173 protein-coding genes, 2 tRNA genes and 2 pseudogenes (1 of these 177 running past the window's edge) are annotated in these 179,162 nt (G+C 70.7%); 86 read left to right on the top strand and 91 right to left on the bottom strand.

What is annotated here, in order from left to right:
* From KF837_13325 to KF837_13315, 3 genes are all read left to right on the top strand, one after another.
* The coding region (locus KF837_13325; GenBank protein MBX3228294.1) for a hypothetical protein at window positions 1-443 on the top strand (443 nt) is incomplete at its 5' end.
* 16 nt (window positions 444-459) lie between these two features.
* On the top strand, window positions 460-1,632 hold the full coding sequence (locus tag KF837_13320; GenBank protein ID MBX3228293.1) for a cardiolipin synthase B: 1,173 nt from the start codon (window positions 460-462) through the stop codon (window positions 1,630-1,632).
* A complete protein-coding gene (locus KF837_13315; protein ID MBX3228292.1) occupies window positions 1,629-2,402 on the top strand; it encodes a 1-acyl-sn-glycerol-3-phosphate acyltransferase in 774 nt (257 codons plus the stop codon). Before KF837_13320 ends, KF837_13315 begins: the two co-directional genes overlap by 4 nt.
* Window positions 2,403-2,404: 2 nt before the next feature.
* On the opposite strand, the gene thiS is transcribed toward KF837_13315, so the two are convergent.
* The gene (thiS, locus tag KF837_13310; protein MBX3228291.1) at window positions 2,405-2,605 is read right to left on the bottom strand and encodes a sulfur carrier protein ThiS; all 201 of its coding nucleotides are present in this window, start codon (window positions 2,603-2,605) and stop codon (window positions 2,405-2,407) included.
* A gap of 21 nt (window positions 2,606-2,626) precedes the next feature.
* On the opposite strand from thiS, the gene KF837_13305 reads away from it, so the two are divergent.
* Window positions 2,627-3,844: an alanyl-tRNA editing protein gene (locus KF837_13305; protein MBX3228290.1), complete on the top strand. Its 1,218-nt coding sequence runs from the start codon at window positions 2,627-2,629 to the stop codon at window positions 3,842-3,844.
* A 25-nt stretch (window positions 3,845-3,869) separates the two neighbouring features.
* On the opposite strand, the pseudogene KF837_13300 reads toward KF837_13305, so the two are convergent.
* Window positions 3,870-5,234 (bottom strand): annotated as a pseudogene (locus KF837_13300) (sigma-54-dependent Fis family transcriptional regulator).
* A 239-nt stretch (window positions 5,235-5,473) separates the two neighbouring features.
* Between KF837_13300 and KF837_13295 the strand changes: the two are divergent.
* The gene (locus KF837_13295) at window positions 5,474-6,196 is read left to right on the top strand and encodes a hypothetical protein (protein ID MBX3228289.1); all 723 of its coding nucleotides are present in this window, start codon (window positions 5,474-5,476) and stop codon (window positions 6,194-6,196) included.
* A gap of 13 nt (window positions 6,197-6,209) precedes the next feature.
* Here KF837_13295 and KF837_13290 read toward each other — a convergent pair whose 3' ends face one another.
* Genes KF837_13290 through KF837_13280 form a run of 3 tightly spaced genes read right to left on the bottom strand, consistent with a single transcriptional unit; the run spans window position 6,210 to window position 7,567 of the window.
* Entirely contained in the window at window positions 6,210-6,758 is a 549-nt protein-coding gene (locus tag KF837_13290) for an isochorismatase family protein (GenBank protein MBX3228288.1), read from the bottom strand.
* Between the two features lie 9 nt (window positions 6,759-6,767).
* Window positions 6,768-7,241, bottom strand: coding sequence for a hypothetical protein (locus KF837_13285; protein MBX3228287.1), 474 nt, complete (start codon window positions 7,239-7,241; stop codon window positions 6,768-6,770).
* Window positions 7,242-7,243: 2 nt separating this feature from the next.
* Window positions 7,244-7,567, bottom strand: a complete 324-nt coding sequence (locus KF837_13280) for a (2Fe-2S) ferredoxin domain-containing protein (protein ID MBX3228286.1) — start codon at window positions 7,565-7,567, stop codon at window positions 7,244-7,246.
* An 81-nt stretch (window positions 7,568-7,648) separates the two neighbouring features.
* Between KF837_13280 and KF837_13275 the strand changes: the two genes are divergently transcribed.
* Complete coding sequence (locus KF837_13275) at window positions 7,649-8,704, top strand: hypothetical protein (protein ID MBX3228285.1); 1,056 nt, start codon at window positions 7,649-7,651, stop codon at window positions 8,702-8,704.
* 6 nt (window positions 8,705-8,710) lie between these two features.
* A complete protein-coding gene (gene bioA / locus KF837_13270) occupies window positions 8,711-10,015 on the top strand; it encodes an adenosylmethionine--8-amino-7-oxononanoate transaminase (GenBank protein ID MBX3228284.1) in 1,305 nt (434 codons plus the stop codon).
* On the opposite strand, the gene KF837_13265 is transcribed toward bioA, so the two are convergent.
* Window positions 10,005-10,343 carry a cupredoxin domain-containing protein gene (locus KF837_13265; GenBank protein MBX3228283.1) on the bottom strand — a complete coding sequence of 113 codons (339 nt, stop codon included), beginning with the start codon at window positions 10,341-10,343 and terminating at the stop codon, window positions 10,005-10,007. The genes bioA and KF837_13265 overlap by 11 nt on opposite strands.
* Window positions 10,344-10,367: 24 nt before the next feature.
* Between KF837_13265 and KF837_13260 the strand changes: the two genes are divergently transcribed.
* Complete coding sequence (locus KF837_13260) at window positions 10,368-11,033, top strand: dienelactone hydrolase family protein (protein ID MBX3228282.1); 666 nt, start codon at window positions 10,368-10,370, stop codon at window positions 11,031-11,033.
* Window positions 11,034-11,147: 114 nt separating this feature from the next.
* Here KF837_13260 and KF837_13255 read toward each other — a convergent pair whose 3' ends face one another.
* The 5 genes from KF837_13255 to KF837_13235 form a co-directional block, all read right to left on the bottom strand.
* Window positions 11,148-11,333 carry a hypothetical protein gene (locus KF837_13255; protein ID MBX3228281.1) on the bottom strand — a complete coding sequence of 62 codons (186 nt, stop codon included), beginning with the start codon at window positions 11,331-11,333 and terminating at the stop codon, window positions 11,148-11,150.
* A 120-nt stretch (window positions 11,334-11,453) separates the two neighbouring features.
* Window positions 11,454-12,416 (bottom strand): hypothetical protein, encoded by a 963-nt coding sequence (locus tag KF837_13250; GenBank protein ID MBX3228280.1) that lies wholly within the window; start codon window positions 12,414-12,416, stop codon window positions 11,454-11,456.
* 51 nt (window positions 12,417-12,467) lie between these two features.
* The gene (locus KF837_13245) at window positions 12,468-12,809 is read right to left on the bottom strand and encodes a hypothetical protein (protein ID MBX3228279.1); all 342 of its coding nucleotides are present in this window, start codon (window positions 12,807-12,809) and stop codon (window positions 12,468-12,470) included.
* Complete coding sequence (locus tag KF837_13240; GenBank protein ID MBX3228278.1) at window positions 12,806-13,690, bottom strand: slipin family protein; 885 nt, start codon at window positions 13,688-13,690, stop codon at window positions 12,806-12,808. Before KF837_13240 ends, KF837_13245 begins: the two co-directional genes overlap by 4 nt.
* A gap of 22 nt (window positions 13,691-13,712) precedes the next feature.
* Window positions 13,713-14,636 (bottom strand): trypsin-like serine protease, encoded by a 924-nt coding sequence (locus KF837_13235; GenBank protein MBX3228277.1) that lies wholly within the window; start codon window positions 14,634-14,636, stop codon window positions 13,713-13,715.
* A 201-nt stretch (window positions 14,637-14,837) separates the two neighbouring features.
* Between KF837_13235 and KF837_13230 the strand changes: the two genes are divergently transcribed.
* The 7 genes from KF837_13230 to KF837_13200 all read left to right on the top strand — a co-directional run bounded on the left by KF837_13230 (window position 14,838) and on the right by KF837_13200 (window position 19,152).
* Window positions 14,838-15,410, top strand: coding sequence for a hypothetical protein (locus KF837_13230; GenBank protein MBX3228276.1), 573 nt, complete (start codon window positions 14,838-14,840; stop codon window positions 15,408-15,410).
* On the top strand, window positions 15,407-16,438 hold the full coding sequence (locus tag KF837_13225; GenBank protein ID MBX3228275.1) for a trypsin-like peptidase domain-containing protein: 1,032 nt from the start codon (window positions 15,407-15,409) through the stop codon (window positions 16,436-16,438). Before KF837_13230 ends, KF837_13225 begins: the two co-directional genes overlap by 4 nt.
* A 106-nt stretch (window positions 16,439-16,544) precedes the next feature.
* The gene (locus tag KF837_13220) at window positions 16,545-17,234 is read left to right on the top strand and encodes a hypothetical protein (protein MBX3228274.1); all 690 of its coding nucleotides are present in this window, start codon (window positions 16,545-16,547) and stop codon (window positions 17,232-17,234) included.
* A gap of 140 nt (window positions 17,235-17,374) precedes the next feature.
* Window positions 17,375-17,851: a hypothetical protein gene (locus KF837_13215; GenBank protein ID MBX3228273.1), complete on the top strand. Its 477-nt coding sequence runs from the start codon at window positions 17,375-17,377 to the stop codon at window positions 17,849-17,851.
* Window positions 17,848-18,609 carry a nucleotidyl transferase AbiEii/AbiGii toxin family protein gene (locus tag KF837_13210; GenBank protein MBX3228272.1) on the top strand — a complete coding sequence of 254 codons (762 nt, stop codon included), beginning with the start codon at window positions 17,848-17,850 and terminating at the stop codon, window positions 18,607-18,609. Before KF837_13215 ends, KF837_13210 begins: the two co-directional genes overlap by 4 nt.
* Window positions 18,610-18,669: 60 nt before the next feature.
* Window positions 18,670-18,891, top strand: coding sequence for an antitoxin family protein (locus KF837_13205; protein MBX3228271.1), 222 nt, complete (start codon window positions 18,670-18,672; stop codon window positions 18,889-18,891).
* 57 nt (window positions 18,892-18,948) lie between these two features.
* Window positions 18,949-19,152, top strand: coding sequence for a hypothetical protein (locus KF837_13200; GenBank protein MBX3228270.1), 204 nt, complete (start codon window positions 18,949-18,951; stop codon window positions 19,150-19,152).
* A gap of 151 nt (window positions 19,153-19,303) precedes the next feature.
* On the opposite strand, the gene KF837_13195 is transcribed toward KF837_13200, so the two are convergent.
* Together KF837_13195 and KF837_13190 are read right to left on the bottom strand one after the other, a co-directional pair.
* Window positions 19,304-19,771, bottom strand: a complete 468-nt coding sequence (locus tag KF837_13195; protein ID MBX3228269.1) for a serine hydrolase — start codon at window positions 19,769-19,771, stop codon at window positions 19,304-19,306.
* A 44-nt stretch (window positions 19,772-19,815) separates the two neighbouring features.
* Window positions 19,816-19,889, bottom strand: a tRNA-Pro gene (locus KF837_13190).
* Between the two features lie 191 nt (window positions 19,890-20,080).
* On the opposite strand from KF837_13190, the gene KF837_13185 reads away from it, so the two are divergent.
* Together KF837_13185 and KF837_13180 are read left to right on the top strand one after the other, a co-directional pair.
* Window positions 20,081-20,677: a response regulator gene (locus tag KF837_13185; GenBank protein MBX3228268.1), complete on the top strand. Its 597-nt coding sequence runs from the start codon at window positions 20,081-20,083 to the stop codon at window positions 20,675-20,677.
* Between the two features lie 6 nt (window positions 20,678-20,683).
* Window positions 20,684-23,986 (top strand): VCBS repeat-containing protein, encoded by a 3,303-nt coding sequence (locus tag KF837_13180; GenBank protein MBX3228267.1) that lies wholly within the window; start codon window positions 20,684-20,686, stop codon window positions 23,984-23,986.
* On the opposite strand, the gene KF837_13175 is transcribed toward KF837_13180, so the two are convergent.
* Together KF837_13175 and KF837_13170 are read right to left on the bottom strand one after the other, a co-directional pair.
* A complete protein-coding gene (locus tag KF837_13175) occupies window positions 23,973-24,683 on the bottom strand; it encodes a glutathione peroxidase (GenBank protein MBX3228266.1) in 711 nt (236 codons plus the stop codon). The two genes, KF837_13180 and KF837_13175, sit on opposite strands and share 14 nt — an antisense overlap.
* A gap of 26 nt (window positions 24,684-24,709) precedes the next feature.
* Window positions 24,710-26,131, bottom strand: a complete 1,422-nt coding sequence (locus tag KF837_13170) for a dihydrolipoyl dehydrogenase (protein ID MBX3228265.1) — start codon at window positions 26,129-26,131, stop codon at window positions 24,710-24,712.
* A 76-nt stretch (window positions 26,132-26,207) separates the two neighbouring features.
* On the opposite strand from KF837_13170, the gene KF837_13165 reads away from it, so the two are divergent.
* The gene (locus tag KF837_13165) at window positions 26,208-27,119 is read left to right on the top strand and encodes a LysR family transcriptional regulator (protein MBX3228264.1); all 912 of its coding nucleotides are present in this window, start codon (window positions 26,208-26,210) and stop codon (window positions 27,117-27,119) included.
* Between the two features lie 5 nt (window positions 27,120-27,124).
* Here KF837_13165 and KF837_13160 read toward each other — a convergent pair whose 3' ends face one another.
* Window positions 27,125-29,560 (bottom strand): VCBS repeat-containing protein, encoded by a 2,436-nt coding sequence (locus KF837_13160; GenBank protein ID MBX3228263.1) that lies wholly within the window; start codon window positions 29,558-29,560, stop codon window positions 27,125-27,127.
* 93 nt (window positions 29,561-29,653) lie between these two features.
* Here KF837_13160 and KF837_13155 point away from each other — a divergent pair.
* Window positions 29,654-29,727: transfer RNA gene (locus tag KF837_13155), tRNA-Met, on the top strand.
* A 117-nt stretch (window positions 29,728-29,844) separates the two neighbouring features.
* Here KF837_13155 and KF837_13150 read toward each other — a convergent pair.
* The 4 genes and pseudogenes from KF837_13150 to KF837_13135 all read right to left on the bottom strand — a co-directional run bounded on the left by KF837_13150 (window position 29,845) and on the right by KF837_13135 (window position 32,083).
* Window positions 29,845-31,035: pseudogene (locus KF837_13150) on the bottom strand (site-specific integrase).
* Between the two features lie 2 nt (window positions 31,036-31,037).
* The gene (locus tag KF837_13145; protein ID MBX3228262.1) at window positions 31,038-31,328 is read right to left on the bottom strand and encodes a hypothetical protein; all 291 of its coding nucleotides are present in this window, start codon (window positions 31,326-31,328) and stop codon (window positions 31,038-31,040) included.
* Window positions 31,325-31,813 (bottom strand): hypothetical protein, encoded by a 489-nt coding sequence (locus KF837_13140; protein ID MBX3228261.1) that lies wholly within the window; start codon window positions 31,811-31,813, stop codon window positions 31,325-31,327. Before KF837_13140 ends, KF837_13145 begins: the two co-directional genes overlap by 4 nt.
* A gap of 75 nt (window positions 31,814-31,888) precedes the next feature.
* Window positions 31,889-32,083, bottom strand: coding sequence for a hypothetical protein (locus tag KF837_13135; GenBank protein ID MBX3228260.1), 195 nt, complete (start codon window positions 32,081-32,083; stop codon window positions 31,889-31,891).
* Window positions 32,084-32,254: 171 nt separating this feature from the next.
* On the opposite strand from KF837_13135, the gene KF837_13130 reads away from it, so the two are divergent.
* Window positions 32,255-32,500: a hypothetical protein gene (locus tag KF837_13130; GenBank protein MBX3228259.1), complete on the top strand. Its 246-nt coding sequence runs from the start codon at window positions 32,255-32,257 to the stop codon at window positions 32,498-32,500.
* A 51-nt stretch (window positions 32,501-32,551) separates the two neighbouring features.
* On the opposite strand, the gene KF837_13125 is transcribed toward KF837_13130, so the two are convergent.
* The 13 genes from KF837_13125 to KF837_13065 all read right to left on the bottom strand — a co-directional run bounded on the left by KF837_13125 (window position 32,552) and on the right by KF837_13065 (window position 40,954).
* Window positions 32,552-32,884, bottom strand: a complete 333-nt coding sequence (locus tag KF837_13125; protein ID MBX3228258.1) for a hypothetical protein — start codon at window positions 32,882-32,884, stop codon at window positions 32,552-32,554.
* A complete protein-coding gene (locus KF837_13120; protein ID MBX3228257.1) occupies window positions 32,884-33,099 on the bottom strand; it encodes a hypothetical protein in 216 nt (71 codons plus the stop codon). The genes KF837_13125 and KF837_13120 overlap by 1 nt, the downstream gene beginning before the upstream one ends.
* Window positions 33,096-34,190: a hypothetical protein gene (locus KF837_13115; GenBank protein ID MBX3228256.1), complete on the bottom strand. Its 1,095-nt coding sequence runs from the start codon at window positions 34,188-34,190 to the stop codon at window positions 33,096-33,098. Before KF837_13115 ends, KF837_13120 begins: the two co-directional genes overlap by 4 nt.
* Window positions 34,187-34,819, bottom strand: coding sequence for a hypothetical protein (locus tag KF837_13110; protein MBX3228255.1), 633 nt, complete (start codon window positions 34,817-34,819; stop codon window positions 34,187-34,189). The genes KF837_13115 and KF837_13110 overlap by 4 nt, the downstream gene beginning before the upstream one ends.
* A 52-nt stretch (window positions 34,820-34,871) precedes the next feature.
* Window positions 34,872-35,075 (bottom strand): hypothetical protein, encoded by a 204-nt coding sequence (locus tag KF837_13105; GenBank protein MBX3228254.1) that lies wholly within the window; start codon window positions 35,073-35,075, stop codon window positions 34,872-34,874.
* A complete protein-coding gene (locus KF837_13100; protein MBX3228253.1) occupies window positions 35,072-36,115 on the bottom strand; it encodes a hypothetical protein in 1,044 nt (347 codons plus the stop codon). Before KF837_13100 ends, KF837_13105 begins: the two co-directional genes overlap by 4 nt.
* Before the next feature lie 94 nt (window positions 36,116-36,209).
* Window positions 36,210-36,803 carry a hypothetical protein gene (locus KF837_13095; GenBank protein ID MBX3228252.1) on the bottom strand — a complete coding sequence of 198 codons (594 nt, stop codon included), beginning with the start codon at window positions 36,801-36,803 and terminating at the stop codon, window positions 36,210-36,212.
* Window positions 36,804-37,246: 443 nt separating this feature from the next.
* A complete protein-coding gene (locus tag KF837_13090) occupies window positions 37,247-38,590 on the bottom strand; it encodes a hypothetical protein (protein MBX3228251.1) in 1,344 nt (447 codons plus the stop codon).
* The gene (locus tag KF837_13085; GenBank protein ID MBX3228250.1) at window positions 38,590-38,847 is read right to left on the bottom strand and encodes a hypothetical protein; all 258 of its coding nucleotides are present in this window, start codon (window positions 38,845-38,847) and stop codon (window positions 38,590-38,592) included. Before KF837_13085 ends, KF837_13090 begins: the two co-directional genes overlap by 1 nt.
* Window positions 38,844-39,191: a hypothetical protein gene (locus KF837_13080; GenBank protein ID MBX3228249.1), complete on the bottom strand. Its 348-nt coding sequence runs from the start codon at window positions 39,189-39,191 to the stop codon at window positions 38,844-38,846. Before KF837_13080 ends, KF837_13085 begins: the two co-directional genes overlap by 4 nt.
* Window positions 39,188-39,373 carry a hypothetical protein gene (locus KF837_13075; protein ID MBX3228248.1) on the bottom strand — a complete coding sequence of 62 codons (186 nt, stop codon included), beginning with the start codon at window positions 39,371-39,373 and terminating at the stop codon, window positions 39,188-39,190. Before KF837_13075 ends, KF837_13080 begins: the two co-directional genes overlap by 4 nt.
* Window positions 39,374-39,492: 119 nt before the next feature.
* Window positions 39,493-40,293 (bottom strand): hypothetical protein, encoded by an 801-nt coding sequence (locus tag KF837_13070; GenBank protein ID MBX3228247.1) that lies wholly within the window; start codon window positions 40,291-40,293, stop codon window positions 39,493-39,495.
* A gap of 328 nt (window positions 40,294-40,621) precedes the next feature.
* Window positions 40,622-40,954, bottom strand: a complete 333-nt coding sequence (locus KF837_13065) for a hypothetical protein (GenBank protein MBX3228246.1) — start codon at window positions 40,952-40,954, stop codon at window positions 40,622-40,624.
* Between the two features lie 171 nt (window positions 40,955-41,125).
* Here KF837_13065 and KF837_13060 point away from each other — a divergent pair, with 171 nt between their 5' ends.
* On the top strand, window positions 41,126-42,520 hold the full coding sequence (locus KF837_13060; GenBank protein ID MBX3228245.1) for a PAS domain S-box protein: 1,395 nt from the start codon (window positions 41,126-41,128) through the stop codon (window positions 42,518-42,520).
* On the opposite strand, the gene KF837_13055 is transcribed toward KF837_13060, so the two are convergent.
* A complete protein-coding gene (locus tag KF837_13055) occupies window positions 42,445-42,969 on the bottom strand; it encodes a hypothetical protein (protein ID MBX3228244.1) in 525 nt (174 codons plus the stop codon). The two genes, KF837_13060 and KF837_13055, sit on opposite strands and share 76 nt — an antisense overlap.
* Window position 42,970: 1 nt before the next feature.
* Window positions 42,971-43,714 carry a hypothetical protein gene (locus tag KF837_13050; GenBank protein ID MBX3228243.1) on the bottom strand — a complete coding sequence of 248 codons (744 nt, stop codon included), beginning with the start codon at window positions 43,712-43,714 and terminating at the stop codon, window positions 42,971-42,973.
* A 108-nt stretch (window positions 43,715-43,822) separates the two neighbouring features.
* Here KF837_13050 and KF837_13045 point away from each other — a divergent pair, with 108 nt between their 5' ends.
* Entirely contained in the window at window positions 43,823-44,554 is a 732-nt protein-coding gene (locus tag KF837_13045) for a hypothetical protein (GenBank protein ID MBX3228242.1), read from the top strand.
* Window positions 44,555-44,680: 126 nt separating this feature from the next.
* Complete coding sequence (locus tag KF837_13040) at window positions 44,681-45,799, top strand: trypsin-like serine protease (protein MBX3228241.1); 1,119 nt, start codon at window positions 44,681-44,683, stop codon at window positions 45,797-45,799.
* An 8-nt stretch (window positions 45,800-45,807) separates the two neighbouring features.
* Here KF837_13040 and KF837_13035 read toward each other — a convergent pair whose 3' ends face one another.
* Window positions 45,808-46,683: a hypothetical protein gene (locus tag KF837_13035; protein MBX3228240.1), complete on the bottom strand. Its 876-nt coding sequence runs from the start codon at window positions 46,681-46,683 to the stop codon at window positions 45,808-45,810.
* 221 nt (window positions 46,684-46,904) lie between these two features.
* Between KF837_13035 and KF837_13030 the strand changes: the two genes are divergently transcribed.
* From KF837_13030 to KF837_13020, 3 genes are read left to right on the top strand one after another with little or no spacing between them, the layout of a single operon-like run.
* Window positions 46,905-47,393, top strand: a complete 489-nt coding sequence (locus KF837_13030) for a hypothetical protein (GenBank protein MBX3228239.1) — start codon at window positions 46,905-46,907, stop codon at window positions 47,391-47,393.
* Complete coding sequence (locus tag KF837_13025) at window positions 47,390-47,755, top strand: hypothetical protein (GenBank protein ID MBX3228238.1); 366 nt, start codon at window positions 47,390-47,392, stop codon at window positions 47,753-47,755. Before KF837_13030 ends, KF837_13025 begins: the two co-directional genes overlap by 4 nt.
* Window positions 47,752-48,684, top strand: a complete 933-nt coding sequence (locus KF837_13020) for a hypothetical protein (GenBank protein MBX3228237.1) — start codon at window positions 47,752-47,754, stop codon at window positions 48,682-48,684. The genes KF837_13025 and KF837_13020 overlap by 4 nt, the downstream gene beginning before the upstream one ends.
* An 11-nt stretch (window positions 48,685-48,695) precedes the next feature.
* Here the strand turns inward: KF837_13020 and KF837_13015 are convergent, their stop codons facing one another.
* The 3 genes from KF837_13015 to KF837_13005 all read right to left on the bottom strand — a co-directional run bounded on the left by KF837_13015 (window position 48,696) and on the right by KF837_13005 (window position 51,931).
* Complete coding sequence (locus KF837_13015) at window positions 48,696-49,850, bottom strand: MFS transporter (protein MBX3228236.1); 1,155 nt, start codon at window positions 49,848-49,850, stop codon at window positions 48,696-48,698.
* Complete coding sequence (locus KF837_13010; GenBank protein ID MBX3228235.1) at window positions 49,847-50,836, bottom strand: SIS domain-containing protein; 990 nt, start codon at window positions 50,834-50,836, stop codon at window positions 49,847-49,849. The genes KF837_13015 and KF837_13010 overlap by 4 nt, the downstream gene beginning before the upstream one ends.
* Window positions 50,837-51,043: 207 nt before the next feature.
* Window positions 51,044-51,931: an ROK family protein gene (locus KF837_13005; GenBank protein ID MBX3228234.1), complete on the bottom strand. Its 888-nt coding sequence runs from the start codon at window positions 51,929-51,931 to the stop codon at window positions 51,044-51,046.
* Between the two features lie 52 nt (window positions 51,932-51,983).
* Between KF837_13005 and KF837_13000 the strand changes: the two genes are divergently transcribed.
* The 4 genes from KF837_13000 to KF837_12985 all read left to right on the top strand — a co-directional run bounded on the left by KF837_13000 (window position 51,984) and on the right by KF837_12985 (window position 60,330).
* Window positions 51,984-54,398: a protein kinase gene (locus KF837_13000; GenBank protein ID MBX3228233.1), complete on the top strand. Its 2,415-nt coding sequence runs from the start codon at window positions 51,984-51,986 to the stop codon at window positions 54,396-54,398.
* Between the two features lie 600 nt (window positions 54,399-54,998).
* Window positions 54,999-56,390, top strand: a complete 1,392-nt coding sequence (locus tag KF837_12995) for a sigma 54-dependent Fis family transcriptional regulator (GenBank protein MBX3228232.1) — start codon at window positions 54,999-55,001, stop codon at window positions 56,388-56,390.
* An 81-nt stretch (window positions 56,391-56,471) separates the two neighbouring features.
* A complete protein-coding gene (locus KF837_12990) occupies window positions 56,472-58,454 on the top strand; it encodes a serine/threonine protein kinase (protein MBX3228231.1) in 1,983 nt (660 codons plus the stop codon).
* 103 nt (window positions 58,455-58,557) lie between these two features.
* On the top strand, window positions 58,558-60,330 hold the full coding sequence (locus KF837_12985; GenBank protein MBX3228230.1) for a hypothetical protein: 1,773 nt from the start codon (window positions 58,558-58,560) through the stop codon (window positions 60,328-60,330).
* A gap of 40 nt (window positions 60,331-60,370) precedes the next feature.
* On the opposite strand, the gene KF837_12980 is transcribed toward KF837_12985, so the two are convergent.
* Window positions 60,371-61,702 (bottom strand): hypothetical protein, encoded by a 1,332-nt coding sequence (locus KF837_12980; GenBank protein ID MBX3228229.1) that lies wholly within the window; start codon window positions 61,700-61,702, stop codon window positions 60,371-60,373.
* Between the two features lie 323 nt (window positions 61,703-62,025).
* On the opposite strand from KF837_12980, the gene KF837_12975 reads away from it, so the two are divergent.
* From KF837_12975 to KF837_12955, 5 genes are read left to right on the top strand one after another with little or no spacing between them, the layout of a single operon-like run.
* Window positions 62,026-62,811, top strand: coding sequence for an outer membrane lipoprotein-sorting protein (locus tag KF837_12975; GenBank protein ID MBX3228228.1), 786 nt, complete (start codon window positions 62,026-62,028; stop codon window positions 62,809-62,811).
* Window positions 62,812-62,838: 27 nt separating this feature from the next.
* A complete protein-coding gene (locus KF837_12970) occupies window positions 62,839-63,612 on the top strand; it encodes an ABC transporter ATP-binding protein (GenBank protein ID MBX3228227.1) in 774 nt (257 codons plus the stop codon).
* Window positions 63,612-66,107 (top strand): ABC transporter permease, encoded by a 2,496-nt coding sequence (locus KF837_12965; protein ID MBX3228226.1) that lies wholly within the window; start codon window positions 63,612-63,614, stop codon window positions 66,105-66,107. The genes KF837_12970 and KF837_12965 overlap by 1 nt, the downstream gene beginning before the upstream one ends.
* Window positions 66,052-67,674, top strand: a complete 1,623-nt coding sequence (locus KF837_12960) for a hypothetical protein (protein ID MBX3228225.1) — start codon at window positions 66,052-66,054, stop codon at window positions 67,672-67,674. Before KF837_12965 ends, KF837_12960 begins: the two co-directional genes overlap by 56 nt.
* On the top strand, window positions 67,671-68,756 hold the full coding sequence (locus tag KF837_12955) for a hypothetical protein (GenBank protein ID MBX3228224.1): 1,086 nt from the start codon (window positions 67,671-67,673) through the stop codon (window positions 68,754-68,756). Before KF837_12960 ends, KF837_12955 begins: the two co-directional genes overlap by 4 nt.
* A 33-nt stretch (window positions 68,757-68,789) precedes the next feature.
* Here the strand turns inward: KF837_12955 and KF837_12950 are convergent, their stop codons facing one another.
* Both KF837_12950 and KF837_12945 read right to left on the bottom strand, forming a co-directional pair.
* Window positions 68,790-70,106 (bottom strand): energy transducer TonB, encoded by a 1,317-nt coding sequence (locus KF837_12950; protein ID MBX3228223.1) that lies wholly within the window; start codon window positions 70,104-70,106, stop codon window positions 68,790-68,792.
* A 22-nt stretch (window positions 70,107-70,128) separates the two neighbouring features.
* The gene (locus KF837_12945; protein MBX3228222.1) at window positions 70,129-70,917 is read right to left on the bottom strand and encodes a TatD family hydrolase; all 789 of its coding nucleotides are present in this window, start codon (window positions 70,915-70,917) and stop codon (window positions 70,129-70,131) included.
* A gap of 20 nt (window positions 70,918-70,937) precedes the next feature.
* Here KF837_12945 and KF837_12940 point away from each other — a divergent pair, with 20 nt between their 5' ends.
* The gene (locus tag KF837_12940; GenBank protein ID MBX3228221.1) at window positions 70,938-71,480 is read left to right on the top strand and encodes a hypothetical protein; all 543 of its coding nucleotides are present in this window, start codon (window positions 70,938-70,940) and stop codon (window positions 71,478-71,480) included.
* Window positions 71,481-71,517: 37 nt separating this feature from the next.
* Window positions 71,518-73,689, top strand: coding sequence for a hypothetical protein (locus KF837_12935; GenBank protein MBX3228220.1), 2,172 nt, complete (start codon window positions 71,518-71,520; stop codon window positions 73,687-73,689).
* On the opposite strand, the gene KF837_12930 is transcribed toward KF837_12935, so the two are convergent.
* From KF837_12930 to KF837_12920, 3 genes are all read right to left on the bottom strand, one after another.
* Entirely contained in the window at window positions 73,677-75,008 is a 1,332-nt protein-coding gene (locus KF837_12930) for an MATE family efflux transporter (protein MBX3228219.1), read from the bottom strand. The two genes, KF837_12935 and KF837_12930, sit on opposite strands and share 13 nt — an antisense overlap.
* 18 nt (window positions 75,009-75,026) lie before the next feature.
* Window positions 75,027-77,240, bottom strand: coding sequence for a serine protein kinase PrkA (locus KF837_12925; protein MBX3228218.1), 2,214 nt, complete (start codon window positions 77,238-77,240; stop codon window positions 75,027-75,029).
* A gap of 101 nt (window positions 77,241-77,341) precedes the next feature.
* Complete coding sequence (locus KF837_12920) at window positions 77,342-77,731, bottom strand: hypothetical protein (GenBank protein ID MBX3228217.1); 390 nt, start codon at window positions 77,729-77,731, stop codon at window positions 77,342-77,344.
* A 111-nt stretch (window positions 77,732-77,842) separates the two neighbouring features.
* On the opposite strand from KF837_12920, the gene KF837_12915 reads away from it, so the two are divergent.
* Together KF837_12915 and KF837_12910 are read left to right on the top strand one after the other, a co-directional pair.
* Window positions 77,843-81,409, top strand: coding sequence for a hypothetical protein (locus tag KF837_12915; protein MBX3228216.1), 3,567 nt, complete (start codon window positions 77,843-77,845; stop codon window positions 81,407-81,409).
* The gene (locus KF837_12910) at window positions 81,406-82,371 is read left to right on the top strand and encodes a hypothetical protein (protein ID MBX3228215.1); all 966 of its coding nucleotides are present in this window, start codon (window positions 81,406-81,408) and stop codon (window positions 82,369-82,371) included. Before KF837_12915 ends, KF837_12910 begins: the two co-directional genes overlap by 4 nt.
* 179 nt (window positions 82,372-82,550) lie before the next feature.
* On the opposite strand, the gene KF837_12905 is transcribed toward KF837_12910, so the two are convergent.
* The gene (locus KF837_12905) at window positions 82,551-82,844 is read right to left on the bottom strand and encodes a hypothetical protein (GenBank protein MBX3228214.1); all 294 of its coding nucleotides are present in this window, start codon (window positions 82,842-82,844) and stop codon (window positions 82,551-82,553) included.
* A gap of 224 nt (window positions 82,845-83,068) precedes the next feature.
* The gene (locus tag KF837_12900) at window positions 83,069-83,749 is read right to left on the bottom strand and encodes a DNRLRE domain-containing protein (GenBank protein ID MBX3228213.1); all 681 of its coding nucleotides are present in this window, start codon (window positions 83,747-83,749) and stop codon (window positions 83,069-83,071) included.
* A 16-nt stretch (window positions 83,750-83,765) separates the two neighbouring features.
* Between KF837_12900 and KF837_12895 the strand changes: the two genes are divergently transcribed.
* From KF837_12895 to KF837_12885, 3 genes are read left to right on the top strand one after another with little or no spacing between them, the layout of a single operon-like run.
* Window positions 83,766-84,788: an ABC transporter ATP-binding protein gene (locus KF837_12895; protein ID MBX3228212.1), complete on the top strand. Its 1,023-nt coding sequence runs from the start codon at window positions 83,766-83,768 to the stop codon at window positions 84,786-84,788.
* A complete protein-coding gene (locus KF837_12890) occupies window positions 84,745-85,863 on the top strand; it encodes an ABC transporter ATP-binding protein (GenBank protein ID MBX3228211.1) in 1,119 nt (372 codons plus the stop codon). The genes KF837_12895 and KF837_12890 overlap by 44 nt, the downstream gene beginning before the upstream one ends.
* 5 nt (window positions 85,864-85,868) lie before the next feature.
* A complete protein-coding gene (locus KF837_12885; GenBank protein ID MBX3228210.1) occupies window positions 85,869-87,161 on the top strand; it encodes a serine/threonine protein kinase in 1,293 nt (430 codons plus the stop codon).
* A gap of 151 nt (window positions 87,162-87,312) precedes the next feature.
* Here KF837_12885 and KF837_12880 read toward each other — a convergent pair whose 3' ends face one another.
* Window positions 87,313-88,071: a hypothetical protein gene (locus KF837_12880; GenBank protein ID MBX3228209.1), complete on the bottom strand. Its 759-nt coding sequence runs from the start codon at window positions 88,069-88,071 to the stop codon at window positions 87,313-87,315.
* A gap of 128 nt (window positions 88,072-88,199) precedes the next feature.
* Window positions 88,200-88,484, bottom strand: a complete 285-nt coding sequence (locus tag KF837_12875; GenBank protein ID MBX3228208.1) for a hypothetical protein — start codon at window positions 88,482-88,484, stop codon at window positions 88,200-88,202.
* 120 nt (window positions 88,485-88,604) lie between these two features.
* Here KF837_12875 and KF837_12870 point away from each other — a divergent pair, with 120 nt between their 5' ends.
* Window positions 88,605-88,973, top strand: coding sequence for a helix-turn-helix domain-containing protein (locus tag KF837_12870; GenBank protein ID MBX3228207.1), 369 nt, complete (start codon window positions 88,605-88,607; stop codon window positions 88,971-88,973).
* 7 nt (window positions 88,974-88,980) lie between these two features.
* Here the strand turns inward: KF837_12870 and KF837_12865 are convergent, their stop codons facing one another.
* The 4 genes from KF837_12865 to KF837_12850 are packed head-to-tail and all read right to left on the bottom strand — an operon-like array spanning window position 88,981 to window position 92,711.
* Window positions 88,981-90,213 (bottom strand): hypothetical protein, encoded by a 1,233-nt coding sequence (locus KF837_12865; GenBank protein ID MBX3228206.1) that lies wholly within the window; start codon window positions 90,211-90,213, stop codon window positions 88,981-88,983.
* Between the two features lie 35 nt (window positions 90,214-90,248).
* Window positions 90,249-90,773: a thioredoxin family protein gene (locus KF837_12860; GenBank protein MBX3228205.1), complete on the bottom strand. Its 525-nt coding sequence runs from the start codon at window positions 90,771-90,773 to the stop codon at window positions 90,249-90,251.
* Window positions 90,770-92,005: a c-type cytochrome gene (locus tag KF837_12855; protein MBX3228204.1), complete on the bottom strand. Its 1,236-nt coding sequence runs from the start codon at window positions 92,003-92,005 to the stop codon at window positions 90,770-90,772. The genes KF837_12860 and KF837_12855 overlap by 4 nt, the downstream gene beginning before the upstream one ends.
* Window positions 92,006-92,024: 19 nt before the next feature.
* On the bottom strand, window positions 92,025-92,711 hold the full coding sequence (locus tag KF837_12850) for a hypothetical protein (GenBank protein ID MBX3228203.1): 687 nt from the start codon (window positions 92,709-92,711) through the stop codon (window positions 92,025-92,027).
* Between the two features lie 241 nt (window positions 92,712-92,952).
* Here KF837_12850 and pdhA point away from each other — a divergent pair, with 241 nt between their 5' ends.
* From pdhA to KF837_12825, 5 genes are read left to right on the top strand one after another with little or no spacing between them, the layout of a single operon-like run.
* Window positions 92,953-93,951, top strand: a complete 999-nt coding sequence (gene pdhA, locus KF837_12845; GenBank protein MBX3228202.1) for a pyruvate dehydrogenase (acetyl-transferring) E1 component subunit alpha — start codon at window positions 92,953-92,955, stop codon at window positions 93,949-93,951.
* Between the two features lie 3 nt (window positions 93,952-93,954).
* Window positions 93,955-94,944, top strand: coding sequence for a pyruvate dehydrogenase complex E1 component subunit beta (locus tag KF837_12840; protein MBX3228201.1), 990 nt, complete (start codon window positions 93,955-93,957; stop codon window positions 94,942-94,944).
* A 12-nt stretch (window positions 94,945-94,956) separates the two neighbouring features.
* Complete coding sequence (locus KF837_12835; protein MBX3228200.1) at window positions 94,957-96,345, top strand: pyruvate dehydrogenase complex dihydrolipoamide acetyltransferase; 1,389 nt, start codon at window positions 94,957-94,959, stop codon at window positions 96,343-96,345.
* Between the two features lie 6 nt (window positions 96,346-96,351).
* A complete protein-coding gene (locus KF837_12830) occupies window positions 96,352-97,323 on the top strand; it encodes an SUMF1/EgtB/PvdO family nonheme iron enzyme (protein ID MBX3228199.1) in 972 nt (323 codons plus the stop codon).
* A 15-nt stretch (window positions 97,324-97,338) separates the two neighbouring features.
* On the top strand, window positions 97,339-98,256 hold the full coding sequence (locus tag KF837_12825) for a metallophosphoesterase (protein MBX3228198.1): 918 nt from the start codon (window positions 97,339-97,341) through the stop codon (window positions 98,254-98,256).
* A 68-nt stretch (window positions 98,257-98,324) separates the two neighbouring features.
* On the opposite strand, the gene KF837_12820 is transcribed toward KF837_12825, so the two are convergent.
* On the bottom strand, window positions 98,325-98,546 hold the full coding sequence (locus KF837_12820) for a cold shock domain-containing protein (GenBank protein ID MBX3228197.1): 222 nt from the start codon (window positions 98,544-98,546) through the stop codon (window positions 98,325-98,327).
* A 190-nt stretch (window positions 98,547-98,736) separates the two neighbouring features.
* Complete coding sequence (locus KF837_12815; protein MBX3228196.1) at window positions 98,737-99,879, bottom strand: tetratricopeptide repeat protein; 1,143 nt, start codon at window positions 99,877-99,879, stop codon at window positions 98,737-98,739.
* A gap of 144 nt (window positions 99,880-100,023) precedes the next feature.
* Here KF837_12815 and KF837_12810 point away from each other — a divergent pair, with 144 nt between their 5' ends.
* Together KF837_12810 and KF837_12805 are read left to right on the top strand one after the other, a co-directional pair.
* Window positions 100,024-100,527 (top strand): hypothetical protein, encoded by a 504-nt coding sequence (locus KF837_12810; GenBank protein ID MBX3228195.1) that lies wholly within the window; start codon window positions 100,024-100,026, stop codon window positions 100,525-100,527.
* A gap of 156 nt (window positions 100,528-100,683) precedes the next feature.
* Window positions 100,684-101,463 carry a hypothetical protein gene (locus KF837_12805; GenBank protein ID MBX3228194.1) on the top strand — a complete coding sequence of 260 codons (780 nt, stop codon included), beginning with the start codon at window positions 100,684-100,686 and terminating at the stop codon, window positions 101,461-101,463.
* A 50-nt stretch (window positions 101,464-101,513) separates the two neighbouring features.
* Here the strand turns inward: KF837_12805 and KF837_12800 are convergent, their stop codons facing one another.
* Genes KF837_12800 through KF837_12785 form a run of 4 tightly spaced genes read right to left on the bottom strand, consistent with a single transcriptional unit; the run spans window position 101,514 to window position 105,682 of the window.
* Complete coding sequence (locus KF837_12800) at window positions 101,514-101,924, bottom strand: hypothetical protein (GenBank protein MBX3228193.1); 411 nt, start codon at window positions 101,922-101,924, stop codon at window positions 101,514-101,516.
* A gap of 20 nt (window positions 101,925-101,944) precedes the next feature.
* Entirely contained in the window at window positions 101,945-103,507 is a 1,563-nt protein-coding gene (locus KF837_12795; GenBank protein MBX3228192.1) for a SpoVR family protein, read from the bottom strand.
* A gap of 22 nt (window positions 103,508-103,529) precedes the next feature.
* Window positions 103,530-104,546 carry a hypothetical protein gene (locus KF837_12790; protein MBX3228191.1) on the bottom strand — a complete coding sequence of 339 codons (1,017 nt, stop codon included), beginning with the start codon at window positions 104,544-104,546 and terminating at the stop codon, window positions 103,530-103,532.
* Window positions 104,547-104,566: 20 nt separating this feature from the next.
* The gene (locus KF837_12785) at window positions 104,567-105,682 is read right to left on the bottom strand and encodes a DUF444 family protein (GenBank protein ID MBX3228190.1); all 1,116 of its coding nucleotides are present in this window, start codon (window positions 105,680-105,682) and stop codon (window positions 104,567-104,569) included.
* Between the two features lie 72 nt (window positions 105,683-105,754).
* Here KF837_12785 and KF837_12780 point away from each other — a divergent pair, with 72 nt between their 5' ends.
* The 3 genes from KF837_12780 to KF837_12770 all read left to right on the top strand — a co-directional run bounded on the left by KF837_12780 (window position 105,755) and on the right by KF837_12770 (window position 110,261).
* Window positions 105,755-107,212, top strand: a complete 1,458-nt coding sequence (locus tag KF837_12780) for an MFS transporter (protein ID MBX3228189.1) — start codon at window positions 105,755-105,757, stop codon at window positions 107,210-107,212.
* A gap of 129 nt (window positions 107,213-107,341) precedes the next feature.
* Window positions 107,342-109,225, top strand: coding sequence for a hypothetical protein (locus KF837_12775; GenBank protein MBX3228188.1), 1,884 nt, complete (start codon window positions 107,342-107,344; stop codon window positions 109,223-109,225).
* 175 nt (window positions 109,226-109,400) lie between these two features.
* Window positions 109,401-110,261 carry a hypothetical protein gene (locus tag KF837_12770; protein MBX3228187.1) on the top strand — a complete coding sequence of 287 codons (861 nt, stop codon included), beginning with the start codon at window positions 109,401-109,403 and terminating at the stop codon, window positions 110,259-110,261.
* Between the two features lie 9 nt (window positions 110,262-110,270).
* Here the strand turns inward: KF837_12770 and KF837_12765 are convergent, their stop codons facing one another.
* The 3 genes from KF837_12765 to lipA all read right to left on the bottom strand — a co-directional run bounded on the left by KF837_12765 (window position 110,271) and on the right by lipA (window position 114,222).
* Window positions 110,271-112,034: a peptidase S8 gene (locus KF837_12765; GenBank protein MBX3228186.1), complete on the bottom strand. Its 1,764-nt coding sequence runs from the start codon at window positions 112,032-112,034 to the stop codon at window positions 110,271-110,273.
* A 134-nt stretch (window positions 112,035-112,168) separates the two neighbouring features.
* Entirely contained in the window at window positions 112,169-113,008 is an 840-nt protein-coding gene (locus KF837_12760; protein MBX3228185.1) for a cupin domain-containing protein, read from the bottom strand.
* Entirely contained in the window at window positions 113,005-114,222 is a 1,218-nt protein-coding gene (lipA, locus tag KF837_12755) for a lipoyl synthase (protein MBX3228184.1), read from the bottom strand. Before lipA ends, KF837_12760 begins: the two co-directional genes overlap by 4 nt.
* A 21-nt stretch (window positions 114,223-114,243) precedes the next feature.
* Between lipA and KF837_12750 the strand changes: the two genes are divergently transcribed.
* Complete coding sequence (locus tag KF837_12750; GenBank protein ID MBX3228183.1) at window positions 114,244-115,167, top strand: dienelactone hydrolase family protein; 924 nt, start codon at window positions 114,244-114,246, stop codon at window positions 115,165-115,167.
* A gap of 3 nt (window positions 115,168-115,170) precedes the next feature.
* Here KF837_12750 and mtnA read toward each other — a convergent pair whose 3' ends face one another.
* From mtnA to KF837_12735, 3 genes are all read right to left on the bottom strand, one after another.
* On the bottom strand, window positions 115,171-116,199 hold the full coding sequence (gene mtnA, locus KF837_12745; protein MBX3228182.1) for an S-methyl-5-thioribose-1-phosphate isomerase: 1,029 nt from the start codon (window positions 116,197-116,199) through the stop codon (window positions 115,171-115,173).
* A 107-nt stretch (window positions 116,200-116,306) separates the two neighbouring features.
* Entirely contained in the window at window positions 116,307-116,543 is a 237-nt protein-coding gene (locus KF837_12740) for a hypothetical protein (GenBank protein MBX3228181.1), read from the bottom strand.
* Window positions 116,544-116,602: 59 nt separating this feature from the next.
* Window positions 116,603-117,415, bottom strand: coding sequence for a tetratricopeptide repeat protein (locus KF837_12735; GenBank protein ID MBX3228180.1), 813 nt, complete (start codon window positions 117,413-117,415; stop codon window positions 116,603-116,605).
* Window positions 117,416-117,439: 24 nt separating this feature from the next.
* Here KF837_12735 and KF837_12730 point away from each other — a divergent pair, with 24 nt between their 5' ends.
* From KF837_12730 to KF837_12720, 3 genes are read left to right on the top strand one after another with little or no spacing between them, the layout of a single operon-like run.
* Window positions 117,440-118,309 carry a 3-hydroxybutyryl-CoA dehydrogenase gene (locus KF837_12730; protein MBX3228179.1) on the top strand — a complete coding sequence of 290 codons (870 nt, stop codon included), beginning with the start codon at window positions 117,440-117,442 and terminating at the stop codon, window positions 118,307-118,309.
* Window positions 118,306-119,085: an enoyl-CoA hydratase/isomerase family protein gene (locus KF837_12725; protein ID MBX3228178.1), complete on the top strand. Its 780-nt coding sequence runs from the start codon at window positions 118,306-118,308 to the stop codon at window positions 119,083-119,085. Before KF837_12730 ends, KF837_12725 begins: the two co-directional genes overlap by 4 nt.
* The gene (locus KF837_12720) at window positions 119,082-121,100 is read left to right on the top strand and encodes a DUF2961 domain-containing protein (protein ID MBX3228177.1); all 2,019 of its coding nucleotides are present in this window, start codon (window positions 119,082-119,084) and stop codon (window positions 121,098-121,100) included. The genes KF837_12725 and KF837_12720 overlap by 4 nt, the downstream gene beginning before the upstream one ends.
* On the opposite strand, the gene KF837_12715 is transcribed toward KF837_12720, so the two are convergent.
* Window positions 121,085-121,519 carry a hypothetical protein gene (locus tag KF837_12715; protein MBX3228176.1) on the bottom strand — a complete coding sequence of 145 codons (435 nt, stop codon included), beginning with the start codon at window positions 121,517-121,519 and terminating at the stop codon, window positions 121,085-121,087. The two genes, KF837_12720 and KF837_12715, sit on opposite strands and share 16 nt — an antisense overlap.
* Window positions 121,520-121,565: 46 nt before the next feature.
* Between KF837_12715 and KF837_12710 the strand changes: the two genes are divergently transcribed.
* Window positions 121,566-121,853, top strand: coding sequence for a hypothetical protein (locus KF837_12710; GenBank protein MBX3228175.1), 288 nt, complete (start codon window positions 121,566-121,568; stop codon window positions 121,851-121,853).
* The gene (locus tag KF837_12705) at window positions 121,850-122,887 is read left to right on the top strand and encodes a DNA polymerase III subunit (protein ID MBX3228174.1); all 1,038 of its coding nucleotides are present in this window, start codon (window positions 121,850-121,852) and stop codon (window positions 122,885-122,887) included. The genes KF837_12710 and KF837_12705 overlap by 4 nt, the downstream gene beginning before the upstream one ends.
* A 130-nt stretch (window positions 122,888-123,017) precedes the next feature.
* On the opposite strand, the gene KF837_12700 is transcribed toward KF837_12705, so the two are convergent.
* The 3 genes from KF837_12700 to KF837_12690 are packed head-to-tail and all read right to left on the bottom strand — an operon-like array spanning window position 123,018 to window position 125,626.
* Window positions 123,018-123,776: a hypothetical protein gene (locus KF837_12700; protein MBX3228173.1), complete on the bottom strand. Its 759-nt coding sequence runs from the start codon at window positions 123,774-123,776 to the stop codon at window positions 123,018-123,020.
* Window positions 123,773-124,432, bottom strand: coding sequence for a thiamine phosphate synthase (locus KF837_12695; GenBank protein ID MBX3228172.1), 660 nt, complete (start codon window positions 124,430-124,432; stop codon window positions 123,773-123,775). Before KF837_12695 ends, KF837_12700 begins: the two co-directional genes overlap by 4 nt.
* 12 nt (window positions 124,433-124,444) lie before the next feature.
* Window positions 124,445-125,626 carry a hypothetical protein gene (locus KF837_12690; protein MBX3228171.1) on the bottom strand — a complete coding sequence of 394 codons (1,182 nt, stop codon included), beginning with the start codon at window positions 125,624-125,626 and terminating at the stop codon, window positions 124,445-124,447.
* A gap of 162 nt (window positions 125,627-125,788) precedes the next feature.
* Here KF837_12690 and KF837_12685 point away from each other — a divergent pair, with 162 nt between their 5' ends.
* The 5 genes from KF837_12685 to KF837_12665 all read left to right on the top strand — a co-directional run bounded on the left by KF837_12685 (window position 125,789) and on the right by KF837_12665 (window position 129,906).
* Complete coding sequence (locus KF837_12685; protein MBX3228170.1) at window positions 125,789-126,538, top strand: metallophosphoesterase; 750 nt, start codon at window positions 125,789-125,791, stop codon at window positions 126,536-126,538.
* A gap of 944 nt (window positions 126,539-127,482) precedes the next feature.
* Entirely contained in the window at window positions 127,483-127,953 is a 471-nt protein-coding gene (locus tag KF837_12680; GenBank protein MBX3228169.1) for a helix-turn-helix transcriptional regulator, read from the top strand.
* Between the two features lie 30 nt (window positions 127,954-127,983).
* Window positions 127,984-128,331: a hypothetical protein gene (locus KF837_12675; GenBank protein ID MBX3228168.1), complete on the top strand. Its 348-nt coding sequence runs from the start codon at window positions 127,984-127,986 to the stop codon at window positions 128,329-128,331.
* Window positions 128,332-128,567: 236 nt separating this feature from the next.
* Complete coding sequence (locus KF837_12670; protein ID MBX3228167.1) at window positions 128,568-129,464, top strand: hypothetical protein; 897 nt, start codon at window positions 128,568-128,570, stop codon at window positions 129,462-129,464.
* Window positions 129,465-129,477: 13 nt separating this feature from the next.
* Complete coding sequence (locus KF837_12665) at window positions 129,478-129,906, top strand: hypothetical protein (GenBank protein ID MBX3228166.1); 429 nt, start codon at window positions 129,478-129,480, stop codon at window positions 129,904-129,906.
* Window positions 129,907-129,992: 86 nt separating this feature from the next.
* Here the strand turns inward: KF837_12665 and KF837_12660 are convergent, their stop codons facing one another.
* From KF837_12660 to KF837_12645, 4 genes are all read right to left on the bottom strand, one after another.
* Complete coding sequence (locus KF837_12660; protein MBX3228165.1) at window positions 129,993-130,322, bottom strand: winged helix-turn-helix transcriptional regulator; 330 nt, start codon at window positions 130,320-130,322, stop codon at window positions 129,993-129,995.
* Window positions 130,323-130,361: 39 nt separating this feature from the next.
* The gene (locus tag KF837_12655) at window positions 130,362-130,769 is read right to left on the bottom strand and encodes a DoxX family protein (GenBank protein MBX3228164.1); all 408 of its coding nucleotides are present in this window, start codon (window positions 130,767-130,769) and stop codon (window positions 130,362-130,364) included.
* Between the two features lie 68 nt (window positions 130,770-130,837).
* Window positions 130,838-131,506, bottom strand: coding sequence for a glycerophosphodiester phosphodiesterase (locus KF837_12650; protein ID MBX3228163.1), 669 nt, complete (start codon window positions 131,504-131,506; stop codon window positions 130,838-130,840).
* Window positions 131,507-132,478, bottom strand: coding sequence for a hypothetical protein (locus KF837_12645; GenBank protein MBX3228162.1), 972 nt, complete (start codon window positions 132,476-132,478; stop codon window positions 131,507-131,509).
* A 29-nt stretch (window positions 132,479-132,507) separates the two neighbouring features.
* Here KF837_12645 and KF837_12640 point away from each other — a divergent pair, with 29 nt between their 5' ends.
* Window positions 132,508-132,843 carry a VOC family protein gene (locus KF837_12640; protein MBX3228161.1) on the top strand — a complete coding sequence of 112 codons (336 nt, stop codon included), beginning with the start codon at window positions 132,508-132,510 and terminating at the stop codon, window positions 132,841-132,843.
* Window positions 132,844-132,968: 125 nt separating this feature from the next.
* On the opposite strand, the gene KF837_12635 is transcribed toward KF837_12640, so the two are convergent.
* Together KF837_12635 and hutU are read right to left on the bottom strand one after the other, a co-directional pair.
* Complete coding sequence (locus KF837_12635) at window positions 132,969-135,035, bottom strand: hypothetical protein (protein ID MBX3228160.1); 2,067 nt, start codon at window positions 135,033-135,035, stop codon at window positions 132,969-132,971.
* A 105-nt stretch (window positions 135,036-135,140) separates the two neighbouring features.
* Window positions 135,141-136,826 carry a urocanate hydratase gene (hutU, locus tag KF837_12630; GenBank protein MBX3228159.1) on the bottom strand — a complete coding sequence of 562 codons (1,686 nt, stop codon included), beginning with the start codon at window positions 136,824-136,826 and terminating at the stop codon, window positions 135,141-135,143.
* Between the two features lie 1,288 nt (window positions 136,827-138,114).
* On the opposite strand from hutU, the gene KF837_12625 reads away from it, so the two are divergent.
* Entirely contained in the window at window positions 138,115-139,539 is a 1,425-nt protein-coding gene (locus KF837_12625) for a thrombospondin type 3 repeat-containing protein (protein MBX3228158.1), read from the top strand.
* A 10-nt stretch (window positions 139,540-139,549) separates the two neighbouring features.
* On the opposite strand, the gene hflX is transcribed toward KF837_12625, so the two are convergent.
* From hflX to efp, 3 genes are read right to left on the bottom strand one after another with little or no spacing between them, the layout of a single operon-like run.
* Window positions 139,550-141,385 (bottom strand): GTPase HflX, encoded by a 1,836-nt coding sequence (gene hflX / locus KF837_12620; protein MBX3228157.1) that lies wholly within the window; start codon window positions 141,383-141,385, stop codon window positions 139,550-139,552.
* Window position 141,386: 1 nt separating this feature from the next.
* Window positions 141,387-142,736: a peptidylglycine alpha-amidating monooxygenase gene (locus KF837_12615; protein MBX3228156.1), complete on the bottom strand. Its 1,350-nt coding sequence runs from the start codon at window positions 142,734-142,736 to the stop codon at window positions 141,387-141,389.
* Window positions 142,737-142,753: 17 nt separating this feature from the next.
* Entirely contained in the window at window positions 142,754-143,317 is a 564-nt protein-coding gene (gene efp, locus KF837_12610; GenBank protein MBX3228155.1) for an elongation factor P, read from the bottom strand.
* Between the two features lie 112 nt (window positions 143,318-143,429).
* On the opposite strand from efp, the gene KF837_12605 reads away from it, so the two are divergent.
* Window positions 143,430-144,290, top strand: coding sequence for a tetratricopeptide repeat protein (locus KF837_12605; protein MBX3228154.1), 861 nt, complete (start codon window positions 143,430-143,432; stop codon window positions 144,288-144,290).
* Between the two features lie 48 nt (window positions 144,291-144,338).
* Here the strand turns inward: KF837_12605 and KF837_12600 are convergent, their stop codons facing one another.
* Window positions 144,339-144,770 (bottom strand): hypothetical protein, encoded by a 432-nt coding sequence (locus tag KF837_12600; GenBank protein ID MBX3228153.1) that lies wholly within the window; start codon window positions 144,768-144,770, stop codon window positions 144,339-144,341.
* Between the two features lie 80 nt (window positions 144,771-144,850).
* Between KF837_12600 and KF837_12595 the strand changes: the two genes are divergently transcribed.
* Complete coding sequence (locus KF837_12595) at window positions 144,851-145,591, top strand: DnaJ domain-containing protein (GenBank protein MBX3228152.1); 741 nt, start codon at window positions 144,851-144,853, stop codon at window positions 145,589-145,591.
* Entirely contained in the window at window positions 145,588-146,178 is a 591-nt protein-coding gene (locus tag KF837_12590) for a hypothetical protein (protein MBX3228151.1), read from the top strand. The genes KF837_12595 and KF837_12590 overlap by 4 nt, the downstream gene beginning before the upstream one ends.
* Here the strand turns inward: KF837_12590 and KF837_12585 are convergent.
* Entirely contained in the window at window positions 146,169-147,950 is a 1,782-nt protein-coding gene (locus tag KF837_12585; protein MBX3228150.1) for a hypothetical protein, read from the bottom strand. The genes KF837_12590 and KF837_12585 overlap by 10 nt on opposite strands.
* 32 nt (window positions 147,951-147,982) lie before the next feature.
* On the opposite strand from KF837_12585, the gene KF837_12580 reads away from it, so the two are divergent.
* From KF837_12580 to KF837_12560, 5 genes are all read left to right on the top strand, one after another.
* Entirely contained in the window at window positions 147,983-148,966 is a 984-nt protein-coding gene (locus KF837_12580; protein MBX3228149.1) for a hypothetical protein, read from the top strand.
* 191 nt (window positions 148,967-149,157) lie between these two features.
* Window positions 149,158-149,481: a hypothetical protein gene (locus KF837_12575; GenBank protein MBX3228148.1), complete on the top strand. Its 324-nt coding sequence runs from the start codon at window positions 149,158-149,160 to the stop codon at window positions 149,479-149,481.
* Window positions 149,478-150,764 carry a radical SAM protein gene (locus tag KF837_12570; protein ID MBX3228147.1) on the top strand — a complete coding sequence of 429 codons (1,287 nt, stop codon included), beginning with the start codon at window positions 149,478-149,480 and terminating at the stop codon, window positions 150,762-150,764. The genes KF837_12575 and KF837_12570 overlap by 4 nt, the downstream gene beginning before the upstream one ends.
* Entirely contained in the window at window positions 150,761-151,282 is a 522-nt protein-coding gene (locus tag KF837_12565; GenBank protein MBX3228146.1) for a hypothetical protein, read from the top strand. The genes KF837_12570 and KF837_12565 overlap by 4 nt, the downstream gene beginning before the upstream one ends.
* A gap of 258 nt (window positions 151,283-151,540) precedes the next feature.
* Window positions 151,541-152,281 (top strand): Uma2 family endonuclease, encoded by a 741-nt coding sequence (locus KF837_12560; protein MBX3228145.1) that lies wholly within the window; start codon window positions 151,541-151,543, stop codon window positions 152,279-152,281.
* Between the two features lie 193 nt (window positions 152,282-152,474).
* Here the strand turns inward: KF837_12560 and KF837_12555 are convergent, their stop codons facing one another.
* Window positions 152,475-153,536 (bottom strand): UDP-N-acetylmuramate dehydrogenase, encoded by a 1,062-nt coding sequence (locus KF837_12555; GenBank protein MBX3228144.1) that lies wholly within the window; start codon window positions 153,534-153,536, stop codon window positions 152,475-152,477.
* A gap of 55 nt (window positions 153,537-153,591) precedes the next feature.
* Here KF837_12555 and KF837_12550 point away from each other — a divergent pair, with 55 nt between their 5' ends.
* Window positions 153,592-156,135 (top strand): ATP-dependent helicase HrpB, encoded by a 2,544-nt coding sequence (locus KF837_12550; protein MBX3228143.1) that lies wholly within the window; start codon window positions 153,592-153,594, stop codon window positions 156,133-156,135.
* A gap of 34 nt (window positions 156,136-156,169) precedes the next feature.
* Here the strand turns inward: KF837_12550 and KF837_12545 are convergent, their stop codons facing one another.
* Genes KF837_12545 through KF837_12535 form a run of 3 tightly spaced genes read right to left on the bottom strand, consistent with a single transcriptional unit; the run spans window position 156,170 to window position 159,132 of the window.
* Window positions 156,170-156,523, bottom strand: coding sequence for a hypothetical protein (locus KF837_12545; GenBank protein MBX3228142.1), 354 nt, complete (start codon window positions 156,521-156,523; stop codon window positions 156,170-156,172).
* Window positions 156,524-156,564: 41 nt separating this feature from the next.
* The gene (locus KF837_12540) at window positions 156,565-157,227 is read right to left on the bottom strand and encodes a hypothetical protein (protein MBX3228141.1); all 663 of its coding nucleotides are present in this window, start codon (window positions 157,225-157,227) and stop codon (window positions 156,565-156,567) included.
* A gap of 57 nt (window positions 157,228-157,284) precedes the next feature.
* The gene (locus KF837_12535) at window positions 157,285-159,132 is read right to left on the bottom strand and encodes a protein kinase (GenBank protein MBX3228140.1); all 1,848 of its coding nucleotides are present in this window, start codon (window positions 159,130-159,132) and stop codon (window positions 157,285-157,287) included.
* A gap of 175 nt (window positions 159,133-159,307) precedes the next feature.
* Between KF837_12535 and KF837_12530 the strand changes: the two genes are divergently transcribed.
* From KF837_12530 to asnB, 3 genes are read left to right on the top strand one after another with little or no spacing between them, the layout of a single operon-like run.
* Complete coding sequence (locus KF837_12530) at window positions 159,308-161,266, top strand: polysaccharide biosynthesis protein (protein ID MBX3228139.1); 1,959 nt, start codon at window positions 159,308-159,310, stop codon at window positions 161,264-161,266.
* A 12-nt stretch (window positions 161,267-161,278) separates the two neighbouring features.
* Complete coding sequence (locus KF837_12525) at window positions 161,279-161,902, top strand: acetyltransferase (protein MBX3228138.1); 624 nt, start codon at window positions 161,279-161,281, stop codon at window positions 161,900-161,902.
* Window positions 161,903-161,947: 45 nt separating this feature from the next.
* On the top strand, window positions 161,948-163,888 hold the full coding sequence (gene asnB, locus KF837_12520; GenBank protein MBX3228137.1) for an asparagine synthase (glutamine-hydrolyzing): 1,941 nt from the start codon (window positions 161,948-161,950) through the stop codon (window positions 163,886-163,888).
* Here the strand turns inward: asnB and KF837_12515 are convergent.
* The 3 genes from KF837_12515 to KF837_12505 are packed head-to-tail and all read right to left on the bottom strand — an operon-like array spanning window position 163,865 to window position 166,903.
* The gene (locus KF837_12515) at window positions 163,865-164,731 is read right to left on the bottom strand and encodes an FkbM family methyltransferase (GenBank protein ID MBX3228136.1); all 867 of its coding nucleotides are present in this window, start codon (window positions 164,729-164,731) and stop codon (window positions 163,865-163,867) included. The two genes, asnB and KF837_12515, sit on opposite strands and share 24 nt — an antisense overlap.
* Entirely contained in the window at window positions 164,667-165,713 is a 1,047-nt protein-coding gene (locus tag KF837_12510) for a hypothetical protein (GenBank protein ID MBX3228135.1), read from the bottom strand. Before KF837_12510 ends, KF837_12515 begins: the two co-directional genes overlap by 65 nt.
* Window positions 165,714-165,733: 20 nt before the next feature.
* Window positions 165,734-166,903 (bottom strand): glycosyltransferase, encoded by a 1,170-nt coding sequence (locus tag KF837_12505; protein MBX3228134.1) that lies wholly within the window; start codon window positions 166,901-166,903, stop codon window positions 165,734-165,736.
* An 82-nt stretch (window positions 166,904-166,985) separates the two neighbouring features.
* Between KF837_12505 and KF837_12500 the strand changes: the two genes are divergently transcribed.
* The 7 genes from KF837_12500 (at window position 166,986) to KF837_12470 (ending at window position 175,076) form a co-directional block, all read left to right on the top strand.
* Entirely contained in the window at window positions 166,986-168,530 is a 1,545-nt protein-coding gene (locus KF837_12500; GenBank protein ID MBX3228133.1) for an MBL fold metallo-hydrolase, read from the top strand.
* A 2-nt stretch (window positions 168,531-168,532) separates the two neighbouring features.
* Window positions 168,533-169,663 (top strand): aminotransferase class I/II-fold pyridoxal phosphate-dependent enzyme, encoded by a 1,131-nt coding sequence (locus tag KF837_12495; GenBank protein MBX3228132.1) that lies wholly within the window; start codon window positions 168,533-168,535, stop codon window positions 169,661-169,663.
* Complete coding sequence (locus KF837_12490) at window positions 169,660-170,247, top strand: sugar transferase (protein MBX3228131.1); 588 nt, start codon at window positions 169,660-169,662, stop codon at window positions 170,245-170,247. Before KF837_12495 ends, KF837_12490 begins: the two co-directional genes overlap by 4 nt.
* Entirely contained in the window at window positions 170,247-171,479 is a 1,233-nt protein-coding gene (locus KF837_12485; protein ID MBX3228130.1) for a glycosyltransferase, read from the top strand. The genes KF837_12490 and KF837_12485 overlap by 1 nt, the downstream gene beginning before the upstream one ends.
* An 85-nt stretch (window positions 171,480-171,564) precedes the next feature.
* Complete coding sequence (locus KF837_12480; GenBank protein ID MBX3228129.1) at window positions 171,565-172,575, top strand: GDP-mannose 4,6-dehydratase; 1,011 nt, start codon at window positions 171,565-171,567, stop codon at window positions 172,573-172,575.
* Complete coding sequence (locus KF837_12475) at window positions 172,554-173,714, top strand: glycosyltransferase (protein MBX3228128.1); 1,161 nt, start codon at window positions 172,554-172,556, stop codon at window positions 173,712-173,714. Before KF837_12480 ends, KF837_12475 begins: the two co-directional genes overlap by 22 nt.
* A 15-nt stretch (window positions 173,715-173,729) precedes the next feature.
* A complete protein-coding gene (locus KF837_12470; GenBank protein ID MBX3228127.1) occupies window positions 173,730-175,076 on the top strand; it encodes a hypothetical protein in 1,347 nt (448 codons plus the stop codon).
* A 7-nt stretch (window positions 175,077-175,083) separates the two neighbouring features.
* Here KF837_12470 and KF837_12465 read toward each other — a convergent pair whose 3' ends face one another.
* Both KF837_12465 and KF837_12460 read right to left on the bottom strand, forming a co-directional pair.
* Complete coding sequence (locus tag KF837_12465; GenBank protein ID MBX3228126.1) at window positions 175,084-176,064, bottom strand: methyltransferase domain-containing protein; 981 nt, start codon at window positions 176,062-176,064, stop codon at window positions 175,084-175,086.
* 18 nt (window positions 176,065-176,082) lie between these two features.
* Window positions 176,083-177,342, bottom strand: coding sequence for a lipopolysaccharide biosynthesis protein (locus KF837_12460; GenBank protein MBX3228125.1), 1,260 nt, complete (start codon window positions 177,340-177,342; stop codon window positions 176,083-176,085).
* Between the two features lie 106 nt (window positions 177,343-177,448).
* Between KF837_12460 and KF837_12455 the strand changes: the two genes are divergently transcribed.
* Window positions 177,449-178,138 carry an acylneuraminate cytidylyltransferase family protein gene (locus tag KF837_12455; GenBank protein ID MBX3228124.1) on the top strand — a complete coding sequence of 230 codons (690 nt, stop codon included), beginning with the start codon at window positions 177,449-177,451 and terminating at the stop codon, window positions 178,136-178,138.
* Here KF837_12455 and KF837_12450 read toward each other — a convergent pair.
* Complete coding sequence (locus KF837_12450) at window positions 178,125-178,766, bottom strand: acetyltransferase (protein ID MBX3228123.1); 642 nt, start codon at window positions 178,764-178,766, stop codon at window positions 178,125-178,127. The two genes, KF837_12455 and KF837_12450, sit on opposite strands and share 14 nt — an antisense overlap.
* Window positions 178,763-179,162, bottom strand: partial view of a UDP-N-acetylglucosamine 2-epimerase (hydrolyzing) gene (gene neuC / locus KF837_12445; protein MBX3228122.1) — the end only. 734 nt of this gene lie beyond the right edge of the window; only the last 400 of its 1,134 coding nucleotides appear in the window; the start codon falls outside the window, past its right edge — the gene reads right to left on this strand; it ends in the stop codon at window positions 178,763-178,765. Before neuC ends, KF837_12450 begins: the two co-directional genes overlap by 4 nt.

The raw sequence follows: 179,162 nt of genomic DNA, 5'->3' as shown, positions 1-179,162 counted from the left end.
TCGAGGGAGACGGCGTGCTCGCCCGCGCGCTCGGGCTCAGCGCGACCGCGCCGCTCGCGGCGTCCGGCTCGGCGCGCGTCCTCGGCTGGCCGCGCGCGCCGGCGCTCGTCGTCCGCGTGGTCGCGCCGCAGGCCGCGCTCGACAACGCGGTGATGCAGGTCCGCGCGCTGATCGATCAGCTGCACCGCGCCGGGCTCGCGCAGCCGGAGTACGAGCGCGCCGTCGTCGCGCGGCAGCGCGCGGTCGTCGCGCAGGCGCTCGATCCGCGCGCGCGCGTCGTCGCGACGTGGCGCGGCGAGCCGACGGGCGACGGCGGCAAGCCGCGCGTGACGAGCGAGGACGTGCGCGCGTTCGCGGCGAAGCACCTCGTCGAGGACGCGATGGTGGTCGTCACCGCGCGGCCGCCGCGCCCGCCGCCGACGGCGGAGGCCTCGAAGCCGTGAGCCGGCGGGCGCAGCCGTGAGCTGGTGGGCGCGGTCGCTCGCCGACGTCCCCTGGTTCGACGTCGCCGGCGACAAGGTGCGGTTGCTCCGCGACGGGCGCGAGGCGTTCCCGGCGATGCTCGACGCGATCGCGTCGGCGACGCGCGAGATCGTCCTCGAGATGTACTGGGTCGGCACCGACGCGGTCGGGACGAAGTTCCGCGAGGCGCTCGTCGAGCGCGCGCGCGCGGGCGTCACCGTGCGCGTGATCTACGACGCGATCGGCTCGCTCTCGCTCACGCCGTCGTTCTGGGATCCGCTCGTCCGCGCCGGCGGCGAGTTCCGCGACTACCACCCGATCTCGCCGCTCCGCCCGACCTTCGATCTCGCGAACATCGAGCAGCGCAACCACCGCAAGATCCTCGTCGTCGACGGCCTGCGCGGCTTCACCGGCGGCCTCAACCTCGCGCGCCCATGGCTCCCGATCGAGGACGGCGGCGAGGCGTGGCGCGACGACATGGTCGAGGTCGTCGGCCACGCGGCGGAGGAGCTGCGCACGCTCTTCTATAAGACGTGGCGGCGCGCGGTCTTCCGCCGGCTCCCGAAGGGCGGCGGCAGCGTCTTCGCGTTCCCGCCGAACCTGATCCCGCTGAACAAGCGACCGAGCGGCCGCGTCTACGTCCTCGCGAGCTTGCGGCGGAGCCGGCGGAACCTGCGCCGCGAGTACCTCGCGCGCCTCAACCGCGCGCAGGAGTCGATCGAGATCGCGAACTCGTACTTCATCCCCGACCGCCACGTCCGGAACGCGCTCTACCGCGCCGTCCTCCGCGGCGCCCGCGTGCGCGTGCTCGTGCCGGCGAAGAGCGACGTCACGATCGTGCAGTACGCGCTCGAGGCGATGTACGAGACGCTCCTCCGGAACGGCGTCGAGATCTACGCCCACCACGGCCCGATGATGCACGCGAAGACCGCGATCATCGACGACGCGTTCGTCACGATCGGGAGCTACAACCTCGACGAGCGCTCGCAGGTGAAGAACCTCGAGTGCAACATCGCGGTCGAGGACGCCGCCTTCGCGAAGCACGTCCGCGCGTGGTTCGATCGCGACCTCGCGCACGCGACCAACCTCGACCTCCACGAGTGGCGCGCGCGCCCCCTCGCCCGCCGCGGGGTCGAGTACATTGCGTACGCGCTGAGGAAGCTCTGGTGATCCGGGACCGCGTTCGACAAGGCCTGCGCGCGGGCGGCTTCGCCGGCGCGACCGCGACGATGACCGCGATGTGCGCCGCCCACGTCGCGGCGAGCCCGCCGGAGCGGCGCGAGGAGGTCATCGCGGGCTGGGTCCAGCGCTGGTCGAGCACGCTCCTCCGCCTCTTCGCGATCCGCACCGTCGTGCACGGCGCGGCGCCGCCGCCGACGAAGAAGGGCGAGCGCGGCCGCCTCATCGTCGCGAACCATCGCTCCGCGATCGACATCGGCGTCATGCTCTCGACCTTCGGCGGCCGCATGGTGAGCCGCGCCGATCTCTCGCAGTGGCCGGTCGTCGGCGCGGCCGCGAAGCTCGGCGGGACGATCTTCGTCGACCGCGCGGACGCGCGGAGCGGCATGGTCGTGATGCGCGCGATGCAGAAGCACCTCGAGGCCGGCGACACGGTGACCATCTTCCCCGAAGGCACCACCTTCGAGGGCGACGAGGTGCGGCCCTTCCACGGCGGCGCGTTCATCGCCGCCGCCCGCGCGCGCGCGGAGGTCCTCCCGGTCGGCCTCGCCTACCCGTCCGCGTCCGGCGCCGCCTTCGTCGGCGAGTCGTTCATGAGCCACCTCGGCCGGATGGCGATGGCATCGAGCCCCACGTGCGTCGGCGTCGCGGTGGGCGCGCCGATCCTCGCGGAGGGCAAGAAGGCCGCCGAGCTCACCAAGCTCGCGGAGGCGGCCGTGCAAGCGGCGGTGCACGAAGCCCGCGCGGCGTGCGGGCCCTGAGCCTAGCCGCCGCCGACGAAGTGGACGATTTCGACGGTGTCGCCGTCCTTCAGCGCGCGCGCGGCGTGCTCGGCGCGGGGGACGACCTCGCGGTTCTGCTCGACCGCGACGGGCCCGCCGCCGAGGCCGAGGTGCTCGACGAGGGCGCGCACGGTGAGCCCGTCGGGGACGTCGCGCTCGCTTCCGTTGATCGTGAGCTTCATCGCGCACGATACTACCGCCGAATGACCGAGAAGCTGTACTGGGCCGATCCGCATCGGACGACGTTCACGTCCACCGTCCGCGCCTTCACCTCGCGCGACGGCCGTCCCTCGGTCATGCTCGAACGGAGCCTCTTCTACCCGGAGGGCGGCGGCCAGCTCGGCGACGTGGGGACGCTGCGCGCAGGCGGCCGCACCCACGCCGTCGTGGACACGCAGATCGACGACGCCGGCGTCATCCACCACCTCCTCGCGGAGCCGCCCGCCGAGCCGCTCGCGGGAGAGGTCGAGGGCACGATCGACGCCACGCGACGCCGCGATCACATGGCCCAACACACCGCGCAGCACGCGCTCTCTCGCGCGCTCGCGGACCTCGCGAAGGCCGACACGGTGTCGGCGCGCCTCGGCGCGACGAGCTGCACGATCGACGTCGCGCGCCCCGGCATCCCCGACGCGGAGCTCCATCGCGCGGAGGACCTCGTCAACGAGCTCATCGCGAGCGACGTCGCGGTGCGCGCGCTCTACCCCACCGCCGAGGAGCTCCCTCTGCTGAAGCTCCGCAAGCAGCCGAAGGTGACGGAGGGAACGATCCGCGTCATCGACATCGAGGGCTTCGACCTCACCCCGTGCGGCGGCACGCACTGCACGCGGACGGGCCAGATCGGGCAGGCGCGCATCGTGGCGCTCGAGAAGTACAAGGGGATGCTGCGCATCACGTTCCACGCCGGCCTCCGCGCGCTCACCGACGCGCGCGCGAAGCACGCGGCGCTCGCGGCCCTCGCCGCCGACCTCACCTGCGGCGTCGCCGACGTCCCCGCCGCGGTCACGCGCCTCCGCGCCGATCTCAAGAACGCGCGCGCGAGCCTCGACGCCGCGCGCGGCGAGATCGCGACGCTGCTCGCGACGAGCGTCCTCGCGTCGTTGCCGGAAGGCCCGGGCCCGCACGTGCTCCCGCTCGAGCGCCCCGGCGACGACGTCAACGCGCTACGCAAGCTCGCCAACGAGCTGACGACGGACCCCCGCGTCCTCACGCTGCTGGCCGCCCCCGACGCCGCGACGGGCGAGCTCTCCATCGTCGTGCAACGCGGCAGCGGCGTCGCCTTCGACGCGGGCGCCTTCATCAAGGCGCAGTGCGCCGAGCGCGGCACCCGCGGCGGCGGCCGCCCCGAACGCGGCGAGGCCCGCTTCCCCACCGGCACAACCCTCGACGCCCTCACGACCGCCGCACGCGCGCTCCTCTGATCTGAGCCGCACGCACGAGCCCGCGTCACCCCGGCGGGAGGCCGCTCGGCGGGGACTCGCCGCCGCCCTCGTCGAGCTTGCGGTAGATCGTGCGCGTCGAGATGCCGAGGAGCTGGGCGGCGAGGGACTTGTCGCCCTTCGTGTGCTTGAGCGTCTCGCGGATCGCGCGGAGCTCGATCTCCGCGAGCGGCGTGCCGACCGGGAAGTCGAGCGCGCGCGGCGCCGAGTCCTGCGCCTTCGCGATCGCCTCCGGCAGGTCCTGCTCGCTCAACGTGTCGCCGCGCGAGAGGACGACCGCGCGCTCGATCACGTTCTCGAGCTCACGCACGTTGCCCGGCCACGCGTAGTCCATCATCCGCTCGAGCGCGGGCCGCGCGACGGAGAGGCGCGCCTTGCCGTTCTTCTTCGCGTAGAGCCCGACGAAGTGATCGACGAGGAGCGGGACGTCCTCGCGCCGCGCGCGGAGCGGCGGCGCGGTGACGGCGATGACGTTGAGCCGGTAGTAGAGGTCCTCGCGGAAGCGGCCCGCCTTCACCTCCTCGAGGAGATCGCGGTTCGTCGCGGCGACGATGCGGACGTCGGCCTTCACCGTGTTGCCGCCGAGCGGCTCGTATTCGCCCTCCTGCAGCACGCGGAGGAGCTTCACCTGGACCTGCGGCGAGAGCTCGCCGATCTCGTCGAGGAACAGGGTGCCGCCCGTCGCCTTCGCGAAGCGGCCGTCCTTCTTCGTCACCGCGCCGGTGAAGGCGCCGCGCTCGTGCCCGAAGAGCTCGCTCTCGAGGATCGTCTCCGGGATCGCGGCGCAGTTCACGGCGACGAACGGCTTCTTCGCGCGCGCGCTCCGCTCGTGGATGTAGCGCGCGAGGAGCTCCTTGCCGGTGCCGCTCTCGCCGAGCACGAGCACGGTCGCGATGCTGGGCGCCGCCTGCGTCGCGACCTCGATCACGCGCCGCCACGCGACGGAGCTGCCGATGATCTCGCGCTTCGTCAGCATCTTGATCTCGTCCTTGAGCGAGCGGTTCTCCTCGAGGAGACGCCCCCGCTCCGCCGCCTTGCGCACGCTCTTCACGATCGTCATCCGCTTCAGCGGCTTCTCGACGAAGTCGTACGCGCCCTCGCGCATCGCGCTCACCGCGACCTCGACCGAGCCGTAGGCCGTCATCAGCACGACCTCGACCTCGGGCTGCACCTGCTTGATCGCGCGGAGCAGCTCGAGCCCCGTCGTCCCCGGCATCATCAGGTCGGTGAGGACGACGTGGACGCGATGCGAGCGCACCTGCTCGAGCGCGTGCTTCGCGTCGTAAGCGACGAGCACGCGCATGCTCTCGCGCTGGAAGATCTTCTCCAGCGACTCGACGTTCGACCGCTCGTCGTCGACCACCAGCACCGTCGTCCCCTCGTCCGCCGGCGCTCTCGACTCATTGGCATCAACCTGTGACGATTCGTCAATCACCCAACCATCTTGTCATGAGCAAGACATTTCGTCCAGTGGGAACCAAGTTGACCACGGATCATCCTGTAAATTTGCGCTAACTGCGCGAAATTTAGCCGTCCAACCTGTGGCCCGACTCGTGAAAGGTAGGCAAATCACCTACTCACCCTCCACCGAGGAAGACGCTCCGCGCGACGGTGAAGCCGACGCTCGCGAACCAGGACATCGTCTTCAACGTGCAGGGCCAGGGCCGCGTCATCCGGATCGAGAACGGCTGGGCGTGGCTCCAGGGTCAGATCCAGCTCCGCAACGGCGGCGAGCCGACGACGCGCGGCACGCTCTACGAGCAGGACGACAAGCTCGGCATCTTCGACGGCTTCCGCGTCGAGGCGCTCCTCAAGAAGGAGGGCAACACCTGGAAGACGGTCGAGCACGGCATCGGCTCCACCGACGTGTGGTGGTGGGAGATCGAGAGCCGCTACACCGCGGCGCCGCGCAAGCTGTTCCCCTGGCTCGACCAGCTCGAGAACGGCGACGAGATCGTCGCGTCGGAGCGGCAGCAGATCATGAACGCGCTCCGCGCGACGGTGAAGCGCGAGATCCCGAACCAAGACATCGTCTTCAACGTCCGCCGCGAGAACGGCGTCCTCCGCGTGAAGGGCGACTACGCGTGGCTCCAGGGCTACATCGAGCTCCGCGGCGGCGGCGCGCCGACGACGCGCGGCACCGCCTACGAGGAGGCGGACAAGGAAGGCCTCTTCGACGGCTTCCGCATCGAGGCCCTCCTGAAGAAGGACACGAACGGCAACTGGACGGTCGCGAATCACGGCGTCGGCTCCACCGACGTCTGGTGGTGGGGCATCTGGGAGAGCCACCCGGACGCCGACCGCGCCCTCTGGGGCGACTACGCGCAGGAGTAACGCGCGCTCACGCTCAACGGATCAACTTCGAGATCGCCTTGAACGCGTCGGTGCCTGCGACGCGCAGGAGGTCGAACGCGACCGTCTCGGTGCCGGTCACCACCGCGCCGGCGCGATCGCACAGCGAGAGGCCGAGCACGCGGTTCTCCTCGCGCCGCGAGCAGACCGCGTCGCCGACGACGTGCGTGACGTAGCCGCGCCGCACGAGCTCGCGCGCGGTCTGGAAGACGCAGACGTGCGACTCCATCCCCGCGACGACGACCGCGCGCGGCGCGCGATCCGACAGCGCGCGCGCGATCGCGAGGTCGGAGGCGGCGTCGAAGGTCATCTTCTCGAGCGCCGGCGACGGCAGCCGCTCGCGGAGCGGCGCGACGGTGGGGCCGAGGCCCTTCGTGTACTGCTCGCTCGCGAGCACGCTCATGCCGAGCACCTTCGCGGTCTCGAGGAGGATGGTCGTGTTCTTCACGACGCGCTCGAGCGCGTCGGGCGGCATCGCGGCGGCGAGCTTCTCCTGCACGTCCACGACGAGGAGCAACGTGGTCTGCGGATCGAGACGTTCCATACCCACAGGCTAGCGCGCGCGGCGGAGGAAGAGCTTCGGACGAAACGACCTCAGCAGCGCGGGGAGCTCCATCTTCGGCTCGAAGTCGACGACCGCGCGTCCGATCTCGCGCTCGGACGCGTCGTAGAGGCTCGCCGTCATCGTCGTGAGCGAGCCGATCGCGTTGTAGACGAAGAAGTCGCGCTGGCCGCGGAGGTGGTACGTGTCGCCGTCGTCGCCCTCGAACGTGAGCGCGTACGGGACGCGGTTCTCGTCGAGGAGGTGCCAGCGGATCTCCCCCGTCACGGCGCGCCCCGCGCCGCCGTTCTCCGCGAGCCCGCCGGCGTGGATGGTGCCCTCCACCCGGATGGCGCGCCGGCGCGCGAACCGGCGGAGCCCGTCGACGACGAGGCGCAGCTGGATGCGGACGACGCGATCGACGAGCGGATCCTCGAAGCTGTGCCAGCTGCCCGTCATCGACTCCGCGAGCTCGAAGCCGAACATGCTCAGCCCTTCGGCGGCGGGCGGACCACGAGCCGCTCGAGGACGAGGCCCTTGTCCGCCGCCTCCGCGATGTCGTCGACGTCCGCCGCGGTCACGTTGCCGTACGCGACGTGCTCCGGCTCCTGCAGCACAGTCGCGCCGATCTCGCAGAGGTCGAGGCAGCCGCTCGAGCACGCCCGCACGCGCGCGGACGCGCCGCGCTGCAGGAGCGCGGCCTTGAGCCGCTTCGCGAGCTCCTCGCTCCCCTTCTGCGCGCACGAGCCCTTCGGGTTGTCGTCGGCGCGCCGGTTCGTGCAGACGAACAGGTATCGATCGCGGTGCGGCATCGGCGAACGAACCTTCGAACGCTCCGCCGGACGCGTCAAGCCGCTTGCTTGACGGCGTCGAGAGGTGCCAAAGTCGCGCCCATGAAACGCCGGTCCAAGTCCATCCTCGCTGCTGTCGTGATGCCCGTTCTGCTCGGGGCCGGCGTGATCATCGCGTGCGGCGGCCCCGACAACCTCCCGCCGCCGCCGCCCCCGCCGCCCGTCCCCGCGACGGACGGCGCGACGACCGTGTCGACCGTCGCGCAGCCGCCCTCCACCGCGCCCGCGCCGCCGAAGGCCCCGCCGCCTCCGGTCACCCTCACCCTCGGCGCCGCGAGCCCCGACCCGACCGGCGCCCTCCCCACCGTCGCGATCACCGCGCCGGCAAAGGAAGCGGTCGTCCCGAACGACAAGGCGGCCGGCTACTCGGTGAAGCTCGACGTCAAGAACTGGCCGACCGCGACCGGCTCGAGCCACGTCCACCTCATCCTCGACAACAAGCCCTACAAAGCGATCTTCGACCCGAAGGTGCCGGTGAAGCTCTCGGAGCTCACCAACGGCGAGGAGATCAAGGAGGGCCGCCACGTCCTCGTCGCGTTCCCGAGCCGCGCGAACCACGAGTCGGTGAAGACGAAGGGCGCGCTCGCGGTCGTGCCGTTCTGGGTCGGCAAGAAGGGCGACGCGAAGGACGACTTCACGAAGAAGCCGATGCTCGTCTACAGCCGCCCGAAGGGCGAGTACAAGGGCGAGCTCGCGAACCACGTCCTCATCGACTTCTACCTCTCCGGCGTCACGCTCGCGGAGGGCAAGGAGCACGTGAACGTCAAGGTCACGGGCCCCGGCATCGACAAGCCGCTCGAGGCGAAGGCCACGAAGTGGGGGCCGCCCTTCTACCTCGACAACCTCCAGAACGGCTCCTACGAGATCAAGACCGAGCTCGTCGACGGCTCCGACAAGCCGATCGAAGGCCCGTGGAACTCGACGACGCGCTCGATCAAGATCGACCACGACGCGCCGGCGGACCCGATCGCCGCGCACGGCGGCCACGATCCCGACGCCGGCGCGCCGCCGAAGGGCGCGACCTCGGCGCCGATGCCGCCGCCGACGATGACGAACCAGCAGCTCCCGCCGATGGGCGGCAGCGGCGGCGCGAAGTAAGGGCCGATGAGCGCCGGGCGCGACGAGGTCGTCCGCCTCGATCGCGCGCACGTCTGGCATCCGTACACCGCGATCGACGTCTGGGAGCGCACGAGCCCCCTCGTCGTCGCGCGCGCGGAGGGCAGCGCGCTCTACGACGCCGGCGGCAAGCGCTACCTCGACGGCAACGCGTCGTGGTGGGTCGCCGCGCTCGGCCACGCGCACCCGCGCCTCCTCCGCGTCCTCCGCGAGCAAGCGGCGACGCTCGACCACTGCGCGTTCGCCGGCATCACGCACGAGCCCTCCGCGCGCCTCGCCGCCGAGCTCGCCGCGGTCGCGCCGGGCGCCGGTCTGAATCGTGTATTTTACACAGACAACGGCTCCGGCTCGATCGAGGTCGCGATCAAGATCGCGCTCCAGCGCTGGAAGCTCGGCGGCGCGGCGGCGGCGAAGAAGACGCGCTTCGTCGCCCTCGACGGCGCGTACCACGGCGACACGCTCGGCCCGACGAGCCTCGGCGGCGTCGAGGTCTTCCGCCGCCCGTACCAGGACGTGCTCTTCGACGTCGTGCACGCGCCCTTCCCCGCCCCCGACGCCTACGCGCGCGCGTTCGCGGCGATGAGCGAGCTCATCGAACGCGACCACGACACGATCGCGGGCGTGGTGGTGGAGCCCGTCGTCCAAGGCGCCGCCGGCATGCGCGTCTACGATCCGCGCTACCTCACCGAGCTCCGCGCCCTCACGCAGGAGCACGACGTGCTCCTCATCGTCGACGAGGTCTTCACCGGCTACGGCCGCACCGGCGCGATGTGGGCCTGCGAGCACGCCGGCGTCACGCCGGACATCCTCTGCATCGGCAAGGTCTTCGCGAGCGTCGTCCCGATGGCGGCGACGCTCGTGACCGACGCTGTGTACGACGCCTTCCGCGGCGGCGGCCGCGAGCGCGCGCTCTATTATGGCCACACCTTCTGCGGCAACCCGATCGGCGCCGCGCTCGCGCGCGAGGTGCTCGCGATCTACCGCGACGAGGACGTCGTCGCGCGCACGCGCCCGAAGGCGGCGAAGATCGCGGCCGCCTTCGAGCGCATCGCCGCGCTCCCCGGCGTGGAGCGGGTCCGCACGCAAGGCATGATCGGCGCCGCCGATCTCGCCGGAAGCGGAAGCGGCGGCTACCTCGGCGAAGCCGGCTGGCGCGTCTACGAGCGCGCGCTCGAGCGCGGCGCGTACCTCCGCCCGCTCGGCGACACGGTCTACGTCTGTCCGCCCCTCGTCATCGACGACGCCGACCTCGACGATCTCCTCCGCGTCCTCGCGGAGAGCATCACTGGATGACGACGGAGCTCTTGTACATCTCCATCCCGCACATGAACGTGAGCGTGCGGGCCTCGGTCGTCGGGATCTCGATCTCGACCGGCTTGTCCTTCGGGAGCTCCTTCTTGATGTTCAGCTCCGGGAAGATGACCGACTTCGCGCACGTCTCGTCGGTCGTCCGCGTGAAGACGAGCACGGCCTGAGCGCCCTTGTTCAGGCGCACGCTCGACGGATCGAAGCCGTCGGACTTCGCCTTCACGTCGATCGACACCTTGTTCGGATCGCCGGGCGCCTTCTTCTCACACGCCACGAGCCCCCCCAACGCGAGCAGAAGCAACCACCGTTTCATGGCTCTCTTTGTATCATGCCGCCCATGGCCAACCGGATCTCCTTCAAGAACGGCACCGGCGTCCTCGCGGAGCCGGCGGGCGAAGGCAAGGCGCCGGCGCTCGTCGTCCTCCAGGAGTGGTGGGGGCTCGACGATCACATCGAGAGCCTCGTCGATCGCTTCGCGAAGGAGGGCTTCCTCGTCGTCGCGCCCGACCTCTACCACGGCAAGACGACGAAGGACGGCGCGGAGGCGGCGAAGCTGATGGGCGCCCTCGACACGCTGAAGGCGGTCGACGAGATCGCCGGCGCGGTCGCGTTCCTGAAGGACCACCCGCGCTCGAACGGCAAGGTCGGCGTGACGGGCTTCTGCCTCGGCGGCGCGCTCACGCTCGCGTCGGCGTGCCACGTCCCCGCCATCGCCGCGGCGGTGCCGTTCTACGGGATCCCGCCCGCGGAGAAGGTCGACTACGCGAAGGTCACCGCGCCGATCTCGATGCACGTCGCGAAGAAGGACGAGTGGGTCACCGTCGGCCGCGCGGAGGAGGTGAAGCAGAAGGTGGAGGCCCTCGCCAAGACGCCGTTCGAGCTCCACGTCTACGACGCCGACCACGCCTTCATGAACGACACGCGCCCCGCGGTCTACGCCGCCGCCGAAGCGAAGATCGCGTGGGACCGCGCGGTCGCGTTCCTCCAGCGACACCTCGCGTAGCGAGCCCGCCGACGACGCGCGACGTGCGTCGTTCTTTTATGGGCCCGCACGGCGTCCTCTCGTGCTGCGACGTCGTTACCATGGGGCGGCGGCGCGTCTTCTCCACCGGGAGCGTCACCACTCTCGCGCGAGCCATAGCCCCATGGGTCCCACCGCCATCGTCGTCTTCGGCGCGCTCCGCGGCGCGGAGAAGACGAGGAGCGCGCCGCCGGCGAGCGCGGCGCCGCCGGCGACGAAGCCGATCGTGGAGAGCAGCGCCTGCGCGCGGCGCCGCTCGTCCTGCCCCTCTCCGCCGCGCACGAGAGCGACCTGACCGAGCTGCGCATCGGCCAGATGAGCACGAGCCAAACCTCCGCCGGCGGCGCGCTGCTCTTCGACGACGTCGGCATCGGCGCCGAGTGAACCGCCCGGGTCGAGAGCTCAGGTCGAGAGCTCGAGCTTCGCGAGCGTCTCCCGTACCGAGGCGCCTTCCCAGACGATCGCGTGGAGCGCCGCGAGGAGCGGGAGGTCCTTCACGTCGCGCTCCGCCGCCCACTTCCAGGCCGACGCGATCGCGGGATACCCCTCCGTGAGCTCGCCGCTCGCGAGCATCTCCGCCGCCACCTCCTTCGCGGGCTTGCCCTTGCCGACGCGCTCGCCGAAGGCGCGGTTGCGCCCCGCCGCGGCGGTGACGTGGAGGTCGCCGACGCCCGGCGCCGCGAACGCGGTCTCCGGCCTTCCGCCGCCGGCCGCGACGAGCCGCGCCATCTCGATGACGCCTTGCTGAAAGCACGCCGCGCGCGCGTTGTGGCAGTCGGGTCCGACCATGCCGTCCCACAGCCCGAGCCCGGTCGCGTACGCGTTCTTCATCGCGGAGCAGATCTCCGCCCCGGCGATGTCGTCGCTCACCGTGACGCGGAGGTGATCGCCCCCGATCGCGTCGCGCGCCGCGCGCGCGTCGGCGACGTCAGCGGCGGCGAAGAACATGAGCGTGAGGACCGAGCGCGCGATCTCGACCGCCTTCGCCGGCCCCGCCGCGTGGACGTAGCGGAGCTTCCGCCCCACCACCTCGGACGCGATCAGGTCGACGCGCTCCATCCGCCCGCTCTCCTTGCTCGGGAGGAAACCCTTCGTGACGCTGAGGATCGGGACGTCAGGGAGGTGCGGCGCCGCCTTCGTGAGGACGGGGACGAGGCCGTCGGAGCTCACGCCGTGGACGACGAGCTCCGCGCCTTGGAGCGCCTCGGCGAGCTTGTCGGAGCGGAGCGGCTTCACGCGCGCGTCGAGCTTCTTCTTGAGGCGCGGGTGCGGCTCGCCCTCCTCGAGCGGCGCGATCATCGCGTCGTCGAGCCACGTGCCCCACAGCCGAACGTCGTGGCCGCGCATCGCGAGGACCTCGGCCATCGCGCTACCCATGTATCCTGCACCCAACACCGTCACCCGCATGGCGCGGGACTATAGTCGACCACGGTAGGGCGTCGATCGCCGCGCGACCATCTCGCGCGAGAGGACCTTGAGCTCGGCGAGGGCCTGACCCGCGACGCTCGCGACCGCGGCGGCGAAGGCGGCCGTCAGCGCGTCCACCACCGAGGGCGCCGCGTTCACGCGCGCGCACGTGTCGGGATCGAGCCACAGCACGACGAGGTGGCCGTGGACCATCCCCATCGTCCCGTTCCAGCCGAGCACGTCGCGCTCCACCTCGACGACGCCGTTCTCGAGCGCCTCCCGCGCGAGCGGAGGCGCGAAGGCGGGGAGCCGTCCCAGCGCGAGGAAGCGGACGCCCTCCTCTTCCTTCATCGCTCGCGTCGCATCATGCGCGGCGCCGCGTGCGCCTCTTCTTCCTCCGCCTCCGCCTCCGCCTGCGCTCGCAGCGCGGCGGCGGTCTTCGGATCGGCGACGCGGACCGCCTCGCCCATCGCCGCCGCCATCGCCGCCGCGTTCGTCTCGGCGGAGCCGGTCGGCTTGGCGAGGTCGAAGATGACCTTGCTCGTCCCGCCGGAGAGGTTCTGGAGCGCCTCGAGCCGGCGCAGCTCCATCGCGCCGGGCGACGAATGGAGGATGCGCGCCGCCTCGGCGAAGTTCTTCGCGCTCTCGAGGTCGGCCTGGCTCTTGATGACGACGTATTGCCGATCGCGCTCGGCGATCGCCTTCTTCGCGATCGTCTCCTGCATCTGCGGCGGGAGCTGGATGTCCTGGAGCGCGATGAGCTCGACGTGGAGACCCCACTGCGCGACGAACTGCTCGACCGCGAGGCGCACCTTGGCCGCGACCTCCTCGCGGTGCTGGAGCAGCTCGTCGAGCGTGGTCTCTCCGACGACGTCGCGGAGGACGACCTTCGCGCGGTCGCGCACCGCGTGGTCGTAGTCCTGCACGTTGAGGGTCGCCTTCTCGGCGTCGACGACCTTGAAGTAGATGACGGCGTCGATCCACGCGGTGACGTTGTCGGCGGTGATGACGGCCTGCTGCGGCAGGTCCCGGTTCCGGACGCGCATGTCGACGCGCATCAGCTGCTGGACCCCGGGGATGACGAACGTGAGCCCGGGCTCGGTGCGCCCCGTCAGCTTTCCGAGCGTGAACTTCAGCGCCGTCTCCCACTGGTTCACCTGGCGGATGCTGCGCATGACGACGGTGAGCGCGATGGCGCCGAGACCGAACAGCGGGATGATCGAAGGGTCCATCCCGCCATCGTAGGGCCGTCGGTCAGCGCGGGCTCTCGCAATCGGGATCGGCGACGCACGCTTCGGCGCAGACGCCGTCGGCGCCGCAGTGATCCGCCAGGCAGTCGGGGTCACGGACCCCGCACTCCGGACCGCACACGCCGTCGGGGCGGCACGGATCGGCCGCCTCGATGCGATCGAGCTCTGCCTGAAGGAACGCGGCGATCTGCGGCGCGTCCGCGCGCGCGTGCACGCCGTCGGACTCGCAGCGCGGCCCGCCGAACGACGTCACCGCCGCGATCGAGAGCACGCCGCCCTCGACGAAGAAAGCGGGACCGCCCGAGTCGCCGCGGCACGCGCTCTTGCCGGGCACCGCGTAGTAGATCATCGACGCGTCGATCGTGCCGGGCGTGCCGCCGACCGCCGCGGGGCCGACCTTCGCGATCGGGAACGACGCCTCGCGCCTCGTGCCGAAGCCGAGGCCGCTGCCGTCGATCGCGCCGTAGCCGACGAAGACGAGCTCCGGGCCGACGAAGCGCGCGGAGTTCTCGAGGGTGCCGCGAAAGAGCGGCGCCGGCTGCACCGGCGCGTCCGCCGCGAGCTCGAGGACGGCGAGGTCGTTCGTCGCGCCGCCGATCGCGCCCGACGCGAGGCGCACCTCGGCGTAACGCGGATGGCGCGTCACCTTCACGACCGCGATCTCCGGCGCGCGGTCGTCGAGCGTCGGTCCGAGGTACACCTTGCGGATGCCGCGCGACACGCAGTGACCGGCCGTGAGCACGGCGCGCCGCGCGACGACGGTGCCGGAGCAATACGCCCCGTTGCGCCCGCCGACGCCGACGACGAACGGATACCGTAGGGTCGCGGCGCCGCCGACGATCTCCGCCGCGGCGCGATCGGGCTCCTCCGGCGGCGCGATGCAGCCGGCGACGACGACGATGATGAAGCCCGCGAGCACCGTCCGCATTCGCGCGCACTCTCCCCTCTCCACGCGATCGCGCAAGCGCACGAGAGCGTCTCGCGCGCGACTGGCGCGAATCGCGCAACGATGCGCAACGGACCGCGCGGGCGCTGCGCAACGAGGGGCACGCGCGATCCGTGCGGAATGCACGCATTGAGACGGCGCGATGACGTGGGCGCGCCGCGGCCCGGTGCTACCTCGAGCGCCATGGGTCGGACCTCGCGCGCCGCGGCGATCGCGGCGCTCCTCTGCAGCGCGTGCGCGGCTCCCGCCGGCGAAGAAGGTAAAGATGGCGAAGATGACGCGACCGTCGAGAGCGCCGCGACGGTGCAGGCGATCGCGCTCGTCGGCGAGACGGCCTCCGGTCTCCGCCCCCGCATCGAGCAGTGGGGGCAGGTCGCCGATCCGAGCGTGACGCTGAAACGACCTGCCGTGCTGAGCCTGAGCCATCGCGACGGGACGCTCCTCGCGTTCCGCGTCCCGGGCGATCCGTCGAGCCACGTCCGCGGCCCGTTCGACTTCTACGCGCACGGGCCTCACCTGGGGATCACGGTCATCACGCGGCGCGCGCTCGAGGAGCACTACGGCAGCGCGTCGGCCGGCGTGCGCGCGTTCGTGGAGGCGTTCGGAGAGGCGGCCTACGGCGATCGCGCGCGCGTCGCGGCGCCGGCGCTGATCAACGGCTGGAACGGGCTCGTCCTCGTGTCCGAGCTCGCGGAGGACGGGACGCCCGCGCAGACGACGGCGGAGTCGATCCACTTCCGCAAGGTGAAACGATGAGGCGCCTCGCGCTCCTCCTCCCGCTCATCCTCGCGTGCTCCGCACCGGCCGACGACGACGACGCCGCCGCCGCCGCGAGCGAGTCCGGCGTCGTCGTCGGAGACCGCGACTTCGTGCGCGTCATGCAAGGCGGCGCCACCGTGCCCGAGCGGTACCGCCCGCTCCTCGACGCGTTCGGGAAGCTCTCCAGCTACTGCACCGTCACGCACGTCGGGAACGGGATCGCGATCGCGGCGGGGCACTGCTTCAACGCGCCGCGGACGCGCGCGAACGACCTTCCGTGCGCGGGCTACACCGTGGACTGGGGCTATCGACGCGACGAGCCCGCGTACCTGCGGTCGGCGTGCCGGATCGTGCTCGCCGCAGAATACAGCGTAAGTCGCGACTATGCCGTCTTCGTCGTCGATCCCGTTCCTCCGGTGAAGGTGGCGGTCGACCTCGCCGGCCGCGCCGCGGACGGCCGGCGCATCACGATGTTCGGGCATCCGCTGAACCGCGGGCTCGAGTGGTCGCGGACGTGCACGGTCGAGCCGTCTTCGAACCTGCTCGCGATCGGCTCGGACGGGACGTGGGGCGCGGGCATGTTCACGCACCAGTGCGACAGCGAGCGCGGGAGCAGCGGCAGCGCGCTCCTCGACGACGAGACGCTCGCGATCGTCGGCATCCACAACGGCGGGGTGCAGCCCTGGAACTACGCGACGCACGTCGTCGACACGCCGCTCGCCGAGCTCCTCGATCCGAGCTTCAACGTCCCGCCCGTCGTCACGTTCACGCCGCCGACGCCGGTGGGCACCGCGCGCGGCGCGATCACGTTCGCGGTCGACGCCTCCGATCCGGACGGCCACATCGCGAAGGTCACCTTCACGCTGCCCGGCGGGGCGAGCGCCGTCGTCGAGGAGCCGCCTTGGGAGGTCCGCTTCGACTCGACCACCGCCGCTGACGGCGCCTACACCGTCGTCGCGACGGCGACGGACGCCCGCGGCGCCGAGTCCCGCGCGCAGCGGAGCCTCCGTATCCAGAACCTCTAGCATGTTCGAGCGGGGCTCCGCCCCCCGAGAGGGCTCTCGTTCGCCGGCAGTAAGCGTCTCTAGTGCTTGCCACGCCGCCCGGGCGTGCGCACATCTCTGGCTTCCCGTGGTCGCTCCCGTCTACCCATCCATCCCGCACCTGCCCGGCTCGCGCTGCGCGGAGGACCGCACGGTCCCGCCCGGCGTCGCGCGGAGGTGCGTGGATCCGGGCGGGGCCGTCGCCGGCGCGGAGGTCATCGTCCAGGAGAAGCTGGACGGCTCGTGCGTCGCGGTCGCGCGGCGCGACGGCGAGCTCGTCGCGCTCGGGCGCGAGGGACGTCCGTGCGCGGAGTCGGGGAACGAGGCGCGTCGCTGGTTCGCGGCGTGGGTCGCCTCCGAGCGCGCGCGCTTCGAGCCGCTTGTCCGCGAGGGCGAGGTCCTCGCCGGCGAGTGGCTCGCGCTCGTCCACGGCACGCGCTACGCGCTCGATCACGAGCCGTTCGTGCCGTTCGACCTCTTCGTCGATCGCAAGCGCGTCCCCGTCGACGTGCTCACCGCGCGCCTCGCCGGCGCCGGCCTCGAGATGCCGCGCGTCGTGCATCGCGGCGCGCCGATCGCGATCGCGGACGCGGTCGCCAAGCTCGGTCGCGGCCTCCACGGCGCGATCGATCCGCCGGAGGGCCTCGTCTACCGCGTCGAGCTTCGCTTCGACGTCCTCCACGTCGCGAAGTGGGTCCGTCCCTCGAAGGTCGACGGCTCACTCCTCCCCGAGAACTCGGGCGCACCCGCGCTCTACCACTGGAGACCGCCACCATGAAACCGCCACTACCTCTGTTCGAGATCCACGTCACCGTCTCTGCCCAATCCAACCTCTCGCTCTTCCGGAAAACGTGCGCCGACCTGAACGTGAAATGCATCGCGATCGAGCTGCCTTCCGGCGATGCTCGGCTTCAGCCCATGACCGGCTCCTTCGTCCGCGCCGCCCTCGCCGACGTGCAGTCGCGCGCGACCACGCTCGCGACGTCGCTGTCGGAGCGTGGCTTCGAGGTCGTGCGCACGAAGATCGAGCAACACGGCCGACTCGACGACGTCGCGGTGACGCCGTCGCCCACGTCGTACTTCGAGTACCACGCGAAGCTCGTGCTGCCGTCGCCGAACGATCCCGTCATCGACGTCGTCCACGCGCACGGCGGCTCGCTCTCGGCCAACGTCGCCAACACGCCCCCGCTCGCGCGCGGCGCCGGCGCGAAGGGTACCGAGCGCTTCCTGACGCTGCGTCCGTTCGGCCTCGCGCGCGCCGAGGCGGACGCGCGCTTCGCGGCGTTGCTCGCGGCGATCGCGGCGTGTGGTGTCGCGACGCGCGGCCGCGTGCGCGAGTACACCGTGCTCGACACCAACCCCGCGCTCGACCGCGGATGGATCGACGCATCGTGACCGCCACCGTCACAGTCACCGTCACGCCGCCGCTCGCCGCCGCGTGGCTGCGGCGTGTCGCGCGCTCGCCGCACGCCGATCGGCTCGTCCTCCGCGGGTCGCTCCTCACCGCGCAGTGGGTGCCGGAGCGCCCCGCGGCGGACGTCGATCACGTGCTCGTGCCGGAGGGCACGCCCGCCGACGCGCGCGCGATCGTCGACGAGGTGCTGGCCGAGCCCGACGACGAGGCGCTGCCGCCGCCGGTGCACGAGGTCATCTGGGCGGAGACGCCGTGGCCGGGCCATCGCACGAAGCTCGGCGATCTCCAGATCGACGTCGGCAGCGGCGACCCTCTCGCGATGCCGGCGACGCGCATCCGTGTCGCGGGCGCCGACGTCGTCGCCGTGCGTCCGGAGCAGATGTTCGGCTGGAAGGTGCACGGCCTCGTCGAGCTGGGCCACGGCAAGTGGAAGCCGAAGGACCTCTACGACCTGCTCCTGCTCGACCGCCACTGCCCCCTCGACGACGACACGCTCACCCGCGCGATCGCGCTCGCCTTCACGAGCCGCAACTACGACCTCGCGCTCCTCGATCGCCTCCTCTACACGAACGAGTGGGGCCGCTCCCGCGGCAGCCGCCGCAAGTGGCTCACCTTCCAGGATCGCTGGCGCGGCCCGATCTCGCCGCCGGACTTCGAGACCGTCGTCACGCACGTCCGCACGCGCCTCCGCCCGCTCGCGGAACGAGCAAAGGCGCTTTGCTCGACGCGTTCGCGCTGAAGCGGACGGCCGCCTTGGATCAGCTCGTCGGTGGGCGCCCACCGCGGTATCCTGAAAATCATGCGGACGCTCGATGCACGGTTCGAGGACGGGGTGCTCAAGCCCGAGGGGCCCACCGGCCTTCAGGCTGGCGAGCGGGTGCGCCTGCTGGTGCTGCGACGATCGAACCCGGCGCGCTGGGACCTCACCCGACTCGCGACCGCCGCCGACGAGGACCGGGCGTTGGCCGAGGCCGGGGTCGCCGAATGGGCAGACGCTTTGGCGGCCGAGGACCGTCGGTGAGACGCGGCGAGATTTGGTGGGCCGACCTGGGCAGTCATCGTGCCGCTCACGACCAACATGAGCCGCGCTCAGCTCGCCGGAACCGCTGTCATCGAGGCCACGCCCGACGGGCTGCCACATGACTCGATCGCCCTCGCGTTCCAGATGCGCGCGGTCCCGAGGCGAATGCTCGAGTCGCGTCTCCGCAACCTGACGGACTCCGAGATGGCGGAGCTCGAGCTCGCGACGGACGAAGCACTCGGAAGAGAGACTCGATCGTGATGCCGGCCGAGAGGGGCACATCGCACCCGCCGGCTCAGCGCTCCGACGCCGTCGCGGCGGCGTGCGGGCGGGAGCGCTGGGACGCACACTCCGCGGACGCTCTACCGATGGAGACGCCACGCGTCACGAGCGCGCGCCGACGGAGGAGCGTTCAGTCGACGCACGCTCCGCGGAGGCCGCTGCCGATCGGGGCGCCGCGCGACACGAGCTTCGTCGGGGCGCGGTTGCCGTTCGTGACGACGGCGATCACGCAGCCGGTGGTGGGGTCGGCCCACGCGAGCGTGCTGAAGTTGCCCGCGTGGCCGTAGCAGGCGGCGGTGCGCCACCGGTCGTAGGGGTGCGGCCAGAGCCAGCCGAGCGCGAAGCCGCGGCCCAGCACCATCGGGAAGCGCACCGTCTTGTCGGTGCCGCGCGTCTGCGGCGTCACGTACCTCGCGAGCGTCTCCGCTCGCACGAGCGCGCGGCCGTCCGTCGCCGGCGCGCCCGCGAGGAGCCACTCGTAGAAGCGCGCGAGCGATCGCGCCGTGCCCACCGTCCCCGCGCCCGGGAGCACCGCGGTCAGCTGCTCGATCGAGCTCTGCGCCTCCTCGAAGCCGACCATCTCCTCGCCCTCGAGCATCGGCGGCCCCTCGTAGAGGTCAGGTCCTACGACCGTTAGAGTTGTCGGGGCGAGAGGATTTGAACCTCCGACTCCCTGGTCCCGAACCAGGTGCGCTACCAGGCTGCGCTACGCCCCGAACATCCCTCGACATGTGCGTGAGCACGTGTCGAAGAGAGGCCCGGGTAGATACGGCGGCACGGCTACCCCGTCAACGCGATTCGTCAATCGCACCTCTTCTCCTCCGATCGCCGTTTCGCTGTCAGCGGATCTCTGTCAAGCTACACTGTAACGACGATGACAGCCCAGCCCTCTACTCCTGAGCTCCAGATGCCCGCCGTCAAGATCCTCATCTGCGACGACGATCGAGCGATCTGCGAGTACATGCAGACGCTGCTCGAGCGTGACGGGTACGCCGTCAAGACGATGAGCGATCCGACGACGATCGAGGACGAGGTCAAGAACGGCGGCTATCACCTCATCATCCTCGACCTCATGATGCCGAAGATGGACGGCATCGAGGCGCTCAAGAAGATCCGCAAGATCGACAGCGACGTCGCCGTCGTCATCTTCACCGGCTACCCGAACCTCGAGACCGCGGTAGCGTCGATGAAGCTCGACGCCGTCGACTACATCAAAAAACCGTTCAACGTGGACGAGTTCCGCGAGGTCCTCGACCGCGTCATGCGGAAGAAGGGCCTCGCCCGCACGCCGGAGGAGAAGCTCCACAAGGTCATCGGCGACACGATCCGGAACCTCCGCAAGGAGAAGGACCTCACGCTGAAGCAGATGTCCCGCCGCACGAACCTCAGCGTGTCGCTCCTCTCCCAGATCGAGCGCGCCGAGTCGAGCGCGTCGATCTCGTCGCTCTACAAGATCGCGACCGCGCTCGAGTCACGCATCCAGGACCTGTTCGGCGAATACTGACGCCACGTGCGTTTCCCCGCCGCGCTGTCGCTCGCGTGCCTCGCCGGCATCGCGACCGTCGCCCTCCGCGCCGACGCCGCGCTCCCGAGCGACTACACCGCCGACTGGAGCTACGCCCCCACGTCCGGCATGGACGTCGAAGGCGCGTGGAACACGACGCTCGGTCGCCCCGAGATCGCGATCGCGATCGCGAGCTCCGGCGTGCAATGGGACGAACAAGACCTCGTCGACCAGGCCGCGCTGAACGCCGGCGAGCTGACCGGCGACGCGCGCCCGCAGCGCGGAGACGGATCGGCGTGCGGCGGCGGCGGCCGCCTCGCGGGCTACGACTGCAACGGCGACGGCGTCTTCACCGTCGCCGACTACGCCGAAGATCCGCGCATGAAGTCGCTCGTCCCCGACGAGTGCTACTCGCGCCACGACCCCACCCGCCCGAGCAGCATCCGCCTCGCCGGCGACCTGAACCGGAACTGCATCCTCGATCCCGGCGACATCATCCTCCGCTTCTCCGACGGCGTGGACGACGACGCGAACGGGTACACCGACGACATCTGCGGCTGGGACTTCTTCGCGAACGACAACGATCCCTACGACGACGCGCGCAACGGACAGGGCACGACCCACGCGCGCGTCGCCGCGGCGCGCGCGAACAACGGCGGCGGACAACCCGGCGTCTGCCCCGGCTGCCGCTACGTCCCGCTCCGCGTCACCGACGCGGAGACCGCGGCCGGCAACGACCTCGCGCAGGCGATCGTCTACGCGAGCGACAACGGCGCGCGCGTCGTCTCCGCCGGCGTGAACGCGGTCGATCACTCCGCGTTCGCGCGCGCCGCGCTCGACTACGCCTACGGCAAGAACGTCCTCGTCGTCACCGGCATCGGCGACACGAACTCGCGCCGCCACGACGTGCCCGCCGCCGCGAACCACGTCCTCGCGGTCGGAGGCGTCCGCTTCGACGGCGACGATCCCGCGTCCACGACCGCGTTCACGAACGCCGACGGCTGCTCGAGCTTCGGCGGTCACCTCGGCCTCGTCGCGAGCACCACCGGCTGCGCGCGCGACGCCGCCGCCCGCGTCGCCGGCGTCGCGGGCCTCCTCTACTCCGCCGCCGCCGGCGCGAGCCTCACCCTCACCGCCGACGAGGCGCGACAGATCCTGCTGAACGAGGCCGACGAGCTCGGCCCCGCCGGCTTCGACGAGCGCACCGGCCGCGGCCGCGCCAACGCCGCGCGCGCGGTCGACGCGGTCGCGTCGCGACGCATCCCGCCCGAGGTCGACGTCACGTCGCCCGCGTTCTTCGCGCCCGTCTACGCGAACCTGAGCCTCGGCCCGATCTCGATCCAGGGGCGCGCCGCGGCTCCGCGCGCGCGCTCGTACGATCTCTTCGTCCAGTGGGCGCCGGGGACCGAGCCCGCCGACTCCACCTTCCGCGACATCGTCGTGCCGCTGCGCGGGATCCCGCCGACGACCGTGAGCGGCGGGGCGACGCCGCTCGCGCAGCTCGATCCCGCGCAGATCGAGACCGGCGCCGACCGCGAGCGCGCGATCACGATCCGCGTGCGCGCGATCGCGCACTACGACGGGCAAGACGTGACCGGCGAGGCGCGCCGCGTCGTCTCGGTGACGAACCAGAAGAACGGGCTCGACGAGGACCTCTTGCCCGGGTTCCCGATCGCCCTCGGCGCGTCGATCGAAGGCAGCCCCAAGCTCGCCGACATCGACGGCGACGGCGTCCGCGACATCGTCGTCGCCGACAGCGCGGGCAAGCTCCACGTCTTCGCGCTGAAGGACGGCAAGCCGGTCGAGACCGCCGGCTTCCCGTACCTGACGCGCCCGATGGATGGCCTCAACAAGGACCTCACGAGCGAGGTCACGGTCCCGAGCTACGCCGCGGCCCCCGCCTACGTCGCCGGCGCGCAGGGCGGCGTCGACCCCGCGCTCGCGCGCGAGGCGATCGTGCAGGCGCCCGCGATCGCGGACCTCGACGGCGACGGCAAGCAGGAGATCGTCTTCGTGACGTGGAGCGGCACCGTCTACGTCGTCAACGCGCGCGGTCAGGACGCGCCCGGCTGGCCGCGGCGGCTCCCGCTCGTCCCGTCGTGCTCGCTCGCGCCGCAGGTCGGGCCGCCGATCCGCTGCGCCGACACGCAGCGTCGCTGGTCGCGCGGGACGAACAGCGCGCCGGTCCTCGCCGATCTCGACGGCGACGGTCGCCCGGAGATCGTCGTCGGCACCTTCGACGGACGCGTCTACGCCTTCGACGCCGGCGGCGGCGTCCGCGCCGGCTTCCCGGTCGAGCTGGGCGCGCGCCGCGTCGCCGCGTCGCCGGCCGCGGTCGACCTCACCGGCGACGGGCTCCCCGAGATCCTCGTCGCGAGCGGCGACGGCGCCGCGTTCGCCCTCGACGCGACCGGGCGCACGCTGCCGTCGTGGCCGATCGCGATCCCGAGCCCGCGCCTCACCTCCCCGGTGGCGACCGACTTCGAGAACGACGGCGAGCCCGACGTCATCCTCGGCGGCAACGGCATCGCCCCGCTCTACTTCCCCGCGCGCGGCGGCCCCGGCGGGGGGTTCGCCGCCTTCTTCGGGAGCCCCGCGGTCGGAGACCTCGATCAGGACGGTTATCTCGATATAGTTGTTTCAGGCGGATTGCCCACTTTGGGCGACGTCTTCACCGGCTCGAGCCCCACCCCGCGCGCGGCCGGCGACCACGGCGCGACCGTGTTCAGCGGCGCGACCGGCGCGGCGATCGGTAAGATCGCGACCGAGGACTTCGCGTCGAACGGCGATCACGCGATCGCGGACGTGAGCGGCGACGAGATCCCGGAGGTCATCACCGGCACGAGCGGCGGCTTCCTCCACGCCGCCGACGCGTGCGGCCGCGAGGCGGCGGGGTTCCCGAAGCTCACGAGCGGATGGATCGCGGGGACGCCCGCGGTCGGCGACATCGACGGCGATCGCGAGAAGCGGCTCGAGATCGTCGCCGGCACGCGCGAGGGCTGGCTCTTCGCCTGGACGACGCGCGGCACCGCGAACGGCAAGGTGCTGTGGGAGTCGTTCCGCCACGACAACGCGAACACCGGCAACACGAAGACGAAGCTCGCGCAGGGCACGCCCGAGCGCGCGGCGACGCCGCTCGTCTGCGAGGCGCCCGAGCCGGAGCCCGCCGCGAGCTTCGACGTCGGCGGCGGCTGCGCCTGCCGCGCGACGGGCCCCGCGCGCGGCTCGGGCTCGATCGCGGCACTCGCGCTCTCGCTCCTGCTCGGCCTCGTGCGTCGCCGCCGGCGCTCTCGATTCACTGAGCCTTGAAGTACGCCTCGAGCTCGTCGGCGCCGCCGATGTGCTTGCCGTCGACGAAGATCTGCGGGGTCGACGAGCGGCCGCTCACCGCGCGGAGGTTCCGCGGCGTCGCGCGGACCTCGTCGTAGGCCCAGCCCTTCTCCTCGAGCAGCTTCTTCGCGCGCGCGCAGTGGCTGCAGCCGGCGCGGCCGAACAGGAGCACGTCGTTCGGGACCTTCGCCTCGGGATCGAGGTGCTTCAGCATCGTCTCGGCGTCCGAGTTGGTGAATGGATCGCCCTCGACGTCCGGCTCGACGAACATCTTCTTGACGACCCCGTCCTCGACGAGCATCGAATAGCGCCACGAACGATCGCCGAAGCCGAGGTCGCTCTTGTTCGTGAGCATGCCCATCCCCTTCGTGAACTCGCCGTTGCCGTCGGGGAGGAAGGTGACGTTCGCGGCGTTCTGCGCGCGGCCCCACTCCTCCATGACGAACGCGTCGTTCACCGAGAGGCACACGATCGAGTCGACGCCGCGCGCCTTGAACGCGGGGTAGAGCTCGTTGTAGCGCGGGACGTGCGCGGAGGAGCACGTCGGCGTGAACGCGCCCGGCAGCGCGAAGACGACGACCTTCTTGCCGGCGAAGACGTCCTTCGTCGACACGTTCTTCCAGCTCGCGCCCTCGCGCGTGCGGAACGTCACCTCCGGGACACGCTTGCCTTCCATCTGATTCGTGAAACGCGGTTCCTTGCTCATGATTCCTTCTCTTCTTTCTTGGGTAGCTTGCTGGCGAGGTCGCGGAGCGCCGTGCGAAGGCCCTCCTCGACGACAGGGTGGTAAAACGGCATCGCGAGCATGTCGTCGACGGTGAGCCGCGCTTGATGGGCCCACGCGAGGAGGTGGGCCATGTGCTCGACGCGCGGGCCCGCGAGCTCGGCGCCGAGGAACCGCCGCGTCTCGGGGTTCGCGTAGAGGCGCGCCGCGCCGTGGTTCTCGCGCATCACGCGGCTGCGCCCCTGGTCGCCGAAGTCGATCGCGCCCGCGACGAACGCGCCTTGCGCCTCCGCGGCGGGATAGCCGCCGCCGACGACGGCGATGTTCGGATCGCTGAAGACGATGCCGAGCGGCGTCCGGCGATGGCCCGGCAGCGGCGCGAGCCCCGCCGCGAGGCGCGCCGCGTTCGTGCCGGCGATCGCGCCTTCGTCCGCCGCCTCGTGGAGGAGCGGCATGTCGTCGTTCACGTCGCCGGCGCGGAACACGTTCGAGCTCCCCCACCGGAGCGTGCGCCGATCGACCTTCACGTCGACCGCCACGCCCGCGTGCTCGAGGCCGAGGCCGACGACGTTGGGCCGCCGCCCCGCGGCCACGAGCGCGACCGAGAACGTGTCCGTGCGCTCGTTGCCGTCCTTGTCCACGAACGTGACCGCGACGCCGGTGCCCTCGCCGAGCGGCGCGATGGATCGGACCTCCGCGTCGAAGTCCGCGTCGAGCTCGGCGTGGAGCGCCTTCGCCGCCGCCTCCTTCACGACCGGATCCTTGAGCGGCCCGATCGTGCCGCTGCGGCCGAGGACCTTCACCTTCACCCCGAGCCGCGTGAGCGCCTGGCCGAGCTCGAGCCCGATGACGCCCGCGCCGAACACGACCGCCGACGGCGGGAGATCGGTCCAGTCGAAGACGTGATCGTTGACGACGATCCGGTCCTTCACCGCGTCGAACACGGGCGGCAGCCACGGCGAAGACCCCGTCGCGACCACGATCGCCTTCGCGTTCACGCGCACGACGCCGTGCGCGCCGGTGAGCTCGAGCGTGTGCGGGCCGACGAGGCGCGCCTGACCGAGGAGGCGATCCTCGGCCGGGAAGCTCTCGATCGACTCGAGGACGAACCCGACGAAGCGATCGCGCTCGCCGCGGACGCGCGCCATGACCTCCTTGCCGTCGACCGCGACCGTGGTGCGGACCCCGAACGGCGCGGCGTGACGTGCGCGGTGCGCCGCGTCGGCCGCGGCGATGAGGAGCTTGCTCGGCATGCAGCCGACTCGCGCGCAGGTGGTGCCGTACGCTCCGGCTTCGATGAGGAGGGCGGTGCGGCCTTCCCGCCGCACGGCGCGGTACGCTGCCATGCCGGCGGTGCCGGCCCCGAGGATCGCTACGTCGACGGTCTTCGTGTCGTTCATCGCTCCTCCAACCTACGTCCCGACGACTGATTCGCCAAAGACGAAGAATCAATGCTCGTGATAGAACCTGACTATCATGAGGACCGCCGCGGCGCACGACGTCTCGATCCGCCAGCTGCAATACGTGGTCGCCGTCGCCGACACGCTCGGCTTCCACAAGGCCGCGGAGCGCTGCGGCGTGTCGCAGCCGACGCTGAGCTCGCAGATCCAGAAGCTCGAGGACGTCCTCGGCGTCCAGGTCTTCGAGCGCAACCGGCAGCGCGTGCTCGTCACGAAGGCGGGCGAGGCGGTCGTGGCCCAGGCGCGCCGCGTGCTCCTCGACCTCGAGGACCTCCTCGCAGCCGCGACCGCGACGCAGGACCCGTTCGCGGGCACGCTCCGGCTCGCGGTCATCCCCACCATCGCGCCGTACCTCTTGCCGTGGGTCACGCCCGCGATCGCGGAGCGCTGGCCGAAGCTGCGCCTCGCGCTGGTGGAGGAGAAGACGGAGGACCTCCTCGCGTCGCTGCGGAGCGGGACGATCGACGCGGGCCTCCTCGCGCTCGTCGACGGGATGGACGACGTGGCGTACGCGCGCGTGCGCGAGGATCCGTTCGTCGCGGCCGTCCCGCAGGCGCATCCGCTCGCGAAGAAGAAGAGCATCGCGCTCGCGGACCTCGACGACGAGCCGGTGCTCCTCCTCGACGACGGTCACTGCCTCCGCACGCAAGCGCTGGCGCTCTGCCAGCGCGCGGGCGCGACGGAGACCGACCTCCGCGCGACGAGCCTCGCGACGCTGGTCCAGATGGTCTCCGCCGGCGTCGGCGTGACGCTGCTCCCGAGCATCGCGGTCGACGTCGAGAACCGCCGCGGGCAGCTCGCGATCCGTCCCCTCGCCGGGCGCGCGCAGGGCCGCACGATCGTGCTCGCGTGGCGCCGCGAGAGCGCGATCGCCGCGCCGCTCACGGAGCTCGCGAAGGTGATGGCGGCCGCGGCGAAGGCCGCGTAGGGCCGCTACTTCGGGACGCCGGAGCAGGCGCGCGCGGTGGTCTGGGCGGTGTTGTCGTCGGTCCGGCACTCGGTCCAGCTCGGGTGGGGCGGCGCGCCGTCGTCGACGATCGCGCGGACGGTCGCGCCGGGCGCGACGCCGGCGCCGGCGACCGCCTGATCGAGCGGCTGGGCCTCGGCCGGGTAGAGCGGACGTGTCGTCGTCAGGGACCCGAGCTTCGTCGTGCCGGCGTAGACGCCGATGACGACGCCGGCCGGGACCGCCGCCTCGCCGACGTTTCGCACGACGACGGTGACGGTCGTGTCGCCCTCGCAGACCGGCGAGATCGTGGCGACGAGGTTCGGGGCAGCGAACTCGCTGCCGGGCTGCTTGTTCTGGCGGAAGTTGTTGAGGCCGTTCTGGGTCCAGTTCTTCGGCTCGTCGGCGGCGATGGTGCCGTCCTCGTTCACGTTCGTGACGTGGTACGCGTGCTCGTTCCAGACCCGCCGCGTGCGGACCCACGCGCCAGTCGAGGGCCCGAAGACGCGGACGCCGGCCTGACGGGTGAGGCTCGGCGCGCCGCCGTCGGTCGTCTCGTCGCAGGTCTTGTTGTACGCGTTCGACACGACGACGATGTCGGCCTGTCCGTCGTTGTCGACGTCGGCGACGATCGGGAACTCGATCAGCGTCGCGGTCGTGTTGCAGATCGACGCGAGCTCGTTGCCGGTCGCGCCCTCGTAGATGCGGAGGCGCAGCTCGTCGGAGTAGACGACCTCCGCCTTCCCGTCGCCGTCGAAGTCGAACAGGGTGCTGCCGGTCGAGGCCGACGAGCAGTCGGTCGTGACCTTCGACCAGAGGATCGTCTGCGCGCCGGTGAAGGTCTCGTCGCGCAGCTTCCTTCCGTCGAAGACGACGTACCCGATGCCGCCCGCGAGCGCGACGTCCGGCACCCCGTCGCGATCGAAGTCGCCGATCGTCGGCGGCCCGCCGCCGTGGGTCGCGCCCCACGTCCCGTCCGGACACTGGTTGCTCGCGTCGAACAGGGCGTTCATGTCGACGGGCTGGCGGACGATCGTGAACCTCCCGAACGGCCCGCCGTCGGTGACGTTCGGGTCGTAGCGCCACATGTGGACGGTATGGGTCTCGTTGTCGACGGCGACGACCTCGGGCTTGCCGTCGCCGTCGAAGTCGGCGACCGCGGACCACGGTCCCTTCCAATCGCCGGTGTCGGGGTTGCGCGGGGTGGTCGTCATCCCAGTGTCGACGATCAGGACGCCGGTCGCGCTGTAGGCGCGCGCGTACGTCACGACGTCGAGCCTGCCGTCGGAGTCGATGTCGCTCACGACGAACGGCCCGTCGAGCGGCACCTCGAAGCCGTGCTTCAGTGTGCCGTCGGCGCCGTCGAGGATGCCGCCCTCGACGATGACCTCGGGCTTGCCGTCGCCGTCGAGGTCCGCGATCGCCGGCATGAAGCAGATCGTCTCCGTCGTGGTCGACCACAGCAGCGATCCGTCCGTGCCGCGGAACGCGTGGACCTTCCCGTCGACGCCGCACGCGACGACCTCGTTGCCGGGCAGCCCGTCGAAGTTGCCGGCCGCGATCTGCTTCGTCGGGTACACGACCGTGCCGTTGGTCGCGTTCGGCACGGTCCACTTCTCGACGAAGCTCCCGTTCCGGAGCGAGATCGCGTGGAGCCGCCCGTCGACGCGATACGCCCCGTTCGAGAACGTCGAAAAGACAATTTCCGGAATATCGCGCTCAGTCACTTTTCCGTCGCAATCGTCATCATCGAGCTGAATGACGATCGGCGCCATCATGACGTCGGTCGAGAACGGGCTCACCGTCTCGCCGCCCCAAGCCGCCTTGAGGGCGGGCGCGAACGTCGGCGTCGCGGGCCGCACCTCACATTTCTGGAGGCACGTGATGGTCCCGTCCGCCGTCGCCCCCGCGTCCCCGACGCACTCGGGCGGCCGCGGCAGACACTTCCCGCTCCGGTCCGACGCCCCGACGCACGAGGCGTCGTTGACGCCGGCGTCGCTCGACGTACCGAGCGACAGCTCGCAGTACTCGTTCGCGGCGCAGTCGCTCGAGTCGAAGCACGTCGCGCCGGGCGTGACGCACGTCTGGAACGAGCACACGGTCCCATCGGCGCAGCACGTCGCGCCGCAAGCGAGGGCGGCCGCGCAGCACAGCCCGCCGGCGCACACGCCTTCTCCGGCATCGCCGCAAGCGCGCCCGGCGACGTCGCACTCGCCGCCGGAGCTCCCGCTCGACCCGCCGTCGCCGGAGGAGCCGGGCGTGAACCCGCTGGTGGAGCTGGCGCCGGTCGAGCCGTCCCCCGCGTCGTCGCCGCCCCCGTCGTCGAAGTTGCTGCCCACGCTGCTGCCGCAACCGCTCTCGAGCGCCGCCGCCACGAGCAAGCAGGAGAGCGTCACCACCACGACCCGACCGCGCACGTTCATCGGCCAAGCCTACCAGGCCACATCGGAAAGGCGGCCTTGCCAACCGATGCGCGCCGGTCTAGATCGCTCACCCCTCGCACATATTTCCCGACCGCCGGAGTAGCTCAGTTGGTTAGAGCGGGCGTTTCATACGCGCTAGGTCGGGGGTTCGACTCCCTCCTCCGGCACTGTTTTTCCCGGGTTTTCTGAGGATCTTTCGGCCAGAAAACCAAAACGGTTGCAGAACCCTCGGGCCCCTCGGGGAGCGGCGCGAACGGCTCGCCAAGGTCGCCGGCAAGATCCTCCGCCAGCTTCACGTAGCCCATCGTCGTCTGGATGTGATCGTGGCCCGCGCGCCGCATGATCTTGGTCACGTCGACGCCCGAGAGCGCGAGCCACGTGAGGCCACTGTCTCGGCACGAACGGAAGTTGCTTTGCACGTGCGTGCGCGTCGACGCGTGCAGCTCCGAGCGTGTGACGCCAGCCGCCGTCAGGTGCTTCCGCCATTGCTCCGCAAGGTGGTCTTCGCCGAACGCAGAGAGGCGCGGCACGACGAGCTCCGAGGGCGCGCGTCCGTCGACCATCCGGCGGAGAAGGGGCGCGAGCGTCGCTGGGATCGGCACACGCCGAACACCGTTGCGCGTCTTCGGCGGCTTCACTTCGCCGTCCTCGTAGTCCCAGGCTTTCGTGATGCTCACGAACGCGAAGTCAGGATCGACATCCCCGCACGTCAGCACGCGGAGCTCCCCGGGACGGAGGTAGAGGTACAGCGCGATCGCGTAGACCTCGCGCCACTCGAGCGGCACGTCGGCGCACGAGAGCAGCGCCGCGGCCTCGCGCGGGTAGAGAAACGTCTTCCGGCGACCCTGGCGCGAGTCGCGATCCCCCGGCGGCTCGACACCGACGCACGGGTTGGACCTACCGTGAAGCACGCGGAGGTCGCGCCGCTTGCTGTTCGTCGCCGCCTTGAACGACGACGTGAGGCACGACCAGATGTTCATGGTCGTCTTCCCCGCGACCTCGCGTCCCTTCTTGCCGCCGCTCTTCCCGGCGCGCTGCCAGGCGAGGATCGCGCGGTCGAGGTCATCGCGGATGTCTTCCACGTCGTCGCGTGTGACGAGCACCATCGGCTTCGTCCCGATGCGCGGCGCGATCCACTTGTTCCAGCGAGTCCTCTTCTTCGACGTGTCCGTCTGCCCGCTCTCCTTCGAGTGCTTCATGTAGCGCGCAAACCACTCGTTCGCGGTCTCCTCTGTCGCGACGTCGACGTGCGCGCCGGCGCGCATGCGCTCGGAGACTGCTCGCGCGGTCTCGCGGGAGACCTTGCACGGCTCGCAGGTGCAGCCCCGCGGCGGATCGGTCGGTGCGACGGCGCACGCCGCGAGCCCCGTCAGGGGGATCGGGCGCGAGCGCTTGCCGTCGCTCAGCGTGACGCGGCACTCCCACGTCTTCGCCGTCGCGTTCCACCGAACCGATCCACTCGCGGGGCGTCCCATCGCTACAGCGTCCCCCTCTCGATCAGCGCGCGGAGCTCCGCGCGCACCTCCGCGATGCGCCCCGCGAGTGCCGCCCTCCGCTCGCCCAGCTCGGCAAGCGTCGAGCGCGTGTCGTTGAGGGGGAAGAGCGTCACGCCGAGAGAGATGCTCTCGAGCGAGTCGATCGCCGCCTCAAGCGTCGCGCGCGGGCTCTCACGCCTCGGCGTCTCCTGCCCCGCCGCTCGCGACGCAAGCACCTCTCGGAGGGCCGTGACGACGTACTGCCGCGGGCTCTCTTCGCGCTCGCGCCTCACCTTGCGTGCTCCTTCGCGGCGTCGTGGGCGGCGCGCTTCTCCTTCCCCTCTTCCTCCGCCAAGCGCTGGATCCAGAAGCCGCATGGGATGTAGCTGCCACGATGCTCGCGCGCCTCGTCGAGGATCTTCTTCGTGATGCGCGCCGCTTGTTCCGCGGTCAGATCGTGCCAGGGGAACTCGTTCAGCGCGTCGACCACGTTCGTCGGCATGCAAGCCAGCTCGCCCGCCGCCCCCAGGAGGTTCGACCGCAGCTTGCTAGCGACCTTCCTGATGCGCTCTCCGTCGCGCTCGTCAGTCGTTCCGGTGTCGTCATCGACGATCCCGATTGCGATCCCAACGAGGCGATCCATGTGGTCGAGCGCGATGTGGATCATGTCGCGTGCATTGCCTACGCCGTCGCCCAACTCCGTGGGAGGCTTCTCCGTGATCTCTGGCTTGAAAACGTCGTCGTCGTGCTTCGTCGTGCCGTTCGTGGCATTCTTCATGTGTCTTCTTCCTGGTGAGGGTTGTGGACGAAGCGGCGCGTCGGGCTCCTACCCCCGGCGCGCCGCGATTCACTTTCAGCGCTTCTTCGGTCCGGTCTTCAGCTTCGCCTTCGGGGGCGGAGCATCTCCGAACCGACGCGCGTAATCGGAGGCGACGACGCGGCGGAGGTACCGCCCGATCGACTCGTCTCCAGCGTCAGCGAGCGCGTGCGCCATGTAGAGCTCGTCCTCGCTAACCTTGATCGTTAGGGTCTTCGTTCGCTCGACCATGCTGCACCTTGAAGCGCTGAAAGACCCTCGTCCAGCGGCGTTTTTGACGCATGTCGTCGGGACGCGCGTCATGTTTAAGGAATCGTTAAAGAATCGCCGCGGAAGAATTTTGCGAGCCGTCGCGAGCGCCCGTACGCTGTTCGGACGATGGCGGACCCGACGACCAAAGACGTGCTGAAGGTGCTCGCCGAAATGCAGCGCACCCTGGCTGACCTGGCGACGAAGGTCGACGCGGTCGCGACGGACGTGAAAGCGCACCGAGCGGAGACCAAGAAGGGCTTCGAGGCTCTCGACAAGGAGCTAGCCGTCCACTCGGAGCGCACGCATCGAAAGATCGAGGAGCGGCTCGACAAGCTCGAAGCCATCCCGAAGACGAAGCCCGCTCGTGCGTCGGTGCGCACGCCTCGACGCCGATAGCTCGTGCGCACGCCGGCCACGATGCGCGAGTCGTAGCCGGCGCGCTCCCCGTCACCCCGCGGCCCGCAGCGCCGCCGTGACGTCGAGCACGACGAAGCCCGCGCCGGCGACATCGACGTCATCCACTTCGAGCCAGCACAAAATCGACCCGCGCGGCACCTTCCGCTTGAGGCACTCGCGAGCTTGCGCGGGCATCCCGTTCGCGACGAACCAGCCGGCCAGATCGGCCCGGCTCGTCACCCGCTTGGACTCGCGCCGGAGAACCGCGCATGCATGCGGCCACCGGCTCCGATCCCGGAACGCCGGAGAGGCGACCAGGATCGGAGCCACGATCGAGAGCAATTGAGCCGCGATGGCGCGGTCAGCGAGCGCCGGCCCGATCATCAGCGATAGTACGTCGAGCGCCGCTGATGATCCCTGATCGCTTGCGGGACCTCGCCTCGATCCCCATGTCCACCGCCGAGGACGACGATCGTCCCTGACGACGTCACGCCAGGCCCGGGGCTGTAGTTGTTCTCGGCGGTGAGGATCGGTGCGGGCTCCGTGTCCGGGATCGGCTCGTCGGGCTCCGGCACGCTCGGCTCGTCGGGCTCGCTCATGACGCCGCATCCTCCTTCATCATCAGGTTCGTGAACGCCTCCTCCTCGGAGCTCGCCTCGTTCTCCTCCTCGACGTGCGCCCTCACCTTCTTCTCGGGGACGTCGACACGCACGCGCTCCTCATCGTCGGCGATCCGGGGCTTCTTCGACAGCTGCTCTCGCGCCCACGCGCTACCGATGCGATTGACGACCGAGTTGCTCATGCGCACGAGCACGCTCTCGTATGCTTCTTCTTGAGACTTCCGACTCTCCGACCGAGTCGGTGCGCCGATCTCCCTCTTGTGCTCGTCGCTCGACTGCGCGCGCTCAACGGCTTCGACCCGGAGAGCAGAGGACGCGTAGCGTTGGTGCGCTGATCGGACGGTCGCACTTGGTGTACTCGCCCCAGTCATCGCCCCCGCGACCGCCTCCTCAAGCCGCCGAAGGCATGAATCGATATGGACCGCGTTCTCGTTTGCGGCGCATGCGGCAGCGGCGGCCGTGATCAAGGCACCTTCGCCGCGTCGACAGCGCGAGTCCTCCGCACAGATGAAGCTGTCATAGAAGCGACGGCACCCGATGATGTTCTCGTTGCCGATCGCTGCCACGAAGGCGAACACGAGGTGGATCGAATCGAGGTCGCGCCCGGTCTCATACTTGAGACGCGTCGCGAGGTCGCTCCACACCATCGCGATCTCCCTCGCCGTTGCGCGCGGCGCCTCGCCGAAGGCCTTTATGAGGGGGTAGAGTCGCTCTCTCAACTCCGCGGCAATGGCTTCGTCAATCTCCGCGTCGCGAACGTTGAGCACGTCCTCGAGCTCCGCGACCGCGCCGCGATGATCCTCCGCCGCCGCCGTGGTCCTCTCGCGGAGCGCCTTGAGCTCCTCGTCTCGCGCGGCGTCGAGCTCCGCCTTCCGCTTCTCGCGGAACTCGCGCCGATCGCCCGCGCTCATAGATCGGATCGCATCGAGGAGCTTGGCGCGGCGTTCCGCCGAACGCGGCGACGAGAGGGCGCGCGCGATGGCGTCCTTCTCCGCGGCGAGGCTGTTGTCGAGGTTCAGCGGACCGCCGCCGCCGCCGAAGCCGAGCCATGAGGTGACGTTATTGATCACGCCGCACCTCCCGCCGCGCGGCGCGCCTCGCTGGGGAGGACGCGACGGAACTCCACGCTCCCGTCCTCGCGAACGATCGGACCGCCGCGTTCGCGCTCGCGAATCCCCATGCCAGAGAGCACCTTCGCGTGCTCGTCGGGCGGGAGGCGAAGGCCAAGCTTCGCCAGAGCGGAGCCGGCCTCGCGGCGAGCATCACTGTTCGCGGTCGGATCGTCAGCGACGCGTTCGAGGTACGCGCGCGAGGCGCGCTCACTCTTGAAGGGCGTGCGAGTCATCATCATCGTCCTGTCCTTTCGTGCGGGCACCGCGACCGGCGCGGTGATCGTCTTCTTCGTGGTCGTGGTGGTCGTCGTCTTCGTCGGCTCACGTTGAGCAGCTTCACGGCGGAGCACGCTCTTGCTCTTCGCTGGCGACGCGACGACGGGCTTCGCGGGCGTCGTCGTCCGCGAGATCGGATTCGGCGTCGTGGTCGCGTTCGTGTTGCGCGCGGCTTGCGCGGTGAGCGAGCCAAGGCGTGTCGCGGCCAGCGCTCGGAGCTCGGCCATCCCCTGCGAGGACATCGCCATCACCCCGTTCTGGAACGGCGCGATCATCGCGTCGATCGTCGCCTCGTGTTCGTCGTTCTTCATCGTCGTCCCTCTCCTCTTCGATGATGCGTGCGCTATGCACACGTCAGCTTCCTCACGCCGCAAGGCGCAGTTCCGAACCTCCGCCATCGCCCGATCCGCAGAAGTCGACGATGACGATAATCCGCGTGTGCTCGCGCGTAGCGGGGATATCGATCGTCAACGGCGCGGCGTGCTCCCCACCGCGCGGCTTCTCTGCGACGTAGTTGAGTGCCGGAGCGCGCGGATCGATCGCCGTCGGGTCTCTCATCGTCATCACGTGTCGACCTCCGGCTTGACGTAGAAGATCCGCCCGAGACCGTCGGCGCCGTTCCCGCCAGCGCCGGGGTTGCCGCCCGCGGGCCCCGCGCTACCGTTCCCGCCGCCGCCTCCGCCTCCACCGCCCGCGCCGTAGGACGGGGCGTTCTCACCGTTCGTCGCGTGGCCGCCCGTACCGCTTGCGTTGCCGTTTCCACCGTTTCCGCCGTTTCCGCCGGGGCCCATCGAGGAGGAGCCGCCTCCGCCGCCCGCGCCTCCGCCGAGGTAGGGCGTCGCCGTCGTCCCGATCGTTCCGCCCAGAGAGTGACCAAGCTCGGTCTGACCATGGGAGAGCTGACCGTCGCACGCGCGGTTCGGTCCGTCGATCGGACCGACGTTCGACGATGCGCTGAAACCTCCGTTGCCCGGAGCGAGATACGGATAGAGCTTCGAGTCCGATATCGAGCCCGACATCAGGTAGGCGCGCCTCTGAGCGAGCGCGGGTCCGCCGCCCGGCGCGAACGCGTAGCTCATCTCGTCTTGCCCCGTCTTCACTCCACCGCGCCCGCCAGCGCCGCCGTACGCCGTGAACGACTCGCCCGGCCCGTCGAACGTGAAGCTGGAACGTTCGCCGGCCGCACCGTGAGCCGCAGACGTCGTGCCACCAGCGCCGCCGGCGCCAATCGTGACGTAGATCGTCATCCCAGGCTCGACGGGACGCATGTGCCAAACGCCTTGAGCCCCGCCACCACCACCACCACCGGTCGTGCCCATGAAGCTGGAGCCGACGTCATCCCCGAGGATGCCGGCGCCGCCGCCTCCGCCTCCGCCGATCGCGTAGAGCCACACCCACCGAACGCCGGCCGGAACGGTCCACGTGCCGGACTCCGCGAACTCGACCATCTCGAGAGTGCGCGCGGCGCCGCCGTGCTTGCGAAGCCACTCCGCGTTCTCCAGCGCGGCCGCGAGTCCGGGGTTGAATGCGGCGGCGGTTGGCGCGGACGAGTTGTTCGCGAGATCGACGGAGGTAGCGTAGGTGTCGCCGGTTGCTGAGTGGTTCATCGAATGGGTCTCCTCTCGGGCAGGTGATCGTCGTCAAGCGAGGGACGCGGGCCAGAGAGGCAATCTCCTCCTCGCGTGTGTGGACGGGCGCTCGTCATGCGCCCTCTCCCGCGCCCGGATCCTCGAGATCGTAGAGCGCGTGTTCGAGGTCGCGCGCCGCGGCGGGATGCCGGTCGGCAACGTCGAAGAGGACGCGCATGAAGGCGCCCCACGCCTCAGTCCTCGCGAGTTGAGGGAACGTCATCTCACCCTCGCATTGGATCATCGCGAGTTTCTCCGCCGCCGATGCCTTGCCGTTGAGGAGGGCCACGACGATGCCCTCAGGGGCGCCAACCATCTTGGCCTTGCCGATCCGCTCATCGAAGTCCGCAAGCACGCTGAGGAGGGCGTCACGGCCGCGCACGGGGCCGGGAGGCGCCTCCCCCGCCCCCGCGAAGGGGACGCACACCTCGCCGAGCAACTCTCGCGTGTCGAGACGGTGGCTCGCCGCCGCCTCGTTCCAGGACTCGAGGCGGACCCCCCAAGTCGCCAGCCGCTCGCGGAGGTCGTATCCAGGAAGCTTCCGGCCCGCCGAGATGTGGCCGATCATGCTGGCCGAGGTCTCGACGCGTCGAGCGAGCTCCGCGCCGCCCCACTGGCTCGCGAGCGCTGCGACGATGCGCGCCCCCTCGGTGTAGACGTTTCTCACTTCGCTCCTCCTCCAGTGATCATGGTCACGGTGAGATCAGTCATGGTCCGGTCCTTCCAATTTCCGGAGGCTGTACAGATCGACAACGAGCACCCCGTGGTCTGAAGACCCCCAACACTGTTCCGACGGGGGCCATGCAACCCCGCGATTGCAGCTCGCCTCAGCGTGCCGAGCGGTACGCCCATCCGGTCCGTACGCGTACGCAGGTGAGGGAGGACGGGACGCAGCGCCGAGGTGCCCTGCCTGCCCCCCGTGCCCCCCTCTGACCTGCCTCTCCCTGGAGACGTTAGGGGCCCTATTGCTAGTGACTCTCTTCTCTCTATTAGAGAAGGTGAGGCAGGTAAGGCAGGTGGGGTTCAGGCCAGGAATAAAGACGCTCCGTGATGCCTCACCATGCACGCTCGAAGGGAGGCAGGTGGGGCGGCTGGGGCGGCTGACGACCATCATGCTTCCTCCTTGGGGAAGTAGCGGTAGCTGCGCTTGCCGCTGATCATCGTTCGGCGTCGCTCCCATCCGAGGCGAGCAAGGATGCCGCCGACCGTCATCGCTTGCGATGTCGTCCGGTGAGCGGTGTCGACCCCGCATGCGCCGAGGAGGTCTTCCGTAGTCACTCCCTCCGCCTTGCGCCGCGGGTTCTTGAGGTGGTCGGCGATCGGCACCTCCCACGGATGACGGACGAAGCGCTCCTCGGTCTCTGCGGCGGCAGCTGGCGCAACGATCGCCGCGTCCGGACGACCGTCGAGCCACCATGCCTCGCCCGCGTCGTAGCGATGCGTCGCCTCGGCCCAGAGCTGATCGCGGTCGCGCTCGACAGCCGAAAGGTCGATCTCTCCGATGCGAAGCGGAGGGAAGCGCCGGCCTCCCGTCGGATCGTGAAGGTACTGCCCGGCGTTCGTCGTGCCGACGAATTGAGTCTGTCGCGGCATCTCGACCTCATGGCGCCCGTAGCTCGGCCGGTAACGATCGACGCGCGAGGAGATGAACGCTTTGGTGGTCTCGAGGTCGCTCCTCGAGAGCGAAGCGAGCTCGCTGAGCTCGTAGATCCACTTTCCGGGGAGCTGCTGAAACGCGTCCTTCTCGCCGATCGGGATCTTCGTGTCCGAGAACCACGGATGCGCGAGACGTTCGAGGAACGTGCTCTTCTTCTTCCCTTGCGGCCCTTCGATGATCGGGCAAAGGTCGTTCTTGCAGCCGGGCGAGAGCACGCGCGCAACGGCGCCGATCATGAAGCACTCGCCGATCGCCCGCGCGACGGGGGTGTCTTCGCAGCCGAGGTAACGATGTGCGAGGAGCGCCAGGCGCTCCGTGCCGTCCCACCGAAGGCCTCGGAGGTACGAGCGAACGGGGTGAACCTTGTTCGCGTCCGACGCGACGAGGATCGCCGCGTCAACGACCTTCGTGGAGACGGTGATCGGCGGACATCCGGCGACCCGCGTGCGAGCAAGCAAGTGTGTGAGGCGCACGGTATCCGCGTCGGTCCACGGGCCGGCGCGGGCGTCGTCGGGTGCGTCGAGCTCGTGCCACGGAGGCGTACGCGTCGCAACGATGCGGCCGCTAAACGTGTCGTTTGCGATCACGCCGCGCCACGGCTCGTAGTGTTGAAGGATCGTGGCGACGTTCGCGGAGGTCGGCCGGATCACGTAGCGGTCCTCGCCGGTGCGCTTGTCCTTCTTCGTGTCGACGATCAGCTTTTCGAGTAGCGCGACGTTGGATGCATTCTGCACGCACGAGGTCGGATCGGTGTCGTCACCGAAGAAGTCGTCCTCCGGCATCGCGTCGAGGGTCATCAGTGCAGCGTCTCCGAGACGATGACGGGCGCCGGTCCGCGCAGTTTCGGAACGTGCATGCACATGATGCTCGCGTCGAGGCGAGCACGTTCGATGCCTTCGGCGCCGGCGTAGAGGTGCGCTTGGGCGAGCACGAGCTTTTCGATCCGCGTCAGGCGGCGCCGCGCACCGACGAATTCGCTAAGCTCGCGCCAGAGTCGATCGAGCGCTTCTTGGTCTCGCTGGTCTCGCTGGCGTTCGCTCTCGCGTCGATTCATGCGCTCCTCGTCGCGCGGAAGCCGGCGCTCGCGATCAGCGCATCGATCGGGATCACGGTCGCGGCCGGCGCGGGCTCGACGCGTGCCGTCCCCTGCGACGCAAGCCACGCGTCGTACTGCTCGCGCGTGACGAGCCAGGCGACGCCGCGTCCCCGCTTCCCTCCTACGCGCGTGCCGCCGATCTCCGCGGCGTGGTCTCGGAGCCAGCGCCGCGAGCGCCCCGGCGGGAGAGCTCCGCCGGGGCCCGTGCTGAAGATCGTCGTAGGTCCGCCCGTCGCGCGGAGCTCGTCGGCGGCCGCGAGGAGCGCTCGTCCGGCGGCCGCGAGGTGATCGGCGGCGCTCATCCGAAGACGACCATCGCGCTTCGAGCGTGAGCGATCGTGCCAGCGTGCATGCCGGGCGCCCCAGCCATGACGGCCATGATCTTGTGGCGCGAGAGCCCGGTACGCCGCGAAACCTCGGCAATGCCGAACCTCGCGACCGCATCCGCCACGCTCTTCTGGAGATCAGGATCGAGCATCGACATTCCTCCCGTTCGCGTCGGCGCGATGCGCACGACCACAGGGGGAATAGTGCTCCTATCCGAGTAGAAATTACAATTCTAACTAATTGATATTATTGATTAAGTTTGGTGAGCCGCGATGCCTAAGAATCCTCGGTATCGTCCGATGCCCGACTTCGTGCGCGTCGGTTCTTTTCGCGCTTCTTGTCGGGGTCACCGAACCGCTCGACCACCCTTGCCGGTGCGTCCGAAGCCAGCGTTTCACCATCACGAGGCGCGCCTTCCAGACCGCTCCGCCAACTCCAATTCGCGGCGAGCTTGCGCGCGCCGTTCGCTCGGGCGTAGAGCCGAACGAGGACCCGCGCGACGTTCTCGTCGAGGCGCAGTCTGGGATCGATGGCGCCGAGCTGACGGCGAAGCTCTTTGGCGATCTCCTCGCGCCGCCGATCGGCCGTCACGCGCCCCAGCGCCCGTTGCACGTTTTGGACGATGAGCACACGTCGCGCGACGTTGGGATCAATCTCGGGGTCGATCTCTTTCGCCATGCGAGCAAGGCTCTCGCTGGTTACGTGCTCTTCACCGGAGAGCCGAGAGAGGGCAGCCGCCGCGACGTCTGCGGCGTTCGACAGATCGCGGTTGTCTACGTCGCCGTCAGCAAGGATCCCGTCCTTGTCCTCGCGCTGCATGATCAACAGCACGCGCGTGAGCCACGCGGCGTCGGGCACGAAGCGCGAGTAGCTGTTCATCAGCGCGACCGAGAACGCGCGCCACGCATCGACGATCTCTTGGCCTTCGTCGTCAGAGAGCTCCACCGGGTCACGTTCGAGGAACCGGGCGATCCTGTCCGCCACCTCCGCTCGCACGCGCGCTCGGTCTGGATCCATTCGGTCCGACTCCTCGCCGGGCGCCACGGTCCACTCGCCGCTTTCGTCGCTGGTCGCCATGAGCCCCTCTACCGCTTTGCCCGCACGGCGGCGATCGGGATGACGGGCGCCCGCTTCGGCGCGGCGCTGAGCACGTCGAGGAGCGCACGCGCGCGCTCGTGATCGCCGGCCTCCACGGCCGCGTGGATGGCGGCGCGGAGCGCGGCGTCAGGGTCGGTCGGTAGCGCTTCCGGCGTCGAGTTGGCGACCAGAACGGGCGAGTGAGCCGGCGACTCGGCGATCGCAACGGGGCCTTGTTTTACGTTGTTTCGTGCATCGGAGGTCGACGCGTCGGGCGCACTTTCGGGTGCCTTCGACTCCCTCCTCCGGCACTCAGTTCATTGGACGATCACGAGCCGTCGGGGGGCGGGCTCTTGGGGCGCTCTCGGGGGGCGAGGGTCCAGGGGAACTCGGAGATGACGATGTCGACGGCTTCGATGAGCTGGATGCTGAGGGGGAGGCGGTCCCAGCCGCCGTCCTTCAGCGGCACCTCGATCTGCCAGCGGTGATCGCCGATGCGGCGGAAGCGGGTGTGCGGGACGGCGTCTTCGTTGGGGCCCGACTCGAAGACGAGGAGGTCGTCGCGGCGCTGGACGCGAACGTGCTCGAGCCCGACGTAGTCCTCCAGGTGCTCGCGGACCTCCTCGACGTGATGCTCTTCGGCGACGAAGGGCTGCGCCATGTGCGCGATCGTACTCAGCCCGCGGCTCGACGAGAAGGTTCACTGCCGATCGAAGAAAAACGACGCCTGCTGGAGCTCGAGACCGGCGACGATCTGTTCGGCGCGCTCGCTCGAATGACCCACGCGGTAGCGCCTGCCGCAAAGGGTGAAGGGTCGAGCTATCGTTGCGCCGTGGCGGCGCGCGAGGGGGTCGATCCGTGGGACGTGCTCGAGGCGCTGCCGCAGCCGGTCGTCGTCCTCGGCCGCGACGGCGAGGTTCGGTACCGCAACGCCGCGGCGATCGCGGCGGGGATCGTGGCGCCGGGCGAGCCCGCCGGCGGAGAAGCGTTCGCGGTCGAGGCGCGCGCTTGCGGCGACGGGACCGTCTTCGTGTATCGCGACGTCACCGCGGCGCGGAAGACCGAGGCCGACCTCGCCTCGCTATCGGAGCGCTTTCGGACGCTCGTCGACGGATCGCCCGACATCGTGTTCATCACCGACGCGTCGTCGCGCATGACGTACGCGAACGCGGCGCTCGAGGAGCAGACCGGGTACACCGTCGGCGACTTTCAGATGCCGCAGGCCGAGAACCGGCTCATTCATCCGGAGGACCAGGCGCGCGTCGCCGCCTTCCTCGCCGAGTTCGTCGCGAGCGGGAGGAAGTACTCCGGGCCGCTGCGGAACCGGTTCGTCGCGCGCGACGGGCGCGTGCTCTGGTACTCGTCCGTCGTCTCACGCAGCGAGTACGCCGGCGAGCCGGTGCTGCAGTTCGTCGTCCACAACATCACCGCCGAGGAGGCCGCGCGCGAGGAGCTGGCGCGCGTGCAGGAGCAGCTCGTCAAGCAGGAGCGCCTCGCCGCGCTGGGCGAGCTCGCGGCGAGCGTCGCGCACGAGATCCGCAACCCGGTCTCGATCATCTACAACGCCCTCACCTCCCTGCGAAGGGCGCCACCCGCCGCCGACGCGAACATGCTGCTCGGCATCGTCGAGGACGAAGCGGCGCGCCTGCAGCGGACCGTGCGCGACCTCCTCGACTTCACGCGGCCGCTCGCGCCGTCGTTCGAGCCGCGCGACCTCGTCGGCATCGCGAAGGAGGCCGTCGCGGCGGTGGACTCGGAGCGGCCCGCGGGCTGCGCCGTCCGCGTGAGCTACGACGCCGGCGACGCGCCGTTCCTCGCGGACGTCGACCGCGACATGATCCATCGCGCCGTCGTGAACCTCGTCGCGAACGCGTTTCAGGCGATGCCGAACGGCGGCGAGCTCGCGATCGAGCTGACCCGCCGCGCGACCGAGAGCACGACCGCGATCGAGCTCGCGGTCGTGGACTCCGGCGCCGGGATCGCGAGCGACAACGCGGCCCGCATCTTCGAGCCGTTCTTCACGACGCGCGCGACCGGGACCGGGCTCGGCCTCGCGCTCGTGAAGCGCATCGTCGCGAGCCACGGCGGCACCGTCATCGCCGGATCGGGCCCGACCGGCGGCGCACGTTTCGTCGTGAGCCTGCCGGCTCGTCAGGTGCCGCCGTCGTCGGCTCCCGCGTCGTCGGCGCCCGCCTCCGGCGTCGGACGCGGCGCGTCGGGCGGGTAGACGTCGCTCGGGACCGCGCTCTGCTCGACGACCGTAACCGGCATCGTGACGCTCCCCGTCGCGCCCTCGACCGTGAACACCACCGTGCCGGCGCCCGGCTTCACGGTGTGGATGATGACGCGGCTCGACTGCGTCGTCCGCGCGGCGGTGACGACGTCGCCCGTCGTCGTCATCGTGAACGGCTTCTCCAGGAGCGCCTCGGAGTCGGCCTTCTTGTCCGGCGGGTCGGCGATGCGGCGGCTCAGCGTGAGCACGTAGCTGAGGCCGTCGCCGAGGACGACGCCCTTCGTCGGATCGGCCTCGAGGCGCTCGACGTCGTTCCGGACGTAGGTGAGGCCCGCGGTGCCGTCGTTCGTGGTGTCGTCGATCGCGATCCGCGCGAGGCTCGGCGGCGGCGGGTCGCTGCAGGCGGCGAGGACGACGGCGGAGACGAAAAAGAGCTTCTTCATGTCAGCCTCCCACCGTGAGCGGGATCTCGGTCGAGAACGTCCCGAGCTCCACCTTGATCGTCGCGGTCCCCTGCTTCGTGCCGGTCACCACCGTGACGATGTTGTCCTCCGGCTCGGTCGTGATGTTCGCGATCTCCGCGTCGCTCGTCGTCCACTTGCACGGCACCGAGCCGGCGAGGACCTGGTCGCCGTCCGCGAGCGCGGCGCGGAAGCGGAACGTGAACTGCACCGTCGCCTTCACCGAGCCGACGCCGACCTTCACGTCGGTGAACTGGCCCTGCGGATCGCCGGAGAAGAGCTTGATCCCGGTCGGGTCCTTGACCTCGACGTCGAGCATGTCGACGATGTCCGCCCCTCGGCTCAGCCCGATCGTCGTCTTGCCGGGGCGCACCAGCGTCACGCCGTCCGCCTCCACCGTCGCGAAGGTCGGGTGGAGCGCGGTGAGCGCCGGCGCGTCGCCTTCGCCCGCGCTCGCGTTGAGCTCGATCTCGAGGCCGAAGCGCGAGCCGGTCGCGAGGGTGGGCAGGCTGGAGCTCGAGCCGCCCGCGCCGGTGCCGAGCTCCTTGTCGAAGTCACACTGCGCGTCCGACGGAAGGAGGCACTTGTAGCGGAAGCGCGCGGCTCCGAGCACACCCCCTTGCTCCGGCGGGGGCGGCACCTTCGACGCCTCGTCACCCTTCTTGTCGTCGTCACACGCGACGATACCTGCAGCGAGGATCAAACATCCCAGCGTCTTTCTCGTCATTTCAAGCTCCCTCGAAAGCTAGCGGTACACCATTGGACTGGCGTTGCGCCAAGAACCTTCAATCGCTCACGCTGCGGCCCGCCTCCGCGCGCGTGGTATCGTCGCGCCGTGTCCGTCCTCGAAACATACGAGCTCGTGATGCACGCCGCGGTGCTCGAGGAGCGCCTCGCCGGCGCGAGCGCCGCCGTCGCCCCGAACCCGGGGATGGATGACGAGAAGACGTGGCTCGAGACCGCGCGCCGCCGCATCGCCGAGGCGCGCGACGGCGCCGACGACGTCCTCTTCCGCGTCCTCCGCCTGCCGGAGCTCGCCTCCGCGCGCGGCGACCTCGGCAAGCGAATGCAGGGCGCGGCGGTCTCCGCGATCGAGAAGCTCGAGGCGTCGATCGCCGCCGTGAACGCGCGCTCGCCGCTGCTCGAGGCCCTGTTCCGCAACCTCGATCGCGAGCGCGAACGCGCGCGCCGGCTGAAGCGCGAGGACTTCGACGCGCTCGTGCAGGAGATCGAGAAGCGCCTCGCGACGAGCTACGTGCAGCGCATGCTCGGCGACGAGGCCTATCGACCCGTCAACCGCGCCATCGCCGCGATGCGCGACGCGTACGAGGAGTGGCGGCAGGTCTTCAGCCCCGACCCGCTCCCGGACGAGGACGCCGCGCGCCTCCGCGACGAGCTCGACGAGGTGGCGCAGCGCCTCGATCGGCCGATGAAGCAGGCGCTCCTCCTCGCGGAAGCCGCTCTTATCGGTGAAGGAACGCTTCTCCTCAAATCCGGTATTCTCGACAAACCGAAGCGTCGCCCCAAGGCGATGTTCCGCGAGGACGACGCGACCGACGGGGAGTAAACCCCCACGCAGGGGTGAGGGCTGCGCGACTCGCGCAAATGCCGCTGAGACGGGCCGGGGATGCCGGCCGCGCGCGCCCGCCCGATAAATCCTCCCGCCGTGATGCGGTTTCATTTGCTTCTCGGCTTGGCTCTTCTCACCGGGTGCGCGGCGGACACCTCCGAGGAGGAGGTGGAGACCTCGGTCGAGACGAACGACGCCGTCATCGGCGGCGCCGTCACGCGCGAGGCGCCGGAGGTCGGGATGGCGAGCTTCAGCTGGGGCAGCTACTGCACCGCGACGCTCGTCTCGCCGCGCGTCGCGATCACCGCCGCGCACTGCGTCCGCTACGCGACGCGCGACGCTTCGGGATCGTTCGGGAGCCTCCGCATCGACAAGGAGCCGACCGGGACCGCGCGCTACCCGATCGATCGCTACCGCTCCTTCGCGCGGAGCGGCCTCGGCGCCGTCGACGTCGCGCTCCTCCGCCTCAAGACGCCGGTGCCGGCGGACGTCGCGCGGCCGGCGCCGCTCGCGACCGCGAAGCCGGCGAACGGGACCGCGCTCACGATCTACGGCTACGGCTGCAACGACGACTGGGAGCACCAGACCGGCGGCGGCACGAAGCGCGAGATCGGCTACCGCTTCGGCACGACGATCCGGAACACGCTCTGCCCCGGCGACTCGGGCGGGCCCGTCCGCGTCGACGCGTCCGGCGCGGTGCTCCTCATCAACAGCGGATGGGTCTCCGACTGGACCGGCAAGCGCGACGTCTTCGGCGACGTGCCCGCCTTCCTCGCGCAGATCCGGGCGCAGGAGCGCGCGTGGGAGGCGGCGGAGCCGGCCGACGGGCTCCTCGCCGAGTACTGGGACACGAAGGAGCTCACCGGCGAGCCGAAGGTCACGCGCGTCGATCCGGCGATCGACTTCGACTGGGGGAGCGGCTCGCCCGACTCCATCATCGAGCGCGACTCGTTCGCCGCGCGCTGGAGCGGCAAGCTCACCGCGCCGACGAGCGAGACGTACACGCTCGAGGTCCGCGGCGACGACGGCTTCCGCCTCTACGTCGACGGCGCGATCGTGATCGACGAGTGGCGCGATCACTCGCCGACCACGCGCAGCGCGAGGGTCGCGTTCACCGCCGGCCAGCCGCGCGCGATCAAGCTCGAATACTACGAGAGCACCGGCGGCGCGACGGCGCGCCTCTCGTGGTCGAGCCCGAGCCAGGCGAAGCAGGTCGTGCCGCGGTCGCGCTTCACGCGCTGATCCGGCGATCAGAGCGCGCCGAACGGCATCGCGTAGCGGACGACGCGTCCTTCGACGCGGCCCTGGATCGACTGGCACTTCTTGCCGGCGCAGCGCGCCCGCTGTGCCGCCTCTTCGTGCAGCGCGATCTCCGGCGTCGCGAACGTGTGCGCGATCTCGGCGTAGAGGCCGGAGCCCGTCGTGCGGAACCGCATCGCCCAGTGATCCGACTGCATGTCGATGCCGGCCGACTTCGCGCCGTCGACCTCGGCGCGGCCGGAGCGCGGGAAACAATATTCGAGGTACGTGTCGGGCGGGCTCGGCGAGGGCGGCGGGCTCTCCGCGGTGCCGTTGAGGATGGGGCCGAAGCGCGGGCCCATCCAGCCGTCGACGATCATCCACGTCGCGTCGGGGAACACGTAGAGGTAGCGCTGCTCCTCCGGGGGAACGGCCGGGTTGGGGCGGTATTCGAGGACGCCGCTCGCGAGGCGGATCGGCGGCGTGAGCGCGGGAGGCGCGCCGACGTCTCCGAGCGTGAGCGGATCCTTGCCGTTCACGTTGCGCGCGACGACGACCTTCTGCGTCGGGCGGCCCGGGTACTCGTAGATGACCTGCGAGGTCCAGCTCACGTTCTTGAGCCAGTAGCTCGCGCCGTCGACGTCGCGGAGCTCGCCGCGGGAGATCCGCGACGCGAGCTGGGGGTCCCGCATCCCGCGATCGAGGTGGATGCTGTCGCTCTTCAGCGGGAGCTCGCCCAGGATCGCGACGAGCCACGGAGCGTCGCCGGCGCACGGGTCGGGCTGCGGCGGCACCGCGGGCGGCGGCGACGTCGACGACGTCGTCGACGATGCGCACGCGAGGAACGCGAGAGGCAGGGCCACGATCACGATCGCCTTCTTCTTCATCGGCCGTCATCGTAGCCCGCGTCACCGGCGACGCGCCCGTTCCGGCGGCGCGGGGTCGGGCGCGTCGTCGCTGACGCGTCAGCCCGCGAAACTCCAGCCTATTTTCGGCCCCGCGACCAGGCACGGCGCGTGGACCTGGAAGCGTCCACGAGGGCGACGGACGCTCTCCGGCTCAGGAGCATGAATCGATGAAGGTTGCGGGCTTTATCCTTGCGGGCGCGATGATGGCGGCGCTCTCCGGTTGCACGATCAACGCGTCCGACCGGGGCAGCGACGACGACGAGCGCGATCGGCCGGCGACGCGCGTGCCCTCCTCCTCTTCCAATTCCAATTCTTCGTCTTCGGGCGGCGGCGGACGCGTCGTCGTGACGCCCGGCGCGGACACGAGCGCGAGCACGAGCTGCCAGAGCCTCTCCGGGACGTCGTGCGAGTGCAGCAGCGGCGAGTGCAGCAACAGCTGTCCGTCCGGAAACTGCACGTTCGTCGCGAAGGACGACACGACCGCCGTCAACGGCTGCTCGGGCGGCGGCTGCACGTTCCGCTGCGAAGAGGGCTCGGAGTGCACGAACTCGTGCTCCGGCGGCGGCTGCACGATCGAGTGCGCGGCCGGTTCACGTTGCGACAACTCGTGCAACGGTGGAGGATGCAAGTTCCAATGCGCGGCCGGAGCGACGTGCAACAACTCGTGCAACGGCGGCAACTGCGAGTGAGCCGCGCGCTCGCGACGCTCGGGATCATGATCGCCGGGACGTCGGTGTGGCCGGCGTGCACGCTCGACTTCGACATCCCGGGCGAGGTCGAGCGCTCGTGCAAGACCGGACAAGACTGCTCCTGCGCGGACGAGGGGACCTGCACGTTCTCGTGCGGGAGCGGAGCCTGCGCGCCGGTGTGCCGGGCCGGGAGCAGCTGCTCGATCAGCTGCGGGAGCGGTACGTGCGCGACGCGGTGCGAGGCGAACGCGACGTGCGACATCGATTGCGGGAGCGGCGTTTGCCAGGTCCAATGCGACGGCACGTGCAAGGTGAGTTGCGGCAGCGGGCTCTGCAGCTGTTCCGGACCGGGGTGCCCATGAGGGCGGCCGGCCTCGCGCTCGCGCTCCTCTTCGTCTTCGTCGCGGGCGTCGCGCGCGCCGACGGCGACGAGAAGGCGCGCGCGAAGGAGGCGTACACGCGCGGGCTCGCCGCGCACGACGCGCACGACTACCCCGCCGCCGCGCGCGCGTTCGCCGAGGCGGACACGATCCTCCCGAGCGCCGTCGCGCTCACCGCGGCCCTCGACGCCGCGGTGGACGCGGACGATCCCGCCCTCGGCGCGGAGCTCCTCGAGCGGAGCAGTCGGCCCGGCGGAACCCCTGCCCTCGCCGCGAGCGTGGCGGCGGCGAAGAAGAAGCTCGGAGGGCGCGCGGGCAAGGTCCGCCTCACCTGCCCGAGCGGCTCGCTCTGCCGCGTCGTCGTCGGAGGACGCGAGACCACGAGCGAGACGTGGGTCGCGACCGGCAAGCACGTCGCCGCGGTGACGGTCGACAGCACGACGCGCGAGCAGGCGATCGAGGTGCGCGCCGGCGAGACGGTGACGATCGCGCCTTCGCCGCCGCCGACGACGGCGCCGGCGCCTCCGGTCGTCGCCGTCACGCCCGCGCCGCAGGAGCCCGCGCCGCAAGAGCCCGCCCCGCCGAACATGCGGAGGGTCCCGCCGGTCGTCGTGTACGTCGGCGCCGGGTTGACGCTGCTCCTCGCGGGCGGCGCGGTCGGGACCGGCTTGGTCGCGAAGGCGCAGCACGACGACTTCACCGCGAAGGGCTGCGACCGCGGACCGGGCCCCGACTGCAAGGACATCCAGGAGCGCGGCGAGCCGCTCGTGGTCGTCACGAACGCGCTCATCGGCACCTCGATCCTCGCCGGCGCGTTGACCATCCTCACCGCCGCGGTGTTCACCGACTGGCATCCGACCGCCGCCGCGCTGCCGGGCGGCGGCTGGGCGGGTCTCGCGCGATCGTTCTGACGATCCGGAGGTCAGCGCTCCTTCACGACCGGCTTCGCCCAGAAGCCGATCGCGAGGATCCAGCCGAGGTTCAGGAAGAGGAGCGTCATGCCCGCGCGGAGGCCGAGGCGATCGCCGACGCGGCCGATGACGAGCGGCACCACCGCGCCGCCGACGATGGCGGTGCAGAGGATCCCGGAGAGCGTGCCTTGATGCGAGCGCACCGAGTTGAGCGCGAGCGCGAAGATGATCGGCCACATGACCGACGCGACGAGCCCGACCGCGGGGAGCGCGAGGATCGCGATCGGGGTCGGTCCGAAGAGCCCGATCGCGAAGAGCACGATCGCGAGGACGGCGTGCACGACGAGGACCTTCCGTGAGTCGAAGACCTTGAGGACGACGAGCCCGCTGACACAGCCGAGCGTCATCAGCCCCCAGAACCACGAGACCGCGTTCGCGCCGCCGGTGCGCGGATCGACGCCGTGGTACGTCGCGAGGAACTGCGAGAGCCAGCTCGAGATCCCTTGCTCGATCCCGACGTAGAGGAAGATGCTCGCGAACCAGCGCGCGGCGCCGCCGCGGAGGAGCGCGCGGTGCGCGTCGAGGGAGCCGGCGCGCTCGTCGTCCTTGCGCTCCACGCGCGGGAGCTTCGCGACGGAGAGCACGACGACGAGCACCGCCGCGAGGGCGGCGAAGAGCCAGTAGAGGCTCGTCCACGGGAGGCTCCGGAGGGTGAGGGCGGTGTAGATGCGGGGGCTCACGAAGGACGCCGCGCCGAACGCGAGCTGCCCGAGCGTCGAGAAGAACGCGAAGCGCGCCTCGCCGCCCGCGACGCGGAGCAACGGCTGCGCCGCGACCTGCACCGCCGCCATCGCGACGCCGGTGACGAAGAGCGACGCGATCGCGACGGGGTAACGCGGGACGAGCGCGAACGCGAGCGACGACACGAGCGCGAGCGCGAAGGCGCCGACCATCACCTGCTTCTCCGAGGTGCGCTCGGTGAGGAGCCCCGCCGGGATCGACGCGACGCCGTACGCCGCGAAGAACGCGAACGGGAGGAGCCCCGCGGCGGTGAGCGAGAGCGCGAACGTCCCGATGATGTCGGGCAAGAGCGCGCCGAGGGTGTTCGTGAAGATCGAGACGACGAAGAACACCACCAGCACGAGCGCGACGGTGGCCCGGCTCATTCCGTCGCGGTCACCTTCGTCGCGTGGACGAAACGCCCGGCCTCGATCCCCGCGTGCGCGGCGAGCGCGAGGGAGAGCATCTGCGCGGGGAGGATCTCGAGGAGGGGCCGCGCGGCGGGGTCGACGATCGGGAGCCGGAAGCACGCGTGGGTCGCGGCCGCTCCGACGAGGAACGCGCGCGCGCCGGCGCGCACGAGATCGGCGACGAGCGCGGCGTTCAGCGGCGCGACGGCGGCGTCCCCTTCGTAGACGAGCGCGAGCACGTGCGCGGCCGCCATCTCGAGCGGCCCGTGCCGGAGCGCGGCGCTCGTCATGCCCTCCGCGTGGAGACGCGTCGACTCCTTGAGGATGAGGCCCGCCGTGTACGCCGCCGCGACCGAGGCGCCGCGACCGGCGACGAAGACGTCGCGAATACCCGCGGTCAGCGCGATCAGCTCCGCGACGTGCTCCTCCCAGCGATCGAGGTACGTCTTCATCGCCGCAGGCGCGGCGGCGAGCGCGGTGGCGAACGGCGAGCCGGAGAGGAGGTCGCCGAGGAGCACGAGCGCGGCGAGCCCTGCGACGTAGGTCTTGCACGACACGGTCGCTTCTTCGCCGGCGTGCGTGAGGAGCGTCGCCGTCGCGGCCGTCGCGAGCGGCGAGCCCGCCGTGTTCGTGACGCCGACGAGCGCGCCGGGGCGGAGCGTGCCGTCGACGAGCCGCACGATCTCCGCGCTCCGCCCCGACTGCGAGACCGCGACGACGAGGGTGCCTTCGTCGATGAGCCTCGCGTGCGCGTGGATCAGCTCGGACGCGTCGATGACGATCGCGCCGTGCGACACAAGGCGGATCGCGAGCGGATGCAACGCCGCGAGCGACGAGCCCATGCCGGTGAGGACGACACGCCGAAACGCGCCCGCGCGAAACCGCTCCGCGACGCCGCGAAGCGCATCATCGACCGCGAGCGCAGCAAGCGTCGCCTCGACCGCCGCAGGCTGCCGCAGCAAATCGCCAAGATAGGGCCCACGCACGACGTCAGGCACGAACCCCTCCCCAACACGCCCAGGCCTCCGGGCGCGCCGCCAACGCGCGGCCCGGCCGCAGAGCCTCCGGGCGCGCGGGTGAGGGCGCGCTACGCGGCCACGGAGCCTCCGGGCGCGCGGGCGGGGACGCGCAACGGGACCGCAAAGCCGGGCGCATGGGCGGGGTCGGGCTCATGACGGGCGACCTCGTGCGAGCGTGAATGCGTGAGCGGCGCCGTGGAGGACGGCGTCGGCGCCGAGCTCGGCGGCGACGATGCGGGTGGTGGCGGCGGGGACGAGGGTGGCGGAGCGCGCGATGGTCTCGCGCATGCGATCGCGAAAGAGCGGCTCGCTCTTCATCACGCCGCCGCCGAGCGCGATGACGTCGGGGGCATACATCGCGATGACGTTCGCGAGGCCGACGCCGAGGTAGAAGGCCTCGCGCTCGATCGCCTCGCGCGCCCACGTTTCGTTCGCGTGCCGGCACACGGTCTCGGCGGTGAGGCCGGCGCGGACGGCCTCGGGCGCGCGCGCTCGCGCATGGGCGGCGAAGGCGGGGCCGCTCGCGAGCGCCTCCCAGCATCCGCGCGCTCCGCACGCGCACGCCGGCCCCGAGGCCTCGATCATGTGGTGGCCGATCTCGGGATGCGTCCCGCCGGCGCCGCGGTAGAGCTCGCCGTCGAGCACGATGCCGCCGCCGATGCCGGTGCTGATCGTGACGTAGACGAAGCGCGCGACGCCGCGGCCGGCGCCGATCGCGGCTTCGCCCAGCGCGGCGGCGTCGGCGTCGTTCTCGATCACCATCGGCACGCCGTCGAAGGTACGCCGGAGGTCTCTGCCCTCCCAGCCGGGGAGCACGTCGACCTTGCCGTAGACGCCAGTGTCTCGATCGATCGGCCCGGTGCTGCCGACGCCGATGCCGCTCAACGTCGCATCCCCGAACATCGCGCGGGTGCGGACCATCGCGCGCTCGAAGCCCTCGGCCGGCCGGGTCGGCTCCTCGCGTCGCTGCACGAGACGGCCCTCGTCGACGAGCGCGGCGGCGATCTTCGTGCCGCCGATGTCGAGGACGCCGAGCACGCAGCGATGATTTCACGCCCCAACGGGAAAGCCCAGCTACGATCCGGCGCGGATGGCCGCTCGGTACGAGGCGCTGCTCAAGCTCGCGTCCGGAGGCATGGCGTCGGTCTGGATCGGCACCGCGCGCGGTGCGCTGGGTTTCCGGCAGCTCGTCGCGATCAAGAAGCCGCATCCCCATCTCCTCGAGAGCCCTGGTTTCCGCGACGAGCTCATCGCGGAGGCGCGGCTCGCGTCGATGATCCGGCACGCGAACGTCGTCGACGTACGCGACGTCGAGGTTGACGGCGACTCGCTCAGCCTCGTGATGGACTTCATCGAAGGCGGGTCTCTCGGTGAGCTCCTCGTCGCCGCGAGCCGCCGGACGGCGGGCGATCCGCGGATCCCCGCGCGCGTCGCGGTCCGCATCCTGCGCGACGCGTGCGCCGGGCTCCACGCCGCGCACGAGCTCGTGGATGAGCGCTCGCGTCCGGTCGGTCTCGTGCATCGAGACATCTCCCCGCAGAACATTCTCGTCGGCGAGGACGGCATCGCGCGCGTCACCGACTTCGGCGTCGCGAAGTTCGCGAAGAAGAACGCGATGCAATCGACGAGCGACGGCAGCCTCAAGGGCAAGCTCGCGTACATGGCGCCGGAGTACCTGCGCGGCGAGCCGATCGATCGACGCTTCGACATCTTCGCCGTCGGCGTCGTGCTCTGGGAGGCGCTGACGGGAAAGCGCTGCTTCCGCGCCGACAACGAGGCGGAGACGATGCGACGCATCCTCGACGTCGCGACGCCGCGCGTCTCGACGCTCGACCCACGCCTCGCCCCGCTCGACGACGTGCTCGCGTGCGCGCTCGAGAAGTCCGCCGCCGCGCGCTTCCAGAACGCGGCCGCGATGGGCGCGGCGCTCGAGACGGCGGCGAGCGAAGCGGGCCTGCTGGGGACCCACACCGAGGTCGCGACGACGCTGAAGGAGCTCATCGGCCCAAAGATCGAGGAGCGCCGCGCACAGGTCCGCACGAAGCTCGCCCACGAGCCCTCGCTCGCAAGCCTCGGCGCTGGCGCCGCCGTGATGTCCCCCCTCGCCCCCGCGCCGCTACCACCAGCCGTCGCAGCCCCCTCCGCAGATCTCGCCGCGTCCGCAGAGCCCGTCGCATCCGTAACGATGACCGCCGGCATCCCCCGCACCGCGATGCCACCGACCGCAGGCGCGCCACCGACCGCAGGCGCGCCACCGACCGCAGGCGCGCCACCGACCGCAGGCGCGCCACCGACCGCAGGCGCGCCACCGACCGCGGGAGTGCCTGCGACGGTCACGGCTTCGCTCCTCGCGACCGTGGCGGCGGCGACCGTTCCTGACGCCGCGCCTGTCGGCATGCCGTCGGTCGGCATGCCAACGGGGCCGAACCAAAGCGGTGCGCCGCCCGCGTTCGGCGCGACGCAGCGCTCCGCCGACGCCGCACCGACGCTCGCCGCGCCGACGCTCCTTGCCACGCCAACGGTCGCAGCCGCGCCAACGCTCGTAGCCACGCCAACGCTTGCAGCCGCGCCAACGCTCGTTGCTGCGCCGACGCTTGTCAGGGCCGCGCGCGAAGCCGCGCCGACGCTCGTTGCTGCGCCGACGCTTGCAGCCGCGCCGACGCTTGCCGCAGCTATGGCGGCGACGCACCGCTCGGCCGACCCAGGCGGCGCCGGCATGCAGACACCACCTGCGTCCGGTCCTCGACCCCACGGCGCCGTCGGCATGCCGACACCGCCTGGGTCCGATCCCCTGCTCCATGCCACAGTCGGCATGCCGACACCGCCCGGATCCGACCCTCTGCTCCATGGCGCCGTTGGCATGCCGACATCGCCTGCGTCTGGTCCGCTGCTCCATGGCGGCGGTGTGCCGGTACCGCCGGGCGAGACGCGCGGCGCCGGAGAGGGGTTCTCGCACGCTGCCGTCGGCATGCCGACGCCGCCGGGCGAAGCTTGGGCGGCCGGAGATGGGGTATCGCGCCATGCCGTCGGCATGCCGACGCTGGGGGCCGACGACGTCGTACCCGCGCCGCCGACGCGATCCTTCGTGCCGCTCGTGATTGGCGGGGCGGTCGTTGTCGCGATCGCGCTCGTCGTCGGCGTGCTCGCGAGTCGGTCCGATTCCGATCGCGCCGCCGCGCCCGGGAGCAGCGCGGGCGCGCCGAGCGGCGGCGCCGCCCCGATCGAAGCTGCATCCGCGAGCGCCACGCCACCCTCGACCGAGAGCACCGGATCGACGACGGCGGAGCCTCCGTCCGCACCGGCGAGCGCGCTCGCGAAGCCCACGCCCGCGCCACGTCCGAGCCCGCGCCCAACTCCCGCACGTCCAACCGCACCCGCGCAACCCGCGCCCGCGCTACCCGCACCCGCACAACCCGCACCCGCACAACCTTCACCTGCGCCGGCGCAACCCGCACCCGCGACGAGCGCGAAGCCGAAGCGGCCGCCTGCGAATCCGTACGAGTGACGTTGTCGGCTGAAGCCGTGGAGACGCAGACATTCGTACGAGTGACGTTGTCGGTTGAGCCGAGGAGGCGGACATCCGTTCGGACCCGAGCTGCAGCGCGACATCGTTCGAGGACTTTTCGGCGGAGCCGAGGGAGTGGACATTCGTTCGAGGACCTCGGCCGAGCCGAGGCACCGGGCGCACGGGGCATCTGTACGAGGACCCTTCGACCGAGCCGAGGCACGGAGGGCACGCGGGCATCCGTACGAGGAACTTTGTCGGGCGGAGCCGAGGGGAGCGGACATCCGTTCGAGGATCTTTTCGGCGGAGCCGAGGCGCGGAGGGCGCGGGCTGTGCGAGGGACTTGTCGGGCGGAGCCGAGGGGGCGCGGGCTTGGTGAGGTCGTCCTCGTTGTGACCCCGTGGCGTTGTAGGTCAGAAGGCCCACCCGCGCCCCACGGAAAGAGGCCGTAGGTGGAGATGACGTCAGTGCAGGCCTAAGAAAAGAAGCTCCACGCACCGCGGCCGGCGGGCTTGCTCCGCGCGAAGGCCCCGCGCTCCGCGCTCCGCGCCCGCTACACAGCCGGCGCCTCCGCGGCGTGGGGCGTGTACGATCGTGGGGATGAGCGAGTTTGTGCTCGATGAGACGGCGAAGGTGCCTGGGGCGCGGGGGGTTGCGGTCCTGGCGGTCGAGCTCGTCGTGATCGAGGGGCCTTCGCGGGGGGTGCGGTGTCGGGTCGAGAACGGGACCGCGAAGGTCGGGAGCGCCGAGGGATCGTCGCTGCGGCTCGCCGATCGGGCCGTGTCGCGGGTGCACCTCGAGGTCGTCGCGTCGGCGACCAGCGTGACGCTGCGGGACCTCGGGAGCACCAACGGTACCTTCATCGGAGAGACGCGCGTGCGTGACGTCGACGTCGCGCCGGGGACGGTCGTGCGCTGCGGGGCGTCCGCGTTTCGCGTCGACGCCGCGAGCGAGCCGACGTTCCTCGCGATCTCCGCGCGGACGTCGTTCGGGGAGCTCGTCGGCGCCAGCTTGCCGATGCGGCAGGTCTACACCGTCCTCGAGCGCGTCGCCGCGAGCGACACGACGCTCCTCGTGCAAGGCGAGACCGGGACCGGCAAGGACGTCGTCGCACGATCCGTCCACGCGCAGTCGCCGCGCGCGCGCGGGCCCTTCGTGCCCGTCGACTGCGGCGCGATCCCCGAGACCCTGTTCGAGAGCGAGCTCTTCGGGCACGTGCGCGGCGCGTTCACCGGCGCGGTCCAGAACCGGGCCGGCGCCTTCGAGGAGGCCAGCGGCGGGACGCTGTTCCTCGACGAGATCGGCGAGATGCCGCTCGCGATGCAGGCGAAGCTCCTTCGCGCGATCGAGACGCGACGCGTGCGCCGCGTCGGCGCGACGAAAGAGACCGACGTCGACGTGCGGATCGTGTGCGCCACGAACCGGCGCCTCGCGACGATGGTGAACGAAGGCACCTTCCGCGAGGACCTCTACTACCGCCTCGCCGTCGTGGAGGTCGCGCTCCCCGCCCTCCGCGACCGGAAAGACGACATCCCCGCCCTCGCCCAGCGGCTGTTCGCGAAGATCACCGGCAGCGAGCGGCCGATCCCCGCCCTCCTCCTCGACTCCCTCACCGCACGCGCGTTCCCCGGCAACGTGCGCGAGCTCCGAAACGCGATCGAACGCGCGATCACGCTCGGCGAAGCCGAACCCGAGGCGGGATCGGGAGCGGGATCCGGATCGGGATCGGGTGCCTCCGCGGCGCGGGAGCCCAGCGCGCTGCCGCAAGGGATCGAAGCGATCGTCCCGCTCCACCTCCCGCTCAAAGACGCTCGCGACGCGTGGACCAGCGAGTTCGAGGAGGTCTACATCCGCGCGATGATGCGGAAGACCAACGGGAACCTCACCCGCGCCGCGGAGCTCGCTGGGGTGAGCCGCCGCTTCCTCCAGCGGACCATCGCCCGGCTCGGCCTGCGCTCGTCGGAGCCCGAACAAGAAAACGAGCTCGAATAACAAGAAAACGAGCCTGAATAAGAAAACGAGTAGGCGAGCACCGGTTAGCAGGCGCCCGGCGAAGGGTTATGCTCCCGGAACGTGACCGCGATCATGCGTCCAGCCAAGACTTGCCCGCGCTGCCGCGGGCGGTACGAGTCGGACGCGCTGTTCTGTCCCAAGGACGGAGCCCCGCTCGACGATCCCCACCCCGCGACGGAGGAGACGCCGCCGACCGATCGCTACCTCGGCACCGTGATCGCGGGCGACATCGCGATCCAGTCGATCGCGGGAATGGGGGCGATGGGTCGGGTGTACCGGGCCCACCAGCGCGGGATCGATCGCGACGTCGCGGTGAAGATCCTCCATCGCGAGCTCTCCTCCAACACGCAGCTCGTCTCCCGCTTCAACCGCGAGGCGAAGATCGCGAGCAAGCTCCAACACCCGCACGTGGTGGAGGTGTACCTCGCCGGTCAGCTCGACGACGGATCGCTCTACACCGTGATGGAGTTCCTCGACGGCGTCTCCCTCGCGAGCGCCCTCCGCGAGGCCGGGAGCGTGTTCACGATCGAGCGCGCCCTCGCGATCACGCTCCAGATCTGCGACGCGGTCGGCGAGGCCCACGCGCGCGGCATCGTGCACCGCGACCTCAAGCCGGAGAACGTGATGCTCGTGCATCGCGCCGAGGTCGCGGAGTGGGTCAAGGTCCTCGACTTCGGGATCGCGAAGCTCACGCTCGGCGAGCAGTCGATGGAGACCGCGGCCGGCCTCATCTTCGGGACCGCTCGCTACATCTCGCCCGAAGGCGCGCAGGGCCGCCCGGTGGGGCCGCCCGGCGACGTCTACGCGATCACGACGATGCTCTTCGAGATGCTCGCCGGACGCACGCCGTTCGAGGCGGAGCCGCTCGGGCTCCTCATCAAGCACATCCACGAGCCCGCGCCCGAGCTCCACACCATCAACGCCGCCGGGGCGGCGGTGCCGGTCGCGCTCTCGCGCGCGATCGGCGAGCAGCTCTGCAAGGAGCCGGAGAACCGCGCGCAGAACGGGCGCGCGCTCGCCGCCGCCCTCGTCGCCGCCGCGCGCGACGCGAACATCTCGCTCTCCGACGTCGGCGCGATCGCGCGCATGAGCCACCTCCCCGACCCCGCCGGATCGTCGAAGCGCGTCGCGCTCGCGCCCACCGTCGACGACTTCGGGCTCGTCCCGACGCCGCGCGCCTCGAGCGACCACGGCGCCCGCTCGGCGCCGCCGCCCGCGCGGGTGTCGGGCGCGGTCGAGACCGCGCGCGCCTCGGAGCCCCGCATCTCGGAGCCCTCGGAGCCGGCGGCCACCCCGCCCGCCTCCCGCTGGCCGTCGGCGCTCATGCTCGTCTTCGTGTTCGCGCTCGGCTCCGCGATCACGGCGCTCCTCATCCATCGCTTGATGCTCCACCCCGCCGAGGAGCGCCGGCTCTATCACGAGCGCGTCCGCCTCGCCCTCGCCGAGGGTCACTACGTCACGCCGCCGGGCGAGAACGTGCGCGAGCTCGTCGACGACGGCATGAAGCGCTGGCCCACCGACGGGACGCTCCGGCAGATGAAGTCGGCGGCGGCGAAGGAGATGGTCACGATGGCCTTCGCCGCGCGCGAGTCGGGCGACCTCGTCGGCGCGCGCAACATCGCGAGCCTCGCGCTCGAGCTCGAGCCGACCGACAACTCCGCGCGCTACATGCGCGCGCAGTGCGAGGAGGAGCTCGTCGACGCGCAGAACGGCACGAGCGCGCGGGTCGGCCCGCCGCGCCTCATCTTCGAGTCGCCGCACCTCGTGAAGCCCGGCGTGCTCGTCCAGATCACGGCGAAGATCATCTACGGCGCGGCGGACCCGAAGACCACGCCGGTCACCGACATGAAGCTCTCCATCCACGCCACCGGCAAGACGACCGGCGGCCCCCTCGTCACGTTCGCGTCGCAGGACCCGAGCGCGATCCGCGCGACCTTCCACGCGCCGAGCGTGACGGGCACGTACGACGTCTCCTTCGAGGCCGACGTCGGCGGCACGACCGTCCGCGCCATGCGCCGCCTCGCCGTCAACGAGCGCGAATAAGAGCCACATTTCAAAAGCTTGACCAATTCGGAGCGAACGCCCGGGACCACCTGGCGGATCGGCTGAGGTGCGCTAGAACACACACTCACCTACAGAGGCACCCATGCGTTCGTTCATCCTTCTCGGGGCTTTGATCACGGCAGGCAGCACGGCGGCGATCGCCGGGTGCGCCGAGCCTCGCGACGAGAGCACCGGGACGAGCGAGGCGCGCGCGACGGAGGCGCAGCTCAAGCTCGCGCGCGACGCGAAGGACGTCATCTCCGGAGAGCATGCACACTGCAACCAGTGCCACACCGCCTCGCGGAGCGACGTGAAGCGCTGGGCCGAGCAGATGTTCAACGTCGCGTGGGAGTGCTTCAACCAGCCCGAGCTCGAGCCGGCCGCGCGCGTCGCGTGCATGAGCGACGACAAGAACGACCCCACCGCCCGGTACTCGTCGGCGCGCCTCGGGCTCTGGACCGGCGGCGCCAACTTCCTCGAGGAGACCTTCACGAACGCCGACCCGTCGGGCGCGCGCTTCGACGCGTTCCGCGGCGTGGCGATGCCGGTCGGCTCCTTCGTCCCGCAGATGACGAAGGAGGAGTTCGAGAAGGTCGTCGCCTGGGTGTTCAACGGGATGCCCGCCTTCAACGAGGTCTTCGGCGGACCGCCCGAGCCCGAGACGTGCGTGACCGACGTGGCGAACCCCAAGCTCCAGGCCCACCTCCTCGAGATGAAGACCGCCGGCTGGGGCGCGCGCCTCGCCGACGAGGCCACGCCGATGTACGGCTGCGGCGCCGCGACGAACCCGGAGGACTGCCTCACGTCGCTGCCGCTCGCGGCCGAGACGTGGAAGCCCGCCGGCCTCGATCAGACGATGCGCGTGCTGCGCGACTTCCCGAAGACGAGCTACTGGGTCCGCAGCTCCGCCGACGGCCGCTACGTCGGCTACGGCCAGTTCACCGCCGCCGCGATCGTCGACCTTCAGGCCGCCAAGGAGGCGCCGCCGATCAAGGTCGACGCGCGCTACGACCCCGTCTTCTTCCCGAACAACGACGGCGTCTCGTTCGCGGGCACGAACCTCTCCTCCCCCCAGCCCGGGCCGATCAAGGTCTGCCGCCAGAGCGCGCTCGCGACCGCGGCGCAGCAGAAGGAGCCGCTCCTCACGCTCAATGAGCCGAGCTGCACGTCGGTCGCGGACAGCGTCTACCAGAGCATCGGCGCCTCGCTCGACGGCCAGACCTTCTGGATGTCGACCGGCGCCCACGTCAACGACGACGGCGGCAACCAGGTCACCGCGCCGCTCGAGGGCTTCGAGGTCGAGTCGACGACCGTGCTCACGCCAATGGTGCCGGACGGCATCGGCTTCAAGCCGAAGAAGCCGGTGAACCTCTCCACCCCGCTCGAGGGCGACCAGATGTTCTCGCCGTCGAGCCGCCTCCTCTTCACGCGCTTCGGCTCGAAGCCGGCGACGAGCGGCTACACGATCCGCAAGATCACGACGAAGATCGATCCCGCCACCGGCGACGTCGGCGCGGACGCCGAGGTCATCGGCACGATCTGCGGCGGCGGGACCAAGGTGATGACCTCGTTCGACGAGCGCTTCGTCGTCACGCACCGCTACAGCGAGCCTGCGCCGGCGGCGAACGAGGGCGCGAAGCCGGTCTCGAGCGCGAACGTCACGATGACCGACCTCCTCACCGGCCGCGTCATCCAGGTCACGAACATGGGCCCGAACCAGTACGCGCTCTACCCGCACTTCCGCGCGGACGGCTGGCTCTACTTCCTCGTCCGCGACATGAACGGCGAAGGCAAGGAGACGCTCGTCGCCACCGACGTCGCGCTCAAGTCTTCAACGCCGGGGGCTCCGCCCCCTGCACCCCGCTCGCAGCCGTAGGACGCGCGCGAAGACGCGCGCATCCTCCGCTGCTTCGCCTCTACTTCGGACAGCCGGGCGCGCCGGTGGGACGGCCGAGCGGGCCCTTGCACGGGATGCACTTCTGGTCGGCGCGGCAGCTCCCGCGGCTGATGAAGATGCCCTCGAAGAGGCCGATGTTGATGCAGTCGCTCACGCAGACGCCCGGCTCGGCGTCGGAGGCGCAGCGCACCGCCTTGCCGTCGGTGTCGATCTGATCGCTCGGCGCGCAGAGATCGCCCTTGTCGCACTGGTGACGGAGCAAGCGCTTCTGGTACTCGGACGGCACGTCCGTCGACGGCACGCACTTGCCGCGCATCGCGCCCTGACGGTTGCAGCACTCCTTCAGCGCGATCGCCTCGGTCGATGCCTTGTCGCACTCGACCGACTCGCACGCGCCGGTCGGCTTCCCCGTCGCCGGGTTGAAGCAGGGCAAGCAGCGCTCGTCCGCCTTGCACGCGTCCTGCGCGAGGACGTCCGACTGCTCCTGCACATCCTTGAAGACCATGCTGAAGCAGCGGCCCTCGATGCCCGCGAACGAGGAGCACTTGCCGGGGAGGTGCTTGCCCTTCTCGACGACGTAGATCTCGGGGATGCAGAGGCCCGGCTTCCCTTCGGCGGCGGGGCACGAGCTCAGGCGCTTCGCGATGTCGGCGGGGACGAGCGCGTTCTCGAGGCAGCGACCGCCGGTCCCGCAGGTGGGGAACCGGTTCGGATCGCCGGGCGTGCCGCTGAACGGGCAGGTCACCTTCTCGCCCGGCTTGATGTCGATGCCGCTGCCCGCCGCCGCGGTGCCGCTCGCGCGGCAGACGGTGGAGCCCTCCTCGATCGAGTCGATGTTGCAGATGCCCGTCGCCTCGCCGGTCAGCGGATCGACGCAGGGGATGCAGCGCTCGTCCTCGGGGCACGAGTCGCCGTCGCCGCGGGTGAGGTACTTGAGGTTCTCGGCGACGCGCGGGACGCAGAGCGAGAGGCAGCGCCCCGACTTGCCCGCCGACTTGCACTCGCCGAGCGGAGCGCCGCCGCTCGCGATGACCGTGTCCGGCACGCAGGAGCCCGCGCCGCCGTCGCAGTCGTCGAGCTGGTTGACGAGCGTCTCCGGGAGCCGGTCCTTCGGCGCGCAGCGCGCCTTGCCGCCGTTCTTGCACTCGCACGGCGTGAGCTTCTCCGGATCGATCTTCTCCGCCTTCACCGGCTCGGAGCCGGGCTCGCAGACGCCGTCCTTCGCGCGCGAGTTCACCGTCCCGGCCTTCGGGTCGAGCGCAGCGCCGCCCTCCGACGCATCGCCGGGGATCTCGGCGACGGTGCAGGCGATGAACGCGAGGCAGAGGACGAGCGTTACGAGGTGGCGCACGCCTCATCAGCGTACAAGAGCCGTACCGGGATGGCAGCGGGGGCGCACTAGAGGAGGACGGGCCCGAGGCGCCCGCTTTCGTGCGTGGGGACTGTGTAGGTGAAGCGAGCCTGGATTCTGAAATCCCCGGGACTGTCATCGCAGCGTGACAACGCCTCTCTCGTTCCGATCCAGATCGAATTGTTCCGACGGAGCGAAAACCGGCTGAAATTTGGGGGTCTCGTGAGCGAAAGGGGCCGAGAGGCGCCTGGCACCGACGTTGCGATACGTGTCTGCGTCGCCGGACGAAACGCCGGAACCCCAGGAGCCCAGGAGCCACTGCAATGAAGACCTCGTTCGCCCTCTCCTTCGTCGTCGCTGCCGCCGTCACCGTCTCCGTCGCGGGCGCTCAGGCCCCCGAGCTGACCGCCTCGCAGATCGTCGCCAAGGTCGCGGAGTCCGATCCGTGGGGCATGGGCGGCGCCGAGGTCAACGCGAAGGCGGTCGTCACCGAGACCAGCGGCAAGACCCGCTCGCTCGCCTTCGAGGGCAAGAGCCGCAAGTACGCGCCGCCGCTCGGCAAGAGCGTCATCACGTTCTCCGCGCCGGCCGACGTCGCGGGCATGAAGTTCCTTCAGGTCCAGAACAGCGGCGCCGACGACGAGCGCTTCCTCTACACGCCGGAGCTGAAGCGCTCGCGCCGCATCGCGGGCTCGAACCGCGCCGACTCCTTCATGGGCACCGACTTCTCGTACGCGGACCTCGACGGCCGCGACCTCCGCCAGAGCGACGCGGTGAAGAAGGGCGACGAGAAGGTCGGCAAGTTCGAGTGCTACCACCTCATGGCGACGCCGAAGAACAGCGACGCGGTGTACGGCAAGATCGAGCTGTGGGTCCGCAAGGACAACTACGTCCCGCTCAAGTACGTCATGTACAACAAGGGCGGCTCGCCGGTGAAGACGCTCCTCTCGCGCGAGATCCAGAAGCACGCGGGCCGCTGGTTCATCACCGGCTCGAAGATGACGGACAACAAGACGGGCCGCACGACGGACCTCTCCCTCGACAAGATCAACCGCCGCGAAGACATCCCGATGGACAACTTCTCGGTTCGCGCGCTCGAGAAGCAGTGAGAGATTGAGGCAGAGGGAGAACGTCCAATGAGCGCCATCGTCGAGATCAAGGATCTGTACAAGACGTACAAGCAGGGCTCGGTCTCCACGACCGTCCTCCGCGAGGTCTCGATGAAGTTCGAGCGCGGCTCGTTCAGCGCCATCGTCGGCCCCTCCGGCTGCGGCAAGACCACGCTCCTCTCGATCCTCGGCGGTCTCGACAAGGGCGACGCGGGAAGCGTCGTCGTCGGCGGCCTCGATCTCAACCGCGCCTCGAACCGCGAGCTCACCGAGTACCGCCGCAAGGCGATCGGCTTCGTCTTCCAGTTCTACAACTTGCTCCCGTCGCTCACCGCGGTCGAGAACGTCGAGGCCGGCCTCGAGTTCCTCGGCCTCAAGGCCCCCGCGCGCCGCGCCCGCGCCCTCGACTACCTCGCCAAGGTCGGCATGGCCGACCTCGCGAACCGGTTCCCGTCGCAGCTCTCCGGCGGCCAGCAGCAGCGCGTCGCGGTCGCCCGCGTCCTCGCGCGCGAGCCGCAGCTGCTCCTCGCGGACGAGCCGACCGGCAACCTCGACGAGGAGTCGGGCGAGCGCATCTTCCAGTGCATGCTCGACCTCCAGCGCCAGAGCGGCGTCACCTGCGTCATGGTCACGCACGATCCCGAGCTCGCGAGCCGCGTCGACTCCGTCATCCGCCTCCGCGACGGCCGCGTCCTCGGCCACGGCAACATGCTCGAGACGAGCGGCGAGGTGCCGGTCGTGCGCCAGGCCTCGGGGGTCTCGCACCTCCCGCTCCGTCGCTTCCGCGCCGTCGGTGAGTGATGGGCACGCTCCTCAAGTTCGCGTGGCGCGAGCTCCTCCGCGCCAAGGGCCGCTTCGCGCTCATCGCGCTCATCCTCACGCTCCAGGCCGCCGCGCTCGGCGGCGGGTACGTGGCGCAGGAGAGCCTGTATTCTACACGTGATGCGTGGGCGGAGAAGCTCCGCCTCGCCGACCTCGAGGTCCAGTTCACGCCCGCGTCGGACACGGAGATGCCGTCGCTCGACGTCGTGCGCCGCGTCCCCGGCGTCTCGGCGGTGAACCGCCGCTTCATCGCGACGGGCTACATCGAGCGCGTATCGAAGACGGGTGAGGGGGCGCCGCTCCCGGTCGTGATCCAGTACCTAGAGCCGGCGGCGCACCCGACCGTGAACGACATCGAGCTCACGAGCGGCAGCTGGCTCGAGAAGGGCAAGCCGGAGCACGCGATCGTCGACCGCTCGTTCGCGGAGGCGCAAGCGCTCCAGGCCGGCGACGAGATCGTCGTCAACCCGCACCGCTTCTCGTCGCGCTTCACCGTCGGCGGGACCGGCCTCTCGGCGGAGTACCTCGTCCCGACCGCGAACCCGTCGCTCCTCGTCCCGCACAAAGGCTCGCTCGGCATCATCTACGCGTCGCGCGAGTCGCTCGACCGCACGTTCCCGGAGGTGCTCTACAACTCGGTCGTCGTCACGTTCGACAAAGGCGCAGACAAGCAGAAGACGATGGACGCCGTCCTCGCCTCGCTCGACGGCCTCGAGATCGAACGCGTCGTGACGAAGGACCAGACCTTCGGCTACCGCTTCCTCGACGTCATCCTCTCGGGCTCGCGCTCGGTCACGCCGATCATCGCGCTCATCGTCGCGCTGATGGCCTCCATCGTCGCCGTCATCTCGATGCACCGCCTCGTCGCCGAGCGGCGGAAGGAGATCGGCGCGTTCCTCGCGCAGGGTTGGTCGCCGGGGCAACTCTCGGCGCTCTTCTTCGGCCTCGGCTTCGTCCCCGGCCTCGCCGGCGCGATCCTGGGCGTCCCCGCGGCGATGGGCTTCGCCTCCAAGGTCGCCAAGACGAGCTCCGTCATCTCCGGCTTCCCGTCCCCGATCATGTCGTGGGACGTGACCTACCTCGCGCTCGGGGCCGGGTCCGCGATCGCGGTCGGCCTCGCCTCCGCGATCGCCCCCGCGATCGGCGTCCTCCGCATCGCCCCCGCCCACGCGCTGCGCGGCTCCGGCGAGATCGCGTTCGACGGCATGCCGGCGTTCCTCGAGAAGCTCCTCTCCGGGAACATCGCGACGCGCTACGCGGTGCGGAACGTCTTCCGCCGCGTCCGCCTCTCCGCCGCCACCGCCACCCTCGTCGCGCTCGCGGTCGCGCTGCCCTCCGCGCTCCTCACCACGATCGCGTCGTGGGACACCTGGGCGACGACCGAAGCGGGCAAGCTGCACTGGGACGCGATCACCGCGTTCAAGGTGCCGCTCGCGGAGGAGCAGGTGAAGGAGATGATGGAGGACAGCGGCGTCTCGTCGTTCCGCGGCTACCTCCAGAGCTACGCCCCGGTCCGCCGCGAGAACGGCTCGATCCAGGAGATGCGCATCCGCGGCCTCCCGAAGCAGGACGAGATGGTGACGCACGGCCTCTTCGTCGGCGCGCCGTTCTCGAGCGAGACCGCGGCGGAGGCGTACCTCAACTCCGCGTTCGCGGGCGCGAACCCGCCCCACATCGGCGAGCGCATCGCGATCGTCCGCAAGGGCGTCGTCCACGAGCTCGTCGTCGTCGGCCTCACCCGTGACGCCGCGCTCTCCACCATCGTCGTGCCGCGCGCCACCGCGCAGCGCATCTTCGGGATGGAGGGGAAGATTTCCGGGGCATACGTGAAATTCGGGCAGGTCCCGACCGGCCCGAAGAAGGCCCCCGAAGGGCCGGCGATCAAGCGCGGCGAGAACGCGGAGGTCGTGGAGACCCTCGACCTCGGCGAGGCCGCCAACGTCCCCGCCCCTACCGTCGCGCCGCGGCCGACCGACCCGAAGGTCGCCCTCCTCGCCGACGAGAGCATCACGAGCGTCGAGGTGCGGACCGAATACGCGTCGAAGACGCTCGCCTACCTCTCGTCGTTCAACGTCATCGTCGTGCCGTTCATCGGCCTCTCCGGGGTCCTCGCGTTCTTCTTCCTCGTGAGCGTCCTCGGCTTCCTCCTCCTCGAGCGCGAGACCGAATATGCGACCCTCCGCTCGCTCGGCTACGGCGGCGGCGAGATCGCCCGTATCGTCCTGACCGAGGTCGGTCTGCTCGCGATGGCGGGTCTCGTGCTATCCCTCGGCGCGTGGGTGGTGACGGCGTATGCGCTTCGAATGCCGATGGCCTCCACGTGGTTCGCCGTCCCGCTCGACTTCCGGCCTCATGACTTCATGGTCGCGTCGGTGCCGACGCTCGTCTTCCTGGTCTTCGCCGCGCTCCCGGGCATTCGTGCGCTCCTGTCGATGGATCTGTCTTCTGTCCTTCGCGGTCGCGCGATCGGCTGAGGCGCAGGAGCCGCCGGCGACGGTCCCGCCTGCCGACGGCAACGGCAACGGGGACGGCGACGACGAGATCGTCGAGGTCATCGAGGACGAGACCGACACGGGCAAGCCCGCCGCGCCGAGGCCGGAGCCGGAGGCGCCGAAGCCGGACAAGATCGAGGTCCGCGGCTTCGGCCGCACGACGCTGCAGTACGGCCTGCCGTCGGAGGGCCCCGCGCCGGTGAACGCGCCGCTCTCCGACCACGTCGGCTACGAGCGCGCGACGAGCGTGAGCCAGATGTACCTGGACGTCCGCTACAACCGCGGCAAGAGCTTCCAGGCCGTGATCTCGGGCTCGCTCGCGTACACCGCGTCGCTCGTCGAGGGGCGCGCGGGCGAGCCGCTCGACTCCCGCACCGTGTCGACGGTGCTCCTCGAGCCGGTGCTGCGCGAGGCGTACCTCGGCTTCTACTCCGAGCGCGTCGACGTCCGCCTCGGGCAGCAGCGCATCGTCTGGGGCAACGCCGACGGCGTCGCGCCGAACGACGTCCTCAACGCGCGCGACACGAGAAACCGCATGCAGCTCGACGCGGAGATGGTGGCGATCCCCACCCTCGCCGCGCGCGCGGACTTCGACATCGGCGTCGCGGTGCTCGGGCTCGTCGCGCAGCCGTTCTTCTTCCCCGATCGCGCGTCGTTCTACGGCGCGAACTGGTCGCTCGTGCAGCCGGACGCGCCGCTCCACGTGCGTCGCTTCTTCGGCACCTACGGCGACGGCAAGGACCCGGGCGAGGTGGAGGCGGCGCTCGTGCGCTTCCGGCAGCAGAACCTCTTCGACGGCGCGTCGCTCGGCGCGTCGATGCGCATGCACTTCGCGTCGTTCGACACGAGCCTCTACTACCACTACGGCCGCGACCGCTCGCCGTACGTGTACCTCGATCCGCAGATCGCGCAGCAGTTCAACCAGGCGCGGAGCCCCGAGAACCCCACCGGCGAGGAGTTCGAGGCGATCTACGCCGGCGCGAAGCGCGCGTCGGCCTCGTACGGCGGGCCGTTCGTGTCGACGTCGGTGCGCCGTCACCACGTCGGGATGGACATGTCGACGACGGCGGGGCCGCTCGTCCTCCGCCTCGACGCGGCGTTCGACACCGCGATGACCTTCTACACGCGCGACAACCTGAACTCGATCGCGAAGCCGACCGCGCAGGCGGTCGCCGGCGTCGAGTACCAGCGCGGCTTCGGCAAGGTGATCGTGCTCGAGGCCTCGTACATGCACATCCTCGGGCCGGAGGTGCCGGTCATCCCCGTCGTCAACCAGGCGAACAGCGGCCCGCTCCTCTTCGTCCGCGAGCAGAACGCGGCGATCGCGAACGTCGTGCGCTGGCTCTTCTGGGACTACGTCGTGCTCGAGGCGCGCTCGCTCCTCGGCATCAACCCGCTCTCGTGGGTCGTGCGCCCGGAGGTCGGCTACGCGGGCACGAACTTCACGCTCCGCCTCGGCTACCTGATGATCGACGGCGCCGGCGGCTCCTTCGGCAGCTGGTTCCGCCGCAACGAGACGGTATACCTGACGACGAGGTACTCGTTTTGAGGCGGCTCGTCGCGTTCGCCTTCGTCATGCTCGTCGCCCCGGCGGCGGCGGCGGCCCCGTCCGAGAGCAAGGCGATCGAGGAGGCCGCGCGCGCGCGCTACGCGGAGGGCCTGAAGCTCTATGGCAAGAAGCGCTACGAGGAGGCGCGCGTCGCGTTCTTCCAGGCGTCGGCGCTGCTCAAGCGGCCGTCCGCGACGCTGATGCTCGCGCAGAGCGCGCTCCGCTCGGGCCACTGGCTCGAGGCCGCGCGGAACTTCGACGACTTCCTCGCCACGACCAACGAGATCCCGGACAAGGTCCGCGTCGGCGCGGAGAAGGGCCTCCGCGAAGCGAAGTCCCACCTCGGCGCGCTCAAGCTCGACATCCCCGACGGCGCGGAGGCGACGGTGGACGGCGAGAAGGTCGACGTGAAGGCGCCGATCACGGTCGCGGCCGGACAACACACGGTCGTGGTCACGCACCGCGACGAGACGAAGACGATCGAGGTCGACGCGCCGGCGGGGAAGGTCACCGACGTGCGTCCGAACTTCGTCCCGAAGGCGATCATCCCCACCGCCGACACGCGCACGCGCCCGAAGGAGGCGGCGGTGACGACCTCACAGAGCGCGACGGCGGAGAGCGAGGAGTCGCGCCTCTTCACGCCGCCGACGACGACCTGGCCGATGTACGCCGCGGGCGCGATCGGCGTCGGCGGCCTCGTCACGGCCGCGATCTTCGGCGGCCTCGCCGCGAACGCGCGCCACGGCGTCGAGGTCGCGAACGAGACGCTCGCGCGCAACGCGCGCCCGGGCGCCTCCTGCTCGCGCCCCGCCAGCTTCGACGATCCGGCGAAGGGCCAGACGATCGAGGAGTTCCAGGAGACGTGCGACACCCTCGCGACGCAGCAGAGGTGGGCCTCGACCCATCAAGGCGTCTTCACGACCTCCCTCGTCATCGGCCTCGCAGGCTTCGCCGGCGCGATCACGTGGTTCCTCGTCGCCCCGCGACCGGGCGGCGACGCGAAGGAGAAGGGCGCCGAGAGCGTCGTCGTGCCGTGGGTCGGCCCGATGGGCGCCGGCGCGAGCTGGTCGGGGAGCTTTTGAGCTCCCGCGCTCCGGCGCGCGAGCTCGTCGATGCTACTGGATGATCGGGTTCCGCGCCGTGAACGGGGCGCGGATGCGGAGGGTGGTGTAGCCCCGGTCCTTGATCGCTTGCGGGATCGGGTCGAAGGGGCTCGCGCGGCGGAGGGCGTCGGCGCAGTTTCGGTCGAACTCGTCGATGCCGCTCGGGCGCGCGGGGGGCCACGTCACCTTCGCGGTGCCGTCGGAGGCGATCGTGACGTCGAGGATGACGGTGCCCTGCTTCAGCTCCAGCATCGCGCTCCTCGGGAACGCGTTGGCCCAGAGCGGATCGACCTTCGCGTGGATGCGGCGGAAGTACGGGAGCAGCGTCGGATCGCTCGTGTTCCAGTCGACGAGGTCGCCGTCGCCGCTGCCGAGCGGGCGCGCGATCGAGCCGCGGCTCACCGCGCCGCCGCCCGCGCCGGGGTCCGCGTCCGGGCCCGGCGTGCCGCCGCGGCCCGCGCCTGCGTTCGCGCCCGCCGCGCTCGCGGCGACGAGGCTCCGCACGGTGTTCGAGACCTCCTGATCCGAATCGACGGTGTCGTTCGGGCGGCCGTCGCGGAGCGCCGGGATCGACGGCGCGGCCTCGGCGACGGAAGGACGCGCGTGCGTGATGCGCGCGCCGGCGTGGTGATCGGCGCCGGGATCGGCGGCGCGGAGGCCGACGCCGGGCGAGCCGAGGAGCGCGCCCGCGCGTGACGCGCCCGCGCTCGAGCCCGGCGCGCTCGGATCGTCGTCGTTCGCGGAGCCGACGTGGCCGCCGAGGACCGACGGCGCGCTCGCGTGGAGCGAGCCGCGGCTCGGATCGGACGGCGCGTCGGGGCGGCGCTCGGAGACGTCCCCCTTCCCGCTCGCGAGGAACGTGAGCTCCATCGGCTCCTTCGTGGAGCGCCGGTCCTCGCGCGTCGCGCGCACGCGCGCCGTGTTCAGGCGCTGGACCTGGTCCTTGTCGAGGTGGCTCGTGAGGTCCTGATCGAGCCGCCGTCGATCGTCGAGCGCGGCGAGGTTCGTCGCGCGCTCGCCCCGCGCGTCGCCGCCGCTGCCGGCGAGCCCGTTGTCGACGCGCGCGACGGTCGCGCCGCCGAACGTGGTCGGCTCCTCGCCCTCCGGGATCACCTCGCGATCGGCGAGGAGCGTGCCCTCCGCGACGCCGGGCAGCTCGATCGCGATGACCGAGGGCGGAGAGGCCGCGGCGCGACGCTCGGCCTCGCGCGCCTCCTTCGCGGTGATGGATCGGTACGCGAGCACGCCCGCGCCGCCGACGAGGAGGACGTGAAGCACGACCGAGCCGGCGAGCGGCCACGTGATCTGTCGAGCTCCCGCCTTCGCCACCGAAGACAAAGCGTACGCACTCCTACGGGGATAGGAAGCTCCGCCCGAAACGTCGCTCCGCGTTCTCGGTCGTGGCCTCGGCGAGGGCCTCGAACGGCATCCCGCGGAGCTCGGCGACCTTCCGCGCGGTGTGCACCACGTACGCAGGCTCACATGGTTTTCCGCGGAGGGGCACGGGGGCGAGGTACGGCGCGTCGGTCTCGACCAGGACGCGCGCGAGCGGCGCCCATTGTGCGACGTCCTGGATCGCGGCCGAGCTCTTGAACGTGACGATCCCCGAGAACGAGAGGTCGAAGCCGAGGTCGAGCGCGCGGGCGGCGAAGGCGCGGTCTTCGCTGAAGCAATGGATGACGCCGCCGACGTCGCGCGCGCCCTCGCTCTCGAGCAGCGCGAGCGTGTCCGCCGGCGCGCTCCGCGTGTGGACGACGATCGGCTTCTTCAGCGCGCGCGCGAGCGCGATGAGCCGCGCGAACACGGCCTTCTGCGTCTCGCGGGGCGAGTGGTCGTAGTGGTAGTCGAGCCCGATCTCGCCGACCGCGAGCACGACCGGCGCCGCCGCGAGCCTCGCGAGCTCCTCGTACATCGCGTCGTCCATCCGCGCCGCGTCGTGTGGGTGGACGCCGATCGCGCAGCCGATCCGCTCGGGCAGCCGCTCCGCGAGCGCGATCGCGGCGCGCGCCGGCGCGAGGTCGGCGCCCACGCCGATCGCGACGAAGCCGCCGATGCCCGCGTCACGCGCCCGCGCGAGCGCGTCGTCGGGGCCGTTCGGGAAGTACTGCGGATCGAGATGGCAGTGCGTGTCGACGAGCAAGGTGCGCGTATCCTAGCGCGGTGGACGAACAGACGTTCCGAGAGCTCCTCGATCCGCGCGGCATCCTCCGCCCCGGCGCGCTCGCGCCGCCGCCGCTGAGCGCGGGCTACACCGTGTTCGCGCAGCCCGGAACGGCGGCGCTCGACGTCGAGGCGCTCAAGGCCCGCGCCGCGCGCTTCTTCGGTGCCAAGCTCGGGCTCACGGTGGAGAAGAAGTACGGCTTCGACATGCCGACCGCCGACGCCGCGCGGATCGTGCTCGCCGCGGACGACGGCACCGCCGCCGGGACGCGGCTCTGCTACGGGCGCCCGGTCGAGCGGAGCGACCTCGACGCGGCCGAGCGCGGCGATCCGAACGCGACGGGCATGTTCCTCCTCGCGCAGCGCTGCCCGACGCTCTGGATCGTGAGCCGCGAAATGGACGACGACCGCGTCGCTCTCACGATCGCGGCCGTCATGGCAAGCATCCTACTGGGGCCGATCCTATCGCCGGGGGGCGACGAGCTGTTCGGCGTCAAGACGGCGCGGCTCAAGCTCGAGGCTCGCGCGGCGCCGTATCGGTAAGCGCTATTCGCAGCCCTGATCGAGGTATAAGCGGCGCGTGAAGTCCGAGCCTGCCGTCGCGGCGGCGACCGTCGCCGCCGCCGCCACGATCGCGCAGCAGGTGATCGGCAAGGCGACGCGCGACGCGATGTTCCTGTCGCACTACTCGCCGCAGCAGCTCCCGCTCGTCATGATCGCGAGCTCGATCGTCTCGATCGGCGTCATCGCGGCGATGACGGCGGCGCTCCGGAAGCGCGGACCGCTCATGGTCGTGCCCGCCGCGTTCGCGCTCCACGCGCTCCTCGCCGCCGGCGAGTGGGGGCTCTCTGCGCACCTCGAGCGCGCGGTCGCGATCGCGGTCTACATCCACACCGCGTCGGTCGGCGCGACGATCGTCTCCGCGTTCTGGTCGGTCGTGAGCGAGGCCTTCGATCCCCACACCGCGAAGCAGGTCGTCGGCCGCATCGGCGCGGGCGCCGCGCTCGGCGGCGTGGTCGGCGGCGCGATCGCGTGGGTGAGCTCGCGCCTCACCGCGTCGGTGCCGACGATGCTCCTCGTCGTCGCCGGCCTCAGCGTGATCTCGACGTGGGGGATCCGCACCGTCGCGAAGGCGGCGCCGCGGGACGAAGGACCGAAGGAGGACCTCGCGCCGAAGGGCCTCGGCGCGCTCCGCGACACCCCCTACCTCCAGCTCCTCGCGCTCATCGTCCTCGCCGGCGCGGTGACGCAGTCGCTCGTCGAATACGCGCTCGGCACCGAGGCGACGAAGGCGTACGGCGGCGGCGCGCGGCTCCTCTCCTTCTTCGCCGTCTTCCAGACCGCGATCGGGGTCCTCTCCTTCATCCTCCAGCTCTCGGTCAACCGCATCGCGCTCGAGAAGCTCGGCGTCGGCCCCACCCTCGCGCTCTTGCCGCTCGGCGTCGTCGGCCTCGGCGCGCTCGCGCTGGGCTACCCCCTCCTCGCGACGTTCTCGCTCCAGCGCGGCGCCGAGGGCGTGCTCCGCGCGTCGCTCTTCCGCTCGGCGTACGAGGTGCTGTTCGCGCCCGTCCCGCAAGCGTCGAAGCGCGCTGCGAAGACCGTGATCGACGTCGGCTTCGATCGCATCGGCATGGTCCTCGGCAGCGCGCTCACGCTCGGCCTGATCGCGTGGGTCCCGCACGACACGGTCCAGGCGGTGACGATCTCCTCCATCGCCGCGGGCGCGTTCTCGCTCGTCATCGCGTACCAGCTGCAGCGCGGCTACGTCGCGACGCTCGCCGATCGCCTCCGCAGCGGCAAGCTCGTGTTCGCCGAGTCCGACGTGGTCGACGCGACGACGCGGCACACCCTCTCGCAGACGACGCAGGGCCTCGATCGCTCCGTCGTCCTCGCGCAGATCGAGGCGATGCGCCGCTCGAAGGCGGCCGGCTCGGTCGCGCCGCGCTACCCGATCCCGGAGAACCCCGAGATCGAGGCGACCGCGGGCGACGACCGCGTGCAGCTGATGGCCGACCTCCGATCGCCGGACGATCGCGTCGTCGAGCGCGCGCTCGGGCAGGACGTCGAGCACCTCGCTCCCCTCGCCTTCGAGCTGCTCGAGCTCCTCGGCCGCGACCGCGTCGCCGCGCGCGCGCGCCGCGTGCTGAAGCCGCTCGTCCCGCGCCTCGTCGGCACGATCGTCGACTTCATCCTCGACGATCGACGCGACGCCGCCGCGCGCCGCCGCGCCGCGCGCCTCCTCGGCAGCGTCCCCTCGCAGCGCGTGGTCGACAGCCTCTCGATCGCGCTCGACGCGACCGATCTCGGGATCCGCTACGCCGCCGGCCGCGCGCTCGTGCGCATGCGCGAGCGCGTGCCGGAGCTCAAGTTCGACTACTACGCGACGCGCGCGCGGGCGCGCCACGAGCTCGAGCTCCGCGACGGCGGCGGCTCCGACGCGCGCCACCTCGAGCACGCGTTCAACCTGCTCTCGCTCGTCTTCCCGATGGAGCCGACCCAGCTCGCGTACGGCGCGATCGTGGGCAACGACGCGCAGCTCCGCGGCATCGCGCTCGAGTACCTCGAGAACACGCTCCCGCCGCAGGAGCGCGCCGCGATCCAGCGCACGCTCGAGACGGTCGAGGCCGACCGCACGTCGCTCGTCCCCGGCGCGCCGGCGCTCGACCAGCTCGTCGAGAAGCGCGACGCGATCCGCCTCGAGCTCGACGCCCTCCGCCGCGAGCGCGACGGCGAGCCCGCTCAGCCGTCTTGAGCCTCGCGCCGCTGCATGACGAAGAGCACGATCGCGCGCGTGAGCCAGTCGACGGTGGAGCCGATCCACACGCCGACGAGGCCGAGGCCTAAGGCGAAGGTGAAGAGCCACGTCGCGGTGATGCGCACGAAGACCGCGCCGGCGAGGCTGACCCCGAGCGCCTCGCGCGTGCGGCCGGCGCCGCGGAGCGCCTGCGCGAGGACGAGGCTGGTCGCCATGAAGGGCTGCGCGAGGGTGAGGATCGGGATCGTCCGCCGTCCGATCGCGACGACCTCCGCGTCCTGGCTGAAGAGCGGGAGCACCACGTCGCGGAGCGCGAACGACGCGACGCCGAACGCGGTCAGCGCCGCGATCGCGTAGCGCGTCGCGATCATCGCCGCGGCGCGGGCCTCCGCGCGCGCCCCCGCCCCGAGCTTCTGCGCGACGAGCGTCGCGGCCGCGACCCCGAAGCCGTCGGCGGAGAGGAAGCAGATCGACTCGACGCTGATGAGCGACTGGTTCGCCGCCATCGCGGCGTCGCCGAGGCGCGTGACCATGAGCGCGTAGGTGATGAACCCGACGTGGTAGAGCACGCGCTCGACGAACGCGGGGCCGCCGACGCGGAACAGGGTCCGCACCTCCTCCCGCGCGGTGAGCGATGGCTCGTTCGCGCTCGATCGCCGGAGCGAGACCGGTCGCGCCGGCGACGCGAGGACGATCATCGCGGCGGCGCCCTCGATCGCGAACGTGACCGCGAGGCTGATCCCGGCCCCGCGCGCGCCGAGCGCGGGGATCGCGCCGAAGCCGAGGATGAGCACGCGGTTCAGCGCGAGGTGGACGACGTTCGCGCCGACGCCGATGAGGAGCGGCGTCCGCGTGTCGCCGCCGGCCTGGAGGATCGCGATCGTCGCGGTCGACAGGAACACGAGCGGCGACGCGGCGATCGTCACCCCGAGGTAGCCGCGCGCCTCCGCGAGCGCGGCCGGCGACAGCTTCGCGCCGGAGAGCGGGATCGCGCCGAGCACGAGCGGCGTCGCGGCGGTGAGGACGAAGCCGAGCGCCACCGCGATCACGATCGAGAGCCACGCGACCCGGCGCGCCGCCGCGCGGTCGCCCGCCCCGACGTGCCGCCCGATGCGCGCGATGGTGCCGACCTCGAACGCGGCGAACACGCTCCAGATCGACCACTCGAAGGTGCCGCCGATCTGCATCGCCGCGAGCGACGCGTCGCCGTGGCGGCCGAGCATGACGCGGTCGACCACGAAGACGAGCGTCTGCAGGAGCGAGTGGAGGATCGCCGGCAGCGCGAGCCGGCGCACCTCACGTGCGAGATCGGACACGGGACGGGCCGCGTTTTACTACGCGACGATCAGATCGCTGTAGCGCTTCCGCAGCAGCATGCTCGCGAGGTCGACGCCGCACGCGTCGCAGTAGCCGAAGAGCGACGCGAGCCGGTCGAGCGCGGCGCGGGCGTCCTTCGTGCGCTGCGCGTCGAGGCCGGAGCCTTCGTCGCGGACGAGGACCACGATGTCGCGCGCGATCTTGGCGACGCCGGTCCGCTTGTCCGCGAAGATCGCGTCGCGCAGGCGGCGGAGGTGCTGCGGGAACACCACCTTCCCCTCGATCTTCTCGCCGGGGTGGTCGATCGCCCACGCGGCGATGTTGCTGATCATCTGCTTGCGCGCGTCCTCCGCGCCGCCCTTCACGTCGAGGAGGCGCTCGATCTCCTTCATCATGTTCTCGTCCGGCTCCTCGTATTCGCCGGTGACGCGGTTCCGGATGCGCTCCTTCTTCACCCAGACGCTCACGTGCTGGACGTAGCGCTCGAAGAGGTCGTCGTACTGCTGCTCCTCGACGAGGCCGCTCGAGGCGTAGAGCTCCTGCTCCCACGAGGTGAGGAGGCGCGAGAAGAGCGTCTCGCGGAACAGCTTCACGTCGTGGTAGCCGCCGGCCTGCATGTCCTGCTGCAGCCACTCGAACTCGTTCTTGCGCTGCGAGAGCTGCTCGAGCTCGTCGAGGACGGCGAGGGGCGAGAGGCAGCGGTACTGCGTCGACTGCGCGGCATCGAGGAGCACGGTGCGGATCTCGCGCGGCGAGGCGCCGATGCGACCTTCGTAGATCGGGTACGAGTCGCTCTCCTCGAAGACCTCGCGGATCCCGGCGCGCAGCACCTTCTGCGCGTCGACCTCGAGCCGGTCCGGGACGCGCGAGGTCGCGTAGAGGTCCATCTTCTCGACCGCGGTGAGGCCGGAGAGCGCGTTCGAGAGCGCGCGCGAGTACTTGTCCGTGTTCGGCTTCCGCATGCGCGTCAGGACCGCGAACTGCGCCGCCATCTCCGTCGCGTGCGGCGCGACGTGGCGGCGGATGTGCGGGACGACGTGGGTGTCGTAGATCTTCTGCTCCTGGATCGCGCTCCTCAGGTACGGCGTGCGAATGAGCTCGAGGCGGCCGCGGAAGCTCGCGAACTCGGGGTGCTCGCGGAACGCGTCGAGGTGGAGCTCGTTCGCGCTCCCCATCATCACGCAGTTGAGGAGCACGTTCTGCTGCGTGAGCGAGACCTCGCCCGTCTCGATCGAGAGCTGGAGGTACTTGAACGCGTCGAGCGGGCGCTTCAGGAGGTCGCTGAACTCGAGCACGCCGCCGGCGGCGTCGACGAGCTCGCCGCCGGCCTCGTAGAGGGTGACGGCCTGGAGCGAGGCCGGCAGCGACGCGAGCGATCGGTCCATCGTGATCTGCCGCTCGTTCGCGTCGACGGAGAGCTGGGGCCCGATCGTGACCGCGCCGGTGCGGTAGCGCTGGGAGACGAAGTAGCGCTCGACCTGCACGTGCTTCAGGACGTCGGTGTACGAGCCGTTGTAGCTCGAGAGGAGGGCCTCGAAGACGACCTGGCTCTTGTGCGAGAGCTGCCCGCGCATGATCCAGTCGCTGAAGCCCTCCGCGAGCGCGCCGCCGTTGCCGGCCGCCTTGGTCAGCCGCTCGAGGAGCTTCTGCCGCTCGTCGATCGGGATGAGGAAGAGCGGGTGGTCGCGGACCTCGACGAGGAGCTTCGCGTCGATCTGATCGTCGGGCAGGTGCGCGTAGGTCGCGACCTGCGCGGCGGGCGTCTCCTTCGTCCCGAACCCGAGGCTCCCTCGGATCGTCTTCGACGACGGGAAGACCCAGTTGAACCGGTAGAGGGCGCCTTGATCGAGGGTCGAGTAGTCCTCGAGCCCCTTCATCACGCAGCCGACGATGGTGCTCTTCGCGGACCCGTTCGGGCCGTGGAGGAGGACGAGCCGGTTCGGCCGCCCCTCGCGCACGAAGTTGGAGATGCTCCGGTACATCTCCTCCTGCACCTGCTCCTGCCCGATGAGCGCGTGATGCGCCTGCGACGGGTCCCACGGCAGATCGAAGAGCCGCCATCGCGTGAAGCGCCCCCACGGATGCTCGACCGGAACCGTCCCGTAGTGATCGAAGCAGTCCCGCAGGTACCGGCTCGCGTCCCGCGCGTACCGCACCGGCGCGCTCGCAAAGAGATCGAGATACTCCGCAAACGACAGAACGCGACGCCCACGCTGGAAGCGCCTCTCCACGCTCTCCGCGACGGAGTTGATCTCCGCCGCCACGCTGCTGCCACCGCTCTCGTTCTGCGTCATTCCGAGAGGCTATCAGATCGCCCCCGGCGGGCGCGGGCTCAGCGCACCGGATCCGGTGTCCCCGCGTCGACGTCGGACGGGAGCTCGGGCGTGGGCTCCGGCTCGGAGTCCGGCGCGCGATCCGTCTCCGGCCCTTCGAAGTCCGCGCAGTCGTGCCAGCCCCTGCCGTCGCTCCGGCAGAACTGGATGCTCCGGTAGCAGTTCATGCTGCCGTGCGTGCTGATGCCGAGGTAAATGACGCACTCGCGCGAGGTCCCCGGCTCGCAGAGCTGCCTCGGCGCCTCTTCCGGTTCGTCGGTCGAGAAGCCGAACGAGACGTCCTCGCTCGGGACGTCGAGCGACGCGGGCGGGGGGCGCTCGGCGGCACATCCAACGATCACTTCGCTGAAGGCGACGACGGCGAGAGCGAACGCGAGGCGGAGATTCATGCCACGGAGGAACGGCCGGCTCTGCTGTTCCTTCAGGGGGTCGGCGGTCCGCTCCCGAGCGTCATGGTTTTGACTGTCCGCGTAGGTCCACGAGTTGCGTAGAGGGTGGTCGTGAACCGACGAACCGACGGCCGCTCGTGGACACCCAGCCTCTTGATTGCCCTCGTGATCACCGCGGGCGCAGCGGCGATCACGACCGCCTGCTCCGACCCCGGCCCCGACGCGGCGGGTGACAATTTCATGACGGGGGACGTCACCGAGGCGACGTGTGCGACGCCGTACGAGGGGTGTCCGTGCGACGAGGTCGGCAAGCTCGTCGAGTGCGGCAAGCTCCGGGTTCAGGTCGGCGACGAGATCCAGTGCACGATCGGGGAGCGCGTCTGCCTCTCCACCAACGTCTGGAGCGAGTGCACCGGCGACCAGGGCACGCGCACGGTGCCGGCGCCGTCGCTCGGGACGCAAGCGCTCGCGGCGACGCCGAGCAAGTGCGCGACGAACGCGTGCGACCCCTACTGCAACGAGTTCGCGGACAACCCCGTCGGGCTCACCGTCCCGGCCGACGCGGGCATCAAGGTCGTCGACGGCGGCCTCACGCTGAGCCCGACCGGCACGTTCACGCTGTCGACGTGCACCGGCCTCACCGTGACGCCGAAGACCACGTCCGAGCTCGTGCTCACGACGCTGAGCCCGACCGCCGCCGACAAGCTCGAGTTCACCGCCACGCTCACGCCCGCCGGCTGCTACCCCGGCACCGTGACGCCGCTCTGGACGATCGACGACACGCGCTCGGACGCGCTCACGATCACGAGCAGCGGCGACACCGGCGTCCTCACCGCGATCTCCCCCATCGCCGGCCCCGTCACGGTGAAGGCGCACGTCGGCAGCCTCGTCGGCTCCGTCGACGCGCTCGTGAACGTGAACGTCGCGGTCGAGACCGGCTACACGTCGCAGGCGGCGCTCCTCAACGTCGCGACCACCGGCACGGCCGAGACCAACTCGATGCTCTACCCCTACGAGGGCACCGTCCTCCCGCTCGGCCTCCCCGCGCCGATCCCGCAGTGGACCGGGACGCCGGCGGCGAGCGCGGCGAAGATCACGCTCCGCTGGACGAAGGGCACGACCTACTTCCGCTGGTCCGTCGTCACCGCCGAGAGCAACGCGCTCCAGATCGTCCCCGGCTCGCCCGGCGTCTCGCTCGCGGCCGCGCCGCGCTACCCCAACATCCCCGCCGTCGCGTGGAGCAGCTTCGAGCGCAGCGCGAAGGGCGAGGACGCGGAGATCGCGGTGCAGCGGCTCGTCGGCACGACGCGCCGCGCGGAGATGAAGCGCACGATCCGCTTCGCGCACAGCCAGATGAAGGGCAACGTCTACTACCAGTCCTACGGCTCGCGCCTCACGTACAACTACGGCGGCGCGAAGGACACCACCGGCGGCGTCACCTTCCCGTCCGGCCGGTTCGGCGCGGCGACGCTCGGCATCGCGCCCGGCGCGACGAGCCCCCACGTCATCGCCGGCTTCTCGCCGAACAACGACACGAGCGGCAACAACTGCCGCGTCTGCCACACCGCCTCGGCCGACGGCAGCGTCCTCATCACCCAGAAGTTCGGCGGCGCGAACGGCACCTCCGAGATGATCACGAACCTCACCGCGGCGACGCCCACCGCGACGACGATGACGGCGCGGACCGACGGCACCTACGCGTGGCCCGCGATCTTCCCGACCGGCGGCTTCCTCTTCGGCAACGCCGGCGTCCAGCAGAGCCACAGCTCGGGTCCGCCGCCGGGCGGCCTCGACGGGAGCAACCCCAACATCACGAGCTCGTTCTGGTCGCTCGGCGCCGGCGGCCTCGGCAGCGCGCGCGCCGCGACCTACCGCACCGGCGGCTCGAGCCCGCAGACGATCACCGTCCCGAGCTCGAGCTGGTCGCTCGAGGCCGGCGTCCCCGCGTTCTCCTCGACCGGCGCGAAGATCGCGATGCAGTTCCACGACGGCTCCGTTTGCCCGAACGGCACGCTCAACACGCACTGCACGGCGGAGGAGAAGAAGGTCGGCGACAAGCGCTCGCTCGCGATCATGGACTACGACGCGACGAACAGCCGCCTCTCGAACTTCCGCGTCCTCAACACGGAGCCGGCGACGGCGTGCAGCTCGCTCCACCCGTCGCAGGCGTGCTTCGACCTCTGGCCGACGTTCCTCCCGAAGGACACCGGCGTCCTCTACGAGCGCGAGGTCTTCAACAACGGCTCCGTCGGCGGCGGCCTCTCCGACTTCGGCGGCACGCGCTCCGGCTGCGACAACAGCGGCGTCTGCAACAACGACGGGACGAAGGCCGAGCTCTGGTGGACGAACATCAGCGGCGCCTCGCAGCCCACGCGCCTCAACGCCGCGAACGGCCGCACGAGCGCGGGCGCGAGCTACCTCCCCGTCGGCGCCGACGCGGCGTCTTACTGCACCGCGAGCGGCTTCGCGTGCACCGCGGCCTCGCAGTGCTGCTCCGGCAACTGCAACGGCGGCCGCTGCACCGGCACCGGCACGCTCACGCTCCGCCCCGTCGGCGCGGCGTGCACCGCGGCCTCGCAGTGCGAGAGCAACAAGTGCAACTCGTCGAGCCGATGCGGCTGCCTCACGAACGCGGACTGCGCGGGCTCGAGCACGTGCAACACGTCGACGAACGTGTGCAGCAGCAACAACTACGTCACCGTCCCGGCGATGACGTACGTGCCGGGCCACAACGCGACGATCGAGCCGGTCCTCAACTACGAGCCGACGATGAACCCGACCCCGACGAAGGCGGCCGATGGCACCACCGACGAGTACTACTGGGTCGTCTTCACCTCGCGCCGCATGTTCGGCAACATCGCGACGGGCAACCCGTGGTGGAGCGACCCGCGCCACCAGGACCTCAGCAAGACGGTCACGACGAAGAAGCTCTGGGTCGCCGCGATGAAGGCGAACCCGACCCCGGGCACCGATCCGAGCTTCGCCGCCTTCTACCTCCCCGGTCAGGAGTGGGTCTCCGGCAACTCGAAGGCGTACTGGGTGAACCAGGCCTGCCGGCCGGGGAGCACCGCGAAGACGAGCGCCAACCTCTGCGAGACGACGCAGGACTGCTGCGCCGGCTCGACGTGCCGCCTCGACGCGCCGCTCACGAGCCCGCCGACGCGTCACTGCATCACGACCGGGACGTGCTCGAGCGCGGGTCAGGCGTGCTCCACCAGCTCCGACTGCTGCTCCGGCTTCCTCTGCTCGAACGGCACCTGCTCCGACGTCCCCCCGATCCCGAAGTACGAGACGCCGGGCGTCTTCACGCGCGACTACACGAACCCGTGCCCCTCCGCGCACCAGGTCCGCTGGGGCACGTTCGAGTACAAGGGCACGTTCCCGCCCGGCACGAGCATGGTCGTCCGCGCCCGCACCGCGGGCAAGCTCGCCGACGGCGGCGCCCCGAGCTTCGCCGCCGCGCCGGCGGTGACGATCGGCACCGCGACCGCGACCGCGACGAGCTGGTCCTTCGTCCCCACGCCGGCGGCGACGGTCCACTCCTTCCTCGTCGCCGACGGCTCGACGTCGCAGGACTTCCTGCGCATCGAGCTCGAGCTCAGGCCCTCCGCCGACACGACCGCGACCCCCACCCTCTCCGACTGGCGCGTCAACGCCGACTGCACCCCCTACGAATGAAGACCCCCACGCTCCTCGCCGCCGGCCTCGCCGCCGCCGCCCTCGCGATCGCCTGCTCCGACGCGCTCCCACCCGGAGCCAGCCTCGACACGTTCGACGAACCGTCGATGACCTCTTCTTCGTCTACTTCGTCGTCATCGTCTACTTCGTCGTCATCGTCGACTTCGTCCTCGTCGTCTTCTTCGAGCGGCGCCGTGACGACCGACGCGGGCGCCGACGTCCCCGAGCTGCCGCCGTCGCAGTGCAACCCGAGCCTCACGCTCGAGGCGGCGACGACGGTCATCGCGACGAGCAACGCGCGCTTCGCCGGCATCACGCGCGACGAGCTCACGATCGCGTGGACGTCCGGCGGCTCGGTGTTCGTGGCCGATCGCGCGAGCACGGCGGAGCCGTTCGGCCCGCCGCAGGCGATCACGAGCGACGCGGCGCCCGACGGGGTGGCGCTCTCGAAGGACGGCACCTATCTCGTCGCCGTCGGCGCCGATCGCCGGAGCTTCCTTCCGTTCGAGCGGGAGGAGCGGACCGGCTCGTTCGCCGCGGCCGACGCGTCGCCGTTCGCGTCGCTCGTCGGGCGCCTCGAGGACGGTGAGTCGCTCGGCGATCCGGTCTTCGTGAACACCGAGGTCGTGCTGCTCTACTCGGTCTTCGGCAAGGACCCCGACACGATGCGCCTCGCCGCGCGCACCTCGATGTACGGCACGTTCTTCCCCACCAGCACGCTCGCGTTCGACGAGCTCCGCGCCCAAGGCACGAAGCGCCGCCGCCCCACCGGCACCGGCGACGACTTCCAGACGCTCTTCTACTGGGACGAGGTCACCGAGACCGAAAAGCTCGCCCGCCTCCACGGCACCGAAGAGCTCATCAGCGTCCACGACCTAGGCCCACACCCCTGGGCCCAAGCAAACGCAACCTGCACCCGCATCTACTTCGGCACCCCCATCGCGTCCGCCACCACAAAGTAGCTCCCGCCCCGCAACGCGCCCGACGTCGAAAACGGGGCCCCAGAAGCGGCCGCGAAAGCGGGCGCGAAGCGCCCCGAGCGCGCAGCGCGAGGGCCGTGTCTGGGGTGGGGGGTCGGGGCGAAGCCCCGACGTTGAGTGCGGTGGGGGGTCGGGGCGAAGCCCCGACGTTGAGTAAGACCTCAGTGAACGGGGACGAAGATCGGCCCTTTGCACTGATCCCCGTTGCAGACGTACGCCTTGATCGTGCCCTCGCACTTCGCGCCCTTGAACTTCGCGACCTCTCCGTTGACGGAGAGCTTCTCGCCCTTGTCCCATTTCCAGGGAGCCTCGGCGTTCGTGTGCCAGGGCGCCTTCCCGACGGCCGTCACGTCGCCTCCGCTGCACGTCACCTTCACGAACTCTTCTTCACCACCCGCGCGGGACTCCGTGGTCGTCGTGAGAGCGATGACCGCGACACCGGCCGCAACGACCAAACCCAGAACCTTCGTGACTCGCATGTCCAATCTCCTTGAGATGGGGCTCCGCCCCATACCCCGATCTTTCGCGTTCGCTTCGCTACCGCTCAAGATGAACGGGGGCTGCCGCCCCCCTCACCCCCCGCTGAGCGGGGCTCTCGGTGGAGTTCGTTGGTAGCGAATTGGACGTAACACATGGGCGGAGCTTCAACCCTGTCCGGATTTTCTCGAACCGTTTCCGATCAGCGAAGGTAGAGCTCGAGGTAGGGCTCGGCATCGCGGTCGGCTCCGTGGGTGGACAAAGCAAAGGTCGTTCCGCTGCGCGTGTCGTTCTCGGCCTCGATCGCGATCCCCTGGTCCTTGGGGTCGCGCTTCGCCCAATGTCGAACGAGCTCGCGGACATCCATGCGGACGACGGGGCTCCCGGAGGGCTCGGCCGTGGTGGTGGGTGAGCGGACCTCGCTCGTTCGGGGCTGGAGCGACCACGAGACTGATCCGCCTGACCAGGGCTCCTCGATCCGCGTGGCGTGGAGATGGACGGGCGCGGGATCGTCGTCGACGAGGGTCGAGCGCCGCAGCACGACGTAGGCCTCCACCACGTTCGTGTTGCTGGGCAGGGCGACCGAGAAGCGAAGGAGGAGCTTCGTCGAGCCGCGTCCGAGCGCGAAGAGCGGCGGGAGCCCGCCCTCGGAGGCGCCCTCGCCCCGCGCGATGACCGCGAGGTCGACGGGGCGCACGACGATCCGGCGCGCGCTGTCGACGGCGGGCTTCACCGTCGGCTTCTCGAGCTGGCAGCGCCCCGCCACGCACGCGTTCTTGTCCGCGCACTCGGTCGAGGCGGTGCACATCCGCGCGCGCGGCGCGCAGCCGGCGAGCGCCGCGCCGAGCACGAACCCGAGCGTCGCGCCAAGTAGCCCTTTCACGGCGCGCGAGCGTAGCATGGCGCGCGGGATGTCACGATCGGCTCCTCTCCTCCGCGTGCGCGATCTCGTCACGAGCTTCCGTACGGACGAGGGCGTGCTCCGCGCGGTCGACGAGGTCTCGTTCGACGTCCCCGAGGGCGGCGTCGTCGGCATCGTCGGGGAGAGCGGCTGCGGGAAGAGCGTGACCGCGCTCTCGATCATGCGCCTCATCCCGCATCCGCAAGGGCAGATCGAGCGCGGGACGATCGAGCTCCGCGGCAAGGACATCCTCCACATCGGCGAGCGCGCGATGCAGGACGTCCGCGGCAACGACATCTCGATGATCTTCCAGGAGCCGATGACGAGCCTGAACCCGGTCTACACCGTGGGTCAGCAGATCATCGAGGCGATCCGGCTCCACCAGAAGAAGTCGCGGAGCGAGGCGCGCGCGCGCGCGATCGAGATGCTCCGCCTCGTCGGCATCCCCACCCCCGAGACGAACGTCGACGCGTACCCGCACCAGCTCTCGGGCGGCATGCGGCAGCGCGTGATGATCGCGATGGCGCTCGCGTGCGAGCCGAAGCTCCTCATCGCCGACGAGCCCACGACCGCGCTCGACGTCACGATCCAGGCGCAGATCCTGAAGCTCATCGGCGATCTCCGCGAGCGCCTCGGGATGGCGATCGTGCTCATCACGCACGACCTCGGCGTCGTCGCGGAGGTCGCGAGCCACGTCATCGTCATGTACGCCGCGCGCGTGGTGGAGTCCGCGCCGGCGAAGCGCCTCTTCGCGCGTCCGCGGCATCCGTACACGCGCGGGCTCCTCCGCAGCCTCCCCTCGTTCGAGCCGCCGGCGCCCGATCCCGAGACCGGCAAGCGCCCTCGCCTCCCCGTCATCGAGGGCATCGTCCCCGATCTGCGCAAGCTCCCGCCCGGCTGCCGCTTCGCCGATCGCTGCCCGATGGTGATCCCTGCTTGCACGAAGGCGGAGCCGACCCTCGAGCCGGTCTCCGGAGATGCCACCCACCTCGCGCGCTGCATTCGCGCGGAGGAGGTCTAAGCTTGGAGCGAGAGACGTGACGACGAGCGCAGATCCGGCGATCGAGGAGAGCGGACCGGTCGAGACGATCGCGCCCCCCGGCGCGCCGCGGCCGCGCACGCTCGTCGCGACGGAGAAGCTCGGCAAGTACTTCCCCGTCGGCGCGAGCTTCTTCGCGCGCTCGCAGAAGGTGCTACGCGCGGTCGACGGCGTCTCGCTCCGCGTGCGCCGCGGCGAGACGGTGGGCCTCGTCGGCGAGAGCGGCTGCGGCAAGAGCACGCTCGGCCGCCTGATCCTGCGCCTCATCGAGCCCACGTTCGGGCGCGTCGTCTACGACGGCAAGGACATCCTCCCGCTGAGCCCCGGCGAGATGCGTCCGCTCCGCCGTCAGATGCAGATCATCTTCCAGGACCCGTACTCGAGCCTGAACCCGCGCATGACGGTGCGCGACATCGTCGGCGAGGCGATCCAGATCCACAAGCTCGCCGCGACGAAGAAGGACGAGGAGGAGATGGTCGCCGGCCTGCTCGCGAAGGTCGGCCTCCGCCCCGACGCGATGGGCCGCTACCCGCACGAGTTCTCGGGCGGCCAGCGCCAGCGCATCGGCATCGCGCGCGCGCTCGCGGTGCAGCCGAAGTTCATCGTCTGCGACGAGCCGATCAGCGCGCTCGACGTCTCGATCCAGGCCCAGATCGTCAACCTGCTGATGGACCTGCAGGACGAGCTCGGCGTCGCCTTCCTCTTCATCTCGCACGACCTCCGCGTCGTCCGTCACATCAGCCAGCGCGCGCTCGTGATGTACCTCGGCAAGATCGTCGAGCAGGGCACGACCGAGCAGGTCTACACCGCGGCGCAGCACCCTTATACGCGCGCGCTCCTCGGCGCCGTGCCCGAGCCCGACCCCGAGAAGAAGCGCCTCCGCATCGTGCTCGAGGGCGACGCGCCCTCCGCGATCGATCCGCCGCCGGGCTGCCCGTTCCATCCGCGCTGCCCGCGCGCGCTGAAGAACACCTGCGACCGCGAGGTCCCCGAGCTCGAGGAGAAGGTCGAGGGCTCGGGGCACAAGGTCGCCTGCTGGAACCCCCACACGGAGTAGCGAAGGTGGGGGCTCCGCAACCGAAGACCATCGGACGCTACGACGTCGAGCGGATGCTCGGGCAGGGCGGCATGGGCCGCGTCTGGCTCGCGCGCGACACGGTGCTCGGCCGGCGCGTGGCGGTGAAGGTCCTCCGCGACGACCTCGCGCTCCCGCCGCGCGTGCGAGACGAGCTGTTCGTGCGGATGGAGCACGAGGCGCGCGCGGCGGCGGCGGTCTCGCATCCGAACATCGTCACGCTCCACGACATGGGCGAGGACGACAAGCTCGGTCTGTTCCTCGTCTTCGAGTACGTCGCGTCGAAGGAGGGCGACGAGAAGCACTCCCTCCGCGAGCGCCTCGCGCAGGGGCCGCTCCCCTTCGCCGAGGTCGCCCGGCTCGCGCGCGAGCTCGGCTCCGCGCTGTCGTTCGCGCACGAGGCCGGCGTCATCCATCGCGACGTGAAGCCGGAGAACGTCCTCTTCTCGCGCACCGGCTTCAAGATCGCCGACTTCGGCATCGCGCGCATCCCCGAGTCCACGATCACGCGCGCGAACACGGTCCTCGGGACGCCCGCGTACACGGCGCCGGAGGCGCTCGGCGACGGCGCGTTCGGCCCGGCGTCGGATCAGTTCGCGCTCGCGGCGACGCTCTACGAGGCCGCGTGCGCGCGGCGGGCGTTCTCCGCCGCCGACGCGATCACGACCGCGGGCAAGGTCACGAACGATCCGCCCCCGCCGCTGACGAGCATCATCGGCAACGAGGCCGCCGTCGTCGCGCTCGACGCCGCGATCCAGCGCGGCCTCGCGAAGGCGCCGGGCGATCGCTTCGCCTCGTGCGCCGAGCTCGGCGAGGAGGTCGCGCGCATCCTCGAGAACGCCGCGCCGCCGGCCCGCGTCGGCCGCGTGCTCTCGCTCCCCACGCCGTCCCCCGCGATCCTCGAGCTCGAACGCACGCCGCTCTCGTCGCGCGCGACCGTACGCAAGCAGATCGAGCCCGCGAACGCCGCGCTCGCGACCGACTCGGGCGGCTTCGACACGAACCGCCCGAGCATCGTCGCGCGCCGCCAAACGCAGCGCTTCCAGAACGTCGCCGCCGCGATCGCGGTCATCGTGATCCTGGTCCTCGTCCTCATGGGCCGCCGCAACGCCCCGCCCCCCGAGAACGCCACCGGCGTCATCGGCTCCGACTCCGCCGTGCTCGGCTCCGCGCCCGCGCCGACACCCGCACCGAAACCCCATCCGACCGCGAAGCCGAAACCATCGGCGGTCCCAAAGCCCGCGCCCGCCGACGCTGGACCGTCCGTCGAAGAGGAGTGAACGCCGGCGTCAGAGCTTCGGCTCCGCCCCCGCCGCGTCCAAGCCCGTTCGGATAGAGCGTCGCCTCAATGCCCGTCACGACGCACCCGAATTCCGTAGCTCGCCGCGGCGGTGAGGGCGCCAACGACCGGCGACCCGTGATTGCGCGGCGCTATGGATAGGTCGTCGAGAACGTCCCACCCATCCCCTCGCACTCCTCCTTCGAGATGCGCGGCTCGTCGTCGAACGCGCGATACGAGACTTCGATCGCACGCAGGCCATCGAAGCTGCCACGCGGCAGGTCACAGATCGCCACGATGTTCTCGCGCGGACACGGCTCCGTGGTCGCCCCCGAGCGGAGCGCCGCCGCGACTTGATCGGGCGTCGCACCGAAATAGTCGGCGCACGCGATCGGCGCGCCATTCAAGCCGACGGATAGGCTGAACGATACGGCACCAGAAGACGCCTTCGAGCCCCCACAGCTCTGTGATGCGCCCGCGCCGGGCGGCGCCGGCGGCGTTCCGGGAGCGGCGTAGGTACCGCGGGTGCGCCCGCAACTTCTTTGGAGGCCCTCGGCCGTGACGGAAGGTGCCTCGTACTGAAATTGGATCGCGCTCTTCCCATAGCTGCCCATCGCGCTGGTCGTCGTGCACGAGCCCAGCGTCTGCTCCGTCGGGCACTTGCCCGGGAGGATGGTCCCCTTGCCCGCGGTGCACAGGTTCTCGTCCGACTGGCGAGCCGGATAGCCGGCAGGGAAGTTCCCATAATATTCCGTGCACTGGCGCGCGCCTCCCGAGAGGACTTGGTCGCACGCGATGGTGAATGCGTACGCTCCGCACGCGTTCCCCTCTGGCGTCACCATGTCCGTGTCCGGAAGAATGCAACCCGCGATCGCCACGAAGGCGAGCACGACCGTCGTACGTACAATCATCCCCACATCCTCCTCGAATCGCTCCGTCGCTCAGCCTTCGGCGAGGTCGGAGCTTCTCAATCAGTCCGCAGCACAGACGAAGCTGGGGCCTGTTGATTCATAGTTCGTGTGCACGAACTCGTAGTTCGTTACAAGCCTCGACGGGCGCGTCCTTGGGCGGGGGCGACCGCGGCGAGGGCCTCGAGGCGGCCCTGGAGGCCGCGCAGCTCGAGCAGCAGGTCGAGGCCTTGACCGACCACGCCGGCGAGCTCGTCTGCGCTCCGGCGGATCTCCTCCGGCGAGCCGTTCGCGCGTGTCTCTTCGACGACCGACGTCATCCGGCCGGCGACGTTTCGGAGCGTGGTCGCGAGCTCGCTCGCGCGCCAGATGGCGCGACGTAGCTCACCACCGAGAGCACCCGGGTCATCGCTCATGACCGCAAATTACCATCTTGCGAGATATATCAAACGAGCTCGTCGGCCCATGCCTACCATTCATCGTTCACACATGGATAGTTGGTCGCGTTCCGGCAACCATCCGGCTCTTCTCTGCGCATGCAGCGGAGCGCGGTCGGAACGCGACTCGGCGCGCGAATCCGAGCGCGCCGTGAGGCTCGTGGCTGGAGCCAGGCGACGCTCGCCGAGATGGTCGAGCTGACGCCGAACTACATCGGGATCCTCGAGCGCGGCGAGGCGCTGCCGACGGTCCAGACGCTCCTCGTACTCGGACACGCGCTCGACGCCACGCCGACGGAGCTCCTCGGCGACGCGACGAAGGACGGCTGGCTCGACAAGGTCGTCGCGATCGCCGTCGCGATCCCGTCCGACCAGCGGCCGCTCGCGCTCGCCCTCCTCCAGGCGGTCGTCGATTCGGCTCGGCCGAGCCGCCCCTCACGGGCGACCAAGAAACCAAAGCGCCGGTGAGGCTGCCTCAGCGCAGCGCGTAGGTCATGAGCGCCCCGACGAGCGTGGTCGCGGTCGCGATCGGGAGACCCGCGCGGAGGTGCTCCCAGAACCGGAGGCCGCCGATGGAGCGCGCCTTCTCCGCGACGATGACGTTCGCGACGGAGCCGAGGAGGGTGAGGTTGCCCGCGAACGTCGACGCCATCGCGAGCATCTCCCAGGCGAGGGTCGCGTCGGGGAGCCGTTCGAGCTCGCTCCGCACGACGAGGATGAACGGCACGTTCGTGACGACGTTGCTCCCGATCAGGAACAACACCGCCGCGCGCAGCCAGCCGAGCGACCCCGGCTCCGCGCTCGTGCCCGCGCCGACGATCGGGAAGTGACGGAAGGCGAGCGCCGCCGCGCCGCTCTTCGCGAGCGCCTCGACCGCGACGAAGAGCGCGCCGAAGAAGACGAGCACCGCCCAGTCGATGCGCTCCCAGACCTTCTCCGGCGCGGTGCGATGGACGACGATGAGCACGGCGAAGCCGCCGAGCGCGGTGAACGAGAGGGGCGCGCCCGCGGTGTAGAGGCCGACGGTGGCGAGGATGACGCCGAGCGTGACCGACGATCGCCACGTGAACACGTGTCCCGGCGCGATCGCCGGCGCGAGCTTCGAGGAGGCGAGCTCACGCCGATAAATGAGGAGGAGCAGGACGTGGTTGATCGCGAGCGCGAGGAGCGCGACCGGCGCCATGTGGACGAGGAACGGCGCGAAGCGGAGCTGGCCGAGCGATCCGCACAGCATGTTCTGCGGGTTCCCCACCAGCGTCGCGACGCTCCCCGTGTTCGCGCCCGTCGCGAGCGCGAGGAGGAACGGCACGCGCGGGAGGCGATGCCGCTCGATCCAGCCGACGACGATCGGCGCGAGGAGGACGCAGACCGCGTCGTTGGTCACGATCGCGGAGAGGAGACCAGTGCCCCAGACCGTCGCGCCGAGGAGGCGCCGCGTCGTCCGCGCCCGCGCGACGACGAGCTCCCCCGCGCGCTCGAAGAACCCGTCGAGGGAGAGGAACGCCCCCATCCCCATGACGGCGAAGAGGAGGACGATCGTGGTGTGGTCGACCGCCTGCGCCGCCTCTTCGGGCGTCAGCGCGCCGAGCGCGACCGCGAGCACCGCGCCGATGAGCGCGCCCGCGGGCCGGTCGACCTTGACGACGCGCAGGCTCTTGCTCGCGACGAGCACGTACGTGATCGCGAACACGAGCACGCCGCGCCACACGGGACCATCCTAGTCTCAGTCGGTTCGGGGCGTCGTTACTTCGGAGCCTGCGCCTGCCACGCGTCGAGCTTGCCGAGGAGCTCCTTCCACGCGTTGCTCCCCTTCCCCGTCGCCTGTTGCGAGTCGGCGGGCTGGCCGTCCGGCCCCGGAAGCGCGACGTAAGGCACGAACTTGAACGAGTAGCCCGCGGCGCCGAGGCGCTCGACGTCCTTGTCGGCGTCGAACGCGAGGAGCGTCGTCTTGCCGAGGCGATCGTCGAGGCTCCCCGCCTCGATCTCGGCCTTGAGCCGCTTGCAGGGCTCACACCACGTCGCGCTCACGTACACGACGAGCACGCGCCCTTGCGCCTTCGCCTGGAGGCGCGCGGTGCGGATGATCGAGATCGCGTCGCCGTCCGCGGCCGCGGCCTGCACGACGACCTTCCCGCGCTCCGCCGGCGCGCTCGACGACGCCGCCGACGCGGCCACGCTCGCGAGCGTGACGTCCGGCTTCACGTCCTCGCTCGCCTTCGGCGTGCACGCCGCGACGACGGCGACGGCGACGAAGAGAGCGCGCGTCACTTCGGCCGCCCTTGCGACGCCCACGTCTCGACGAGCTGGATCTCCTCCGCCGAGAGCGCGTCGTAGCCGAGCGGCATGCCGCGGACCTTGCCCGTCTCGGCGCCCTGCTCTTCTTCGTCGTGGCGCGCGACGAGCGCGGCGACGATGCGCGGCACGCCCTTGTCGTCCTTCGCGAAGATGCTCTGCCGCTCGCCCTTGTCGTCGACGTCGCCCGCGATGATGCCGGCGTAGTCCGAGAGGTTGAGGCCGCGCGGCTTGAAGCCGAGCCCGCCGGAGTTGCCGGGGCCGCCGTCGCCGATCGCGAAGTCGGGCTCGGAGTGGCAGTGCCAGCAGGTCCGGTGGAACACCTTCTCGTCGACCTCCTTGAACGTGACCTTGCGATCGAGGACCGGCAGCCGCGCGAACCTCGCCGGCTTCGGCGGCGGCTTCACCTCCGCCTCGAGGAGGTAGCCGGTGATGTCCTTGATCTCCTCCGGCGTGAGCGCGATCTTCGGCATCAGCGTGTCGGGCTTCACCGCCTTCGGATCGGCGAGCCACGCCTGCATCTTCGTCGCGCTCATCCGATCGCGCGCGAAGCGTAGGTCGGGCGCGAGCCGATGCGCCTTCTCGAAGTTCTCCATCGCCGGCGGCGCCGACGGCGGCAGCGCGGCGACACCGGTCATCACGTGACAGCTCCCGCAGCCCTTCGTCTCGAGGAGCTGCCTCCCCTTCCCGAGGTCCGCCTTCAGCGGCTCCGCCTTCGGCTCTTTCGCGTCCGGCACGAGGTACGCCGCGATGTCGCGCGCGTCTTCGCGCGTGATCGCGAGGCGCGGCATGTACTGATGCAGGTGCGGCCGCAGGTCGGCGGGCTGGAGCAAGTACGACTCGACCCACGTGCGGCTGAACCGCGCGCCCGTGGCCTCGAGCGACGGCGCGAACTGCAGCTCCTTCACGCGCGGCTTCCATCGCGCGATCGACGCCGGCGCCGCCTTGAAGCGGTCGGTCATGATGTTCTCGTGGCAATGCACGCAGTGCTTGCCGTCCTCCGCCGCCGGATGCCCCGTCCCGTCGTGGCACCGATTGCACTGGAACTGCAGCACGAGCTCCTTGCCGTGCGCGGCGTTCGCCACCGGTTCGTTCTCGATCGCGATCACTGGCGCCGCGGCGTCCTTCGCCGCGACGGGATCGGTCTTCTTGCTCGGACAACCGGCGAGCGCCGCCGCGGCGATCGCGATCGCCAGGGTGTTCCGCATGGGCAGAGCGTACGCGAGATCAGGCGCGCGCGGCGGGGGCCGGCTTCGCGGGCGCGGCCGGGGTCGCGGGCTTGCAAACTCCCGGGGCCTTCGTCATCTCTTCGCAGCGCTTGATCGCCGCCTCCGCGCCCGCGGTGTCGCCCTTCGCGCCCTTGATCTTCGCGAGCGCGGCGTACGCGAACGGCGAGCCCATGAGGTCCTTCTGCGCGAGGCCGCCGAGGAGCTTCAGCGCCTCGTCCTGCGTACGCGGGAGCTTCGAGAGCGCCTCGCCGAGGTCGGCCTGCACCGTCGGATCGTTCGGGCGCTTCGCGTCGATCTCGCGGAGCGACTGCACCGCCCACTCGAGGTTCGCGCTCGGCGTCCACTCGTTCTGCGACCAGCTCCCCGCGTTGCGCTCGTTCACCGCGCCGCCGGAGCGGACGATCGCGAGGGCGAAGACGCGAAGCGCGCGCGTCTCGAGCGGGTTCGCGCCCGCGGTCGCGTTGCGGACGTTGCTGAAGCTCGCGAGGACGACCTGCGCCGCCTCCTTGTTGTTGCCGCCTTCGAGCGACTTCTCGGCGCGCGCGATCTCCTGCACCGGGGTCGGCTTCGCCTTCACCGGCTCGAGACGAACGGACATGCCGCACGCGCTCGCGTCGGACGTCGTCGCGAGGGTGGCGGGGATGATGGCGAGGGCGACGGCGACGAGCTTGGCGATGGTCTTCATGATGCGGTGAGCTCCTCTGACGATTCGGCTTCGAGAAAGTTCCGTCACCCGATCGGATGACTGCGTCGAGCTGACGCGTCGCAGCATGCGACGCACACGTGTCACCTAGACATTTCGCGGGGTTAGCGAAAGGTCTGGGCCTCCTCTCCTTAAAGAACGCTGCACCGTCGTCTGGCCTTGTACCTTCGTGACCAGATTCTTTTTTTCGGTGGGATAAGGTGGACGCCCCAACGAGACAAAGATGAGCCACGACCCGCACCCCCCGACCCGCCCGGGGAGCCAACTCGACCATCTCGCCGATCTCTATCGGCAAATGCTCCTCATCCGCCGCTGCGAAGAGGAGGCCGCCCGCGCGTACGCGCAGGGGAAGATCGGCGGCTTCCTCCACCTCTACATCGGCCAGGAGGCCGTCGCGGTCGGATCGATCGCCGCGCTCCGCCCCGAGGACTACGTCGTCACGACGTACCGCGATCACGGCGTCGCGCTCGCCAAGGGCATGAGCGCGCGCGCGATGATGGCGGAGCTGTACGGCAAGGACACCGGCTGCTCGCGCGGGCTCGGCGGCTCGATGCACATGTTCGACAAGAAGACGAACATGCTCGGCGGCTACGGCATCGTCGGCGCGCACATCCCGCTCGCGGCCGGCGCCGCGTTCGCGTCGAAGTACCGCGCCGACGGCCGCGTCACGCTCTGCTACTTCGGCGAAGGCGCGGTGAGCATCGGCGGCTTCCACGAGGGCGTGTCGCTCGCGGCGCTGTGGAAGCTCCCGATCGTCTTCATCTGCGAGAACAACGAGTACTCGATGGGCACGCCGCTCTCGCGCTCGATGAGCGTCGAGGACGTGTCGATGAAGGCACTCGGCTACGGCATCGATCGCGATCGCTTCTTCGTCGAGGACGTCCTCGAGGTCGAGAAGCGCATCGGCGAGGCGGTGCAGCGCGCGCGCGAGCTCTCCCTCCCTACCCTCGTCGAGGTTCGGACCTATCGTTTCCGCGGCCACTCGATGAGCGACCCCGCGAAGTACCGCACCGCGCAGGAGCTCGACGAGCGGAAGAAGAAGGACCCGCTCTTCCGCGCGCGGCAGCGCCTCGCCGACGAGTACGGCGAGCAGCGGCTCAAGGAGCTCGAGGACCTCGTCGAGAAGGAGGTCATGGACGCGGTGGAGTTCGCGGACAAGAGCCCCGAGCCCGACGCCTCGCTCCTCGAATCGACCACCTACGACGGACCCTTTGCGGCTTGAGCCATGGCGAAAACGATCCGATTCCGTGAAGCCTTGCGCGAGGCGATGACCGAAGAGATGGAGCGCGACGACCGCGTGTTCCTGATGGGCGAAGAGGTCGGCCACTACCAGGGCGCGTACAAGGTCAGCGAAGGGATGCTCGAGAAGTTCGGCGAGCGCCGCGTCATCGACACCCCCATCGCCGAGTGCGGCTTCGCCAGCATCGGCGTCGGCGCGGCGATGGTGGGGCTTCGGCCGATCATCGAGTTCATGACCTGGAACTTCTCCGCCGTCGCGTTCGACGTCATCCTGAACAGCGCGGCGAAGCTGCGCCAGATGTCGGGCGGGCAGTTCAATTGCCCGATGGTCTTCCGCGGCCCGAACGCGAGCGCGCGCCAGGTCGGCAGCCAGCACTCGCACGCGATGGAGCACTTCTACGCGACGATCCCCGGGATCAAGGTCGTCGCGCCCGCGTTCGTCGACGACGCGAAGGGCCTGATGAAGGCGGCGATCCGCGACGACAACCCCGTCCTCGTGATGGAGTCGGAGACGCTCTACTCGCTGAAGGGCGAGGTCCCCGACGGCGACCACGTCACGCCGATGGGCAAGGCGCGCGTCGTCCAGGAGGGCGACGACGTCACGATCGTCTCGTACTCGCGCATGACGCACGTCGCGCTCGAGGCGGCGAAGGCGCTCGCGAAGGAGAAGATCTCCTGCGAGGTCGTCGACCTCCGCTCGCTCCGCCCGCTCGACGAGGACACGATCGTCGCCTCCGCGCGGAAGACCCACCGCGTCGTGATGGTGCACGAAGGCTGGCCGTACGGCGGCGTCGGCGCGGAGGTGGCGGACCGCATCCAGCGCCTCGCCTTCGACTACCTCGACGCGCCGATCCTGCGCGTCACCACCCTCGACGTCCCGATGCCGTACAACGCGAAACTCGAACAGCTTTGCATGCCGCAGCCGGACCGCGTCATCGCCGCGGTGAAGCGCGTGGTCTCGCGCGGCCGCGCCTGAGAGGAGGACGACATGGCGAAGATCCTCGATATGCCGAAGCTCTCCCCCACGATGGAGGAGGGCGTCCTCGCGACGTGGCACAAGAAGGAAGGCGACTCCGTCAACGTGGACGATCTGCTCGCCGAGGTCGAGACCGACAAGGCGACGATGGAGTTCCGCGCCTTCGACAAGGGCACGCTCCTCAAGATCCTCGTCGAGCCAGGCGCGACGGTGAAGCTCGGGCAGCCGGTCGCGATCCTCGGCAGCGAGGGCGAAGACGTGTCCGCCCTCGTCGCGGAGGCGGGCGGCGGCGGCGGCGCGGCCAAGGAAGAGGAAGCCCCGATCTCCTCCGCGAAGAAGAAGGAGAAGCGCGCGGAGCCCGAAGAAGAGGCCGCGAAGCCGAAGCCGAAGGCCGCCCCGACGTTGCGGCCGCCTCCCGCGCCGAAGCGGACCGGCAGCGTGCTCACGCGGACGGAGGACGCCGGCGAAGACGCCCCCGCCCCCGGCGGAGAGCGCGTCCTCGCGTCGCCTTACGTGCGCAAGGTCGCCCGCGAGCGCGGGATCGACCTCTCCGCCGCGAAGGGCAGCGGCGAGCACGGCCGCATCGTCCCCGCCGACCTCGAAGGCATGAAGAGCGGCGGCCCCGCGCCCGCCGCGGCCCCGAGCGCCGCGCTCGCCAAGGTCGGCCTCGCGGAGCCGGAGGTGCGCCCGCTCTCGCCGATGCGCAAGACGATCGCGCGGCGCCTCACCCAGTCGAAGCAGACGGTCCCACATTTCTACCTCACGATCGACGTCGAGGTGTCCGAGCTCGTGAAGCTGCGCGAGTCGATCAACCAGGACCTCGCCGCGAACATGAAGCCGGCGAAGAAGGACGATCCCAACCCGCCGAAGCCGGAGAAGGTCAGCCTCAACGACCTCGTCATCAAGGCCGCCGCCGCGGCGCTCGTGCGCGTACCGGAGTGCAACGCGCAGTACACCGACGACGCGATCCTCATCCACAAGCGCGTCGACGTCTCGGTCGCGGTCGCGATCCCGGACGGCCTCGTCACGCCGGTGGTGCGGAACGCGGACCAGAAGAGCGTCGTCGGCATCGCGCGCGAGGTCCGCGACCTCGCCGCGCGCGCGCGCACGAAGAAGCTGAAGCCGGAGGAGATGAGCGACGGGACGTTCTCGATCTCGAACCTCGGCATGTTCGGGATCGACGAGTTCTCCGCCGTCATCAACCCGCCCGAGGGCGCGATCCTCGCGGTCGGCCAAGCCCGCGCCGAGCCGGTGGTCAAAGACGGCGCGGTGGTGCCCGGCAAGAAGATGGCGATGACCCTCTCGTGCGATCACCGCGTCGTCGACGGCGCGGTTGGCGCGGCGTTCCTCGCCGAGCTACGTGATCTCCTCGAGCATCCGATGCGGATCCTCACCGGCTGATCGTCCATGCACGCGCTCCTCGCCTTCCTCCTCGCGCTCGGCCCGAACGCCGACTCGCCCTGGGGAATCGAGGGCGCGCGCCGCCCGCAGAAGCTCGCGCCGTTCTGGGCGGGGCTGCCGGCGGCCGAGCTCTCCGCCCCCGCGCAGGGGGTGGTCGCGCTGCGGGTCCCGCGGCAGGGACGCGTCCGCATCGCCGGCGGCCGCTTCGTCATGGGCTCGACGCCGCAGGAGATGGCGGAGGCGATCCAGCTCTGCACGAGGGAGACGCTCGCCAACCTCTGCAACAAGGACAACGACGCGTGGTCGGTCGGGCGCGCGATCCGCGCGGAGGGCCACGCCCACGAGGTGACGGTCGGCGATTTCGATCTCGACGTCACCGAGGTCACGGTGGAGCGGTACGCGCGCTGCGTGTCGGCGGGGGCGTGCGCGCCGCCGTCGTTCCCGCTCGGCGATCCGCGCTACGACGTCCCCACCTTCCCCGTCACGCACGTCACCTGGGACGACGCGAACGACTTCTGCCGCTGGGACGGCGGGCGCCTCCCGACCGAGGCGGAGTGGGAGCTCGCGGCCCGCGGCCGCGTCAACAACACCTTCCCGTGGGGCAACGTCTACAACCCGCACCTCTCGAACCACGGCTCGTACGCGGACGATCGCACCGACGGGCGCGACGGCTTCCTCGGCCTCGCTCCGGTCGGCTCCTTCCCCGACGGCGCGACCGCGAGCGGCCTCCTCGACATGGCGGGCAACGCGGCGGAGTGGGTCGCCGACTGGTACGACCGCGACGAACAGCAGTTCGGGTACCCGCGCGCGGCGCAGACGAACCCGAAGGGCGCGCCGTTCAGCGTCTACGGCCACGTCATCCGCGGCGGCTCGTACCTCGACGGCGCGTTCAAGCAACGTGCGGCGTGGCGGTACGCCTTCCCGTTCGCGCTGAAGGACGTCGGCTTCCGCTGCGCGGCCGATCCGGCGACGCGCTAAGGTTCGGGTGGCCCCATGCGCGTCGCCCATTTCTCCGATCTCCACGTGCTCGCGCTCGACGGCGTGAGCCGCACGCGGTTCCTCAACAAGCGCTTCACCGGGCTCGTGAACCTCCGCCTGAAGCGGGAGCACAAGCATCGCCCCGCCCACGTGAAGGCGGTCGCGCGCGCGGTCGCGGAGGCGAAGGTCGATCACGTCGTCATCACCGGCGACCTCACGAACCTCGCGCTCGAGCAGGAGTTCGAGGCGGTGAAGCGCCTCGTCGAGGAGGACCTCGGCGTCGCGCCCGAGGACGTCACCCTCGTCCCCGGCAACCACGACCTCTACACGCGCGGCGCGATGAGGGCGCGGCGCTTCACGCGCTTCTTCGCGTCGTACCTCGAGAGCGACCTCCCCGAGCTCGCCGCGGAGATCGACCTCGGTCGCTTCCCGGTCGTGAAGCTCCGCGGCCCGCTCGCGATCATCGGGCTCTCGAGCGCGGTGCCGCGCCCGCCGCTCGTCGCGTCGGGCGAGCTCGGGCAAAAGCAGATCGAGGCGCTCGCGCGCGTCCTCGCGCACGACGAGGTGAAGCGGCGCACGCCCGTCCTCGCGTTCCACCACCCGATCCACAACCCGCCATCGAGGGTGAAGACGCTGGTCGAGGGGCTCGTCGACGCGAGCGACCTCGGCGACGCGATCGCGCACGTGAAGCGCGGCCTCCTCCTCCACGGGCACCTCCACCGCCGCGTGCAGCGCGCGTGGGAGACGAAGGCGGGCGCGCTCCAATCCGTCATCGCGACGAGCGCGTCGCTCCACCACGAGGACGAGCACCGGATGGCGGGCTTCAACCTCTACTCGTTCAACGGCGCCGGCGATCTCGAGGACATCGCCGCGCACGTCCTCGTCCCGAAGGACGGGAGCTTCCGCGTCGACTCCGTCCCGAAGTGGGTTTAAACCAGAAGCGCCTGCTTCCGCGAGGGAGGCAGGCGCTTCGGTTCGGGTGGATGAGCTAGCGAGCGCGATCAGCCCATCGCGGGCGCGCCACCCTGGCGGAGCACGTTGATCGCCTGGAGGCCCTTCGGCCCCTCCTTGATCTCGAACTCGACGGTCTCGTCCTCGAAGAGGCGACGGCGGCCGTCACCGGAGATCTGCGAGTAGTGAACGAAGACATCGGGGCCGCTGTCCTGCTTGATGAACCCCCAGCCCTTCTCGTCGTTGAACCACTTCACCTTGCCCACTGCCATCGTGATGCCTCCACTTCCACTGTTACCGGTACTGCTACTGCGGGTGCTGCTACTGCTACTGCTTCAGGTACTGCCTTGAATCGCTTCAGGACGGCGCGACCATATGTGAGGTCGATTCTCGCCGTCAACTTGGAAACTGCAATCTTCCGGGGCGCTCGTCGGGCCCCGAAAAACTGGTTGAAACCGGTCGTTATTTCGAGGTCGCGCCGCCCTTCTCGAGCGCGTCGAGCTCTTCGAGGTTCGCCTTCACCCGCGGATCGGCGGGGTCGATCGCGCGCGCCTTCTCGAGCGCGGCGCGGGCTTCGCCGCGCGTCTTCGGATCGCGCGCGAGCGCGGTCGCGAGGTTGATCCACGCGCTCGCGAGCTTCGGATCGAGCTTGAGCGCCTCTCGGTACTCGGCGATCGCCTCGCTCGTCTTCCCTTGCAGCTGGAGCGCGTAGCCGAGGTTCGAGCGGAACGTGGCGCGCTTCGGATCGAGCTCGATCGCGCGCCGCAGCTCCGGCACCGCGCGCTGGAAGTCGTTCGACGCGAGGTACGCGGTGCCGAGGTCCGAGCGCGCGTGCGCGTCGTTGGGATCGATCTTCGTCTCCGCCTCGTACTCCTTGATCGCCTCCTGCACGCGACCGCGCATGAAGAGGACGGTGCCGAGGTTGCCGCGCCGCGCGGAGCTCCCGGGATCGAGCTCCTTCGCCTTCGTGAGCTCGACGACCGCGTCCTCCGACTTCCCGTTCGCGAGGAGCGCGACGCCGAGCGCCGAGTGCGCCTCCGCGTCGGCCTCGAGGAGCTTCACTCCTTTTCGGAGCGCGACCTCCGCGCCGGGGCCGTCACCGAGGAGGAGGAGCGCGCGCCCGTGCTCGACGTGCGCGGCGCCGAAGTTGGGCTCCATCTCCGCCGCGCGCTTCAGGTCCTTCGCCGCCGCCGCGACGTCCGCGTTCTTCTCCGCCGCCGCGTACGCGAGGCTCGGGCTCGCCTTCGCGACCTTCACGCGCGCGATGCCGACGAGCGGCGCCGCGCGCTTCGGCGCCGCCTTCTTCGCCGCCTCGTACTGGGCGAGCGCCTTCGCGAGGTCGCCGGTCTCGAACGCCTTGTCGCCTTCGGAGAGCGTCGCGTCGAGGCTCGGGTCGCCGGTCTTGCCGAGCGGGATCGTCGTCGGCTTCGGCGGCGGGAACGTCTCGACCGGCGGCGGCGGTGGAGGCGTGGCGACGGGCGCGGGCGCGGTGACCGACGGTGGAGGAGGCTGCGCCGGAACGGCGGCGACGGGCGTGGCCGGCGGCGCCTCCGGCTCCTTGCACGCGATCAGGACCCCGGCGAGTACGACGACCGCGCGTCTCATCGCGAAGAAGCTTAGACCGGCCGGGAGCAGCCTGGGTACTTCCTCCACTGGATCATGAATGGCGCATTGGTACCGGTTTGAGACGCAAATCTCGCGGATTTTTGCGGCCCTCCACGCGGCACCGCGGTTGCAGCTACCCCGAGCGTGAGCCTCTCCAAGTACCTCCCCATCGCCGTCGCGTCCGCCTCTCTCGGTGCCCTCGCCATGATGCTGATGGCCCCTGGTGCGGCCCACGCGCAAGCCGCCCCCGCGCCGGCGCAGGTCGCGCCGGTGCAGCAGGTCGCGCCCGCGCAGGCGGAGGCTCCCGCGCCGGTCCAGGCGGAGCAGCCGCTCGAGACGTCGGCCCCCGTATTCGCGACGAACAACCTCGCGCACTCGAAGATCCGCACGACGCCGGACGAGAACCTCCCGAAGTGGGTCCCGAAGAAGGGCCGCCTCTCGGTCGTCGACTCTTCGGACCTCGCCGAGAACCTCGGCCTCGTCCCGAAGGGCACGTCGAAGAAGAACCCGGAGGAGCGCATCTCCGTCGCCGACAAGCTCGAAGAGGAGAGCCAGAAGCGCGCCGCCGCCCGCGCCGCCGACCCGCAGTTCGCGCAGGGCCAGGGCTGGAGCTACGCCAAGGCCGGCCGCGTCCGCAGCCGGCTTTAAGCTCACAGGATCCTCGTGAGGCTACGGGCTTCAGGATCCTCGTGAGGCTACAGTCCACGGGGATTTGACTAGGCTGCCGCCAAGCCCGTCCAATACGCTGCGGAGCAGATCTCCCGCGCCCGCGTCGCGAGCGCGAGGACCCGCCCGGAGGATCTCATGAGCCTACGTCTGTCGTCGTTCGCCGTCGTCGCCCTCCTCGCGGGACCTGCGGGGGCCCAGCAGGTGCAGCCCACCCAGCCCAAAGCCCAGCCCGTCAAGCCCGCGACCCCGCCGTTGGCCCAAGCGACCAAGCTGACCGTGGTCCCCTCGGCCGGACCGTACTACAGAGGGATCCCGGACCGCGTCCGCGTCAGGCTGACGAACACGGCAGGTGCCACGATCGCCGGCAAGAGGGTGAACGCGACCGTGACTTATGGGTTTGGCCCCCAGCGCGAGGAGCGCCTCGACCTCGGGACCGTCGTGAGCAACGAGGTCGGCATCGCGAGCTTCACGTCGCACTTTCAGCTCATTGGGACAGTAGAGCCGACCTTTATTCGCTTGAGCTACCGCTTCGATGGCGACGCGACGGCCAACGCGTCTCAGGGAGAGAGCCCCATCAACATCCAAAAGCAGCCGACGAAGCTCGAGCTCGTCCCGCTCGCCTCCACGCTCCCTCCGGGATCCCCGCCCAGTAGCATCGCGGAGGCCAAGGGCAAGTTCGTCGTCACGCTGCGGCGCGGCATCGGTGCAGGCGAGCCGCTTGGTGGGCAGCGAGTCCTTTTCACTTTCATCGGTTCTTCAGACGAACGGGTGACCGACTCGTCGGGGAAGATCGTCGTGAATGGGATCATCCCATCCGGCCAGAACGACTACCGGTTCCAAAGGGTGACCTTCGGTGCGTCGAATTTGTACGCAAACACGCACCTCGAGAATCTGACGTTCCCCGCGGGGTCGTGACCAGCGCCGGACACGGCGACGCACTGGCGCTCGGTCATCCAACACGATCCCTATGCCTGTCCTTTGATCACGACCGCGTAGGCGTGGGCGACGACGTCGCGCGCCGCTTCGATGACGCGGGCGTCCGCGTTCGACGTGCGGAGGGCGACGAGCTCGCCGCCGGGGAGCGGGGTGTCGACGAGCGTCGCCGCCGCCTCTCGCACGCGCGCCGGCGCGGTGGGGTCGGCCTTCAGCGCGAGGAGGTGGTCCATGTACGAGCGGCCCCAGCCGTCGTTCGGGTGCACGATGAGCGCGCCGTTCAGCGCCATCCCCGCGGCGCGGCGCGCTCCGGCGAGCCCCGCGCGCGCGTTCTTCTTCGCGTAGGCCGCCTCCGCGCGCCGGAGCTCCCCCGTCGCCGAGCGGATCCACTCGTCGGGCGAGAGCTTGAACAGCCAGTGCGACTCGTCGCGTTCGAACGGCATCGCGAGCCCCCGCGGCGTCGTCAGGGGCGCATGTGCCGCGTCGAGTGCTCTCGTCCGTCGTAGCGGACCATGACCTGCTTGCCCTCGACGATGGTGAGGAGGTTCACCGGCCGCTTCCAGACGCGGACGAGGCTCTTCATGCATTCGCGGGCGTAGTCGGCCTTGAGGTCGAGGCCCTGGTGGTCGTGGCGGATGAGGAGCTCGCCGCGGTTGTCGTAGTTCGCGTCCTCGACGTAGAGGAACGGGTTGCCCGCGTTCGTGAGCTGGAAGAGGAGCTTCTCCTTCACCTGCTTGAACTCGCGCGACTCGATCTCGAAGCGCTCGTTGCGGTTCGAGTACGCGAACGAGAAGAGCTTCTGCTCGCGACAGAAGTCGGGCGTGAGGAACTCGTCGATGAACGTGACGTCGTTGTAGAGCGCACGCACCTCGAAGATCTTCTTCTTCCCGAGCCCGAGGCGGAGGTTCCAGTGCTTCTTCGCGTCGAGGTCGTCACACTCCTCCCACTCCTTGCCGAACTGCCCCTTGTCCCACCGCTCCTCGACGTTGCGATAGAGCTCGACCCCGAGCTTGTAGGGGTTGAGCCGCCCCCCGCTCGTCCCCATGACACCGGCGTTGTTCTCGGCGTAGTCGATGATCTCGGAGGCATCGAGGATGCCCTTCGTCGTCATCAGCTTCGAGTGCCAGTACGAGGCCCAGCCTTCGTTCATGACCTTCGTTTGCATCTGCGGGACGAAGTACAGCGCCTCCTCGCGGATGATCTCGAGGATGTCGCGTTCCCAGCGCTCGAGGGGGGCGTTCTCGAGGAGGAACTTCAGGATGTCGCGCTCGGGGTGGGCGGGGAATTTCTTCTCGCGCTCCTTCTCGGCCTCGATCTTCTGGCGCTGCTCCTCGAGGAACTCCTCCGGGTTGATGAAGGACTCCATGTAGTCCTTCGACTTGAGGCGCGGGATCTCCGTCGCCTTGTCCTCCTCGTCCGGGTCGCGCTGCGCGCGGCGGCCGTGGAAGGCGGCGTGCGGATCGATCAGGTTCTCGAGCGAGAGGCACTGGTCGATGAAGTCCTCGACCTTGTTGATGCCGAGGCGCGCGACGTGGCGGCGGACGCGCGCGCCGTGGTTCGCCATCTTGTCGATCCAGCGGCGGTTCGGGTCGTAGTCCTTCGGGCGCGTCGCGGGATCGGTCGTGCGGCCGCCGGTGTCGAGGTCCGTCGCGCGGAACGTGAAGTTGTTCTTGAAGAAGTCGACGTGCCCGTAGACGTGGGCCATGACCATCTTCTGATCGACGAGCGAGTTGCCTTCGAGCAGGTACGCGTACGAAGGGTTGTTGTTGATGACCATCTCGTAAATCTTCGAGAGGCCGTACTCGTAGCTCTTCGAGAGGCGCTCGTACTCCATGCCGTAGCGCCAGTGCGGGAAGCGGTTCGGGAAGCCGCTGTACGCCGCGATCTCGTTCATCTGGTCGTAGGTGAGGATCTCGAAGACGGTCGGGAAGAAGTCGAGGCCTTCACCCTCCGCGATCTTCGCGATGCGTTCCTGCTCCTTGACGAGATACTGCGGGAGCGCCGTCTTCAGCGCGAACTCGCTCATGAGAGGAGCGTATCGGAAAAACTCAGGACGCGGCGACGGCCTTTGCGATCGTATCCATCGTCTCTTCGAGCGGCGCGCCGTTGATGTGCTTGTCCCACGCGTCGACGATCGCGCGCGCGGGCGGGTAGAGGTTGTAGAAGCCGCTCTCGCCGAGCGGGCGATGCTTCGGATCGATGAAGCGCCGCACGAGGCTCGCCGCCTCCGCGAACGTGACCGTGTTCACCGCCATCTCGAGGCTGGGGTCGTCGTCGCCGATGCCCTTCGCCTCGAGCGCGCGGCGGAGCGCGTTCATCGCCGTCGGCAGCCGCACGGTGAGCTCGTCGATCGAGTGGATCGCCTCGTGGAGGACGGTCTCGCAGAGCGCCGCGCCCTCGAGCCCGTGCACCCGCACGAAGCTCGCGCTCGCGCGACCGCGCGCGTCGGCGGCGAAGATGCCGGGGTACGGCGCGTCGCCGACGAGGGTGACGACGATCGGCCGCGTCACGCCGGGGAGCGCCATGTCCGCCTCGATCGCGCGGAGGATCGTCTCGACCTGCGGCAGGAGCCGCGCGCCGAGGTCCTTCGCCGCGCGCTGGATCTCCGCGTCGTGCTCGCGGAACGGACCCGCGCGGTACGCGCCCTCCGTCGCCTCGAGCGCGCGGGAGAGGCGGAGCGCGCGCGCGCGGAGCTGCATCGGCCGTCCGCCGACGTCGCGTGTGACCGGCAGCTCGCCGTACACGGTGGTGAGCTCGCTCGCGCGGCGCACGGTGCCGAGCGGGACCTCGAGGTCCTCCCAGGCGGTGGGGTCGGCGGCGAGGTCCGCGCGCAGCTCGCGCATCGCGGTGAGCGCGTCGACGAACGGCGCCGGCGCCTCGCCCTCGAGGACCTTCGCGCGGAGCCAGAAGTACTGGTCCGCCACGAGGCTGCGGCGGAGCCCGATCGGCGAGGTCTCCGGCGTCAGCGGCTCCGCGTCGTGCGAGTCGAGCACGACCTCCGCCGGACGCGCCGGCGCGCACGCGGCGAACGCGAGCAGGACGAGCGCGACGGAGAGGAGCTTCACGCGCGGGAAAAGCGCCAGACTCAGTTCCCCTTCCCGAGGAACTCTTTGATGCTTCCGACGATAGCGTCTTTGTCGCGGATTTCGCTCGTGATGACGCGGTCGTCTTTTCCGAAGTGTTCGCGCAGGTCCTTGATGAACTGACCCGAGCCGTACGGGCTCTCGACCTGGCCGTAAGCGAACATGTTCGCGCGCGGGAGGAGCTTCTGCTTGAGGATGTCGACGCACGAGAGCGTGTCGTCCATCGACCAGTTGTCGCCGTCGGAGAAGTGGAACGGATAGATGTTCCACTCGTCCGGCGGGTAGTGGTCGTCGATGAGCTGCGAGCAGAGCTTGTACGCGCTCGAGATCATCGTGCCGCCCGACTCGCGGGTGTGGAAGAACGTGTCGCGATCGACCTCGCGCGCGACCGCGTCGTGGATGATGTAGCGGCTCTCGAGGCCCTTGTACTGCTTCGACAGCCACGTATCGATCCAGAAGCTCTCGATGCGGACGATCTCCTTCTGCTCGTCGCCCATCGAGCCGGAGACGTCCATCATGTAGATGATGACCGCGTTCGCGACCGGCTCCTGCTGCGTCTTCCAGCTCCGGTAGCGCTTGTCGTCCGGGATCGGGACGATGACGGGCTTGTCGGGGACGTAGGAGCCGACCGAGATCTGCCGCTTGAGCGCCTCGCGGTAGGTCCGCCGGAAGTGGCGGAGCGACTCGGGGCCGACGCGGCGGATGCCGGTGTAGCGGTCCTTCGCGTTGATGATCTTGCTCTTGCCCTTGTCCTGGATGTCGGGGAGCTCGAGCTCTTCGCCGAGGATCGCGGCGAGCTCGTCGAGCGTGACGTCGACCTCGAGCGAGTGCTCCCCCTCGCCCTGCCCCGCCTGCTTGCCCTCGCCGCCCTCCTCGCCGTCCTGACCGCCGCCGATCGGATCGCCGGGCTCGCCGTCGCCCTGCCCCGCCCCACCCTGCTGCTTGTCGCCGAAGCGGAAGCGCGGGATGTCGATCTGGGGGATCGGGATCGAGACGAGGTCCTTGCCCTTCCGCCCGATGAGCTCGCCCTGCGAGATGTACTTCCGGAGGTTCTGCCTGATCTTGCCGCGGACGATCGCGCGGAAGCGTGAGTGATCCTGGTCGATCTTCAGCGACATTGAGGCCTTCCACCGAAGCGTATCACTCATCGCCGGGGCGTGGAGCGAAGCTATCATGCGCTGCCCGCTCGAATGGCCGCTCGCCGTACGAACCGCCCGCTCACCGTCGTCGCGCTGCTGCTCGCGCTGTTCATGGCGGCGATGGAGATGACGGTCGTGTCCACCGCGATGCCGACCGTCGTCGCCGAGCTCGGCGGCGCCTTGCACTATGCATGGGTCTTCTCGGCCTACATGCTGACGTCGACGGTCACGGTGCCGATCCACGGCAAGCTCGCCGACCTCTACGGCCGCAAGCCGGTCCTCCTCGCCTCGATGGCGATCTTCCTCGTCGGCTCGATGGCGAGCGGGCAGGCCCACTCGATGACCGCGCTCATCGCCTTCCGCGCGGTGCAGGGGCTCGGCGCGGGCGGGCTCCAGCCGATCGCGATCACCGTCGTCGGGGACATCTTCGACGTCGAGGAGCGCGCGAAGATGCAGGGGCTCTTCGGCGCGGTCTGGGGGATCGCCGGCCTCGCCGGCCCGCTCCTCGGCGGCGTGATCGTCGCGGCGCTCTCGTGGCGCTGGGTGTTCTACGTCAACGTGCCGTTCGGGCTCCTCTCCGCCGCGCTCCTCGCCGGCGCGCTGCACGAGTCGATCGCGAAGAAGGACCACGCCCTCGACGTCGCCGGCGCGGTCTTGCTCTCGCTCGCGATCGTCGCGCTGCTCCTCGGGGTCGAGGGCGTCGCGCCGTGGGTCCTCCTCCCCGCGAGCGTCGCGCTCGCGGTCGCGTTCGTCGTCGTGGAGCGGCGCGCGAAGGAGGCGATGCTCCCGCCGCGCCTCTTCCGCGAACGCGTGCTCGCGGTCTCGGGCGTGCTGTCCGCCGTCACCGGCGCGGCGATGATCGGCATCGTCACGTTCGTCCCGCTCTACGCGCAGGGGGTGCTCGGCGCCTCGCCGACGGAGGCCGGCGCCACGATCGCGCCGATGGCGGTGGGCTGGCCGATCGCGAGCGCGATCTCGGGGCGGCTCCTCGCGCGGCTCGGCTTCCGCACGCTCGTGCGCTTCGGCATGTTCGTCGTCGCGGCGTCGACGGTGATGTTCGTCGTCACGGTCGGACGCGGCGCGACCGCGGGCGAGCTCCGCCTCGGCGGGATCGCGTTCGGCGTCGGGATGGGCTTCGCGAACACCGCGCTCGTCATCGCGGTGCAGACGAGCGTGAGCTTCTCGGAGCGCGGCGTCGCGACCGCGAGCACGATCTTCTTCCGAAGCATCGGCGGCACGGTGGGCGTCGGCGTGATGGGCGTCGTCCTCGCGCGCCAGCTCCTCGCGACGCCGGAGGCCCGCGCGCACGGCGGCGCGGAGCTCGTCGCGCGCATCCTCGGACCGGAGCGCAAGTCGGTCGCGACGGAGGTGCTCGCCGCGATCGCGGGCGACCTCTCGCGCGGCCTCCTCCACATCACCTGGATCTGGGGCGCGCTCGGGGCAGCGGCGCTCGTGGCGGCGTGGGCTTTCCCCCACGTCGAGCGGAAGATCACGCCGGCTAAGCCGTGATCCTGTTCGATTGCAGAGACACCAGCATCCGCGTTCCCCCAGGGCGAGCCAATATCCTGTAATCCCTACTGAATTCAGGATCACACCCACGTGTAGGCTGCTGGCACACACGGTGCTGAACAGAGCCTTATGCGCCCCGCCTTCGTCCGACTCGGTCTCGCGCTCGCCGGCGCCGCCCTCGCCGCCGCGTGCACGACGGCCACGACCGACGACGAAGAGGACGACACGGGCCTCGGCGAGCAGGCGGTCTCGAGCCTCGATCCGAGCAGCGCGCCGGCGACCGCGATCACGGAGCCGGCGGCGCTCCGCCAGCTCGAGAAGATGGGCTTCGGCTTCGGCCACCACTTCGATCAGCCCGACGACGCGACGGCGGACAAGCTCGCGACGACCAAGGCATGGTCGTCGATCGCGGCCGCCATGGACGCGAACCTCGACGAGCTCCAGCGCAACGATCGCGAGCTCAAGGTCGGGATGGCGGCCTCGCATCGCCTCTTCGATCGGCGCTGGCTCCGCTCGAGCCGCAGCCGCTTCGAGCTCGTCGCGGTGACGAACCGCATCGATCGCGCGGCGGCCTCCGGCGGATGCGGCGAGACGCGGTTCGTCTACCGCCTCGCCTACGCCGATCCGCGCGAGGGCGCGACGTCGCGCATGCCGATGACGGTCGCGGTCGTGCACTCGCAGTTGCCGCGCGACGGCGAGACCGGCTGCGCGCCGAGCATGAACCGCTGGCTCTCGCTCGGCGGCAGCGGCGCGACGCTCGCGGACGCGGCGGCGAAGGGTCCGCTCTCCGGCCTCGACGAGTTCGTGACCCTCGAGACGAACCTCCAGGCGGTGCGCTGGCCCTCCTCCGTCCGCAAGGACATGGGCGGCGAGGCGCAGTACATGCTGAACGTGTGGGAGCGCACGGCCGACGGCGGCATGACGGCGAAGCCGCTCGACAACACGCCCGACATCCCCGCCATCACCGCCGATCCCGCGAAGCGCGCCGCGCTCGTGAAGTGGGTGAAGGACAACGTCTACGGCATCGACCACGGCACCGCGACGCTGCCGGCCGAGCTCTCCGCGAAGACGGTCTACTCCCACGGCCCGCGCGGCTTCGCCCGCCTCGTGAACCAACCGTTTTCGCAGCTCCTCGACGAGAGCGATCTCCGCACCGTCGCGTACGGGAACCTCACCCACGTGAAGAGCGCGCGCGGCCTCGTGCGCAAGCTCGATCAGGAGTCCTGCCAGGGCTGCCACCAGAACCGCGCGATGGCGGGCTTCCACGTCCTCGGCAACGAGGACGACCGCGGCACGAACAGCAAGCTCAATCGCCTCGCGGTCGGGACCTCGCCGCACTTCAACGAGGAGCTCGCGTGGCGCATGCGCCTCGTGCGCGCGGTCGCGAACGGCGCCGACGCGGCGAAGCTCGAAGAGGCGCGGCCGTTCGCGGAGCACGCGACCAACGACGGCCTCGCGGGCGCGAGCTGCGGCCTCGGCGCGGACCCGTCCTTCGCCGACTGGAGCTGCATGGCCGGCCTCAAGTGCGCGGACATGATCGGCCAGGGAACGATCGGCGTCTGCGTGACCGACGGCGCGCCGAAGCCGGGCGAGGCGTGCGAGAAGGACCGGATCACGACGTCGACGAACCCGAACCAGGACAAGGTGCAGAACCTCGACCCGGGCGACGCGCTCTGCGCGCGCGGCACGCCGGGCGGCTCCTGCAGCGGCGCGTCCGGCGGCTTCCCCGGCGGCGCGTGCTTCGCCATCTGCAACCGGATGGGGCAGCTGAAGGACCGCGTCATCTGCGGCGCGGCCCCGCCGAGCGGCTTCAACGAGTGCATGGCGCGCGGCCGCGAGTCCTTCGAGAAGTGCATGAGCCCACCGAAGCTGGCGCTCCGCCAGGCCTGCAACGTGGACATCCCCTGCCGCGACGACTACGTCTGCTCGTACGTCCCCGGCGCGCCGGCAGGAACGGGCGCGTGCATGCCGCCGTACTTCATCTTCCAGGCCCGCATCGACGGCCACGACTGAGGCTTGTCATGTTCGAGAGGGGCGCTGCCCCTCTCGAGCTCTCCCCGCCAGGGGACTCTCCACGCGCGGGGCGCGCGTCGCCGCCCCTGGACCCCGCAGAGGAGAGGTTCCTGTTGCCGCTCGGCGCCGCTCGCGCGACACGCATAGAACGAGCTCTCGTGTACTCTCGCGGGTGATGCGTCGATGGGTGGTCGGGCTCGTCGGAGCGGCGGTCGTGGGGATGGCGCCCGGCGCGCGCGCCGACCAGGCCGCGTGCGCGAAGGCCGCCGAGCGCGGGCAGATCGCGCGCGCGGACGGGAAGCTGCGCGAGGCGCGACGGCAGTTCGTGTCGTGCAGCACCGACTGCCCCGCCATGATCGCGAGCGACTGCGCGACGTGGGCGGAGCAGGTGCTCGCGGCGATGCCGACGATCGTCGTCGACGCGAAGGACGAGGCCGGGCGCGACGTCGGCGACGCGACGCTCACGATCGACGGCGAGGTCATCACCCACCAGCTCGACGGCAAGGCGATCCCGATCGATCCCGGCTCGCACACGCTCACGCTCCAGCGCAACGTGCCGCTCGGCACGAACACACCGCCGAAGGTCACGGAGACGATCATCGCGAAGGAGGGCGCGAAGGCGCGCGCGGTGACGATGGTGGTGCCCGCCGTGAGGGACGTGGTGCCGTCGTCGAGCGAGGACGGCGGTCACACGATCTGGCCGTGGCTCGTGGTCGGCGCGGGCGTCATCCCGGTGACCGTCGGCGTCGTGCTGCTCCTCACCGCGCCGGACCTCCCGTCCGGCTGCAGTCTCGAAACGAGCACGTGCGTCCAGCTACCGAACGAGAGCTCCGAGGATCTCGAGGAGAGGCAGGTGCAGGCGGGCCGGGCGAAGGGGCAACCCACGTTCGGAGCGATCTGGATCGCCAGCGGCGCGGCGCTCATCGCCGGCGGCTTGATCTGGCACTTCCTCGAACCGACGAAGCCACGGAACGCGAGCATCGCGCCGTGGCTTCAACCAGGTGCCGGCGGGCTCAGCGCCCGCGGCACGTTCTGAGCGATTCGTTCAGGCCTTCTTCGCGTCGAGCGCGAGGCGCGCGAGCGCCATGCAAAGCACGACGTTCACCGCGCACCAGACGCGGAGCATGAACGGGCCCATCGCGAACCAGGTCTCGCCCGAGATGCCGATCTGCGCGCAGAGCGCCGCGGTGCCGAGCGCGAGGCCGCCGATGACGGGCCGGAGGTGCTTGTTGCCGAACATGAGCGCCGTGAGCGCGAAGACCGGGAGCGCGCTCGCGAGCGGGAGCCACTTGTGGATCGCGGGCGAGAGCAGGAGCGTCCACTCGCCGAGCGGCTTCATCGCGAGCTCCGCGAAGACGCGCGCGCCGCCGATGCGAGCGGGGATGCCGACGAGCGGGAGGAACGGCAGGAGGCCGACCGAGCCGAGGAGCGCTCCCGCGACCTTGCCGGAGCCCTTCTCGAGCTTGCCGCCCTTCTGCTTGATGCGCCGCACGACGACGGCCGCGATCGCGGCGAGCGCGGCGAGGCGGATGACGACGTGAGCCCAGTGGGTCTTCTGCGTGGCCTTGCCCGCCTCGAGGATGCCGGCGCCGAAGAGGTTCTTGTCCTCCTTCGGCGTCGCGGTGCCCTGGAGCGTCGCCTTCACCGCGTCCGGATCCGTCACGCCCTGACCGACGAGGAGCGCCGCCGCGCCCGCGACGTGCGGCGAGGCCATGCTCGTGCCGTTGAACGTGCCCCAGACCTCGCACTTGTTCTTGCCGGACTCGCAGATCGTCTGCTGCGTGACGCCGACGCCGGGCGCGCCGATCGCGACCTCGGGTCCACGCGAGGAGAACCACGCGATGTTGTCGTTCTTGTCCGTCGCGCTCACCGCGATGACGCCCGGGTATCCCGCCGGGTAGCCGACCGAGCGGCCCGAGTTGCCCGCCGCGGCGACGACGATGACGCCCTTCTTGTACGCGTGCGTGACGGCCTTCTCGACGACGGGGCTCTTCTGCGAGGAGCCGAGCGACAGGTTGATGACCTGCGCGCCGTGATCGGCGGCCCAGCGGATCCCCTCCGCGACGTCCGCCATCGTGCCCCAGCCGCGCGCGGAGAGGACCTTCACCGGCATCAGCTTCGCGCAGTGCGCGAGGCCCGCGACGCCGATGCCGTTGTTCGTCGTCTGCGCGATGGTGCCGGCGACGTGCGTGCCGTGCCCCTGATCGTCCGCCGCGATCTCGTTCTTGCCGACGAAGTTGTAGCCGCCGACGCAGGTCGTCCCCGCGAGGTCGGTGCCCTTCATGAAGCCGCCCTCGTCGTAACAGGCGACGCCGGTGTCGACGACCGCGACCGTGACGCCCTGCCCGCACGCGTACTCCCAGGCCGTCTCGGCGCCGGCGCGCGTCATGTGCCACTGCTCGGAGTACTTCGGATCGTTCGGCGCCCAGTACATCTGCGCGACCGCGGCCGGCTCGACGCCCTCGACGCGCGGGTCCGCGGCGAGGCGGGCCATGACCGCGGCCATCTCGCCCGGCGCGACGTCGGCGATCTCGATGTTGCCGTCGTCCTTCACGCCTGGGCTGTTGTCGCGGAGCGAGACGTGGAGCTCGCGACCGAGCGCCTCGATCTCGGCGTCGGACAGGTCGTCCTTCACGTCGACGACGATCTCGCCGGGGATGAAGTCCGGCGCGTCGACCACCGCGGCGGTGGGGACGAGATCGCGGAGCGGAGGATCGAAGGGATTGGACGGCGCGGCGGCGGCGTGCCCGGGGATCGCCAGGAGCAGGCCGAGGGAGGAGGACGCGAGAAGCAGCGAACGCTTGGTCATCGGTTTCCTTCTACGAGGCTCGGCCGGGCAAAGATCTTCCCAGGCGGCCTGACAAAGCTAAGCACGATCCCCCTCCTCGCACATGCTCAGCCGTTTTCGGTACGAGGATGTGGGCGCGGCTGAGCTTTGCGACGCTAGAGCCCTGGGCAGCCCACGTGGTACTTCCGGTGCCCGTTCGCATCGATCGCGAACGGCGGGTCGCACCAGCCCTTCGGCGCTCCGGCGTCGCGCTCGGCGGCGTCGAGCATGAGGAAGCGACGCTCGGGGCCCGGCGGCGCGTAGAGCTGGACCGCGACGAGGTTCGTGCCGGGATCGGGCGTCCACGCGTGCGGCGTGTCCTTCGGGACCGTCACGATCTGGCGCGGGCCGAGGCGGCTCGCCTTGCCGTCGATCGTGAACGTGCCCGCCGCCTCGATCGCGACGAGGATCTCCGCCGACGTCTCGTGACGATGCTCGCCGACGGCGGCGGTGCCTTCGAGCCGCCCGAGGTAGAGGTCCGGCGAGACGTCCGCGCCGACGTCGAGGTGCGCGTGCATCCGGCCGCCCGCCCACGTGAGCTCGCGCGCGAGATGGGCGCGGCGGAGCGAGACGACCGGCCCCGGTTTGTCGCGGAGCGAGCACGCGAACGGCTGCACGACGCGGAGCGCGAGGCCGTCCGCGTCGGCGTAGAGATCGTCCGGGTACTGGATGATCATCACGTCGCCCGTCTTCAGCACGTCGTCCGCGAGCGTGACCGTCCCCTTCGCCGCGACGATGAAGAGCCGGCTGCACGGCGGACCACCGAGCTTCGTGCGCCCCTCGAAGAACGCGACCTCGAGCGCGTCCTCCTCCTTCTTGTCCTTGTCCTTGTCCGCCGCCGCGGGCGCGGCCACGACCGGAGGCGCGGCCGGCCGATCGCCGCCGCAGGCTTCGACGATCCCCGCCGCGCCGACGGCGCCGATCGCGACGATCGAAGCGACGCGGCAGCTCTTCACGACGGCTTGCGGACGAGGCTCGTCGCCGGGAGCAACGCGGCGGTCGCGCGCGCGGCGAGCTCGCTCGTCGTCTTCGGCACGTCCGAGCCGTCGATCGCGGCCGCGGCGCGGCGCGCCTCGGCGAGCCGCTCCTCGAGGAGCTTCCCCGCCGCCGCGGGATCGTCCGGCCGGAGCACGCTGCGCACGAAGACCTCCGCCGCCTTGTAGGAGCTGCGCACGAGCGGCGCGCTCGCGACGTACGCGAAGCCGAGCTTCTTCCCCTCCTCTGCGAAGCGCGCGAAGGCCTCCGGCGTGACGAAGCGATGCACCTCCGCGTGCTTCGGCGTCGGACGGAGGTACTGGCCGATCGTGAGGAGGTCGACGCCCGCCGCGCGGAGGTCCGCCATCGTCTCGAGCACCTCGTCGTCCTCTTCGCCGATGCCGACCATGATCGACGTCTTCGTGATGCGCTCCGGATCGACGTCCTTCACGTGCTTCAAGACGCCGAGCGATTTCTCGTAGCTGCAGCGGACGTCGCGGATCGTGCGCTGGAGGCGCCTCACCACCTCGATGTTGTGCGCCCAGACGTGCGGCTGGGCCTGCACCGTCAAATCAACGTAATCGTGATGTCCGCCGAAATCGCCAAGCAGCGTCTCGATCAGGATGTCGGGGCGGAGCTCGCGGAGGCGCGTCACCGTCTTGGCGACGTGCGCCGCGCCGCCGTCGAGGAGGTCGTCGCGATCGACCATCGTCATGACGACGTACTGGAGGCCGAGCCGCGCGATCGCGCGCGCGACGTGCTCCGGCTCGCGCACGTCGACCGCGCCGCGCGGATCGCCGCTCGTCACCGCGCAGAAGCGGCAGCCGCGCGTGCACACGTCGCCGAGGAGCATCACCGTCGCGGTGCCCTCGCCCCAGCACTCCCCCACGTTCGGGCAGCGCGCCTCCTCGCACACGGTGTGGAGGTCGAGCGCGCGGAACGTCTGCTTCAGGTTCGTGTACGTCTCGCCGCCGGGGGCGCGGACCTTGAGCCACGGGGGCTTCGGCGCGAACCGCGACGCCGGACGTGAGGGATCGCTGGCCACGCCGGTCACGTAGCGTCCCCCCGAAGCCGGGTCAATTCGGTCCTTTTTCCGCGATGACGCGCCGAGCCTGAACGCGGACCAGTCCACCGGTGAAGCGCCGTGCACACCGCGCGACGATCGCGCGGGATTTGGAGAGGCTCGTACTGGCATGACGGTTGCCACCTGCGCGCCATGCACATCGTTCGAGCGGCCTTCGCCGTCGTCCTCGTCGCCGTCGTCACGTCTGGCTGTCGGAATCGACCCGACGAGGGGACGGAGGAGGCGACGATCGACGTCGGCGGGCGCGAGCGCTCGTACCTCTATCGCCTGCCGCCGGGCCACGGCGCGGACCCGACCGCGACGTGGCCGCTCGCGATCCTGCTCCACGGCCAGCTCGGTCGGGGCGTGAACATGGAAGACCAGGCGCACGCGAGCTCGGTCGCCGATCGCGAAGGATTCGTCGTCATCTACCCCGACGGCGTGGACCGCTCGTGGAACGACTACCGCGGCGTGACGAAGGCGAGCGAGCAGAAGGTCGACGACGTCGCGTTCATCCGTGCGCTCGTGGACCGCTTCGTCGCCGAGCGCGAGGTGGACCCGAAGCGCGTGTATGTTGCAGGCATGTCGAACGGCGGGATGATGTCGTTCCGAATCGCGTGCGAGCTCGGCGATCGGGTCGCGGCGATCGGCGCCGTCGGGGCGCTCATGCCCGCGAACGGCGCCGACACGTGCGCGCCGGCGCGGCCGGTCTCCGCGATGGTGATCGCCGGGACCGAGGATCCGATCGTGCCGTACGGCGGCGGCACGGTCGCGCGCGACCTCGGTGAGGTGCTCTCCGGGGACGCGACGCGGGCGCGCTGGGTGACGCTGAACGCGTGTGAGCCCGCCGATCCGCCGCGCACGATCGACGGCCGAGACGACGGCACCCGCGTCGTCGAGACGCGCTACCCGCGGTGCCTCGAGGGATCCGAGGTGGTGTTCCACGCCGTCGAAGGCGGCGGCCATAGCTGGCCGAGCGGCGACGGCGCGTTCCCGGAGATCGTGACGGGCAAGACGAGCCTCGACGTCGACGCGACGGAGGAGCTCTTCCGCTTCTTCGCTCGGCACACGCGCTGATCTTCAGCGCGCGAGCGCGGCGAGGGACTCGGGCGTGACGGGGCGGGCGACGCCGCGCTCCGTCACGATCGCGGCGAGGAGCCTCGCCGGCGTGACGTCGAAGGACGGGTTCCGCGCGCGGACGCCGGCGGGGACGATCTGCGCCTCGCCGCCCTCCGGGACCGCGAAGTGGGTGAGCTCGCGCTCGTCGCGCTCCTCGATCGGGATCGCGTCGCCGTTGGGGCACGCGAGGTCGACCGTGCTCCACGGCGCCGCGACGTAGAACGGGATGCCGTGCGCGGCGGCGGCGCAGGCGTGCGAGTACGTGCCGATCTTGTTCGCGGCGTCGCCGTTCCGCGCGATGCGGTCCGCGCCGACGACGACGAGGTCGATCGCCTTCTTCGCCATGAAGTGCGCCGCCATCGAGTCGCCGATCACCTCGACCGGGACCTTGTCCTTCATGAGCTCCCACGCGGTGAGGCGCGCGCCCTGGAGGTACGGCCGCGTCTCGCACGCGAGGACCTTCACCTCCTTCCCCGCTTCGCGCGCGGCGCGGACGATCCCGAGCGCGGTGCCGTAGCCGCCGGTCGCGAGCGCGCCCGCGTTGCAGTGCGTGAGCACGGTCGCGCCGTCGGGGACGAGCTCCGCGCCGAGGCGCCCGAGCGTCCTGCACGCGTCGACCTCGGCCTTGTGCAGCGCGCGCGCCGTCTTCGCCACCGCCTCGACGCGCGTCGCGAAGTCGAGCGCGGCGGCGTCGCGCACGACGACCTGCATCCGGTCGAGGGCCCACGCGAGGTTCACCGCGGTGGGGCGCGCCGCGCGGAGCACCTCGTCCGCGACGCGCATCGCCTCGAGGAACGACGCGGCGTCCCCGCGCGCCTGCATCGCGGCGGCGGCGATCCCGTACGCGGCGGCGATCCCGATCGCGGGCGCGCCGCGCACGACCATGTCGCGGATCGCCTGCGCGACCTCCTCCGGCCGCGCGTAGAACTCGAAGCGCTCCTGCGACGGCAGGCGCCGCTGATCGAGGAGCACCACGCGGTAGCCGGGCATGAGCTCGACCGGCGACGACGCGGAGCCGCCGATCGGCTCCGGATGGGGATGCGCCTGACCCGTGCGGAGCGTGGGGACGCCCACGCGGCCCGATCCGAGGCTGTCGCTCATGACGCCGCTCCCATCCGCGACTTGATCTCCTCCGCCACGGTGAACAGATCGTCGGCGGCGCGCGCCTTGTCGCCGTTCACGTAGGCGGCGAGCCCCTCCGCGCCGACGATCGCGAGGCTCGTGTTGACGCCGCGCGCGGTGAGCTCGGCGCCGACCTCGGGGTTCTTGAGCAACGTCACGAGGTCCTCGAAGACCTCGTCGAGCTCCTTCATCGCGAGCGAACGTTCCGCCATCCCTCCACCTTATCTGCGATCGTCACCGAGATCGCCGGCTTCGATCCGGCGCGATCGATTCAGAGATCGCCGGCCCTCAAGCCCGCGCGCATCTTCGCGACGTTCGCCGGTGCGGCGCCGAGCTCCGCCGCCCGATCGAGCGCGCGCTCCGCGTCGGCGCGCCGCCCCAGCTTCGCGAGCGCCCACGCGCGCCCGAGCTGTGCCGCCGCGTGCCGCGGCTTCATCCGCGCGAGGGTGTCGTACGCCGCGAGCGCCTCTTGCGCGTCGCCGCGCGCGACCGCGACGGTGGCGAGCCCGAGCACGTTCTCGCTGCTCTTCGGATCGGCGGCGAGCCCGCGCTCGTACGCCGCCTTCGCCGCGTCGTACTCGCGGAGGTTCAAGCGCACGAGGCCGAGGACGTGGAACGTCTCCGCGTCGCTCGCGCCGCGGCGGATCGCCTCCTCGAGCCGCGGCGCGGCGACCTCCGCTTCGCCCCACCGCGCGGCGCGCATCCCGCCCTCGCGTGGTCCGAGCGGCGACGCCGGCGCGGTGCTCGCCGCCGTGTCGTACGCGGCGAGCGCCTCGTCGAAGCGATGCGCGAGCTCGTACGCGTGGCCCATCTCGATCCACGCGGTCGGATCGTCGGGCCTGCGCCGCGCGATCTCCTCCGCCTCGCGCTTCGCGCCTTCGAGGTCGCCGGCGAAGGCGAGCACACGGACGAGGAGGCGGCGCGCCGGGACGTCGTCGGGGTGCGCGCCGAGGTGCCCGCGGAGGAGCGCGGTCGCCTCCGGCTCGCGATGGAGGCGAACGAGCTGCTGCGCGCGCTCGATCGGCGTCGGCCGCGCGCAGGCCGCGACTCCGATCAAGAGGACGGCGAGCGCTGTCTTCCGCACGCCCCCGTGCTAGTCGTCCCGCCCATGAATATCCAGACGATCGGCGTCCTCGGCGCCGGGCAAATGGGCGGCGGCATCGCGCAGGTCGCGGCCGCGGCGGGCTACGCGGTCGTGCTCTGCGACGCGACGCAAGAGCTCGCGGACAAGGGCCGCGCGAAGATCGCGGCGATCCTCGGCAAGCAGGTCGAGAAGGGCAAGATCAAGGCGGAGGACAAGGACGCCCTCGTCGCCCGGATCAAGACCGTCGCCTCGCCCGCCGAGTTCAAGGACTGCGACCTCGTCGTCGAGGCCGCGACCGAGAACGTCGAGCTGAAGATCAAGCTGTTCAAGCAGTGCGACGAGGCGATGAAGCCGGGCGCGGTCCTCGCGAGCAACACCTCGAGCATTTCGCTCACGAAGCTCGCCGGCGCGGTGAAGCGGCCCTCGCTCGTCGTCGGGATGCACTTCATGAACCCGCCGCCGCTGATGAAGCTCGTCGAGATCGTGCGCGCGGTGCAGACGAGCGAGGAGACCTACGCCGCGGTGAAGGCCGCGGCGGAGAAGATGGGCAAGACGTGCACGACGTCGAACGACGCGCCCGGCTTCCTCGTGAACCGCATCCTCATCCCGATGCTGTGCGAGGCGTGCTTCGCGCTGCAGGAGGGCGTCGGCACCGCCGCCGACATCGACACCGGCGCGAAGCTCGGGCTGAACCACCCGATGGGGCCGCTCGAGCTCTCGGACCTGATCGGCCTCGACACGGTCCTCGCGATCGCGGACGTGCTCCACCGCGACATCGGCGACGACAAGTACCGCGCGCCGACGATGCTCCGGAACCTCGTCGCGGCGGGCTGGCTCGGCAAGAAGACCGGCCGCGGCTTCTACGAGTACGATCAGGCGGGAGCAAAGAAATGAGCAATACCGTTCTTACCGAGCGAGACGGGGCAATCGTCACGGTCACGCTGAACCGCCCCGACAAGCTGAACGCGCTGAACGAGGAGCTCCTCGTCGCGCTCGGCCAGACCTTCGCCGACCTCACGAAGGACGCGACGGTGAGCTGCGCGATCCTCACCGGCGCGGGCGAGAAGGCCTTCGCCGCCGGCGCCGACATCGGCGCGATGCTCGACATGACGACGGAGCGCGCGCGCTTCTTCTCCGAGGTGGGCCATCGCATCTGCTCCAGCATCGAGCGCGCCCCCTTCCCCGTCATCGGCGCGGTCAACGGCTTCGCGCTCGGCGGCGGCTGCGAGATCGCGCTCGCGTGCGATTTCCTCTACGCGAGCGACAAGGCGAAGCTCGGCCAGCCCGAGGTGAACCTCGGCATCATCCCGGGCTTCGGCGGCACGCAGCGCCTCGCGCGCCGCGTCGGCATCGGCCGCGCGCGCGAGCTCTGCTACACCGGCGACACGATCGGCGCCGAAGAGGCGCTCCGCATCGGCCTCGTGAACGGCGTCGTCGCGGGCCCCGAGCTCCTGGCGAAGGTGAAGGACGTCGCCGGCAAGATCGCGAAGAAGGGCCGCGTCGCGATCGCGCAGTGCAAGCGCGTCCTCTACTCCGGCGCCGACGTCCCGCTCGACACCGCGAACGCGCTCGAGACGCAGGCGTTCGCGATGCTCTTCGGGACGAACGATCGCCGCGAAGGCATGAGCGCGTTCCTCGAGAAGCGCGCCGCGACCTTCACCGGCACGTGAAGCGCGGTTGGCTCGCCGCCGTCGTCGCCGCGGCGGCGGCGTGCTCGCTCGACGTTCCGCCCGGCGAGCCCGCGGGCCCCGCGCGTCCCGGTCGCGTCGATGCGCCGCCCGGCGACGCGCCGATCGTCCTCGCCGACGCCGGGCGCGAGGCAGCGGCGGCGCCCGCGCTCGCGCCGATCGCGCCGCCGTTCGACGTCGCGTCCACCGCCGCCGCGATCGACGCGTGGCCGCGCCTCTTCGCCGGCGTCCGCACGCACGCGGTGACGAGCTTCGATCGCAGCGGCGGCAACGACGACGGCTTCGGCGGGACGTACAGCGAGCTCTACACCGACGCCGTCACCGGCGAGCACGTCCTCCTCGACGAGGTCGGCCCCGGCGTCCTGCGCACGCTCTGGTTCACCTCCGCGGGGAGCGGGGACACGCCGCTCGCGCTCGGGCGCGTGCGCTTCTACTTCGACGACGAGACGACGGCGCGGATCGACGTCGACGCCGACGCGCTCTTCGCCGGCGGCGCTCCGCCGTTCGCGGCGGCGCTCGTCGACGACAACCAGGAGACGAGCGGCGGCTTCGCGTCGTGGGCGCCGCTCGCGTTCCGGGGCCGCCTCCGCGTGACGACGGAGAAGGCGGCCGGCTTCTACGCCGCGCACGTCGACACGTTCCCCGCCGACTGGGACGTCGCGAGCTGGACGACCGGACAGGACGACGCGCTCGTCGCGCGGTTCGCGAGCGCGCCCGCGGTCACGCCGGCGCCGATCGATCGCGACGCCACCCTCGCGGGCGAAGGGATCATCGAGCTCCTCCGCTTCGTCCCGACCGCCGACCTCACCGACGACGCGCTCGCCGCCGCGCGGATCCGGATCTGGTTCGACGGCGCGACGGCGCCGCAGGTCGACGTCCCGCTCGGCCTGTTCTTCGGCTCCGGCCGCGGCTACGCGCGCATCGACTCGGTCGCGTGGACGATGCAGCCGCGCCTCCTCGAGTCGCGCCTCCCGCTCCCGTTCTGGAGCGGCGCGCGCATCGCGATCGACGGGATCGACGGCCAGGCGTCGGTGCATCGCGTGCCGCCGCGCTGGCCCCGCGCCGAGACCGGCACGCTCGAGGTGCACGCGCGCCCGCTCTCGACGACGGGGCCCGGCGACGTCGTCTACGCGGACGTGACCGGGAGCGGGAAGCTCGTCGCGACCGTGCTCGCGATCGATCCCGAGGCGCCCGCGACGAAGCGATGGTGGGAGGGCGATCTGCGCGTCATGGTCGACGGCGCGCGCACGCCCGCGATCCACGGCACCGGCCACGAGGACGATCACCTCGGCGGCTGGAGCAACGAGCTCCTCTCGCGGCCGTTCACGCGGCCGATGCAGGGCTGCCCGCGCACGGACCTCCTCGACACCGGCGCCGAGTTCCAGAAGAACGGGGCGACGACGATGTACCGGCTCTGGCCCGGCATCGGCTTCACGAGCGCGCTGCGGCAGACGACCGAGCACGGCCCGGGCAACAGCGTCACGACGCGCTACGCCGCGGCGGCGTTCGTCTACCGGCGGGCGCAGGCGCGGCGCGAGCGCACCGACGCGTTCGACGTCGGCGACCGCCCGCAGATGCAGGCGCACGCCTACCGCGCCCCGAGCGCGAGCGCGCGCACGCTGACGAGCGCGTTCGAGGGCGAGAACGACGTGGCTGGCCCGGCGACGCTGACGGCGACGGTGCACGACGTGACGGGCCCGCTCGAATTCACGCTCGCGATCGATCCGGCGAACGAGGGCGTGTTCCTGCGCCGCCTCGCCGATCGCAGCGAGGCGCCGGCGCGCGCGACGCTGGAGGTCGACGGCGTCGCCGTCACGACGGTCGCGACGTGGGGACCGATCGCGGCGGCGCGAGCGTGGCACGAGCGCGACGTCTTCGTCCCCGCGCAGCTCACGCGCGGCAAGTCGCGCCTCTCCGTGCGTTGGATCCCGGCGGCGGGGAGCAAGTCGAGCGCGGCGCGCTTCGAGGCGTGGTCGATCGTTCAGAAGGACTTGTAGACCGCGACCCACGTGCCGAGCACGGCGACGAGGATCGCGAGCGCGGCGGCGGCGACGAAGGAGCGGAACGCGACGGTGCGGAGCGTCCACGCGAGGTCGCCCTTCGCGCCCGCGGCGGCGAAGTACGTCGCGCAGCCGCTCCACGCGAACATCACCGCCGCGAACGCGAGGTGCTCCTTCCGCTCGAAGAGGAGCCCGACCGCGGGCGAGCCCTGGAAGATGTCGCGCTTCAGCTGCTCGCGGTACGCGACGTAGAGCCAGAGCCCGAGCGCGGACCCGGCGGTGATCAACGCCGTCGACGACGCGACCGCGAGATGCGCCCGCCGCTTCCGGTTCCGCAAGAGCACGGCGGGATGAACGAGCAACGCGGCGCCGAGCCACCCGAGATGCCCGTGCACGTGCTCGAACGCTCTGATCACGCTGGTCCCTCTTCGGCTGAGTCGTGAGGCTGTGTAGCATGCGGGCGTGAAGTGCGCGGTTCATGCCGATCGGCCGGCGACGCATTCGATCGGCGACAGCCCGGCGTGCGAGGGCTGCGCGGAGGCGGCGGAGGCGCGGGCGAAGGCGGTCGCGCCGGCGCTGCCGCTCCTCGTGTCGATCGCGTACCTCGCCGTCCTCGCGATCGGGTACGTCATGCTGCGAGGTCGCCCGATCGTGGGCGGCATCGCCGCCGTCGCGGCGCTCTTCGTCGGACGCGGGCTGCAGCTCTTCTTCCTTCGCCCCGTCGCGCCCCTCCGGACGTCCGAGAAATGACCGATCTCCTCGCCAACGTACGCGCCCAAGAGACCGCGCTCCGCACGATCGACTTCGCGCTCGAGTCGGATCGGGTCCATCACGCCTATCTCTTCGCGGGCCCGAACGGCGTCGGGAAGGAGCTCGCCGCGTTCGGCCTCGCGCAGGCCCTCGTCTGCGAGCGGCGCGGCGGCGACGAGGGAGGCGGCCTCTTCGCCGCCGCCGCCCCCGAGCCGAAGCGCGTGCGCGCGTGCGGCGCGTGCTCGGCGTGCCAGCGCGCGGTGCCGCGCGAGGACACGCGGCCGCTCCACCCCGACGTCGTCGTGATCGAGCGCGGGCTGTACGCGCCCTCGTCGATCGGACGGCGCACGCCGGAGACGCAGGACATCTCGGTCGATCAGATCCGCACGCTCGTCCTCGCGCGCGCCGCCTTCGCGCCGCACGAGGGGCGGGCGAAGGTGTTCATCGTCCGTCGCGCGGAGGAGCTCAGCGACTCCGCCGCCAACGCGCTCCTGAAGACGCTCGAAGAGCCGGGACAGAAGACGCACTTCATCTTGCTCACGTCCCAGCCGGAGGCGCTCTTGCCGACCATCCTCTCGCGCACTCAGCGCGTCCGCTTCGCGCCGCTGCCCGACGACGTGGTGCAGGCGCTCCTCGTCGAGGGCGGGGTGGAGGCGGCGCGGGCGGCGGAGGTCGCGCGGCTCGCGGGCGGCAGCGTCGAGGCGGGCGTCCTCCTCGCCGATCCGGACGAGAGCGAAGCGCGCGATCGCTTCGTCGCCGACGCGCTCGCGGCGACGACGAGCCCCGGCATCGAGCCCGTCCTCGCCCTCGCGGAGGCGGCGAAGAAGGACAAGGACCGTCTCCCCGCGCACATCGCGGCGCTCGCCTCGAAGCTCGCCGCCAACGCGGCGGAGTCCGCGCGCGCCGGCCGAACCGACGCCGAAGCGATCGCGACCCGCGGCCGCCACGCGCTCACCGCCCTCGAGCACCTCTCCGGCAACGGCGCCGCCCAGCTCGTCGTCGAAGCCATGCTGACACGCATGCGCGCGACGTAGCCGCCACACGCTCGCGGCCCGCCACGCTCACACGCATGCGCGCGACGGAAGGTCTGCACCACCTCCGCGGACGCGGGCTGCGACGCTCGCACGCCGTGCCGCTCAGGGGAGCGAGCCGGCGGCTTCGCGGTCAGAGCGTCGACTCGCCGGAGGCGATGACCTCGTAGGTTCCTTCTTCGAGCTCGAGGCCGCGATAGGCGCGGACGTCGCCGCTGTTCGACTTGAGGACGAGGAGGCGCTCGGCGCCGGCGGACGCGTACTCCGCGACGAGGACGCCGTCTCCGACGTCGGGCGCGCCGACGCCGATGCGCCGCGGCCGGAGCGGAAGACGCCGCGCGCGATCGAAGCGGACGCCGGCGTGCTCGACCGAGCTCGGCGGCTCGCCCCCGACGAGGACGGCCGCGGGATCGAGCGGCTCGAGCCAGAAGAGGCTCGAACGCGGATGCGGCCGGACGTAGATCGCGCAGTCCTGCCCGGCGTCCGGCGCGACGAAGAGGACGGCGACCGGGATCTCCTCGGACAGGACCACGCCGCCGGCGAGCCAGGCCTCCTCGCCGGTGACGCGGGTGAGGACGTCACCGAGCTGGCAGAGGAACCCCTCGAGCCGCTGCTGCACGCCGCTCGCGGGCTTGGCCTTCGCCTTCGGCTTCTTCACCTCCGGCTCGAGGCGCGGCGCGCTCTCGTCCTTCGCGGTCGGGACCTCGGCCTCGACCTCCGCCGCGGCCTTCGCCTCGTCCGCGTCGATCGCGGGCTCCTTCTTCTCCTCTTTTTTGCTCTCGTTCTCCGCGTCGCTCGCACGTTGCGCCGCTTCGGCGCGGCGTTTCACGATGAAGCGTCCGATGAGCGCGCTGCCCGCGCCGATGAGGATGCTGCTCAGGATGATGCTCACGCCACCTCGGATCGGATCCGCGGGACGCCGAACGCAGCCTGGAACGCGCGCGCGCGCTCGGTGACCTCGCGGAGCGAGGCGCCTTCGGGATGGAGGTCGGCGATGACGGCGAACGCGTCGGCGTGGGGCGCGACCTCCGCCGCGTTCGCGAGCGTGATGCCGCCGATCGCGACGAGCGGCACGCCCGCGGCGCGCGTCTTCGCCGCCGCCGCGCGCAGACCGTCGATGCCGACGACCGGATCCGGGTTCACCTTCGTCATCGTCGCGAACACCGGACCGAACGCGACGTACCCGGGTTTGTCCGCGAGCGCGCGCTCGAGCTGCGCGAGGTCGTGGGTGGAGATGCCGACGGAGAGCTGCGGCGCGATGCGGTGAACGAGGTCGTACGGCAGGTCTTCCTGTCCGATGTGAACGACGTCACAACCGGCGAGCGTCGCGAGGTCGGCGCGATCGTTCGCGACGAGCGGCACGCCCGCCTGGCGGCAGAGCGGGCCGAGCGCGCGGAGGAGCGAGAGGATCGCGCGCGCGGGCACGTCCTTCGCGCGCAGCTGCAACGCGGCGGGCCGCGCCTCGAGGATCGCGCGTGCGTACGCGATCGGATCGGTCCCGCGACGCGCGAGGAGCCCGGTGTCGACGATCGCGTAGAGACCCTTCATCGTGGTCTCCGGCTACCGACGCACCGGTCCGACGTCAATCGTGACGTGGTCGGCGATGCGACCGCGCTCGTCGAACGGAAGCTCTCTCTCTCCTTGCTCACCATCGCGCTCCGTGTTCGTGAGCGTCACGACGTCGCCGCGACAAAGCGCGTCGAGCTCGGAGCCGTGACGTTCGAGGCGACGAATGCGCGGACGGCGCCCGTCTTCGCAGCACGCGAAGAGCTCGACCTTGCCTTTGGAGCGGAGGAGATCGGAGGTCACGCGGAATCGGATCGTCCCCGCCGCGGGCGCCGGTCGCGCGATCGGATCGCGCTGGAGCACGAGATAGCTGAACGTGAGCCCCTGCCAGCGCAGGCCCGCCGCCTTCGCGAGCGGCGTGACCCAGGGCGGGAGATCGAGCGCGGCGAGGTCCTCGTGACACCAGTCGTCCTCGATCGCGAGCGCCGGGCACGCGGAGGCGTGGAGACACGGCGCGGCGATCGACACGCCGCGCGCCGCGAGCGCGTCACGAACGGCGTGGAGGTGACGGGTCCGATCGCGGAGCGCCGGCTCGACGACGACGACGAACCTCGCCTGCTCTTGCAGCCGCTCGATGAGCGCCGCGTGCTCGACGACACGCGCGGCCGCCTCGAGCCGCAGGTCCATCTCGCTGAGGACCTGACCGAGGAACACGACGTCCGCGCGCTCGGGCACGAAGTCGTGAACGGTCCCGGTGCGCGTCGTCACCGCGAGGTCGATCGCGGAGCGCGGCGCCTCCCGCGCGATCGCCGCCGCGGCGCGGAGGACGTCGGGGTCCTCGTCGACGAGGACCGCGTCGACGCGCCCGCGCTTGCCCGCGGCCTCGAGCGCGCGCGCGAGCCCCCACGTCATCGCGCCGAGCCCGGCGCCGAGGTCGACGACGCGGAGCGGCGGCTCGAGGTCGGCGACGATCTCGCGGACGGCGGCGGTGCCTTTCGGGACGTCGCGCGGAAACGAGAACGCGACGCGCGCCTCGAGCGGCAGCTTGCTCTTCCGCCCCTCCGCCGTGCCCTCGTTGTACGCACGCGACAGCTCGACGACCCGCGGCGCGAGGCGCCCGACATCCGCGCTCGCATACCCGAGCGGCCGAAGCACACGATCGAGCGCGCCCTGCCACTCCGACTCGAGCGCACGCACGAGATCGGCCCCGCCGCTTCGATCCCGCGCGTCGCTCATCCCGCGTCCACTATAGCCCGCCCCCGACGCGCCCCGTCGCCTCCGCTGCCCGTTCGCCACACGCGCGCCGGCGCGCGGCCTCCCGCTCCCCCGTTTGCACGCGCGCTGGCGGTCCCGGTTCGCCGCACGCGCGCCGGCGCGGCGCTATGATCGGGCCCGACGATGCGGCGCACCCTCGCGATCGGAGACGTTCATGGCTGCCTCGAGGAGCTCCGCGAGCTGCTCCGCGCGGTGGATTATCGTGCGGGCGAGGATCGCCTGGTGTTCGTGGGGGACCTCGTCGATCGCGGTCCGGACCCGGTCGGCGTGGTGCGCGAGGTCCGGGCGCTCGAGGCGCGTGGCGACGTCCTCGCGATCATGGGCAATCACGAGGAGAAGCTCGTACGCTGGTTCAAGCGCGTCGACGAGGAGCGAACTCTCGGCAAGAAGAACGCGATGACGCCCCCCGCGCCCGATCGTCTCGCGCAGTGGGAGGCCTTCGACGAAGAGGACCGCGCGTGGCTCGCGTCGCGCCCGATCACGGCGGAGGCCGCGCCGGGCTGGACGGTGGTGCACGGCGGCTTCGAGTCAGTGGCGGGCGCGGAGCAGAAGCCCCAAAAGATGCTTCGATGCCGCTGGGTCGATCCGGAGACGGGCAAGATGATCGCGCTCGCGGAGGGCGCCCTCGCCGCCCCACGCGGCGTGGTGTGGACGGAGCGCTGGCGCGGCCCGAGCCACGTCGTCTACGGCCACGCGGTTCATTCGCTCGAGTCCCCGCGCGTGGACCGCCCTCTCCCCGACGTCGAGTGCTGGGGCATCGACACAGGCTGCTGCTTCGGCGGCCACCTCACCGCCCTCTGCCTCGAAACCCGCGCCATCACCCAGGTCCGCGCCCACACAAAGTACGCCGACCTCCACGGAGCGGACGAATGACTCCCTCGCGCCCACGCCACGCCCACCGTGACCCCACGCGCGACCACGTGGACTCTGCCGAACATCCGGTGCACATCTGCCGAGCATCCGGTGCACATCTGCCGAGCATCCCGAGCACATCTGCCGAGCATCCCGAGCACATCTGCCGAGCAACCGGTGCACATCTGCCGAACATCCGGTGCACATCTGCCGAGCATCCGGTGCACATCTGCCGAACAGACCGTGCATATCTCCCGAGCAACCGGTGCACACCTGCCGAGCGGCTGCGGCACTCGGGACGGCGTGCCGAGCACCCCGGGCAACCGGTGCATATCTGCCGAGCATCCGGTGCACATCTGCCGAGCATCCGGTGCACACCTGCCGAGCACCCCGGGCAACCGGTGCATATCTGCCGAGCATCCGGTGCACATCTGCCGAGCATCCGGTGCACACCTGCCGAACAGACCGTGCATATCTGCCGAGCAACCGGTGCCGAGCGGCTGCAGGACTCGGGACGGCGTGCCGAGCATCCCGGCACATCTGCCGAGCAACCGATGCATATCTGCCGAGCATCCGCTGCCGAGCATCCCGGGCACATCTGCCGAGCAACCGATGCATATCTGCCGAGCATCCGGTGCACATCTGCCGAGCGGCGGCGGGACTCGGGACGGCGTGCCGAGCATCCGGTGCACATCTGCCGAGCAACCGGTGCACATCTGCCGAACAGACCGTGCATACCTGCCGAGCAACCGGTGCACATCTGCCGAACAGACCGTGCATATCTGCCGAACAACCGGTGCACGTCTGCCGAGCGGCGGCGAGCGGCGGCGAGCGGCGGCGAGCGGCGGCGGGACTCGGGATGGCGTGCGGTTTCTCGTGGTTTCTTCATGTTTTCGGGTCGGATCGGTGCTCGGGCTTGACGGCGCGGGCGATGTCACTATAACAATTCATTACATGGTGAAGTGATGACGCGGACCACTTCTGGCAAGAACCAAGGCCTCCCCGGAGCGAACGGAGCGAGCAAGAACGGGGCGGCGAAGCATGCACACGAACGCGACGTGTGCGGACCGGACGAGCATGCGCGGCGGGCGCGGAACGTGGTCATCAGTGATGACCAGCTCGAGCGCGCGGCGGCCATCTTCCGCGCGGCGGGCGACATCTCGCGGCTCAAGCTGCTTCATCGCTTGAGCGACGGAGAGTGGTGCGTCACCGAGCTCGCCGAGGCGGCGAACGTCGGGCTCTCCACCGTCTCGCAGCAGCTCCGCCTGCTCCGCGCAGAGCGCATCGTCGCGCGGCGGCGGGCCGGCAAGCACATCTTCTATTCGCTCGCCGACAGCCACGTGAGCGATCTCATCCGCAGCGCGATCGAGCACGCATCCGAACCTCACACCCACGGCAAAGCCGACGACGTCCACGACGACGCCGACGGCGCCTGAACCGATTCACCGACCCAGATCGAGGAAACCATGAGCGACCACAAGACCCACGAGAACCACGACCACACGCACGGCCCGAACTGCGGTCACAAGACGATCGAGCACGACGGCCACACCGACTACCTCCACGACGGGCACCTGCATCACGTCCACGGCGATCACGTCGACGAGCACACGCTCACCGTCGGCGGCGCGAACCCGGCCGACTGCACGCCGTCTCACGACTGCGCCAAGCACGACAAGACCCACAAGCACGGCGACGGCTGCGGCCACGACGCCGTCGCCCACGGCGATCACACCGACTACGTCGTCGACGGCCACCTCCACCACGCCCACGACGGCCACTGCGACGATCACGGCCCCGTCAAGCTCGCCTGAGCCACGCAAGCGCCACGCCGCGCATCTCGGCCGCGTGCCCACCCGGGCACCGCGGCCGACGCCATTTCTCGCCCCCTCCGCGCGAGCCGCGAGCCTACGCGAGCCGCGAGCCTCCGCGCGAGCGAGAACGTGACTGCCGTATCGACGACATCGACGACCGCTGGGCGGCGCGAGAACGCTGCGGGCGCGCGCGCGGGAGGAATGAGGTTGCGGCGTTCGTGTGTTAGGACGCGCGCATGGACTTGCTCCGCTTCGTTGCGCCACTCGTCGTTGCCTCCGGCTTGCTCGCGGGGACCGGGTGCGGGACGCCGCCGCCCGTGTCGAGGATGCCGACGGCGCGCGCGGCGACGGACCGCGTGCATGCGACGCAAGACTGCGGGCTCGGCGTGCACGCGACGGCGAAGATCGATCAGTTCAACAAACGCGACGGCCGCATGCGCGGCGACCTCCTCATGTTCGCGGTGTGGCCCGATCGGCTCCGCCTCGACATCGTGAGCCCGTTCGGGGTGACCTTGTGGACGCTCGCGAGCGACGGCAAGAAGTTCTCCCTCAACGACCTGCGCGCCAGGCGGTTCTCGTTCGGGCCCGCGTCGGAGTGCAACATCGCGCGGATCGCGACGGTGCCGATGCCGGGGCACGTCCTCGTCTCGCTCCTCCGCGGCGAGGTGCCCGTCCTCAAGCACGACGAAGCCGACGAGTCGATCGAGTGGAGCGGCAAGGGCTACTACGTCGTGACGATCAAGGGGAACAACGGCTCGGTCGAGAAGGTGCACGTCGCGCCCCACCCCGACGACTTCGGGAGACCGTGGAACGAGCAGCGGCTCCGCGTCCTCGACGTCGTCGTCGAACAGCAGGGCATCACGCTTTACCACGCCGAGCTCGCCGACCATAAACCGGCCGCGATGTCCGTCCCGCAGATCGATCCCGCGATGATCGATCCGCCGATCCCCACGAGCGGGCCGCAGTGCAACGCCGAGCTGCCGCGACGCATCCACGTCGAGGTCCCGGGTCAGGACCAGGACGTCCTCTTCCGCTACGAAGACGTGAAGTGGAACCCGCCGCTGCCCGACGGCGTGTTCTCGCAGAACATCCCTGGCGGCGTCGAGGTCGTGCGGATCACGTGCGACAAGTGACGATGACGCGAGCTTGAGCTCCAAGAAGCCCACCGTCTCCGGCGCCCGCACGCTCGTCGCCGGCACCCTCGGCGCGGTCGTGCTCTTCGAGCTCGGGCTCTGGCTCGACGGCGGACCTGGCGTCGGCCTCTGCTTCGGCTCCGTCGTCCTCGGCGGGATGTCCGTCGTGAAGGGCATCGGCGACATCGTCCGCGCCCGCGCTCGGCGCGCCCTCCCCGGCCGCGCCCCGCGCGCGTTGCCGCCGCGCGACGATCCGCGCTGGAGCGACGCGCCGAGCGCGCCGCAGGTCGCGGGCAAGCGCTGCTCCACCTGCGACGACCGCATCACGGTCGCCTCCGAAGGCGCCGCCTGCGACGAGTGCGATGCGCCGCTCCACATCCGCTGCCTCGCGAAACACGCGAGCACGCACGGCCCCAGCGCCGGCCCCTTCCGCGGCGCATGAGCCCATGAGCACGAGCCCGATGAACCACGAGCCCCGCCCGCGTCGCCGGCGGGGTGAGGACGCCGACGCGCGCGCGGGATCCAGACTCAGTCGCGCTCGAGGCGGGCGAGCGTGACCTCCCACTGCTTCGCGATCGCGTCGAGGTGACGATGTGCGTCGGCGAGGCGCGCGGGATCGAGCTCCCAGACGCGCTCGCGTCCGACGCGCCGGCTCTTCACGAGCCCGGCGCCGGCGAGCACCTCGAGGTGCTTCGTGATCGCCTGCCGCGTGACGTCGGCCTTCGCGCTGAGCCGCGAGATCGAGGCGGGCCCCGTCTTCGCGAGCCGCGCGACGAGCTTCAGTCGGGTCTCGTCGCCGAGCGCGGCGAAGAGCGGCGAAGCGTCCCGCACCCGGATGGCCTCAGCGCGCACGGACATGATGCAACCTCTTGGTTGCAAGATACCCGACCCGCGGATTCACGCAACCAAAAGGTTGCGCACTCGCTCGTCGCGCAGGAACAGCGGCAGCCAGAGCATGACCGCGACGTAGATCGGGAACAGCGTGTGGCTGAGCCACGGGTCTCCCTGCTGCACGTGGACGCAGATCGCGCCGCCGAGGTAGCCGGTCCAGAGGACGGCGCCGATCGGCGCGGTGCGGGGCACGAGGTAGAGGAGGATCATGACCAGCTCGAGGGCGCCGAGGGCGACGACGGCGGAGGGTGTGAAGCCGAGCTTCGCGGACCCTTCGACCGCGGGACCATAGAGCGCGATCTTGATCGCGGCGTCGAACGCGAGGAACGCCATGGCGAGACCTCCAACGATGCGGGCGCCCCACTTCGTGGCGGGAGCAGCGGGCGGGACGAGAAGAGCGATGTTCGTGTTCATGCCCGGACGACACGCGAGCCCTCCGCGGATCGACACGCCGCCGGACGAATTTCGATTTTCGTGGCGATTCAGCGGGTAGCAGCGACGATTTCTCGCGGGCCGTCGGTGATGAGCCACTCCGCCCCGAGGGCGGCGAGCTCCGACGCGCGCGACGCGTCGTTCACGGTCCATACGCAGAGGCGGAGGCCGGCCGCACGGATGCGCGCGGCGACGGCGGCGCTCACGAGCGTATCGTGGAGATGGGCGGCCACGACGAGCCGCCGCAGCGCGAGGGGGAGCCGCGTCGTGAGGCGCGGGGTCCGCGCGCCGACGAGCATCGCGCGTGGATGCCGGGGCGCGAGCGCCGCGAAGGCGAGGACGATCGCGGGGTCGAACGAGCTCACCACCACCTCGACGTCGCGCGCCGCGCGCGCCAGCGAGCGCGCGACCGCGCGGACGAGCGCGAATCGCTGCGGCGCGTCGGGCTTCACCTCGACGTTCACGATCTTGCCGCGGCAGACGTCGAGCGCGTCGTCGAGCGTCGCCGCGTCGAGCTCGGCGCGGAGGCAGCGCCCGACGACGCGTCCGTCCGCGAGCTTCGGATCGTGGAGCAGCACCGGCACTCCGTCGCGCGAGAGCCGCACGTCGAGCTCCACGCCGTCCGCCCCCTCCGCGAACGCGCGCGCGAACGCCGCGATCGAGTTCTCCGCCGGCCAGCCCTCCCCTCGCCCGCCGCGATGGCCGAGGACCTTCACCACCTACGAGGCGAGCTCGTCCGCGATCGCGCGGGCGAGGGTCTTCGCCTTCGCGACCTCGTCCGCCTTCAGCGTCACCGCGCCGACGACGGGGTGGCCGCCGCCGCCGTGGCGCTCGCAGATCTTCGCGATGTCGTGCGTGCGCGGGACCTTGGACCACGGGTTGTAACCGATCGACAGCTTGCACTTCGTCGTCGAGCGCGTGAGGAGCACGGAGTAGGCGCTCTCGGGCCAGTACGCGTACGTCACGAACTTCGCCGCGACGTCGATCACCACGTCCGACAGGTCCACGAGGACGACCGACCCGCGCACCTCGGCCCCGGCGCGGACCTGCTCGACGAACTTCTGCTGCTGCGCCCAGAGCGGCGCGAACGCCTCCGTCACGTCCTGGCTCTTCGCCACCTCGTCGAGCGGCCGCTCGAGCAGGCGCGGGATCATCGCGGCGAGGAACGCGTCGTTGCCTTTGTTCTCTACCACCGTCATCAGCTGCAGCACCGGCTCGCTCTTCTCGACCGCCATCTCCGCGCTCGGGAACGACGCGGAGTCGATCATGTCCGCCCAGCGCACGAGCTCGGCGCAATCGGACGTGTCGAGCCCGAACCGAGCGCGCCCGACGTCGGCGATGAGCTTCGTGCAGGAGCCGTATTTGCCGTCGTGGAAGAGGTGGCGCTTCGCGTCGTGGAGACCGGCCTCGAACGCATCGCGCTCCGCCGCGCCGGGGAACGCGCTCACGTGGTGATCGAAGTACCAGTTGAGCGACGGCGCGACGGAGAAGCGATAGTCGAGGATCGCGTTGTCGTCGCCGGTGAGGATCGCGGGGTCGACCCCGTTCTGCCCCGGGCCGTAGCCCATCCCGCGGTAGGAGAACGCGAGCTCCTCGCCCGCCCGCACGTGGCGGAGGAGCCGCGTGTACATCACGGCCGAGCAGAGCCCGTCGAAGCAATGGCCGTGGGTGGCGACGACGACGTTTCGCATGGCCGCTTGAATTAGCATGCCCGCGCCGCATGCGGATCCATCACCTCGCCCTTCGCACCGACGACCTCGCCGCGCTGGAGCGCTTCTACGCCGGCGTCCTCGGCCTCGCGATCACCCGCCGCAACCCGCGCTCCCTCTGGCTCGACGCCGGCGGCACCATCCTGATGCTCGAAGAGCGCGACCCCGACGAGCCTCGCATCGACCCGACGACAAAGGAGCTCCTCTGCTTCGCGCTGCCCCCCGCCGCCCGCGACCGCTTCGCCACGAGCCCCGAGATCGAAGTCGAGGCGCGCACCGACTTCACCCTCTACTTCCGCGACCCAGACGGCCGCCGCATCGCCGTCTCATCCTACCCACAGCAGTAGTCCCTCTGCGGAGCGGTAAGACCCTCTCGCGGGGGTCCGGGGGCGTCGCAGCACGCGCGCAGCGCGTGCGAAGAACCCCCCGGCGGGAGAGCTCGAGAGGGCAGAGCCCTCTCGAACAAGAAAGACTAGCGCAGCGCGAGGAGGCGGGTCTGCTTGATGTACAGCTTCGCGGCGCCGTTCTCGGTCATCAGCTTGTACTCGAGGTCGATCGCGTAGGGCTGCGTGTCGCCCTCGGCGACGCGCTCGCCGACGAAGTGGGCGTAGAGCTTCTCCGTCGCGGCGTGGAGCTCGGCGAGCTGCGAGGCGAGCGCGGGCGCGATCCGGTCGGCGCTGCCCTCGAGGAAGACGTCGCCGATGTTCGAGCGCGAGTCGAGCTTCGTGATCGTGAGGTTGCCCCGACCGGTGACGGTGAACGACTCCGGGACCTCGCCTTCGAGCGGGTTCGTGACGGAGGCCTCTCCCTTCTGCGCGTTGACCCAGCTCGCGAACGTGCCCGCGGCGTTGGGGCCGCCGACGACGACGCCGTTCGCGGTCTCGTCGGAGAAGGCCGGGTTCACGAGGATCGCCATCGCGACGTCGGCGTGTTTGATGCCGAAGAGCTCGCGCTCCCAGAAGGCGCGCTCAAGCCAGAGCGACGACATCACGCCGAGGAGCTTCTTCTGGAGCTTCTTGTCGCTGTCGGCGACGTCGAAGCCGTCGGACTCGTAGAGGCCGGCGCCGTTGAAGACGGGGAGGTCCTCGCTGTTCGTGGAGCTGCGGAAGCGGATGCGGGCGACGCCCGGGAGCTTCGCCGCGATCGCGCGGACGGCGGCGGTCGGGGCGGCGAGCGCGGCCTCCGGCGTCTGCGTCTTGATCGCCTCGCGGATCTGGGCGAGGCGCGCGTCGATGTCCTCCGGGGCGAGCGTGTCCTTCTTCGCGACGAGGTCGGCGATGAGGCGCTCGGCCGGCGCGCCGGCGATGAGCGCTCGGTAGTGCGCGAAGCCGAGCGCGAAGCCGGGCTTCACGAGCGAGGGGCCGAGGAGCTTCTGGATGACGGCGTAGTTGGCGGCCTTCGAGCCGATGTTCGGGAGCTCCGCGACCGCCCCCTCTGCCGTCGCGAACTCGACGGGGTCGAGCGAGATCGGCGCGATGCGCGGGACCTCGAGCGCGTTCCGCTGGCGCTCGTTCCAGAACTTCGTCGCCTCGTCGAGCGACGCCTCACGGAACGCGACCGTGCCGTCCTCCTTCGCGTCCATGCGAACGAGCTTGTCGAAGAGCGGCTCCATGCTCGGGATGAGGGAGATCTGCGCGGTCGACGCGTTCGGGGTGCCGCGGTTCTTCGCGAGCAGGTTCACGTGCGAGAGCGGCGTCTGCGGCTCGAGCGTGACGATGCCGCTGACGGGCGGGACGCGATCGGGCGTGTCCTGGAACACGGCGATGTGGCGCGGCGTGAGGCGCTCCTCCGTCGCGGCGGCCTCGCCCGCCTTCACGAGCTTCAAGTAGCCGTACGCGGTGCCGGGGTTCAAGACCGCGACGAGCTTGCCGCCGGCGAGGCGGATCATGTCGGGCTCCGTGATCGGCGTGAAGCCGCGGCGCGTGAGCTCGCCGAGCTGCGTGACGTGAGGGCGGCGGAGGAAGGCGGCGGGCGGCGAGTCGTAGACGAAGAGCGCGGGATCGCCGTAGCCCTTCATCACGTGCTCGCCGAGGAGGTTCTTCATCGTCACGAGCAGGTCGGCGAGCTGCTTCTCGTTGTCGCGGTAGTTGTAGCGACGGATGTTCATGACCCACTTGAAGCTCTTGCCGTCGATCGTGATCGGCGCGCTCCGGAAGTCGAAGAGGAAGAACGGCATGTAGCGCCGCTGCGGCCCCGGGTACTGGATCTCGGTGAAGAAGTTCCCCTCCGTGTACTGCGCGCCGCGGCCGAGGCCGTGCTGCGTGTAGCCGAGGTGGCCCTCGAAGCGCTTCGTGTCGATGAGGTGGACCTCGGCGTTGGGCTTGCCGACGTGCTCGACGATCCCTTCCCACATGAGGATCTTGTCGTGGCTGACGATGCGGAGGTCGAGCGCCTCTTGCGGGGTGAGATCCCGGATGCGGCCCCCGACGTTCCCCTTCACCGTCGGCGCGAACGTGAGGTCGGCCTCGGACGATCCGGTCTCCTCCCCCTCCGGCGCGCACCCCACCACGACGCCGGCGACGGCGAGGACCAGCACCACGAACCGCAAGAATCGAAGCCCCATACCTGGGCTCGAGCAAGCTGTAGGCCATTTGCCTACACTCGAAATTCTTCGGAAATTCGACCTCCAGGCCGCGGTCTGGACCTACCTTTCCCCACCCGGCGCGGCCGGATGATCGGCGTGCGGGATGTGCACGCCCTTGCTCTTTGCGCACGCGATCGCCTCTTCGTAGCCCGCGTCTGCGTGGCGAACGACGCCCATGCCGGGATCGGAGGTGAGGACACGCTCGAGGCGCTTCGCGGCTTCCGGCGTACCGTCGGCGACGACGACCATGCCCGCGTGGAGGCTCATGCCCATGCCGACGCCGCCGCCGTGGTGGAAGCTCACCCAGCTCGCGCCGGCCGCCGTGTTCACGAGCGCGTTGAGGAGCGCGAAGTCGGCGATCGCGTCGGAGCCGTCCTTCATCGCCTCCGTCTCGCGGTTCGGCGACGCGACCGAGCCGCAGTCGAGGTGATCGCGGCCGATGACGATCGGCGCCTTCACCTTGCCCGTGCGAACGAGCTCGTTGAACGCGAGGCCGACCTTCATCCGATCGCCGTAGCCGAGCCAGCAGATGCGCGCCGGCAGCCCCTGGAACTTCACCCGCTCCTTCGCGAGCTCGATCCAGCGGCGGAGATCGGGATCGTCCGGGACCGCGTCGAGCACCGCCTGGTCCGTGACCGCGATGTCCTCCGGATCGCCCGAGAGCGCCACCCAGCGGAACGGGCCCTTGCCCACGCAGAAGAGCGGGCGGATGTACGCCGGCACGAAGCCGGGGACGTCGAACGCCTTCGCGCAGCCCGCCTCGACCGCGCACGCGCGGATGTTGTTGCCGTAGTCGAAGACCTCGGCGCCCTTCTTCTTCATCGCGAGCATCGCGTCGACCTCTTCGGCCATGCTCGCCTTCGCCCGCTCGACGTAGCCCTCCGGGTCTTCCTTGCGGAGCTCCGCCGCCTCCTCGAGCGTGAAGCCGAGCGGGACGTAGCCGACGAGCGGATCGTGCGCCGCCGTCTGCTCGGTGACCAGATCCGGGATCACGCCTCGCTTCACGAGCTCGGGGTAGACCTCGGCCGCGTTCGCGCAGAGCGCGATGCTGACGGGCTTGTCCTCCTTCTTCGCCTTCTCGATCCGCGCGAGCGCGGCGTCGAGATCGTCGATCCGCTCGTCGACGTAGCGCGTGTCGAGCCGCTTCTGGATCCGCGCGGGATCGACCTCCACGCCGAGGCACGACATCCCCGCCATCGTCGCGGCGAGCGGCTGCGCGCCGCCCATGCCGCCGAGGCCCGCGGTGAGGACCCAGAGGTGCCCGTCCCGGTGCGTGCGCGCGACGTACGCCTTCCGCGCGGCGACGAACGTCTCGAACGTGCCCTGCAAGATGCCCTGCGTGCCGATGTAGATCCACGAGCCGGCCGTCATCTGGCCGAACATGATGAGGCCCTTCTTCTCGAGCTCGCGGAAGTGCTCCCACGTCGCCCACTTGCCGACGAGGTTCGAGTTCGCGATGAGCACGCGCGGGGCGTCGCGATGCGTTTTGAAACGCCCGACCGCCTTCCCCGACTGCACGAGCAGCGTCTCGTCGTCGGCGAGATCGGTGAGCTCGCGGACGATCACGTCGAAGGCTTCCCACGATCGTGCGGCTTTTCCGGTGCCGCCGTAAACGACGAGGTCCTCCGGGCGCTCCGCGACCTCGGGATCGAGGTTGTTGTGGAGCATCCGCAGCGCGGCCTCCTGGACCCAGCCCTTGCAGGTGAGCGTGCTCCCACGCGGCGCGACGACCGTTCGAGATCCCATGGGCGCGCTCTTACCACAACGTGTGTCCAAACAGAGACAGGCCCGTCACTAGGCATCAGCTACAATCGAACCGATGCTCCCTTCGCGCTTCTTGGCTTTTGCCCTCGCCGCGAGCGGGGCCGGCATGCTGCTTCACTGCAGCGATCAGGAGAACCCGCAGGGAGTGAAGGTCCCTGACGGCGACATCTTCGACGCCGGCGGCGACGGCTTCATCGCGCCGCCGAAGCCGGCGCAGCCGCACACGAACTACAACCCGCAGCCGAAGGTCACCGAGTGCAAGAGCACGATCGCGCCGGTGGCGAGCGGCGTCTGCGCGGTGACGAAGGCCGGCACCGCCGGCGCGATGAAGGTCATCCGCGGCAGCGTGCTCGGGCCGGAGGAGGTGCTGCACGGCGGTGAGGTCATGTTCGACGCGCGGGGCCGCATCGCGTGCGTCTCCTGCGACTGCTCGGACGATCCCGCGTACGCCGACGCGACGATCATCTCGTGCCCGGACGGCGTCATCTCGCCCGGCCTCATCAACGCGCACGAGCACATCACCTTCCAGAACAACAAGCCGATCGTCCACGCGGAGAAGTACGAGAACCGCAGCGACTGGCAGGGCGCGCGCGGCCACAAGCGCCTCGAGTACAACAGCTCGGTCCGCACCGCGGCCATCCTCGCGCACGGCGAGCTCCGCTTCATCATGAGCGGCGGCACCTCGATCATCGGCGGCGGCGGCGGCGCGTCGGGCCTCATGCGCAACCTCGACACCGACGCCGATCAGCTCGAGGGCCTCCCCGTCGACTTCGCCTTCTCCGACACGTTCCCGCTCGGCACGCCCGGCAAGAACATCATCGCCTCGTGCGACTACAGCAACATCCGCACGACCTACGTCGCGGAGCAGCGCGGCGCCTACGTCCCGCACATCTCGGAGGGCATCGACCCCGAGGCGCACAACGAGTTCGTCTGCCTGCGCGACGAGGACAGCAAGAACAACCTCGTCCTGCCGACGAGCGGCATCATCCACGCGGTCGCGGTCCGCACCGACGACGCGCGCGCGATCCGCAAGGCGGGCGCGAAGGTCATCTGGTCGCCGCGCTCGAACGTGGACCTCTACGGCAACACGACGCCCGCGGTCATGCTCGACATGCTCGGCGTGACGATCGCGCTCGGCACCGACTGGATCCCCTCCGGCTCGATGAACATGTTCCGCGAGCTCCGCTGCGCGGACGACTGGAACACGAAGTACTTCGACAAGCACTTCACCGACGCCGACCTCTGGCGCATGGTCACGATCAACGCCGCGATGGCGTCCGGCGCCGCCCACGCGATCGGCATGCTGAAGACAGGCTACCTCGCCGACATCGCGGTCTACGACGGCTCGACGAACAAGGACTTCCGCGCCGTCATCGACGGCGGCGTCGAGGACGTCGCCCTCGTCCTCCGCGGCGGCACCGCGCTCTACGGCGACACGCCGCTCATCACCGATCCCGCGGTCCTCCCCCCCGCGACGTCGCGTTGCGCGCCGTGGCCCGGCGACGTGTGCGGCAAGGAGAAGACGGCCTGCATCGACGTGCGCGCGTCGTCCAACCCGCCCACGCTCGCGACCGTCCTCGAGGCCGGCACGAAGTTCTACCCGACGTTCTTCTGCAAGAACGAGACGCCGACCGACGAGCCGTCGTGCCACCCCTCGCGCCCCGGCGTCGTCCGCGGCTCCACCGTCTACGACGGCAACCCCACCGAGTCGGACAAGGACGGCGACGGCATCCCCGACGATCGCGACAACTGCCCGCTCATCTTCAACCCCGTGCGACCGATGGACGGCGGCAACCAGGCCGACTCCGACAACGACGGCATCGGCGACGCGTGCGACGAGTGCCCGAACGACGGCTCGCAGGAGTGCGACCACCTGAGCGGCGCGGACATCGACGGCGACGGCGTCCCGAACGGCATCGACAACTGCCTGACGGTCGCGAACGCCGATCAGGCCGACGCGGACGACGACGGCATCGGCGACGCGTGCGACACCTGCGCAGAGAGCCGCTCGGGCGCCGATCCCTGCGACTACCCGATCTCCACCGTCCGGAACCCCGCCGCGGCGGGACACCCGGACGTCCCGAGCGTCGTCGCGGTCGAGGGCATCGTGAGCGCGAAGCTCGCGAGCACGCACCTCTACATCCAGGAGACGGTGGAGGGCGGGCCGTGGCAGGGGATCTACCTCCAGGCCGACGCGCTCGCGGGCAACGCGTCCACCGGTCCGCGGCTCGGGCAGAAGGTCCGCGCGGTGGGTCTGCACAAGAACCCGTTCGACCAGGACCAGATCACGCTCGCCACCATCACCGTGATCGACACCGCGGTCACGCCCGCGGTCCCGCTCTTGGTGAACGTCAACCAGATCAACACCGCCGCGCGCGCCGCCGCGGAGCCGTACGAGAGCCTGCTCGTGCGCGTCGACGGGAGCTTCGTCGTCACGGACCCCAACCTCAACGGGGTGAAGGACGCGGCCCATGACGCGCGCTGGGAGATGGAGGTGTCGCCCGGCGGGCTCCGCATCCACGACCAGCTCTTCCGCCGCTTCGGCAACTGCGGGACCACCGGCGGTCAGCTCTGTCCTTACCCCGCCCCCGGCTTCGAGAAGGACGCGACCTTCTCGAGCTTCACCGGCATCATGGGCTGGTCGTTCTCGCAGCGAAAGCTCTACCCGCGTAACGCGGCCGATCTCGTCAGGTGAGCCGATCTCGTCAGGTGACCTGGACGCGGCGGCGGCCGCGCCGGCCCGCCGCGCGGAGCAGCTCGTCGAGCGTCGTCGCGTGGAGGTCGGGCTCCGCGTCGGGGAGCTCTTGTTCGGTCTCGGGATCGACCGGCGCGGCGACCGGCATCCTCGCGCTCTGATCCCAGCGCTCCGCGAGCTCGATCGCGAGCCGCTTCAAGAGCGGCCGCACCGAGTCGCGCTGCATCGCCGACACCTGCACCGAGTCGGGGTGCTTCTTCTGCAAGATCTTCGCGTCGATCTTCGTGAGGAGCTCGATCTTGTTGAACACCATGACGCGCGGGATCTCCGCGAGCTCGAGCTCGGCGAGGACGTTCTCCGTCGTCGCGACGTGGTCTTCCTTCGCCGGATCGGCCGCGTCGACGACGTGGAGGATCAGGTCCGCGTCCGCCGCCTCCTCGAAGGTGGCGCGGAAGGCGGCGAAGAGGTCCTCCGGCAAATCGCGGATGAAGCCCACCGTGTCGGTGATGACGATCTCGCGATCGCCGTAGCCCGCCCAGCCCACCTTCAAGTGGCGCGAGCGCGTGTCGAGGGTCGCGAAGAGCTTGTCCTCCGCGAGCACCTCCGCGCCGGTGAGCGCGTTGAGGAGCGTGCTCTTGCCCGCGTTCGTGTAGCCGACGATCGCGACGGTCGGCACGCCGTCGCGCGTGCGCTTGTGACGGCGCTGCTCGCGGCGCTTCGAGAGCTTCCGGAGCTGCGCCTCGAGGTGCGCGACGCGCTCCTTCGCGCGGCGGCGACCGATCTCGAGCTTCGTCTCGCCGGGGCCGCGTCCGCCGATGCCGCCGGTGAGGCGCGAGAGCGCGTCGTCCTTCATCCCGAGGCGCGGCATGTTGTACTTCAGCTGCGCGAGCTCGACCTGCAGCTTGCCGTCGTAGCTCTCCGCGCGCTGCGCGAAGATGTCGAGGATCAGCTGCGTGCGATCGATGACCTTGAGGTCCGACTCCTTCGCGATCGCGGAGTTCTGCGCGGGGGTGAGATCGCGGTCGAAGACGAGCACGTCGGCGCCGCGCTGCATCGCGCGGACGATGACGTCCTCGAGCTTGCCCTTGCCGAGCACGAACTTGGGGTCGACGCGATCGCGCAGCTGCACGATCTCCTCCGCCACCGCGACGCCGGCCGTGCGCGCGAGCTCGCGGAGCTCGCTCATGCTCACCTCGGCGTGACGTAGAGCGCTCGGTCTTCCGAGCGCGTCCTGGCCTCGGTTCCGCTCGCTCTTCTCGCCGACGTGGACGAGCATCGCGACGCCGTCCTTGCCGCGCACCTCGCGCCCGCGGCTCTGGCGCGCGAACTCGGCCTCGAGGTCGGACATGAGCTCTCCGACGTCGACGAGGGCCTGTCCGATCGGGAGCGGCCCGACCTCGCGGTACGGCAGCGCGTCGGGATCGTCGGTCGGGACGTTGTATGCATACTGCATCGACCTCGCCTCCCCCCGCGGCGAGAGCTGGATCGCGCAGACGAGGTCGAGGCGGAGCCGCACGAGGTCGACGATGTCGTCGCGCGTCAGCGCCTCGCCACGGAGGTGGGTGTGGATCAGGCGCAGGCCGCGGAAGCGCCCCTCCGCCGCGCGGAGGCGCCCGATGTCGGGGAGCATCAGCTTCCCCGCGTCGCCGACGACGACGTAGTCGACCTGCCCGGAGCGATGCACGAGCGCGCCGACCTGGCGCCCGGTCTCGACGCTCGCGGCGACGAGCGACCGCGTCAGCTCCGTCGTCGAGATGTCGTTCACGGGGACCTTGCGCCGATAGATGCGCTCGAGCGTCTTCGTCGCGGACGGGGAGAGCCCCTTGGTGTTGCCGTAGAGCTCGATGTCAGGGCCTCGATACGCAGCTCGCCGTCTGGGCGGGGAGGCCCCAGCTCCAGAGCGTCGATGCGATGCGTGGATAGTACATGGTGAACGAGTAACACATCTCGTCGGCCGTCTTTTCGCCGAACTTCACCGGCGCGCCGGTCGTGTTCTTCCAGCTGCAGTCGGTGCGGATGACGTCTCCGCTCTGCGTCACCGCGTCGATCGGCAACCAGCGCTGCGCGTTGAAGTCGTAGCTGGTCATCGTGCCGAGGTCGATCGGCGCGCCGCCCTGCCGCGTGAGCGTCGTCGTCATCGCGTGCCCGATTTTGTGCATGTGGGGCATGGCGGCGAAGAGGTGGATTCCGGCGAAGAAGCTCGGGACGGTGATGCTGCACTCGCGCGTGAAGACGCCGCCGGGAGGTGGGGCGGCGGGGATGGTGAAGCTCTGCGACCCGAACGCGAGCACGTCGGCCTCGTGCTGCCGCGGCGGCGCGGTGCAGACCTCGATCTTCGTGCTGTCCTTCTCGCCCTTGAGGCGCTGCGGGTTCGAGTAGTGCATCTGCACGACGTAGTGCGTCCCGGCCGGCGCGATCGGGAAGCCCGCCTCCGGCGGCAGCTCGACGCCGGAGATGCCGGGCGCCCAGCCGAGGACCATGCGCCACGTCACCGCCGCGGAGGCGTCGCACGGCTGCGGGGTCGACGGATACGACGAGGGCGCTTCGTACATCACGACGTGATGCGTGATCGTCGTGTTGTCGATCCGCGGCGCGAAGCCGACGATGTGCGTCGGCGTGTCGGCGGTGACGTCGACGCCCCAGCACACGTACTGATCGCCCGCGCTCTCCGGCATCTCGTAGGGCGCCGCGGGCGCGAGCGTCTTGTTCGGGGTGCAGGAGAGGCCGGTCACCGGATCGGGCGGAGGAGGAGGCGGCGTGGTCGCGCAGCTCTCCGCGCTGCGCGGCGCGCCGGCGGCGGACCAGTCGGAGAGCGTCTTCTTCTCCGCCTCCGAGAGGCGCGCGTTCGGCGCCGGCGGCATCGGCGCGTCGTCGTTCGCGACCTTCGAGAGCACCATCTCGTGGACCTTCTTGCCGCCGCTCGGCGTCGGGGCCTGGAGGTCGTCCCAGCCGAGGAGCGGCATCGGCGCGCCGTATTGCGGCGGCCGCGCGTGGCACTTCCGGCAGTGGGTCGTGAGGATCGCGTCGACGTCGCAAGGGAGCCCGCTCGGTCCGTCGGGCGTGGTCTGGATCGGCCCGCCGTCGAGATCGATCACGCCGGCCTGCGACGGACCGGCCGGAGCCTCGGCGGAGGTCCCGCCGCACGCGGCCGCCACGATCACGGCCGCGGCGAACGCCGCAAATGCGCGAAGACTCACCCCCGGAGGATACCCGATTACTTGTTGACGCGCTCTTGGTACTGGCCGGAGGCGACGTCGATCTTGATCCACTCGCCTTCTTTGATGAAGAGCGGGACGTTGACGGTCGCGCCGGTCGCGAGCGTGGCGGGCTTGGTCGCGCCGCTCGCGGTGTCGCCCTTCACGCCCGGCTCGCTCGTGACGACCTGCATGATGACGTTCGGCGGCATGTCGATGCCGATCGGGTTGCCGTTGAAGAGCGTGACCTCGACGTCGAGGCCCTCCGAGAGGAAGCGCGCCTCGGGGCCGACCTTGTCCTTGCCGACGTAGATCTGGTCGCCCGTGTTCGTGTCCATGAAGACGTAGTTGTCGCCCTCTTCCCACGAATACGTCATCTTCCGGTCCTCGACGTCGGCGAGCTCGACCGACTCGCCGGACTTCCAGGTGCGCTCGACGACCTTGCCGTTCGTGAGGTTGCGCACGCTGCAGCGCGTGAACGACTGACCCTTGCCCGGCTTCACGAACTGGTGCTCGACGATGTGGTACGGCACGCCGTCGATCTGGATCTTGAGGCCTTTGCGGATGTCGGTCGTGCTTGCCATGTCGGTCCTCGGCGATTACCACGGGGTCCTTAACGAGGGAAGAGCGCCGCGATACTCTGCGGTTTGAATCCCTTCTGCCAGCGGCTCTGATGCGCTAAGAGCGGCCGCGATGGTGCACGAGGTCGACGAGGAGCTCCGCGAGATCAAGCGCGAGATCATCGAGTCGCGCGCGTCGGTCATCAAGACCAACAACCTCACGAACGCGCTCTCGGCCGACATCAAGTCGATCGCGAAGCGGCAGCAGACCTACGAGCGGCGCCTCTCCTGGAACAGCGCCACCGCGTACATCGTGTTCGTCGTCGTCGTCTTCGCGGCGCTGAAGCTCGCGTGGGACGCGCGCGTCGATCAGATCAAGGCGGAGACGGAGCAACGCGCGCAGGACAACGAGCGCCTCCGGAAGGAGAGCCGCGAAGCGCAGAAGCGCGACGAGGACCGCGCCCGCGCGGAGTCGCGCGCGGCGCAGTTCTACGAGCTGATCCGCACCGGCAAGCGCGCCGAGATCGTGGAGCAGTGGGAGCAGGTCAAGAAGGAGCCGCTCAGCAAGGCGGAGGCGGCGATGTTCGCCGACGCGGTGGAGCGCGCGCGGAACGAGCTCGCGGGCCAGCTCTACCAGCAGGGCATGGACAAAGTCCGCGTCCAGCGCTGGTCGGAGGCGGCGACCGCCTTCGAGGAGTCCCTCAAGTACAAGGACGACTCGTCGATCGGCCCGAGCGTGCGCCTCGGCCTCTCGGACTCGTACCGCCACCTGAACCGGCAGAAGGAGGCGATCCCGATCCTCGCCGGCCTCGCCGAGAACGCGGTCGACAAGGAGGTCCACGACGACGCGCTCTACCTCCTCGCGTGGTGCCAGATGGACACGCAAGCCTGGAACGACGCCAAGAACTCGTGGCGCTCCCTCATCCGCCGCTTCCCCGAGTCGAAGTTCACCGCCGAAGCGAAGCTGCAGCTCGCGCACCTGAACCTCACGCACTGACGCACGCGCCTCGAACGCACGCGCCTCGAACGCACGCGCCTCGAAGCGTCAGCCGACGCGGACGATCGCGGTCGCGATCGCGGTCGCGGTCGCGCAGCGCGGGCGCCGCTCTTCGGGCGCGGGGGCCCCGGCGGCGCACACGACCGCGCGCACGTGGACCTTCGCCTCGCCTTCGCCGAGCTTCCGCGCGACGAGGCCGAAGGCCCAGCGCTCGCTCGTCGCGTCGCGCGCGATGCTGTCGGCCGGGCCGACGCGGCCCTTCAACGCCTGCGCGAGCTCCGGGAGCTCGACGATGACGACGTCGGCCCACTGCAGCGTGCGGCCCTGCGCGACGCGGGCCTCCACCGTGCAGCGGACGCGGCCCGGCTCCACCGCGCGATCGCACTGGAGCGACGCGGAGATCGGCGGCGGCTCGTCGGCGCGCGCGGGGGCGCCGACCGCGCACGCCGCCACGATCAGCGCGAAGACGAGGGGCCGCATCCGACGCCGAGCATAGACGCGGGCGGGGCCGGTCTCCCAGGATCTTGGCCGCTCCGGCCGTGGTTCGTTACGCACGATCCATGCAGCTTCCCGGGAGGCTCAAGGCTACGACGCTCGGCGATCTGCTCGGCGCGCTCCACCGCGGGCGGGCGAGCGGCACCTTGGAGCTCGTGGAGACGGGCGGACGCGCGCACCGCGTGCACCTCGCGAAGGGGCTCGTCACCGCGGTCGAGGTGGACCGCGCGGCGGCGTCGCTCGGCGAGATCCTCCGCCACGAGGAGGACGTCGACGACGACGTGCTGCGCCGCTCGCTCCTCCGCGCGATGGCCTCGCAGCGGCTCCACGGCGAGGTGCTCGTCCGTGATTTCCAGATCGCGCCGCAGGTGGTGGAGCGCGCGCTGCGAAAGCAGATCCTCATGCGGCTCCAGATGCTCGAGGGGCTCGTCGACGCGCAGGTCTTCTACCGCGTCGCGGTGCGGCCGCCGCGCGGCGCGCTCGTGGACGAGCCGCTCGGCGCGGACGAGTTCCTCGCCGGGAGGAAGCGCGCGCGCGATCGCGCGGTCGAGCCCGCGAGCGGCGTGTACCGCACGGCGCGGCCCGCGAGCGGGATGCCCGGATCGGTGGACGTCCGTCGCGTGGTCGCGTACCGCACGCTCGGGCTCTCCTCCGCGGCGGGAGAGCCCGAGGTGAAGCAGGCGTACCGGCGGCTCGTCCGCGAGTACCATCCCGATCTCCACCCCGAGGCCTCGCACGAGGAGCGGCGCGCGCTGTCCGCTCGCTTCGCCGAGGTCACCGCCGCCTACCGGGCGCTCGTCGCATGAAGCACTCCCCTCTCCTCCTCGTCCTCTTCGTCTCGGCCGCCGGCTGCGACGATCCGAAGCCCACCGCCGTCGACGCGGGCAAGACCACGGTGCCGTCCGCGACCGTCACCGTCGCGGCGAAGGACGCCGCGCCGCCGCCGTTCACGATGCCGGAGCGGCCGATCCCGAAGCCGGAGACGATGGTCACCCAGAACGCGCCGGAAGAAGTGCAGATGAAGGCGATCGCGTACATGGTCGCGATGAAGGCGCCGCACCCCGGCGACGCGAACGCGGACGAGGCCTACGCGAACGAGCTCGTCGCGAAGCTCAAGCCGATCAGCCTCGCGATGGACAAGGGCGACAACAAGGCGAAGTGGAACCGCACCGAGGCGGTCGCGGGCGGACGCCAGATCGACCTGCTCATGTCGGACGGCTGCGACGCGAAGGCGCCGTTCAACGCGGTCGTCCAGCGCGCGAACGTGCCGCTCGCGACGCTCGCCTCGCACGGCGTGTTCGTGATCCGCTGCAACGACCAGAAGCGGCAGTGCCTGCAGAGCACACGCGATCCGGACGACGTGCTCTGCACGACCGCGCCGCGTCACCGCTGAAGCAAGACGACCTTGCCGCGGCGCACGCACGCGACGCGGGTAGCCGTGTCGTCGATCGTGCACGCGCGGAGCTCGCTCGGCTTGACGTCGGGCGAGCGGAGGTTCCTCCACTTTCCCTCCGCGAGGACGAGGAGCGCGTTCGGCACCGCGACCGCCATCTTCGCGCCCATCCGCGGCGAGCCGGGCGGCGGTCGCTCGTCGAGGAACGGAGCGAGGGGCGACGCCGTCATCTCGTTCGCGCCTTCGCTCTTGAAGATGAAGGGGCGCCCCGCGACGATGGCCTCGAGCCCGCGCGGCCCCCACGCGATCGGCTGAACGAGCAGCGGCTCGCCGTGCCCGGAGCACGCGCGGCCGAGCCGCGGCACGAGGGGGAGCGGCGCCGTGATCGTCGTGTTCGTCTCCGCGACGGTGAAGCTCGCGCGCGCCGCGCCGTCGTCGCACACCTGAAAGGCGGCGCTCCACCTCCGCGTCGCGTCCGGCGACACGACCTCCGCCGGCCAGGCCGCGGCGCCGTCCGCGTGCTCGTCGCCGTTCTCCGGGTCGACGCTCGTCACGGTCTTGCCTGCGCGGACGAGGAGCTGGTTGGTCGCGTCGAACGTGAGCGGTCCCCACTGTGGCTCGGCGTCCGAGGGCGAGTCGACGAGCGTGGCGAGGACCCGCACCGCCTTCGCGCTCTCCACCGGCGCGGCGGTCGCGAGGTGCTTCTCGAGCTCGGAGCTCCGCGCCGCGGTCTTCGTCGCGGGCGCGGCCTGCGCGATCTCCGCCGCCGCGAACGCGCCGAAGACGTCGCCCGACTGCGCGTAGGCGCGGACCGCGGCGATGCCCGCGTCCTCGAGCACCTTGCTCGTTCCGCACGTCGGGGCCGGGCCACCGTGGACGTGCGTGATGCGCGGCGCGCCCCCTTCGTCGCAGAGCGCGCGGTACGCGGCCCGCAGCCGATCGACCATCGCGGGGACCTCGTCCGGCTTCGCCTTCGCGATGCGGGCGGCGGCGGTCTTGAGGGAGGCCTCTGGCTCCTCGGGGTCGCGGCTCGGACCGGCCGGTCGATCGAAGAACGCGAGGCGCGCGTCGACGCCGTCGACGGTGAAGCGGAGGACGGTGTCGTCGACGCCGTCGCCGTCGCGATCGGCGCTCTCGACCGCGAGCCCGAGGCTCGGCGCGTCGCGCGGATCGGTGAGGATGGCGTCGAACGCGACCGCCGGCGCGGGCGGCGCGAGGCGCACGACCGAGATCGCGCGCGTGCCGATCGCCTTCGGGCAGTCGCTGCCGATCTCGGCGAAGACGGAGCGCGGTCCGACCTTCTCGAGGCGCGCGGTCGCGACGCAGGCGGGCCACTGCCCGAGCGCGGGGCCGACCGCGATCGCGGCGGGCGGCACGTTCGGCTCGCCGCCGCGGACGTAGACGAGGCGACCGGTCGACGCGCCCGGCTTTCGCTCCGCGAGCGGCGGGCGCAAGATCGCGAGCGCGTCCGTCTTCCCGTCGCCGTCGAAATCACGCGCGAGGAGGAGCGCGATCTCCTGACCGCCGCCGTCGATGACGAGGCCGTCGCCGCGCCAGCTCGTCACGCCGGGCGCGAGCGCGACGGCCGCCTCGGCGCCGCCGCCGGGGCCGGGGCCGGGGGCGGCGGGGCCGCTCGGCCGCGCCTCGCCGGCGTCGTCGGCGGTCGCGGCCGCGCCGTCGGGGCCTGCCGGAACGTAGGGGTGATCGTTCTTGCAGCCACGGCAACCGCCGAGCAGAACCGCAAGGGCTGCAAGGAGGAGGAGTCCGCGCATCGTGTCCCGCCGCTTATCATGGGAACGCTCGAATGCGCAGATTGCTTCTCTTCTTGCTCCTCCTCGTCGCACCGCCGCTGACCGACTCGGCGCGCGCGGACGCGGAGCGGGGCGAGGAGGCGGGGCGCGCCGAGCCGGCGCCTGCGGATGCGTTCAAGGACGCGGAGCAGGGCGAGGCGGTGCTCGCGTACGCGCACGCGCTCGCGCGCTACGAGGAGGCGATCCGCGCGGCGCCGGCGAGCAACGTCGCTGCACGGGCGGAGGCGCGGGTCGCGTACCTGCGCGCGCGGAGCGAGGGCGACTTCGTCCCGCTCGCGACGCTCGAGGACGCGCGGCGCCAGGCGAGCCCCGACCTGCACGCGCTGCTCGTCGAGGCCGAGTCGTTCCCGGAGGGCCTAGTGCGCGTCGAGGCGTGGGTGTTCGTCGCGGACGCCCACGCGCGGAGCGGCCGCGTCGAGGACGCGATCCCGCTCTGGCGCCGCGCGGCGCGCGATCCGCACGCCGACGCGCCGCTCGCACGGCGGGCGCTCCGCTCGGCGGTCGACGCGCACCTCACCCGCGGCGAGGTCGAGCAGGCCGAGGTCGATCTGACGTGGTACTTCGACCCGGACATCGCGAAGGACGTGCGCCGCCTCGCGCGCCGGCGAACAATGCACAATGCATCCATTTTCCTCGTCGCCGCGGCGCTCGCGGGGACGGCGGTGGCGGTGGCGCGCTCGCGGCGGCGGGCGCTCGTGCTCGCGCGGGTGCGTGGGGCGGCGAGGCTGGTCGTCGCGTACGCGGTGTACGTGGCGGCCGGCGGCGCGCTGCTCGCGGCGGGCTACGCGGACGGGACGGCGGGACCGTTCTTGTGGCTCGGCGCGGTGCTGGTCCCCCTCCTCTTCGCGGCGCGCGCGTGGTCGGCCGCCGGCGGCGCCCCACGTCCGCTCCGCGCGGCAGCGTGCGCGGCGAGCGTGCTCGGCGCAGCGTTCCTGGTGCTGGAGCACACGGGGCACCTCGACGGACTCGGGCTCTGATCTGAGGCGCACGCGAGCGCGAGCCTCTTCGGGGCTCGAGCGCGTCGGCCGCTTCGACGCGTCGGCCATCACGCGCGCGTGAGCGGGCGCGACGGCCGCTTCGACGTCTCGGCTATCACGCGCGTGAATGCGCGCTCTTCAGGGCTCGAGCGCGACAGCCACTTCGTTGGCCTCGGGGCTATGATGCGTGTGTGAGCGCGGAGCTGAAGCCGGAGCACGTCCGCGCGGTGCGGCTCGGGCATGGCGCGAACTGCTCGAGCATCGGGAGCGTGGTCGATACGCTCTTCGTCACGGCGGCGGTGGGCGGCGCGGTCTTCGCCGCCGTCTGCGCGGCGCTCGAGGAGGAGGCGCCCGCGCGCGCAGCGTCGGAGCCCGCGGATGCTGCGGCGCACTCGGATGCTGCAGTGCACTCGGATGTTGCAGCGCACTCGGATGCTGCAGTGCAATCGGATGTTGCAGTGCACGCGGATGTTGCGGCGCAGCATGCGGCAGCGACGGCGGAGGGGGACGAGTGATCGTTCGCTACGAGGTGTGGGGGGCGTGGGTGAAGATCGATGCTGCGCTCGTCGCGCTCGAGCGTGACGGGGTGCGCGCGCTCGGGCTCGCCGGGAGCGCGCTGTGGGACGAGCCCGCGCCGAGGCCGAGCGCGCCGCTCGAGGTGCATGTCGCGGTGACGTCGCGCTGCGCGGCGGGGTGTGAGGGCTGCTACCTCGACGCGAGGCCGGACGGCATAGAGCCGCCACGCGACGAGATCGTCGCGCGGCTGCGGGCGCTCGCGGCGGCGGGGGTGTTCACGGTGGCGTTCGGCGGCGGAGAGCCGACGCTGCGCGACGACCTCGGCGCGCTCGCGGACGAGGCGCGCGCGCTCGGGCTCACGCCGGTCGTGACGACGAGCGGGCTCGGCCTCGGTGAGCGGAAGCTCGCGCAGCTCCGCCGCTTCGCGCAGGTGAACGTGAGCTACGACGGCGCAGGCGTCGACTATGCCGCGGTGCGCGGGTTCGATGCGTCGCGCGCGGCGGAGGACGCCATCGCGCGACTCGCGGCGGCGGGCGTCGCCGTCGGCGTGAACGTCGTGCTGACGCGCGCCACGTTCGACCACGTCGCGGCGACGCTCGAACGCGCGCGCGCGCTCGGCGCGACGGAGGCGCAGCTCCTTCGCTACAAGCCGGCGGGCCGCGCGACGGGGCTCGACTACCTCACCCGGCGCCTCTCCCCCGCGCAGGTCCGCGCCTTCCCTGCCCGCCTGCGCGAGCTAAGCGCGTCGCTCGCGGGCGCGATGCGTCTTCGCATCGACTGCGCGCTGGTCCCGTTCCTCTCCGCCGACGCGGACCTCGCCGCGCGCCCGGAGGAGCTCGCGCGCTGGGGCGTCCTCGGCTGCGAAGCCGGCGCCGCGCTCGCGGCGACGCGCGTCGACGGCGCGCTCGCCCCCTGCAGCTTCGCGGAGCCAACGCGCCTCGACGCGACGGACATCGTCGGCCCCCGCTGGGCCGACGACCCGGTCCTCGCGACCTTCCGCGACTACCCTCGCGCCGCGCCCGAACCATGTGCATCCTGCACGCTTCGTGAGGTCTGCCGCGGCGGCTGCAAGGTCGTGACACGCCACCTCACAACCGCGATGGGCCCAGACCCCGAGTGCCCACGCGTTACCGCGCGCCACGAAGCACCCGCGACGCCCCAGACCCCCGCGACGCCCGAGACCCCTGCGACGCCCGAGACGCCCCAGCCCTCTGCGACGCCCCAGACCCCTGCGACGCTCGCGAGCGCGTCGCGGGACGAGAGCGTGACCGACCGTACATGACGACGAACGCAGGCAGCGAGAGCACGACCGTCGCCACGCCGGCGGCAGCGACGGCTCGCAAGGAGAGCGCTCGCGGCGGAGATGACGGGGACGGTGACGAGAGCACGACCGTCGCCACGCCGGCGGCAGCGGCGGCACGCAAGGAGAGCGCTCGCGGCGGAGATTACGGGGGCGGTGACGAGAGCGCTCGCGGAGAGAGCGGCGGGGGTGACGCGGCGGATGGGGCGCGGCTTGGAGTGGCCGTCGCCGCTGGGGCGGTGGGGGCGGCGGGGGTGTACGCGCTCCTTCGGATCGGTCAGGCGGTGCTGGTTCGGGATGCCGATCCGGCGCTCGTGATCTACAGCGAGCACGCTGGGTACTTCTGGCGGGCCTGGACAGCGGGGTATGCCGGAGGCGCGATCGCGTTCGTCGCGTGGCTGTGTGCGCGGCGTGATCCGCGCGCGCTTGCGCGCGGGCTTGCGGTCGCCGTGCCCGTCGCGGCGGTGCTCGCGGCAGCGCAGGGACTGCTCGTGCCGTGACGCAGTGACCAGCACCGCCCTCGCGCCGCGTGCTTCGTGTCCACGTGCGCGGCGCCGCTGGCACCGAACTGCGAACCACAAAAACTGGCATCTGGCCTGGCCCGATCTGGCCCGGGCCAGGGGCGAGCGGAGGCAAAGGCGCGGAATCGCTGGGCGCGGGTGCGGGCATGTGGCGTGCTCGGTCGCTTGCGATGGCTACGACGCAAGCGATGGGAGGTACACTCGATGGCGATGGCACAAAGCAGCTCTCCGAGCTCCATGGAGCCGGGCACGGACGGTCCGTGGCCCGCGCCGGACACTAGCCACCTCATCACCGAGGACGGCAAGCCGGTGGACAGCGTGTTCGCAGAGAAGCAGATGCGTCTGCTCACGGAGTCGCTCTACAGCGGCTGGAAGCCGGGGCGGCGGTTCTTCGCCGCCGCCAACGTCGGCGTCTTCGCGATCGCGCAGAATCCGGCGATCGTGCCCGACGCGTTCCTGAGCCTCGACGTCGAGCCGAAGCCGGTGACCGGCCCCGAACGGCGGCAGTCGTACTTCGTGTGGGAGTACGGCAAGCCGCCGGACGTCGTGATCGAGATCGTGTCCAACACCGACGGCGGCGAGCTCAGCGACAAGCTGCGCGACTACGAACGAATGCGGGTGACGCACTACGTGGTGTTCGACCCGCTCGGCAAGACCGGAGCCGGCGAGGTGATGTCGTTCACGCTCATGGGCGGCGTCTACGTCCACCAGCCGCAGCCGCGCTTCGCGTCGATCGGGCTGAGCCTCGTCGTTTGGGACGGCGTGTTCGAGGACCTCCGCGAGCGCTGGCTGCGCTGGGCAGACCTCGACGGAGTCTTGATTCCCACCGGCAACGAGCGCGCGGCGACCGCGGAGGCGCGCGCGTCGACCGAGGAGGCAAGGGCCACGACCGCCGAGGCGCGAGCCACGACCGCCGAGGCGCGGGCGGCGATGCTCGAGGCTCGGCTGCGGGAGCTCGGCGTCGAGCCCGGTGACTGACGGTGTCCTCCGTCGTGGGAGCCATGACGGGATGACGGGGGGTGGGGTGGTGGACGCGGTGGGGGTGGGGCGGCGGGGGTGTTGGCGCGAGACGGCGTAGGTGGAGAGGCCCACCCGCGCCCCACGCGATCACGTGGAAGCGAAGCGATGACGTAGTGCGGGCCCTGAGAAAAAAAGCCTTCGATGACGTGCGTCAGAGGGAGACGCCGACGAACACCGGCTCGTTTTCGAGGGTCACGCCGAAGCGTTGCTGGACGCCGTCGCGGATCTTGCGGGCGAGCGCGACGAGCTCGGTCGTCGTCGCGCCGCCGCGGTTCGTGAGGGCGAGGGCGTGTTTGCTCGAGACCGCGACGCGGCCGGCGGCGTAGCCCTTGGGGAAGCCGGCGTGCTCGATGAGCCAGCCTGCGCTGACCTTCGCGCGGCCGTCGGACTCGGCGAATACGGGAAATTCGACATTGACGCGGGTGCGGAGGCGGGCGAGCTCGTCGGGGGTGAGGATCGGGTTCGTGAAGAAGGAGCCGGCGCTCGTGGTGTCGGGATCGGAGGGGTCGAGGACCATGCCCTTCTTGCGGCGGAGGGCGGTGACGGTGCGGCAGACCTCGTCGAGCGGGGCGCGGTCGCCTTCCTGGACGCCGAGGGCGCGCGCGAGCTCCGTGTATTTGATCGGCGTGCTCTCGCGGCTCTGGCGGAGGGCGAAGGTGACGTCGAGGATGACGTGGCGGTCCTTTCCGCGGAAGACGCTGCTGCGGTAGGCGAAGCCGCAGGCGGCGCGATCGAAGGTGACGATCTCGCCGCGCGCGCGGTCGAGGGCGCGGAGCGAGACGATCGTGTCGCCGACGTCCTGGCCGTACGCGCCGACGTTCTGCATCGGGGTCGCGCCGGCGAGGCCCGGGATGCCAGCGAGACACTCCACGCCGGCGAGACCGTCGTCGACGAGGGAGCCGACGAGATCGTCCCATGGCTCGCCGGCCTGGACCGTGACGAGGACGCGATCGGCGTCGCCGGGGTCGGGCGCGACGGTGCGGCCGCGGGTGCCGATGCGCACGACCGTGCCGTCCCAGCCGTTGTCGGAGACGACGAGGTTCGAGCCGCCGCCGATGACGAGGAGCGCGTCCTTGCGGCGGTCGACCTCGCGCACGATGTCGACGAGCTCGGCCTCGCGCTCCGCCGTGACGAGGCGCTTCGCCGGACCGCCGAGGCGGAGGGTCGTGAGCGGCGCGAGGGGTGCGTGATCGGAGACGCGCACTGGATCCATATAAAGGCGAATCGAGCCTCGGCCGCCAACTTCTGCTACGTGGCGCAAGGTGCCGCTGACTCCCCTCCCCATCGACGAGGTGCTGCCCGAGGTCGTGCGCACCCTCGCGCCGGAGGGCGGGAGCCTCGTCCTCGAGGCGCCGCCGGGCGCGGGGAAGACGACGCGCGCGCCGCGGGCGCTGCTCGACGCCGGTATCGACGGGGACATCGTCGTCCTCGAGCCGCGACGGCTGGCCGCGCGGCTCGCGGCGCGGCGCGTCGCGGAGGAGCTCGGGGAGAAGGTCGGGCAGACGGTCGGGTACACCGTCCGCTTCGAGGACGTCTCGAGCAAGAAGACGCGCGTGCGGTTCGTGACCGAGGGCGTGCTCACGCGGAGGCTCGTCGCGGATCCGGCGCTCCGCGGCGTCGCGGCGGTGCTCCTCGACGAGGTGCACGAGCGGCACCTCCAGGGCGACGTCGCCCTCGCGCTGTTGCGGCGGCTCCAGCGGACGACGCGGCCCGACCTCCGCCTCGCCGCGATGTCGGCGACGCTCGACGCCGCGCCGATCGCGTCGTTCCTCGGGTGCCCCGTCGTGCGGTCGGCGGGGAAGCGGTTCGACGTCGCGATCGAGCACGAAGCGACGGCGGACGACCGGCGGCTCGAGCTCAAGGTCGCGTCCGCCGTGCGTGGGCTCGTGCAGCGAGGGCTCGACGGGCACGTGCTCGTGTTCCTCCCCGGCGCGGCCGACATCCGGCGCGCGCTCGAGAGCTGCGCGAAGCTCGCGAGCGAGAACGACCTCCTGCTCCTCCCGCTCCACGGCGATCTGCCGGCGGCGGAGCAGGACCGCGCGGTCGGCCGCTCCGAAAGGCGTAAATTGATTCTATCGACGAATGTCGCAGAATCGAGTGTTACGATAGACGGCATCGTCGCGGTCGTCGACAGCGGGCTCGTCCGCGTCGCGCGGCACGCGCCGTGGTCGGGGCTGCCGGTGACGGCGATCGAGAAGACGTCGCGCGCGTCGGCGGCGCAGCGCGCGGGCCGCGCCGGACGCACGCGGCCGGGGCGCGCGATCCGGCTCTACACGAAGGTCGATCACGACGCGCGGCCGGAGCACGACACGCCGGAGATCCTCCGCGTCGATCTCGCGCAGACGCTGCTCGAGCTGCGCGCGGCGGGGACGCCGACACTACAGTGGCTCGATGCGCCGAAGGCCGACGCGGTCGCGGCGGCGGAGGCGCTCCTCGCGCGGCTCGACGCCGTCGACGCAAGCGGCGCGATCACGGAGACGGGGCGGCGGATGCTCGGGTTTCCGCTCCATCCGCGGCAGGCGCGGCTGCTCGTGGAGGCGGCGCGGCGTGGGGTCGGCGAGGAGGGCTGCGTGCTCGCGGCGCTCGTGGGCGAGCGGGACATCCGGAGCTCCGCGAAGACGCGGTTCGAGGGCGGCGGTGGTGGTGGCGGCGGACCGCGCGCGCGGGACGTCGGGACCGAGCGGAGCGATCTCCTCGCGCTCCTCGATCTGTTTCATGAAGCGGAGGGCTCGGGCTTCGCCGCCCACACGCTCCGCGCGATGGACCTCGACGTCGGCGCCGCCCACTCCGCGCGGCGCGCGACGCAGCAGCTCCGGCGCGCGCTGGGGCGCGACGGCGGCACGGCGCGTCCGGAGGGACCGAAGGCGATCGACGACGCGCTGCTCATGTCCGTGCTCGCGGGGTTCCCCGACCGCGTGGCGCGGCGGCGCAAGCCGGGCTCGCGGGACCTCGCGCTCGCGCAGGGCGGCGCCGCGGAGCTCGCGGAGACGAGCGCGGTGCGCGACGCGCCGTGGATGGTCGCGGTCGACGCGGAGCTCGTGCGCGGGCGGACGGTGGTGCGCGTCGCGAGCGAGATCGAGCCGGAGTGGCTCATCGATCTGTTCGCCGATCGCATCCGCGACACGGCGGACCTCGCGTTCGACGAGGCGAAGGGCGTCGTCACCGGCGGCTCGAAGATGACCTACGACGCGCTCGCGATCGCGGAGAGCGGCGGGCTCGATCCGAAGGATCCCGCCGTCGCGGAGCTGCTCTTCGAGCGGGCGCGGGCGCGTGGGGCGCGGGCGTTCGCGCCGGCGGGCGAGCTCGATCGCTGGCTCGCGCGCGCGCGGTTCGCGGCGTCGCAGGATCCGGACGTCGCGGCGCCGAGCGACGCCGACGTCCTCGCGACGCTGCGGGAGCTGTGCGCCGGGAAGAAGAGCTTCCGCGAGCTCGAGGAGGCGGGGCTGCTCGAGACGCTCAAGGCGAAGACGGGCGCGTACGGACGCATCGAGGCGCTCGCGCCGGAGCGCATCACGCTCGCGAGCACGCGCACGGCGAAGATCCACTACGACGGGGGCAAGCCGCCGTGGGTCGAGTCGTACCTGCAGGACTTCATCGGCACGAAGAACGTGCCGTCCGCGGGTCGCGTGCCGATCGTGCTGCACCTGCTCGCACCGAACAAACGCGCGGTGCAGGTGACGACCGATCTGCCCGGCTTCTGGGAGCGCCACTACCCCGCGATCCGCAAGGAGCTGATGCGCAAGTACCCGCGGCACGCGTGGCCGGAGGACACGAGCACGCCGGTGCCGCCGCGTTTGCCGCGGCGACGCTGAGGGCGGGATCGCGCTCAGCCGGTCTTTCGGTATTTCAGCCCGTCTTGAGGATGCGCGTGACGCCGCGGGCGGCCTCGGGCATGCGCGCGACGCGGGCGCCGAGGGCGGCGAGGTACATCTTCTTTTCGCCGAGGGCGAGCGGGCACGACAGGACGTCGGTGCCCTCGGTGAGCTGCTCGCAGTGGGCGTCGAACGCGCCCGACGCGGCGGGGGCGGCGACGTTGCCGAGGACCATGAGCTCGTGCTCGGAGCCGGTCCCGGCGAGGACGAGCCCGCGGCCGTCCACGATCGCGATCGACGAGATGTCGCTTCGTTCTTTGACGGCCTCGAGGAGGAGCTCGAGGGCCTCGTGCGTGCGCGTGCTTCGGCGGCGTCGGCGTTCCTTCATGCTCGACGCGTAACGCGCGCGCACGAGCGCGGCCAAGAAAGCTACGGCGGCGTCGTCGTCGGGGGCGAGAACGTGGGCGCGGGCTTCTTGCCGAAGCCTTCGATGCCGATGCCGCCGGGGCGCACGAACGCGAGGACCGCGACGCCGACGCCGACGACGAAGAGCAGCATCGCGAAGAAGACGAGCATCTTCTTCGCGCGTGAGGGTCCGCGCGCGTGCACGACCATCGTCGGGCTGCGGGGGCGGCGCGGCGGGGCGATCGGGCGCCCGGGCATGTGCATCGTCTGCTGCACGGCGTCGTTCGCGGGGTGGCGCGGGCCGTCGAAGCCGGGGTGCGAGGCGCTCGGCGCGCGGACCGCCACCGGCATGGGCCCGGGCGAGACGGCGCCGACACCGGAGAGGATGGGGCTGCCCATCGGGATGGTCATCTGCGCGGCCGCCGCCGCGGCGGGCATGTTGGGCTGGCTCGTCGGCGGCACGTCGTCGGCGATGACGATGGACGGCGCGTTCATGTCGACGGCGGGCGCGCGCGTCGGTGGGATGGTGTGCGGCCGCGCGGACGAGTACTGCGCGTTGTTCTTGCCGCCCGACGTCGCTTCGGCGAGCGCGGGGGTCGAGGAGGTCGGCGGCGGAGGGATGTCGCCGAGCGCGGCGTGGAGCGCGTCGAAGTCGACGACGTCGGCCTTCTCTTCCTCGTCGCTCATCGGCGCCCAGAAGTATCCAATGTTTCGCGGCGCCGGAAAAGCGAAGCGTGCGAAGCGCTATTTGGCCGGAACCTCGGTCGTGACCGCGTCGTGCGGACCGCTCCACGGCCGCCGCACGAACAGGAGCGCGCCGGTGATCATGACGAGCGCGAGCGCGGCCGCGATCCCGACGACGACGATGGAGGCGCGGTCGCGACGTGGCCGCGTGTGGACGGTGGAGATGAAGGCTTGTGGTTTCGGCGGCGGCGGCTCGGCCGAGACGCTCGGGCTCAGCGGCGTCGTGGGCCCGTCGACGACGGTGTCGTTCGAGGGCGCACGCGGGGCTTCGACGCTCGGCGGCGGCACGCGCGTGGGCGCATCGCGATCGACGACGCGCGCGCCGGCGGGCGCGCCCGGATGCATCGCCGCGCCGCCGGGTGGGGGTGCGCCGCCGCGCGGGAGCGCGCCATGTGAGGCGGCCGCGCCGAGCGGGAGCGCACCATGCGGAGGCGGCGCGCCCGGATGCATGGCCGCGCCGCCGGGTGCGAGCGCACCATGCGGGGCGGGCGGGGCGGGCGGGGCCGCGCCCGAATGCATGGCCACGCCGCCAGGTGCGAGCGCACCATGCGGGGCGGGCGCGCCCGAATGCATGGCCGCGCCGCCGGGTGCGAGCGCACCATGCGGGGCGGGCGCGCCCGAATGCATGGCCGCGCCGCCGGGTGCGAGCGCGCCCGGATGCATGGCCGCGCCCTGTAGCGGCGTGACGGCGGCGTGCGGTGGAGGCGCCGGCGGACCGAGCACGGCGGTGACCATGCGGCCTGGGGCGGCGAGCGGCGGTGGGCCCATCGGCGGGGTCGGCGGCGGCGCGACGAGCGTGGCGGAGACGGCGGGGTCCGTTTGCGTGACCGCGGGGGCGGGCGCGGGCGCCGGCGCGACCACACCTTCAGGGACGGTCGGAGGCAGACCGGCGCTCGTCTCGGTGACGTCGTCCTTGAGGTCGATCGGATGCTGGACGGACAGGAGCTCGACGTCAGTGCCATGCCTCGGCGCGGCCTCGAGGCGCTCCAGCGCGACGCGCAGCGCTGCCGCGAAGGCGGCGCACGACGGGGGCCGCGCCTCGGGCTGCTTCGCGAGCGCCTGGTTCACGAGCGCGTCGACGTCGGGTGGGGTCGTCGCGACGTGGAGCGAGAGCGGAGACGGCGTCTCGTTGGCGTGCGCGAACCCGATCTTGAGGTGGTCCGGCGCGTCGTCGAAAGGCCCGCGCAACCGGATCATCTCGTAGAGCACCAGCGCGAGCGAGTAGAGATCGCTCGCCGGCCCGATCTCGCGCAGCCCCGTGATCTGCTCCGGCGACGAGTACTTCATCGTGCCGACGAACTTGCCGCGCGTGAGCGTGGCCTCGCGGTTGAGCATCCGGACGATCCCGAAGTCGACGAGCTTGATCTCGGTCCCCTTCGGGCCGCGGTGGAGGAAGATGTTCTCCGGTTTCACGTCGCGGTGAACGAGCTGCTTCTCGTGCGCGTGCTGCAACGCGCTCGCGACGTCGATCGCAATGCGGAGGGCTTGGCCGAGCCCGATGCCGCCCTCTTTCTTCCGCACGTCGAGGACGGCACGGAGGTTGTGCCCGACGAGCCGCTCCATCACGTAAAACGGCATCCTCTGCGCGTCGCTCGTGACCCCGGCGGTGATGACTTGAACGATGTTGGGATGCTGGAGCTTCCCAAGCGCCCGCGCCTCCTCACGCATACGGATCGCAAGATCGGCGCGCTCCACGAGCTCAGGGTGCAACGTCTTCAGGACATAGTGCCGCCCGACGGTCGTGTCCTCGACCTCATAGAGCGATCCCATGCCTCCCGTCGCGACATGACGGACGACACGATAGACCGTGCCTGGGAACATGTAGCCCGGTTGAAGCCGCCCCGACATAGTGCCGATCTTCGACTGTCAGCGCATTCGCGTCCAGAGGTGCCGCTCGCAATGTGCATCAAGGCCCAAACGGCAATCGATCGCACTTACCGCGAAGGAATGAATGTTGGCGAGGGCTTGCGTCACCCAAGCTCCCACGGAAGGATGCCGGTAGGCCCCGGCGCCGACGAACCCCATGCTGCGCAATTTCGTCATCACGTATCGACGCTTTCTCGTCGTCGTCGTGCACGCCGCGCTGTGGACGTTTGCGCTCGCTGCCTCATTCCTCCTGCGCTTTGAGTTCACGATCCCGGCCGCTTACCGCGCGCTGGGGCTCAAGCTGGTCCTCCTCACGCTCGGCATGAGGAGCCTCGTACACTGGCGGCTCGGCCTATTTCACGGGCTCTGGCGCTACTCCGGCGCGCGGGACCTGATCTCTCTCTTCAAGGGCGCGGTCATCTCGTCGTTCCTCATTGCGACGATCTGGGCGTTCCTCGCGACGGGGACCTTCCCGCGCTCGATCCTCATCCTCGATTTCGCATTCAGCATCCTCGTCGTCGGTGGCGTCCGCTTCGGCATCCGTACCATTCGCGAGGTCGTCCTCCAGAGCATGCGCTCGACCCCGGCGCGCGGCGAGAGCCGACGGCGGCGCATCCTCGTGCTCGGAGCGGGTGACGCCGGCGAGATGCTGATGCGTGAAATCGTTCGCATTTACGGTCATCGTTACGACCCTGTCGGCTTCCTCGACGACGCGAGCCACAAGCAGAACGAACGGATCCACGGCCTCCCCGTCCTCGGACCGATCAGCGATGTCGTCCCCATCTGCGCGAGGGAGCGGATCGACGAGATCATCCTCGCCATCCCCTCGATGACTGGCACACAGATCCGCCAGATCGTGGGCCTTTGTCGTCCGACGGGCGCGAGCCTCCGCACGCTTCCCGCCGTCGACAGCCTCATCGATGGCCGCGTCACCGTGAGCCAGCTCGCGGACGTCGCGATCGAGGACCTCCTCGGTCGCGAGCCGGTCACGCTCGACACGGAAGCGATCGAAGACTTCATTCGCGGTCGCGTCATCCTCGTCACCGGCGCGGGCGGAAGCATCGGCTCGGAGCTGTGCAAGCAGATCTGCCGCTTCGGTCCGAGGACCCTCCTCCTCGTCGAACAAGCCGAGAACAACCTGTTCGAGGTTCACCGCGCGCTCATCGCGGAGCACCGCGAGGTCTCCATCATTCCCTGCGTTGCCGACATCTGTGACTCGCGCCGTCTCGAGACGATCTTCGAGCGTGAACGGCCAGCGGTCGTCTTCCACGCCGCCGCGCACAAGCACGTGCCGATGATGGAGAGCAACCCGGGCGAGGCGATCAAGAACAACGTCTTCGGTACGAAGAAGGTCGCGGACGCCGCCCACCGGTTCGGGGTCGAGAAGTTCGTCATGGTCTCGACCGACAAGGCCGTCAACCCGACGTCGGTGATGGGCGTGTCGAAGCGCGTCGCCGAACTCTACATCCAGGCACTCTCGCAGACGAGCCGCACGCACTTCATCGCCGTCCGCTTCGGCAATGTGCTCGGCAGCGCGGGGAGCGTGATCCCGATCTTCAAGGAGCAGATCAAGGCGGGTGGACCGGTCACCGTCACTCACCCCGAGATGCGTCGCTACTTCATGACCATCCCGGAGGCATGCCAGCTCATCTTGCAAGCCGGCACGATGGGCCGCGGCGGAGAGATCTTCATCCTCGACATGGGTGAGCCCGTGAAGATCGTCGACCTCGCGCGGGACCTCATCCGTCTCTCCGGATTCGAGGTCGACGACGTCCCGATCGTCTTCTCCGGTGTCCGGCCAGGAGAGAAACTGTTCGAGGAGCTCTCCTTCGACGCCGAGAAGGCAGAAAAAACGGGGCACCCGAAGATCTTCGTCGGGATGCTGGGCTTCACTCCGCTGGCCGAGCTCGAGCACGGCCTCGTCCGCCTTCATACGCTCACGGATGGCTCGGCGCCGGAGCGCATACGCACGGAGCTCAAGCGGCTCGTCCCGGAGTATTCGCCCGAGCTGAACAGCGACCGTCCACCGCCGGCGTCGTCCTCCAAGGCAGTCGTGATTCGCGCGGAGGAGAGCGACGCTCCGACCCTCGTGACCACGGAGACGCCCGCGCTCTGACGGGCCGAGCCGGTGTCACCTCTCCTCGTCATCGGAGCCGCCGGCCACGGGCGAGTGATCGCGGACATCTTCCGTGCTCGCGGTGAGAAGGTGGACGCCTTCCTCGACGACGACCCCGAGATGAAGGGGCGCACGGTCGACGGCCTCGAGGTCATCGGACCGAGCCGCCTGCTCGCGGAGTCGCCCGCACGCGTCGCTCTCGGCATCGGTCACAGTCCTATCCGCGAACGCATCGCGCGGGAGTGCCTCGAGCTCGGCTGCACGCTCGTGACGGCGATCCATCCAAGCGCCGTCGTCGCGCCGAACGTCACGATCGGCGCCGGCACCGTCGTCATGGCGCTCGCCGTGGTGAACGTCGCGGCTCGACTCGGGCGCGGCGTCGTCGTGAACACGGGGGCGATCGTGGAGCACGAATGCGTCGTCGGGGACTTCGCCCACGTCTCGCCGCGGGCGACGCTCGGAGGCAAGTGTCGACTCGCCGAGCTCGCGCAGCTCGGCATCGGCGCGACCATGCTACCGATGACCTCGGTCGGCCCCCGATCGGTGATCGGCGGCGGTGCCCTCGTCGCGCGCGACATCCCCGCCGACGTCGTCGCGACGGGCGTCCCCGCCCGCGTGCGGCGGTCCCTCTTGTGACGGCGCTTTCCGCGCGAAGGCAACGTCGATAGAAGAAGCCTCGAGATGTGCGGAATCGTCGGTCTGATCAACTATGACGCGCCGCTGGAGCGCGCGCGCGCGATCGTCGAAGCGATGAACGCCGCCATCCACCACCGCGGCCCGGATGGCGAGGGCCTCGTGGCGGCGCCCGACGCGACGATGGCGATGAAGCGGCTCGCCATCGTCGACGTCGTGCACGGCCACCAGCCGATGGCCACCGAAGACGAGTCGATCGTCCTCGTCTACAACGGCGAGATCTACAACGCGCCGCAGCTTCGCCGGCAGCTCGAAGAGCGCGGCGTGCGCTTCCGGACGCGGAGCGACACGGAGGTCATCCTCCGCCTCTACGAGCTCGATCCCGACGACGTCGAGCGGCACCTCGTCGGCATGTGGGCCTTCGCGGTCCACGACCGGCGCCGACGTCGCGTCGTGCTCAGTCGAGACCGGTTCGGGATCAAGCCTCTCTTCGTCGCCGACACGGGCACCACCCTCGCCTTCGCCTCGGAGCTCCGCGCGTTCGATCGCACGCTCCCCGGCTTCGGCCGCCTCTTCGAGGTCGACCACGACGCGGCCCACGCGATGCTCTCGTGGAGCTACGTCCCCGAAGCGGCGACCATCTATCGAGGCGTGCGCCGTCTTCCGCCCGCGACGCGGATGACGATCAACATCGCGAGCGGCGAGCGGAGACTCGACACGTACTGGACGCTGGAGCCTTCGAGCGACGCGGCGCGCGTCCGTTCGCTCGACGAGGCGTGCGAGAACACCGAAGCGCTGCTCCGCCGGGCAGTGAAGGAGCACCTCGAGAGCGACGTGCCGGTCGCGACGTTCCTCTCCGGCGGCATCGACTCGTCGCTCGTCACCGCTTACGCCAACGACATCGCGCCGGGGACGATCAAGGCCTACTCGATCGGGTTCCGCGAGCCGAAGTTCGACGAGTCTCCGTTCGCCCGTGCCACCGCCGAGAAGCTGGGGGTCCCGTTCTCGGTCGAGATGTTCGACGAGGTGACCGCGCGAGGGCGGCTCCCCGACGCCCTCCTCGCTTACGACGAACCGTTCGGCGATTCGTCGAGCCTCGCGACGTACCTCGTCTCTTCCCACGTCGCGCGCGACTACAAGGTAGTGCTGGGCGGCGACGGCGGCGACGAGGTGTTCGGCGGCTACAAGAAGTACCTCGTCGTGCACCTCCGACGCCCCTTCGCGTCGATGCCGCGCCTCCGCGACAACGTCGGTCGGGCGCTCGGACGGATCCCGCTCGTCCACGACCGGACGCGCGGTTGGACGGAGCTGCTTCGCACGGTGCGCCGCGTGTCGCGCGGGCTCTCGGGATCCGACCCGCAGGTCTACGCGCAGCTCACGCAGATCGCCCCCCTCGCCCGGACCGCCCCGCTCGTTCGCGTCGCGGCGAACCCGTACCGTTTCGAGGAGGAGATCCGCGCCCGGTTCGAGCGCGCCAGCGGCACCGAGCTTCAGCGCACGCTCGCCGCCGACCTCGCGAGCACGCTCTGCAACGACATGCTCGTCAAGGTCGACCGCGCGAGCATGGCGTGTCACCTCGAGGCGCGCGTCCCCTTCCTCGATCACCGCGTCGCCGAGTACGGTGTCGGGCTCCCGCAGGCGCTCACGATCGGCGAACTGACGCGCAAGTGGGCGGGCAAGCGCGTCCTCCGGGCGCTCCACGAGCGTCGCTTCGGCCATGCGCTCGCGAACCGCGCGAAGATGGGCTTCGGCGTCCCCGTCGAGCGCTGGCTCCGCGGCCCCTTCAATCCGGCCTGCGAGCGGCTCTTCGCGACCGAGCGCCTCGATCGCTATGGGATCCTCTCGAGCGCCGAGCTCGGTGACGGCAGGTTCAACCGCTGGCTCGCGACCGATCCCCTCGTCGTCTGGCACGCCTTTGCGCTCGCTGCGTGGTGCGAGACGAGCCTCGGTGATGGGCCGAACGCGCTACGCGAGATGCTCGCCTCGTGACGGTTCGGTCATGATCGCGCGCACCCGCGCGTCATTCTCCGGGTGAACGAAGACCCAGTTGTCTTCGATGATCGCGTCCGTCGCCGTCGGCACGAGCCGGCCGCCGTCGTCGTAGGCGTAACAGCGATAGCCGAGCTCTTCGAAGAACGAGACGACGTCGGCGACGCGCAGCCCGAACCCTTCGAGGAACCACGGCGTGATCTCGATCACGACGACCGGCTTGTGCTTCTTCAGCGTCGCGACGGCGCCGCGCATCGCGAAGAGATCCGCGCCCTCGATGTCGCATTTGACGAGACTCACGCGCTCGAGCTGCGGGAGGTAATCGTCGATCGCGACGACCTCGCACTCGATGTCCTTGGTCTTCGGAAACGGAGCGTGCTTGTCACGACCCGGCCGCTCGTCGTTGCGCCCGCGCATGTGGACGAGCCCCGCGCTGATGGCGCCCGTATCCATCACCGGAACCGTGAACTTCACGGTCTCGTTCTTCGCGCCGCAGCCCTTCGTCACGAGCTCGACGTTCTGCGAGAAGCCGAGCACCCGCGCGATGAGCCGGAACGTCCGCGCCGTGAACGGGATCGGCTCGAAGGAGTAGACCTTGCCGCTCGGACCGACGGCCTTCGAGAAGTAGTACGCCCAGAGCCCGAAGTTCGCCCCGATGTCGATCGCGGTGTCGCCCTCGCGCACGACGCGCGCGATCAGCTCGAGCTCGGGCTCCCACCAAGCTCCGCGCTTGATGTCCCAACCCATGGCCACCGCCTGGAGGACGCTGTAGCTCCGCTCACCGAGGACCGGCGCCAGCAGCTTCTTGACGAAGTGACGGCGAGGCGTGGTCGTGCTGGACATTCGATTCCTTCCGTTTCGTCGCGCGCAGGCTGCGCTCGATGTCGTCGCGCGTGAAGTTGGCGTACGGGACTCCGTAGTGCCCTTCGGACAGCTTGCCCGCGATGGGACGGCCGCGCTCGAGATCGACGAGCAGCTCCTCGACGACGGGTCGGCCGGCGCGAACGACGCCGCGATCGACTTGCCGCCGGATGGTGCGCGCCAGGTGCTCGTTGCCCGTCTCCTGAACGACGTGGAAGACGCTGTGGACGTGGTCGGAGATCGGCCCGAGCGAGAACTCCTTTCGCTCGGGCATGACCTCGAAGCCGTCTGCGACGGGGAAGAAGTCGAACGACTCGACGACGTTGAGCTGGAGCGCCCGCCGGAGCCCCAGCACCCTCGCCGCCTCCGTCAGCGCTCGGGTCTGGTCCTTGACGATCGGCAGGCGCTTCGCGCGATCGCGCCAGGTCGTCGGAAAGCGCTTCGACCAGAGCGCGAGCGTGATCGACAGAGAGCGAGGATACAGCGGCGTGTGCGCCGTCCATGCATCGACGAACGACACGTGATGGCGGGGATGCGGCGCCGCCTCGATCAGCTCCATCGAGTGCATCCGCTCGTTCGCGCTGCCCGATACCCTCTGCGGGAGCGTGAACATCCAGTGCTCGTACCCCGGACCGAAGAGCGTCGCGGTGGTGAGGAGCATGTCGCCGTGGTGATGGATCGCCTTCGTGGCGACGTTCGTCTCGCGGCTCGGAAGCGGGATCCAGCAGTTCGCGACGAGGCCGAACCAAGGGTTGAGCGCGATATCGACGCCGACGACGGGATAGTTCCGCCGATTGAGCGCCGCCGGCGTCTCGAGGTACCGCTCGAGGACCGCGGTGAGGAACGCCGGCTCGCGAGTGAGCTGCTCCATCACGGGCGCCGCACGCCGGTTCGCCTCGTGCTTCGTCGCGCTCGACCGGAAGATCGAGACGAGCTCCTCCACCGCGCTGCGGATCCGGTCCATTCGCCTGTTTCGTAGCTGCGCTACGGACCGGTCGCAAGGGGACCGAGCAGCGCGTGATAGTGCTCCGCCCATGCCTGCCACACGATCTCGCGGGAGAAGAGCCGCTCCGTACGCCTCGTCGCCGCGAGCGCGTGCGCGGCACGAAGCGCGCCGTCCTCGAGATAGCGTTCGAGCGCGCGCGCGAGCGCTCCGACGTCGCGGGCGGGGACGATCGTGCCCGTCTCGCCGTCCGCGATCGCGTCGACCACTCCCGTCGAACGGTAGCCCACCGCGACCACGCCGGCGGCCGCCGCCTCGAGCGGCACGTTCGGGAACCCCTCGCGCAGCGAGGGAAACGCGAGGACGTCCATCCGGGAGTAGAGCGGAGCCAGGTCGTCGCTCTTGCCGAGCGCGACGACGCCCCGTGCGCCCTCCAGACGGGCCGTCACGCTCGGGTCGAGGTCGCCCGCGAAACCGCCGCCAACGAGGAGCAGGCGAGCGCGCGGCCGCCGGCGGCGAAGCCGATCGAAGGCATCCACGAGATCGACGATCCCCTTGTCGCGATCGAAGCGGCCGACGAACCCGATCACCTCCTCGTCGTCCGCGATGCCATGGGCGCGAGCGAGCGCGCGACCACGATCGACGCGCTCCGACGTACGCGACCACCGCTCGATCTCGACGCCGTTCGACGAACCGGCGCCGAGCACGCGCGCCTTCGCGGCCGGGACATGACGGCCCGCGACCGCAGCGCGGCGCAGGCTCTCGCTGTTGCAGACGACCTCGTCCGCACACGACGCCGCGATGCGCTCGGTCGCCGACAGGACGAGCCGGAGCGGCCCCGCGGTCGTCTCGAGCCGCAGCCCGCGCAGGAGGTAGATGCGGATGCGGACGCCGATCGCGCGCGCGGCGAGCATGCCGAGGAGCCCCGCCTTCGGCGTGCTCGCATGGACGATGTCGGGTCGCAGGTCCCGCAGCGTGCGCATGAGACGGGCGAGCGATACGACGTCCCTCGCCGGATCGATGGGCCGCGCCATCGGGACGGCGACGGCGCGAACCCCCTCGCGCAGCGCGACGCGGTCGAGCTCCGGACCCGGGGAAGCGACGACCGTCACGTCGAACCCTTGCTCGCGCATGAATGCGAGCTGCCCACGGAGCAACGCATCCGCGGTGACGGGATGCGTGACGACGTAGACGAGACGGGGTCGTTTCAAGACCGGCGCAGCCTAGCGCAACGACGCGGTGGCGTTGCGCCCCCCGCCCTCCCGGGCTACATCGCGTCCGAGGTCGCGCTGCGTGAAGGTTGAGTTCCTCGGGCACTCGGGGTTCGTCGTGGAGCACGCCGGTGCGCGTGTCGCCTGCGATCCCTGGCTCTCGCCGCGCGGCGCTTACCACGCGAGCTGGTTCCAGCTCCCGCAGAACCACCACCTCTTCGCTCGCTCCTACGATGACCTGGCCGCGGTCGTCCTCAGCCACGAGCACTACGACCACCTCGACGTCGACTTCCTCCGCCAGCGGCTCACGCCGGCGACGCCGATCGTCGTCCCTCGCTATCCGTCGCGCAACCTGGTCGACAAGCTCACTCGCATCACGAAGAACCCGGTCATCGAGGTCGACAGCGGCGCCGAGCACGTGCTCACCCCCGGCGGGCTCAAGGTCCTCTTCACCTCGGAGGAGTCCCCCGCCAACCAAGACTCGTGCATCACGTTCTTCGACGACGAGCACGTCCTCGTGAACCTGAACGATGCACGTCTGACTCCGAAGCAGCGTGGTCAGCTCCAGCGGCGCTTCGGCACGATCGACGCGGTCATGCTCCAGTGCGCGGGCGCGAGCTGGTTCCCGATGCGCTACCGCTACTCCGAGGAGCGCACGCGCGAGCTCTCGCGCGAGAAGCGGAAGGCGAAGCTCGAATACGCGTTCCACACGCTCGAGCACCTCGCCCCTCGCATCGGCCTACCGTACGCAGGCCCATGCGCCTTCCTCGACCAGGCGCTCCAACGTCACAACGACGAGCTCGGCGAGGACAACATCTTCCCGGACCAGGCGGAGAGCGCCGCTTGGCTCCGCGCGCGCGGCTACGGCGAACGGCTCGAGCTGCCCCTGCCCGGCGACCGGCTCGACCTCGCGACGGGCGCCTTCGAGGCCGACCGCGAGATCCGACGGACGTTCTCATGGGAGGACAAGGCGGGGTACATCCGGGCTTACGCCGACCGTGTCCAGGCGACCATCGCGGCCGAGATCGCCTCGCTCGAACGACCGGCGACGAGCCTCTTCCCTGCCTTCAAGGCTTACTTCGAGCGGCTCGGTGACCTGAACGCCTACTTCCGTTCGCGCATCGACATGGAGCTCCGTTTCGTGATCGACGGGCCCCACGGCGGAGACTGGCTCGTGCGATGCCACGCCGACGGCGTCGAGGTCTCCGACACGGCGGGCCGTCGCGCGGACTACACGCTCTGGTTGGAGGACCTCTGGCTCCACCAGATCTTGAGCCACCACCTCGCGTGGGAGGACTTCTTCCTCTCTCTGCGCTTCGAGGCCGAGCGCGACCCCGACGTCTACAACGACCACCTCCTATCGTGGCTCAAGTTCGCCGACGAGGACGCGCTCCGAGCGGTCGAGAGATACGAGTCGTCCCGCCGCGAGAACCAGCGCATCGAGGTCGAGGCGAACGGACATCGCTATCTCATCTCGAAGTACTGCCCGCACGCGGGCGCCTCGATGGAGAAGGCCGTGATCGAAGGCACGACGATCACGTGCCTCAATCACCACTATCGCTTCGATCTCGAGACGGGGAAGTGCTTGAACGGCAACTGCACCCTCTTCACGAAGCGGCTGGACTGACGATGGGCCGAATCTTCCTCTCCGCGCCGCACGTCGGCGAAGAAGAGCGGCGCATGCTGCTCGCCGCTCTCGACTCCGGATGGATCGCGCCGCTGGGGCCCGAGGTCGAAGCCTTCGAGCGAGAGCTCGCGGCCGTCGTCGGCATGCCGTACGCGGTGGCGCTCTCGAGCGGAACGGCAGCGCTTCATCTGTCGCTCGTCCTGCTCGGGGTGGAACGCGGCGATGAGGTCATGACCGCGACGCTGACGTTCGCGGCAACGGCGAACGCGATCGCGTACACGGGCGCGACGCCGATCTTCGTCGACAGCGAGCGGCGGACCTTGAACATGGACCCCGCCCTCCTCGCGGAGGAGCTCGATCGCCGCGCGGCGGCGGGACGGCTCCCGCGGGCGGTGATCGTCGTCGACATCTACGGACAGTGCGCCGACTACGACCCGCTCCTCGCCGCCTGCGCGAAGTACGACGTCCCCGTGATCGAGGACGCGGCGGAGGCGCTCGGCGCGACGTACAAGGGACGTCCAGCAGGGTCCTTCGCGCCGATGGCGGCGTTCTCGTTCAACGGGAACAAGGTCATCACCACGAGCGGGGGCGGGATGCTCGTCACGACGAAGCGTGAGCTCGCCGACCGCGCTCGTTTCCTCGCGACGCAGGCGCGCGATCCGGCCCCGCACTACGAGCACTCCACCATCGGCTACAACTATCGCCTCAGCGCGCTGCTGGCAGCGCTCGGACGGGCGCAGCTCAAGGGCCTCTCCGGCCGCGTCGCGCGACGCCGCGCGATCCACGACCTCTATTGCGCCGAGCTCGGTCGCGTCCCGGGCATCGAGGTCGTTCGCGAAGCGGAAATGGGCTCCGCGACGCACTGGCTCACGGTCGTGAAGATCGATCCCGACGTCTTCGGCGCGACGCGGGAGGAGATCCGCCGGCACCTCGAGTCGCTCGACATCGAGGCCCGGCCCGCCTGGAAGCCGATGCACCTGCAGCCCGTGTTCGCCGCGGCGCCGCGCGTCGGCGGCGGCGTAGCGGAGGAGCTCTTCGAGCGAGGCCTGTGCTTGCCGAGCGGGTCCGGCCTCGACGACGACGACATCCGCCGCGTGATCGACGGCGTGCTCGAGGCGCCGAAGCGGACATGAACGCGAAGCGGCTCATCGATGTCGTCGGAGCCGCGACCGGCCTGTTGGTGCTCGCTCCGGTGATGGGCGCGACCGCGGTCGCCATTCGTGTCGCGATGGGATCCCCGGTCCTCTTCCGGCAGGTCCGGCCCGGTCTTCACGAGAAGCCGTTCACCATCCTGAAGTTCCGGACGATGCGGGACGGCGACGAGCCGGACGAGGTTCGGCTCGGACGCCTCGGGAAGCTCCTCCGTGCGTCGAGCCTCGACGAGCTCCCTCAGCTCTGGAACGTGCTTCGCGGCGACATGAGCCTCGTCGGACCGCGTCCGCTCCTTCTCGAGTACCTCCCGCTCTACTCGCGGCGGCACGCGCGCCGGCACGAGGTCCGTCCGGGCGTGACCTCGTGGATCTCCGTCCACGGCCGCAACAACGCGACCTGGGAGGAGCAGCTCGAGTCGGACGTCTGGTACGTCGAGAACCAGTCGCTCGCCGTCGATCTCGCGATCCTCTTCCGGACGGTGATCAAGGTGATCGAGCGCGCCGACGTCCAGCAAGAGGGGCGCGCGACGCGCGAGCGCTTCACAGGCACCGCCGCCCTGAGCTGATGCGTGCACTGTACATCTCGCAGACGGGGATGCTCGAGGGGCTCGGGAGCTCACAGGTCCTCGCGTACTTGCGGCGCCTCGCGCAGCGCGGCGTCGAGTTCGATCTCCTCAGCTACGAGCTCCCCGAGGCGACGGACGACGAGATCGACCGACTGCGAGCCGACCTCACCCGCGCGAACATCCGCTGGGCGCCGCTCCGCCGCCGGCGAGATCCGCGCCTGAGCGTGAAGGTCCGTGAGTCGGCGCTCGGAGCCCATCGCGCGCTCGCGACGGCGCTCGCCCGGCGTCCGGTCATCGTCCATGGACGGAGCTACCTGCCCACCGCGATCGCCGACGTCGTGGCGAGCGTCGTACCGCGCGCGAAGCTCCTCTTCGACTGTCGCGGGATGATCGGCGACGAGTACGTCGACGCGAGCTACTGGACCACCGATCGCATCGAGTACCGCCTCGTGAAGCGGTACGAGGCACGCGCGTTCCGGCGCGCAGAGGGTGTCGTCTTCCTGACCGACGCCCTGCGGCGCTGGATTGGCGCGCGCGGCTGGCTCGGAGCACGCACGGAGGTCGAGACCATCCCGTGCTGCGTCGACCTCGACGCCTTCCGCTTCGACCGCGCAGCACGTGACCACGTCCGCCAGAGCCTCGGCTGGGAGGACGACCTCGTCCTCGTCTACGCGGGATCGCTCGGCTCTTGGTATCGCGAGGACGAGATCGCGCGGTTCGCGGGTGTGGTGCGCCGGCGAGCGGCGGGACGCCGTGTCCGCTTCCTCCTTCTCAGCAAGAGCGCGCCCGAGGCGCTCGTCGGATTGCTGCGCGCCGCCGGCCTCGACGAGAGCTCGATCGCCGTTCGCGGCGTCCAGCCAGACAAAATGCCGCAGCACCTATCGGCCGCCGATATTGGCATCTCGTTCATCAAGAGCTGCTTCTCCAAGAAAGGGTCGAGCCCGACGAAGGTCGCGGAGTACCTCGCATGCGGCCTTCCGGTCGTCCTCAACGGGGACATCGGAGATCAGGCCGATCTCGCAGCAGAAGCCGCTGCCTGCATCGTGCTCGACTCGTACGACGACGAGGCCCTTGCCGCCGGCGCGGACCGCGCGGTCGCGCTCGCGACGGCGCCGCTCGCCGACCGTGTGACCGCCGGCCGCGACGTCGCCGACCGGCGGTTCGGGCTCGAGCGCGTCGGAGTGGCGAGGTACGAGCGGCTCTACCGCGCTCTCGAGCGTGACCAGAGCTAGCCATCGGCCCGGCGCACGGCTAAAAAGGCTGCGTTCGTGAACACCGCGCCCCGGCTGGGCTACGAACGGTATCGAGAGAAGCTCCATGGCGAAACAGCGCGTTTTCATCTCCGGTGTCGCGGGCTTCCTCGGGAGCCACCTCGCGGATGCGTTCCTCGCGGACGGTCACGAGGTCGTCGGCGTCGACAACATGATCGGCGGATACCTGGACAACGTCCCGAGCGGCGTCGAGTTCTATCAGTACGACTGCAACGACTTCGGCAAGCTGAAGGACCACATGCGCGGCGTAGACCTCGTCTACCACTGCGCAGCGACGGCCTACGAAGGGCTCTCCGTCTTCTCGCCGCACATGATCACGCAGAACATCGTGACGGCGTCGACGGGCATGATCACCGCCGCGATCGCGAACAAGGTGAAGCGGTTCGTGATGTGCTCGTCCATGGCGCGCTACGGAACGAACAAGGTCCCATTCACCGAGGACATGACGCCGAAGCCGCAAGATCCGTACGGCATCGGCAAGTACACGTCGGAGCTCATCCTCCAGAACCTCGCGGAGGTTCACGGGATGCAGTGGGTCATCGCGGTGCCGCACAACATCGTGGGGCCCCGACAGAAGTACGATGACCCGTATCGGAACGTCGCGAGCATCTTCATCAACATGATGCTCCAGGGGCGGCAACCGTACATCTACGGCGACGGCAACCAGCGCCGCTGCTTCAGCTTCATTTCGGATGACGTCGCGCCGCTCAAGCAGATGGCGCTCGACGACCGTTGCGTCGGCGAGATCATCAACATCGGCCCAGACGACGAGTTCGTCACCATCAACGAGCTCGCCGAGATCACCGCGAAGCTCATCGGCTTCAAGCTGGAGAGCTCTTACACGCGCGGGCGCCCGCAGGAGGTTTACCTCGCGAACTGCTCGGCGGACAAGGCGCGCCGCCTCCTCGACTACAAGCCACGCGTGAAGCTCGAGGACGGCCTTCGGCAGATGATCGACTACATCCGGACGCGCGGTCCGCGACCGTTCAAGTACCACCTCGATCTCGAGATCATCAACGAGAAGACCCCGGACACGTGGTCCAAGCGTCTCTTCTGAGCAAGGACATCCCCGCACCGGCGAGGAGCGCCGAGCCCCGGCGGCTGCGGCTCCTCGTCCTCGCGTCGAAGGCAAGAGGGATCGCGCCCAACCAGCGCTTCCGGCTCGAGCAATGGGCCCCACGCCTCGCGCACCACGAGGGCATCGATCTCGACTTCGCCCCGTTCGAGTCGCCCCGCCTGACGGAGCTGCTCTACCAGAACGGCCGGCGCGCCGAGAAGGCGGCGTGGGTCGTCTATGACTTCGTACGGCGGCTCGCGCCCGTCGTGCGCGCGCGGAGCTATGACGCGGCCGTCGTCGTCCGCGAGGCCGCCCTCCTCGGGCCCGCCGTCTACGAGCGCCTCCTCGGCCTGGAAGGCGTCCCGATGTTCTACGACATCGACGACGCGATCTGGCTCAGCGCGCACCAGAGCGCGGCCTCGAAGGCGAACGGCGTCTTCTCTCGCCTCCACTTCTACGGCAAGACGGCGACCATCTGCCGCCTCGCGAGCGGGGTGCTCGCCGGCAACGAGTACCTCGCGGCGTACGCGCGACGCCGCAACGGCAACGTCTTCGTCGTTCCTACGAGCATCGAGCTGGAGCGTTATCCGATCATCCCGGAGTCTTCCGACCCTCGCTTCGTCGTCGTCTGGAGCGGCTCGCTCCATACGCTGGCGCACTTCGAGCACGCTCGCGAAGCGCTCGAGCGCCTCGCTGCCCGGCGTCCGATCGTCGTGAAGGTGATCTGCAACCGCCCGCCCGATCGCCCGATCGCCGGCGCCGAGAACGTGTTCGTGCCGTGGTCCGAGCACGGGGAGGCGGAGGCGGTCGGCGACGGGCACGTCGGGATCATGCCCCTCCCCGACGACGAATTCGCTCGCGGCAAGTGCGGGCTCAAGGCGCTGCAGTTCATGGCGACGGGCCGCCCCGTCGTCGCGTCACCGGTCGGCATGAACAGCGATCTCCTCGGCGCGGGCGACAACGGCATCCTCGCATCGACGCCGGACGAGTGGGTCGCGGCGCTCGAGCGCCTCGCGACGTCGCCGGAGCTTCGCCGCGCGATGGGCGCCGCCGCGCGGCGGACGATCGAGGAACGCTACTCCGCCGAGGTCGTCTCGAAGCTCTTCGCGCGGGCCGTGCGAACGACGCTCGAGGCCTAGCCGAGCGAGGACGACGTGCTCGAAGCGGGGATGACGTTGATCGCGATACTGCTCCTCACGGGGCTCGTCGCGTTCGTCGCCGCGCGCTTCGAGCGAAGCATGCGTCGCTGGATCTGGCTCGCGTTCGTCGAGTACCTCGTCGCGTCGGCAGCGCAGATGCTCTACACGCGCGTCATCTACAGCGGCGGCGACGCCCTCTTGTACCTGTCGACCGGCGTCCAGATCTCGACGCTCCTGGACGTCAACTTCTCCTTCGTCGCGCCCGAGGTGCTAGCCCTCCTCTTCCAGAGACCGAGCATGTTCGACGAGGTCGTCTACGGAGGCGGCGGTCGAAACACGTCCTCGATGCACGCGATCGCGACGATCATCGTCTACGTCTTTCGCGGCTCGACGTACGCCGCGAACGTCTTCGTCGCGGGTCTCTCGTTCCTCGGCGCGACCGCGATCTTCGCCGCGTGTCGGGCGGCCGCGCGCGAGATCCCTTGGCAGCGAATCTTCCTCGCGACCGTCATCTTTCCGTCGGTCGCCTTCTGGACCGCGACCTTCAACAAGGAGGCGTTCGCGCTCATGGGGATCGGCGCGCTGCTTACGGCGTGGCGCGGCTTCTTTCAGAGACGCTGGCTCCTGCTCGTGCTCTCAGCGCCGGTCGGTTTCACGCTGCTCTACCTGTTTCGGGCTCCGGCGCTCGCGCCGCTCTTCGTCGGCTTCGCGGTGCACTACGTCGCCGAGCGCGGCGGCGGCGTCGGTGAAAAGGCGGCGCGGCTGCGACCCGCGTACGTGCTCCTCGGCGTGCTCGCGCTCGCGGTGGGCATGCTGGCCCTGACGCGCCTGATCCCGTCCCTCGGCGTCGCGAACCTCGGGGAGACGGTCGCCACCCAGCAGCGTGCGTGGACGACCGCCGGCGGCACATCAACGTTCGCGATGGACGATGGCGAGGTACCGCAGTCCTTTGGCGGGCAGCTCCTCCGCATTCCGATCGGGCTCTTCAACGCACTCCTCCGTCCGCAGCTCTTCGACGTCCACAACGTGTCCGCGCTCGTGAGCGCGGTCGAGATGACCTTCATCACCTATCTCCTCCTGAGAGCGGTGAAGGTCCATGGCTTCCGCGGCGTCATCGCGCACGTGCAGCGCTCGCCGTTCCTCCTGATGTGCTTCGTCGTGACGCTCATCGGCTGCGCGTTCGTCGGGCTCGTGACCTTCAACTTCGGCAGCCTCGCGCGCTACCGCGTGCCGTTCCTTCCGTTCTACGGGTGTCTCCTGAGCGGCATCGCCGATCGCGTCGCCGCGCCGGCCCGCGCACGAACCACCGCGAACCCGGCGCTCGTCGAGCTCGCGCGTCGCCGCGGTCGGCGCGCTGCGTGAAGCGACCTCAGTGCACGCCGTTGATGACGAGCGGCACGCGTGAGCGGAAGCGGAAGCTCGTGACGTTGGCGCCCCGCAGGACGCGCTCCGCTTCCTGCCACGTCATCGGCGAGTCGAAGCGCGGGGAGAGCATGTCGAACGTATCGAGGATGGCCTCGTTGTAGCGCTGCTCCTCCGTGAACCCCTTCTCGTCGACGTAAACGGCGACCGGTACGACGAACTGCGCGAGGCGGCCGAGCCCGCGGATGCGGAACACGCGATCGGCGACGGGGAAGACGACGGGCATGACCGCCTTGATTCCATCGAGGAGGAGGTCCGACGGGAGCCGGCGCGTCAGCGGCCGGATGAGATACTTCGCGTTCAGCTTCGTCCACGGGCGGCGCGCGTAGATCGAGAACGCGAAGCGGCCTCCTGGACGGACGCATCCGACGACGGTCGAGAGTCCGCCTTCCGGATCCGGCGTGTGCTGGAGCACGCCGATCGAATACGCGAAGTCGAACGCCCCGGGCTTGAACGGCGGCTCGAGCAAGCTCGCCTGGACGAGCTCCGCGCGCGGGTAGGCCGCGAGCGTCTCCTTCGCGGCGTCGACCGCCGACGACATGTCGAGCCCGACGACCCGCCCGCCGTAGCGCGCCGCGATTTCGGCGAAGCGCCCTGCGCCGCAGCCTGCGTCGAGGACCAGCTTGCCGTCGAGATCGTCACGCGACCACCCGGTCTCGGTCGTGAAGCGCTTCTCCGAGTAGGCGGCCCCCGTCGCGCTGTCGAGCTGCGTCGTGCGAAACAGGTTCCACTGCTTGCCGAACGTGTCGGTGTAGCCCGTCTTCGGGACGAAGCGAGGAATGCCGTCGACGATCGGATACACCGCGCCGGTGTCGGTGGCGACGAGCTCGCCCTCGTCGATGACGTCGCCCGTGTGCCGCGTGACCTTCAGCTCGAGGCGAGCGCCGGTCGTCGGCGCAGCCAGGATCTCGAGGAGCGACTCGCGCACGACGGATGCTTAGCAGCGTCACCGTGGTCGGGCAATCCTGGCCGCGACCAGCATCGCGCCGCTCCGCAGCGCCGCGCTGAACACGCGCGCCGCAACGAGCCCGGCGAGCCCGAAGCGCGGCAACAGCAGGATCGAGAGGCCCGTCCCGAGGACGGCCGTGACGGTCGTGACGATGGGAATGAGCCCGGTGCGGCCGACGTAGAAGATGTAGTTCGTGGCCGGGTAGTAGAGAGAGTCGAGGATGTAGCCGAGCCCCATGAACGGAAGCAGCGCGAGCGCACCGAGGAACTTCGGTCCGACGAGAAGCGGCAAGAGCGGCGCGCCGGCGAGGATCGCGAGCCCGGGCAGTGTGGCCGCGAGGAGGTACTGGCGTGTCAGCCTGCCGATCGACCGATACGCCGCTTCGGGCCCCTCTTCTCGATAGAGCTCACCGTACCGTGCCGCCTCGGCGCTGTTCCACGAGGTGATGACCATCGGGATCGGCGAGAGGATCTGGACCGCGAGGTAGTACTTACCGAGCTCCGCGCCCGCGCCGTACGCGGTCAGGACCCACCGGTCGGCCGTGACTTGCAGCCACCCCGCCACGAAGTGGGGAACGAACATGATCGAGAACGCGAGCGCCGCACGGGTCTCCCCGATGACGTCCCGCGCGGGGAGCCGCAAGAGCACGAAGAGGACGGCGAAGACGCCGAGGGCCGCTTGAGAGAGGACGACCGACTCGAGCGCGCCGTCGAGCGCGCGGCGTAACCCGAGGACGAGGAGGAGCCCCGACGACGTCGAGAGGACGAACCCGAAGAGCTGGAGGAGCACCGCCGGGACCGGCCGTTGCACGGCGCGGTAGTAGAGGTCGGGCACCATCGCGAACGCCGCCGGAACGCCGGCCGCGACGACGAGCAGGAGATGCCGGCGCGTGACACCGAAGAGCGACGAATCGACGCCGAGGTGGATCGCGACAGCCAGAGCGCCGAGGAGCACGAGGACGACGACCATCATCCCGCGCGCGACGGCGCCCATCTTCCGCTCGCCTTCGGCGCGGTCGTCGGTGCCGAAGTAGACGCGAGAGAGCCCTGCGGTCAGCCCGAGCGACGCGCACGTGGGCAGGAGCTGGAGCATCCCCGTCGCGATCGAGTATTCGCCGTAGTCGTCCGGCGTCAGCCGCCGCGTGTAGAGGGGGATGAGCGCGACGCCCGCGATGCGCGAGAGGAGCGCTCCGGCGAGGTAGATCGCCGCGTGCGAACGGACGAGGGTTCGCGCGCGCCGCCACGCGCCGCTGAGCACGGCCGAAAGTCGCGACGCGCGTGCGTGCATGGCGGCGAGGCCGAGGACGGTAGTCCCGAACCGGCGTCGTGCCAAGCTCGCCACCCGATGCTATGCACGTTCGCGAATGCTGCATCAGCGCCGCGTGCTCGCCATCGTCGCCGGGCGTGGAGGTTCGAAGGGGCTCCCGGGAAAGAACGTGGCCTCGTGCGGAGGCCGCCCGCTCGTCGAGTGGTCGGTCGCGGCCGCCCGCGCCTCGCGCCACGTCGATCGCGTGATCGTCACGACGGACGACGACGCGATCCGCGCGGCAGCCGTCGCCGCCGGCGCGGAGGCTCCTTTCGTCCGCCCGCCGGAGCTCGCATCGGACAGCGCGAAGATGGACGCCGTCGTGCTCCACGCGCTCGACGCCGTCGGGGGGGGATTCGAGATCGGCGTCCTCCTCCAGGCGACCTCGCCGCTGCGAACCGGCGCCGACATCGACGGCGCGCTCGCGCTGATGGACCGCCTCGGCCGCTCGAGCGTCGTCGCGGTGACCGAGCCGGGCAAGTCGCCGTACTGGATGTACACGCTCGCCGACGGCGATCGTCTCGTGCCGCTGTTTCCGGACCTCCCTACCGGCCTACAGCGGCAAGCGCTGCCGAAGGCGTACGTCCCGAACGGCGCGGTCTACGGCTTCGACGTCGCTTGGTTCCGCGAGCAGCGCATGTTCGTCGGCCCCGAAACGGCGGCGTACGTCATGGCTCCCGAACGCAGCGTCGACGTGGACGGACCGCTCGATCTCCTCGTCGCCGACGCGCTCCTCAGCCGGCGTTGAACGGCCGCCCCGGGACGCCGGCCACGCGCTCTCCGTCGGCGACGTCGCGCACCACGACCGTACCCATCGCGACGACCGCCTCGCGTCCGACGCGGACGTGATCCCGGACGCACGCGCCCAGCGCGACCTGCGCGTGGTCTCCGATCTCCGCTCCCCCTCCAATGACGACCCCGGGCCCGAGGTGCACGTGGACGCCGACCGCCACGTCATGCTCCACGATCGCCCCCGTATTCACGATCGCGTGGGCGCCGATCCTCGCGCCGGAGTTGACGACCGCGCGTGCGAGGATCACGGCTCCAGGCGCGATGGTCGCCGTCGGCGAGACGACCGCGCTCGGATGGATGACCGCGGCGAGCGTGGCGTCGCGGTAGCACCCGAGCGCGCGCAGACGTGAGGTCGCTGGGCGGCCGATCGTCAGACCGATCCCGAGCACGACCGCCGCCCCCGAGCCCGAGGCGACGTACGCGTCGTCGTCCCCCAGCCAGCGGACGCCGAGACGCTCGCTCGTCTCGACGACGGCGGCGACGTCGGTGTAGCCCACCACGCTCCACTGCCCGGAGAGCTGCGCGGCCTCGATGACCACGCGGGCGTGCTCACCCCCACCGACGACGACGAGCTCACGCTTCAAGACGCACCCTCGAGGCGGTGACGCTTGATCGGCGGCCGCGGAGGCCGCCACGCGCGCAGGATGTCGACGATGCGCTCGGCGGCGTGCCCGTCGCCGAAGGTGGCCTTGCTCGCCGCCGCGATCGAGGCGCGGAATGCCGGATCGAGAGCGCGCGCGAGCGCGGCGCAGACGGCGGTGGCGTCCGGCGGCGCATCGAGCACGTTCGGCGCACGAACGCGCCCGCCTTGCCGGGTGCCGACGTTCACGGCAGGGAGCGCGACCGCAGGCGCCTCGATGATCGCGCTCGAGCTGTTTCCGAGGATCGCGTCGGCTTCGCGGAGGAGCGACCAGTAGAAGCGCTCGCCGAGGGCCTCGGCCGCGGCACGGCGCGGCTTCTCGGCGGCCGCGCGCAAGGCA

This window comes from Labilithrix sp. (genome assembly GCA_019637155.1).
Lineage (GTDB): Bacteria > Myxococcota_A > Polyangia > Polyangiales > Polyangiaceae > Labilithrix.
The sequence above is the reverse complement of the archived record's forward strand: the minus strand, read 5'-3'. Positions and strand labels throughout refer to the sequence as shown.

What these genes read in the sequence shown, in the direction of transcription:
- asnB (MBX3228137.1), top strand. Translation starts at nt 161,948, where the DNA reads ATGTGCGGAATCGTCGGTCTGATCAACTATGACGCGCCGCTGGAGCGC.
- KF837_12765 (MBX3228186.1), bottom strand. Translation starts at nt 112,034, where the DNA reads ATGACCAAGCGTTCGCTGCTTCTCGCGTCCTCCTCCCTCGGCCTGCTC.
- KF837_12995 (MBX3228232.1), top strand. Translation starts at nt 54,999, where the DNA reads ATGAGCGAGTTTGTGCTCGATGAGACGGCGAAGGTGCCTGGGGCGCGG.
- KF837_13110 (MBX3228255.1), bottom strand. Translation starts at nt 34,819, where the DNA reads ATGAAGAACGACGAACACGAGGCGACGATCGACGCGATGATCGCGCCG.
- KF837_13090 (MBX3228251.1), bottom strand. Translation starts at nt 38,590, where the DNA reads ATGACCCTCGACGCGATGCCGGAGGACGACTTCTTCGGTGACGACACC.
- KF837_13215 (MBX3228273.1), top strand. Translation starts at nt 17,375, where the DNA reads ATGACCGGCTCCTTCGTCCGCGCCGCCCTCGCCGACGTGCAGTCGCGC.
- KF837_13185 (MBX3228268.1), top strand. Translation starts at nt 20,081, where the DNA reads ATGCCCGCCGTCAAGATCCTCATCTGCGACGACGATCGAGCGATCTGC.
- KF837_12775 (MBX3228188.1), top strand. Translation starts at nt 107,342, where the DNA reads ATGCGCCCCGCCTTCGTCCGACTCGGTCTCGCGCTCGCCGGCGCCGCC.
- KF837_12675 (MBX3228168.1), top strand. Translation starts at nt 127,984, where the DNA reads ATGAGCGACCACAAGACCCACGAGAACCACGACCACACGCACGGCCCG.
- KF837_12985 (MBX3228230.1), top strand. Translation starts at nt 58,558, where the DNA reads ATGCGTTCGTTCATCCTTCTCGGGGCTTTGATCACGGCAGGCAGCACG.
- KF837_12705 (MBX3228174.1), top strand. Translation starts at nt 121,850, where the DNA reads ATGACCGATCTCCTCGCCAACGTACGCGCCCAAGAGACCGCGCTCCGC.
- KF837_12565 (MBX3228146.1), top strand. Translation starts at nt 150,761, where the DNA reads ATGACGACGAACGCAGGCAGCGAGAGCACGACCGTCGCCACGCCGGCG.
- KF837_12490 (MBX3228131.1), top strand. Translation starts at nt 169,660, where the DNA reads ATGAACGCGAAGCGGCTCATCGATGTCGTCGGAGCCGCGACCGGCCTG.
- KF837_12870 (MBX3228207.1), top strand. Translation starts at nt 88,605, where the DNA reads ATGCAGCGGAGCGCGGTCGGAACGCGACTCGGCGCGCGAATCCGAGCG.
- KF837_12485 (MBX3228130.1), top strand. Translation starts at nt 170,247, where the DNA reads ATGCGTGCACTGTACATCTCGCAGACGGGGATGCTCGAGGGGCTCGGG.
- KF837_13290 (MBX3228288.1), bottom strand. Translation starts at nt 6,758, where the DNA reads ATGGAACGTCTCGATCCGCAGACCACGTTGCTCCTCGTCGTGGACGTG.
- KF837_12875 (MBX3228208.1), bottom strand. Translation starts at nt 88,484, where the DNA reads ATGAGCGATGACCCGGGTGCTCTCGGTGGTGAGCTACGTCGCGCCATC.
- KF837_12645 (MBX3228162.1), bottom strand. Translation starts at nt 132,478, where the DNA reads ATGCGAAACGTCGTCGTCGCCACCCACGGCCATTGCTTCGACGGGCTC.
- KF837_13030 (MBX3228239.1), top strand. Translation starts at nt 46,905, where the DNA reads ATGATGGCGGCGCTCTCCGGTTGCACGATCAACGCGTCCGACCGGGGC.
- KF837_12690 (MBX3228171.1), bottom strand. Translation starts at nt 125,626, where the DNA reads ATGAGCGACGCGCGGGATCGAAGCGGCGGGGCCGATCTCGTGCGTGCG.
- KF837_12895 (MBX3228212.1), top strand. Translation starts at nt 83,766, where the DNA reads ATGGCGCGCGGGATGTCACGATCGGCTCCTCTCCTCCGCGTGCGCGAT.
- KF837_13085 (MBX3228250.1), bottom strand. Translation starts at nt 38,847, where the DNA reads ATGAATCGACGCGAGAGCGAACGCCAGCGAGACCAGCGAGACCAAGAA.
- KF837_12640 (MBX3228161.1), top strand. Translation starts at nt 132,508, where the DNA reads ATGCGGATCCATCACCTCGCCCTTCGCACCGACGACCTCGCCGCGCTG.
- KF837_13305 (MBX3228290.1), top strand. Translation starts at nt 2,627, where the DNA reads ATGACCGAGAAGCTGTACTGGGCCGATCCGCATCGGACGACGTTCACG.
- thiS (MBX3228291.1), bottom strand. Translation starts at nt 2,605, where the DNA reads ATGAAGCTCACGATCAACGGAAGCGAGCGCGACGTCCCCGACGGGCTC.
- KF837_12625 (MBX3228158.1), top strand. Translation starts at nt 138,115, where the DNA reads ATGGCGTCCGGCGCCGCCCACGCGATCGGCATGCTGAAGACAGGCTAC.
- KF837_12750 (MBX3228183.1), top strand. Translation starts at nt 114,244, where the DNA reads ATGCACATCGTTCGAGCGGCCTTCGCCGTCGTCCTCGTCGCCGTCGTC.
- KF837_12530 (MBX3228139.1), top strand. Translation starts at nt 159,308, where the DNA reads ATGCTGCGCAATTTCGTCATCACGTATCGACGCTTTCTCGTCGTCGTC.
- KF837_12685 (MBX3228170.1), top strand. Translation starts at nt 125,789, where the DNA reads ATGCGGCGCACCCTCGCGATCGGAGACGTTCATGGCTGCCTCGAGGAG.
- KF837_12725 (MBX3228178.1), top strand. Translation starts at nt 118,306, where the DNA reads ATGAGCAATACCGTTCTTACCGAGCGAGACGGGGCAATCGTCACGGTC.
- KF837_13015 (MBX3228236.1), bottom strand. Translation starts at nt 49,850, where the DNA reads ATGAGCCGGGCCACCGTCGCGCTCGTGCTGGTGGTGTTCTTCGTCGTC.
- KF837_13235 (MBX3228277.1), bottom strand. Translation starts at nt 14,636, where the DNA reads ATGCGGACGGTGCTCGCGGGCTTCATCATCGTCGTCGTCGCCGGCTGC.
- mtnA (MBX3228182.1), bottom strand. Translation starts at nt 116,199, where the DNA reads ATGCCCGGCTACCGCGTGGTGCTCCTCGATCAGCGGCGCCTGCCGTCG.
- KF837_13170 (MBX3228265.1), bottom strand. Translation starts at nt 26,131, where the DNA reads ATGAACGACACGAAGACCGTCGACGTAGCGATCCTCGGGGCCGGCACC.
- KF837_12660 (MBX3228165.1), bottom strand. Translation starts at nt 130,322, where the DNA reads ATGTCCGTGCGCGCTGAGGCCATCCGGGTGCGGGACGCTTCGCCGCTC.
- KF837_12785 (MBX3228190.1), bottom strand. Translation starts at nt 105,682, where the DNA reads ATGTCGCTGAAGATCGACCAGGATCACTCACGCTTCCGCGCGATCGTC.
- KF837_13070 (MBX3228247.1), bottom strand. Translation starts at nt 40,293, where the DNA reads ATGGCGACCAGCGACGAAAGCGGCGAGTGGACCGTGGCGCCCGGCGAG.
- KF837_12495 (MBX3228132.1), top strand. Translation starts at nt 168,533, where the DNA reads ATGGGCCGAATCTTCCTCTCCGCGCCGCACGTCGGCGAAGAAGAGCGG.
- KF837_12795 (MBX3228192.1), bottom strand. Translation starts at nt 103,507, where the DNA reads ATGAGCGAGTTCGCGCTGAAGACGGCGCTCCCGCAGTATCTCGTCAAG.
- efp (MBX3228155.1), bottom strand. Translation starts at nt 143,317, where the DNA reads ATGGCAAGCACGACCGACATCCGCAAAGGCCTCAAGATCCAGATCGAC.
- KF837_13250 (MBX3228280.1), bottom strand. Translation starts at nt 12,416, where the DNA reads ATGGCCGAGGTCCTCGCGATGCGCGGCCACGACGTTCGGCTGTGGGGC.
- KF837_12815 (MBX3228196.1), bottom strand. Translation starts at nt 99,879, where the DNA reads ATGAGACGCGCGGTCGTCGTACTCGCCGGGGTCCTGATCGCGTGCAAG.
- KF837_12910 (MBX3228215.1), top strand. Translation starts at nt 81,406, where the DNA reads ATGAAGACCCCCACGCTCCTCGCCGCCGGCCTCGCCGCCGCCGCCCTC.
- KF837_13285 (MBX3228287.1), bottom strand. Translation starts at nt 7,241, where the DNA reads ATGTTCGGCTTCGAGCTCGCGGAGTCGATGACGGGCAGCTGGCACAGC.
- bioA (MBX3228284.1), top strand. Translation starts at nt 8,711, where the DNA reads ATGAGCGCCGGGCGCGACGAGGTCGTCCGCCTCGATCGCGCGCACGTC.
- KF837_13075 (MBX3228248.1), bottom strand. Translation starts at nt 39,373, where the DNA reads ATGTCGATGCTCGATCCTGATCTCCAGAAGAGCGTGGCGGATGCGGTC.
- KF837_12480 (MBX3228129.1), top strand. Translation starts at nt 171,565, where the DNA reads ATGGCGAAACAGCGCGTTTTCATCTCCGGTGTCGCGGGCTTCCTCGGG.
- KF837_12515 (MBX3228136.1), bottom strand. Translation starts at nt 164,731, where the DNA reads ATGTCCAGCACGACCACGCCTCGCCGTCACTTCGTCAAGAAGCTGCTG.
- KF837_12590 (MBX3228151.1), top strand. Translation starts at nt 145,588, where the DNA reads ATGAAGCACTCCCCTCTCCTCCTCGTCCTCTTCGTCTCGGCCGCCGGC.
- KF837_13275 (MBX3228285.1), top strand. Translation starts at nt 7,649, where the DNA reads ATGAAACGCCGGTCCAAGTCCATCCTCGCTGCTGTCGTGATGCCCGTT.
- KF837_12655 (MBX3228164.1), bottom strand. Translation starts at nt 130,769, where the DNA reads ATGAACACGAACATCGCTCTTCTCGTCCCGCCCGCTGCTCCCGCCACG.
- hutU (MBX3228159.1), bottom strand. Translation starts at nt 136,826, where the DNA reads ATGGGATCTCGAACGGTCGTCGCGCCGCGTGGGAGCACGCTCACCTGC.
- KF837_13100 (MBX3228253.1), bottom strand. Translation starts at nt 36,115, where the DNA reads ATGAACCACTCAGCAACCGGCGACACCTACGCTACCTCCGTCGATCTC.
- KF837_12555 (MBX3228144.1), bottom strand. Translation starts at nt 153,536, where the DNA reads ATGGATCCAGTGCGCGTCTCCGATCACGCACCCCTCGCGCCGCTCACG.
- KF837_13260 (MBX3228282.1), top strand. Translation starts at nt 10,368, where the DNA reads ATGGCCAACCGGATCTCCTTCAAGAACGGCACCGGCGTCCTCGCGGAG.
- KF837_13080 (MBX3228249.1), bottom strand. Translation starts at nt 39,191, where the DNA reads ATGAGCGCCGCCGATCACCTCGCGGCCGCCGGACGAGCGCTCCTCGCG.
- KF837_12680 (MBX3228169.1), top strand. Translation starts at nt 127,483, where the DNA reads ATGACGCGGACCACTTCTGGCAAGAACCAAGGCCTCCCCGGAGCGAAC.
- KF837_12780 (MBX3228189.1), top strand. Translation starts at nt 105,755, where the DNA reads ATGGCCGCTCGCCGTACGAACCGCCCGCTCACCGTCGTCGCGCTGCTG.
- KF837_12670 (MBX3228167.1), top strand. Translation starts at nt 128,568, where the DNA reads ATGGACTTGCTCCGCTTCGTTGCGCCACTCGTCGTTGCCTCCGGCTTG.
- KF837_12540 (MBX3228141.1), bottom strand. Translation starts at nt 157,227, where the DNA reads ATGAGCGACGAGGAAGAGAAGGCCGACGTCGTCGACTTCGACGCGCTC.
- KF837_12770 (MBX3228187.1), top strand. Translation starts at nt 109,401, where the DNA reads ATGCGTCGATGGGTGGTCGGGCTCGTCGGAGCGGCGGTCGTGGGGATG.
- KF837_13055 (MBX3228244.1), bottom strand. Translation starts at nt 42,969, where the DNA reads ATGAAGAAGCTCTTTTTCGTCTCCGCCGTCGTCCTCGCCGCCTGCAGC.
- KF837_12535 (MBX3228140.1), bottom strand. Translation starts at nt 159,132, where the DNA reads ATGTCGGGGCGGCTTCAACCGGGCTACATGTTCCCAGGCACGGTCTAT.
- KF837_12970 (MBX3228227.1), top strand. Translation starts at nt 62,839, where the DNA reads ATGAGCGCCATCGTCGAGATCAAGGATCTGTACAAGACGTACAAGCAG.
- lipA (MBX3228184.1), bottom strand. Translation starts at nt 114,222, where the DNA reads ATGCCAGTACGAGCCTCTCCAAATCCCGCGCGATCGTCGCGCGGTGTG.
- KF837_12850 (MBX3228203.1), bottom strand. Translation starts at nt 92,711, where the DNA reads ATGAAGACCATCGCCAAGCTCGTCGCCGTCGCCCTCGCCATCATCCCC.
- KF837_13065 (MBX3228246.1), bottom strand. Translation starts at nt 40,954, where the DNA reads ATGGCGCAGCCCTTCGTCGCCGAAGAGCATCACGTCGAGGAGGTCCGC.
- KF837_12730 (MBX3228179.1), top strand. Translation starts at nt 117,440, where the DNA reads ATGAATATCCAGACGATCGGCGTCCTCGGCGCCGGGCAAATGGGCGGC.
- KF837_13240 (MBX3228278.1), bottom strand. Translation starts at nt 13,690, where the DNA reads ATGGACCCTTCGATCATCCCGCTGTTCGGTCTCGGCGCCATCGCGCTC.
- KF837_13000 (MBX3228233.1), top strand. Translation starts at nt 51,984, where the DNA reads ATGGCCGCTCGGTACGAGGCGCTGCTCAAGCTCGCGTCCGGAGGCATG.
- KF837_12965 (MBX3228226.1), top strand. Translation starts at nt 63,612, where the DNA reads ATGGGCACGCTCCTCAAGTTCGCGTGGCGCGAGCTCCTCCGCGCCAAG.
- KF837_13140 (MBX3228261.1), bottom strand. Translation starts at nt 31,813, where the DNA reads ATGAAGAATGCCACGAACGGCACGACGAAGCACGACGACGACGTTTTC.
- KF837_13035 (MBX3228240.1), bottom strand. Translation starts at nt 46,683, where the DNA reads ATGAAGAAGAAGGCGATCGTGATCGTGGCCCTGCCTCTCGCGTTCCTC.
- KF837_12695 (MBX3228172.1), bottom strand. Translation starts at nt 124,432, where the DNA reads ATGAAGGGTCTCTACGCGATCGTCGACACCGGGCTCCTCGCGCGTCGC.
- KF837_12805 (MBX3228194.1), top strand. Translation starts at nt 100,684, where the DNA reads ATGAGCCTACGTCTGTCGTCGTTCGCCGTCGTCGCCCTCCTCGCGGGA.
- pdhA (MBX3228202.1), top strand. Translation starts at nt 92,953, where the DNA reads ATGAGCCACGACCCGCACCCCCCGACCCGCCCGGGGAGCCAACTCGAC.
- KF837_12830 (MBX3228199.1), top strand. Translation starts at nt 96,352, where the DNA reads ATGCACGCGCTCCTCGCCTTCCTCCTCGCGCTCGGCCCGAACGCCGAC.
- KF837_13280 (MBX3228286.1), bottom strand. Translation starts at nt 7,567, where the DNA reads ATGCCGCACCGCGATCGATACCTGTTCGTCTGCACGAACCGGCGCGCC.
- KF837_13225 (MBX3228275.1), top strand. Translation starts at nt 15,407, where the DNA reads ATGAGGCGCCTCGCGCTCCTCCTCCCGCTCATCCTCGCGTGCTCCGCA.
- KF837_12800 (MBX3228193.1), bottom strand. Translation starts at nt 101,924, where the DNA reads ATGCCGTTCGAACGCGACGAGTCGCACTGGCTGTTCAAGCTCTCGCCC.
- KF837_13050 (MBX3228243.1), bottom strand. Translation starts at nt 43,714, where the DNA reads ATGACGAGAAAGACGCTGGGATGTTTGATCCTCGCTGCAGGTATCGTC.
- KF837_12560 (MBX3228145.1), top strand. Translation starts at nt 151,541, where the DNA reads ATGGAGCCGGGCACGGACGGTCCGTGGCCCGCGCCGGACACTAGCCAC.
- KF837_12545 (MBX3228142.1), bottom strand. Translation starts at nt 156,523, where the DNA reads ATGAAGGAACGCCGACGCCGCCGAAGCACGCGCACGCACGAGGCCCTC.
- KF837_12975 (MBX3228228.1), top strand. Translation starts at nt 62,026, where the DNA reads ATGAAGACCTCGTTCGCCCTCTCCTTCGTCGTCGCTGCCGCCGTCACC.
- KF837_12740 (MBX3228181.1), bottom strand. Translation starts at nt 116,543, where the DNA reads ATGGCGGAACGTTCGCTCGCGATGAAGGAGCTCGACGAGGTCTTCGAG.
- KF837_12855 (MBX3228204.1), bottom strand. Translation starts at nt 92,005, where the DNA reads ATGCGGAACACCCTGGCGATCGCGATCGCCGCGGCGGCGCTCGCCGGT.
- KF837_12510 (MBX3228135.1), bottom strand. Translation starts at nt 165,713, where the DNA reads ATGGACCGGATCCGCAGCGCGGTGGAGGAGCTCGTCTCGATCTTCCGG.
- KF837_13160 (MBX3228263.1), bottom strand. Translation starts at nt 29,560, where the DNA reads ATGAACGTGCGCGGTCGGGTCGTGGTGGTGACGCTCTCCTGCTTGCTC.
- KF837_12455 (MBX3228124.1), top strand. Translation starts at nt 177,449, where the DNA reads ATGCTGCATCAGCGCCGCGTGCTCGCCATCGTCGCCGGGCGTGGAGGT.
- KF837_12580 (MBX3228149.1), top strand. Translation starts at nt 147,983, where the DNA reads ATGCGCAGATTGCTTCTCTTCTTGCTCCTCCTCGTCGCACCGCCGCTG.
- KF837_12825 (MBX3228198.1), top strand. Translation starts at nt 97,339, where the DNA reads ATGCGCGTCGCCCATTTCTCCGATCTCCACGTGCTCGCGCTCGACGGC.
- KF837_13195 (MBX3228269.1), bottom strand. Translation starts at nt 19,771, where the DNA reads ATGCTCGAGGGCGAGGAGATGGTCGGCTTCGAGGAGGCGCAGAGCTCG.
- KF837_13120 (MBX3228257.1), bottom strand. Translation starts at nt 33,099, where the DNA reads ATGAGCGAGCCCGACGAGCCGAGCGTGCCGGAGCCCGACGAGCCGATC.
- KF837_12835 (MBX3228200.1), top strand. Translation starts at nt 94,957, where the DNA reads ATGGCGAAGATCCTCGATATGCCGAAGCTCTCCCCCACGATGGAGGAG.
- KF837_13135 (MBX3228260.1), bottom strand. Translation starts at nt 32,083, where the DNA reads ATGGTCGAGCGAACGAAGACCCTAACGATCAAGGTTAGCGAGGACGAG.
- KF837_13205 (MBX3228271.1), top strand. Translation starts at nt 18,670, where the DNA reads ATGCGGACGCTCGATGCACGGTTCGAGGACGGGGTGCTCAAGCCCGAG.
- KF837_12890 (MBX3228211.1), top strand. Translation starts at nt 84,745, where the DNA reads ATGCCACCCACCTCGCGCGCTGCATTCGCGCGGAGGAGGTCTAAGCTT.
- KF837_12585 (MBX3228150.1), bottom strand. Translation starts at nt 147,950, where the DNA reads ATGCGCGGACTCCTCCTCCTTGCAGCCCTTGCGGTTCTGCTCGGCGGT.
- KF837_13200 (MBX3228270.1), top strand. Translation starts at nt 18,949, where the DNA reads ATGAGCCGCGCTCAGCTCGCCGGAACCGCTGTCATCGAGGCCACGCCC.
- KF837_13230 (MBX3228276.1), top strand. Translation starts at nt 14,838, where the DNA reads ATGGGTCGGACCTCGCGCGCCGCGGCGATCGCGGCGCTCCTCTGCAGC.
- KF837_13125 (MBX3228258.1), bottom strand. Translation starts at nt 32,884, where the DNA reads ATGATCGGGCCGGCGCTCGCTGACCGCGCCATCGCGGCTCAATTGCTC.
- KF837_13265 (MBX3228283.1), bottom strand. Translation starts at nt 10,343, where the DNA reads ATGAAACGGTGGTTGCTTCTGCTCGCGTTGGGGGGGCTCGTGGCGTGT.
- KF837_13165 (MBX3228264.1), top strand. Translation starts at nt 26,208, where the DNA reads ATGAGGACCGCCGCGGCGCACGACGTCTCGATCCGCCAGCTGCAATAC.
- KF837_13245 (MBX3228279.1), bottom strand. Translation starts at nt 12,809, where the DNA reads ATGAAGGAAGAGGAGGGCGTCCGCTTCCTCGCGCTGGGACGGCTCCCC.
- KF837_12820 (MBX3228197.1), bottom strand. Translation starts at nt 98,546, where the DNA reads ATGGCAGTGGGCAAGGTGAAGTGGTTCAACGACGAGAAGGGCTGGGGG.
- KF837_12920 (MBX3228217.1), bottom strand. Translation starts at nt 77,731, where the DNA reads ATGAATCTCCGCCTCGCGTTCGCTCTCGCCGTCGTCGCCTTCAGCGAA.
- KF837_12840 (MBX3228201.1), top strand. Translation starts at nt 93,955, where the DNA reads ATGGCGAAAACGATCCGATTCCGTGAAGCCTTGCGCGAGGCGATGACC.
- KF837_12600 (MBX3228153.1), bottom strand. Translation starts at nt 144,770, where the DNA reads ATGCGGCCCCTCGTCTTCGCGCTGATCGTGGCGGCGTGCGCGGTCGGC.
- KF837_13175 (MBX3228266.1), bottom strand. Translation starts at nt 24,683, where the DNA reads ATGGAAGGCAAGCGTGTCCCGGAGGTGACGTTCCGCACGCGCGAGGGC.
- KF837_12595 (MBX3228152.1), top strand. Translation starts at nt 144,851, where the DNA reads ATGCAGCTTCCCGGGAGGCTCAAGGCTACGACGCTCGGCGATCTGCTC.
- KF837_13020 (MBX3228237.1), top strand. Translation starts at nt 47,752, where the DNA reads ATGAGGGCGGCCGGCCTCGCGCTCGCGCTCCTCTTCGTCTTCGTCGCG.
- KF837_12880 (MBX3228209.1), bottom strand. Translation starts at nt 88,071, where the DNA reads ATGATTGTACGTACGACGGTCGTGCTCGCCTTCGTGGCGATCGCGGGT.